The sequence below is a fragment of the Nocardia sp. GCM10030253 genome, assembly GCF_042675075.1.
Lineage (GTDB): Bacteria > Actinomycetota > Actinomycetes > Mycobacteriales > Mycobacteriaceae > Nocardia.
This window is the reverse complement of the sequence record NZ_JBHTDL010000011.1, coordinates 112501-343186: the sequence shown is the minus strand read 5'-3', so window position 1 is coordinate 343186 and position 230686 is coordinate 112501. Positions and strand designations below refer to the sequence as shown.

At 65.7% G+C, this 230686-nt stretch carries 213 protein-coding genes, 1 tRNA gene and 7 pseudogenes (2 of these 221 running past the window's edge); 136 read left to right on the top strand and 85 right to left on the bottom strand.

All coding sequences use genetic code 11. From position 1 onward, the window contains the following. The 4 genes in view from ACFQZZ_RS26065 to ACFQZZ_RS26050 are tightly spaced (at most 31 nt apart) and all read left to right on the top strand, a layout consistent with a single transcriptional unit that may run on beyond the window. Positions 1-10909: the 3' portion of an SDR family NAD(P)-dependent oxidoreductase gene (locus tag ACFQZZ_RS26065; protein ID WP_378686005.1), read on the top strand. Its footprint begins 1040 nt before the window's first position; the window shows 10909 of its 11949 coding nt (coding positions 1041-11949); the start codon falls outside the window, past its left edge; the stop codon is at positions 10907-10909. Between the two features lie 31 nt (positions 10910-10940). Then, positions 10941-12758 (top strand): thioesterase domain-containing protein, encoded by a 1818-nt coding sequence (locus ACFQZZ_RS26060; RefSeq protein WP_378686002.1) that lies wholly within the window; start codon positions 10941-10943, stop codon positions 12756-12758. Between the two features lie 15 nt (positions 12759-12773). Further along, the gene (locus ACFQZZ_RS26055) at positions 12774-13187 is read left to right on the top strand and encodes a cupin domain-containing protein (RefSeq protein WP_378685999.1); all 414 of its coding nucleotides are present in this window, start codon (positions 12774-12776) and stop codon (positions 13185-13187) included. After that, on the top strand, positions 13187-13912 hold the full coding sequence (locus ACFQZZ_RS26050; protein ID WP_378685997.1) for an NAD-dependent epimerase/dehydratase family protein: 726 nt from the start codon (positions 13187-13189) through the stop codon (positions 13910-13912). Before ACFQZZ_RS26055 ends, ACFQZZ_RS26050 begins: the two co-directional genes overlap by 1 nt. Here ACFQZZ_RS26050 and ACFQZZ_RS26045 read toward each other — a convergent pair. Beyond that, entirely contained in the window at positions 13890-14648 is a 759-nt protein-coding gene (locus ACFQZZ_RS26045) for a polyprenol monophosphomannose synthase (protein WP_378685994.1), read from the bottom strand. The genes ACFQZZ_RS26050 and ACFQZZ_RS26045 overlap by 23 nt on opposite strands. 86 nt (positions 14649-14734) lie before the next feature. Here ACFQZZ_RS26045 and gmd point away from each other — a divergent pair, with 86 nt between their 5' ends. From gmd to ACFQZZ_RS26005, 8 genes are read left to right on the top strand one after another with little or no spacing between them, the layout of a single operon-like run. Next, positions 14735-15757, top strand: coding sequence for a GDP-mannose 4,6-dehydratase (gmd, locus tag ACFQZZ_RS26040; RefSeq protein ID WP_378685991.1), 1023 nt, complete (start codon positions 14735-14737; stop codon positions 15755-15757). Positions 15758-15811: 54 nt separating this feature from the next. Then, positions 15812-17080: a class I SAM-dependent methyltransferase gene (locus ACFQZZ_RS26035; RefSeq protein WP_378685989.1), complete on the top strand. Its 1269-nt coding sequence runs from the start codon at positions 15812-15814 to the stop codon at positions 17078-17080. Between the two features lies 1 nt (position 17081). Further along, positions 17082-18029 carry a GDP-mannose 4,6-dehydratase gene (locus ACFQZZ_RS26030; protein WP_378685987.1) on the top strand — a complete coding sequence of 316 codons (948 nt, stop codon included), beginning with the start codon at positions 17082-17084 and terminating at the stop codon, positions 18027-18029. Beyond that, a complete protein-coding gene (locus ACFQZZ_RS26025; RefSeq protein ID WP_378685985.1) occupies positions 18022-19215 on the top strand; it encodes a class I SAM-dependent methyltransferase in 1194 nt (397 codons plus the stop codon). Before ACFQZZ_RS26030 ends, ACFQZZ_RS26025 begins: the two co-directional genes overlap by 8 nt. Before the next feature lie 5 nt (positions 19216-19220). After that, a complete protein-coding gene (locus tag ACFQZZ_RS26020; RefSeq protein ID WP_378685983.1) occupies positions 19221-20399 on the top strand; it encodes a nucleotide disphospho-sugar-binding domain-containing protein in 1179 nt (392 codons plus the stop codon). Between the two features lie 58 nt (positions 20400-20457). Next, positions 20458-22023: a glycosyltransferase family 87 protein gene (locus ACFQZZ_RS26015; RefSeq protein ID WP_378685980.1), complete on the top strand. Its 1566-nt coding sequence runs from the start codon at positions 20458-20460 to the stop codon at positions 22021-22023. Continuing rightward, positions 22020-23309, top strand: a complete 1290-nt coding sequence (locus ACFQZZ_RS26010) for a flavin-containing monooxygenase (RefSeq protein WP_378685978.1) — start codon at positions 22020-22022, stop codon at positions 23307-23309. The genes ACFQZZ_RS26015 and ACFQZZ_RS26010 overlap by 4 nt, the downstream gene beginning before the upstream one ends. A gap of 11 nt (positions 23310-23320) precedes the next feature. Then, positions 23321-24670 carry a cytochrome P450 gene (locus ACFQZZ_RS26005; RefSeq protein WP_378685976.1) on the top strand — a complete coding sequence of 450 codons (1350 nt, stop codon included), beginning with the start codon at positions 23321-23323 and terminating at the stop codon, positions 24668-24670. Between the two features lie 12 nt (positions 24671-24682). On the opposite strand, the gene ACFQZZ_RS26000 is transcribed toward ACFQZZ_RS26005, so the two are convergent. After that, on the bottom strand, positions 24683-27070 hold the full coding sequence (locus ACFQZZ_RS26000) for a beta-ketoacyl synthase N-terminal-like domain-containing protein (protein ID WP_378685973.1): 2388 nt from the start codon (positions 27068-27070) through the stop codon (positions 24683-24685). Between the two features lie 97 nt (positions 27071-27167). Between ACFQZZ_RS26000 and ACFQZZ_RS25995 the strand changes: the two genes are divergently transcribed. Continuing rightward, positions 27168-27686, top strand: coding sequence for a GtrA family protein (locus ACFQZZ_RS25995; RefSeq protein WP_378685971.1), 519 nt, complete (start codon positions 27168-27170; stop codon positions 27684-27686). Here the strand turns inward: ACFQZZ_RS25995 and ACFQZZ_RS25990 are convergent, their stop codons facing one another. Next, the gene (locus ACFQZZ_RS25990; protein WP_378685968.1) at positions 27687-28544 is read right to left on the bottom strand and encodes an SDR family oxidoreductase; all 858 of its coding nucleotides are present in this window, start codon (positions 28542-28544) and stop codon (positions 27687-27689) included. Positions 28545-28689: 145 nt separating this feature from the next. Beyond that, positions 28690-30522: an AMP-dependent synthetase/ligase gene (locus ACFQZZ_RS25985; protein WP_378686184.1), complete on the bottom strand. Its 1833-nt coding sequence runs from the start codon at positions 30520-30522 to the stop codon at positions 28690-28692. A gap of 428 nt (positions 30523-30950) precedes the next feature. On the opposite strand from ACFQZZ_RS25985, the gene ACFQZZ_RS25980 reads away from it, so the two are divergent. Beyond that, positions 30951-32216, top strand: a complete 1266-nt coding sequence (locus ACFQZZ_RS25980) for a hypothetical protein (protein WP_378685965.1) — start codon at positions 30951-30953, stop codon at positions 32214-32216. A 168-nt stretch (positions 32217-32384) separates the two neighbouring features. Further along, positions 32385-33032 (top strand): pentapeptide repeat-containing protein, encoded by a 648-nt coding sequence (locus tag ACFQZZ_RS25975; protein ID WP_378685962.1) that lies wholly within the window; start codon positions 32385-32387, stop codon positions 33030-33032. Positions 33033-33072: 40 nt separating this feature from the next. On the opposite strand, the gene ACFQZZ_RS25970 is transcribed toward ACFQZZ_RS25975, so the two are convergent. Next, positions 33073-34458 carry a bifunctional lysylphosphatidylglycerol flippase/synthetase MprF gene (locus tag ACFQZZ_RS25970; RefSeq protein WP_378685959.1) on the bottom strand — a complete coding sequence of 462 codons (1386 nt, stop codon included), beginning with the start codon at positions 34456-34458 and terminating at the stop codon, positions 33073-33075. 143 nt (positions 34459-34601) lie between these two features. Then, the gene (locus ACFQZZ_RS25965) at positions 34602-35501 is read right to left on the bottom strand and encodes a G1 family glutamic endopeptidase (protein ID WP_378685956.1); all 900 of its coding nucleotides are present in this window, start codon (positions 35499-35501) and stop codon (positions 34602-34604) included. 175 nt (positions 35502-35676) lie between these two features. On the opposite strand from ACFQZZ_RS25965, the gene ACFQZZ_RS25960 reads away from it, so the two are divergent. From ACFQZZ_RS25960 to ACFQZZ_RS25945, 4 genes are all read left to right on the top strand, one after another. After that, positions 35677-36537: an SDR family oxidoreductase gene (locus ACFQZZ_RS25960; protein ID WP_378685954.1), complete on the top strand. Its 861-nt coding sequence runs from the start codon at positions 35677-35679 to the stop codon at positions 36535-36537. A gap of 49 nt (positions 36538-36586) precedes the next feature. After that, on the top strand, positions 36587-36727 hold the full coding sequence (locus tag ACFQZZ_RS25955; RefSeq protein WP_378685951.1) for a hypothetical protein: 141 nt from the start codon (positions 36587-36589) through the stop codon (positions 36725-36727). Positions 36728-36910: 183 nt separating this feature from the next. Beyond that, a complete protein-coding gene (locus ACFQZZ_RS25950; protein WP_378685948.1) occupies positions 36911-38110 on the top strand; it encodes an RNA-guided endonuclease InsQ/TnpB family protein in 1200 nt (399 codons plus the stop codon). A 399-nt stretch (positions 38111-38509) separates the two neighbouring features. Then, a complete protein-coding gene (locus ACFQZZ_RS25945; protein ID WP_378685945.1) occupies positions 38510-39883 on the top strand; it encodes an FAD-dependent oxidoreductase in 1374 nt (457 codons plus the stop codon). A 4-nt stretch (positions 39884-39887) separates the two neighbouring features. On the opposite strand, the gene ACFQZZ_RS25940 is transcribed toward ACFQZZ_RS25945, so the two are convergent. Beyond that, the gene (locus ACFQZZ_RS25940) at positions 39888-40298 is read right to left on the bottom strand and encodes a nitroreductase family deazaflavin-dependent oxidoreductase (RefSeq protein WP_378685942.1); all 411 of its coding nucleotides are present in this window, start codon (positions 40296-40298) and stop codon (positions 39888-39890) included. A 148-nt stretch (positions 40299-40446) separates the two neighbouring features. Here ACFQZZ_RS25940 and ACFQZZ_RS25935 point away from each other — a divergent pair, with 148 nt between their 5' ends. Genes ACFQZZ_RS25935 through ACFQZZ_RS25905 form a run of 7 tightly spaced genes read left to right on the top strand, consistent with a single transcriptional unit; the run spans position 40447 to position 49290 of the window. Further along, entirely contained in the window at positions 40447-41718 is a 1272-nt protein-coding gene (locus tag ACFQZZ_RS25935; protein WP_378685939.1) for a hypothetical protein, read from the top strand. After that, positions 41715-42683, top strand: coding sequence for a glutamate ABC transporter substrate-binding protein (locus tag ACFQZZ_RS25930; RefSeq protein ID WP_378685936.1), 969 nt, complete (start codon positions 41715-41717; stop codon positions 42681-42683). The genes ACFQZZ_RS25935 and ACFQZZ_RS25930 overlap by 4 nt, the downstream gene beginning before the upstream one ends. Next, positions 42680-43867 (top strand): hypothetical protein, encoded by a 1188-nt coding sequence (locus ACFQZZ_RS25925; protein ID WP_378685933.1) that lies wholly within the window; start codon positions 42680-42682, stop codon positions 43865-43867. Before ACFQZZ_RS25930 ends, ACFQZZ_RS25925 begins: the two co-directional genes overlap by 4 nt. Beyond that, positions 43864-46209, top strand: a complete 2346-nt coding sequence (locus ACFQZZ_RS25920) for a tetratricopeptide repeat protein (protein WP_378685930.1) — start codon at positions 43864-43866, stop codon at positions 46207-46209. Before ACFQZZ_RS25925 ends, ACFQZZ_RS25920 begins: the two co-directional genes overlap by 4 nt. Next, positions 46206-47339, top strand: a complete 1134-nt coding sequence (locus ACFQZZ_RS25915; protein WP_378685927.1) for a PP2C family protein-serine/threonine phosphatase — start codon at positions 46206-46208, stop codon at positions 47337-47339. Before ACFQZZ_RS25920 ends, ACFQZZ_RS25915 begins: the two co-directional genes overlap by 4 nt. Then, the gene (locus ACFQZZ_RS25910) at positions 47336-48622 is read left to right on the top strand and encodes a VWA domain-containing protein (RefSeq protein ID WP_378685924.1); all 1287 of its coding nucleotides are present in this window, start codon (positions 47336-47338) and stop codon (positions 48620-48622) included. Before ACFQZZ_RS25915 ends, ACFQZZ_RS25910 begins: the two co-directional genes overlap by 4 nt. Continuing rightward, complete coding sequence (locus ACFQZZ_RS25905) at positions 48622-49290, top strand: FHA domain-containing protein (protein ID WP_378685921.1); 669 nt, start codon at positions 48622-48624, stop codon at positions 49288-49290. Before ACFQZZ_RS25910 ends, ACFQZZ_RS25905 begins: the two co-directional genes overlap by 1 nt. A 62-nt stretch (positions 49291-49352) precedes the next feature. Here the strand turns inward: ACFQZZ_RS25905 and ACFQZZ_RS25900 are convergent, their stop codons facing one another. The 3 genes from ACFQZZ_RS25900 to ACFQZZ_RS25890 form a co-directional block, all read right to left on the bottom strand. Then, complete coding sequence (locus ACFQZZ_RS25900; RefSeq protein ID WP_378685918.1) at positions 49353-50612, bottom strand: cytochrome P450; 1260 nt, start codon at positions 50610-50612, stop codon at positions 49353-49355. Positions 50613-50776: 164 nt separating this feature from the next. Then, complete coding sequence (locus ACFQZZ_RS25895) at positions 50777-51949, bottom strand: aminoglycoside phosphotransferase family protein (protein WP_378685915.1); 1173 nt, start codon at positions 51947-51949, stop codon at positions 50777-50779. A gap of 163 nt (positions 51950-52112) precedes the next feature. Next, positions 52113-52379: a DUF305 domain-containing protein gene (locus tag ACFQZZ_RS25890; RefSeq protein ID WP_378685912.1), complete on the bottom strand. Its 267-nt coding sequence runs from the start codon at positions 52377-52379 to the stop codon at positions 52113-52115. On the opposite strand from ACFQZZ_RS25890, the gene ACFQZZ_RS25885 reads away from it, so the two are divergent. From ACFQZZ_RS25885 to ACFQZZ_RS25870, 4 genes are all read left to right on the top strand, one after another. Next, entirely contained in the window at positions 52366-52923 is a 558-nt protein-coding gene (locus tag ACFQZZ_RS25885) for a helix-turn-helix domain-containing protein (protein ID WP_378685909.1), read from the top strand. The two genes, ACFQZZ_RS25890 and ACFQZZ_RS25885, sit on opposite strands and share 14 nt — an antisense overlap. Beyond that, a complete protein-coding gene (locus ACFQZZ_RS25880) occupies positions 52920-53756 on the top strand; it encodes an SRPBCC domain-containing protein (protein ID WP_378685908.1) in 837 nt (278 codons plus the stop codon). Before ACFQZZ_RS25885 ends, ACFQZZ_RS25880 begins: the two co-directional genes overlap by 4 nt. Positions 53757-53787: 31 nt before the next feature. Continuing rightward, the gene (locus tag ACFQZZ_RS25875) at positions 53788-54141 is read left to right on the top strand and encodes a DUF1801 domain-containing protein (protein ID WP_378685905.1); all 354 of its coding nucleotides are present in this window, start codon (positions 53788-53790) and stop codon (positions 54139-54141) included. A 226-nt stretch (positions 54142-54367) separates the two neighbouring features. Continuing rightward, positions 54368-54754, top strand: coding sequence for a VOC family protein (locus tag ACFQZZ_RS25870; RefSeq protein WP_378685902.1), 387 nt, complete (start codon positions 54368-54370; stop codon positions 54752-54754). A gap of 2 nt (positions 54755-54756) precedes the next feature. Here ACFQZZ_RS25870 and ACFQZZ_RS25865 read toward each other — a convergent pair. Continuing rightward, a pseudogene (locus ACFQZZ_RS25865) lies at positions 54757-54874 on the bottom strand (IS30 family transposase); the annotation flags it as partial. 108 nt (positions 54875-54982) lie between these two features. On the opposite strand from ACFQZZ_RS25865, the gene ACFQZZ_RS25860 reads away from it, so the two are divergent. Both ACFQZZ_RS25860 and ACFQZZ_RS25855 read left to right on the top strand, forming a co-directional pair. After that, a complete protein-coding gene (locus ACFQZZ_RS25860; RefSeq protein ID WP_378685899.1) occupies positions 54983-55510 on the top strand; it encodes an AAA family ATPase in 528 nt (175 codons plus the stop codon). 476 nt (positions 55511-55986) lie between these two features. Further along, entirely contained in the window at positions 55987-56187 is a 201-nt protein-coding gene (locus ACFQZZ_RS25855) for a hypothetical protein (RefSeq protein ID WP_378685897.1), read from the top strand. A 218-nt stretch (positions 56188-56405) separates the two neighbouring features. On the opposite strand, the gene ACFQZZ_RS25850 is transcribed toward ACFQZZ_RS25855, so the two are convergent. Beyond that, positions 56406-56747 (bottom strand): hypothetical protein, encoded by a 342-nt coding sequence (locus ACFQZZ_RS25850; RefSeq protein WP_378685894.1) that lies wholly within the window; start codon positions 56745-56747, stop codon positions 56406-56408. Next, positions 56744-57025, bottom strand: a complete 282-nt coding sequence (locus ACFQZZ_RS25845) for a hypothetical protein (RefSeq protein ID WP_378685891.1) — start codon at positions 57023-57025, stop codon at positions 56744-56746. Before ACFQZZ_RS25845 ends, ACFQZZ_RS25850 begins: the two co-directional genes overlap by 4 nt. 484 nt (positions 57026-57509) lie before the next feature. Between ACFQZZ_RS25845 and ACFQZZ_RS25840 the strand changes: the two are divergent. The 3 genes and pseudogenes from ACFQZZ_RS25840 to ACFQZZ_RS25830 all read left to right on the top strand — a co-directional run. Then, positions 57510-57866: pseudogene (locus ACFQZZ_RS25840) on the top strand (DUF6879 family protein); the annotation flags it as partial. Beyond that, positions 57863-58708 carry a helix-turn-helix domain-containing protein gene (locus tag ACFQZZ_RS25835; protein WP_378685888.1) on the top strand — a complete coding sequence of 282 codons (846 nt, stop codon included), beginning with the start codon at positions 57863-57865 and terminating at the stop codon, positions 58706-58708. The pseudogene ACFQZZ_RS25840 and the gene ACFQZZ_RS25835, both read left to right, overlap by 4 nt. A gap of 63 nt (positions 58709-58771) precedes the next feature. Next, entirely contained in the window at positions 58772-59143 is a 372-nt protein-coding gene (locus ACFQZZ_RS25830; protein ID WP_378685885.1) for a DUF6879 family protein, read from the top strand. A 131-nt stretch (positions 59144-59274) separates the two neighbouring features. Here ACFQZZ_RS25830 and ACFQZZ_RS25825 read toward each other — a convergent pair whose 3' ends face one another. The 5 genes from ACFQZZ_RS25825 to ACFQZZ_RS25805 all read right to left on the bottom strand — a co-directional run bounded on the left by ACFQZZ_RS25825 (position 59275) and on the right by ACFQZZ_RS25805 (position 64619). Then, a complete protein-coding gene (locus tag ACFQZZ_RS25825; protein WP_378685883.1) occupies positions 59275-60054 on the bottom strand; it encodes an ATP-binding cassette domain-containing protein in 780 nt (259 codons plus the stop codon). Next, positions 60051-61073, bottom strand: coding sequence for an ABC transporter permease (locus ACFQZZ_RS25820; RefSeq protein WP_378686181.1), 1023 nt, complete (start codon positions 61071-61073; stop codon positions 60051-60053). The genes ACFQZZ_RS25825 and ACFQZZ_RS25820 overlap by 4 nt, the downstream gene beginning before the upstream one ends. A gap of 49 nt (positions 61074-61122) precedes the next feature. After that, complete coding sequence (locus tag ACFQZZ_RS25815; protein ID WP_378685880.1) at positions 61123-62118, bottom strand: substrate-binding domain-containing protein; 996 nt, start codon at positions 62116-62118, stop codon at positions 61123-61125. Further along, positions 62115-62696, bottom strand: a complete 582-nt coding sequence (locus ACFQZZ_RS25810; RefSeq protein ID WP_378685878.1) for an IS5 family transposase — start codon at positions 62694-62696, stop codon at positions 62115-62117. Before ACFQZZ_RS25810 ends, ACFQZZ_RS25815 begins: the two co-directional genes overlap by 4 nt. A gap of 402 nt (positions 62697-63098) precedes the next feature. Then, complete coding sequence (locus ACFQZZ_RS25805; protein WP_378685877.1) at positions 63099-64619, bottom strand: FAD-dependent oxidoreductase; 1521 nt, start codon at positions 64617-64619, stop codon at positions 63099-63101. A gap of 114 nt (positions 64620-64733) precedes the next feature. On the opposite strand from ACFQZZ_RS25805, the gene ACFQZZ_RS25800 reads away from it, so the two are divergent. After that, complete coding sequence (locus ACFQZZ_RS25800; protein ID WP_378685874.1) at positions 64734-64973, top strand: CsbD family protein; 240 nt, start codon at positions 64734-64736, stop codon at positions 64971-64973. 59 nt (positions 64974-65032) lie between these two features. On the opposite strand, the gene ACFQZZ_RS25795 is transcribed toward ACFQZZ_RS25800, so the two are convergent. Together ACFQZZ_RS25795 and ACFQZZ_RS25790 are read right to left on the bottom strand one after the other, a co-directional pair. After that, positions 65033-65224: a hypothetical protein gene (locus ACFQZZ_RS25795; protein ID WP_378685872.1), complete on the bottom strand. Its 192-nt coding sequence runs from the start codon at positions 65222-65224 to the stop codon at positions 65033-65035. Positions 65225-65315: 91 nt separating this feature from the next. Beyond that, positions 65316-66530 carry a glycosyltransferase gene (locus tag ACFQZZ_RS25790; protein WP_378686178.1) on the bottom strand — a complete coding sequence of 405 codons (1215 nt, stop codon included), beginning with the start codon at positions 66528-66530 and terminating at the stop codon, positions 65316-65318. 289 nt (positions 66531-66819) lie between these two features. Here ACFQZZ_RS25790 and ACFQZZ_RS25785 point away from each other — a divergent pair, with 289 nt between their 5' ends. From ACFQZZ_RS25785 to thpD, 14 genes are all read left to right on the top strand, one after another. Next, positions 66820-67233, top strand: a complete 414-nt coding sequence (locus tag ACFQZZ_RS25785) for an STAS domain-containing protein (RefSeq protein WP_378685870.1) — start codon at positions 66820-66822, stop codon at positions 67231-67233. Positions 67234-67303: 70 nt separating this feature from the next. Further along, complete coding sequence (locus ACFQZZ_RS25780; protein WP_378685867.1) at positions 67304-68002, top strand: PAS and ANTAR domain-containing protein; 699 nt, start codon at positions 67304-67306, stop codon at positions 68000-68002. Positions 68003-68195: 193 nt separating this feature from the next. Next, positions 68196-68624, top strand: a complete 429-nt coding sequence (locus ACFQZZ_RS25775; protein ID WP_378685864.1) for an ATP-binding protein — start codon at positions 68196-68198, stop codon at positions 68622-68624. 405 nt (positions 68625-69029) lie between these two features. Then, positions 69030-69275: a CsbD family protein gene (locus ACFQZZ_RS25770; RefSeq protein ID WP_378685861.1), complete on the top strand. Its 246-nt coding sequence runs from the start codon at positions 69030-69032 to the stop codon at positions 69273-69275. 230 nt (positions 69276-69505) lie between these two features. Next, positions 69506-70015 carry a DUF6328 family protein gene (locus ACFQZZ_RS25765; RefSeq protein WP_378685858.1) on the top strand — a complete coding sequence of 170 codons (510 nt, stop codon included), beginning with the start codon at positions 69506-69508 and terminating at the stop codon, positions 70013-70015. Between the two features lie 45 nt (positions 70016-70060). Beyond that, a complete protein-coding gene (locus tag ACFQZZ_RS25760) occupies positions 70061-70465 on the top strand; it encodes an ATP-binding protein (protein WP_378685856.1) in 405 nt (134 codons plus the stop codon). After that, complete coding sequence (locus ACFQZZ_RS25755; protein WP_378685853.1) at positions 70455-71240, top strand: RNA polymerase sigma factor SigF; 786 nt, start codon at positions 70455-70457, stop codon at positions 71238-71240. The genes ACFQZZ_RS25760 and ACFQZZ_RS25755 overlap by 11 nt, the downstream gene beginning before the upstream one ends. Positions 71241-71376: 136 nt before the next feature. Next, positions 71377-71775 (top strand): hypothetical protein, encoded by a 399-nt coding sequence (locus ACFQZZ_RS25750; RefSeq protein ID WP_378685851.1) that lies wholly within the window; start codon positions 71377-71379, stop codon positions 71773-71775. Between the two features lie 244 nt (positions 71776-72019). Beyond that, entirely contained in the window at positions 72020-72730 is a 711-nt protein-coding gene (locus ACFQZZ_RS25745) for a response regulator transcription factor (RefSeq protein WP_378685849.1), read from the top strand. Continuing rightward, positions 72717-73844, top strand: a complete 1128-nt coding sequence (locus tag ACFQZZ_RS25740; protein ID WP_378685846.1) for an ATP-binding protein — start codon at positions 72717-72719, stop codon at positions 73842-73844. The genes ACFQZZ_RS25745 and ACFQZZ_RS25740 overlap by 14 nt, the downstream gene beginning before the upstream one ends. A gap of 95 nt (positions 73845-73939) precedes the next feature. After that, complete coding sequence (gene ectA / locus ACFQZZ_RS25735; protein WP_378685843.1) at positions 73940-74527, top strand: diaminobutyrate acetyltransferase; 588 nt, start codon at positions 73940-73942, stop codon at positions 74525-74527. Further along, on the top strand, positions 74524-75786 hold the full coding sequence (ectB, locus tag ACFQZZ_RS25730; RefSeq protein WP_378685840.1) for a diaminobutyrate--2-oxoglutarate transaminase: 1263 nt from the start codon (positions 74524-74526) through the stop codon (positions 75784-75786). Before ectA ends, ectB begins: the two co-directional genes overlap by 4 nt. Before the next feature lies 1 nt (position 75787). Continuing rightward, the gene (locus ACFQZZ_RS25725; protein WP_378685837.1) at positions 75788-76183 is read left to right on the top strand and encodes an ectoine synthase; all 396 of its coding nucleotides are present in this window, start codon (positions 75788-75790) and stop codon (positions 76181-76183) included. Positions 76184-76200: 17 nt separating this feature from the next. Next, entirely contained in the window at positions 76201-77082 is an 882-nt protein-coding gene (thpD, locus tag ACFQZZ_RS25720; protein WP_378685834.1) for an ectoine hydroxylase, read from the top strand. 9 nt (positions 77083-77091) lie between these two features. Here the strand turns inward: thpD and ACFQZZ_RS25715 are convergent, their stop codons facing one another. The 4 genes from ACFQZZ_RS25715 to erm all read right to left on the bottom strand — a co-directional run bounded on the left by ACFQZZ_RS25715 (position 77092) and on the right by erm (position 81826). Beyond that, positions 77092-78309 (bottom strand): hypothetical protein, encoded by a 1218-nt coding sequence (locus ACFQZZ_RS25715; RefSeq protein WP_378685831.1) that lies wholly within the window; start codon positions 78307-78309, stop codon positions 77092-77094. Beyond that, positions 78309-78530 carry a hypothetical protein gene (locus ACFQZZ_RS25710; RefSeq protein ID WP_378685829.1) on the bottom strand — a complete coding sequence of 74 codons (222 nt, stop codon included), beginning with the start codon at positions 78528-78530 and terminating at the stop codon, positions 78309-78311. Before ACFQZZ_RS25710 ends, ACFQZZ_RS25715 begins: the two co-directional genes overlap by 1 nt. A 184-nt stretch (positions 78531-78714) precedes the next feature. Then, positions 78715-80961, bottom strand: a complete 2247-nt coding sequence (locus ACFQZZ_RS25705; protein ID WP_378685826.1) for a serine/threonine-protein kinase — start codon at positions 80959-80961, stop codon at positions 78715-78717. 55 nt (positions 80962-81016) lie between these two features. Beyond that, the gene (gene erm, locus ACFQZZ_RS25700) at positions 81017-81826 is read right to left on the bottom strand and encodes a 23S ribosomal RNA methyltransferase Erm (RefSeq protein ID WP_378685823.1); all 810 of its coding nucleotides are present in this window, start codon (positions 81824-81826) and stop codon (positions 81017-81019) included. A 425-nt stretch (positions 81827-82251) separates the two neighbouring features. On the opposite strand from erm, the gene ACFQZZ_RS25695 reads away from it, so the two are divergent. Then, on the top strand, positions 82252-82824 hold the full coding sequence (locus ACFQZZ_RS25695) for an NADAR family protein (RefSeq protein ID WP_378685817.1): 573 nt from the start codon (positions 82252-82254) through the stop codon (positions 82822-82824). Here ACFQZZ_RS25695 and ACFQZZ_RS25690 read toward each other — a convergent pair. Continuing rightward, positions 82803-83087 carry a hypothetical protein gene (locus ACFQZZ_RS25690; protein WP_378685814.1) on the bottom strand — a complete coding sequence of 95 codons (285 nt, stop codon included), beginning with the start codon at positions 83085-83087 and terminating at the stop codon, positions 82803-82805. The genes ACFQZZ_RS25695 and ACFQZZ_RS25690 overlap by 22 nt on opposite strands. A 44-nt stretch (positions 83088-83131) precedes the next feature. On the opposite strand from ACFQZZ_RS25690, the gene ACFQZZ_RS25685 reads away from it, so the two are divergent. After that, positions 83132-83365, top strand: coding sequence for a pentapeptide repeat-containing protein (locus ACFQZZ_RS25685; RefSeq protein ID WP_378685811.1), 234 nt, complete (start codon positions 83132-83134; stop codon positions 83363-83365). Positions 83366-84022: 657 nt separating this feature from the next. Here the strand turns inward: ACFQZZ_RS25685 and ACFQZZ_RS25680 are convergent. Continuing rightward, complete coding sequence (locus ACFQZZ_RS25680; protein WP_378685808.1) at positions 84023-84307, bottom strand: hemerythrin domain-containing protein; 285 nt, start codon at positions 84305-84307, stop codon at positions 84023-84025. Between the two features lie 159 nt (positions 84308-84466). On the opposite strand from ACFQZZ_RS25680, the gene ACFQZZ_RS25675 reads away from it, so the two are divergent. From ACFQZZ_RS25675 to ACFQZZ_RS25655, 5 genes are all read left to right on the top strand, one after another. After that, positions 84467-84655, top strand: a complete 189-nt coding sequence (locus ACFQZZ_RS25675; protein ID WP_378685805.1) for a hypothetical protein — start codon at positions 84467-84469, stop codon at positions 84653-84655. An 86-nt stretch (positions 84656-84741) separates the two neighbouring features. Beyond that, on the top strand, positions 84742-85821 hold the full coding sequence (locus ACFQZZ_RS25670; RefSeq protein WP_378685802.1) for a dihydrodipicolinate reductase: 1080 nt from the start codon (positions 84742-84744) through the stop codon (positions 85819-85821). Continuing rightward, positions 85818-86297, top strand: a complete 480-nt coding sequence (locus ACFQZZ_RS25665) for a carboxymuconolactone decarboxylase family protein (RefSeq protein ID WP_378685799.1) — start codon at positions 85818-85820, stop codon at positions 86295-86297. Before ACFQZZ_RS25670 ends, ACFQZZ_RS25665 begins: the two co-directional genes overlap by 4 nt. After that, positions 86228-86581, top strand: a complete 354-nt coding sequence (locus ACFQZZ_RS25660; protein WP_378685796.1) for a tyrosine-protein phosphatase — start codon at positions 86228-86230, stop codon at positions 86579-86581. Before ACFQZZ_RS25665 ends, ACFQZZ_RS25660 begins: the two co-directional genes overlap by 70 nt. Positions 86582-86642: 61 nt before the next feature. Next, positions 86643-87407, top strand: a complete 765-nt coding sequence (locus ACFQZZ_RS25655; protein WP_378685793.1) for a PP2C family protein-serine/threonine phosphatase — start codon at positions 86643-86645, stop codon at positions 87405-87407. On the opposite strand, the gene ACFQZZ_RS25650 is transcribed toward ACFQZZ_RS25655, so the two are convergent. The 4 genes from ACFQZZ_RS25650 to ACFQZZ_RS25635 all read right to left on the bottom strand — a co-directional run bounded on the left by ACFQZZ_RS25650 (position 87394) and on the right by ACFQZZ_RS25635 (position 91257). Continuing rightward, entirely contained in the window at positions 87394-88197 is an 804-nt protein-coding gene (locus ACFQZZ_RS25650) for an aminotransferase class IV family protein (RefSeq protein WP_378685790.1), read from the bottom strand. The genes ACFQZZ_RS25655 and ACFQZZ_RS25650 overlap by 14 nt on opposite strands. Positions 88198-88269: 72 nt before the next feature. Then, entirely contained in the window at positions 88270-89040 is a 771-nt protein-coding gene (locus ACFQZZ_RS25645; RefSeq protein ID WP_378685787.1) for a glucose 1-dehydrogenase, read from the bottom strand. Positions 89041-89117: 77 nt separating this feature from the next. After that, positions 89118-89972 (bottom strand): helix-turn-helix transcriptional regulator, encoded by an 855-nt coding sequence (locus ACFQZZ_RS25640; protein WP_378685784.1) that lies wholly within the window; start codon positions 89970-89972, stop codon positions 89118-89120. Between the two features lie 346 nt (positions 89973-90318). Next, positions 90319-91257 carry an LLM class flavin-dependent oxidoreductase gene (locus ACFQZZ_RS25635; protein ID WP_378685781.1) on the bottom strand — a complete coding sequence of 313 codons (939 nt, stop codon included), beginning with the start codon at positions 91255-91257 and terminating at the stop codon, positions 90319-90321. Positions 91258-91499: 242 nt separating this feature from the next. On the opposite strand from ACFQZZ_RS25635, the gene ACFQZZ_RS25630 reads away from it, so the two are divergent. The 21 genes from ACFQZZ_RS25630 (at position 91500) to ACFQZZ_RS25530 (ending at position 110596) form a co-directional block, all read left to right on the top strand. Then, positions 91500-92594: an LLM class flavin-dependent oxidoreductase gene (locus ACFQZZ_RS25630; RefSeq protein ID WP_378685778.1), complete on the top strand. Its 1095-nt coding sequence runs from the start codon at positions 91500-91502 to the stop codon at positions 92592-92594. Next, positions 92594-93955 (top strand): NtaA/DmoA family FMN-dependent monooxygenase, encoded by a 1362-nt coding sequence (locus ACFQZZ_RS25625; RefSeq protein ID WP_378685775.1) that lies wholly within the window; start codon positions 92594-92596, stop codon positions 93953-93955. Before ACFQZZ_RS25630 ends, ACFQZZ_RS25625 begins: the two co-directional genes overlap by 1 nt. Positions 93956-94057: 102 nt before the next feature. Continuing rightward, positions 94058-94648: an NADPH-dependent FMN reductase gene (locus ACFQZZ_RS25620; protein WP_378685772.1), complete on the top strand. Its 591-nt coding sequence runs from the start codon at positions 94058-94060 to the stop codon at positions 94646-94648. Positions 94649-94887: 239 nt separating this feature from the next. Beyond that, the gene (locus tag ACFQZZ_RS25615; protein WP_378685769.1) at positions 94888-95262 is read left to right on the top strand and encodes a hydrogenase maturation nickel metallochaperone HypA; all 375 of its coding nucleotides are present in this window, start codon (positions 94888-94890) and stop codon (positions 95260-95262) included. Next, complete coding sequence (gene hypB, locus ACFQZZ_RS25610) at positions 95220-96056, top strand: hydrogenase nickel incorporation protein HypB (RefSeq protein ID WP_378685766.1); 837 nt, start codon at positions 95220-95222, stop codon at positions 96054-96056. Before ACFQZZ_RS25615 ends, hypB begins: the two co-directional genes overlap by 43 nt. A gap of 88 nt (positions 96057-96144) precedes the next feature. After that, positions 96145-97200 carry a hydrogenase expression protein HypE gene (locus ACFQZZ_RS25605; RefSeq protein WP_378685763.1) on the top strand — a complete coding sequence of 352 codons (1056 nt, stop codon included), beginning with the start codon at positions 96145-96147 and terminating at the stop codon, positions 97198-97200. Positions 97201-97211: 11 nt separating this feature from the next. Beyond that, positions 97212-99008, top strand: coding sequence for a nickel-dependent hydrogenase large subunit (locus tag ACFQZZ_RS25600; protein ID WP_378685760.1), 1797 nt, complete (start codon positions 97212-97214; stop codon positions 99006-99008). Positions 99009-99043: 35 nt separating this feature from the next. Further along, positions 99044-99961: a NifU family protein gene (locus ACFQZZ_RS25595; protein ID WP_378686175.1), complete on the top strand. Its 918-nt coding sequence runs from the start codon at positions 99044-99046 to the stop codon at positions 99959-99961. Continuing rightward, entirely contained in the window at positions 99958-100593 is a 636-nt protein-coding gene (locus tag ACFQZZ_RS25590) for a DUF5947 family protein (RefSeq protein WP_378685757.1), read from the top strand. Before ACFQZZ_RS25595 ends, ACFQZZ_RS25590 begins: the two co-directional genes overlap by 4 nt. Then, positions 100590-101240, top strand: coding sequence for a DUF6084 family protein (locus tag ACFQZZ_RS25585; RefSeq protein WP_378685754.1), 651 nt, complete (start codon positions 100590-100592; stop codon positions 101238-101240). Before ACFQZZ_RS25590 ends, ACFQZZ_RS25585 begins: the two co-directional genes overlap by 4 nt. Beyond that, entirely contained in the window at positions 101237-102604 is a 1368-nt protein-coding gene (locus ACFQZZ_RS25580; protein WP_378685751.1) for a hypothetical protein, read from the top strand. Before ACFQZZ_RS25585 ends, ACFQZZ_RS25580 begins: the two co-directional genes overlap by 4 nt. Next, on the top strand, positions 102586-102705 hold the full coding sequence (locus ACFQZZ_RS25575) for a DUF6893 family small protein (RefSeq protein ID WP_378685748.1): 120 nt from the start codon (positions 102586-102588) through the stop codon (positions 102703-102705). Before ACFQZZ_RS25580 ends, ACFQZZ_RS25575 begins: the two co-directional genes overlap by 19 nt. A 20-nt stretch (positions 102706-102725) precedes the next feature. Further along, positions 102726-103043, top strand: a complete 318-nt coding sequence (locus ACFQZZ_RS25570; protein WP_378685745.1) for a hypothetical protein — start codon at positions 102726-102728, stop codon at positions 103041-103043. A 1-nt stretch (position 103044) separates the two neighbouring features. Further along, positions 103045-103521, top strand: a complete 477-nt coding sequence (locus ACFQZZ_RS25565) for a hydrogenase maturation protease (RefSeq protein WP_378686172.1) — start codon at positions 103045-103047, stop codon at positions 103519-103521. Positions 103522-103524: 3 nt separating this feature from the next. Then, positions 103525-103767 carry a HypC/HybG/HupF family hydrogenase formation chaperone gene (locus tag ACFQZZ_RS25560; protein ID WP_378685742.1) on the top strand — a complete coding sequence of 81 codons (243 nt, stop codon included), beginning with the start codon at positions 103525-103527 and terminating at the stop codon, positions 103765-103767. Beyond that, positions 103764-106148, top strand: coding sequence for a carbamoyltransferase HypF (gene hypF, locus ACFQZZ_RS25555; RefSeq protein WP_378685739.1), 2385 nt, complete (start codon positions 103764-103766; stop codon positions 106146-106148). Before ACFQZZ_RS25560 ends, hypF begins: the two co-directional genes overlap by 4 nt. Positions 106149-106166: 18 nt before the next feature. Next, positions 106167-106508: a HypC/HybG/HupF family hydrogenase formation chaperone gene (locus tag ACFQZZ_RS25550; RefSeq protein WP_378685736.1), complete on the top strand. Its 342-nt coding sequence runs from the start codon at positions 106167-106169 to the stop codon at positions 106506-106508. After that, the gene (gene hypD, locus ACFQZZ_RS25545) at positions 106505-107617 is read left to right on the top strand and encodes a hydrogenase formation protein HypD (protein WP_378685733.1); all 1113 of its coding nucleotides are present in this window, start codon (positions 106505-106507) and stop codon (positions 107615-107617) included. The genes ACFQZZ_RS25550 and hypD overlap by 4 nt, the downstream gene beginning before the upstream one ends. Then, entirely contained in the window at positions 107610-108695 is a 1086-nt protein-coding gene (hypE, locus tag ACFQZZ_RS25540) for a hydrogenase expression/formation protein HypE (protein ID WP_378685731.1), read from the top strand. Before hypD ends, hypE begins: the two co-directional genes overlap by 8 nt. A gap of 129 nt (positions 108696-108824) precedes the next feature. After that, on the top strand, positions 108825-109859 hold the full coding sequence (locus ACFQZZ_RS25535) for a HoxN/HupN/NixA family nickel/cobalt transporter (protein ID WP_378686169.1): 1035 nt from the start codon (positions 108825-108827) through the stop codon (positions 109857-109859). Continuing rightward, complete coding sequence (locus tag ACFQZZ_RS25530; RefSeq protein WP_378686166.1) at positions 109859-110596, top strand: DUF6390 family protein; 738 nt, start codon at positions 109859-109861, stop codon at positions 110594-110596. Before ACFQZZ_RS25535 ends, ACFQZZ_RS25530 begins: the two co-directional genes overlap by 1 nt. A 38-nt stretch (positions 110597-110634) precedes the next feature. Here the strand turns inward: ACFQZZ_RS25530 and ACFQZZ_RS25525 are convergent, their stop codons facing one another. After that, the gene (locus ACFQZZ_RS25525; RefSeq protein WP_378685728.1) at positions 110635-111588 is read right to left on the bottom strand and encodes a GlxA family transcriptional regulator; all 954 of its coding nucleotides are present in this window, start codon (positions 111586-111588) and stop codon (positions 110635-110637) included. 219 nt (positions 111589-111807) lie between these two features. Here ACFQZZ_RS25525 and ACFQZZ_RS25520 point away from each other — a divergent pair, with 219 nt between their 5' ends. Next, positions 111808-112281 (top strand): hypothetical protein, encoded by a 474-nt coding sequence (locus ACFQZZ_RS25520; RefSeq protein ID WP_378685725.1) that lies wholly within the window; start codon positions 111808-111810, stop codon positions 112279-112281. Between the two features lie 389 nt (positions 112282-112670). On the opposite strand, the gene ACFQZZ_RS25515 is transcribed toward ACFQZZ_RS25520, so the two are convergent. Then, positions 112671-113753 carry a CHAP domain-containing protein gene (locus ACFQZZ_RS25515; RefSeq protein WP_378685722.1) on the bottom strand — a complete coding sequence of 361 codons (1083 nt, stop codon included), beginning with the start codon at positions 113751-113753 and terminating at the stop codon, positions 112671-112673. Between the two features lie 208 nt (positions 113754-113961). After that, on the bottom strand, positions 113962-114237 hold the full coding sequence (locus tag ACFQZZ_RS25510; protein WP_378685719.1) for a YggT family protein: 276 nt from the start codon (positions 114235-114237) through the stop codon (positions 113962-113964). Positions 114238-114470: 233 nt separating this feature from the next. Between ACFQZZ_RS25510 and ACFQZZ_RS25505 the strand changes: the two genes are divergently transcribed. Both ACFQZZ_RS25505 and ACFQZZ_RS25500 read left to right on the top strand, forming a co-directional pair. Further along, a tRNA-Asp gene (locus ACFQZZ_RS25505) sits at positions 114471-114546 on the top strand. 91 nt (positions 114547-114637) lie between these two features. After that, on the top strand, positions 114638-115891 hold the full coding sequence (locus ACFQZZ_RS25500) for a serine hydrolase (RefSeq protein WP_378685716.1): 1254 nt from the start codon (positions 114638-114640) through the stop codon (positions 115889-115891). A gap of 290 nt (positions 115892-116181) precedes the next feature. Here the strand turns inward: ACFQZZ_RS25500 and ACFQZZ_RS25495 are convergent, their stop codons facing one another. The 3 genes from ACFQZZ_RS25495 to ACFQZZ_RS25485 all read right to left on the bottom strand — a co-directional run bounded on the left by ACFQZZ_RS25495 (position 116182) and on the right by ACFQZZ_RS25485 (position 120456). Continuing rightward, the gene (locus ACFQZZ_RS25495; protein WP_378685714.1) at positions 116182-117669 is read right to left on the bottom strand and encodes a carboxylesterase/lipase family protein; all 1488 of its coding nucleotides are present in this window, start codon (positions 117667-117669) and stop codon (positions 116182-116184) included. 68 nt (positions 117670-117737) lie between these two features. Further along, complete coding sequence (locus ACFQZZ_RS25490) at positions 117738-119132, bottom strand: pyridoxal phosphate-dependent decarboxylase family protein (protein WP_378685711.1); 1395 nt, start codon at positions 119130-119132, stop codon at positions 117738-117740. Between the two features lie 73 nt (positions 119133-119205). Then, on the bottom strand, positions 119206-120456 hold the full coding sequence (locus ACFQZZ_RS25485) for a PucR family transcriptional regulator (protein WP_378685708.1): 1251 nt from the start codon (positions 120454-120456) through the stop codon (positions 119206-119208). Positions 120457-120749: 293 nt separating this feature from the next. On the opposite strand from ACFQZZ_RS25485, the gene ACFQZZ_RS25480 reads away from it, so the two are divergent. Next, a complete protein-coding gene (locus tag ACFQZZ_RS25480) occupies positions 120750-121088 on the top strand; it encodes a hypothetical protein (RefSeq protein ID WP_378685705.1) in 339 nt (112 codons plus the stop codon). 175 nt (positions 121089-121263) lie between these two features. Here the strand turns inward: ACFQZZ_RS25480 and ACFQZZ_RS25475 are convergent, their stop codons facing one another. Both ACFQZZ_RS25475 and ACFQZZ_RS25470 read right to left on the bottom strand, forming a co-directional pair. Continuing rightward, positions 121264-121710: a nuclear transport factor 2 family protein gene (locus tag ACFQZZ_RS25475; protein ID WP_378685702.1), complete on the bottom strand. Its 447-nt coding sequence runs from the start codon at positions 121708-121710 to the stop codon at positions 121264-121266. A 196-nt stretch (positions 121711-121906) separates the two neighbouring features. Continuing rightward, positions 121907-122239: pseudogene (locus ACFQZZ_RS25470) on the bottom strand (transglycosylase family protein); the annotation flags it as partial. A gap of 311 nt (positions 122240-122550) precedes the next feature. On the opposite strand from ACFQZZ_RS25470, the gene ACFQZZ_RS25465 reads away from it, so the two are divergent. Further along, positions 122551-122712, top strand: a complete 162-nt coding sequence (locus ACFQZZ_RS25465; protein ID WP_378685699.1) for a hypothetical protein — start codon at positions 122551-122553, stop codon at positions 122710-122712. 146 nt (positions 122713-122858) lie between these two features. On the opposite strand, the gene ACFQZZ_RS25460 is transcribed toward ACFQZZ_RS25465, so the two are convergent. Next, complete coding sequence (locus ACFQZZ_RS25460) at positions 122859-123347, bottom strand: GNAT family N-acetyltransferase (protein WP_378685697.1); 489 nt, start codon at positions 123345-123347, stop codon at positions 122859-122861. Between the two features lie 89 nt (positions 123348-123436). Between ACFQZZ_RS25460 and ACFQZZ_RS25455 the strand changes: the two genes are divergently transcribed. Then, a complete protein-coding gene (locus ACFQZZ_RS25455) occupies positions 123437-123787 on the top strand; it encodes a DoxX family protein (protein WP_378685694.1) in 351 nt (116 codons plus the stop codon). Between the two features lie 7 nt (positions 123788-123794). Here ACFQZZ_RS25455 and ACFQZZ_RS25450 read toward each other — a convergent pair whose 3' ends face one another. Beyond that, positions 123795-124673 (bottom strand): sigma-70 family RNA polymerase sigma factor, encoded by an 879-nt coding sequence (locus ACFQZZ_RS25450; RefSeq protein ID WP_378685691.1) that lies wholly within the window; start codon positions 124671-124673, stop codon positions 123795-123797. Positions 124674-124807: 134 nt separating this feature from the next. Here ACFQZZ_RS25450 and ACFQZZ_RS25445 point away from each other — a divergent pair, with 134 nt between their 5' ends. From ACFQZZ_RS25445 to ACFQZZ_RS25435, 3 genes are all read left to right on the top strand, one after another. After that, positions 124808-125155, top strand: a complete 348-nt coding sequence (locus ACFQZZ_RS25445) for a DoxX family protein (protein ID WP_378685688.1) — start codon at positions 124808-124810, stop codon at positions 125153-125155. Positions 125156-125343: 188 nt separating this feature from the next. Further along, entirely contained in the window at positions 125344-125988 is a 645-nt protein-coding gene (locus ACFQZZ_RS25440) for an AAA family ATPase (protein WP_378685685.1), read from the top strand. Positions 125989-126218: 230 nt separating this feature from the next. Continuing rightward, complete coding sequence (locus ACFQZZ_RS25435; protein WP_378685683.1) at positions 126219-127949, top strand: BCCT family transporter; 1731 nt, start codon at positions 126219-126221, stop codon at positions 127947-127949. An 84-nt stretch (positions 127950-128033) separates the two neighbouring features. Here ACFQZZ_RS25435 and ACFQZZ_RS25430 read toward each other — a convergent pair whose 3' ends face one another. The 3 genes from ACFQZZ_RS25430 to ACFQZZ_RS25420 all read right to left on the bottom strand — a co-directional run bounded on the left by ACFQZZ_RS25430 (position 128034) and on the right by ACFQZZ_RS25420 (position 133085). Beyond that, entirely contained in the window at positions 128034-129764 is a 1731-nt protein-coding gene (locus ACFQZZ_RS25430) for a CDGSH iron-sulfur domain-containing protein (protein ID WP_378685681.1), read from the bottom strand. Between the two features lie 115 nt (positions 129765-129879). Then, the gene (locus ACFQZZ_RS25425) at positions 129880-131490 is read right to left on the bottom strand and encodes a GMC family oxidoreductase (protein ID WP_378685678.1); all 1611 of its coding nucleotides are present in this window, start codon (positions 131488-131490) and stop codon (positions 129880-129882) included. 146 nt (positions 131491-131636) lie between these two features. Further along, positions 131637-133085 (bottom strand): MFS transporter, encoded by a 1449-nt coding sequence (locus ACFQZZ_RS25420; protein WP_378685675.1) that lies wholly within the window; start codon positions 133083-133085, stop codon positions 131637-131639. Between the two features lie 522 nt (positions 133086-133607). Here ACFQZZ_RS25420 and ACFQZZ_RS25415 point away from each other — a divergent pair. Beyond that, positions 133608-134096 (top strand): hypothetical protein, encoded by a 489-nt coding sequence (locus ACFQZZ_RS25415; protein ID WP_378685673.1) that lies wholly within the window; start codon positions 133608-133610, stop codon positions 134094-134096. Positions 134097-134241: 145 nt separating this feature from the next. Continuing rightward, positions 134242-135138, top strand: coding sequence for a helix-turn-helix transcriptional regulator (locus tag ACFQZZ_RS25410; protein WP_378685670.1), 897 nt, complete (start codon positions 134242-134244; stop codon positions 135136-135138). Positions 135139-135776: 638 nt separating this feature from the next. Here the strand turns inward: ACFQZZ_RS25410 and ACFQZZ_RS25405 are convergent. The 4 genes from ACFQZZ_RS25405 to ACFQZZ_RS25390 form a co-directional block, all read right to left on the bottom strand. After that, on the bottom strand, positions 135777-136475 hold the full coding sequence (locus ACFQZZ_RS25405) for a hypothetical protein (protein WP_378685668.1): 699 nt from the start codon (positions 136473-136475) through the stop codon (positions 135777-135779). 131 nt (positions 136476-136606) lie between these two features. Further along, a complete protein-coding gene (locus ACFQZZ_RS25400; protein WP_378685665.1) occupies positions 136607-137236 on the bottom strand; it encodes a hypothetical protein in 630 nt (209 codons plus the stop codon). 3 nt (positions 137237-137239) lie between these two features. Continuing rightward, complete coding sequence (locus ACFQZZ_RS25395; protein ID WP_378685662.1) at positions 137240-137419, bottom strand: hypothetical protein; 180 nt, start codon at positions 137417-137419, stop codon at positions 137240-137242. Between the two features lie 294 nt (positions 137420-137713). Further along, a complete protein-coding gene (locus ACFQZZ_RS25390; RefSeq protein WP_378685660.1) occupies positions 137714-137947 on the bottom strand; it encodes a hypothetical protein in 234 nt (77 codons plus the stop codon). A 35-nt stretch (positions 137948-137982) separates the two neighbouring features. Here ACFQZZ_RS25390 and ACFQZZ_RS25385 point away from each other — a divergent pair, with 35 nt between their 5' ends. Both ACFQZZ_RS25385 and ACFQZZ_RS25380 read left to right on the top strand, forming a co-directional pair. Further along, positions 137983-138255 carry a hypothetical protein gene (locus tag ACFQZZ_RS25385; protein WP_378685657.1) on the top strand — a complete coding sequence of 91 codons (273 nt, stop codon included), beginning with the start codon at positions 137983-137985 and terminating at the stop codon, positions 138253-138255. 111 nt (positions 138256-138366) lie between these two features. After that, on the top strand, positions 138367-138657 hold the full coding sequence (locus tag ACFQZZ_RS25380) for a hypothetical protein (RefSeq protein WP_378686164.1): 291 nt from the start codon (positions 138367-138369) through the stop codon (positions 138655-138657). Positions 138658-139098: 441 nt separating this feature from the next. Here ACFQZZ_RS25380 and ACFQZZ_RS25375 read toward each other — a convergent pair whose 3' ends face one another. Next, complete coding sequence (locus ACFQZZ_RS25375) at positions 139099-139899, bottom strand: DUF4185 domain-containing protein (RefSeq protein WP_378685654.1); 801 nt, start codon at positions 139897-139899, stop codon at positions 139099-139101. Between the two features lie 55 nt (positions 139900-139954). Then, positions 139955-141150, bottom strand: a pseudogene (locus ACFQZZ_RS25370) (IS701 family transposase). Between the two features lie 927 nt (positions 141151-142077). Between ACFQZZ_RS25370 and ACFQZZ_RS25365 the strand changes: the two are divergent. Next, positions 142078-142908 (top strand): hypothetical protein, encoded by an 831-nt coding sequence (locus ACFQZZ_RS25365; protein WP_378685651.1) that lies wholly within the window; start codon positions 142078-142080, stop codon positions 142906-142908. Between the two features lie 214 nt (positions 142909-143122). Here ACFQZZ_RS25365 and ACFQZZ_RS25360 read toward each other — a convergent pair whose 3' ends face one another. Beyond that, a complete protein-coding gene (locus tag ACFQZZ_RS25360; protein ID WP_378685648.1) occupies positions 143123-143374 on the bottom strand; it encodes a hypothetical protein in 252 nt (83 codons plus the stop codon). 505 nt (positions 143375-143879) lie between these two features. Here ACFQZZ_RS25360 and ACFQZZ_RS25355 point away from each other — a divergent pair. From ACFQZZ_RS25355 to ACFQZZ_RS25345, 3 genes are all read left to right on the top strand, one after another. Next, positions 143880-144539 carry a hypothetical protein gene (locus ACFQZZ_RS25355; protein ID WP_378685646.1) on the top strand — a complete coding sequence of 220 codons (660 nt, stop codon included), beginning with the start codon at positions 143880-143882 and terminating at the stop codon, positions 144537-144539. 685 nt (positions 144540-145224) lie between these two features. Further along, positions 145225-145401 (top strand): hypothetical protein, encoded by a 177-nt coding sequence (locus tag ACFQZZ_RS25350; RefSeq protein WP_378685644.1) that lies wholly within the window; start codon positions 145225-145227, stop codon positions 145399-145401. Between the two features lie 153 nt (positions 145402-145554). Further along, positions 145555-147168, top strand: a complete 1614-nt coding sequence (locus ACFQZZ_RS25345) for an FAD-dependent monooxygenase (RefSeq protein ID WP_378685641.1) — start codon at positions 145555-145557, stop codon at positions 147166-147168. A gap of 660 nt (positions 147169-147828) precedes the next feature. Here ACFQZZ_RS25345 and ACFQZZ_RS25340 read toward each other — a convergent pair. Further along, positions 147829-148293: a MarR family transcriptional regulator gene (locus ACFQZZ_RS25340; RefSeq protein WP_378685639.1), complete on the bottom strand. Its 465-nt coding sequence runs from the start codon at positions 148291-148293 to the stop codon at positions 147829-147831. Between the two features lie 54 nt (positions 148294-148347). Here ACFQZZ_RS25340 and ACFQZZ_RS25335 point away from each other — a divergent pair, with 54 nt between their 5' ends. From ACFQZZ_RS25335 to ACFQZZ_RS25300, 8 genes are all read left to right on the top strand, one after another. Beyond that, positions 148348-149196 (top strand): SDR family oxidoreductase, encoded by an 849-nt coding sequence (locus tag ACFQZZ_RS25335; RefSeq protein ID WP_378685636.1) that lies wholly within the window; start codon positions 148348-148350, stop codon positions 149194-149196. Next, positions 149193-149654: an anthrone oxygenase family protein gene (locus tag ACFQZZ_RS25330; protein ID WP_378685634.1), complete on the top strand. Its 462-nt coding sequence runs from the start codon at positions 149193-149195 to the stop codon at positions 149652-149654. Before ACFQZZ_RS25335 ends, ACFQZZ_RS25330 begins: the two co-directional genes overlap by 4 nt. Before the next feature lie 951 nt (positions 149655-150605). Next, positions 150606-150731 (top strand): hypothetical protein, encoded by a 126-nt coding sequence (locus tag ACFQZZ_RS25325; protein WP_378685631.1) that lies wholly within the window; start codon positions 150606-150608, stop codon positions 150729-150731. A 171-nt stretch (positions 150732-150902) separates the two neighbouring features. Continuing rightward, entirely contained in the window at positions 150903-151202 is a 300-nt protein-coding gene (locus ACFQZZ_RS25320) for an acyl carrier protein (protein WP_378685629.1), read from the top strand. Positions 151203-151338: 136 nt separating this feature from the next. Then, on the top strand, positions 151339-157719 hold the full coding sequence (locus tag ACFQZZ_RS25315; RefSeq protein WP_378685627.1) for an SDR family NAD(P)-dependent oxidoreductase: 6381 nt from the start codon (positions 151339-151341) through the stop codon (positions 157717-157719). 4 nt (positions 157720-157723) lie between these two features. Then, positions 157724-162931 (top strand): hypothetical protein, encoded by a 5208-nt coding sequence (locus tag ACFQZZ_RS25310; protein WP_378685624.1) that lies wholly within the window; start codon positions 157724-157726, stop codon positions 162929-162931. Between the two features lie 11 nt (positions 162932-162942). Further along, entirely contained in the window at positions 162943-164520 is a 1578-nt protein-coding gene (locus ACFQZZ_RS25305) for a PfaD family polyunsaturated fatty acid/polyketide biosynthesis protein (protein WP_378685621.1), read from the top strand. 310 nt (positions 164521-164830) lie between these two features. Then, the gene (locus tag ACFQZZ_RS25300; protein WP_378685619.1) at positions 164831-165712 is read left to right on the top strand and encodes a serine/threonine-protein kinase; all 882 of its coding nucleotides are present in this window, start codon (positions 164831-164833) and stop codon (positions 165710-165712) included. Positions 165713-165970: 258 nt separating this feature from the next. Here the strand turns inward: ACFQZZ_RS25300 and ACFQZZ_RS25295 are convergent, their stop codons facing one another. Further along, complete coding sequence (locus ACFQZZ_RS25295) at positions 165971-166228, bottom strand: DUF6086 family protein (RefSeq protein ID WP_378685616.1); 258 nt, start codon at positions 166226-166228, stop codon at positions 165971-165973. A 14-nt stretch (positions 166229-166242) separates the two neighbouring features. Between ACFQZZ_RS25295 and ACFQZZ_RS25290 the strand changes: the two are divergent. Continuing rightward, positions 166243-166533 (top strand): annotated as a pseudogene (locus ACFQZZ_RS25290) (transposase); the annotation flags it as partial. A 2-nt stretch (positions 166534-166535) separates the two neighbouring features. Here ACFQZZ_RS25290 and ACFQZZ_RS25285 read toward each other — a convergent pair. After that, positions 166536-167171: pseudogene (locus tag ACFQZZ_RS25285) on the bottom strand (IS701 family transposase); the annotation flags it as partial. A gap of 131 nt (positions 167172-167302) precedes the next feature. Next, positions 167303-168121, bottom strand: coding sequence for an MBL fold metallo-hydrolase (locus ACFQZZ_RS25280; protein ID WP_378685614.1), 819 nt, complete (start codon positions 168119-168121; stop codon positions 167303-167305). Between the two features lie 108 nt (positions 168122-168229). Here ACFQZZ_RS25280 and ACFQZZ_RS25275 point away from each other — a divergent pair, with 108 nt between their 5' ends. The 4 genes and pseudogenes from ACFQZZ_RS25275 (at position 168230) to ACFQZZ_RS25260 (ending at position 172879) form a co-directional block, all read left to right on the top strand. Continuing rightward, complete coding sequence (locus ACFQZZ_RS25275) at positions 168230-168841, top strand: helix-turn-helix domain-containing protein (protein ID WP_378685611.1); 612 nt, start codon at positions 168230-168232, stop codon at positions 168839-168841. Positions 168842-169085: 244 nt separating this feature from the next. Beyond that, positions 169086-170407, top strand: a pseudogene (locus ACFQZZ_RS25270) (IS701 family transposase). 134 nt (positions 170408-170541) lie between these two features. Continuing rightward, positions 170542-171642, top strand: a complete 1101-nt coding sequence (locus ACFQZZ_RS25265; protein WP_378685608.1) for a cytochrome P450 — start codon at positions 170542-170544, stop codon at positions 171640-171642. Positions 171643-171652: 10 nt separating this feature from the next. Next, a complete protein-coding gene (locus ACFQZZ_RS25260) occupies positions 171653-172879 on the top strand; it encodes a cytochrome P450 (protein WP_378685605.1) in 1227 nt (408 codons plus the stop codon). A gap of 215 nt (positions 172880-173094) precedes the next feature. On the opposite strand, the gene ACFQZZ_RS25255 is transcribed toward ACFQZZ_RS25260, so the two are convergent. Then, positions 173095-173739: a dihydrofolate reductase family protein gene (locus ACFQZZ_RS25255; RefSeq protein ID WP_378685602.1), complete on the bottom strand. Its 645-nt coding sequence runs from the start codon at positions 173737-173739 to the stop codon at positions 173095-173097. Positions 173740-173795: 56 nt separating this feature from the next. Between ACFQZZ_RS25255 and ACFQZZ_RS25250 the strand changes: the two genes are divergently transcribed. Next, a complete protein-coding gene (locus ACFQZZ_RS25250; protein WP_378685600.1) occupies positions 173796-174119 on the top strand; it encodes a winged helix-turn-helix transcriptional regulator in 324 nt (107 codons plus the stop codon). 151 nt (positions 174120-174270) lie between these two features. Here ACFQZZ_RS25250 and ACFQZZ_RS25245 read toward each other — a convergent pair whose 3' ends face one another. The 3 genes from ACFQZZ_RS25245 to ACFQZZ_RS25235 form a co-directional block, all read right to left on the bottom strand. Continuing rightward, positions 174271-175353: a tyrosine-type recombinase/integrase gene (locus ACFQZZ_RS25245; protein ID WP_378685597.1), complete on the bottom strand. Its 1083-nt coding sequence runs from the start codon at positions 175351-175353 to the stop codon at positions 174271-174273. Continuing rightward, positions 175350-175817: a hypothetical protein gene (locus ACFQZZ_RS25240; protein WP_378685595.1), complete on the bottom strand. Its 468-nt coding sequence runs from the start codon at positions 175815-175817 to the stop codon at positions 175350-175352. Before ACFQZZ_RS25240 ends, ACFQZZ_RS25245 begins: the two co-directional genes overlap by 4 nt. A 1278-nt stretch (positions 175818-177095) precedes the next feature. Next, positions 177096-177704 (bottom strand): TetR/AcrR family transcriptional regulator, encoded by a 609-nt coding sequence (locus ACFQZZ_RS25235; protein WP_378685592.1) that lies wholly within the window; start codon positions 177702-177704, stop codon positions 177096-177098. Positions 177705-177810: 106 nt separating this feature from the next. On the opposite strand from ACFQZZ_RS25235, the gene ACFQZZ_RS25230 reads away from it, so the two are divergent. Beyond that, complete coding sequence (locus ACFQZZ_RS25230; protein ID WP_378685589.1) at positions 177811-179394, top strand: MFS transporter; 1584 nt, start codon at positions 177811-177813, stop codon at positions 179392-179394. Between the two features lie 36 nt (positions 179395-179430). On the opposite strand, the gene ACFQZZ_RS25225 is transcribed toward ACFQZZ_RS25230, so the two are convergent. The 5 genes from ACFQZZ_RS25225 to ACFQZZ_RS25205 form a co-directional block, all read right to left on the bottom strand. Then, a complete protein-coding gene (locus ACFQZZ_RS25225; RefSeq protein WP_378685586.1) occupies positions 179431-180048 on the bottom strand; it encodes a DUF305 domain-containing protein in 618 nt (205 codons plus the stop codon). Then, a complete protein-coding gene (locus ACFQZZ_RS25220; protein ID WP_378685583.1) occupies positions 180045-181604 on the bottom strand; it encodes an LVIVD repeat-containing protein in 1560 nt (519 codons plus the stop codon). The genes ACFQZZ_RS25225 and ACFQZZ_RS25220 overlap by 4 nt, the downstream gene beginning before the upstream one ends. A gap of 43 nt (positions 181605-181647) precedes the next feature. Next, positions 181648-183240 carry a GMC oxidoreductase gene (locus tag ACFQZZ_RS25215; protein ID WP_378685580.1) on the bottom strand — a complete coding sequence of 531 codons (1593 nt, stop codon included), beginning with the start codon at positions 183238-183240 and terminating at the stop codon, positions 181648-181650. A gap of 145 nt (positions 183241-183385) precedes the next feature. After that, complete coding sequence (locus ACFQZZ_RS25210; RefSeq protein WP_378685577.1) at positions 183386-184729, bottom strand: lipase family protein; 1344 nt, start codon at positions 184727-184729, stop codon at positions 183386-183388. 154 nt (positions 184730-184883) lie between these two features. Continuing rightward, the gene (locus ACFQZZ_RS25205; RefSeq protein WP_378685574.1) at positions 184884-185591 is read right to left on the bottom strand and encodes a TetR family transcriptional regulator; all 708 of its coding nucleotides are present in this window, start codon (positions 185589-185591) and stop codon (positions 184884-184886) included. 274 nt (positions 185592-185865) lie between these two features. On the opposite strand from ACFQZZ_RS25205, the gene ACFQZZ_RS25200 reads away from it, so the two are divergent. After that, positions 185866-186378 carry a hypothetical protein gene (locus ACFQZZ_RS25200; protein ID WP_378685571.1) on the top strand — a complete coding sequence of 171 codons (513 nt, stop codon included), beginning with the start codon at positions 185866-185868 and terminating at the stop codon, positions 186376-186378. Here ACFQZZ_RS25200 and ACFQZZ_RS25195 read toward each other — a convergent pair. Genes ACFQZZ_RS25195 through ACFQZZ_RS25185 form a run of 3 tightly spaced genes read right to left on the bottom strand, consistent with a single transcriptional unit; the run spans position 186344 to position 190051 of the window. Further along, the gene (locus ACFQZZ_RS25195; protein WP_378685568.1) at positions 186344-188038 is read right to left on the bottom strand and encodes a nitric oxide reductase activation protein NorD; all 1695 of its coding nucleotides are present in this window, start codon (positions 188036-188038) and stop codon (positions 186344-186346) included. The genes ACFQZZ_RS25200 and ACFQZZ_RS25195 overlap by 35 nt on opposite strands. Then, on the bottom strand, positions 188035-188877 hold the full coding sequence (locus ACFQZZ_RS25190) for an AAA family ATPase (RefSeq protein WP_378685565.1): 843 nt from the start codon (positions 188875-188877) through the stop codon (positions 188035-188037). Before ACFQZZ_RS25190 ends, ACFQZZ_RS25195 begins: the two co-directional genes overlap by 4 nt. A gap of 1 nt (position 188878) precedes the next feature. Further along, positions 188879-190051, bottom strand: coding sequence for a spirocyclase AveC family protein (locus ACFQZZ_RS25185; protein WP_378685563.1), 1173 nt, complete (start codon positions 190049-190051; stop codon positions 188879-188881). A gap of 149 nt (positions 190052-190200) precedes the next feature. Between ACFQZZ_RS25185 and ACFQZZ_RS25180 the strand changes: the two genes are divergently transcribed. Then, a complete protein-coding gene (locus ACFQZZ_RS25180) occupies positions 190201-190821 on the top strand; it encodes a TetR/AcrR family transcriptional regulator (protein ID WP_378685561.1) in 621 nt (206 codons plus the stop codon). Between the two features lie 5 nt (positions 190822-190826). Here ACFQZZ_RS25180 and ACFQZZ_RS25175 read toward each other — a convergent pair whose 3' ends face one another. Further along, positions 190827-191357, bottom strand: a complete 531-nt coding sequence (locus tag ACFQZZ_RS25175; protein ID WP_378685558.1) for a twin-arginine translocation pathway signal — start codon at positions 191355-191357, stop codon at positions 190827-190829. Beyond that, entirely contained in the window at positions 191354-192232 is an 879-nt protein-coding gene (locus ACFQZZ_RS25170) for a hypothetical protein (RefSeq protein ID WP_378685555.1), read from the bottom strand. The genes ACFQZZ_RS25175 and ACFQZZ_RS25170 overlap by 4 nt, the downstream gene beginning before the upstream one ends. Positions 192233-192543: 311 nt before the next feature. On the opposite strand from ACFQZZ_RS25170, the gene ACFQZZ_RS25165 reads away from it, so the two are divergent. From ACFQZZ_RS25165 to ACFQZZ_RS25130, 8 genes are read left to right on the top strand one after another with little or no spacing between them, the layout of a single operon-like run. After that, positions 192544-193341: an MlaE family ABC transporter permease gene (locus ACFQZZ_RS25165; RefSeq protein WP_378685553.1), complete on the top strand. Its 798-nt coding sequence runs from the start codon at positions 192544-192546 to the stop codon at positions 193339-193341. 11 nt (positions 193342-193352) lie between these two features. Then, positions 193353-194198: an ABC transporter permease gene (locus tag ACFQZZ_RS25160; protein WP_378685549.1), complete on the top strand. Its 846-nt coding sequence runs from the start codon at positions 193353-193355 to the stop codon at positions 194196-194198. Between the two features lie 8 nt (positions 194199-194206). Further along, positions 194207-195367, top strand: coding sequence for an MCE family protein (locus ACFQZZ_RS25155; protein WP_378685546.1), 1161 nt, complete (start codon positions 194207-194209; stop codon positions 195365-195367). Next, the gene (locus ACFQZZ_RS25150) at positions 195364-196389 is read left to right on the top strand and encodes an MCE family protein (protein ID WP_378685543.1); all 1026 of its coding nucleotides are present in this window, start codon (positions 195364-195366) and stop codon (positions 196387-196389) included. The genes ACFQZZ_RS25155 and ACFQZZ_RS25150 overlap by 4 nt, the downstream gene beginning before the upstream one ends. 2 nt (positions 196390-196391) lie before the next feature. Further along, a complete protein-coding gene (locus tag ACFQZZ_RS25145; RefSeq protein ID WP_378685540.1) occupies positions 196392-197411 on the top strand; it encodes an MCE family protein in 1020 nt (339 codons plus the stop codon). Next, entirely contained in the window at positions 197408-198643 is a 1236-nt protein-coding gene (locus tag ACFQZZ_RS25140) for an MCE family protein (RefSeq protein ID WP_378685537.1), read from the top strand. The genes ACFQZZ_RS25145 and ACFQZZ_RS25140 overlap by 4 nt, the downstream gene beginning before the upstream one ends. Positions 198644-198645: 2 nt before the next feature. After that, positions 198646-199788: an MCE family protein gene (locus ACFQZZ_RS25135; RefSeq protein ID WP_378685534.1), complete on the top strand. Its 1143-nt coding sequence runs from the start codon at positions 198646-198648 to the stop codon at positions 199786-199788. Positions 199789-199790: 2 nt separating this feature from the next. Continuing rightward, positions 199791-201218 carry an MCE family protein gene (locus tag ACFQZZ_RS25130; protein ID WP_378686162.1) on the top strand — a complete coding sequence of 476 codons (1428 nt, stop codon included), beginning with the start codon at positions 199791-199793 and terminating at the stop codon, positions 201216-201218. Here the strand turns inward: ACFQZZ_RS25130 and ACFQZZ_RS25125 are convergent. After that, entirely contained in the window at positions 201207-201800 is a 594-nt protein-coding gene (locus ACFQZZ_RS25125; protein WP_378685531.1) for a TetR/AcrR family transcriptional regulator, read from the bottom strand. The two genes, ACFQZZ_RS25130 and ACFQZZ_RS25125, sit on opposite strands and share 12 nt — an antisense overlap. A 165-nt stretch (positions 201801-201965) precedes the next feature. Between ACFQZZ_RS25125 and ACFQZZ_RS25120 the strand changes: the two genes are divergently transcribed. The 8 genes from ACFQZZ_RS25120 to ACFQZZ_RS25085 are packed head-to-tail and all read left to right on the top strand — an operon-like array spanning position 201966 to position 209623. After that, a complete protein-coding gene (locus tag ACFQZZ_RS25120; protein ID WP_378685528.1) occupies positions 201966-202754 on the top strand; it encodes an SDR family NAD(P)-dependent oxidoreductase in 789 nt (262 codons plus the stop codon). Positions 202755-202786: 32 nt separating this feature from the next. Beyond that, positions 202787-204055, top strand: a complete 1269-nt coding sequence (locus ACFQZZ_RS25115; protein ID WP_378685525.1) for an aromatic ring-hydroxylating dioxygenase subunit alpha — start codon at positions 202787-202789, stop codon at positions 204053-204055. Position 204056: 1 nt separating this feature from the next. Continuing rightward, entirely contained in the window at positions 204057-204392 is a 336-nt protein-coding gene (locus ACFQZZ_RS25110; RefSeq protein WP_378685522.1) for a hypothetical protein, read from the top strand. Then, the gene (locus ACFQZZ_RS25105) at positions 204389-205228 is read left to right on the top strand and encodes a TauD/TfdA dioxygenase family protein (RefSeq protein WP_378685519.1); all 840 of its coding nucleotides are present in this window, start codon (positions 204389-204391) and stop codon (positions 205226-205228) included. Before ACFQZZ_RS25110 ends, ACFQZZ_RS25105 begins: the two co-directional genes overlap by 4 nt. A gap of 39 nt (positions 205229-205267) precedes the next feature. Beyond that, positions 205268-206539, top strand: a complete 1272-nt coding sequence (locus tag ACFQZZ_RS25100; protein WP_378685516.1) for an aromatic ring-hydroxylating dioxygenase subunit alpha — start codon at positions 205268-205270, stop codon at positions 206537-206539. Positions 206540-206550: 11 nt separating this feature from the next. Continuing rightward, positions 206551-206889: a hypothetical protein gene (locus ACFQZZ_RS25095; RefSeq protein ID WP_378685513.1), complete on the top strand. Its 339-nt coding sequence runs from the start codon at positions 206551-206553 to the stop codon at positions 206887-206889. Then, positions 206886-208139 carry an amidohydrolase family protein gene (locus ACFQZZ_RS25090; RefSeq protein WP_378685510.1) on the top strand — a complete coding sequence of 418 codons (1254 nt, stop codon included), beginning with the start codon at positions 206886-206888 and terminating at the stop codon, positions 208137-208139. The genes ACFQZZ_RS25095 and ACFQZZ_RS25090 overlap by 4 nt, the downstream gene beginning before the upstream one ends. Before the next feature lie 8 nt (positions 208140-208147). Next, on the top strand, positions 208148-209623 hold the full coding sequence (locus tag ACFQZZ_RS25085; RefSeq protein WP_378685507.1) for an aldehyde dehydrogenase: 1476 nt from the start codon (positions 208148-208150) through the stop codon (positions 209621-209623). Here the strand turns inward: ACFQZZ_RS25085 and ACFQZZ_RS25080 are convergent. From ACFQZZ_RS25080 to ACFQZZ_RS25065, 4 genes are read right to left on the bottom strand one after another with little or no spacing between them, the layout of a single operon-like run. Beyond that, a complete protein-coding gene (locus tag ACFQZZ_RS25080; RefSeq protein WP_378685504.1) occupies positions 209620-210276 on the bottom strand; it encodes an SRPBCC family protein in 657 nt (218 codons plus the stop codon). The two genes, ACFQZZ_RS25085 and ACFQZZ_RS25080, sit on opposite strands and share 4 nt — an antisense overlap. Next, positions 210273-210764, bottom strand: a complete 492-nt coding sequence (locus tag ACFQZZ_RS25075) for a (2Fe-2S)-binding protein (protein ID WP_378685501.1) — start codon at positions 210762-210764, stop codon at positions 210273-210275. Before ACFQZZ_RS25075 ends, ACFQZZ_RS25080 begins: the two co-directional genes overlap by 4 nt. Next, the gene (locus ACFQZZ_RS25070; protein ID WP_378685499.1) at positions 210757-211632 is read right to left on the bottom strand and encodes an FAD binding domain-containing protein; all 876 of its coding nucleotides are present in this window, start codon (positions 211630-211632) and stop codon (positions 210757-210759) included. The genes ACFQZZ_RS25075 and ACFQZZ_RS25070 overlap by 8 nt, the downstream gene beginning before the upstream one ends. Next, entirely contained in the window at positions 211629-213971 is a 2343-nt protein-coding gene (locus ACFQZZ_RS25065; protein ID WP_378685496.1) for a xanthine dehydrogenase family protein molybdopterin-binding subunit, read from the bottom strand. Before ACFQZZ_RS25065 ends, ACFQZZ_RS25070 begins: the two co-directional genes overlap by 4 nt. A 210-nt stretch (positions 213972-214181) precedes the next feature. Between ACFQZZ_RS25065 and ACFQZZ_RS25060 the strand changes: the two genes are divergently transcribed. The 5 genes from ACFQZZ_RS25060 (at position 214182) to ACFQZZ_RS25040 (ending at position 218649) form a co-directional block, all read left to right on the top strand. After that, positions 214182-215261, top strand: a complete 1080-nt coding sequence (locus ACFQZZ_RS25060; RefSeq protein ID WP_378685493.1) for an XdhC family protein — start codon at positions 214182-214184, stop codon at positions 215259-215261. Positions 215262-215419: 158 nt separating this feature from the next. Next, positions 215420-216004 (top strand): hypothetical protein, encoded by a 585-nt coding sequence (locus tag ACFQZZ_RS25055; RefSeq protein WP_378685490.1) that lies wholly within the window; start codon positions 215420-215422, stop codon positions 216002-216004. 130 nt (positions 216005-216134) lie between these two features. After that, the gene (locus tag ACFQZZ_RS25050; RefSeq protein WP_378685487.1) at positions 216135-216323 is read left to right on the top strand and encodes a ferredoxin; all 189 of its coding nucleotides are present in this window, start codon (positions 216135-216137) and stop codon (positions 216321-216323) included. 161 nt (positions 216324-216484) lie between these two features. After that, positions 216485-217762 carry a cytochrome P450 gene (locus ACFQZZ_RS25045; protein ID WP_378685484.1) on the top strand — a complete coding sequence of 426 codons (1278 nt, stop codon included), beginning with the start codon at positions 216485-216487 and terminating at the stop codon, positions 217760-217762. Positions 217763-217812: 50 nt separating this feature from the next. Continuing rightward, positions 217813-218649: a mycofactocin-coupled SDR family oxidoreductase gene (locus ACFQZZ_RS25040; RefSeq protein ID WP_378685481.1), complete on the top strand. Its 837-nt coding sequence runs from the start codon at positions 217813-217815 to the stop codon at positions 218647-218649. 86 nt (positions 218650-218735) lie between these two features. Here ACFQZZ_RS25040 and ACFQZZ_RS25035 read toward each other — a convergent pair whose 3' ends face one another. The 12 genes from ACFQZZ_RS25035 to ACFQZZ_RS24980 form a co-directional block, all read right to left on the bottom strand. Next, complete coding sequence (locus tag ACFQZZ_RS25035) at positions 218736-219878, bottom strand: thiolase family protein (RefSeq protein WP_378685478.1); 1143 nt, start codon at positions 219876-219878, stop codon at positions 218736-218738. A gap of 33 nt (positions 219879-219911) precedes the next feature. Further along, on the bottom strand, positions 219912-220328 hold the full coding sequence (locus tag ACFQZZ_RS25030) for a Zn-ribbon domain-containing OB-fold protein (protein WP_378685475.1): 417 nt from the start codon (positions 220326-220328) through the stop codon (positions 219912-219914). Between the two features lie 66 nt (positions 220329-220394). Continuing rightward, positions 220395-221471 (bottom strand): 2Fe-2S iron-sulfur cluster-binding protein, encoded by a 1077-nt coding sequence (locus ACFQZZ_RS25025; RefSeq protein ID WP_378685472.1) that lies wholly within the window; start codon positions 221469-221471, stop codon positions 220395-220397. Between the two features lie 32 nt (positions 221472-221503). After that, entirely contained in the window at positions 221504-222358 is an 855-nt protein-coding gene (locus ACFQZZ_RS25020; RefSeq protein ID WP_378685469.1) for an acyl-CoA dehydrogenase family protein, read from the bottom strand. A gap of 3 nt (positions 222359-222361) precedes the next feature. Beyond that, positions 222362-223450, bottom strand: coding sequence for an acyl-CoA dehydrogenase family protein (locus ACFQZZ_RS25015; protein WP_378685466.1), 1089 nt, complete (start codon positions 223448-223450; stop codon positions 222362-222364). A gap of 14 nt (positions 223451-223464) precedes the next feature. Then, a complete protein-coding gene (locus tag ACFQZZ_RS25010; protein ID WP_378685463.1) occupies positions 223465-223881 on the bottom strand; it encodes a nuclear transport factor 2 family protein in 417 nt (138 codons plus the stop codon). Continuing rightward, entirely contained in the window at positions 223868-225079 is a 1212-nt protein-coding gene (locus ACFQZZ_RS25005) for an amidohydrolase family protein (protein WP_378685460.1), read from the bottom strand. Before ACFQZZ_RS25005 ends, ACFQZZ_RS25010 begins: the two co-directional genes overlap by 14 nt. Further along, positions 225076-225396, bottom strand: a complete 321-nt coding sequence (locus ACFQZZ_RS25000; RefSeq protein WP_378685457.1) for a DUF1330 domain-containing protein — start codon at positions 225394-225396, stop codon at positions 225076-225078. The genes ACFQZZ_RS25005 and ACFQZZ_RS25000 overlap by 4 nt, the downstream gene beginning before the upstream one ends. 33 nt (positions 225397-225429) lie before the next feature. Then, complete coding sequence (locus tag ACFQZZ_RS24995) at positions 225430-225759, bottom strand: hypothetical protein (RefSeq protein ID WP_378685454.1); 330 nt, start codon at positions 225757-225759, stop codon at positions 225430-225432. After that, positions 225740-227011, bottom strand: coding sequence for an aromatic ring-hydroxylating dioxygenase subunit alpha (locus ACFQZZ_RS24990; protein WP_378685451.1), 1272 nt, complete (start codon positions 227009-227011; stop codon positions 225740-225742). The genes ACFQZZ_RS24995 and ACFQZZ_RS24990 overlap by 20 nt, the downstream gene beginning before the upstream one ends. Positions 227012-227015: 4 nt before the next feature. Further along, positions 227016-227546 (bottom strand): carboxymuconolactone decarboxylase family protein, encoded by a 531-nt coding sequence (locus ACFQZZ_RS24985; protein WP_378685448.1) that lies wholly within the window; start codon positions 227544-227546, stop codon positions 227016-227018. Between the two features lie 84 nt (positions 227547-227630). Further along, on the bottom strand, positions 227631-228461 hold the full coding sequence (locus ACFQZZ_RS24980; protein WP_378685445.1) for an SDR family oxidoreductase: 831 nt from the start codon (positions 228459-228461) through the stop codon (positions 227631-227633). Between the two features lie 74 nt (positions 228462-228535). Between ACFQZZ_RS24980 and ACFQZZ_RS24975 the strand changes: the two genes are divergently transcribed. The 3 genes in view from ACFQZZ_RS24975 to ACFQZZ_RS24965 are tightly spaced (each overlapping or abutting the next) and all read left to right on the top strand, a layout consistent with a single transcriptional unit that may run on beyond the window. Continuing rightward, the gene (locus tag ACFQZZ_RS24975; protein ID WP_378685442.1) at positions 228536-230113 is read left to right on the top strand and encodes a methylmalonyl-CoA mutase family protein; all 1578 of its coding nucleotides are present in this window, start codon (positions 228536-228538) and stop codon (positions 230111-230113) included. Continuing rightward, the gene (locus ACFQZZ_RS24970; protein WP_378685439.1) at positions 230113-230550 is read left to right on the top strand and encodes a cobalamin B12-binding domain-containing protein; all 438 of its coding nucleotides are present in this window, start codon (positions 230113-230115) and stop codon (positions 230548-230550) included. Before ACFQZZ_RS24975 ends, ACFQZZ_RS24970 begins: the two co-directional genes overlap by 1 nt. After that, positions 230535-230686, top strand: the 5' portion of a protein-coding gene (locus tag ACFQZZ_RS24965) for a TIGR03564 family F420-dependent LLM class oxidoreductase (RefSeq protein ID WP_378685436.1). Its footprint extends 805 nt past the window's final position; only the first 152 of its 957 coding nucleotides appear in the window; the start codon lies at positions 230535-230537; the stop codon falls past the right edge of the window. Before ACFQZZ_RS24970 ends, ACFQZZ_RS24965 begins: the two co-directional genes overlap by 16 nt.

Sequence of the window (230686 nt, the reverse complement as noted above, 5' to 3'; positions counted from 1 at the left end):
TTTCTATGAACTCGGCCTCGATTCGAGCCGACTACTGCGATTGACCGCAGAGTTGGAGGCACGGGTCGGTGAACCGCTCTATCCGACACTGCTGTTCGAATACCAGACCATCGACGCGCTCGCCGGACATCTGGCCGACACGGTCGGCTCGCGGTACCGTGCGGCCACGACGGAACCGGCGGCAGTGGAGCCGGTCGCGCCGCGTCGCGCCAGTATGGTCAGTTTCGGATTCGATTGGCAGCCAGCGGATTCGCCGCCTCGGCGGCGGGAGCCCGAAAGCCTGCTCGTCTTCGACACCGCGGACCAGCCGTATCGGCACCAGGGACGGGCCACGGTCGTCCGCGTCCGGCCCGGTGGTGAGTTCGTCTCCGGTACATCCGAATTCGTGGTCGATCCAGCCGACCCGCAGCACCTGCGATTCCTGCTCACCGAGCTGTCCACCCGACGCCGAACCTTCGACGCGGCGGTGTACCTGTGGAGTGAGCGCCTCACGGGAGCCGAGATCGACCCGCACCGGATCGCGGAGCAGGTGTACCTCCCGTTGCGCGAGTTGGTGCGGGCCGTGGCCGATGCTCCGGACGCACCCGTGCGCCGGGTACTTGTCCTTTCGACAGCGTCCACACCGGGAACGCTCAGCAGCGCACTGATCGGTGGCTTCGCGCGCACCGTCCGGCTCGAGCTGCCACGGCCGATCGTCCGGGCCGTGCTGTGTGACACGACAGCCGATCTCGACGCTGTGATCGCTGCCGAACTCGCCATTGATGACCACGACGCGGCGACCGAGATCCGCTATCGCGCGGGCCGCCGCGAGGTCCGGACACCACAGGAAATCTCCGTAGCCGCAACGGGAACGACCGCTCCGCTGCTCGAACAGCACATGGTGGCGATGGTGACCGGCGGCTTCGGTGGCATCGGCAAGCAACTCGCCCGCAGGCTCGCCCGCGAGTACCGGGCCCGGCTGCTGCTGGTGTCACGCAGTCCGCTCGACGAGTCGGGGGCAAGGCTGCTCGCCGAGATCACCGGTCTCGGCGGCGAAGCCGTTCACGTACGGGCCGACATCTCGGTCGCCGCCGACGTGGAACGAGTCGCGACTATCGGACGCGCCACCTTCGGGCGTATCGACGTGGTGTACCACGGCGCCGGAGAGCTGCGCGACGGTCTGCTCGCCAGCACTGGCGGCGACGCGGCGAGATCGGTTCTCGCGCCGAAACTCCGCGGCGCGGAGTGGCTGATCAGGGCTGTCCCGGAGGCCCGCTTGATGGTGCTGTTCTCGTCGATCTCCGCGGTATTGGGCAATCCGGGGCAAGCGGATTACGCGGCGGCGAACCGGTATCTCGATGCCTTCGCCGAACTGCACGACCACACCGCGGGGTCACCCCGGGTGATCAGCATCAATTGGCCGCTGTGGGCCGAGGGCGGGATGCGTCCGCCCGCCGAGCAGATCGAGGCGTTGGGACGCGCGGGAATCGGGCTGCTGCCCACCGACATCGGGCTGGATCTGCTGATGTCGGCCGCGTCGGCCGATCGCGCCCAAGTGGCCTGTGTCTGGGGCGACGCGGAAACTGTGCGTGCACGACTACGTCCGAGTCCGACCACCCCCGCGGCGACGCCAACCGAGATACCCTCGGGTAACCCCGGCGTACCCGCAGGGCCCGAGCCCGCACCTCTACCGCAGAGTAGCCGCCCCGAGGACGAAACCGCCCTCGCCATCGTCGGTTTCAGCGGCCGCTACCCCGATGCCGATACCCCCGACGAGTTCTGGCGCAACCTGCGCGACGGACACGACGCGGTCGGACCCGTTCCGGCACAACGGTGGTGGCTCACCGCCCACGGCTCGGCGGGTGACCCACCGATGACGGGTGGCTTCCTGCGGGACGTGTCCGGTTTCGATCCGCAGTTCTTCCGTATCCCGCCAGCCCACGCCCCCCTCATGGATCCACAGGAGCGGCTGTTTCTCCAGCAGGCGTATGCGGCGCTCGAACACGCCGGCTACCACCACGAGGATCCGGCCGTCCGGGATCGGCGGGTCGGGGTGTTCGTCGGCGCGACCTGGAGCGACTACCGGCTGCTCGGCGTGGAGGCCACGCGTAGCGGCGATCCCGTTGCGGTGGCGTCGATTCCGTCGTCCATCGCAAACCGGACGTCGTACTCTCTCGGCCTGCGCGGGCCGAGCCTCACCGTCGACACGGCGTGTTCGGCGTCGCTCACCGCGCTGCATCTCGCCCGGCGCAGTCTGCTGGACGGCGAGTGCGACGCGGCGATCGTCGGCGGGGTGAATCTGCTGCTGCACCAGGACAAGTTTCTGCTGCTGAGCAGTTTGGGCATGATGTCGGACACCGGCAGGTGCAGGCCGTTCGGCGCGGGGGCCGACGGTTACGTGCCCGGCGAAGGAGTTGGCGCGGTCTATCTCAAACCGCTGCGTACCGCCCTCGCCGACGGCGACACCATCCACGGCCTGGTGCTGGGCAGCGCGGTGAATCATGGAGGGCAGACCGCCGGATACAGCGTGCCCCATCCCGGGGCGCAGGCCGAGGTGATCACCGAGGCGCTACGCGCGGCCGGAGTCGAACCTGGGACGATCGACTACCTCGAGGCGCACGGCACGGGCACCGCACTCGGTGATCCGATCGAAATCGCGGGCCTGGCAGCGGCATTCGGTCGTCACATCGGCGAGGGGCGACGGCGTGCGCTCGGCTCGACGAAGTCGAATATCGGGCATCTGGAGGCGGCCGCCGGCATCGCGGGCCTCACCCGAGTGCTGCTGCAGTTCCGGCACGGCCGCATCGCACCGACCTTGCATGCGGCACAGGTGAATCCGGCGATCGCGTTCGACACGGTGCCGTTCCATCTGCCGCAACAGCTCGAAGACTGGCCGCGCGCCACCGTTGACGGCGTTGCGGTGGCGCGCCGTGCGGGGATCAGCGCGTTCGGCGCGGGCGGTGCGAATGCCCATGTGGTGCTTGCGGAGTTCATCGACCAACGGGCGTGGCCCGCGGCGACGGGCGAACCGGAGGTCTTCGTCCTTTCGGCGCGGTCGGCCGGCCAGCTCCGGCGCTACGCCGAGACGATGGCGCAGCATTTCCGCGCGCTGGACCCCGCCGATTTCGCCGATGCGGTGCATACGCTGCAGGTCGGCAGACCCGCGCTCGGGCATCGGCTCGCGGTCGTCGCGACCAGCCCCTATACGGTGGCAACCGCGCTCGAGCAGTACCTCAGCGACCAGCCGAGCCCTGTGATGACCGGAACTCTCGGCGCCCGCACGCGGCGAGCGGAACTCGAGCCGGCGACGTCCCCCGAACAGATGGCACGGCAGTGGGTCACCGGAGCCGCGGTCGACTGGACCGAACCAGCCCGACGGATACCGCTGCCGGGATACCCATTCGATCAACGGGATTACTGGATCATCTCGCCACCGAAGTCGGGATTCGACGCGGCCGTGGCACGATTCGAGTCCACCCCGCGCCAGGGCGGGATCGTCGAGCCCGGACAAACGGAGCTGGGGCGCTACGCGGCGATGCGACTGTTCGGCGTGCTGACCGACCTCGGACTCACGGCAGGGGAGTGGTCGGTCGAATCGGTGCGTGGGCGTCTCGGTGTGCTGCCACGCTTCCGACGTCTGCTCACCAGCTGCCTCGACATCCTGCTCCGGCACGGATTGGTGCGGGGCGAGGGCGACGAGATCGTGGTCACGGGCCCACCGCCGGGCACGACGTGGATGCGCGCGGACCTGCTCGCCCGATTCCCCGAGACCGAACCGTATGTGGCGCTGCTCGACGCCTGCCTGGCCGCCTACCCACAGGTGCTGCGCGGCGAGCTGGCCGCGACCGAGGTGTTGTTCCCCCGCGGCGAACTCGATCTGGTCGGTGCGATCTACCGAGGGAACGCGGCCTATGATTTCGCCAACGGACTGCTCGCCGATCTGGTGGCGGCGGTCGCGCGGGAACAGGCAGGCAACCAGGAGCGGACAGGCACTGCGGTGCCGCTGCGGGTGGTGGAAGTCGGCGCGGGCACCGGCGGCTCGACGCACGCCGTGGTAGCCGCGCTGATCGCTACCGGAGTGCCGTTCGAATACCACTACACCGACGTATCGCAGAGCTTCGTCGCGCACGGCCGGCGCACTTTTGCCGACCGGGCCGGAATGCGTTTCGGGGTGCTCGATATCGAGGCAGATCCGGTGACGCAGGGTTTCCCCGTCGCGGGTGCCGATCTCGTGGTGTGCGCCAACGTCTTACACGCGGTACGGGCGATCGAACCCGCGCTGCATCATGTCCGTCGTCTGCTCGCGCCGGCGGGGGTGCTGGCGTTCACCGAGGCGACCACCGATCTCGAGGTGCTCGCGTTGACCTTCGGACTGCTCGACGGCTGGCACGGGTATCGGGATCCCGAACTGCGGATCGCGCACTCGCCGTTGCTTTCCGAGGATCAGTGGCGCGACGCGCTGACGAACGCCGGTGTCACCGGGGTGCAGGCTTGGGGTCCCGGGCTATCGGCCGACACGGAGCCGAGTTTCCGCCTGCTGGCGGGCGTAAGCGACTCCGTGCCCGTGCCCGTGCCCGTGCCTGCGGCCGCCCTCTCGCAGGAGGATGCGGTTGGCATCGCGACCCGGCCCGCGTCACCTGATCATGTGGACTCGGTGAATATTTCGAGCCTCGAAGCCGAGGTCACCGGCATGGTCGCGGAGGGTCTCGGGGTGTCGCGCGCCGAGGTGCACCCGGAGCTGCCGCTGTCCGAGTACGGCGTCGATTCGATTCTCGCGGTCAAGATCATCGACCGGGTCAATGCCCGCTATGGGTTGTCACTACGGCCGACGGTGGTCTTCGATCACCCGTCGGTGCGGCAATTGAGCCGCCGGATCGCCGACGACGGCGCGATCGTCGCCGCGGCACCCACCGAAGCGTCATCCGCCGCCGCGGCGCCCGCCGCCGCGGCGCCAGACATCGCCGCACCGGTCGCCACAACACCCGTCACGGCCGCGTCCGCGCGCCCCACGATCGCACCGTCGATCCCTTCAGGAAGGACGGTGCCGGAGTCGATGGATATCGCTGTCATCGGAATGTCGGGGCGGTTTCCAGGCGCCGCTGACCTCGAAGAATTTTGGCGAAACCTCGCCGAGGGCCGGGATGCTGTGACCGAGGTCCCGCCGTCGCGCTGGCCGATCGCCGACCATTTCCGGCCGGGACCGGTGACGCCGGGTAAAACCTACTCGAAATGGGGCGGATTCCTCGACGACGTCGACCGCTTCGATCCGACGTTCTTCGATATGGTGCCCGCCGAGGCCGACTACATGGACCCGCAGCAGCGGTTGTTCCTCGAACACAGTTGGCTGGCGCTGGAAGATGCCGCGATTGATCCGAAGTCGCTGCGGCGCAGCCGATGTGGCGTATTCGCCGGGTCGCCCGGATCCGATTACGCGGCACTGCTGCGCAACCGTGCCGGGTTCGGCTCGCACCATATGTTCACCGGCAACAGCCCGGCCATCCTGCCTGCCAGAGTGGCCTACCACCTCGATCTCACCGGACCGTGTCTCGGGCTGGACACCGCCTGCTCGTCGGCGTTGGTCGCGGTGCACCAGGCCTGCCGCAGCCTCGCCACCGGTGAATCCGATCTCGCGCTGGCGGGCGGGGTGGCGGTCTTCGTGACACCTGAGTACCACCTGCTGGCCTCATCGATGGGGATGCTGTCGCCACGCGGCCGCTGCGCGAGCTTCGACGCGGCCGCCGACGGGTTCGTTATCGCCGAAGGCGTCGGCGTGGTGGTTTTGAAGACGCTGGCGGCGGCCGAACGCGACGGCGACCCGATCCATGGGGTGATCCGCGGTATCGGGGTGAACCACGACGGTCGCACCAACGGCATCACCGCACCGAGCACACGCTCCCAGACCGCGCTGGAACTGGACGTCTATCAGGCCAATGGAATCAACCCGTCGAGCATCTGCTACATCGAAACACACGGGACCGGAACCCGATTGGGCGACCCGATCGAGATCGACGCACTCACCTCGGCATTCCGCCACTACACCGACACGGTAGGTACCATTCCGGTCGGCTCGGTGAAGTCGAACATCGGGCACGCCTCGCACGCGGCCGGAATGGCGAGCCTGTTCAAGGTGCTGCTGGCCATGCGCGCCGGGCAGATTCCACCCTCGTTGCACGTCGAGTCGGTGAACCCGCTACTGGATCTGGCGAATTCGCCGTTCTTCGTCAATACCGACCTGCGCGCGTGGCCGGAGCCGCGCCGCGCCGCCGTCAGCTCCTTCGGATTCAGCGGCACCAATGCCCACCTCGTCGTCGACGACTACCCGTCGGTTCGGGCACTCCACCGGCACACCGGAAGCGATGGACCGCAAGTGGTGGTGCTCTCGGCCCGCACGGCGGGCAGCCTCAGCCGCGCGGCGCGGGCGCTGCGCAGACATCTGGCCGCGCACCCGGAGGTCACGCTCCCGGATATTGCGCGTACCTTCGCCTTCGGCCGAGCGGCCTTCGAGCACCGCCTCGCGATCGTCGCCGATTCCGTCGACGGCCTCGCGGCTCGGCTGGCCGACTTCATCGAAGGCGACACTCCGGCACGGATTTTCACCGGCCTGACCTCCGACACCACCATTGCGGAACACGCCGCGACGGTGCTCGCTGATCCGACCGAGACCGCGCGGCGATGGGTCGCCGGCGAACGAGTCGAATTCACTGGCTGGTCAGCGGAATTCGCGCAGCGAGTACACCTACCTGGCTACCAGTACGAGCGAGAACGGTGCTGGGTGCCCGACGACACCGCACCCGAGATCACAACGGCGGCGACAACAGTTGCCGAACCGGTACTTCGACCCACACGTGCGCCGCAGTCGGCACCTGTCGCCGAAGGGGGCAGTTCACCCTCCGCTGCCGCGATGGCGGTACCCGTTGCGGAATCAGAGATTCGACCCACGGGAGTCGGCACGCCGACACCTATCGCGGAACAGGCGCCTCAACCCGGCGAGTCCGCCGACGAGGCTTCCCTCCGGCGGATCGCGGAGGAGTACCTGAAGGGTCTACTCGCCGGATACTGCCGGCTTGATCCCGACCGGATTCGCACACGTATTCCGTTGCAGGACTATGGAATCGATTCGGTACTGATCAGCAAAATGAACGATCGACTCGAGACGGACTTCGGCGCACTGCCGAGCACCCTGTTTTTCGAATACCAAACTGTCCGGGATCTCGCGGGCTACCTCACCGAGGAGCACCCGGAACGGTTGGTGACGCTGCGCACCGAGGCCACTCAGCCGTTCGTGCCCGACGCCCCGGCCTTCGCCCCCACAGTCACCGCATCCGCGGACCCCACCCCCACGGCCGCCGTCAACGTCCCGGGCACCCGCCCCGCACGTGACGTGGACGACGACATTGCCGTCATCGGTATGGCGGGCCGGTTCCCGATGGCGCGGGATATCGAAGAGTTCTGGGCCAACCTGGTTTCCGGCCGCGACTGCATCATCGAGGTGCCGCCGGACCGCTGGGACCACCGCGCCTTCCACTCCGACGACCCCGACGAGCCGGGCGCCACCTATGCGCGCTGGGGCGGTTTCATCGATGACGTCGACAAGTTCGACGCACGGTTCTTCGGTATCACCCCCAAAGATGCCGAGGAGATGGACCCGCAGCAGCGGCTGTTCCTCGAAACATCCTGGGCTGCGTTGGAAGACGCCGGTTACTCGCCGGACCGATTGCGGGCCGGCGCGCGGGCCCGTGGGCTGGTCGACGCCGGTGTCTTCGCCGGTGTCGGGTATGCCGAATACCAAGCCTTCATTGGTGTGCCGATCTCCGGCTATTTCGCCATCCCCAACCGGGTTTCGTATCACTTCGGTTTCAGCGGCCCGAGCCTGGCCGTGGACACGGCGTGCTCGGCCTCGCTGACCGCCCTGCATCTCGCGTGCGAGAGTCTGCGCCGCGGTGAATCCGCATATGCCCTCGCAGGCGGCGTGAATGTGTCGATCCATCCTGGGAAGTACCTGTTGCTCGGCTACGGACGGTGGGCCTCCACGGATGGCCGCTGCCGCTCGTTCGGCGCAGGCGGCGACGGCTATGTGCCGGGGGAGGGCGTTGTCACTTTGGTGCTCAAGCCTTTACGGCATGCGCGCGCCGATGGTGACCGGGTCTACGGCGTGATCCGGGGCAGCGCCGTCAACCACGGCGGCCACACCAACGGGTTCACGGTGCCGAATCCGACGGCACAGGCCGATCTCATCGGCCGTGCACTGACCACGGCCGGGGTGGATGCCCGCGACATCGGCTACGTCGAGGCACACGGCACCGGTACCGCACTCGGTGATCCGATCGAAATCGCGGGGCTGACGAGGGCCTACCGCCGGTTGACGACGGAGCGGGGCTACTGCGGTATCGGGTCGGCGAAATCGAGTGTCGGGCATCTCGAGGCAGCCGCGGGCGCGGCGGGCGTCGTGAAGGCGCTGCTGCAACTGCGCCACGACACGATGGCGCCGAATCTGCACAGCGACCCGTCGAACCCGGCGATCGACTTCGCCGCGACCCCGTTCCGGATTATCGACACACCCACCGCGTGGCCGCGGCCGGATGACGGAACACCGCGAATCACCACTGTCAGCTCGTTCGGTGCGGGCGGGGCCAATGCCCATGTGATTCTCACCGACGCCGACCAACTCCCACTGTCCGAGTCGGATGACCAGCCGCGGCTTGTGGTGCTGTCGGCGCGCGACGCCGATCGACTGACCGAGGCAGTCGGCCGATTGGCTCGCCAGCTGCGGAAGAACCCGCTGCCACTCGCGGATGTGGCCTGGACACTGGCCGTCGGCCGCGCGTCGTTCGAGCACCGGCTGGCCGTGGTGGCCACCTCGACGGCGGAACTGGTCGAGCTGCTGGAGAGTGCGGCCGATCCCGCCGCGCGGGTGCCCGCGGCGGGTCTGCTGGTGTTCCGAGGCGTGGCCCGCACCCATCGCGAGCTCGACGAGTTGCCCGGTGAAACCGAGGCGGACCGCACCGAGCTGCGCGGCCTGCTGCGCTCCGGCAACTTGCCGCGGGTGGCCGAATTGTGGGCCGCCGGGTGGACTGTGGAGTGGGAACAGGTCTACGAGCGCCCCTTCGGCGGCATCGTCAGCCTGCCCACCTACCCTTTCGCGCGGCGCAGGCATTGGATCGTGCCCGAGGACTACCGCCGCCACACCGAACCAACCGGGACGTCGCAACTGGTGGTGAAGACGGTTGTCGCGCAGAGCCAGGAGCCGACCGGGTCCGGCGAGCGTAATGGCCACCGGCCCAATGGTGCGCCCGCGCAGAATATCCCGGAGGTGGGCGAGGCGAACACCGATACCGAGGACAGCAACGGCGTGGTGCTCCTCCCGATCGTGGCCGAGCCGGAACCCGCATCGCCTGCGAAATCCGACGAAGAGCTGCGCGCCGTACTGCAGGAGCAGATCCGCGATATCTTCGCCGATCTCACCAAAACGGATCCGGCGGAACTCGAGCTGGACGCGGACTTCGTCGACTTCGGCTTCGACTCCGTGGCCACGGTGCGGATGCTCAACCGGCTCATGAAGCTGCACGAGGTCAAAATTCCGGCGGAGTCGATCGAGCTTTACCCGACGATCAGCTCGCTCGCCGACTACCTCATTGCCGAAGGGATCATCGCGGCCGCGACCCCGCCGATCGGCGCTCCGCAAGGCTCGGCCGACGCACGAGCCGTCGATGCGCAGGACGACATCCCCGTCGTCGCCATGGACGCACCGATCGCGGTGGAATCGGTTTTCATCACCGGCGTCACCGGTGTGCTCGGCGGCAAGGTGCTGCACGATCTGCTGGCGCACACCGACGTTCGGGTGACCTGCCTGGTGCGCGGCACCTCGTTGGCCGCGGCCGAGAAACGGATCAAGCACTTCCTCGCCACCTACGACCCGGACGGTGCTCTCGACGCCGCCTTCGCGGCCAGGGTCACGCCAGTGCTCGGTGACGTATCGAACGACCGGTTCGGCCTGGACGAGGTGACCTGGCGCAGAATTGCGCAAGAGGTCGACCTGACCATCCACGCCGCGGGCCGTACCACGCTCGTCACCTTCTACGATGCGCTCGCCCCGATCAACGTCGAAGGCACGAGGCGCGCAGTCGATTTCGCGCTCCAGTCGCGTGGCAAATACCTCATGTACATCTCCAGCTTCAGTGCGCTGGGTGACCGGCTCAACTTCAACAACCCGCCGTTCACCGAGCGCGACCTCGAATTGGGCCAGGGTTACGACCATCTGCCGTACCAGCAGACGAAATACGAGTCCGAGAAACTCATCAGGGCGGCGAGCGAGCGTGGCCTGCTGTGGGACATCGTGCGTCCGGGAAACATCATGGGCGACAGCGTCACCGGGCGATACCCGTTCTCCGAGGTGAGCGTCAAGGGCGCCTACTACGACATCCTCAAGACGATGATCGAGACCGGCGAGACGATGCTGACGCCGGTGCACTGGGACATCACCCCGGTCGACTATGTCAGCGCGGCCATCGTGCACATCGGGTTGCGCAGACCGACCTATCGGGAGACCTACCACCTGACCAACCCGGACATCCGGCGCTACTACGACGTCGTGCGCTACGTCCAACGGGCCGGGTACGACGTAGGTCTCGTGCCGCTAGAGGAATTCCACCGCCGGGCCACCGAACGGGAGATCTATCGCCGCGGCACCGACGAGGTCTACGACAGCCAGACCCTGGAGATGTTCAAGTACGGCATCGAGCTCTTCGGCTTCATCCACTACGAGGAGAGCTCCTACGCCGATTGCGCGTATACCCGCCGGGTACTCGGCGCGGCGGGCATCGACTGTCCGCCGACCGAGCAACTGGTCCAGGCCTATCTGGCCCACTGCGCGGAGGTCGGCTACATCCCGGCACCGAAGGCGGCCGAATCGTCCGTCGAGGCGGCGCGATGAGTGGGCACTGCCGGTCCGCGGAGGTAGTGCGATGAATGCCGAATGTAGCCTCGTATTTCCTGGTCAGGGCGCACAGCGGGTCGGAATGGGCGCGGACTTTTGCACCGAATTCCCGCTCGCGCGTGCGACTTTCGACGAGGCGGCCGAGGCCGTGGGGGAGGACCTGCTGCGGATCTGCGTCGAACGGGATCAGCGGCTGCATCGCACGGAGTACACCCAGCCGTGCGTGCTCACCATGGAGATCGCGGCGCACCGGGTGCTGACGGCCGAATGCGGTGTGCAGCCGGTCGCATTCGGTGGACACAGCCTCGGCGAATACAGCGCGTTGGTCGCGGCCGGTGTCCTCGAGCTAGCCGACGGGGTCCGGCTGGTGCGGGCCCGCGGTGCGCTCATGCAGCGGGCGGTGGCGGAGGGTCGTGGCGCGATGGCCGCACTCATCCTGCCCGACATCGCCTCGCACGCAGTGGCCGAACTCGTCGCCGGCGTCGGCGCCGAGGTTGCCAACGACAACTCACCGGAGCAGCTCGTCATCAGCGGCGCCACCGAGACCGTCGCGGCCGCCAGAGTGCTACTCGCCGAGCGTCTTCCGGAGCTGCGGTTCGTTCCGCTGCGGGTGAGCGCACCCTTCCACTCCCGGCTGATGCGGTCGATCGAATCGGAATTCGCCGGGTACGTCGCCGACTGCGCTCCGCGGCTGCGTGCGGACCGTGCGACCGCGGTGACCTCGAACTTCACCGGCGAGTTCCACCGGCCCGAGACACTTACCGACCATCTCGTCCGCCAGATCAGCGCGCCGGTCCGCTGGCAGGACAATATGCGAGCACTCGGTCGCACCGGAACGGCGATCGTCGAGGTCGGCCCCTCGGCGCCCCTGTCGAAATTCTTCGCGGCAGTCGGGGTCGAGGTGTCACGACTGGTGACCGTTGGTGATCTCGCCGTGTTCAGGTCCGAGCCATCGCAGGTGGCCGCCCGCACGGAGCCGACCCCGGCGCGAATGCCCAGCGCGCGGCCCGCGCCGCCGCTGCCGACCACGCCGAGTGTGCGGCCCGAACCACCCGAACGGCCGGTCGTACCAAACACATTCAGCGGGGGCGACACCGCGGATCGGCTGGTGCTGCACCGGCGGCAGGCCACCCCTGCACTGTTGCGCCTGTTCTGCTGGCCGTTCGCGGGTGGGAAGGCCGCGGCCTACACGCAGTGGCGGACACGGTTGCCCGATTGGGTGGAGTTGTGCGCCGTCGAATTGCCCGCCAGGCACCGGCATCTCGGACAGACACCGATGCGCGGGTTCAGGGAATTGGTGGATGCGGCAGTGGCACAGGTGGTTCCGCTCACCGAGTTGCCCTTCGCATTTTTCGGCCACAGCCTAGGCGCGTTGACCGCCTTCGAGGTTGCGCGTCGACTCCCTTCCGGGATCGCCCCGGAGATGTTGTTCCTCGCAGGGTCGGTGGCACCGCACCTGCCGCGACCGGGACGTCTGTCGAGCCTGTCGGATGATCAATTCCTCTCCGCGGTAGGGCATTACGGCGGCATCCCGCCTGAGGTCCTGGACACCCCGGAGGTGATGGCGCTGTTCCTGCCTGCATTGCGGAGCGACTTCGAGATCTTCGACGACTATCGGTTCGTCCCGCACCCGCCGCCGACCTGCCCGGTCCACCTCTACGGGGGACGGGACGATCGCCAGGTGGCGGCCACGCAGCTCGAGGCGTGGCGCGATGTGCTGCCGGGGGCCGGCTCCACCGAGCTGCTGCCCGGCGGCCACTTCTTCCTCCTGGACCAGCGCGACGCGCTGGTCGACTCCATCGCGGACAAGCTGCTCGCCGTCCGTCCGAACGCGGTACCCGCCTGATGAAGGGATCACTCCATGAAGGTCGAAGTCCTTACTCCGTCCTGCAATCTCGACACCGTCCGCGACGGCCGCGGCGGCATCTTCACCTGGGTGCCACCGGAACCGCTGCTGGAGTTCAATCTGATCTACATGCATCCGGGCAAGGTGCGCGGCCTGCACTATCACCCGCACTTCGTCGAGTATCTGCTGTTCGTCGAGGGCAATGGCGTGCTGGTCACCAAGGACGACCACGAGGATCCGAACTGCCAGGAGGAGTTCATCCACGTGTCCAAGGGGATCTGCACCCGCACGCCGATCGGCGTGATGCACACGGTGTACTCGATCACGCCGCTGACGTTCATCGCGATGCTGACCAAGCCGTGGGACGAGTGCGATCCGCCGATCGTCCAGGTGGCGCCGCTGCCACATACCTTGGAAGGCAACGGGTGATGTCCCGGCTACGAGTGGCTGTTGTCGGCGCCGCGGGTTACGTGGGTGCGACGCTGGTCGAGGCATTCGGCAGGCGCCGCGACTACGAGGTGGTGCCCGTGGTCCGCACGAACCACGAGCGGCTGCGTACTGCGGGCGGATACGACGTGCTGGTCAATGCCGCGTGCCCGTCGAAACGCTTTTGGGCCGAACATAATCCGGCCGCCGACCAGAACGAGACGGTGACCGGGACCGAGCGGCTGCGGGATGAGTGGACGTGGGACAGGTTCGTCCAGATCAGCAGCATCTCCGCCCGGACGCAACTCGACACCGTGTACGGCCGCAATCGCGCCGCGGCCGAGCAGTTGTGCACCGGCGCGGACACTTTCATCGTGCGGCTCGGCCCGATGTATGGCGGCGACTACCGCAAGGGCGTGCTGGCGGATCTGGCTGCCGACCGTCCGGTGTTCGCCAGTGGGCGATCCCGCCAGAGCTTCGCCCCCGTGGAGTGGTGCGCCGAATGGATCGCCGGTCACGCGGGCGGCACCGGGCTGCGTGAGGTGGGTGCGCGTACCGCGGTGACGCTGGCCGAGGTGCGGGATGCGGTGGGGTCGCGGTCGGAGTTCGCCAAGGACTACGTCGACGACCAATTCCCTACCACCGCCACCGAGTCCGATTGGCCGGACGCGGCGACGGTGATCGACTGGCTTTCGAGGAGGCGGATCAATGGCGGGCTGCCGAACTGATGCGGTGCTTGCTCGGCCGGAGGTACTTCTCCGCACACAGCACGAGCAGAAATCGAACACTGGTCGCCACGTCCCGGGTGCGCATCTTCGACGCACCAGCCGTGCGGTTGAGCACGTGAATCGGAATCTGCTGGATACGGAAACCGTTGGCGTTCATGATGTAGAGGCTTTCGAAGAAGAACGAGTATCCGGTGGACCGCACCCGGTCGAAAGCGCCGACCGGAACGGTGCCGAGCCGGTAGTATCGGAAAGCGCCGGTGGCGTCGTAGGGCATCCGCAACAGTGTCACGGTGAGGAAATGCCCGACGCGGGTGAGGATCTTACGGAAGGGAGTCCAGTCGGCCAGGCTGTCCTCTTTGAGGTACCGCGATCCGACCACGATATCGAAACCGGCTGCGGCAGCACGCAGGGCGGGCAGATACGACGGCGGATGTGCGAAATCCGAATCCATCGTGATGATGTTGTCGTATCCCTCGGAATAGGCCCATCGGATACCGGCCTGGTGCGCGGAGCCGACGCCCTGGCGACCCGGCCTGTGCAGCACCTGAATGCGCGGAGCGTACTCCTCGGCCAGGTCATCCAGCAGTTCACCGGTGCCGTCAGGGGAGTTGTCGTCGACGAAGAGCACATCGAAATCGGTGCCCTGGTCGAGTATTTGAGCGAGCAACGGCCCCACGTTGCGGCGCTCGTTGTAGGTCGGAATCATTATCAGAGTTCTCTCGGAGGCCGTGCTCATGCGACCAAATATTAGTACGTGCGGCGACTGAAATGTAGGGTATTGCCGATGATTTCGACAACCGTTAGTCTCTGGTTGGAGGTTTGATGAGGAAGGCTTTGATAACCGGCATCACCGGCCAGGACGGGTCATATCTGACCGAATTTCTGCTACAACAAGGATATGAGGTCCACGGAATAGTCAGGCGTGCCTCGAATTTCAATACCGATCGCATCGACCACCTTTATTCCGATACGCATTCGCAACGCCGGTTGTTTCTCCATTACGGCGATCTCATGGATTCCAGCAGCCTCAATCGGATTCTGGAAGAGGTGTTACCCAGCGAGATCTACAACCTCGGCGCACAGTCGCATGTGCACATCTCGTTCCAGATACCGGAATTCACCGCGGAGACCAATGCGATCGGCACCCTTCGGATCCTGGACGCGATCCGCAAGACGGGCATCGCGACCAGGTTCTACCAGGCGTCGTCATCGGAGTTGTACGGCGGCTTGCACGATGTCGCACTCAGCGAGGACACACCGTTCCATCCGCGCTCGCCGTATGCGGTGGCGAAACTCTACGCGTACTGGATCACCGTGAACCATCGCGAGGCCTACGGGATGTACACGGTCAACGGGACCTTGTTCAATCACGAATCACCCAGGCGCGGAGAGGTTTTCGTTACCAGGAAGGTTACTCGCGGTGCGGTGCGGATCGCTCGAGGGAAACAGGACCGGCTCTTCATCGGCAACCTGGACGCACGACGGGACTGGGGTTATGCCAAGGAGTACGTCGAGGCGATGTGGTTGATGCTGCAGCAGCCGGAGCCCGACGACTACGTCATCGCGACCGGGGAGACGCACAGCGTTCGGGAGCTGTGCGAGGTGGCGTTTTCGGCAACCGGTGTCGAATTGGTCTGGGAGGGAACCGGACTCGAGGAGAAGGGGATCGACCGGCGCACCTCGCGGGTGCTCGTCGAGGTGGATCCCACCTACTTCCGACCCGCCGAGGTACACCACTTGACCGGCGATCCGCGTAAGGCCAAGGAGAAGCTCGGGTGGGAGCCGAAGACGAGTTTCACGGAGTTGGTGCAGTTGATGGTCGCCCATGATATGGAGAACGTGTGACGGAGGCGTTGACGGTGGACCACGGCATGAGAGGTCAGGCCCGGAGGAGGCAGCGTGCGTAACCATGTAGGGCCCCGATCATGCCAGATCGAACGCTGCCGGGTGTGCGAGAACACCCGCCTGGAAACGGTCGTCGATCTCGGCACGATGGCGTTGACCGGGGTGTTTCCGGCGACCGACCCGCTCGGGGTGCCGCGTTATCCGCTCGAGCTGGTGCGCTGTGTGCGCACCGGAGCCGAGGAGTGCGGGCTGGTGCAGTTGCGGCACACCGCGAATTTCGACGAAATGTATTCCGCCGGTTATGGATACCGCTCCGGCCTGAATCGCTCGATGATCGATCATCTCGGTCATCGGGTGTCGCGGATCCGGGCGCGGGTAGACCTCGGACCCGATGATGTGGTGATCGACATCGGCAGCAACGATGCGACGTTGCTGAAGTGGTACCCGGCCGACGCCGCGACCGTGCTGGGGATCGATCCGCTGGGGGAGAAATTCCGGGAGTTCTACCCCCCGCATGTGCGGTTGGCGACCGGTTATTTCTCGCGCGACCTGGTTGCCTCGCTGCTGAACGGCAGGCGGGCCAAGGTGATCACCTCGATCGCCATGTTCTACGACGTGCCGAGCCCGCTGGAGTTCATGCGCGACGTATACGCCGCCCTGACCGATGACGGCATCTGGGTGCTCGAGCAGAGCTATCTGCCCGCCATGCTGGCCACCACGTCCTACGACACCATCTGCCATGAGCACCTCGAGTACTACACCCTCGACCAGATCGAGTGGATGGCGCGGCGGTGCGGCTTCGTGGTGCTGGAGGTGGAACGCAACACCATCAACGGTGGCAGTTTCGCGCTGACGCTGGGCAAGCGGGGCGCCCCGACCGCCGCCGACGCGAGCGAGTTGGCACGGATGCGCACCGAGGAGGCCGGTCTCGGCCTGCACACACCGGAGATCTACACCGATTTCGCGAAGCGGGTCGACCAGCATCGGGAGCAGGTCAGGGAGTTCTTCGACCGGTCGAAGCAGGCCGGGCTCCGCACGTTCGGCTACGGCGCATCCACCAAGGGCAATGTGTTGTTGCAACACTGCGGGATCGGGCCGTCGGACCTGCCGTGCATCGCGGAGGTCAACGACGACAAGTTCGGAAAGTTCACCCCGGGCACCGGAATCCCGATCGTGTCCGAGGCGCGGGCGCGCGAGCAGGCCCCGGACCAGTACTTCGTGCTGCCCTGGCATTTCCGCTCGATGATGGTCGAACGCGAACGCGAGTTCCGCTCCGCCGGTGGGCATCTCGTATTCCCACTGCCGGAGCTGGAGGTGGTGTGAGATGACCGTCGTCGTCACGGGCGCGTCGGGACAGGACGGCACGCTGCTGACCAACCTGCTCAGCGCGCGTGGCCACGAGGTGCTCCCGCTCAGCCGCGCTGGGCCGGTCGACATCACCGACGCGGAATCGGTCGCGCGGCTGATCGTGGCCGAGCGGCCGCGGCAGGTGTACCTGCTCGCGGCCGTCCAGCATTCCTCGGAGGATCCGCCGGTGGATCCGCGCGAGCTGGCCCGCGACTCGCACCGGGTGAACACGCTTTCGGTGCAGCACTTCGCGGAGGCGATCGACCGCTACGAGACCGGCACCCGGCTGTTCTACGCGGCCTCGTCACATGTGTTCGGACCCGGCGACGGCACCATACGGGACGAGGACAGCGGGTTGCGGCCACACTCGATCTACGGGGTGAGCAAGGCCGCGGGGCTATTGGCCTGCCGGGCCTATCGGGCGCGCGGCGTGTTCGTGTCGACCGGTATCATGTTCAACCACGAATCACCTTTGCGCGCAGAGAAATTCGTCACCCGCAAGATCGTGCGGGCGATCGCCCGGATTCAACGTGGCGCGGCGGACGAGCTGGTACTCGGCCGGCTCGACGCGGGCGCGGACTGGGGATACGCGCCGGACTATGTCGAGGCGATGACCCGGATCCTCGCGCTCGACGAACCCGACGACTTCGTGGTCGCGACCGGTGAGTATCACACGGTCGCGGAATTCTGCGCGGCCGCGTTCGGCATGGCCGGGCTGGACTGGCGAGAACACGTCCGCGAACGCCCTTCCGTGCTGACCCGCCACCAGCAGCCGCTGGTCGGCGACGCGGGGAGGTTGCGCGAGCGGACAGGATGGCGGCACTCGGTGGATTTCCGCGGCATGGTTCGAGCCATGCTCGTGGCCGAAGGGGTGCGCCTGGTCGATGAAGCGAGGCCGGTGGCCACCGGCGGAACGGATGGATGATGTGAACCTGAACGACGAGAATCTCCTTGCCGCGCAACTGATCTCCATCGCGGACGGGGTCTACGAGGAGACGGCGGCACGACTCGGCGAGATCGGCACCGAAACGGTGATCGATGCGGTGCTGAAGGAAATCGCGTGGCGGGCCCGCGACGGCTCGGCGCCGAGTCAGCCGGTCATGGCGGTGTTCGAGTTGACCCATGAGGGTAAGCAACTGGATTATCTGGTCACCTTCGGCGCGGAGGACCCCGCCGTCGACCCTGGCACCCTGGAGGATCCGTGGCTGGTGGTGCGGCAGGATCTGGTGGAGTTGCTGCGCGCGGTGTACGGGCCGCCCGACGTCGAGATCGGCACCCGCTCGATCGCGCTGAAGGACGAGCCGGGGCCGGGCAGTTTCGCGCCGGACGACCCGTGGCGGATGGCCCGCGATGCCGCGGCGCGCGCCGCCGACGGCATCGTGACCGCCTGCACCACATACCATTACGACCTCAGCGCGCTGTCGCTGCGGTTCGGCTCGGACAAGTGGGGCGGCCACTGGTACACCCAGCACTACGAGCGGCATTTCGCGCCGCTGCGCAACAGTCGCGCGCGGGTGCTGGAGCTCGGTATCGGCGGCTATCAGGCGCCGAACGTCGGCGGCGCCTCGTTGCGCATGTGGAAGCAGTATTTCCGCCGCGGCATGGTGTACGGGCTGGACTACTTCGACAAGTCCGGCATCGCCGAACCGCGGTTACAGCCACTGCAAGGCGACCAGGGCGATCCGGTGTTCCTCGCGGATCTCGGTGGCTCGCTCGGCCCGTTCGACATCATCATCGATGACGGCAGCCACATCAGCGGCGATGTGATCGCCTCGTTCGAGGCACTGTTCGCCCACGTACGCCCGGGCGGATTGTACGTGGTGGAGGACACCCAGACCTCGTACTGGACCGGCTGGGGCGGCAGCAGCACCGAACTCGACAGTCCGGCGACCACGGTCGGCTACCTCAAGACACTTGTCGACGCACTGCACCACCAGGAATTCGAGAAGGACGCGAGGCGGCGCAACCGCCCGCACGACGAGTGGATCGGCGCCGTGCACTTCTACCACAACATCGTCGTCATCGAAAAGCGCCGCAACAGTGAGCAATCCGCTCCATCATGGGTGCCCCGGCATACCAATCCGATGGAGTGGATGAAGCCGAAGGAGTGAAGGGCATGAAATTCCTCGTCGTCCCGGTACCGTCGTCCGGGCACCTGCTGGCGATGGTGCCGTTCTGCTGGGCGTTGCGGCTGGCCGGTCACGACGTGCTGGTCGCCTCGCGCAGTGACGTCACGGCCACCGCGCGGCGTTCCGGGTTGAACGCCGTCGAATTGCCGGCGCTGAACGTGCCGATGGACGAGCTGCGTACCAGGGTCGACCCGAGCATGTTCCCGCTACCGCTGTTCGCGGACCGGGACCAGGCCTCGGGACAGGGTCTGTGGCATATCGCCGCGCAGAACTGGCACAACCACGCGACCCAGTACGTCGACGTGTTCGCCGACGTGGCCAGGGACTGGGGCGCCGACGTCGTCCTCACCGACCCGCTGGCGACCGTAGGGCGGGCACTCGGCGCCGTACTGGATCTGCCTGTGCTGGTGCACCGTTGGGGTATCGATCCGACCGGCGGGCCGTTCACCGAACGCACCGCGGCGTTGGTCGCGGAGTCGGGTGGTGCGCTGGCCGACCCCGTTGCCGTGCTCGACATCTGCCCGGCGAGCGTGCAGGCGCCCGACGCGCCGCCCGGCACCCCGATCAGGTTCATCCCGTTCAACGGGACCGGCGTGCTGCCCGACTGGCATCGAAACGATGAGGGGCGCAAGCGGATCGCGGTCTGTCTCGGTGGTAGCACACTGAGCCTGACCGGGCCTCGCCCGCTGCTGGCGATCGTCGAGTCGCTGTCGGAGGTCGCGGACGCCGAGATCGTAGTCGCGCTCTCCGCCTCCGATCGTGCACTGGTCGGTGAGCTGCCCGAGCGCGTCCGCGTCGTCGAAGAGGTGCCGTTGCAACTGTTCCTGCCCGGGTGCGATCTCCTTGTGCACCACGGCGGTTCGACTACCGGCCTCACGGCCGGTTGGTATGGGCTGCCGCAACTGGTGCTGCCGCAGATGTTCGACCAGTTCGACTATGCGCGCGGCATCGTGCGCGCGGGCGTTGGTCGGGCGGCCGAAGACCCGGCCGCGCAAGCCGATACGGACGGCCTGGCCGAGTCCATCGGGACGCTGCTGCGTGAACCCGGGTTCCGCGCCGCGGCCGAACAGGTCGGGGCCGATATCCGTGACGCGCCGACGCCGAACGAGGTGGTGGCGCAGGTCGTTCCGCAGCTCGCCGATCGCGTCGGCGCGCGGACCAGATAAGACCACCGCGACGTCCTCGGGCAGGACCTCGCTGACGTTGGAAAGCCGCAGGTTGTAGATGATATCCAGGACATGGACCAGGTTCCGTGCCGCGTTCGACTATTACGCCGCGATGTACGCGGTGTTCGTCGTCGGCATTCTCGTCCCCGTCGTGATGATCACGCTGTCGCTCACCGGACTACCGGGGGCGGCCACCGCCCTACTCGGAATCCTCTGCGCGGCAGTGCTGTTCGTGCTGTTCGTGCCGTCGGTGCCCGTCGAATGGCGGGACGTGGTGCGCAGTAAGCCGATCGTGGTACGGGTGCTGTGGAGCGTGGTCATCCTCGCCGTGGTGCTCATGCTCGCCCGGCTGACGCAGTTCATTCTCGACGCGAACAACGTGGACAGTTCGCTGTCGGCCGATGACGACTTCCTGGTGAAGAAGTCCCATCTGACCGGCTATGTCAGCGGCGCCATGGTCGCCGAAGACGACCCGGCCAACCTGTACAACCGGCACCGGTACGAGTCGCCGCAGGCGGATTCGGTGCTGCCGAGCGTGCTACCGCAGGACCGGGACGCCTATCTGTACCCGCCGCCGTTCTTGCTGCTGCCACGGCTGCTGTTGGTGTTCAGCCACGATTTCGGCACGTTGCGGGCTCTGTGGTACTCGCTGTACGTCGCCATCGTGTTGATCGGCATGCTGGGAATCGCCCGCTGGGTGGGCGGTAAGCAGGGCGGCGTGCTCGCCGCACTGACGCCGGTCGTGTGGCTCAGCCTGCCCACCTTGGCGACCTTGCAGATCGGCAATATCCATGTGCTGATCCTGTACGTCGGCGGTGCGGGCGCCATGGTGTTGTTCCACCTGCGGCGCAACATATTCGGCGGCGCGGCGCTGGCGTTCGCGATCATCGCCAAGGTCTCACCGGCGATCCTGCTGGTGTATCTGCTCGTACAACGACGCTGGCGACCGGCGGCATGGACCGCGGCGTTCTGCGGAATCTATTCGCTCGCAACGCTGCTCATCTTCGGGCGTGAGCCGTGGCGGCTGTTCCTGTCCGACGGCACCTGGCAGAAGCTGGCCAGTGGCGAGTTCCACCAGTTCGTTCTCGTGGAACGGGCCAATCAGCTGGTCAACTACTCGCCCTATGGGCTGCCGTACAAGGCGAACATCATGGGCTGGGACATCGGCGATCCCACCGGACCCGCCCGGCTCATCACCAACATCTATACGCTGCTGCTGGTAATCCTGGTCGCGGTCACCGCGGTGCGGATCCACCGGCGGCTGCGCGCCGGAGCCGACGGTGCCAGGTTCCGGGCCGAGAACCTCGCCATCTGGCTGGCGGTGCTCACGCTGGCCTCGTTCCGGGCGCCGTTCGGGCCGTGGGTGTACATCGCGGTCGGCGCGGTGTGGATGTTCGCGGTCTACGCCGGGTTGATGCGGGGGAGTAAACGCAACATCGCGCTGCTCACCGTGGCCTGGCTCATTGTCGCGGTCTACAACGAGAACGTGTACTTCACCGTGATCGCGCAGACGATCATCTACGTCACCTGCTTCGCGGTGGCCTGGCGGGCGAGCAGCGGTACCGAGGTCGAGGAAACCCGCGGCGCCGGCGCGTCGAAAGCAGAACCGGTCGGTGCGGCATGAATACCTACTGTGTGATCGGCGCCGGTGCGGCCGGATTGGCGACCGCTCAGGTGTTCGCCGGGCGCGGGATCGCGTTCGAGGTGCTGGAGGCGACGGACGGGATCGGCGGGATCTGGGACGCACGCCGCCCGGATTCGCCGGTCAGTCGCAATACCCATGTGATCGCTTCCAAAGGGGTACAGGCGTTTCCTGGCCTTCCGATGCCGGCGGACTATCCCGACTATCCCGGTCATGAGCTGGTCCTGCGCTATCTGCGCAACTACGCCGACGCCAACGAACTCGCACCGCGTATCCGGTTGAACACCGAGGTGCGGCGGGTCGAGCCCGCCGCGGACGGAACGGACGCCGGATGGGAGGTGACCCTCGGTGACGGCACCCGGAAGTCGTACGCGGGCGTGGTCATCGCCACCGGGCACGATCGGACCCCGCGCCGGATCGACATCCCGGGCAACAGCACAGTGCCCGTGCTGCATTCGAGCGAGTACCGGCATCCGGAGCAGATCATCGGCAAGCGCGTCCTGGTGGTGGGCGCCGGGCAGTCGGCGGCCGACATCCTGTCCGACTGCGCGGTGAACGCGGCGCTCACCCTGCACAGCAGTCGGCGTGGCTTCTACTGCATGCCGAAGTATCTACTCGGGCGGCCCACCGACAGCATGCTGCAGGGACGCATGTGGCGGCCCATGCGCAAGCGGGCCTTCCAGACGCTGTTCTCCTACCTGCGCCGCCGATCCCGGTCATTCGGGCTGCCGGTGCCCGACTTCGACAACGGCATCGTCATTCCGATGCTGGGCGATCAGCTGCACCACTACTACACGCACGGCGACATCATGCCGAAACCCGGTATCGCCTCCATCGAGGACGACCGAGTGACCTTCGCCGACGGTAGCGAGGAGAAGGTCGACATGGTCATCCTGGCAACGGGTTTCGTGCCGAACTATCCGGTGGTCGACCGCGCGCAGCTCAACTGGGCCGAGGGGGCGCTGCGGCCGGGACTGTACCTCAACATCTTTCCGCCCGGCGCGCCCGGCCTGTTCGTCGTCGGGATGGTGCGGCCGATCGGCTCCCACTGGGATGTCTACGCGCACCAGGCCGAACTCGTCGCCGACTATGTGCAGGCGAAAGCGGCTGGGCCGCGACGGATCGAGCGCTTCGTACGCGCTACCCGCGGTGAGCAGCCCGATCTGTATGCCGGACTGCGTCTATACCACGCCGAGCAATACCCGCTCGTGGTGGAGAAACAGGATTACGTGAACCAGCTGCGCAAGCACGCGAAGCTGTTGAAGTGAAAGGTCTTTCCATGAAAGCACCCGGTCCAGGACTGGTCGAAACCGGCCGCATGCTGCCGAAGCTGGCGAAGAACCCACTGGCAACGGTGGGCAGCCTGCTCGACGGCTACGGCGACGTGGTCCGGGTGAAAGCCGGGCCGATGCTGGTCTACCTTGTCGCGGATCCGGCGATGACCGAATACGTGCTCAAGGACAACTACACCAACTATCGCAAGAGCCCGATCTACGACGAGTTCAGTATCCTGCTCGGCGAGGGCCAGCTGACCACCAACAACCTGGACTACTGGCGCAAGCAGCGCAAGCTCATCAGTCCGGCGTTCTCCCACACGCACGTCAAGGGATTCGCCGACGACATCACCGATAGCGCGGCGGCCATGCTGGATCGGTGGGATGCCGCGGCGGGCGAGTATCGCGACATCTACGACGACTACGTCAAGCTGCTGCTCGCGGTCACCGGACGCATCCTGTTCAGCATCGACTTGTCCACGGACACAAGGCAAGTCACCGATGCCATGGCGGCCGCCTTCGCGTTCATCATGAAGCGGGTCAACGCCCCGGTGAAGCTGCCGCAATCGTTCCCGACGCCGGAAGCGCGGCGGGTCGCCCATAAGGTAGGCGAACTCGACGACGTCGTACGGCAGCTCATCGAGGAACGCAGGAGCGGCGGCGACACTTCGGACGTGCTGACCGCGCTGGTCCGCGCCCGTGACGAGGGCGGGCTGGGCATGCGGGAGGAAGACCTGCTCAACGAGATCAAGACGCTGCTCGTGGCGGGACACGAATCACCGGCCAACGCGCTGTCGTGGGCGTGCTATCTACTGGCCACGCACCCGGAGATCCAGGAACGCCTCGCGGGCGAGGTCCGCGACGTGCTCGGCGACCGTACCCCGACCTTCGCCGACCTCGGACAGCTCAGCTACTGCCGGATGGTCATCGAGGAGACGATGCGGCTGTACCCGCCCGCATGGATCGTCGAGCGCACGCCGATCGCCGACGACGAGATCGGCGGGTATCACGTCCCGGCGGGCGCCCGGGTCACGTTGTGCATGTACTACATTCAGCGCGACAAGCGGCTGTGGGACGACCCGGCGGAGTTCCGGCCCGAGCGCTTCGCCGACAAGGAAGTGGCCGAACGCCACAAGTTCGCGTTCTTTCCCTTCTCCGGCGGCCCGCGGATCTGCCTGGGCAAGGACATGTCGATGACCGAGATGGTGCTGATCCTGGCCATGACCGTGCAACGCTTCCGGCTCGAACTGGACAGCGCGCACCCGGTGGTGCCGCTGGCGTCGGTGAACCTGCGCCCGGAGTTCGGCATTCGGATCCGACCCGTGCGCAGGGCCACACAGCCGGCACTGACCTGACGGCGGTCGCGGTCAGCCGAGCAGTTCGCGGCCCAGCGCCAGTAGCTCGGCCGTGGAGAGAACCTCTTCGTCCGCCGATGTCCGCGGCGGGCGGGCGAGGAGCGCGGGAGCGTGCTCGGTGCTGTCCGGGAGCTCATGCGCCCCGGTTGCCGGTGGCGCCGCGGAGTGATTCCTCGCTTCGAGGCGGGCGGACAGTTCGGCGGTGAGGAGTTCGACGGTGGGGTGGCCCCAGATGATCGCCGCGGGGACGTTGATGCCAAGGCGGGCGGCGAGGCGGGAGCTGAGTTCGACGGCGTGCACCGAACCGACACCTAGCTGATCGAAGTTCCGGGTGCGACCGATGCGGTCAGGTGTGACACCGACGACCTCGGCCAGTTCCTTCGCCACCGTGTCGCTCAGCGCGGCGACGCCGACATGGTGACTCGGTACGTGACTCTGCGTCGAATTGCCCACTACCGCAGTGCTTTCGGAGTGTGCGTCCCGCACCGACTCGGTTTCCGCGGGGATGGCCCAATGGCGTTGCCGCTGAAACGGATACGTTGGCAACGACACCACACGGCCGGGTGGGTCGACCGCGGACCAATCCGGGTCGACACCGCGCTCGAACAGCGCGCCGACCGCTTGCAGCAGTCTGCGGCGCGGCACTGTCCCCGGTCGCAGGGCCGCGGCAACCACCAAGGCCGAGGCTTGGGATGCGTCCACCGTCTCTGTCGACGCAACGATCGGCGCGGTGTCGCGAAGCGTCTCGTTCAGGAAGCTGTTCACTTCTGCCATGGTGGTCGCCACCAGCGAAAGGCGATGCGCGAAAGCTCTTCTCGTGCGGCAGAGCGTGTGCGCGAGATCGTCGAGCGTGATGCCGGGGTGGCTGGCGAGGTGGTCGCGGAGGCGGCGAACCTGCTCGCGCAGTGCGGGTTCGGTACGTGCGGACAACACGATCAAACGCTCTGCCGAGAGTAGCTCCGTATCGCTCGAGGTCGCGCGCGCATTCGGCTGCGGACCATCCGCGATCTCGGCTGGGACTCCTTCTACGATCACGTGAGCGTTGGAGCCGCCGAAGCCGAACGCGCTCACCCCGGCGCGGGCCGGTCCCTCCCTTTCGGGCCACGGCAGCAGGGTGTTCGCGACCCGTACGCCCGCCGCCGCGAGATCGAGATCCGCTGCGGCATGGTCGAAATGCAGGCTGCGCGGGATCTGGCGATGCCGCAGCGCGAGCGCGGCCTTGAGCAGTCCGGCCATACCGGCGGCCGCCTCCGTGTGCCCGATGTTCGTCTTGACGGAACCGACGGTCAGTGCGGTGTCACCGCGCCTTTCCGCGCCGTAGACGGTGCCTAGAGCGGTCAGCTCGGCACGGTCGCCGACGGCGGTACCGGTGCCGTGGGCTTCGACATAGTCGACGGTCGACGGGTCCACGCCCGCGCTGGCACAGGCGCGGCGCAGGAGTTGTTCCTGCCCGGCAGCGCTGCTGGCGGGCATGCTGGGTATACCGACCCCGTCGGCTCCGCCGACTGCCGTCCACTTGTGGTGGTGGCCGTTGTTGTTGGTGGCGCTGCCGAGCACGATGCAGTAGATGCGGTCACCGTCGCGCAATGCCGCCGACAGCGGCTTGAGCACGACCACCGCGCCGCCTTCGCCGCGCGCATAACCGTCGGCGGTGGCGTCGAAGGCGCGGGAGCGGCCGCCCGGGGAGAGCACACCGAGCTTGGACAGGCCGATCGCGGTGTCCGGGATGAGGTTGAGCTGGACACCGCCTGCTATTGCGACCGCGCTTTCGCCAGCGCGCAGCGCCTGGCAGGCCAGGTGAACCGCTACCAGCGAACCCGCGCAGGAGGCGTTGACCGTCATGCTCGGCCCGTCGAAGCCGAGGAAATACGACACCCGGTTCGCGATGACGCCCTCCACGTCGCCGGTGCTGGTGAAGGGTGTTGTCGCGGCGGGGCCGCGACTCAACTTCACCGCCCGGTAGTCGTTGAACTTGTTGGCGAAGTACACGCCGGTGTCGGGGATGGCGTCGGGTCGAATTCCGGCGTCCTCGAACGCCTCCCAGGACAATTCCAACGCGAGCCGCTGCTGCGGGTCCATGTCGGCGGCCTCGCGCGGGGTGATCCCGAAGAACTCGGCATCGAACAACTCGACATCGGGCAGGTAGGCGCCCGCGATCGAGACGGTTTTGCCGGGGGCGCCGCGCTCGGTGTCGTGGTAATTCCCCGCCGGCCACCGGCCGGCCGGTGGCGCGTCCGCGACCGCGTCGACCTCGCCGATCAGCAAGCGCCACAGGGCTTCCGGTGAATCCGCGCCGCCGGCGAATCGGCAGCTCATGCCGACCACGGCGATCGGCTGCACGCTCGCTGCGCCGGTCGACTGCTCGAGGTGGGTGCGCCGCTGCGGCTTCTTCCGTTTCACGCTGTCTACTCACCTGCCCGGATTCCGCCCGACCAGGCGTCCGGCGGACATGTGCCTCTCGGTGAAATCCGCCGATCTTGTTGTGGGGTAAAGGGATATGGACGAAACTCTACCTGTGCTGTTTTCCGAACGCCCCGTTTTCGCCCGGGTGACTTCCGCGCTGGGGGGCGAGGCACGACGTCGTGAACTGATTCGCTTCGCTTCCGTGGGGGCGGCCGCGTTCACGCTGGACACCGCCGTTTTTCTGACCCTCAAGAGCACTGTGCTCGAGACACAGCCGATCATCGCGAAGGTGCTCGCGGTGCTCGCGGCGATAACGTTGTCCTACATCCTGAACAAGCAATGGTCGTTCGCCGCACGCGGCGGGCGGCGTAGCCACCACGAGGCAGCGCTGTTCTATCTGGTCAGCTTCCTCGCCATCGCGATCAACACCGCACCACTGTGGGTGTCGCGCTACGTGCTGCACCTCGAGGTGCCCGAGGTCTCCCGGTTCACTCAGAACGTTGCCGATTTCGTGGCCGCGCAGCTGATCGGTACCGCGCTGGGCATGGTGTTCCGGTTCTGGGCTTTCGTGCGGGTGGTGTTCCCGAATCCGGTGGAACGCGCACCCGAATAGTCAGGCGTCCACGAAGATATCGAGTTCGAGCGGGCCGCCGCGCGGGACGACGCGGTACCGGTCCAGTTCGGTGACGCCGTGCGCGACGAGCACCTCGTCATCGAGGAACAAGTTGCCGGTCATCTCGGCGGCGGGGGAGCAGAGCACGAGATGCGCTGCGTCGGCGCAGATTTCGGGCGTGCGTGACTTCGCGATCGCCGCCTCGCCGCCGAGCAGATTACGCACGGCCGCGGTCGCGACGGTGGTCCGCGGCCACAGCGAGTTGGCGGCGATGCCGTCCTCACGCAATTCCTCGGCGAGCCCGAGTGTCGTCAGGCTCATCCCGTATTTGGAGACCAGGTAGGCCAACGCCGAGCCCGTCCATGCCGGGTTGAGGTTGAGCGGCGGAGAGAGCGTGAGGATGTGCGGGTTGCGCCCGGCGGCCGCCGACGCCCGCAGGTGTGGAATGGCGAGTTTGGACAGCAGGTACGCGCCGCGGGCGTTCACGCCTTGCATCTGGTCGTACTTCTTCATCGTCATGGAGTCGGTGGGCGTCAGGTCGATCGCCGAGGCGTTGTTCACCACGATGTCGATGCCGCCGAAACGGTCGACCGTCTGCTGCACGACCGCAGCCACGGTGTCATCGTCGCGGACATCGCCGACGAACGGGAGCACCCGGGCGCCCGCGGCTTCGACTTCGGCGGCCGCGGTGTGGATGGTGCCGGGCAGCCTCGGGTGTGGCTGATCGGTTCTGGCGAGCAGGGTGATGTTCGCGCCGTCGGCGGCGGCGCGCAGTGCGATGGCCAGGCCGATGCCGCGGCTGCCGCCCGTCACGATCATGGTCTTGCCCGCCAACGACTCGGATCCCGGTTTAGTCATGGTCGTCGTGCTCCCGCTCCTGTGCCAGTCCTGCGTGCCCACTCTAGGCAGTGCCCGCCAGTGGGGCGGGCATTTTCACCCGGGCGTCCAACGACCGAAGGCGACCTCCATGCCGCATGGAGGTCGCCTTCGGTCGATGCGCGGGTTACTTGACGCTGATGACCGTGTCCGAGGGCTCCTTCGCGTACAGGGACGCGATTCCGTCCGCGTACTTGCTGGCGATCGGGGCGCGCTTGAGCGACATCTTCGGTGTCAGTTCGTCGCCGCCTGGCTCCCATACCGTGCCGAGGATGGTGAAGCGCTTGATCTGCTCCACTCGCGACAGCTTGCTATTGCCCGCTTCCACCGCGGCGCGCACTTCGTCCACGATCTCCTGGCGGGTGGCGAGTGTGGCCAGGTCGGCGTCGGTGGCGCCGAGTTCCTTGGCGCGCAGAGCGGCGACATCGGGGTCGAGCACGATCAGCGCGGTGATGTAGGGCTTGGCGTCGCCGATCGCGATGGCCTGACCGATCAGCGAGGAGGCGGCCTTCATCGCGTTCTCGATATTGCTCGGGGCGATGTTCTTGCCCGCCTCGCTGATGATCAGTTCCTTCTTGCGGTCGACGATGCGCAGGTAGCCGTCGGCGTCGAGGGTGCCGACGTCACCGGTGTGCAGCCAGCCGTCCGCATCGATCGCTTCGGCCGTTTTCTCTGGCATGTTGCGGTAGCCGCGGGTGACGATGGGGCCGCGCACCAGGACTTCACCGTCGGTGTCCAGGCGCAGTTCCATGCCGTCGACGGTGCGGCCGACCGAGCCGGGGCGCGGCTTGTCCAGATCGGTGAAGGTGCCGACGCCGGTTGTCTCGGACATGCCCCACACCTCGGTCACGGCGAAGCCGAGGCCGAGGAAGTACTCGAGGGTCTCCGGCGGCACGGGTGCGGCGCCGGAGGCCGCTACGTTCAACTCGTCCAGGCCGAGGGCGTGGCGCAGCTTCGACAACACCAGTGTCTCGGCCACCTTGTGCTGAACGGCCAGCATCGGGCCGCGGCCCTGCCCCGCGAGATCGGCTCGGGCAGCGGCGATCCCGGTGCCGATGGCCCAGTTGGCGAGTGCCTTTTTGGCCGCGCTCGGCTCGGTGGCGAGCTTGTTCTCGATGCCCGTCTTGATCTTCTGCCACACCCGTGGCACACCGAAGAACGTGGTCGGGCGGGCGTCGGGCAGCGCGGCGGCCACCTCGCGCGGGTCGGCGACGGTGGTGATCTGGATGCCGGTGGTCAGGTTGATGGCATGTGCGGAGATGCGGTCGGCAACGTGCGCGGCGGGCAGATAGGACACCGTACGGTCGTCCAGCCCGACCTGCAGCGGGCCGTTGACCAGCGCGATGATCTGGGCGAGCACGTTGAGGTGGGTGATCTCCACGCCCTTGGACGGGCCGGTGGTGCCCGAGGTGTAGATCAGGGTGGCCAGGTCGTCGGCGGTGACCGCGCGCCAGGCCGCCTCGAAATCGAAGTCGTCGAGGGGATTCGCCTCGACCTCCTCGAGTGTGATGGCGCCGGTGGCCGGGCCGTCGACCACAATGGTGTGCGCGAGGTCGACGCCGGCGCCGGTCACCGCATCGAGGAAAACCTGTTCTGTCACAACGACTTTGTTGGCCGCGTTGGTGAACACGTGCGCGATCTGGTCGGACGAACTGGTGTTGTAGACCGAGAACGGGGTCGCGCCGAGATGCAGCGCGGCGGTGTCGACCAGGTTGAACTCGGGCCGGTTGGTGAGCATGATGCCGACGGTGTCGCCGTGCCCGACGCCGAGCCGGGCCAGGCCCGCGGCGATCGACTTCACGCGTTCGCCGTACTCACGCCAGGTGATCTCCTGGGTGCCGCCGACCGTCCGCAACGCGACCTGCTCGGGCCGCAACGTCAGGGTCTCCTGAAACGCCTCGGGCACGGTGTAGACCGTTTTGCCCGATTTGTGCGCATATCCGATTTCTGTTGTCGTCATATCCCTGTTCCCGATTTTCTCTGCCATGAACCGAACCTCGCGGCGTCCACACGGGTCTGGTCCGAGACCCGATGCCGACAGAACGCAGCGGTGCTTCTGTCAGCTTCTCACGAGTCGGCGCGCCAAGAGTGGCGCGGCTCACTCATGGTAGCCAGATCCGCGGGTAGTGAGGTGGCTTACGTGTGAACCTCTTTCGCCTCGACCAGGTGGCTCCGGCTTGCGCCGATCGGTAGCGCCGAGTGTCTTACCCAGCACTGACAGGTTGCGTAACGCGGATGTGCGAATTGCTGCAACGGTGAGCCCGGAGACCTGAAAGACTCGGCAGCACCCGGGGATTCAGGGTTGCGACGTCGGCGGGCGACCGCAGGCTCGACATGTGGATGGTGGCTCGGATCTCGGGGCGATACGCAATATCTGAAGGGAACTGCATGTCCACAGCAAGCGTCATCCGCCCGCTGGCGCCGAGCGAACAGATGTTCGCCTTCGGTGAGGTCTTCGTCGGTTACTCGGTTCGAGTGTCCGGCCGATTGGACCTGGGGGCATTGTCGACGGCGTTCGACGCCGTTGTTCGCGCCTACCCCATACTGGGAGCCCGTCTCGAAGCCGCCGGGACCGGCGGGCATGTCCTGGTGGCTTCGTCGGGGGCGGCACCGGAAATCTCGGTGGTCGACGGTGATCCGGAGCAGCTTCTCACCGGAGCGAAGTTCGACCAGAGCGTAGCGGTCGGTGCGCTGTGCGTAGTGCGTGACGGCGACTCCGCGAGCGTCACGCTGGTGATCCATCACAGTGTGGCAGACGCGTACCACTCTCTTGCCATCCTCGGCGATCTGTGGTCGTTCTATCGTGCTGCTACCGAAGGCATCCCGCTCAGGGTGGAAGTCCATCCCTATCCGGAGCCCGTGGAGGCGCTGCTGGCCGCCCGCGGCGTCGAGAAGTTCCCGAATCCGGCGGCGGCCGCACCAGCGCCGCAGCTCGGGGTTGCCTCAACGCCTTCCGTCGCACCCGCACCGGACAACATCGACCCGGGATATCCGATGCCCCAGACGACGCGATGCCGTCTGGGCAAGGACGCGACTGCGCAACTGGTCGATCTCGGGCACCGCGAACAGGTGACGATGCACGGGTTGGTGTCCGCGGCGATCCTGCTGATGGAGGCCGAGATTCGGGCACTGCCGCTGACCGAGCTCATGTACTTGTACTCGGTCGACCTACGTACCAGGGTCAGCCCGCCGATCGGCCTGACCGACGGCACCGACGTCCTGGGATTCACGACCTATATGCCGAGTGCGGAAGCGGGGACAACGCTGATCCGCCTTGCCCGCGGCGTCTGCGATACCTTGCAGGCCGCCGTGGCCTCGGGGTTCGTGCAGCAGACGCCCCTGCAGATCCCTGATATGGCGGCGGCGGGACCACCCAAGATTCCGGGGATGGTGATGGCGACGAACTGGGGCAGAGTGCCGCGACTGCCCTCGCAGCAGGACTTGCGTATCGACGACTTTCGCTCGATTTTCATCGCGAAGCCGGACCGGACCGGGCGCCGGCCTGCGGCCAACACCTGCATCATCAGCACCTTCGACGACCGGTTGAGCATCGAAATCCATCATTCGCCACAGACCGCCGCACAGGAGCAGCGTCGCATCGACCTGCTCGCAACGACACTGCACACCGCGGTCGAAATCCGCTCCCCGCAATGACGCGAGTGCCGCCGCGAGAGTAGCGAAGATCGGCCCGGGTTCGACGTCGAATGACGCGAACCCGGGTGTCAGTTCTCCGGCGTCAGGAGCACGAGCGGAATCTCCCATGTCGGCACCGCCTGGTAGACAGGGACCGCCGTCGACGACTGAACCCGGGAGGTGGGTGAGATGCCCCGCGAGTTGGCAGACCTGTCCTATGCGAGCTATCTGAAGCCGTTGGAAGGCAGGCTCGAGCAGGAGGGCGACTACGACTGCGTGCAGCTCGGAGACGAGAACATCGACGATGTCGAAGCGGGCCACGCACGGTTCTCCGAGACGGTATTCACCTCGATGTCGATCAATCGCGGCAGCATGCGGTATTCGCGATTCTCGGATGTGTGGCTGCGCAACGTGCGGTGGGTCGGCACGGAATTGGCCGACACCTCGTGGCAGGACGCGGAGCTGATCGAGGGTGCCATGTCGGGAGTGGACGCGGGTGGGGCGAACTTGCGGCGAGTTCGGTTCGAGGGCTGCAAGTTCGACTCGGTCAACTTCCGCCGCGCAAAATTCCGTGACGTGGCGTTCGTCGATTGCGTCTTGCTGCACACCGATTTCGGCGACGCGGAGCTGACCAACGTGACATTCTCCGGCACGGTGGTGCAGGGATTGCTGTTGAACAGGGCGCGACTGAAGAAGTTCGACCTGCGCGATGCGGTGAGCATCGGCATCGCCGACGGGATCGACGCATTGCGCGGCGCGACGATCAGCAGCCGTCAGCTGGTCGACCTGGCCCCCGACTTCGCCCGCGCGATCGGCATCGACGTCGTCGACAGCTGACTGTTTGCGCGGCCGCACTCCGGTAGCGGCGCAATACGATTCAGTACTCCTTACGGTGCGGGACGAACTCGAGCGTGAGCAGTGCGGCCGCGGCCAACAGGACCTCGCGCCAGCGGACGAGGGCGAAGCGCTGATCGGACATCGCGCGGAACTTGCGCAGGAACCGATACAGCGACTCCAGCCGGATCAGCGGATCACCCAGGTGCACAAGCACATAGATCAGCTTGGCCGTGCGGGAGCGCTCCTTGTCGGCGAAAAGCTCCGGGAAAGGAGCGAAGGCCAAGGAGATACGCTGAATTCCCCGCGTGCGGGCGTAGTCGACCAGGTCGAGAATCATCCGTTCATCCAGGCCGTTCGGAGCGTCCTTGCGTCGCCACGGGACATCGAGGCTCAGTTCGCGGCCGCGGCCGGACGCGCCATAGCGCTGGAAGCCCGCGACCCGGCCTTCCCCGTCGCGGGCGATCACGACGAGCATGCCGGGGTTTCGTCCGTCGAGCAGATGGTCGAGGATCATCGAGAAGCCGCGGCTTTGTCTGCCGTGATGCCATTCGTCGACGATGTCGAGCAGGTCGGCGCGCAGCGGTTCGCTGAGCGTGGCTTCGCTGACCACCTCCGTGGTCACGCCGAAGTTGTGGGTGCGGCTGACGGCTTGGCGCAGATTTCGGAACTTGCGCCCGACCAGCTCGAAGCTGCCCACGTCGAGCACGACGTCGCGCCCGACCGGGACGGCACGCAGCCCGCGATGCTCGGTCGCCCGGTGCCGCCACATCCCGGCCAGTTCGGGACTGGCTCCGAGCACCGCGATCCGCCACCCGTTGTTGGCCGCGAATTCGGAGAACTCCGAGAGCAATTCGGCGAACGCGGCGCGTTCACCGATCGGATCGCCCGCCACCACCGCGATGCCGAATCGGGTGCGGTAGGCGATCGCCGCGGACGAGTTCGCGTTGAAGAAATAGCTCTTCGACGAATGCAGCGCGAATGCGGCGAGCGGATTACGCTCGGTGCGCCCGACCAGCTCGGCCACCCGATACAGCTGGTTCGGCTGCGGCCTGCTCGATTGTGGCAGCATCAGGATGAAACCGGTCGAGGCGAGAAAGACGAACCCGAACCCGGGGTGGGAGGCACGATAGGCGGCATTGGCGGCCGCGAGCATGAACACCGCAATCGTGAGGTGGGGCAACGTGATCGGCCTGCGCAGGTGCAGACCTCGAACCACGAACAGCCCGGCGATCGATGCGGCGACGAACCAGCCGCGATCGACGCCCTCGTTCGCGGCCAACCCTGCCTCGTATACGAGCACCGCGCTGAGCAGCAGCAAAGCGACGGTCAGGATGGGCCGTACCGCGGGCGTCGCAGCGAAGGTTGCCTGCCGGTATCCGGCAAGCGTGGTCAGGCTTCGTGTCGCTGTCTGCCGCTCCTCAGCCACGTCGGTACCCCGTCAGGTCGGGCCGCATGCGCGTCCGCGGCACATTCACGAACAGGTTCCCCATACGGTACTCCCGATCCTGTACCAGTTCACAATATGCGGACCTGTGACAGGAGCCCGATGGACGAAGGCTCGGCCACCGCCTATCGGGCGAGGGTGAAGGCGGTGCCGTCGGGCGAGATCGGGCCGGGGGTGAGGACGCCGTTGGAGGCGGCGATCGAGTAGCTCATCGGGGCGTATGCGGTCAGTGGCTGCCCGTCGACCTCGATGTTGGTGAAGGTGATTGGTGTGAACGACGGGAGAGCATTGTTGAATTGGCCTTCGATCACGATTTCCGCGGTCAGCGCGGGAGCGTCGGAGGTCTCGACCGTCGTGCGGGTCCAGTGCTTGGTCAGGTTGGATAGCGTCATCGTGTACGCGTTGCCATCGCGGGTGACAGTGGCCGACATGCTGTCGCCGGGGGCGGACGTCACGTCGTCGTACCTGACCGGTGCGGCCGGATAGGCTTCCCGCCACAGCGTTCGCTCGACCCCCTGGGCGCACGCACTGCGCGGTCCTGCCGAGCCGGTTCCCGCAGCCGCGCAGCCACTGCTGACGGCCTGGCCGAATGCGGTGTGCAAACCCTCGGAGACCTGCATCAGCTGGCGGAATACCGTGGGTTGCGCGGTGGACTGGGCTGCCATGTTCTCGACCGTCGAACCGGGCATCGAGGCCAGCATCCCGGCGTCGCTGACGCACATCGCCTCGGACCCGGTCTGCATGAGCGGCAAGGCCGTCGCGTCGTTGACGGTGGACCCGTTGAGCCCGACCCAGGGCGCTACCCGCTGGATCACCCCGGTGTCGGTGCACACCACCTCGGGCTCGATCCATTGCGCGGACACGCTGTGGAAGTCTCCGGTGATCACATACCCGGCCCAGTTCGAGATGCGGATCTCCGAGGGCTCGGCCTGGGCGGGCCCGGTTGCCACCGCGGCCGCAGTCGCGACCGCTACCGCGGCGGCAATGCGGTGACGAGCTCGACCCTTACTCCGGCGAGTCAACATAACCGCAGACCATAGCCCACTGCTATCGAACATTCGGTGCGGCTCGGCCGTGTCTCGGTGCGGGGTGTCACCTGCCTTGCTGCGGCGAACCTGCGAGTCGCAGCGATCTTGTGTCCGAGACAGTGCGGGCCGATCTATAGACAACACTGTTCATTTACGCCTATCGTCTTGATCCATGACGAAGTTCGGCGGCAAGCGCTGCCTGATCACCGGGGCCGCAAGCGGCTTGGGCCGCAGTATCGCACTGGCGGTCACGGCCAAAGGCGCCTCGGTCATTCTGACCGATATCGACGACGATGGTGTGCAGCGGACCGCGGCCGACGTGCAGGCCGCGGGCGGCCTCGTGCATCTCGTGGCCCCCGCCGATGTGAGCGATTACGACGCGGTGGTCGCGCTGGCGACCAAGGCCCACGCCGAGGTCGACAGCGTGGACATCGTGATGAACGTGGCGGGCATCGCCACCTGGGGCGCGGTAGACCGGCTCACGCACACCCAGTGGCGTCGGACGATCGATATCGACCTGATGGGCCCGATCCACGTGATCGAGGAGTTCGTGCCGCGGATGATCAAGGCGGGCAACGGCGGTCACCTGCTGAACGTGTCCTCGGCCGCGGGACTGTTCGGCCTGCCGTGGCATGCGCCCTACAGCGCAGGCAAATTCGGGCTGCGCGGCGTCTCTGAGGTACTGCGTTTCGATCTGCGCCGCCACGGCATCGGCGTCAGCCTTGCCGTGCCCGGCGCGATGGCGACGCCCATGGTCGACAGCGTGGATATCGCGGGTGTCGACCGCACCGACGCCACCGTACAGCGCGCCATCGGCCTGTTCATGCGGCATGCTGTCACGCCCGAAGCCGCCGCACGGTCCATCGTGCGCGGTGTGGAGCGCAATCGGTATCTGGTCTACACCTCGCCCGACATCCGGGTCGGGCACTGGGCGCAGCGGTACTTCCCGCCGTCCTACAACCTCGCCATGCGCGGCATGAACTGGGCGATGACCCGCTACCTCGACCAGGAAGCCAAGGTCGGCGCACGCTGAACAAACCTCCTGCTCGTCCGAGCGAGATCGCGTCGACAAAGGATCGCCCATGGCTGAGCCGTTGCCCATCGTCGCGGGCCCGATGGCCCCCGACATCCGGTTCGATATCGGTCCGGTGCGCTATCCGAAACTGCACTGGGACACCACGGTTCCGATCCCGATGTCCGACGGAGGCGATCCTGACCGCTGATGTCCTTCGTCCCGGTGACCTATCCGGTCTGACCACCGAACCGCTGCCGTCATCATCAACTTCACCGGAGTAATCAGCGGAAGCCTGGCCCTTCAGGGCTAGGAGGTGCGCCGAACTTGTCACACACCTCTGTCATGATATGCCCGCAGCGGGTGAGTATCGGGTCGGTGAAGGGGGCGGGTTGTGAAGCGGGTCGTTGTCATCAAACTCACTCCCACCCCGGGACAGTTTGTTGCGTTGAAAGCGACACTGGCATTGTGCAATACGGGGGCGAACATGGTTTCGCGGCTCGCGCACACCGCCACCGATCGTCGCCCGTTCGCGTTGCAGAAACATGTGTACGCCCACCTCAAAGCGCTCGGGTTGTCCGCGCAACCAGCCATCCGGGTCATCAAGAAGGTCGCCGACGCGTATGCCACCCGACAAGCGAACCTAAACAGTGGGAACTACGGTCGGCCGGGATCGAAACGGTATACGAACGTCTCCGGAAAACCGATCGCGTTCCGCGAGGCCGCGGGCCAACCGTTCGACGACCGGTGCCTGTCGTGGCAGATCGATCAATCGACGGTGTCGATCTGGAGCAGCGCAGGGCGGCTGCGAGGTGTCGGATTCGTGTGCGCGCCATGGCAGTTGAAACTGCTCACCGCCCGTAAGGGTGAGTCGGATTTGGTGTTCCGTGACGGCCACTTCTACCTGCACGCAACCGTTGACACCGGGACTCCGCCCCCGCTGGTCCCGGCGGATGACCCCACCGGGTGGTTGGGTGTGGATCTGGGGATCGTGAACCTGGCAGTGACCACTGCCGATGACCCCACCGACCTTGATGTTCGGTGGTCCCATGGCGCGGTCACCGGACACAGGAAGAGGAACCAAACCTTGCGGACCGCCCTGCAGAAGGTGGGGACCAAGTCCGCGAAACGGAAACTGAAGAAGCGGCGCAGGAAGGAAACTCGGTACGCCACCGACATCAACCATCAACTCTCCAAAACCATTGTCGCCCAAGCCCAACGCACCGGTCAGGGAATCGCGGTAGAAGACCTATCGAGAATTCGGGACCGGGTACGGCTCGGCAGGGCGCAGCGGCAGCAATTACACTCCTGGGCGTTCGCGCAGCTACGTGACCAGATCACCTACAAGGCGCACGCCGCGGGACTACCCGTGCAGGTAATCAACCCGCGCAACACCAGCAAAACCTGTCACCACTGCGGGCACTACGACCCCGCGAACAGACCCAGCCAAGCACTGTTCCGGTGCCATGACTGTGGATGGACCGGCCACGCCGACCATAACGCCGCCCTCAACATCGCCGCACTCGGACACCAAAGCTATCGGGCCGCCCAATCAACCGTGCCTAAAGCAGCCACCCCTCTAACAGCCAGTTAGAACGTGAGCAGCAAACCCGCGTCCTTACAGACCAGGTAGTTGATCGCCTACAACAAGATGACCAACCGGCGCGGCATGCGTTCAACAAGATGCTGCGCGCGCTCAGCGGCAGGGCCGACCTGTCGGACCGAACTCGGATGACGGGCAGGGACGTCCTGCACACACACCCGCGGGCGGCGTGCTAGGACCGTTCACCATCAACAGGACAGAGGTGTCGCGCGGCTATGTCGGCTTGATGGTCGACGTGCGCGCTACTTCTTCATCCCGCCGTGGAAGAAACGGCAGATCACCGGACAGACGATCGTCCTCGACCCCGAACACCCGAGCTACCTGAGCTATCAGGTCGTCGAGCACTGACCAGTTGATCTTGCCTGCCGGGTCCGACGTAGCGTGACCGGTATGAGTGAGCGACTGGTCGTCATCGGCGGCGACGCGACGGGGATGTCCGCGGCGTCGCAGGCACGCAGGCTCAGAGGCCCCGCCGAGCTGGAGATAGTCGTCTTCGAACGCGGCAACTTCACTTCCTTCTCCGCCTGCGGGATCCCGTACTGGGTGGCGGGCGATGTGTCCGAACGCGACGATCTGATCGCCCGCACCCCCGAGGAGCACCGGTCCCGCGCTATCGATCTGCGGATGCGGACCGAGGTCATGGAGATCGATGTCGTGGAGGGACGGGTGCGCGCCCGTGATCTCGAGTCCGGCGCCGAATCATGGACGGACTACGACAAACTCGTGATCGCTACCGGCGCTCGGCCGATTCGACCGCCGCTGCCGGGTATCGACGCGCCCGGCGTGCACGGTGTGCAGACTCTCGACGACGGCCAGGCGCTGATCGACACCCTGGAGCGGACCGACGGCAAGCGGGCCGTGGTGATCGGTGCGGGCTACATCGGCGTGGAGATGGCAGAAGCACTGATCAAGCGTGACTTTGCCGTCACGATGGTCAATCGCGGCGACGAGCCGATGTCCACCCTCGACCCGGATATGGGCGCGCTGGTGCGAACCGCGATGTGCGACATGGGTGTCGAGATCATCAGCGGGGCCGAGGTGACCGAGATCCGCACCGGCGCCGACGGCCGGGTGAGTGTGGTGGTCACCGCGGACGGCGAGTACCCGGCCGACGTGGTGGTGCTCGGCATCGGAGTGCGTCCCGACACCGCACTGGCCGAGACCGCGGGCCTGCCGCTCGGCGAGCACGGCGGCCTCCTCACCGATCTGGCGATGCGGGTGCGCGGCCAGGAGAACATCTGGGCGGGCGGTGATTGCGTGGAGGTGCTCGACCTGGTCTCCGGTCGGGAACGGCACATCGCGCTCGGCACCCACGCCAACAAGCACGGCCAGATCATCGGCTTGGGCATCGGCGGCGGATATGCCACCTTCCCCGGCGTCGTGGGCACCGCGGTCAGCAAAGTGTGTGACCTGGAGGTCGCACGAACCGGATTGCGCGAGAAGGAAGCTCGCGCGGCGGGTTTGCAGTACGTGACGGTGACGATCGAGTCGACCAGCCGCTCTGGCTACTATCCGGGCGCGGCGATGATGACGGTGAAGATGCTGGCCGAGCGTCGCACCGGGCGCCTGCTCGGCGTGCAGATCGTCGGTGGCGAGGGGGCGGGCAAGCGGGTGGACATCGCGGCGGTCGCGCTCACCGCGCGGATGACGGTCGAGCAGATGACAGCACTGGATCTCGGTTACGCGCCGCCGTTCTCACCCGTCTGGGACCCCGTGCTGGTGGCCGCGCGCAAGGCGGTCACGGCCGTCCAGCAACAGGGGTAGCGCGTCAGGCCGCTTGGCGATACACCGCGACCACCGGGATCACGCGGTCGGTCTTGGCTTGGTACTCGGCGAAACCTGGCAGGATTTCGACCATCCGCGCGTACAGTTCGTCGCGTTCGGTGCCGGTCACGACCTCCGCCTTGGCCGGGTACTGCTCGGTGCCGATCTCCACGCTGAGCGCTGGGTTCGCGCGCAGATTGTGGTACCAGGCGGGGTGCTTGTCGGCGCCGCCGTTCGACGCGATGATCACGATTCGCTCGCCGTCGGGCAAGTAGACGAGCGGGTTGAGGATCTGCCGTCCCGATTTGGCGCCGGTGGTCGTGATGAGCACCATGTGCGCCCCATCGAACATGCCTCCGACCTTGCCTTCGTTCGCTCGGAATTCATCGATGACCTGCGCATTGAAGTCGTTCATGTGGTCCTGTCCGTTCGGCTGCTTTTCCTGCGCCAACAACGTAATGGGTTCGAGAATTCCAGCCCCCGACGCGACGGGCAGCAAAGTGGAACGGCCTCCCGTAATATCGCGATCGAAGACACCCGCCAGGTGGATGAAGGGGGGCGGTGTGGGAGTTCGCCTACCGGCGACCATGAGCAACGGGGCACTGTGGTTGCGGCGATTCGCCACGACAACTCCCGGTGTGATCAGCGCGGTATTGGTCGTCACCGCTGTGCTGTGTGTGTTTTCGGGTTTCGTGTCCGCGAATCAGTTGGGCGACAAGATCGCTCGGCGCGATATCGTCCTGGAGCGTACCGAGCCGCTGGCCTATGCGGCGCAGAGTCTATACGTCGCATTGTCGGCCGCGGATGCTTCCGCGGCGGCGGCCTTCCTCTCTGGTGGCATCGAATCCCCCGAAGTGCGTGGGCGGTATCAACAGGCGCTTGCCGATGCGGCGGGCGCACTGGCGGAGGCGACCACCGGCGCCTCAGACGCGCAGACCCGATCGATCGTCGCGCGCATATCGGCCGACCTGCCCGCCTACACGGGGCTGGTCGAGGCGGCGCGAGCGAACAACCGGCAAGGATTTCCGGTCGGCTCCGCCTACCTGCGCGAGGCATCGACCTTGATGCAGAGTTCCCTGCTGCCCAATGCCGAACAGCTCAGCAATAACCGCTTCGCCGCGGTACGTCACGATCAGGACGACATCGGTGCCGTGCCGCTGACGAGCGTCGCGCTGCTGCTGTTGGTGATGATCGCCTGTGGCGTCGGCTCTTTCGTACTGCTGTGGCGGACCAATCGGCGGATGAACCTCGGCCTGGCCGCCGCTGCCGCGGCCACGGCGATCGTGCTGCTGTGGTCGGTTGCCGCGACCCTGATCGCGGCAACCGGTGTGGACACCGGCAAATCCGGTGCGAGCACCCGGTTCGAGACGCTGGCGCAGGCCAGGATCCTCGCTCAGCAGGCCCGCACCGACGAGACCCTCCAGTTGATCACCCGTGGTGACATCACCGCGGGTGAAGCGGATTTCATCAAGCACACTCACGCACTCGCCGACCGGCTGGCGAGCACGACCGGGCCGGAGTCGGCCGCGGCACAGGCGTTCGCGAGTTGGACGGCCGGGCACGGCCGCCAGAAAGACGCTTATGAAGCGGCCAACTATCCCGCGGCATTGGCACAGGCCATCGGTACCGCGCCCGAGAGCTCGGCCACCCGATTCGCCGCCCTCGACGACGCACTGCGCAACGAACTCGCCCAGGTCCGCGCGGAGCTGCGTGACGGAGTCGATTCCGCAGGTGGGTCATTGGCGTTCAGCCCGTCGGGCACCCTGATCCTGATGGTGTTCGCGGCGGCCGCCGTCACCGTCGGATTGTGGTCGCGGCTGAAGGAGTTCCTGTGAACAAGAGGCTGCTGGCCGCGACGTTGGTCGGCATATGCGCATTGGTGACCGCCTGCGGTTCGGGCACGACGGTTCCGGACCCGACCCGGGTAGCGGCGGTGAATCCGCGGCCGGATCTGACGGAGATCACCACCGCGCCGGGTTCCGAGGCCGACGACAGTTGCAATCCCGAGGTGAGCCAGCGACCCGGACAACTGCCGAGACCCGGTGCCATGCCGCCGGGTTCGCCGATGGCGGCGATCGTTGCGAACGGTCGCCTGCGGGTCGGCGTGGATCAGAACACCTACCTCTTCGGCTTCCGCAACCCGACCACCGGCCAGCTCGAGGGTTTCGACATCGATATCGCCCGGGAAATCGCCCGCGACCTTTTCGGCGACCCGGACAAGATCGAGCTGCGTTCGGTCGCCGCCGCGGACCGCATCCCGGCGTTGCGCAACAAGCAGGTAGACCTCATCGTGCGGACCTTCTCGGCCACCTGCGAGCGCCGGAGGGACATCGACTTCTCCGGGGTCTATTACCGTGCGGCGCAACGCATTCTCGCGCCCAAGAACTCAGGTATCAAGACCGCCGCCGACCTCGCGGACAAGGTCGTGTGCGTCACCAGGGGCACCACCGCGCCGGGACCGCTGTTCGGACTGCCCGAGAAACCGACCATCATGGGCGCGGGCAACTGGACCGATTGCCTTGCCGCGCTGCAGCAGGGTCATGTGGACGCCCTCAGCGGTGACGATCCGATCCTGTTCGGGCTTGTCGCGCAGGATCGCAATCTGGAGGTCGTCGGGGAGGCAATCGGCACCGGTGCCTATGCGGTCGGCATCGCGCAGGGCAACCCCGAGCTGGTCCGCTTCGTCAATGGCGTGCTCGAGCGTATCCGTACCGACGGCACCTGGCAGCGCATCTACAACGCACGGCTCAGCCCGCTCGGCCCGTCGCCAGGACCACCCACACCCCGGTACGCGGAGTGAGTGCGGCGACCATGCAGCCGTTCACCGTCTCTGAGATCGACCGCGAATTGGCCGCCCGCGCAGTCGAACTCGACGCCATCACCGCCACCCTGCTGGAGCTCGACAAACATCCCGGACACACGCTGCTGCGCCGCTTCCCGCCGACCGGGCTCACCGAGCAGCGTTGGCAGCCGGTTCGCGACGCGCTCGCGTTGATGTGGGAGGACTTCGGCAGGCTCCGCTCGATGCTGGATGCCGCGCGGACGGCGCGCGGCAGCCGAGCCCGGCTCGACGACAGCGAACGGGCCGAGGTGACCAGGTTGCTACGCGGGCGACCCTACGAGGTGTCGCGCACGCCGATACCGATGGCGCAACGTTCGCTCACCGGTCCCAGCGAACAGGTGCTGTTCGTCGGGCTCGCCGATACCGTTGACCGCATGCGGGCCACTTTCCCGGAGATCGCCGAATTCCTCGACGCGATCGACGCGGTGAACACCCGGATCATGTCGGGCCTCACGCCGCTGCAGGAGGAGCTGGACAAGGCAGGGGGAGCGGCGACCGCGGAGTTGGGAGCGATCGAAGACGGCATCGCCGAACTGCTGCGTCGCTCGGCCACCGACCCGCTCGCGCTGACCGCGCCCGAGATCGATGCGCGCATAGCCGAATTGACCGACAAGCTACGCCACCAATCCGTCGTGCTCGCCGAACTTGCTGCGATGGCGGCGAAGTGGCCGGCGGCGATTGCCGAGACACGCAGTCAGTGGGACAGACTGCGCGAGACGCGGGAGCGCGCCGCGCTGGCCAGGGCGGAAGTCGAGCGCACGATCCTGGCCGGCCCGCTGCCGGTGCCCGCCGACAACACCGCAACGCTCGGTGCGCAACTGGATGCGCTGTCGGCGGATCCAGGTGCGGCCGCCGCACTGCTGGCGCTACGCCGTCGGATTGCCGAGGCCATCGCGGATGCGAGCACCGCCGAACAGCTGGCGCAGGGCCTGCTCGATCGACGTGCCGAATTGCGCGGACGGTTGGCCGCCTATCAAGCCAAGGCGGCCCGCCTCGGGGTCAGTGAGGATCGAGACCTGTTGGCCGCCTCGCAGATCGCGGCGGGGCTGCTCTCCCGCAAGCCGTGCGACCTGGCCGCCGTCACCCGGTCGGTCGCCGACTACCAGCAGCTCATCGGTGAGAAATCGGGGAGACGACCATGACCTGTAATGAACCGGGGTGCGGCGGAGCCGTCGAAGCCGGGTACTGCGTGGTGTGCGGTACGGCGCCCGCCGTGGCGACCACGGTGTCGGAAAGCTCGGCGTCGGCGCCGGTGTCGATGTCGATGTCCACCGAGGGCGGCGCTTGCGCCGAACCCGGCTGCGCCGGCACGATCGTCGACGGCTACTGCGATGAATGCGGCACCGCGCCCTCCGCGATGTCGTCGAGGTCCACCGCGACCGGCACCACCCGGTCGTCCGGACGTTCGGTGCGTACCGGCCGGTCCACGTCCTCGAAGGCCAGTGCGCGCGGCCGACTCGGCGCGGGCATGGTCGACGTGCCACGCGTGCCACGCATCGATCCGGCCACCGCGATCATGGTCGACCCGGAGGTCGCCGAGTCGAAGCGCTTCTGCGGCAAATGCGAACGCTCGGTCGGCCGCGGCCACGACGGTGTGCCGGGCCGTACGGAGGGCTTCTGCCCGAACTGCGGCACGCGGTTCTCCTTCGCTCCCAAACTGTCCAGGGGCGATCTGGTCGGCGGGCAGTACGAGGTGGCGGGTTGTCTCGCGCACGGCGGGCTCGGCTGGATCTATCTGGCGACCGACCGCAATGTCAGCGACCGCTGGGTGGTCCTCAAAGGCCTGCTGAACTCCGGTGACATCGACGCGATGGCGGCGGCCATGGCCGAGAAGCGGTTCCTGGCCGAGGTCGAGCACCCGAGCATCGTCAAGATTCACAACTTCGTCGACCACACCGGACCCGATGGCATCGCGGTCGGCTACATCGTCATGGAGTACGTTGGCGGCACCTCGCTCAAGCAGATCCTGCGCGGCCGTCGCGATGCCGACGGCAGCTATCTGCCGCCCGCCCAGGCCATCGCCTACATTCTGGAGATACTGCCCGCGCTGGGCTATCTGCACTCGCTCGGCCTGGCCTACTGCGACTTCAAGCCCGACAACGTGATGCAGACCGACGAGCAGCTCAAGCTCATCGACCTCGGCGCCGTGATCGCCATGGACGATCAGGTCAGCAATATCTACGGCACCATCGGATATCAGGCCCCCGAGATCGCCGAGTCCGGACCGACCGTTGCCACCGAGGTCTACACGGTGGGGCGCACCCTCGCCGTGCTGGTGCTGAATCTTCCGCAGCAGGGCGGGCACTTCGGCGCGCTGCCGGGGCCCGCCACCGAGCCGGTGCTGGCGAAATACGATTCGCTGCACCGCTTCCTGTTGCGCGCCACCGATGCCGACCCGGAAGCCAGGTTCTCCTCGATGGAGGAGATGGCCGATCAGCTGACCGGTGTGCTGCGCGAGGTGCTCTGCACCGACGACGGTGTGCCGCGGCCGGGCATGTCGGCGTACTTCGGGCCGCCGCGCGCGGTGTTCGGTGTCGGCGCGGACGCCGTGGTGTCACCGAGCGCTGTTGTCGTTGCGCTGCCGGTTCCGCTTGTCGACCCTGGTGACAGCGGGGCCGCGCTGCTGGCCACAACCACCGGGAGCACGCCGGCTGAGTTGGAGACCGCTTTCGAAGCGGGGTTGCGATCGGTTGTCACCAAACGCGGTGAGTCGGCGGAGATCCCGCTGCGACTGGTGCGCGCCGCACTCGAGGTGGGCGATCCGGTCGAGGCCGAGCGGCGACTGGATGGTCTCGCCGAAACCCTGCCCGGCGATTGGCGATTGGCCTGGTATCGAGGACAGGCCCGGTTGCTTGCCGTCGATTTCGGTGCGGCCCATGCGGAATTCGACGCGGTATATGCTGCGCTGCCCGGCGAGTCCGCACCGAAACTGGCATTGGCTGCGGTCGCCGAACTGGCGGGGGCCGAGGCGGCCACCCAGGAGGCGTCGCGATATTACGACATGGTGTGGCGCACCGATCGCACGTTTGCCAGTGCCGCGTTCGGTCTGGCCCGCCTGCGTCAAGTCGGTGGCGACCGTGCGGGCGCGGTGGTGGTGCTCGACCAGGTCGATGCGGCATCGGTGCTGTACACCGAGGCACGGATCGCGGCCGTGGAAACCATGCTGGCGGGCCGCGCTCCGGCGGAGCTGTCCGAACCGTTGCTGCGGGACGCCGGCGGTCGAGTGGAGCGGCTGCGATTGGACTCCAAACGCCGTGGGGCGCAGGTGCGGATGCGCGTGCTCGATGCCGCACTGGATTGGCTGGGCGCGGGCAAGGCGCCGTCGGCGCACGATCCGCTGCTCGGCGCGAGGCTGGACCAGGACGGTGTGCGCACCGGATTGGAACAGTGCTACCGCGACCTGGCTCGCGAAACCGATGACATGTGGACGCGTATCGAACTCGTGGATCGGGCCAATGCGATCCGGCCGAGGACAACGTTGTGAGCGAGCGTAAGGAGCGAACCATAGATACAGTGCCCGCGGGTGGAGTCGTCAATGCAGGCCAGCGCACCGCCGCCACGGGCAGGTGTCCGGGCTGTGCGACGAAAGTCGGTGCCGCCGACCGCTATTGCGAAGCCTGCGGTCGCGAACTCGGTGCTCCGAACGCCGAGCGGGCGCGCCGGGTCGCGCTGCCGCAGCCCGACCCGGACGCGGCGGTGACGTGCGAGGGCTGCGGCGGGCCGCACTATGACGCCGACGGCTACTGCCGCGATTGCGGGCAGTTGCGTCCCGAACCGGACCGGTGTGAGGCGGATCTCGGCGCGGTGTGTGTGGCCACCGACCGCGGTATCGCGCACGCGCGCAACGAGGATGCGGTCGCCGCAGCGGTCGTGGCGGGCCGAACTCCGTGGCAGCGCGCCTCGACGGTGATCGTCGTCTGCGACGGGGTGTCGACGTCGGAGGATCCGCAGGCTGCCTCAGGCGCCGCGACACGTGCGGGAGTCGATGCCGCCGTCACCGCGCTGGCCGAGTCACGCTCCGCCGAGGATGCGGTGATGGCGGGACTCGCGGCGGCCGCAACGGCGGTGCGGGATATCGGCGAGTACGACGGACATGCACCGTCGTGCACCTACGTCTCCGCCATCGTGCGCCGATCGAGTGATGGCACGGCGGAGATCACCGTCGCGAATGTCGGTGACAGCCGCGCATATTGGTTGCGTACGGACAGCCCGCAGGCCCGCGACGCCGCGCCGTCCCAACGACTGTCGTCCGACGATTCCTGGGCGCAGGCGCTCGTCGACGCGGGTGCGATGGACGAAGCGGCCGCCATGCGGGACCCACGAGCCCACACCCTGCTGCGCTGGCTCGGCGCGGACAGTGATCCGAAACCGTGGTCGGACTCCTGTGTGCGGACCTTGCGCACCACCGGGCCCGGCGTGCTGCTGCTGTGCAGCGACGGGCTGTGGAACTACCAGTCCGATCCTGAGGTGCTGGCGAGCATGGCCACCGCCACCGCTCCGATGCTCGCCGCGCGCGAGCTCGTCGAATTCGCGTTGCGCTCCGGCGGCAGCGACAACATCACCGTTGCGCTGGTTCCCGTCGGGCAGCCCGACAAGCCAGGAGAAATGCAGTGAGTTCTGTTGACGGCAACGGTATTTCGGTAGCGATCGACCAGAACGAATATCTGGCCGAGGGGGCGGGCACGGTGGATGCCGTGGTCACCGTCGAGACCGGGGCGGATTTCGTGGCCGCCGGGCCGCCGCCGGATCGGGTGGAAATCCTCATCATCGACAGTTCCGGGTCGATGGGCACGGCACGGAAGTTCGACGAAGCGCGCAAAGCGACGCTGGCGGCGTTGGATGTGTTGCCCGACGGGACAAAGTTCGCGATCGTGCAGGGCACCTCGATGGCGCGACTGGTGTTTCCCACCGATACGCCGTCGGTCCCCGCGAGCCGGGAGAGCCGGGCCGCCGCACGCCGCCATCTCGACAAGTTGCGGCCCACCGGCGGCACCGCGATGGGCACCTGGCTCGGACTGGCCAGGCAGCTGGCCACGATGCACCCCGGCGCGCTGGTGCATGCCATTCTGCTGACCGACGGCAAGAACGAACACGAGGAACCCGAGGCGCTGGCCGCCGAGATCCGGCAGTCCGAGGGTGTATTCACCTGTGACTGCCGCGGTGTCGGAACCGATTGGCGGGTAGACGAATTACGTGCCATCGCCTCGGCACTGCACGGAACCGTCGACATCGTCGCCGACCCGGCGCACCTGGCCGCCGATTTCGCCGCCATGACGCAGACCGCGATGGCCAAGGCGATCCCGGAGCTGACGATGCGGGTCTGGACACCGGCGGGCGCGGTGGTGCAGTTCGTCAAACAGGTCGCACCCACCATCGAGGATCTGACCACGCGCCGCACCGAATCCGGTGCGCAGCTGGGAGAGTACCCGCTCGGCGCCTGGGGCGCGGAGGACCGTGACTACCACGTGCAGGTGCGAGTGGAGCCCGCCGCCCCTGGCCGGGAGAAGCTGGCAGCCAGGATCAGCGTTGTCGCCGGCGAGGACGTGGTCGGTCAGGGACTTGTGCGCGCGGTGTGGACCACGGAGACGGAGCTATCGGCCCGAATCAGCAGGCGTGTAGCGCATTACACCGGTCAGGCCGAGCTCGCGCAGGTCGTGCAGGAGGGGCTGACCGCTCGCAAGAACGGTGATGTGGACACCGCGACGGCGAAACTGCGCAGGGCAGTGCAGTTGGCGGCGGAGTCCGGCAACGAGGGCACCGCGAAGCTGCTGCGCGGGGTGGTGGAGGTGGACGAGCACAACGGAACAGTGCGGTTGCGCGCCAAGGTCGAGGCCGCCGATGAAATGGCCCTGGACGCGCGCTCGACCAAGACGGCCAGGGTACGGAAGGAGGCGTGATGGTCTGTCCGGAAGGCCATCAGTCCGTCGCCACCGACTACTGCGATGTTTGCGGGTCGCCGATGACGGCGCCGACCGAGGTCGGGCCGGTGCCGACCACGGAATGTCCGCAGTGTGGTGCGCCTATCAGCGGCCGATTCTGCGAGGTGTGCGGACATGATTCGGCGTTGCCCGCCCCGGTGACCGCTGCTGCGGCGCGTCCGGAACCGACAGTCGAATCGGTACCCACCGCAGCCCCGCCCGCACGAATCTCCGGTGTGGTGGCGTGGGTCGCCACAATCACCGCCGATCGTGACTTCTACGACCGGGTGGTCGCTCGCAAGGGCCCCGACGCCGCTCGAGTCGGGTTCCCCACGTTCTACCCGGAGCGCCGAATAGTCCTGCGCGAGGGCGATATTCTGATCGGCAAGCGCAGCGTCTCACAGGGCCTGGAGCCCGACATCGATCTCGGTATCGCCCCCGCTGACATCGGCATCTCGCGGGCGCACGCGATGATCCATGTCGCCGCCGACGGCCTCAGCATCACCGACCTCGGCTCCACCAACGGCACCAGCCTCAACGGCAGCGACGAGTTGATCGCGCCCAAGGCGGCAGTGTCCTTGCGCAGCGGCGACCGCATTCACCTCGGCGGTTGGACCACGATCACGGTGTCCGCCGAACTCGCCTGACCGACAGGCGACGACGACCTCGTCGCTGCTTCAGCGCGTTGCTTGGAGCGAAATGTGCGCATTCAGCTGTGCACGTTCAACAGAGGAGAGGCGGGGAAGGCGACCGGCAGGGCCGTCAAGGCTCGGTGGAAAGGACCCGGCCGCCAGGTCGGTGCGCCGGTCGGCAGGTCCAGCCGCATCTCGGGCAACGCATCGAGAAGCTGATCGATGGCGTCCTGAGCGATCAGGTAGGCCGAGGATTGCGCTGGGCAGGCGTGCGGGCCGATGCCCCATGCCAGATGGGCGCGATTACCGGACAGATCCTCGGTTCGGATCGCAGGGTCGTTGTTGCACGCGGCCATGCTGATGACGACCGGCTGATGTGCAGGCAGCCAGACATCGTCGACGAGGATCGGCTGACGAGGGTAGCTGATCAGGAGGTTCGCCAATGGCGGGTCGTTGAACAAGACCTCGTCCAGGGCTTCGCGGGAGGATAGGTTCCCGCCCATGACACTGCCACCGAACCGATCGTCGGTGAGGATCACCAGCAGGGTGTTCACGATCAAGTTCAGCAGGAACTCGATCCCCGTGCCATACACCTGTGCTACGTGGTTGACCACCTCCATTTCATCCAGTTCTGCCGGATGCTGCAGCAGCACTGTGGTGATGTCGTTTGCTGGTTCGGCCCGTTTGAGTGCCACCAGTTCCAGCAGCGCCTCGAACAGCATCTTGTTGCCGTTTTCAGCATCGACACCCTCGACGATCGCGGCCGTACCGGCGGCGACCCGCTGCCCTATCTCCGGGGGGCAGCCGAGCAACGTATTGACGACCTCGAAGACGAGCGGGAAAACGTACTGGCCGATCAGATCGGCCTTGCCGTCCTGGCAGAAGGTGTTGACGAGCGGGATGGCGATCTTCTCCACGATGTCGTGGAGCGCATACAGATCTATCGCGTCGAGGCTCGCGGTACTGGCCTGGCGGTAGCGCGCGAAGTCGAGCCCGGTGTTTCTACTCGCGAGCGGCCGCCACTCCAACAGCGGCAGGACGGGGCAGTCAGCGGGGATGTTCTTCTGCCAGGTGCGCGGATCGGCGGGGAAGTGCTCAGGATCGTTGAGGATCCGCACCGCGGTGCTGTAGCCGATCACCAAGGTGGCGGGCACGCCAGGTGCCAGCGTCACCGGAGCCAAAGAGCCGTATTGTCTACGCATTTCCTGGTAGGCGCGGTGCGGATCGGCGGCGAATTCCGGCGCGTGCAGCGGCACTCGCGGGTCGTCGGAATCGATCGGTGAGCCGTGGTAGACCGGGCAGGATTGGGCGGTTATTTGGGACGGCGGCGTACTCAAGAATGGAACTCCATACGATTCGTGTGCACTGCGGGTGGGATAGAACGGATTCCGTGCCGAGGCGCAGCTCCAGGGAGCGCGTTACCTGATTCCGGCCGGAACCGGTTGAGGGGCATAGCGTCGGGGTACTGGTCGTGGCAGGGACCGAACCACGTGGAGGTTCGTCAGATGCCCAGGGCGCCCAGCGAATCGTGATCGTCGAGGGCGGTGGTGATTCGCTTCAGCAGGGTCAAACAGGTTTCATCTGTCTGCATCTTGGGTTGATATGCCGCTCGGCCGATCGTGAATGCCCATGCCGCGTAGGCGAACATGGACTGCTGCCGATAGGCCAGCCAGGCGTCGTCGAAGGACGGCACCTCGCCGCCGGCGCTCCCTAGCTCGTCCAGGTAGGCCTCCAGCAGTTCGCGGTCCCAAGCGCGCCGGTCGTCGGGCTCGCATCCCGAGTTGACGGTATACGCGAAGTCATGCGCCCAGCCGCCCTGCATCACTACCTGCCAGTCGGCATATCCCATACGTCCGTCGCTGGTCACGTAGGTTTGCCCGATGTGCGGGTCGCCGTGCAGCAAGGTCGGTGGCATGTCCTTGGTCGCGATATCGAGCGCCCGCTCGACGCCTGCCCACAACCGGTCGCTCTGACCGTAAAGGGTCTCGGGGATAACCTCTTTGGCCCGCTCCATGCCGACCTCGCAGCGCTTCTTCATATCGATCGCGGAGCGGACGGCGTCGAGCATGTCGTTCGGGGTCTTGAGGACCGCGATCGACGGATGCTTCCAGAAGGTACCGTGGAGGCGCGCGAGATTGCGCACCAGATCTTCGATCTGGTCGCGGGCGATCGGGGCATTCGGCTCGATGAACACCGCGCCACGGGTCGCGGCGATGTCCTCCATCAGCGCAATGGACCGCCACGATGACGGATCGAAGGCGCCCCAATAGCCGATCGGAGCCTCCATCTCGACATCGGGACGCAAGTCCATGAAGAAGTGGGTTTCGCCGTCGATCATTTTCGCCCCGCCGAGCAATATGCGCTGGCTGAGGGAGGTGGTGGTTTTCGCGAAGAGCTCGGTCGGCAATCCGGCCTGCTGGCCCGCCTCGTTGTAGTCGACGCGAATCGCCACCCGCGTGGACGTGCCGTGGCTGCCATTGGATGTGCTGAACGAGAGCACCTCGGCATCGGGGACGTTGCGACACAGGACAGCCGTCAGCCAGTCCACGGTGATCGCGTCGCCGGAGATGGGGACGTCGTCGGCGCTCCGCGCTTTCGGCCGGGTGATCTTCTCTAGCAGCACATGACCACCGACTGTGGCGACCCGCCCGAGCAACCAGAGCTTGTGGTTCAATCGTTTGCCTCGATTCCAGAGTGTAACGAAATATCCTGAGCAACTGTCCCGTTCAAAAACGCGTGCCGTAGGACAGTACCCGATACGTCCGGATCGTGTTGTACGGCAACGTTTTCGCTGGTTGCGACGCTATCGTGCCGCCTGGTGGGACCAACGGCAGACTTCAGGGGAACGGCAGCGGTTGCGCGCGCATCGCGGTAAGCATGGCCGTCATCGGGCCGATTTCGTTGCCCTGTTCGTTCACTATCTCGAGTGCCTGACGGGTTGCCGCGGCGGCGGATCCGGTGTTGAACGCGGCCTGGGCCATGCCCACGCCGCCACGGTGGTGTCGAATCCTCAACTGTAGGAAGAAAAGACCGCGCACCTGTGGGCTCAGGTCTTCACAAAGATTCATTTTTATGGAAAAATCAATTTTTGTGAGGGAAGTCATCTATCTCGACTCGGTCGAGCAAGCGGAGGTCCTGCTCAAACCGCAGCGGATCGAGATCATTCGCGCACTGGCCGAGCCGGCGACGTGCGCGGACGTGGCAAGACTTCTCGAGCAATCCCCGCAGCGCGTCAATTACCACGTCAAACGGCTCGTGGACAACGGCCTGGTCCGCCAGATCGCCGAGCGCACCGTCCGCAATCTTCGCGAGGGCATCTATCAGGCCGCGGGCCGTTCGTACTGGCTGTCGCCCCGGCTCGTCGGCCACCTCGGCACGCAACGCTCGAGTGATGCGACCAGCCTCGGGCATCTGCTCGATCTGACTGAAGAAGTCCAACGAGACGTCGCGGGTATCGACCTGTCCTATCCGGATCTGCCGTCGCTGGGCATCTCCGGGCAGATCCGGATCCACCCGGACCGCCGCACGGAGTTTCTGACCGAACTCCAGACCGCGCTGCAAACACTGTTCACGAAATATGGCGGCCGCGAGGGAGATCCGTTCAAGCTCGCCGTCGCCTGCTACCCCTTCGAAGAGGACAAACCATGACCGAACCACTCATCATCAGCGTCCGCACCAGTGCCTCCCCCAGTGCGGCGTTCGCCGCGCTCACCGACCCGCAGGCAGTGACAACCTGGCTGGCCGAGAAAGCCGACATCGACCTCCCGCGAAGCTACGCATTCTGGGGACCGTCCATTCCTGAAGGTGACGGGCCGCACCAAGACCTGATCTCAGCCACCGACTCGACGCTCCATTTCAGGTGGCTGCTCGACGGTGAGCAGACCTCGACCGAGATCGCCGTCGGCGTCGAAGACGCAGAAACACGGGTGACGGTGACCCAGAGCCATTTCGACTTCAACGACATGATCACCGGCGCCAGCATTCGCGGTGTCCTGCAATCGTTCTGGGCCCTGTCCCTCGCCAACCTTGTCGACTACCTCGATGGCCGCCCGCTCACCACCCGAGGCGACTTCACCACCAGCGATCTCACCGCCGAGGTGGACATCGATGCTCCCACCGCCCAGGTCTACGACTCGTTGATCTCCTCGCGGAAAGTCTCCGAATGGTTCGGCTATCCAGTCGAGATCGAACCCCACATCGAAGGCCGCTTCGCAATGGGCGGGATCGACAACAACCCCCACCCCGCGATCATCGTCGATCTCGTTCCCGAACGGCGCGTCAGCGTCAACTGGGGACCGGGCGGCATCAGCACCTGGGAACTCGCCGACTCTGACGGCAAAACACGCCTCACCCTCGTCTCGAGCGGATTCGGCCAGGACAATCCGCCCTACGCCGCCTGGTTGGGACTGCTCGCCGGGCTCGCCGAGCTGCGCCGCTATCACGAAATCCCCGATTGGGAACCGATTACCGTCGCCGCGTAACCGGCTCAGCGATCAGCAAAGGAATAACACCATGGACGACAAGGTCACCGACTACATCGCCGGACAACCTTCGTGGCAAGCCGCGTTGTGCGAAAATCTGCGCCGGATGATCCACGACACGCTTCCCGGCGTCGAGGAACGCCTGGAGTACGGCAAACCCCACTATCTGCTCGACGGCCACCACGCCGCGGTCATCGCTGTCACGAAGGGCAAGGTGTCGTTCATGGTGTTCAACGCCACGGACATTCCCGAGGTCAAGGGGTTCCTACGGTCCCTCGGCAACGGTGAACGCAAAGCCGCCACCTTCACCGAAGGCCAAGACGTCGACTACACGGAGTTGTCGGAACTCTTGACCAGAACCACGACGACGCTCCGATTGACGTAGCAACGACAACGCAGCGCAACCATCGCCTCCGCCGAAATATTCTGCCTACTCCGCCGCGGCAGCAATGAACTGGCGAAAGGTGGCGTCGGTCCTGATCGCCTGCCATGACGGAATCCGTCATGGCAAGGTGCGGCCGTGTCGGATTCGGGCGAGTTCTGTGCGGATGTGAGGGCTTCGGGTGGCGTGGTGCGAGGCTGTGGGCAGTCGATTCGAGGAGTTTTACACCATGCTGACCATTTTGCCGATCAGATATGTGTCGGATGTCGATGCGTCCAGGCGGTTCTACGCCGGGCTCGGATTGAGCTTCCAACCCGAGCTCAGCGTCAATGTGTGGGCGCAGCTATCCGCTGACGCGGGTGCGCTCGGCATCCACGACGCGGCCGTTTCGAAGGGGCGTCCGGCGGGCACGGTCGAACTGAACCTGGCCACAGACGAGAGGCTCGAAGACCTCGCGGAACGCCTGGCGCGGACCGGCTATGACTACGAACTCTGCGAGGAAGACTTCGGCCGGAGCATCCGTGTCACCGATCCCGACGGCGTCACCATCCAGATCCAGGAGATCAACATCGACACGGTCCGCACCTCGGCGGCCTCCCTCGATGCGAAGGGCTGAGGATCTCCCTCCCAGTGCCCGGGCACCGCACGGTCGTCGACCTCGGCCGGTCGTTCACCTGATGGCGACTATGCCCGCGAGCCGGTTCCGCCGATCGCCAAGCTTTCGCCGAGGCTTGCGCACCAGGTCCAGCTGCGGGCGTGTGGCTTTCGCGCCGGAGGCGGTGGCTATACAGCACCCGCGCCACCGCCACGGCCAGCTGGACAACCGGACTGGAATCATGACGGGATGGCATCCGCGGTCTATCTGATCACCGGCATTCAGGCCGCCGGGAAATCCACCGTCGCGCAGGCACTGGCTGAACGGTTCGCACAGTCGGTACACGTGCGCGGTGATACCTTCCGGCGGTTCGTCGTCGGTGGCAGGGCAGAGATGAGTCCGCAACCGTCGCCGGAAGCGCTGGCGCAGCTGCGGCTGCGGTACCGCTTGGCCGCGAGCACGGCCGACGCGTACGCGGCAGCGGGTTTCACCGCGATCGTTCAAGACGTCGTGCTTGGTGATGAGCTGCCATGGTTTGTCGAGCAGATCCGGACCCGGTCGCTGCACGTGGTGGTGCTCGCCCCTCGACCGGACATCATCGCGGCGCGCGAGGCGGGCCGCGACAAGGTCGCCTACGGCGCCTTCACCGTCGAGGATCTGGACACGGGGCTGCGTGAGACGACACCCCGGATCGGACTATGGCTGGACACTTCCGATCTCACGGTCGAGCAGACCGTCGACCAGATCCTCGCTCGCGCTGTGCCGGTGCTCGGGTAGCGGACCGCAGGCGGAAACCGCAAGTGCGCCAGTGCCTTCCGATGATCGGTTCAATCGCGTGTCAGCGGATGGTTCGTCAGCGCGTCAGCGGTGGCCGATGCGCTGGTCGAATATGCGGCGTTGCCAGTACGCCTAGCATGGAAAGGTCCAACTGTGATGGTTCCGGGTGAGCGGAACATGACGAAGTGGGGTCTGTGGTAGTGGGCTCGCTCATGCAGGCCATCCGTGGAGCGGTGCTTCGGTCGTCAACTTGTTCGTGATCGGCCGCGTTGAAGCATCGATGGCCGAGTCCGAGTTCGAAGTGTCCGGGATGCGTCCGGATCGCGTGGAGGTCTTCCCTCTCCGGGACGATTCCGTATGGGACCGAACGGCTGCCGTTCGGGAGTACAACCTCGCCTTCGACGACACGTCCTCGGACCTCGGCGCATACGTAGAGGCATGCCTCCGCCGTGCGGGGAGCGGACAACGTCGCGTGGGTGGCTTTCGAAGGGGCCTTCCATTTCGATCACCTCCTCACCGACGAGGTCGCGGACCAGATCTACGGGTTGTGCGTGAACGGCCGGGACCCCGTAGTGACCTGGGACGGCGACATGCTGAAGAGCGAGGGCTGGAGGCGCCAGGTCAGAGAGGCCCGCGCCTGCCTGGAGAGGGCCTTCCCGGCCGCGGTCGAGGCATGACGGTCGGGTGTACGTGAACTACGACGCCGCCCGCACCTTCGCCGCGGGAACACATCCCGTATTTCAGTGCCGGTGTGTGCCGGTCCGATTGTCTTGGCCGTTGTCATCGGCGTTCAGGGCTTCGTTCCAGTTGTCGTCGGCGTTGCCATCCGGCCCTGGTCCTTCTATCGGTCCCATCATCGTGTTCACCTTCTTCCAGACTCGTTGCTTGCTAGGGCTTATCCGCCATCTACCCGCAATCCGCGCAACGGCACTGGCCATCTCGCATAGGTGTTCTCGGGTGATACCGTCACCACGTCGCACTCCTGCACCAGCGCATCGGGGATCGCGCCGCCGAGATGCACGGCGTTCGGCACGATCACCGCGTCGACATCCATGGCCCGAATCACGTTCAGCAGTCGCCCCTCCGGGTCGTCGGTCTCGCGACCGAACACCACGGTCTTGGCGAGGTCATATCCGAGTCTCTGTGCGACACTGCGGATCTGAATCTCATTCCAGTCCTGAGAGATACCCGAGACATCCCGGCGCAGGTACCCGACGGCGGTTGGTCGTGGTCTCATCGTTTCGCCCCGTTCGCGGTGTCGGCCTGTTGCGGCAGAAACTCGCGGTAAGGCGGCGCGCTGAGCAGCGACCGTCCACGACCGGTGACTCGCCACTGGACCGGACTCCTGCGGGAGCTGGAAGCAAGCCCGTCATACGACTGTGAGCCGAGTGCGGCCCGAACCGTGGATGCGGCGAAACCTGTTCTGCTGCATAGCTGTTTTACTGTCAGCGCCTCGAAGGGCGTGAGCCCGGCCAGTGCGGCCAGCACTCTGGCCTGCGATTCGGTCAACGCCATCCTTTGCCCCTCGCGTGGTCGTTGGCTGGCAGCTCGGGGCCGAGTCGGCTCACCGGTCCCGAGCGCCCAACAGAACGCTACGAACCGACTGGAACCGGCGTCTGCAAACTTGACAAAACTTGGCGCAGTTCGCTTTACCTGCTGCGTAGCCGAGAGATATGAGGCAGCATCGACGGTAGATCTGCCAAACATTGACATACCAATCGGCGGGAGCGCAGACGATGAAACTCAGGTTCCTTGGCAAAGGTGGCTCGGGAGTTGGCGAATGCCCCACGCTGTACGCCACTGACCAGGACTCGTACCTGGTCCAGGGTTGGCGAACCAGTCGACCCGAGACGGTTGAGATCCCACACCTACTGCTCGGCTTCGCTGAGCGGGATACTTTCGTCGGGGCACCGATGACCGACACCGGCCGGGGTACCTTCATCGTTACCGGCCGACCGGTCACCGAACCGGAGAGTGGTTCCGGCCTTGGCGAACTCTCGTCGAGGAGACCGCGAGCCGTGGTGTGGCCGTGCGGCGGGTCCGTGTGGTCACAGAGCCACACACCGACTACCACCGTTGGTTGCTCACGTTGACGGCGCATAACGTCGCCGCTGGCGAAGAGATCCGGTACGTGCCCCGGCATCTCGCCGGAGAGGTGCCACCGGATGAATGGTGGCTATTGGATGATGAGACGGTTGCGTTCCACGTCGTGGATGCGGAAGGTCGCGGGCAGGGCGTAGCGGTAACCGCAGACCCGCGCCTTGTCGCGTACTGCCGGAGCGTGAAACAACGCCTGTGGGAGTTGGCGACTCCATACGCTGAATACTTCGACGGCGCGGCATCACACCAGCAGTGACCAACTCGGTTCACGAAGCGCGGGAAGCGTTCGGTAAGCGCCTCCGCGAGATCAGGAAGGACGCGCGGCTAACCGGTCGCCAGCTCGCCTCCTTGGCGGGCTGGCACGAATCCAAGGTGTCCAAGATCGAAACGGGGGACCGGAGCCCGACGGAGGCCGATCTACGGGCGTACTGTGCCCACGCAAACGCCGGAGATCAACTCGCCGACCTGGTTGCTGCGCTCCGCAACATTGAGGCTTCCTATCTCGAATGGCGGCGGGTGTTGAACACCGGCACCAAGCGCCGACAACAAGCGTCGGTGTCGTTGGCTGAACAGACTCAGCTCATGCGGATCTACGAGCCGGTTCTAGTGCCCGGCATTCTCCAGACCGCCGAGTACGCCGAGTCGGTGCTACGACGGGGCACCGAGTTCTACCGGATTCCTGACGATGTCGAGCACGGCGTATCGAAACGACTTGAACGGCAACAGGTTCTCTACCGGGGAAATCATCGTTTCCACATCCTGATGGCCGAGCAGTCGCTGTCGACGACAGTTGGGGACGAGTCGGTCATGATCGGGCAGTTGGATCGGCTCCTGGCGGTCATAGGTCTACCGAGGGTGCTACTCGGCATCGTTCCCTCGGAGTCAAAATGGCTCACCCCCACAACAAATTTCGTCATGTTCGACAACCGAGTGGTTCTCGTTGAAGCGATCACCGCCGAGCTGACCATCACCCAGCCCCGAGAGATCGCGCTCTACGGCCGTGCGTTTGAAATCCTGGCAGGACAGGCCGTTGTCGGCGAACCTGCCCGAGCCCTGATCAGAAAAGCGCTGGACCGGCGACGCGGCTCCAACCAGTAGCGAACGAAGACTTACCCCGACTATGGATCGATGACGAGTGTGACGCTGAGGAGATGGTGACAGATGCTGTATTTGCCTGTCGGCACTGCGGGCAAGCTGCTCGGTATGGCTCAGCGGCGCGCGTTCCATCTCGAGGTCGAAGACGACCACGCGCTGTCCAACGAGGACGAGCCGATGCGCAGGTGGCGGGCAGGGCTGCCACCGCTGGATCCGCAGAACTATCCACCCGACTGGAAACGGTGGGAAGACCTCACCGACGCTGCCACAGCGAGAGGCGTTGCACTGCAACGGGTCCGGGCTACATTTTGCCGGGTTCGCGGTCACTCGCGATCCCGTCGAGACCGCTCGCGCTGTCACGGTCCGGGACGCGTTGTGGTCCAAAGCTATCCGGCACACCGACTACGAGCCCGCGAGCGGGCCTTAGAACGTGTCTGAAAACTCATAGGTCCTTGTCTCGGAACCTCGAGGAGGTCGAGTCTCAGATAGTTCACGTTGGCCAGCATCTGGTCTGGAATATCAGGCGGTGCTTGCGTCGACGCGTCCGATGGTCATGACTTTCAGGTCGGTCACGTCACCACTCGCTGCAATTCGTGCTGTAGTGCGTTCAGTTCTGCGCCACCGGCCATCTGCTGGGTGAGCTCCGACAGTCCGATGTCGGACTTGTTGTAGGAGCCGATTACGGTGCCTCGCTCGAGTAGCAGAAACCGGTCACCGACCAGGTAGGCGTGGTGCGGGTTGTGGGTGATGAGGATGACACCGAGCCCACGGTCGCGAGCCTGCACGACATATCGCAGGACCGCGCCCGCCTGCTTCACGCCCAACGCGGCGGTCGGTTCGTCGAGGATCAGTACCTTGGCGCCATAGTGCACCGCCCGTGCGATGGCCAGACACTGCCGCTGTCCACCGGACAAGGTGCCGACGGGCTGTTCCGCATCGTCGATGTCGATTCCCATGTCGGACAAAGCTTCCCGGGCGATCTGCTGTGCTTTGCGCCGGTCCAGCAGCCGCAGCGGCCCGAATCCGGTGGTGGGTTCGCGGCCGAGGACGAAATTGCGCCACACGCTCATCAGCGGTACCAGTCCGAAATCCTGGTACACAGTGGCGATGCCGCGGTCCAGGGCTATTCGCGGTGAGGAGAGCGGGGTCGGCTCTCCTTCGATCCGCAGCTCGCCGCTGTCGTGCTGGTGTACGCCGGAGAGGATCTTGATGAGGGTGGATTTGCCGGCGCCGTTGTCACCCAGCACGCAGGTGACCTCGCCCGCGTTGACAACCATCGACACGTCCCGCAGCGCCACCACACTGCCGTAACTCTTTCCGACAGCGAGTGTTTCGATCAGCGCAGTCATCGGCGTGCCCTTTCCGCGCGTTTGGAGAACTGGGTGTTCACCAGCACCGCCGATAGCAGCAGGATGCCGAGGAACAGCATGAACCAGTCGCTGTTCCAGCGCGCGAACACGATTCCCTGCTGGGCCATGCCGAAGGTCAGCGCGCCGATCGCAGCGCCGACCACCGACCCGAACCCACCGCTCAGCAGACATCCGCCCACGACCGCGGCGATAAGGTACTGAAACTCCGATCCGACACCCTGGCTCGCCTGGACGCTGTCGAATCGCAGAATGTCGCACGAGCCGACCACCCAGCCGGCGGCTGAGGTGGTCATGAACAGTATGATCTTGGTGCGCACGACGGGCACGCCGACTGCTCGTGCGCCTACCGGCGAGCCGCCGAGAGCGAAGACCCAGTTGCCGAATCGGGTGCGCACCAGCACGACTGCGGCGATTATCGTGAGCACGATCCACCACAGGGTCGACGCCTGTATGCGAGCGTCACCGATGCCCGTCGTGGAGGCGAACACCGCACTCGCCGAGGAGTAGCCGGCCGCGTTGTGGATGCCCGAAACTTGCACGGTACCGGTGACCAGGCGCGTCACACCGAGGTTGAGGCCTTGCAGTGCAAGGAATGTGCCGAGTGTGACGATGAAACTCGGTAACCCGGTCCGTACCACGAGCCAGCCGTTGAGCGCGCCAACGGCCAGCGCGAATATCAGTGAGACCAGCACCGCCGACCACACGTTCCACCCGGCCTGCACTGCGAGCAGCGCGGTGACCAGCGCGGTGGACCCGGTCATCACACCGGCCGACAGATCGAACTCGCCGCCGATCATCAGCAAAGCCACAGCGATAGCCACGATGCCGATCGGCGACGCGGCGTCCAGCCACGTCGAGATGCCCAACGGGCTCAGGAACCTGTCGGTGACGACCGAGAAGAACACGAACACGACTGCCGCACCCAGCGCCGCACCGCTCTCCGGTTGCACGATCAACCGCTGCAGCAATGGTGCGCGCCCCTTCGGCGGACGCGGCATCGAGGCGGAAGCTTCAGCCGCATCAGTCACTTCACGCTCCTAGTCGGTCTCAGCGTGTTCCCTGCGCCACGAGCTGGGCGATCGCATCGACATTGGACTTGTCGACGAAGCTGGGGCCCGTCTGGATCGGCAGGCCGCCGCCGACGGTGTCCAGGTTCGACCGGTAGAGCTGCAGCAGCACGATGGGCAGATACCCTTGTTGGTACTGCTGCGGGTCAGCGGCGAACAACAGTTTGCCCGCTCGGATAGCGTCGAGCACCTCGGTGTTGAGGGTGAAGGTGGCGATCGCTGCGGTGGAGTGGGCTTCTTGTGCCGCTGCTACCGAGCGGGCGCCGATCTGCGCGTTGTAGGACAGCACTGCGTCGATCGACCGGTCGGCCTGGAGCGCGGCCTTGATCCGAGACTGAACATCGGTCGGGTTGTTGATGTCGACCACCACCGTCGTGATGGCATTGCCGAAGCCCTCCGCGGCACCGCTGGCAAGATTGTCGGCGCTGACCTGGCCGGCCATATGGTTCACCAACAGTAGCTTGGTCTTTCCGGCGTCGCGCAGGCGTTTACCCACGGCCACCGCGGCAGGCCGCTCGCTCTGGCCGACGTGGCCGATGGCACCGAGGGCGACGCTTTCGGCTTCGCCGGAGTTGGTCGTCACCACCGGGATGCCGGCCGCGACGGCGCGTCGGATCGACGGGCGCAGTGGTTGCGGGAAGCCCATAGACACGACGAGGCCGTCGACACGCTGCGCGACGGCGTTGTCGATGAGTTTGGCCTGCTCGTTGGCATCCTCGGCAGAGTAGTAGTCGACGCGTATGTCGAGCTGTTTGCCCGCCGCCAAGGCACCGTTCTTCACCACACTCCAGAAAGCGTCACTCGGACTGCTCTGGGTGACCACTGCAACCGAGCGCAACGTGCCCGCAGCGGCCGGGGTGCGGGTCTGTGCGGAGCTGCTGGTGCCCGGTGCGCTGCACGCGGCCAGCACAGGGCCCACGGCAAGCCAAGGCAGGACATGCCGTCGATGTATCCGTCGCGATATCGTTGTCGTCACTTCCGAAACTCCCTTCGATACATCAAAGTCGCTGCGATACTTCCACTTCCACTGCGGGAACCTTCTCGACAGGACCAACCACCACCGGGAAGCCACACGATGCTCGGCAGCGGGTATGCGCCGTCGCGGTCCTGGACGGCGGCAGAGGTGACGGCGACGCCCAGCAGCAGTCCGAGGGTGTCGGTAGCGATGTGCCGCTTGCGATCTTTGGTTTTCTTGCCCGCATCGTATCCGGCGCTCGAGTTGGGGACGGTGTCCGCGCCGCGCACGGTTTGGGAGTCGATGATCGCGGCGGCCGGTAGCGGTTTTCGGCCAGCTCGAACGCGCACACGGTCGCGAAGTGCGTCGTGAATATGTTGCCACACAGCGGCTTTCGCCCATCGATGGAAGATGGCATATATCGTCTTTTCGGGCGGGAAATCGTTGGGCATCTGTCGCAAGGCGATCCCGCCGCGCACGACGTAGAAGACGGCGTCGAGCACCAGGAGGCGCGGATATTTCTCTGGTCGCCCGCCCTTGCCCTTCGAACTGCCCGGCGGCGGCAGCCGTTCCAGAATCGTCCACTCGGCGTCGGTCAACGACGAGGACGGGTAAAGCGGGCACTCCGGCAACGACACGAGCGACTCGCCGTGGGCCAGGCATGACGAACACACGCAGGTAAGCGACACTGACACGAGGGCTCTCGGCTTAAGACTGGTTTGGCTTGGTAACCACCACTCCTACCGGGAGCCCCCTCAGTCTCTCGGCCTCACACGCCGACCGCAGCTGAGTTTTCAGACGTGCTCTTAGATGACTGGCGTCGAGTTGGCCCGGGTAATGCTGCGGAATCGGCCGCGCCGCCATGGGGTTTCCACAAGCCGAAGGCGTCGACGCGACTCTAACCAGTATTGCCGGATTCACCGACAGTACGAGGGCAAACGTCGATATACATCAGGGGCCGAACCTCCCGCTCGTCCGTGCGGTGGGATCGGTGCTGCACATCAGGGCGTGTTGACGACAGGCATGGCGACGGGACCCGAAATCGGGGACAGTGATGTGGTGGCGGGGCCGTCGAGGAGGGTGCCGTCGGCGGCGAAACGGGAGCCGTGCAGTGGGCAGTCCCAGGACTTTTCGGCGTCGTTCCAGCGGACTATGCCGTAGAGGTGCGGGCAGACTGCGGAGACTTCGGTGGTCAGGCCGTCGACGGTGCTGACGGCGGTCGGCTGCAGGCCGTGGCGTTCGACACGGCCGCAGCCTTCGGCGGGGACAGCGCCGTAACCGGATCGGGCCATGTTCAGCCAGCCGGTCGAAAGACGCAGTGCGACAGTGCTGTTGGCCTGGGCGGCGGCCGGGAGCGCTTTGAGCTCGGCGGGACGCCAACTGGCGAGGGCGCCGGACCACGACGGTGGTTTGCCGTTGATTCGGCCCGCGAGGGCGAGCGCGGCGGCGACACCGTTGGTCAGTCCCCATTTCGCGTAGCCGGTCGCTACCAGGATGTGTTCTCGGCCCGGCAGCAGCGGGCCGACGTAGGGCAGTTCGTCGATCGGGTGGTAGTCCTGTGCGGACCACGACTGCAAGGGTTCGGCGCTGGGGAACCAGGTTGTGGTCCAGTCGGTCAGATCTTCGACGAGTCGGCTCGGGGAGCCGGTGCGGCCGACCACATGGCCGTTGCCGCCGACGAGCAGTAGATCGCCGTCGGTGCCGGGCACGTAGCGTAGTGAGCGGGTGGGTTCGCCGGCGCTGATGAAGATTTCACGCCGGATCGGTTCGGTGACACGGAATGCGGTGAGATAAGAGCGCTGGGCGGTGAGTCGGGCGAAGAAGCCGCCACGATCGAGCATCGGTGTGCCCGTGGCGAGAATAACGGTGCGCGCGGCGAGTTCGCCGTGTTCGGTGTCGATGACGAGGTCGTCGTCAGCACCATGATGGACGCCGCGGACAATGGTGGATTCGAAGATCGGCGCGGTGTGCGCTTCGACATCGGCGGCCAATGTCGCGAGCAGCGCCATCGGGTCGAGCTGCGCCTGATCGGCGAGCCCGACAGCTCCGTGGAACGGAAAGGGCACGTCGAGGTCATCGACGAGATAGGTGTCGAGTCCAGCGGCTCGCGTTGCGCGCAGTTCGGCACGCACCGCGGACATTTCGGCCGCGGTTTGGGCGTAGGTGAGTGCGGGGACCCGCTGGACCGGTAGCGCGTGTTCCTCGCAATAGCGCAGCAGCCACTGCTGGCCGGCACGATTGGCCTCGACATACTCGGCCACCGTTCGATCCGAGTGCCGCTCGGCGATGTGCTGTGCACGAGTTCCCTGGAGCAGGCTGATCTTTCCGGTGGTGGCGCCGGTAGTGCCCGCCCCGAGCCGTCTGCCCTCGACCACCGCCACTTCGACGCCGCTCTCGGCCAACAGCAGCGCGGTCACCAGACCGGTCAGGCCGCCGCCGATCACAACGGTGTCGAAGCGGAGTCCCGGCGTCAGCCGCAGCCGCGCCGGAACCTGGGCGTCGTTCAACCAGAGTGGCGTCATATCCCCGACATAACCGTTCCCGCCGTCGCGAAACGTTTGGATGCATCCGATTAGACCCACCGACGCCGGGTATGCGGTGAATGTTGATCATCCAATAACCGGAGGTGAAATATCGTGCCCGAGCACAAGAGCGGACCACGCGAAGGTTTCGAAGGCACCGTCGAGGGCGTGAAGGGCACGGCCAAGGAAGTGGCCGGAACCGTTCTCGGTAAGGACAATCTGCGAGACGAAGGCAGGGCCCAGCAGGACAAGGCGGAATCGCTGCGCGAGGCGGCGAAGAAGGAGGCCGAGGCCGAAAAGGAAAGGGCCGAGGCCGATCTGGCGGAGCTGCGCGAACGGACACGCCAGCAGTAGCGCTCATCAACTCTGGATTGCCCGGTCTCACGACCGGGCAATCTTTGTCCTGAATTAGATCAGCGTGTGACGGTGTGCTGCACCAGTTCTTCCTCGGTGGCCTCGTGCACCGCGAGCAGCCGCACGAGCTCCTGAAAGGCTGCCGTATTTTCGGTGATGGCCGACGAAAGGATTTCCTCGACCAGCTCGTTCATTCGCTTGTGCTGTGCGAGTATAAGATTCGCGACATTCTGCTGATGTCGGGTGGTCATGTCTTCACCTCCCTACCTCGCAGCAGGACCTGTCGCTCAGTTCCCGACGAAGAACCGCTCAATCCGGGTGACCGACAGTCCGCTGTCGGGGTTATCTGGCCCGCAAAGCGACGTTTCCGGTGCGAGCGGGCGCGCCTCGGTGGTAGGCGATGAGAGTGTCCTCGGCGACGCGGTCCCAGGAGAAATTGTCGTGGGCGCGTCGATATCCGGCCGCACCCCAGGTGTCGCGCAGCGTCGTGTCCTCCAGCAGTGGCCGCACCGCACGAGCGATGGCGCTCGGATCGGGGCGGGGGACCAATCTGCCGGTCACGCCGTCGACGACGGTGTCGAGCATGCTGCCGACGGCCGTCGACACGACCGGCTTGCCGCAGGCCATCGCCTCCAGTGCGACCATCCCGAACGGTTCGTACCAAGGCGTGCACACGACCGCGTCGGCCGACCGGAGCAGCCACGGCAGGGACCCGCGCGACAACCGGCCGAGCAGCCGAACCCGTTCGTGCACACCATGTTCCATGGCGATGCGGCGTAATCTGCGCAACTCGCTCTGGTCGTCGACATCATCACCGACCGAACCGCCGACGATCACCAGCTCGGTATCGGGCAGCTCTGGCAGCGCCCTGATGACGGCGTCGAAACCCTTGCGCCGCACCAACTGTCCGACCGAGACGATGCGGTGCGGCAGCGTCCGATGATCGAAGGGCCCATTGGGGGTGAACCGCGACAGGTCGACACCGGAGGGCACCACGGAGATCCGGTAACGCGGCACACCCATCCTGGTCAATTCGACGAGCTCATCCGAACAGGTCGCCACCACATGCGCCGCCCTGGCCGCGATGAGTCGTTCGAAGCGGATCCGCGAGCGCGGGCTGGTATCGGCCAAGCCCTCATGACGGTGCTGCACAATGCCGAGCGCGTGGAAGGTCTGCACCACCGGGATGCCATGTGTGCGTGCCGCGAGCTCGGACGCGAGGCCGGACATCCAGAAATGCGCGTGCACGAGATGCGGTGCGTCGTCGGCCCATTCGCGTTGCAGATAGCCGCCGAACTGGCCGAGGAACGGCAGAATACGGTCCTTGGGCAGCGGGTGCGGCGGTCCTGCCTGCACGTGCACCACGCGATAGCCCGCGCCGGTGAACACCTCCGGCTGTGCTCGCGGATCATCACGGCGGGTATATACCGTGACGTCGTGGCCGCGTCGGGCGAGCGCCGCCGAAAGCTCTGCGACATGGACGTTTTGGCCGCCCGCCTCGGCGCCGCCGAGGTCCGCGAGCGGGCTGGCGTGCTCCGAAACCATGGCAATTTTCACCGCGTGCTCCGTTCTGGCGAGGATCTCGATATTTGCGGATATGCCCCCGCTCATCGGCCCCAAACCGCGCGGGCGCTGATTACCGGCCACCCAGAGCGGCGCTGCTGTCGGTGTACAGGGCAGCGTCCCCATGTCACAATGGGCACAGGTTGAGAACTACAGCCAACCCCGGTTCAGCACGTCCGATCCGCAGGTGCCGGTTGCGAGACAGAGTGACCCCGGCATCGCTGTCCTCGCCGCGATCTGCCGCGCGGGAACTGGACTTCCCCCTTCCCCGGGAGGTTTGTCAATGGCTTCCATTCCCGTACTCCAGCGTCGGGCCGGCCAGATCGACGCCAACGGCTCCGGACCTCGTCCGCGCGAGCGTCGCCTGTGGACACAGCAGAGCGACCAGCGGAGACATTGCGTGATCGTGCGGGTAGAGGGTGAGCTCGATGCCGCCGTGAACCAGCAATTCCACCGCCTGCTCGACGATGCGGTCGGCACCCGCTGCGATGCGGTGGTCGTCGATCTGCGGGCAACGCAGTTCCTCGGCATTCGCGTGGCCGCGGCGCTGGCCTCCGCGAAGGCCATGGCCTGGCGCAACGGGCTCGATCTGCGTGTGGTCACCGGTTGCAAAGACGTCGAACGCGCACTCGAGATCGCCGGGGTACGGCCCCTTTTCTGCCGCTATCCGACGATGCGCGCGGCGTTGGACGCGTGACGCGCCGGACAGTGCTCGGGTAAGGCCCATTCAGCCGCGATCAGGCATGCGCGCGGCACATAATTGCGAGGTGACCGAGAGCAGTTTGTCCCCCGAAGATGCGCATGCGCTCGATCGCGTGATCGGTGCGGGCACACCGCAGAATGTCGGCTATTTTCAGTTCTGGTTCACCGGGCAGAAGTGGGAATGGTCCGATGAGGTCGCACGGATGCACGGATATGTCTCCGGCGACATGGAACCAACCACCGAGCTGTTGCTTGCCCACAAGCATCCCGACGACCGAGAGCAGGTAGCCAGCGCGCTCGCAAATTCCATCGAGACCGCCGAGCCGTTCTGCAGCAGCCACCGCATCGTCGACACCGAAGGCGCCGTGCACCACGTGATCGTCGTCGCCGACCGCATGGTCGACGGCGAGAACGAGGTGATCGGCACCTCGGGCTACTACATCGACGTCACACACACTATCGAGGAACACCGCCGTGAGACCCTCGACGACACACTGCCAGAGTTGTATGCCGCGCGCGCGGTGATCGAACAGGCGAAGGGTGCGTTGATGCTGGTCTACAGCATCAGCGCTGAACAGGCATTCCGCGTGCTGAGCTGGCGCTCGCAGGAGACCAATACCAAGCTGCGCGCCCTTGCCACGCAGCTGGTCGCCGATCTGCGGTCGATGGTGCACTGCACCACGGGGATGCGCACGGAATTCGATCATGTGCTGTTGACCGCGCACACCAGGATTCCGGCGAGCGAACCCGCTGCGGAGCATTGAGCCAGGGCAATCGGCTTTCCGGCAACACCGAGGGGTTTCGAGCGCGTTTTAGCGGGTAGCCGGTCCATGCGCGTGCCGCTGACCGTCCGTCTGATCGCCCGATCGCGGAGGATCGGCTCGACAAGGGGCGGGTCGGCGCCCGGTGCCGGGTGGCGCAACCCGCTCGGTCGGCGGCAGGAAGGTGGTGGTTGGTATGGGGGACCGGATCTCCGAAGCAGCGGTAGGAACCGCGACCATCGGTGTTCGGGTGCCCGCCGAGCCCGAGCACTTGATCATGCTGCGCGCACTCGCCGAAACCGTCACGCTGATCGCGGATTTCGCGATCGATGAGGTCACTGATATCCGCCTCGCGCTCGACGAGGTGGCTACCGCGCTGATTATGGACGCCGTTCCCGACAGCTCGCTCGACTGCGAATTTCGCTACGCCGACAACCAGATGTTCGTCCATGTCGCCGCCGTGGCGGCCGTGCCCTCGAGTGTCGGGGAAGGCAGTTTCGGCTGGCACATTGTGCGCACATTGACCGACTCGGTCACCGTGACACAGGAACCCTATGACGGCGCGGTGTCCGGTTATCCGACCGTGGTCGATTTCCTCTGGGTGCGGGCCTCCGACGACGGGTGACACCGGGGATACCGATCACTGGATGGGCGGCGGCGGTTCGGTTGGCCGCGGACCTGGCACCGGCGGACTCGGATCGGGCAGTGGCGGCTCCGGAACGGGTGGCGGGACGGGGTCCGGTGCTGGTGGAACCGGATGTCCTGGTTGTGGTATCGGTGCGGGTGACCCTGGGTCCGGGATCGGATCGGGGTCCGGAATGGGAGGTATCGGAGTAGTTTCCATCTTGTCCTCCTCGGTTCTACGTCATTACCGTCCTACGAAGGCGATACCCGTTGTGATTATTCGCAAACAGTCGAGATTCGTTGTGACTATGGAAAATTAAGAAAATCGAGAGTTCCGATTGAGTGCGGCGGAGGCGGGTATGCGGCAAGTGTCCACCTGATAACCGATACTTCGGAGGTAGATATCGTGTCCGAACACAAGAGCGGTCCCCGCGAAGGTGCCGAGGGCGTTGTCGAAGGCGTCAAAGGAAAGGTCAAGGAGGCCGCCGGAGCCGTCTTCGGAAACGACGACCTGCGGGACGAAGGAAAAGCTCAGCAGGACAAGGCGGAATCTCAGCGCGAAGCCGCGCAGAAGGAGGCCGCCGCCGAAAAGGAACGCGCCGAAGCTGAGTTGGATGAACAGCGTCAGCGCGCTTACCAACGCGGCCAGTAGCCGAGTCGGTCCCCAACCGACTGATTCATAATTGAATACAGAAAGGGTTGCCGGGCTTCCGCCCGGCAACCCTTTCGTTTCGGCTGCGTCAACCTACGAAAATGGATATCAGTAACCGCGCGCGGAGGGCGATACCGACGTCGAACAGGGGATTCGTCCGAATACCCGGGAACTGGGCGTGTATGCGCTGTGAACCCGGGTATTCGAACAGTGAAGGAAGGACGCTGTTCGTGACAGCACAAGATGACGCTTCGGATCGGAACAACCCGCGCGCGGAAACCGAGATCGAGCAGCTGGACCGCAATTGGGACACCCTGGTCCAGGAACTGCGGGTGGTCCAAACCGGCGTGCAGTTCCTCATCGGAGCGCTGTTGCTCTTGCCGTTCCAAGCGGAATTCACCACGCTGTCGCACCCGCTCCGACTGCTGTACCTTGCCACCGTCGCCGCGGCGATAGGGGCGACGATCTTCCTGGTCGCGCCGGTGTCGTGGCATCGGATCCTCTATCGGCGGCACCGTTTGGGCAACGTGGTGGCGGCGGCGCATCGATGTGCGATGGTCGGTATAGCCCTGCTCGGTGTGTCGTTGACCGGTGCGGTTGTCCTGGTGGTTGATGTCGTCGAGGGGACTGTCGAAGGCGCGATCGCGGGTGGGCTCGTCGCGCTGTTGTTCGCGGCCGCGTGGGTTGTCGCGCCGTGGCGGTGGCGGAAAGCGAGTAGCGAATATGGGTTTCGACCCTGACCCCTCGGGTACCTGTTCGAACGATTCCGGAAGGAGCTCGATTCGGTGGAGACGACAACGATCGGGATCCAGGTGCCCGCGCAGCTGGAACAGCTGACGATGTTGCGTGCGCTCACCGAAACCGTGGCGATGATCGCGGATTTCGCGCTCGACGAAGTGACCGACATCCGGCTGGCGCTCGACGAGGTGGCCACCTCGCTGATCCTGGACGCAGTGCCGGGCTCGGCCATCGACTGTGAATTCAGCTATGACGAGACGCAGATGTTCGTACACGTCGCCTCGGTCGCTGCGGCGGAAACGGTGGTGGCGCACGCCGGATTCGGATGGCATATCGTGCGCACACTGACCGACTCCATTGCCGCCGTGCAGTCCCCGTTCGACAGCGTGGTGTCGGGATATCCGACCGCGGTCGACTTCAGCTGGGTGCGAGGTGCCTGGGATGCCAGGTAAGTCGAGATCGCCGGGCGACAGCTATGACAATATCGAGCCGCTGTTCGAGAAGATCGCGACGCTGGACGCCGATGACCCCCGTCGGGATACATTGCGAGACGAGCTGATCGAGCGTTGCCTGCCGTTGGCCGAGCACATCGCGCGCAGATTCGCCGGGCGCGGCGAGGTTTTCGATGACCTGCTGCAGGTGGCGCGGCTCGGGCTGGTGCAGGCGGCGGATAGGTTCGAGGTCACCCGCGGGTCGTCGTTCCTGTCCTTCGCCGTGCCGACGATCATGGGCGAGGTGCGCAGGCACTTCCGCGACAACACCTGGGCGGTACGAGTGCCACGGCGGGTCAAGGAGATTCAACTGACCATCGGTCCCACGGTCGAGGCTCTGGCGCAGCGGCTCGGTCGGCTGCCGAGGGCGAGGGAGATCGCCGCCGAACTCGAGGTGGACCTGGTGGAAGTGACCCAGGCGCTGATCGCGGGCAATGCCTACCAGTCGTCCTCGATAGATGCCCTGGCTGCCGACGACAACGAGAACGCGCCGTTGCCGCTGTTGGAAAGCCTCGGCGCCGAGGAGTCGTCCTACCACCTGGTCGAGGACTTCATGGCGGTGAAGCCGCTGATCGAGGAGCTGCCGGAGCGGGAACGTCAGGTGCTGATCATGCGGTTCTTCGAGTCGAAAACCCAGACCCAGATCGCCGAGTACCTCGGAGTCTCCCAAATGCACGTCTCGCGCATTCTGTCGCGCACGCTGCGGACGCTGCGTGATCAGGCGTTGCGCGACTGAGCGCGATGTCCGCGATCTTCCCGAGTTGCCTTGCTCACGAACGCATTTCATTCTCGAGCGGCATCGGTTTGCTGCACTCGCCCTGCGGGTATGCCGAATGTAGCTGGATTTGATGCCTACGGCGCAGGAGGTCGTCATGAACTATCAGCGACGACCAGGCACCCGGAACGTGCACACCGCTCCGGGTAGTTCGCGGTCGCTGAAACAAGCACAAGAAATTTCGTCTCCCGCCGACAGGCCGGCGCGACCGGGTCGCACGCTCGTCACCACCAATCACGACGTCATCCGGCGGTGGGCCGAGCAGCGCGGCGCTCGCCCCGCGACGATGCCGGGCAGCGCCTACAACGGACGACTCGGTGTACTGCGCCTGGAACTGCCCGGTTACGGCGGTGCCGTCTTGCAGCCGGTGGCGTGGGACGAATGGTTCGCCAACTTCGACCTACAAGGTCTGAGCTTCCGCTATCAGGAGCAATGGGCAGACGGATCACCCAGCAATTTCAACCGGCTCGAGGGCGTGAATCGCACACACGGGTGACCGGCCGAGGGCTCGGGCCCGATCGTGTCGGACATCACTCCCAGGTTGCGTCGGTGCCACATTTGTGAGCAGGCTGGACGCTTGCCGTACACACGGTTGATCGAGAACCGAACGTTTGCCGAACGGTCGGTTCGGGTAACCGGGTGTTCGGCAAGTTGCTCGAAGTGCGGAACTGTCGCGTCGGTATGGGAATGCGATTCTCCGCGTCGCGGCACGCTCCGTGCGTGTCTGCAAAGGATAGGTCTTGAGCGCGAACCTGATGATCGTGGAAGATGACAACCGCGTGCGAGGTGCACTGCGGCTGGCCATGGAAGACGAGGGCTACGACGTCGCGGAGGCGGAGGAAGCCGAGGACGCGCTCACCCATCTGCGCAGCAATGGCGTCCCCGATGTGATGATTGTCGATCTGATGCTGGGCGATATGGATGGCTTCGACTGCATCCGGGAGATCCGGCGCGAGCACGACGTGCCGATCATCGTGGTCAGCGCACGTGACGATACTCACGATGTCGTAGCGGCGCTGGAGGCCGGTGCCGACGATTTCGTCGCCAAACCGTTCGAGATCAAGGAGATCACCGCCCGGATGCGGGCGCTGCGTCGGCGCGCACGGCTGTCCGCGGAGCGGGATACCCCGCAGGAAGTGGTGCTCGACGCGCACCCGGAGGCGCCTCTGGTGCTGGCCCCCGATGGCGGTGCGGTGCGTCGCGGCGACGAAGAGATCGGGTTGACGCTGACCGAGTTCCGGCTGCTGTGTGAGCTGGCCGATACGCCCGGTCGGGTGCTCAGCCGCACCCTGCTTCTCGAAAGGGTTTGGGACCGGGGCTTTTTCGGTGACGAGCGGATCGTCGACGTGCATATGCGCAGGCTGCGCACCAAGATCGAGCTGGATCCGTCCGACCCGCGCATCGTGGTGACGGTGCGCGGGCTCGGTTACCGCCTCGATGTCCAGCGCTGATCGAGAGCAGCATCCTGGCGAACACCGGCGCGCGTTCGGGTTCGATCCGGAACGCTGGAGCCTGCGTAGCCGGGTGATGGCGGCGTTTGCCGCCATCACCGCGCTCATGTCGCTGGTGCTGGTGGTTTCGGTCTTCGCCATCAGCCGCAGCTATCTGGAGGCGCAACGGGCCGGGACCGAGGGGTTTGCGGCCGGTGATCTGCAGTCCGATCTCGAGTTGCTGCGCAATGTCCTGATCGGTTGCGCACTGGTCGCCACCCTGATCGGTGCCGCCGTCGGCTGGTGGGCCAGCAAGCGGGTGCTCACGCCCCTGCAGCAGGTGTCGAGGACCGCTGCGCGGATCGCCGCGGGGGACCTCACCACCCGCTTGCCCGAGACCCGCGATCAGGATCTGGCCACCACCGTCGAGTCGTTCAACACCATGGTCGACTCGCTGCAGCGGCGGATCGAGCGTGAACACCGGCTCGTCGGCGATGTCAGCCACGAATTGCGCACCCCGCTGACGACCCTGATGGCAGGCGTGGACGTGCTCAATCGGCACAGCGGCGAATTCCCGGAGCGTCCGCGCCGGGCCTTGGGACTGGTCACCGACGAGGTCGATCACCTGCGCAGGCTCCTCGATGATCTGCTGGCCTTGGCGCGTGCCGAGGCGGGCATGCACCGCGGCGACGCCGATCCGCTGTCGGTGCGCGAACTGCTGACACACACGCTGGCCGACAGCAGGCATCCACCGGAGCTGCTGACCGTGGTCGAGGACGTGACCGTGCGCGGCCGCAAACTCGAGCTGGAACGAGCGGTGGTGAATCTCCTGGCGAACGCCGACCGGCACGGCGGCGGCATCGTCGCGGTGACCGCACGCCGGGATGGTGGCGACGCGGTGATCAGCGTTGACGATGCGGGACCCGGGGTACCCGCCGCGGACCGCATACGCATTTTCGAGCGCTTCGTGACCATGCGGTCGCGACGGAGCTCGGCGACCGGCACGGGCATCGGTCTGGCGTTGGTCGCCGAGACGGTGACCGCGCATCGGGGTCGGGTCGAGTGCCTGGACCGCCCCGGCGGTGGCGCCCGGTTCACCATCCGGTTGCCCGGCCTCGATAACGAGTCTCTGTGACCTTTTCGTAATACAACCGTAAACAACTCGACCGGACCACCTCAACGTTGGTTCGTAAGCCTGGATAAGTACTGCAGACCCAACCTGGGAGATGTATGTCACTGCCAACCTTGTCCACCGCAACGATCGATCGACCGCTTGCCGAATCACCTTCGGCCGCAGCCGGATCGGCGCCAGCAGCGCGAGTCGTGCTGCGTGCCCCACGCGTCGGCGACGCCGCCCATATCTGGCGGATCGCGAAGGATTCGCACGTGCTGGACACCAATTCCAGCTACGCCTACCTGCTGTGGTGTCGAGACTTTCCCGGCACCTCGGTGGTCGCCGAAGTGGGCGGCCGAGTCGTGGGATTCGTGATCGGATACTTGCGTCCGCAGGCGCCGCACACGGTGTTCGTCTGGCAGGTAGCGGTCGAGCGAGCCCAGCAGGGTCGCGGCATCGGTGCCGCGCTGCTCGACAAGTTGCTCGACACCGTTGCCGGAGCCGGAGTCTCGGTGCTGGAAACGACCATCGCACCGGACAACCCCGGATCCATCGCCATGTTCACGGCGGTGGCGCGCCGCCGCGACGCGCGAATCACCAAGCGTCCCCTCTTCGATCCGGGAGTTTTCCCGGACAGCCATGCCGCTGAAGACCTCTACCGAATCGCCCCGACCGCCCGTACCAAGCAGGAGGATCGCCGATGATTACCGCTGAAACGACCATTTTCGAAGAACTCGAATCGAATGTTCGCGGATATTGCCGAGCGTGGCCGACGGTATTCACCACCGCCAAGGGAACCTGGTTGCGCGACGAGCAGGGTAAGGACTACCTCGATTTCTTCGCGGGCGCGGGGGCATTGAACTACGGCCACAACCACCCGATTCTCAAGCAGCCGCTGCTGGATTACATCGCGGGTGACGGCATCACGCACGGCCTCGACATGTCGACCGTGGCCAAGCGAAAGTTGCTGGAGACGTTGCGCGACACCATCTTTGCGCCGCGCGGTCTGGACTACAAGGTCCAGTTCCCCGGCCCGACGGGGGCCAATGCGGTGGAGGCCGCGTTGAAGCTGGCGCGCAAGATCACCGGTCGCAAGACCATCTTGAGTTTCACCAACGCCTTCCACGGAATGACGCTCGGTGCGTTGTCGGTGACCGGCAATGCCGCCAAGCGCGCGGGTGCGGGTGTCCCGTTGGTGCACGCGACACCGATGCCCTATGACGGCTACTTCGACGGCACCACTGCCGATTTCCAGTGGATGGAGCGGGTGCTGGACGATACGTCGTCCGGCTTCGACCGCCCCGCCGCGGTGATCGTGGAGACGGTGCAGGGTGAGGGTGGCGTGAACGTGGCGCGCCCGGAGTGGTTGCGGCACTTGGCCGGACTGTGCGCCGCGCGCGAGATCCTGCTGATCGTCGACGATGTGCAGATGGGCTGCGGCCGGACCGGGCCGTTCTTCTCCTTCGAGGTCGCAGGTATCACCCCGGACATCGTGACGCTGTCGAAGTCGATCGGTGGGTACGGGTTGCCGATGGCATTGGTGCTGTTCAAGCCGGAGCTCGACCAGTGGGCGCCGGGTGAGCACAACGGCACCTTCCGCGGCAACAACCCGGCCTTCGTCACGGCGCAGGTTGCGCTGGAACACTTCTGGTCCGACGGCACATTACAGGCCTCGACCGAGGCGAAAGGTCAGCGGATCGAGCAGGTGCTCGGCAGGCTGGCCGCGGAGATACCGGGTGTCTCGCTGCGCGGACGCGGACTGGTGCAGGGCGTGGTGTTCGATGATCCGTCCCAGGCGAGCAAGGTCTGCCAGGTCGCTTTCGAGCGCGGGCTGCTGGTGGAGACCTCCGGCTCCATGGACGAGGTGGTGAAGTTGCTGCCGCCGTTGACGATCAGCGACGAGGAACTCGACCTCGGCCTCGACCTGCTCAGCACCGCCATCGATACCGTCGGAGGTCGCTGAGATGATCGTGCGCACGACCGAGGCCATCACCGGCACCGAACGCGATGTGGCGGGCACGGGTTGGCGCAGCAAGCGCATCATCCTGGGCGGTGACGGCGTTGGCTTTTCCTTCCACGAGACCACCATCGACGCGGGCACCGAGCACGAGTTCCACTACCGGTATCACGTGGAAGCGGTGTGGCTGATCGAGGGGGAGGGGACGCTCACCGATCTGGACAACGACGTCACCTACGAACTCGAACCCGGCTCGATGTACCTGCTCGACGAGCACGAGCGCCACCGGCTGCACGCGCGCACCGAGATGCGGATGATGTGTGTCTTCAACCCGCCGGTCACCGGGCAGGAAGTCCACGACAGCAACGGCGTCTACCCGCTGGTCGCTGCCGACGCCATCTGAAAGGACGCGCAATAGTGGTGGCGCACATTAATACTCGCATCATCGATCGCTATCCGACTCGGCTCGGCGGCCCCGCGCCGCACCTGGATCGCTCTGATCCGACGGTGTGGGGCCGGATCGAGCGCGAGGAGCTGGCGAGCTTCGACGCCGACGGCTTCGCGATCTTCGATGCGCTGCTGACCCCCGGTGAGGTAGCCGATTTCAGCGCCGAAATCGACCGCCTCGCCGGGGATCCGGCACTGCACGACGACGACCGCTTCATCGTGGAGAAGTCGTCGAACCGGGTGCGCTCGATCTTCGAGGTACACCGGCTCAGTGTGGCGGTGGCCGAACTGGTGCGCGAGTCGCGGATCGCCGGATTGGCCAGGCAGGTGCTGGGTTCCGAGGTCTATCTGCATCAGACTCGGGTCAACTACATGCCGGGGTTCCGCGGCGCGGGCTTCTACTGGCATTCGGATTTCGAGACCTGGCATGCCGAGGACGGGATGCCGGCGCCGCGTGCCGTGAGTCTGTCGATCGCACTCACCAACAACTATTCGATCAACGGCAGCCTCATGGTGATGCCGGGTTCGCACGGCACCTTCGTGCCATGCGCGGGCAGCACGCCTGCCGAACACTATCGAGAGTCGTTGCAGGAGCAGGAAATCGGCGTTCCCAGTCACGCGGATGTGGCGACGCTGGCCAACCGGCACGGGATCGCCCAGTTCACCGGCGCCGCCGGGTCGGCGCTGCTGTTCGACGCCAATGTCATGCACGGGTCGTCGAACAACATCACCCCATTCCCGCGCTCGAACATCTTCTTGGTGTTCAACAGCGTGGAGAACACACTGGTGGAACCGTTTGCCGCGCCCGCGCCGCGTCCCGGCTACATCGGTAGCCGGGACTTCACGCCCGTGTAGTCGTCGGCGCTAGGTGTTCAGCGTGACGGTGAGGGTGGCCAGTTCGGTGTCCAGTGACAGATCACGGACCCGGCGTTCGAGGTTCTCGCGGTCGGCCGCGGGCAGCTTCGACCACACCTCACCGATCCGCGTCTGAGTGTCGGCATCCGCCGCGGCGAGCACCCGCAGCAGCGTCGGCCACAGGTGTGCGGTCGTCGCGATTGCGGGCAGCGCCGCGAGGGTGGGTTCGGCGAGTTCGGTGAGATGACCGGCCACGCGGTGCTGCACGTCGATCGCGGTGCGCTCCACCAGATTCAGCAGACCGCGCCACAGTGCGGCCTCGGCGTGGTCGTCGAGCCCGGCGACGAGCGCGGACATCGCCGCCGGGTCGGCCGTGAGTGGGTTGGCGGCAAGGCTGTCCAGGGCCGCCGGGCTGAAATGGCCCACGAACGTCAGAATGTCGGGTACCGCACCCGCCTCGATGGCCGAGGTAGTGAAGTCGGTGATCGTCTCGGTCGAACCGACATCGAACAGGATGTCCCCGACCGCGGCGATCACATCCTCGTCGCACCGGGCGAACGTCGAGAGCGCAGCCAGTCGTAGATCGGTCTCGCCCGCGAGGACGGTGGCGATCATGCGTGGAATCCGTTGGGCGGGCCCGGTGAGCAACTCCCGCAGGATGGCGCTGACGTTCGCGCCGGAGAACGCGTACGCGGCCGACCGGATGAGCGCCTCGTCATCGTGGACGCCCTGTTCGACGGCTCGGATCAATTCCGGTGTCGCGTAGGCAAGCAACGGCCCCGCGGTGATGTAATCGCCGCGGCGCAACAGCTCGTTGGTGATCCGGATGACCGGGTCGGGGGGAGCGACATCGGCGAGTTGGCCGACGCTGCGCGGATCCATATATGGCGCACAGTCCGCGGCATAGGAGACATCCAGCATGCCGACCGCCTCGGCGGCCTTCTTCGGATGGTCGACCCCGACCGCGCCCGCCGCCCGGCCCGCCATCGTCGGCGGTACGACCCGTGACACCAGCGGTAGCGAGATGCTCAAGGGGATGATCGGCACCAGCGCGCTGACCCGCTTGAAGATCGCGTTGTTTCGATCGAAAATGATGCCCGCCATGCGTTCTTGCAGCTCGTGCAGCTGCTCGGCGCCGAGCTTCTCGAGGTGCGCCAAGCGCTCCGCGGGCACGTGCAACGTCCTGGCCAGCAGAATGATCTGGGCCTTTGTTACCAAATCAGTCATCAGCCCAGCGCATTCCCGAACATGATCTTCTTGGCCGCCGTGCGCAACGGCCACGGCAGTGCGCCGACCACCTTGTTCACCGAATCCATCAGCCCCTCGGTCTCGATCCGCTGCGCGTTGAGGAACATCGTCAGCAGCTCGGTGCTCTCCTGGTCGGAGATCAGATCGAGGGCCGGTAGTGGCCCGCCCAGCTGGCGTTCGAGGTCGGTTCTCGAGGTCATGTCGGTGTCTCCCCTTCTTCGGCCGCGCGAATACGACTGTCCGCGAAGCGTTCTCGATCACATTGTGCAGGCTTCTGCCGGATGTCGGGCAGCTTCGTCTGAGACAGAGCCACTGGCAATGCTCGAGCAACACGCCGGTGCCGCGGCGCGGGTCGCATCCACGCCGCACCGAGCTGACCGACGATCAACCGTGCGAGACGATGCGCTGCAGGGCCGCGAGGTCCTTTTCCAGCATGCGGAACAGCCAGTAGACCCCGATGAAGGCCACGGCGCTGCCGACACACAGCACGCGCAGCGCGACGATCACCGCCGGGATGTCCTCAGGCGGAATGAACGTGGCGCCCGCGACACCGAGCAGCGGGACAGCGGCGGCGATGACCAGGAAATAGGTGCTGCGGCGGTCCAGTTGCTCCAGCTGGCGTGCGTCGTCGGCGCCGAGCCCGCCGTGCGGCAGGAACATCGGGTACAGGCTGCGCACGGCATAGAAGGTCACCAGGAAGTACGGGTAGGCCATCGCGATGGCACCGCAGACGATCTGGGTGATGAAGAAGTGCACGTAGGCCTCGGCGCTGAGGTGATTGCCCGAGAGCTGCACCGAGACCGGGACCACAACCCCGGCCATGGCCCATAAAGCGAAGCAGGTCAGCACATTACGTCGACCGAGCTGCAGGGTATCGGTACGGGCGCGGGCAAGAGTCGCCGCATCGAAGGACCTGCCCTTGCGCAGGCCGCGCGAGACCGACCACAGATGGGCGAGCAGCACATTCGTGGCAACGAATCCGATGAAGAAACAGATCCCGTAGGCGGCGAGGGCGATCTGGTCGAAGCGGTGCTGTGCCTGCTCGTCCAGTTTGGCGATGATCAGCGTCCGATTGTGGCTGTAGCTGTAGAGGATCGCCAGCGCGTTGGGCACCGCGATCGCCAGCGCCATGATCAGGTGCATCAGCGGTCTGGCCCGCAGCCGCCCGCTGCGCGGCGGCGGATCGACGAGATCGCGGGCGCGGGCGTCGAGGCAGACGTCGAGTTGCTGGGCCATATCCGCGCCGCGCGGCCAGCGCTTGTCCGGGTCCGGGTCGAGCGCACGGACAAGAGCGCGACGCAGTGCGGCGGGGCAGTCGGCCGGAAGATCCTGGTACGGCAGCGATTGCGGGCTAACGGAGCGGCGCTGCAACATGTCGTCGAGTGCGGTGCGATCGCCACCGGTCACCGCGTCGTCCGCGAAAGGCTTTCGGCCGGTGAGCAATTCCCACAGCATGACGGCCAGCGCGTAGAGGTCGCTGCGGATATCGAGATCCGCGGCCGAGGTCGACTTGTCCGGGTGCACGGCCGCCAGCTGCTCCGGGGACATGTAGGCCAGCGATCCGCCGAAGTAGGCGACCGGGCTGTCGCCGGACACATTGCCGCTGAAACTGATGTTGAAGTCGGCGAGCTTCGGGATGCCCTTGGCGGTCAGCAGCACGTTCGCCGGTTTGATATCGCGATGCAGGACGCCGCAGCGGCCCGCGTAGTCCAGCGCCTCCGCGAGTCTGCGACCCAGCCAGGCGATTGTCTCCGGCCACGACAGCGCCGCCAGTTCGGCTCGCGTCGCCGATTCGCTCGGCCGGATCTCGCCCTTGTCCGTGAGCACCGAGTCGATGACATCCACCAGTAATGCGCCGCCGCGTTCCTCGGCCGGTGTCGCGCGAACCCGCTCGAGCACCGTGAACAGCGTCCCGCCGGGTACGTACTGCATATAGAGCAGCCGCAGCCCGCGTCCCTCCAGCACACGCTGGTCGAAGACTCGAACGATGTAATCGTGATCCAGCTGTGCCAAGGTCTGTGGCTCGGCGCTCTTGTCCCGCGAAATCTTCACCGCGACCAGCCGCTGCATCGACCGCTGCCTGGCCAGGAACACCCGCGCGAACGCGCCGCGACCCAGACCCGTCATCAGGTCGAAGTCATCTATCTTTTGACCGACCTCAATATCGTCGAGGTTCGCGGCCTCGGCATCGCCCGCCATCAGCGTGCTGCGATACTCATCGGTCGCGAGCATCTCGGAAAGCTGTTCGGCCTGTTCGGGATACGCGGCGGTGTATTCAGCGACATCCACGGAGCTGCCTGCTCGCCGCCGGACGTGGAACTCCTCGTAGATCAGATCCGGCGGCAACGGCCAGGTACTCAACTCCGGCAGATCCTCGACGTACTCCGCCAGCCGCTTCGGCTCGGCGCCTCGCATCCACCGATTGGCGAGATCGACCTTGATCAACTCGATCAGCGACACCCGGCGGATGGCGGGAGAGTCCGGCAGGTACGCGGGCAGGTCCGGCGGTGCGTTCGCGACTCGCCACGCCTCGGCGAACCGCTCGACGACCTCGGTGACTCCACGCGGACCATCGGGCGATCGGTCCGGGGTGGCCGTCGCCCCCGATACCGGCGGAGCGGGGTGCGCCATCTGCGCATCGTATCCCCGCTCTGCCGCATCGGCGGACTGTTGAGCAGGGAAATTGCTACGTCAGCGCCCGGTACATGGCGAGCCAGCGGTCCGGTGGTACGAAACCCACCGGCAGATCGGCGGCTATCCCGGCGCTTGCGCACGCCGTTCGCACGGTTCTGGCCGGGAAGGCGCGCCGCAAGGACGACGCAAGGGAACCGCCGAGACCGGAGAAGCCGAGTTCGACCACGCGACGGTAGTCGGCCACGGCTTCCGGCGTGAGCAGTGGTTGCTGCCGCCTGACGAGCCGCAGCACCGCCGCGTCGACGGCTGGGACGGGATAGAAGCGGTGGCGACCGACCCTGGTGCCTAATTCGATTGTCGCACTGGGCCAATGGGTGACGGTGAGCTTGGTCCACCGTCCGTGGTCACCGGAATGCTTGCGGGCGAATTCCCACTGGGTCAGCAAGGTCGCCGAGGTCATCCCGCGCGTCGACAGGCACCAGCGAACAATATCGGTGCTACTGCCGAACGGGATATTCGCCACTACCGCGAACGGCTCGCGCGGCGGGCTCACCTCGCGGAAGTCGGTGTGCACGCACCGGATGCGGTCGTTGCCGACATAGCGGGTGCGCAGGCGGTCCGCGTAGTGGCCGTCCTTCTCGTACGCGAGCACCCGGCCGGCGGTTCCGAGCAGTTGCCGGGTCAGCATCCCGTCGCCGGGACCAATTTCGACGACCAGATCGGTGGGCCCGACGCCGGCGGCATCCACCAGCATGCGCGCGGTGCCGACATCGGTGAGGAAGTTCTGCGACAGCCGCTTGCGAGTGCTGCCGGAACGGGTACGCGTGTCACGGGCACGCGAAAGAGAACGGTTGCGGGACATGGGTGTCCTCCGAACGGAGTGGTCGAATCAGGCAGGTGTGATTCGCCCGGACCCATGCCAGGTCACAGTGCAATGCGGTGCCGGTCGTTATCGACCGTGGGGGCCCGATCAGAAGTCTCGGGGAACCGGAGCAGTGCGGCGTGCTGGCAGAGCCCAGGCCTCCGCGCGCAGCCGCATGTAGTACGCGCCGACCGCGCACGCTCCGCTGACGCCAGGACTGCCCATGCTCGGCAACTTACGACACTGTGTTGCGCAGCGCGACTGATTTATTCGGCCCAGTCGCGCAGTGCGTCGTTCGTAGCCAACCACCACTTCCGGCGTCCAGTCCATTGCCGGCGCTGTGTCGACGACTGCTGCGGCGCTCCCCGTGCGGTGGGCGGTAAACCGACCTGCGGCGACAGCGCGGTTCGGGCACACTGTCGGTCATGCAGGTGCGGTCGGTAACGGAGTTGATCAGCTATGCCGAGAGCGCGGGGCGGGTGAAGTATGTGCGGTTCTGGGGGCATCAACCGCAGCACGACGGGAGTATCGGGCCCGGCTGTTTCAGTCAGTGGTGGCCCGCGCCGTTCGTGGTCGACGGGCTGAACTTCGCCACCGCCGAGCACTACATGATGTGGGGCAAGGCGATGGCGTTCGGTGATACCCAGACCGCTGAGCGGGTCTTGGCGGCCGGTCACCCGAAGCAGGCGAAGGACTTGGGCAGGCAGGTGCGTGGATACAACGACATCATCTGGGAAGCAAAGCGTTTCGCCATTGTAGTGGCCGGCAATATCGCGAAGTTCGGGCAGCATGAGCAGCTGAAGCAGTATCTGCTCGGGACGGGGGATCGGGTGCTGGTGGAAGCCAGTCCGGTGGACCGGATCTGGGGTATCGGGTTGGCCGCCGACGATCCACGGGCCGACAATCCGGCGCATTGGCGCGGACTGAATCTGCTGGGGTTCGCCTTGATGGCGGCGCGAGACGAATTGCGGACGCCTCAGCCGGAACTCAGCGAATGATCGGCCGTTTGCTCCTCGTCGGCGTAGGTGCGCCAGACTAGGGCCTCCGACGAATTGCCCTGGCGTTCGAGGAGTTCGGCGAGGCCGATCATCGCACGGGATTCGCGGCGATCGGCGGCCGCACGCCACCACCGTTCGGCCTCGGCGAGGTCGCCGTCGCGAAGGCGGATAACGCCGAGGTCGTAGGCCGCGCCCGCATGGCCCGCCTCGGCCGCCTGCGTCCATAGGCTGCACGCCCCGTCTTCCTCACCACGGCTGAACATGGCAACGCCGAGATCGTAGAGGGCGCTGCGATATCCGTGGTCTGGTGCTCTGTCGAGCTCGGGGGCGGCCACGACCACGGCGGGTGGACTTTGCACAGGCGGACTTTGCACAGGTGGACTTTGTGCGGGTGGACTTTGCGGAGGCAGGCTGTGCGCGGGTGGACTTTGTGCGGGTGGACTTTGCGGAGGCAGGCTGTGCGCGGGTGGACTTTGTGCGGGTGGACTTTGCGGAGGCAGGCTGTGCGCGGACGGACTTTGCGCGGGAGCACTCTCGGTGACCATGGTCTCGGCGAGCGTGGTCTCGATCTCGACCACGAGGTTGGCGAAATTCGGTGGGCCTTCGCCGACGCTGCACCAGAGCACGAGCCGACCGCTCGGTGGTTGTTCGATCAGCATCCCGTAGTTGCCCGAATAGGATTGCTCGATCCCGTACGGGTCGACCCAGACCGGCGTCAGGCTGAACAGGGCGCCGGGGTTGTTGGGGAACAGTTCGAAGGTGATGCCCGCGGCGAGTGCGTCACTCCACACATCGACGCCGCCGAGTTGCCTGCCCGCGAGACCGATGTGCCCATCGATCATCGATAGACCGATTCCGTGCCCACGCAGTCCGGCGGGCGGCGCGGCCGACAGCAACGTCATGCTCACCCAGATCGGTGCGGGTCCGACCTGCTCGGTGTACATGGGATAGACCATGCTGCCGTTCCAGCGGATCGGATCGGCGGACTGGTACCGGGCGGCCAACGGTAGGTTGTCGGCCGAATTCCGCGCATGCCACTGTGAATACGACTCATTCATTCGCGCCCCGCCTCTCCACCGATGGTTGTCGCCCCCGTCCTGTGCGGTGTGGCGGGGTATACCGTACTCGGCGCGCGAGAGGTCGGCGGCTCAATCCTCCGCTGGTGGGTATACCGTTACGCCGAAGAGTTCTTTGCTTGTCAAAGTACCGATTTCGAGCGCGTCGAACGCCTCGACGAGTCGGCGTTCTTCCCACACTGGAAGTGGGATTCGACGATCGCGGCGAGGCCGTCGAGTTCACGCCTCGCGGTGTCCGCATTGTCCGGTCCGACCGACACGAGGAGCTGCCGCAGCCTGCGCACTATATCCGCGACCAGGCGATGGTCGGCGCTCAGTTCCGTGAGTACCGGTGCCAGTTCGGGGAATTGGTGGCCGAGGACCGGGAAGGCTGTGGCGTCCCCGCTGTACATGTATCTGTAACTCACGGTTACAGATACATTGCTTCTTGCGCAAGAAGATGGAAGAACCCCCGGTGGCCAGCCTACTGTACAAATGCGGCAGCCGATGCAAAACAGCCTACCTTGTCGGCTTCGAAGAAATGAGGCAGCACCGGGCAACGCGGCAAATCAGGCGCCGACCGCGTCTTGGCCCGTCAGGTCGATCCCGGTAATCGGCGCAACTACATCCTGCGTCCTACTTCGCAGGGTCGGCGGATCGCGGGCGAGGCCGAGCGGCGGGGTGGAGACGCGTTCACCGAGCGCTTCCTCGACGGGGACGTCGCCGATCTGCGGCGCCTTGCCGAATACTCGGCCAGGTACAACGCCGCGGACTGAGCGTTCGGCCGCCGCGAATTGTTCGGTCGCGCTTCGAGATTGCGCATATCCCGGACACCGAACCAAGCGCTTGCTAGTCTCGGCCGATGATCCCCACGATCGTCTGGGGCACGGGCAATGTGGGCCGGTCGGCCATCCGTGCCGTCGAGGCCCATCCCGAGCTGGAACTGACGGGTGTGCTCGTGCACAACCCGGAGAAAGTCGGTCGCGATGCGGGCACGCTGGCCGGACTCGACTACGAACTGGGTGTCGCGGCGTCCGCTGACATCGACGCAATGCTGGCCGCCGGTCCGCGTGCGGTCGTCTACGCGGCATCGGGTGATATCCGGCCCGACGACGCACTCGCCGACATCATCAGGGCGATCCGCGCCGGAGCCGTCGTCGTCACGCCCGCGCTCTACGCGCTCTACGATCCACGCAACGCTCCGCCGGAACTGCGCGATCCGGTACTGGCCGCGATCGCCGACGGCGGCGGGTCGCTGTTCGTCTCCGGTGTCGACCCCGGCTGGGGCAACGATGTACTGCCGCTGCTGCTCAGCGGCCTGGGCCACACCGTCGAGGTGATTCGCTGCCAGGAGATCTTCGACTACTCGACCTACGACCAGCCCGATTCGGTCCGCTATTTGGTCGGCATGGGTCAGCCGATGGACTACCAGCCGCCGATGACCGCGCCGGGTATACCGACCATGGTGTGGGGCGGGCAGATTCGATTGATGGCTCGCGCACTCGGTGTCGAGCTCGACGAGATCCGCGAGACGTTGGACCGACGTGCCCTCGAATCCGCCGTCACCACAAAGACCATGGGCGAATTCGAGGCAGGCACCCAAGGTGCGGTGCGATTCGAGGTGCAGGGCATTGTCGAGGGGGAGCCGCGCATCGTCATCGAACACGTCACCCGCATCCATCCGTCCTGCGCGCCGGACTGGCCGACACCGCCCGACGGCGAGGGCGCGCACCGCGTGATCATCGAAGGCCACCCGCGCATCGAGGTCACCATCGAAGCCGGTGCCGAGGACGGTAATCGGTCCGCGGGCGGAAATGCCACTGCCGTAGGCAGATTGGTGAACGCCATCGACTGGCTGATGGACGCTGGACCAGGTCTTTACGACGCACTCGATGTCCCACTGCGTCCCGCGGTCGGCAAGCTCGGAAGGAAGAACTCATGAACATCGACATCCCCGAAGGCAAAGATCCCATCGGTTACGTCTGGGGCGAAATGGTCCCCGGCATCGGCCTCGCCGCATCGAGCTTCTCCTTAGCGGTCTACTCCCACACCACGCTCGGCCTGCGCGAATTCGAAGCCGCCCGGCTGCGCATCGCCCAAATCAACGGGTGCATCTTCTGCCTCGACTGGCGCACCGAACGCGACGGCCAAAAGGTCGACGAAGGATTCGCCGACGCGGTAACCAACTGGCGCACAACGGATGCTTTCGACGACCGCACCCGCCTGTCCGCCGAGTACGCCGAGCGCTACGCCTTGGACCACCACAACTTGGACGAAGAGTTCTGGGGCCGCATGACCGAGCACTACACCCAGGCCGAAATCGTCGAACTGAGCATGAGCATCGGTTCGTGGCTGGCCTTCGGCCGACTGAACCATGTACTCGGCCTCGACGCCGTCTGCGTGCTGCCGGGGCACTGAGAGGTCGCGTTCGCTCTTCGCGCGGCATCGGCGATCGGCGCGATTCTTGCCGGGCGGACAGTCCCGTGCGCGTTGTCCGATGCGCGCACACCGCCGAAGTCATGCGGCTTGTTCTGGACGATCTCACCACGACCTACGGATCGGTGCGCCGATACCTCACCGAGCAGGTCGGGACCGAGGAGAAGGCGATCGAGCAGCTGCGGGCTCAGCTGCGCAGCGACGGCCACCACCTGCACGAGTTCACAGGAAGTCCACGGGTGATTCTGTTCGTGTCCACAAGATAGCCCGGTTGACTGGACTGGTGCTGATCGGCAGTACGGGCAGGGTCAATTCCGAGGAGGTCAGGTGCACGCAGCAGTGACGACCGCCATCATTCCTCGTGAGCCGCTATGGCTCACCGGCATCGCGGGAGAGTCGGTGAGTAAGCGCGGCTCGCGGTCGATCAACGCCGATGCCGCGGCCACCTTTACCGATTCGACGGCGGGACGCACCGCGTTCGTCGTCGCCGACGGTGTCGGTGACCATCTGCTTGCGGCGCGAGCGGCGCGCACTGTCGCGACGGTCGCGGCGCGGGCGGGTGCACGCAGCGGCGCGGTGGCGGGAATCCTTGCGGCCCAGCAGCAATTGCTGCGTGAGTTCCCGCAGCAGAATGCCGACAGTGTGCTTGTCGTCGCTGTGCTCGCGGCCGACCGGTGCGACGACGGACCCTGTGACATCGCGTGGGTCGGTGACTGTCGCGCCTACCGGTGGAACGGACGGATGCTGCACCAGATCACGACGGATCACACTGTCGCCGAACACTTTCGAGCCAAAGGGCTGCACCCGGCACCGCGGCTGAATCACCTCGTCACCACATCGGCCCGCACCGCGCGCCCGGCCGACATCGGACACACCGCCACCGGGTCGAGCATGGGCAGGCTTTTGTTGAGTACCGACGGTGTGCACAAGCGTCTAGGAATCACCGACATCAAGGCGATACTCGCCGATGTCCCGACAGCGGGGAGCGCCGCGGAAGCCTTGGTGGAGAGTGCTTTGCGATCCGGCGGATCCGACAATGCCACCGCACTCGTGGTGGACACCCGGTCAGCGCGACCACTTACGGTGAAGTGAGCGGTTCGGCCTGGTAGGCCTGGTGCAGCAACTCCAGGAACAACGGCGCCTCGGGCAGGGGCACAGAACCGATCCGGCGCACCGCGACGCCCGGCGTCCATGAGTTCATCACCACGCCACCGGCCAGCGCGGGCAGGTCGGCGAGCGTGATCTCCTCGACGCGCTGGGGGACACCGAGGCGATCCAGCTGCCTGCGCACGATGCCCATGGTGGTGCCGCCGAGCATCTCGGCGCTGGGCCACACCACCGCGCTGCCGTCCCAAAAGGCCAGGTTCCAGATCGAACCCTCGCTGAGCCGACCCCCGCGGTCGACGAAGGCGGCGTCGTCGAAGCCCTGCTCGACGGCCTGACGGAGGAAATACGTCTTGGCTATCTCGCCGACGTGTTTTATGGCGGGCAGGACCCGTTCGTATTCGACCGTCGCCAGCGTCAGCGGGCCCTGCGGGCCGGAAGCGGCCGCTCCGGTACGGACCAGCACTTCGGGCTCCCCCTCGGATCCGGCCGCCGTGAATTCACCGGCGGGTGAATACACCGTCGCTGTCAGCGAGAGGTCGGCCGGACCCGCCGCCAGGGCGGTCCGCAGGTAGGACCGCACCCGATCGTCGGGCACTGCTCGACCGAACAACTTCACCGAAGCGCCCCGCAGTCGCTCCAGATGCAGGTCCAGGCCGCGGACCTGGCCGCCACGCACCTGCATTGCCGTGAAGTGGGCGTAGCCCGCGAAGGCGAGTGGCGCCAACTCCTCGGCGGTCGCCGTCCGGCCATTGCGTTGAACAACAAAAGTGGTCATGAATTCTCCCTGGGTAGTCGGGTCTGCACAGCTGACCGCGCGTGAATCACCGCACCTGGCATGGCAATTGGGCTAGCCGGTGGGTCCAGCGATGGCGGCGACCAGGCCGCCGTCGATGATCAGGTCCTGTCCGTTGATGTAGGACGCTTCACCGGAAGCGAGGAAGGCGACCACGTCGGCGACATCGTCGGCGGTACCGATCCGACCGGCGGCCACGTCGGCGACGACGGCAGCCGCGGCCTCGGTGGTGACGTTGTCGTGGAACATCGGGGTGTCGATGTAGCCGGGACTGACCGAGTTGACCCGAATCCCCTTGGGCCCCAGCTCGGCAGCGAGGGTATGCGCCAGGTTGTGCACCGCCGCTTTGGTCGCCGAGTAGAGCGAGGCGTTGGGCAGGCCGCGGTGCAGCGTCCACGACGCGTTGATCACGATTGCCGCGTGCTCGGGCAGCAGCGGAATCGTTTTCTGGATGGTGAAGAACACGCCTTTGAAGTTGACGTCGACGGCACGATCGAACTCGGCCTCGGTGATGTCACCGTTCGGCTGGAACGTGCCGATGCCCGCGTTGGCGAAGACCACATCCAGTCGCCCGAACCGCTCGCGAATCGCGGTTGTCATGGCGTCGAGATCGGCGAGATTCGCGACGTCGCCGCGGATCGCGAGGACGCGGTCCGCGCCACCCAGGTCTGCGACCGCGGCGTCGAGCCTGGCCGTGTCGCGCCCGGTGATGACCACCTGTGCGCCCTCGGCGAGCAACCTCCGCGCGGTGGCAAGTCCCATGCCGCTCGTGCCGCCGGTGATGAGTGCGATCTTGTCATCGAATCGAGAGCTGATGTGCGTCATATGACTGAGCCTGCCGATCGGCGCGCACGACAAACAGTGCGCAGTTATCCGGGGTGTGGCACCACCAGGTTCGGAGCTCAGGCAGGGGCGGCGAGCCGGATGTGTACCAATCGTTCGAGCCGATCCTCGGTTCCGGTGCCCGGCCGCGAGTTGTACAGCTCCACATGCCAGTCCGGGCGGTCGGCCATCGCAAGCGACGTCATGTCGAAGATCAAGTCACCGGCCTCTGGATGGTGCACCGCCTTCACCGCCTGGGCAGGCGCGGCCACGTCGTGGCGGGCCCACAGATCGGCGAACTCGGGGCTTACTGCGCTGAGATCGTCGACCACGCGGTCGAACCCCGGGTCGCCGGGAGAATGCGCGGCATCGGCGCGGTAGGCGGCGACAACCGTCGGCGCGACCGACTCCCAGTGCAGGTGCATAGCGCGGTGTCGGGCATTGGTGAAGAACGTGAACAGGCAGTTGTGATCGGTGCCGTCGTAGCCGAACACCGTGCGCGCCGCCTCGTTGATCGCGAGCAGGTTCCAATACCGATCCCGCAGCACCGCGGGGCGCGGCGCCCATGCGTCGAGCAAGTGTCGCAGCTCCGGGGTCACCGCGGCATCGCGCGCCCCTCGGCTGAGCGGCGGGTTGAGCCCGGCCAGCAAGTAGAGGTGCGAACGCTCGACCGCGGTCAGCCGCAGCGCGCCGCCGATCGCGTCGAGCACCTCGGCCGAGACCTTGATATCGCGTCCCTGTTCGAGCCACGTGTACCAGGACACACCGACCCCGGCCAGCATCGCGACCTCCTCCCGTCGCAGGCCCGGTGTCCGTCTCCTGCCGACCGCCGCCAACCCGACATCACCGGGCGCGAGCCGTGCACGGCGGGTGCGCAGGAAGTCGCGGAGTTGCTCGCGGCGCCGTTGTGTCACGGCCGGGGATTCGCTGGTCACATGTCGAGGCAACAACGAACAGCCACCTGATCTTCCGAGCGGCGGAGCTTCCACATGACCACCGGCTCGGCGATGAGGCGACCGGAGCCCTCGGCAAGAACGCGACACTCGATACGACGCAATGAAAATCGGCTCGCGGATCGACCTTACTCGGTTGCGGCAGCGTCACTGAGCTGCGGCGCTATCGACGCTCCGGGAGGGATCCCGGGCTGGCGCTCGCTCACCTGATCTCTTTTGCGGATCATCCCGAGGCCGTCGGATTGCTCGATGATCGCCTCGGGGTCACCGATGACGAACAGCTTGGCGCCGAACCTGCGGTCGGAGACCAATCGCCCTGCCGTTCGGCCTACGGTGTCGGCACCGTGTGCAGTGCAGGCAGGAGGGTGTCGGCTATCGCATCCAGCTGGTTGCGCGCGTTGAGCGAGCCGATCCGCAGTACCACGTGCGTCGCACCGGCGGCGAAGTAGTGCCCGAGCCAGTCGGCGCACTGGTCTGCGGAACCGCCGAAATACGCTTGGATCGTCGACATTTCGTCCAGCGAGCGACGGTAGTACTGGTGAACGTAGCCGTCGAGTTCGTCGCGGGCTTGTGCGGCGTTGTCGTTGATATTGATCGTGGCATAGAAACCGGCCGTGATCGTGCGGGTGGTCAGTTCTCGAATCGTGTCCCAGGCACGGGCGTAAGCGGCCGGGTCGGGCAGGAAGGGCAACCAGCCGTCGTAGAGTCGGGCGACTCGTTCGAGAACCCGCGAGGTGTCGCCGCCCGCAAGCCAGAGTGGCGGCCCGGTCGTGTCGTTGGCGGGCAGCGTGCGTGACAGATCGTCGAAACTCCAGTAACGGCCGTCGAAGCGGCTTGCCCCGGACCAACTCTGGCGCCAAATGGCCACCGTTTCGTCCAGCCGAGCCACCCGCTGCTTGAAAGGCGCACCGACAGTGTCGAACTCGTTCTCGCTCTCCGGTATCGGAAATCCCGCGCCGAGACCGAGGACCAGCCTTCCACCACTGAGCTGATCAACGGTGGCCGCGCTGTGCGCACCGAGCAGCGGGTGCCGCAGCGTCGCGGTGTATGCGGCCGTGCCCAACCACACTCGCGACGTCCGCGCCGCGACGGCGCCCAGCACCGTGAGGGGTTCGACCCGTGTCCGCGCCAACGGCGAATCGCCCACCCACACCGAGTCGAACCCGGCATCCTCGGCAGCCCTGGCAAACTCCACCAACCCGGCGGCATCGTGCCTGCCGGTCATCGCGGTCTCCCGACTCGGCAGCAACACACCGATTTTCGTCATACCGACAAGCCTGGCCCCAGAGCGGATCCGGAGCAATTACGCCGAAGGTAATGAGCTCGGTGACAATCCGCACACCGCGTCATGCCGCGGCTTTCCGGTGGCGGTCACCACACCTGGCAGGGGATGGTGGCCGCGTCGCATTCGTCGCCGCGGCGGGGCACAGTTCGCGCGGTCGCCGAGGGTTGCGATCAGCGCGACGCAAAACATGGCGGTGGCGAACAAGTTTGACGATCGTCATACCTATGGCGGTGAACAACGGTAGAAAAGTGTTCGCGTTGGGTGTCGAACTGGACGGCGAGGGCTACCACCCGGCCGCATGGCGCCGTGCTGCGCACGAACCCGATCAGCTCCTGACCGGCCACACGGTGCACTCGCGGGTGACCGCGGCCGAGAACGCGGGCTTCACGCTCGCGACCTTCGACGATTCGATCCTGGCGGCAAGCGATCATCCCGCGGGTCGGATCGACGCCGTGACCCGCGCATCGTTCGTCGCGGCGACGACGAGCACCCTCGGCCTGGTGCCCGCGGTGGCGACGACCTACGCAGAGCCGTTCCACACGTCCTCGCAGCTGGCCACCCTCGACTACACATCGCGCGGGCGCGGTGGCTGGATCGCGACAACGACCGCTGAGCCCGCCGCGGCGACCACCTGGGGCCGACCGGCACGCGCCGCCGCCGCGGAACTCGCTCAGGAACAACGCGATTCGATCGAAGTCGTGCGTCGCCTGTGGGATTCATGGGAAGACGACGCAGTCGTCCGCGACTACGCGACGGGCCGGTTCCTCGATCGCGACAAGCTGCATTACATCGACTTCGTCGGCGAGACCTTCTCGGTGAAGGGACCCGCGATTGTGCCTCGCCCGCCGCAGGGGCAGGTCGTCGTCTTCGCCGGCGGCACAACCGCACCCGGCGAAGCGGATGTGGTGCTGGTATCAGGCGTCGATCTCGCCGAGACCCTGGCGGCAGCCGATCGCGCCCGCGCTGCCGGTGCCCTGGTTTTCGTCGAGCTCGACGCTGCCGTCGACACCGCAGCGGCGACCGCAGCGGACCGACTCGCCGATCTGGAGCGCTACGCCACCGCGAATCCTGCTACCCGCCTGAGCTTCTCGGGCAAACCCAAAGATCTCGCCGCGCTGCTCACCGAACTCGCGCACCATGTCGACGGCGTGCGCCTGCACCTCGCGGTTATCGACGAAGACCTGCCGGTACTCGCGCGCCTGGTCCTGCCCGCCCTGTTCAGATCCGGTGTGGCCCATCGCCCCGTTCCCGGTTCGACGCTGCGCGCCAACCTCGGCCTGGCCCGGCCGATCAATCGATACGCGAAGGATCAGCACTGATGACCGACGTTCCGTTCCCCGACGCACAGGTGCACTTCGGCGTCTTCTTCCAGGGTGTCAATCACTCCACCATCTGGTCGGACCCGACCAGCGGCTCCCAGATCGACTTCGAGACATTCCGGCGCACTATCGGCACCGCCGAACGAGGGCTGTTCGACGCGTTCTTCCTCGGCGAGGGCCTGCGCCTGCGTGAGCAGAACGGCAAGATCCTCGATCTGGACATCGCGGGCCGTCCCGACGCGATAGCCCAGCTGGCTGCGCTGGCCGGGATCACCCGCCACATCGGGCTGGTCGCCACACAGAACACCACCTACAACGAACCCGCAGACCTCGCGCGCCGCCTCTCCGGACTGGATCTGGTCTCCGGCGGACGCGCCGGGTGGAACGCCGTCACCACCGACAACGCGTGGACAGGCGAGAACTTCCGACGCGGCGGATTCCTCGACCACGCGCAGCGCTACGAGCGCGCGGGCGAGTTCATCCGGATCGCCCGCGAACTCTGGGACGCGTGGGGGGACAACGCTATTGCCGCCACACGCAACAGTGCGAGCTGGCTCGAACCGGGCGCGGTGCGCACCGTGGCACGCGACAACGAACACTTCCAGGTCTCGATCACGCCGACGCTGCCGCGCTCCGCGCAGGGACACCCGGTCATTTTCCAGGCCGGAGATTCACCCGCCGGACGCGATTTCGCCGCCGCGAACGCCGACGTCATCTTCTCCAGGCACGGAACTCATTTCGATGCCGCCCTCGCGTTCGCCGACGACATCCGGGCCCGACTGCGGGCCGCCGGCCGCCCCGACGACGACATCAAGATCCTGCCGGGTACCCAGATCGTGTTGGCGGAGAAGGATTCCGAGGTCGAGGAGAAGGCGCGGTGGGTGCTGGAGAGCCAGTTCACCGGCCAGACCGCACTGTCGCTCGTCGGGCAGGTGTGGGGCCGGGACCTCTCCGATCTGGACCCGGACGGCCCGCTGCCCGCGGATGACCCGGCGCCGACCGTGATTTCGGGAGCCCGTGGCGCACAGCGCGATGGCCAGGACCCGGTGGCGATCGCGCGCCAGTGGCGGGCTTTGGCCGAAGCGAAGAACCTTTCGCTGCGGCAGGTCGCCATCGAAACCTCGCAGCGGTCCGGATTCGCCGGCACGCCGAGCCAGGTCGCCGACGAGCTCACCCGCTGGGTCCGGCACGGCGCCACCCACGGCTTCAACATTTCGCCGTACCTGGTGCCGACCGGCCTCGACGAGATCGTCGACTGGCTTGTTCCCGAACTTCAGGAACGGGGCTCGTACCGCACCGAATACACCGGTACAACGCTCCGCCATCATCTCGGCCTACGGCCACCGCTGACCAGGCGCTGACGACGCAGGTTCCAGCGCGCGACGCGGGCATTGATGTCGGGACTCCAGCACTCGACCACATTCGCTTGACATCAACCTTTGTTTAAGTTCGATGCTTCGTGCATGACCTCGACACCTGACCCGCTTCAGCTCGCCGTAATCATCGGCAGTACCCGCTCCGGGCGATTCGGCCCGACCGTCGCCAACTGGTTCATCGAACACGCCGCACAGCGCCCGGACGTCACCATCGACCTCATCGATCTCGTGGACACGCAGCTACCGCCGCACCTGTCGAACGATCCGGGGGAGCATGGCGCGCGGGCATTGGCGGAGACAGGCGCCCGCCTCGCGGGTGCGGACGCGTTCGTCGTGGTGACTCCGGAGTACAACCACAGCTATCCGGCGCCGCTGAAGAACGCGATTGATTGGCACTTCACCCAGTGGCAGGCGAAACCGGTCGGATTTGTGTCCTATGGCGGGCTGTCGGGTGGTCTACGTGCTGTCGAGCACCTGAAGCAGGTCTTCACAGAGCTGCACGCGGTCACCGTGCGCGACACCGTCAGCTTCCACGGCGCCGCACAGCAATTCGACGCACTCGGCCAGCCGACGAACCCGGCGCCGAGCAAGGCCGCCGCTACCAAGCTGCTCGATCAACTCGTCTGGTTCGGTGAAGCCCTCCGATCCGCCCGGTCCGAGCGTCCCTACGTGGCCTGACCCCCGCCGATATCCAAGGAAGCAAAAACACGACGCACAGACGACTCCGACTCCGCGGTCCTGCTGTGAGCGGCGGGGGAGTCGGAGCCGGCGTAGGGCGCACTGCCGGGTCCAGCATGTCAGGCGGGCTGTCGTTCGGTTTCGGCTTGCGTGCCGGGCTACTGACCGTAAACACCTGCAGGCGGCATTTGCTCGAGAGTAACGTTAGCGCTCCGCCCTCTCATCGAGCCGAGGTTATCGTGCACGAAATGGCGATCACGCAGAGTGTCATCGACGCCGTGTGTGGGCACGCGGCGGGTCGGAAGGTGCACAGCGTCACCGTTGCGGTGGGCGCGCTCTGTGCGGTGGTTCCGGATGCGATGCAATTCTGCTTCGAGCTTGCCGCCGAAGGCACGGTGGCGGAGGGGGCGTATCTCGAGATCGAGCAGGTGCCCGGCAGGGCCGTCTGCCGGGCTTGTGGCGCGGACTTCACGCTGACCGAACTGATCTTGCTGTGCCACTGCGGAAGTGCCGACGTCGATGTGACAGCGGGGCGGGAACTGCGAATCCGGTCGATGGAAGTGAGCGAAATATGTGCGCAACCTGCGGATGTGGCAACGACACAGCGGCCATGATCACCGTCCCGCACGATCACGATCACGATCACGATCACGATCACGATCACGGGCACCGCCACGATCATCATCATGATCATGGCGCCGATCATGTGCACCTGCCGGTGACCGAGACGGTCGTACTCGAGCAGAAGATCCTCGCGAAGAACGATCTCCTCGCTCGTCATAATCGCGAATGGCTCGAGCAACGGAATATCGTGGCGTTCAACATGACCAGCTCGCCCGGCGCGGGCAAGACAACGTTGCTGGAGCGCACCATCGGGGAGCTGCGCGACGTGCCGATCGCCGTTATCGAGGGTGACCAGGAGACCCTGCTGGACGCCGAGCGGATCAAGGCGACCGGCTGCGCTGTGGTGCAGGTCAATACGGGCGCGGGTTGCCACCTGGACGCCGACATGATGCGCCGCGCCCTTGATGTCCTGGCACCCCCGCCTGGCACGTTGTTGTTCATCGAAAATGTCGGCAATCTGGTCTGCCCGGCGCTGTTCGATCTGGGTGAGCGCAGCAAGGTCGTGGTCATCTCGGTGACCGAAGGGACGGATAAGCCGCTCAAGTACCCGCATATGTTCGCCGCCGCGGAACTCGTCATTATCAACAAGACCGACCTGCTGCCATATGTGGACTTCGATCTGGACAAATGCCGCGAATACGCTCATGCGGTCAACCCGGGCATCGAGATTATGCCGATATCGGTGACAACCGGCGACGGCATGGTGCGCTGGTATGAGTGGCTTGCGAAGGAGCGTGCGTCCGCCGAGTCAGGCAGTCTTGATCATGCTGTTGGGCGGGCCTAGACTCTTGTGATCAGGGTCACATAAGGGTGGCGGTCTTCAAACTGGGCGAGACCGTCACCGGGTGTCCGGGCTCCGGAAGGTGGCTTTTGTGCCAACTCAGGAAGCAGTCCGAGCCGAAGAAACGTTGATCCACGTCTTATGGATCAACGCCGGCCTCAGTTGTGACGGTGACTCGGTGGCCCTGACTGCGGCCACTCAACCGAGTATCGAAGAGATTGCGCTCGGGGCACTCCCGGGCTTGCCGAAGATCGCTGTTCATTGGCCACTCATCGATTTCGAATGTGGCCCGAACGGCGGTGCCGATGACTTCCTCGAATGGTTCTTCAAAGCGGATCGCGGCGAATTGGAGCCGTTCGTACTCGTCGTGGAAGGCTCGATACCGAACGAGCAATTGCACAAAGAAGGCTACTGGTGCGGATTCGGAAATAACCCCGCTACCGGACAGCCGATGACAACAAGCGAATGGCTCGATCGTCTCGCGCCGAAAGCGACCGCCGTAGTCGCGGTCGGCACCTGCGCGACCTATGGCGGCATCCATGCGATGGCCGGTAACCCGACGGGTGCGATGGGTGTGCCGGACTACCTCGGCTGGGAGTGGAAGAGCAAAGCGGACATCCCGATCGTCTGCGTGCCGGGTTGCCCGATCCAACCGGACAACCTGGCGGAGACCTTGACCTACCTGCTCTACATGGCGACCGGTCAAGCGCCGATGATTCCGCTCGACGAGGCGCTGCGGCCGAAATGGCTGTTCGGCGCGACCGTGCACGAAGGTTGTGACCGTGCGGGCTATTACGAGCAGGGCGATTTCGCCACCGAGTACGGATCGCCGAAATGCATTGTGAAACTGGGATGTTGGGGTCCCGTCGTGAAATGCAATGTGCCCAAGCGTGGTTGGATCAACGGCGTCGGCGGCTGCCCGAACGTAGGCGGCATTTGTATCGGCTGCACCATGCCGGGATTCCCCGACAAATTCATGCCTTTCATGGACGAACCACCCGGCGGCAAGATTTCCGCTACTGCCTCGGGCCTGTACGGGTCGGTGATCCGCAGCTTGCGGCACATCACCGGCAATACCCTCGACAAAGAGCCGCGCTGGCGGCACAAGGGCCAAAAGCTGGAATCCGGCGCGTCGCGCACCTGGTAGGAGAATCTTCGATGACACAGATTATCCCGGAGCCGTCGCAGCGAAAGATCGACCCGGAAAGTCTCGTCGAGATGGCCTGGGATCCGATCACTCGAATCGTCGGCAGCCTAGGCATCTACACGAAAATCGATTTCGAGAATCGCGAGGTGGTCGAGTGTCACAGCACCTCGTCCATTTTCCGCGGCTACTCGATCTTCATGCGCGGCAAGGACCCACGCGACGCGCATTTCATCACCAGCCGCATCTGCGGGATCTGCGGTGACAATCACGCGACGTGCTCCTGCTACTGCCAGAACATGGCATATGGGGTGAAGCCGCCGCATCTGGGTGAGTGGATCGTGAATCTCGGCGAGGCCGCCGAGTACATGTTCGATCACAACATCTTCCAGGAGAACCTCGTCGGGGTCGACTTCTGCGAAAAGATGGTCGCCGAAACCAATCCCGGCGTGCTTGCGATGGCGGAGAAGACACTGTCACCGCATTCCGATGCGCACGGTTACCGCACCATCGCCGACATCATGCGGGCACTCAACCCGTTCACCGGCGAGTTCTATCGCGAGGCCCTGCAGGTCAGCCGGTTCACCCGCGAGATGTTCTGCCTGATGGAAGGCAGGCACGTGCATCCATCGACACTCTATCCAGGTGGTGTCGGCACAGTCGCGACGATTCAGCTGATGACCGACTACATGTCCCGGCTGATGCGCTATGTCGAGTTCATGAAAAAGGTCGTGCCGATGCACGACGACCTGTTCGACTTCTTCTACGAGGCGCTACCCGGCTACGACAAGGTCGGTCTGCGCCGCACCCTGCTCGGCTGCTGGGGTTCGTTCCAGGATCCCGAGGTGTGCAACTTCGCCTACAAGGACATGGAGGCCTGGGGTCGCAAGATGTTCGTCACCCCGGGCGTCGTGGTCGACGGCCAACTGGTCACCACCTCCCTGGTCGACATCAACCTCGGCATTCGAATCCTGTTGGGCAGCTCGTATTACGAAGACTGGACCGATCAGGAAATGTTCGTGAAGACGGACCCGCTCGGCAACCCGGTGGATCGACACCATCCGTGGAACCAGCACACGAATCCCAAGCCGCAGAAGCGCGACTTGGACGACAAGTACAGCTGGGTCATGTCACCACGCTGGTTCGACGGCAAGGATCACCTGGCGCTGGACACCGGTGGCGGACCATTGGCCCGATTGTGGGTCACCGCGCTGGCCGGTCTCGTCGACATCGGGTACGTGAAGTCGACGGGGCGCAGCGTGCAGATCAACCTGCCGAAGACCGCGCTGAAGGGCCCGGTCAGCTTGGAATGGAAGATCCCGGAGCACGGCAGCAACACCATTGAACGCAATCGTGCCCGCACCTACTTCCAGGCCTACGCGGCAGCGAGTGCGCTGCATTTCGCCGAGAAGGCCCTGGAGGAGATTCGCGCGGGCCGCACGAAGACCTGGGAGAAATTCGACGTGCCCGACGAGAGCATCGGGTGCGGCTTCACCGAGGCCGTGCGCGGCGTGCTGTCACATCACATGGTGATCAGGGACGGGAAGATCGCGAACTACCACCCCTACCCGCCGACGCCGTGGAACGCCAGCCCGCGAGACAGTTTCGGCACACCGGGACCGTACGAGGACGCGGTTCAGGGGCAACTGATCTTCGAAGAGAACGATCGGGAGCACTTCAAGGGGATCGACATCATGCGCACGGTGCGCAGCTTCGATCCCTGCCTGCCGTGCGGCGTGCACATGTATCTCGGCGATGGCAAGACAGTCGAGAAGCTGCATTCACCGACGCAGACGCTGACCGCGGAGTGATACCCGAGCCGGGCGACGCGACAGGAGATGTGACAGTGGAGGATCGCCCGGAGGATCAGGACGACGCCGTCCTCGACGAGACCCGCTGGCGCACTGCGGGCGAACGGATCGAGACGCTGCTCGACGCCAGCTCGTCGGGCGGCGCGGTCGCCCGCGAGCGGGCCGAGCAATTGGTGCGCGAGGTCTCGGAGCTGTATGGGGCCGCGCTGAAACGGGTGCTGCGGCTGGTCGACAGCGAGACCGTCGACCGGCTGGCCCGCGATGATCTGGTGGCGAGCCTGCTGCTGGTGCACGGCATGCATCCGCACGATGTCCACACGCGGGTCGAGGCGGCGCTGGAGAGTGTGCGGCCCTACCTCGGATCGCACGGCGGCGACGTGAAGCTGATCGCTGTCGCCGACGGGGTGGTCCAGCTCGAACTGGCGGGCAGCTGCCGCACCTGTCCATCGTCATCGGTCACGCTGGAATTGGCGGTCGAGGATGCGGTGCGCGCCGCCGCTCCGGAGATCCAGTCCATCGAAGTGGTCGCCGCGCAGCAGGAATCGACGAGCGGGCTGATCTCCGCCGACTCGCTGCTCTCGCGGGTGCACTCGACCAGTCACCAGTCCGGTAGCTGGATCGCCGTGCCAGAACTGGCCGAACTGCGGCCGGGTGAGGTCGGCGGGTTCGCCATCGCCGGGCTGACCATCCTGGCTTGCCGGATCGGCGACGACCTGTTCGCCTATCGGGATCACTGCCCGGTCTGCGATAAGTCGCTCGCGGGTGCGGTGCTACATCGCAGGATGGGCCACCCGGTCGGTGACGCGGTACTGCGATGCCCATCGTGCAAGGCACATTTCGATGCCGTGCACGCCGGTGCGCGGGTCGACGGCGACGGCCACCTCGAGCCACTGCCGGTGCTGGTGCGTTCCGGCGAGCTGTCGGTGGCGGTACCGGTGGGGGTGAGCGGGTGACCTCCCCGTTCCGAGTGCTGCAGCGCATCACCGCCAACCGCAAGCCCGCGGAGCCGGCGGGCGAGCGATGTGAGATGTGTGCCGAAGCCATCGCCGATGAACATCAGCATGTCGTGAATATCGAAGGCAGACAGCTGATGTGCGTGTGTCGCGGGTGCTACCTGCTGTTCATCGACCAGAAGGCCGCACTACGGTATCGCGCGGTGCCCGACCGCTATCTGTCTTTCCCGAATTTCACCATCGGTCAGGGGGAGTGGGACGCACTGGAGATTCCGGTGGGGCTCGCCTTCTTCTTCCGCAATTCCGCACTCGGGCGCACCGTCGCGTTCTACCCGGGACCGGCGGGCGCCACGGAATCCGAACTGCCCCTAGCGGAATGGCGCGCGATATTGGAGCGGCACCCGGAGATCGATGTGCTCGCCGACGATGTCGAGGCGCTGCTGATCCGCGTGCCGGAACGCGGCACCTCGAACGCCGCCTGCCTGTTGCTGCCGATCGATGCCTGCTACGAGTTCGTCGGCCGGATGCGGATGCTGTGGCGTGGCTTCGACGGCGGCCAGGATGTGCGCCGGTATCTCGACGAGTTCTTCATCGCGATGTCGGAACGCGCGCGGCCCGGCGGCGCGCGATGAGCCCCGTCTACTCGATGACTTTCGCGGTCCTCGACATGAAGCCGGAACCGTATGCGGTGGCGCCGATCTTGTCCGCGCGTATCGGGGTCGCCGCGCTCGGTGCGGAACCGGTGCACGCGGTCGCGCTGCGGTCGCAGGTGCGGATCGAACCGCATCGACGCTCCTACACCGACGAGGAGAGCGCAGGCCTCGTCGACTTGTTCGGGCCGCGCGACCGCTGGCGTGACACCCAGCGGTCATTTCTCTGGATGCATTGCGCCACCATGATTCCCGGGTTCAATGGTGGCACCGAGGTCGACTTGCCGATGCCGGTCACCTACGACTTCGAGGTGACAGGTTCGAAGTATCTGCACGCACTGCGTGAGGGCACCGTGCCATTGATCTTCCTGTTCAGCGGGACCGTATTCATCAAAGGTAGTAGCGGATTCGCGGTCCAGCAGATCCCGTGGGACCGCGAGGACAAGTTCGATATGCCGATCTCGGTCTGGCACGACCTGGTCGCGGCGCACTTCCCCAACTCCGGATGGGTCCGACTGACCAAGGAAACCCTCGATGCGCTCGCCGCGTACAAGTCCAGCCACGGGATGCTCGGATTCGACGATGCGGTCACGCGGCTGCTGGAGCACTCCGCCGAGGAGATCCCATGAGCGGGAGCACATCTCCATGGACCGCGCAGGTGCGCGCCGTCGCCGATGCGGTGCTCTACGAGGGCTACCTGCTCTATCCCTATCGTGCGAACTCCCGAAAGAACCAGTCCCGGTGGCAGTTCGGGGTGCTCGGCCCCGAGGGCGCTGCCGCCGCCGGTCACGGTGAGGACACGAGCCTGTCGGCGCAATGTCTGGTCGAGGCGGGCGAGAAGTCGTCGATCACGCTGACGATCCGGTTTCTACAGTTGCAGCGTCGCGTCGTGGAGGACCCCAACGGGGTGGAGTTGGGCGAGCTCACGGTGGGCTCACGATCCTGGATCACCTGGGACGAGGCGACCGAGCGTGAGATGACCGTCGGCCCGCTGTCGCTGGTCGGCATCACACAGCCGCTGCGGGTTCCCGGGGGTACCGATATCGAAGAGATCTCCGATCCCGCGGGGGACCCGGCGGGACGCTTGGTGCGCACTCGCCTTCCCTTGCAGGGCGAATTGGCGCTGACGGTCGAGCCCGACGGTCGCTACGACCGGATAACGGTGCGGGTCCGCAATGCGGGGGCCTCGGCTACCGATAAACACGACGCCATTGCCCGATCTCTGATCGGCGCGCACGTCATCGCGGAACTCCAAGGCGCAGAATTCATTTCGCTGCTCGACCCGCCAGCGGACGCGGCCGATGCGGTGGCACGCTGCCACCACCACCGCTGCTTCCCGGTGCTGGCCGGCCCTCCCGGCGACCACAGCATGCTGCTGATCTCGCCGATCATCCTCTACGACCATCCTGAGGTCGCCGAGCAGAGTGAAGGACCACTGTTCGACTCCACCGAGATCGACGAGATTCTCACCCTGCGGGTGATGACGATGACCGACGAGGAGAAGGCACAAGCCCGTGCCACCGATCCCCAAGCCGCGCAGATCATCGACCGCTGTGCTGCGATGACGCCGGAGGCCATGCGGCAACTACACGGTGTGCTGCGGGATCCGCATGCGGGCCAGCCGCGACTGGTCCCCGAGATTCCGATCGGCATCGACTGGTGGGACCCCCTGGCCGACACTGCCGTCGCACCGGAGTCCGACGCGGTGTCGATCTGCGGAGTGCGGGTCAGCAAGGGCAGCCGAGTCCGGTTGCATCCGTCCCGTCGCGCCGACGCACAGGATCTGTTCTTCGACGGCAAGCTGGCCCGCGTCACCTCGGTGCACGAGGACGTCGACGGTCACGCCCACGTCGGCGTCGTCATCGAGGACGACCCCGCCGCCGACCTTCACGAATGGTACGGGCGCTACCTGTACTTCGCCCCGGACGAAATCGAACCTCTCAACAGCCCGGAGAACGGAAAGGAAGGTCCGCCATGGAAACGGTGGGAGTGATCGCGATGGGAGTCGTCGCACTGATTGTGGTGGGCGGGGCCTACCTCGGCATCCGGTCGATACCGGACATCAGGCGCTATCTGAAGATCCGGCACATGTAAGCGAGCGGAAGGGATACATCGTGAGCGACCAACGAGAAGAACCACAATCGGAGCGCGGCGCACCCGGTTCGCGAGATACCGGTTCCGACAAGGTATCCGGCGGTCCCGCACAACGCCCGGCAGGCGATCTGGGGCACGAGGAGACAACGTCCGCCGAAGGCGTGGACGACGACCGCAAGGTCGAATTCACCACGACACCCGGCACCGATGCCGAGGCCCCGGTCCCGCCGTACGAGGGGCGGAAGGAAGCTGCGAACGAACCGGGCGAGACCGCGACCGGCCAGGTTGGCGGTGCCGACGTCGGCGGCGCGACATCGCCGACCGAGGGACAGGGGTGATCTGACGGCCAGGGTGCTGATCGCCGGGATCGGCAATATCTTCCTCGGCGACGACGGATTCGGACCGGAGGTGGTGCGGCGGATACCGCGCCACCCCGACGACGCGGTGCGCGTGGTCGACTACGGGATTCGCGGGATGCATCTCGCTTATGACCTCCTTGACCCGTGGGACGCGCTGGTCCTGATCGATGCCATACCGAATCGCGGCACGCCCGGCGAGCTGGCGGTCTTTCGCGCGGAACCGTGCGCAGCGGGGACCGCGCAACTCGATGCCCATGCGATGAATCCGGACGCCGTTTTCGCGGGTGTCCGTGCCCTCGGTGGGACGCTGCCGCTGACCGTTGTCGTCGGCTGCCAGGTCGAGTCCGTGGACGAGGGCATCGGTCTGTCCGGGTCGGTCGCGGCCGCGGTCGACGCGGCGGCGGATGCCGTCAACCGGGTAGTCGCGGACCTGTTGAGCACCCGACAGGAGGTGTGAACGATGTGCCTCGGAATTCCCGGCCGGGTCGTCGAGATTCTCGACGGCTACCACAACCAGATCGCGCTGGTGGATGTCTCCGGCGAGAAGCGAAAGGTGAATATCGGCCTGCTGGAGGATGATCCGGCGCAACCCGGTGACTGGGTGATCATTCACATGGGCTTCGTGATCGAGAAGACCGACGAAGCGGGCGCCGCGCGGGCGTTGGCCGGATTGCGCCTGCTCGGCAGCGGTGACGAGACATGACCGGCGCGCGGGCGCGCCGGCGTCTGATCGTCCGGGGCGTGGTGCAGGGCGTCGGGTTTCGGCCGTTCGTCTACACCACCGCGGCCGAATTGGCGCTGTCCGGAAGTGTGTCCAATGACTGTTCGGGCGTGATCGTCGAAGTCGAGGGTGCGCCAACGGATCTGGATGAGTTCGCACGACGGGTTCGGCAGCGGCCGCCACCGCTTGCCGTGATCGAATCAGTGCACGAGGTCGCCGTTGCGGTGCGGGGTGGCACCGGTTTCCGCATCGCCGACACCACCCGCGACGGCGGCGGGCGCACCCTGGCCTCACCAGATGTCGCGATGTGCGCGGACTGCGCTCGCGAACTGTGTGATCCGCACAACCGCCGCTACCGTCATCCCTTCATCAACTGCACCAACTGCGGTCCACGATTCACCATCATCGCGGGACTGCCCTATGACCGCGAACGAACCTCGATGGCCGACTTCGCGATGTGCACACGCTGCGCCCGCGAATACGCCGACCCGACCGACCGGCGTTTCCACGCGCAGCCCGTCGCGTGCCCCGACTGTGGTCCGACCCTCGCCTATACCGGCCGTGCCGCGGACGGGCCGCTGTCACAACAGCACTCGGCCGATGCCGACGGCGGTCCGGGTATCGAAGACCCGTTGGCCGCCGCGAGGGAACTGCTTCGCGCGGGTGGAATTCTCGCGGTGAAGGGCGTCGGGGGCTATCACCTCGCCTGCGACGCCACCAACGAGAACGCTGTCGCCGAGCTGCGGAGGAGAAAGCGCCGCGGCGACAAGCCTTTTGCCGTGATGGTCGCGGACCTGGCCGCCGCGCGCTCGATCGTCCAGGTCGACGAGACCGGCGCCGCACTGCTGACCGGTCCGCAGCGACCCATCGTGCTGCTCGCCCGCGGCGACCGCCCGCTCGCCGAATCCGTCGCGCCGCGCAATCCGGACCTCGGCGTCATGATCGCCTACACCCCGCTGCACGTGCTGCTCTTCGGCCTGCCCGGCGACCCGCCCGGCCCTCAGGTGCTGGTGATGACCTCCGGCAACCTCGGCGGCGAACCGATCTGTTACGACGACGCCGATGCGCGGCAGCGGCTCGCCGATCTCGCCGACGGCTGGCTGTCGCATAACCGCCGCATCCTCGTACCGTGCGACGACTCGGTGGTGCGCCTGGTCGACGAGATCGAACTACCGGTGCGGCGCTCGCGTGGCTACGCGCCGCTGCCGTTGGCGCTGCCCTTCCCCGTGCCACCCACCTTGGCGGTCGGCGGCGACCTCAAGAACACCTGCGCGGTGGCCGACGACCGCTATGCCTGGCTCAGCCAGCACATCGGGGATATGGACGACCTGGCGACCCTACGCGCCTTCGATGACGCCGAACAGCACCTGGAAGAGCTCACCGGCGTACGTCCGACGCAGTTGGCGGTGGACGCGCACCCGCTCTACCGATCCACCGCGTGGGCACGGCAGCACGCGGACGATCGGCCCATCCGCACCGTCCAGCACCACCACGCCCACATCGCGGCGGTGATGGGCGAGCACGGGCTCGGCGAATCGGCCACCGTTGTCGGCCTCGCCTTCGACGGAACCGGGTTCGGTCCCGACGGTGCGATCTGGGGCGGTGAGGTACTGCTCGCGAGCTATAAGGGCTACCGGCGACTGGCCCACCTGAAATACGTGCCGTTGGCCGGTGGCGACGCGAGTGTGCAGCGGCCGTATCGGATGGCGCTGGCCCATCTGTGGGCGGCGGGTATCGAGTGGTCGCCACCCATCGCCTCGGTCACCGCCTGCCCGTCGAACGAAAGACAGGTGCTGACACATCAATTCCACACCGGCCTCGGCTGCGTCCCGACGTCCAGCATGGGCCGCTTGTTCGATGCCGTGTCATCGCTGGCCGGAGTGCGGCACGTCGCGGATTATGAAGCGCAGGCGGCAATCGAACTCGAAGGCCTATCCCGCGGTATTGATCCCGACATCGTCTGTCCGGTGGATGCGGATCCCGCACTCGGTACTGCGGCGGACACGCGCGCACGGACGCACTATCGGTTCGAACTCGATGACGACGTCGATCCGGTCGTGATCGACCCGACGCCGGTCATCGCCGCGGTGGTGTCCGACGCGACCGCAGGCATCGCACCCGCGGTGATAGGTGCGCGGTTTCATCGGGCGGTCGCGCACCTGGTCCTCGAACTGGCGCTCGCCTGCGCGAGCGAATCAATGACCGTCGCCCTTTCGGGTGGGGTCTTCCAGAACGCCTTGTTGTTGTCGCAGTCGCGAATGTTGCTGCGGAAAAACGGATTCCATGTCCTCTGTCATCGGCGGTTGCCGCCGAACGATGGTGGTCTCGCGTTCGGGCAGTTACTCGCCGTGGGCGCGGGCTGAGCGAAAGGAGAGCCAACGATGTGCCTGGCAGTCCCAGGGAAGGTGCTCAGCCTCCAAGAGCGCGACGGCACGCTGATGTCCGTCGTCGACTTCGGCGGCGTGCACAAAGATGTATGCCTGCAATACATTCCCGACGCAGCCATCGGCGACTACGTGGTTGTTCACGTCGGCTTCGCCATCCAGCGTCTCGACGAGGAGTCCGCGCTGCGGACATTGGCCGAATTCGAGCACCTCGGTGTGCTGAAAGAGGAATTCGGTGACGGTTTCGCACTGGCCGCCAAACAGGCAGGCCTTGCCGATCCCACGGCCGAAGGAGCCGAACCGACACAGCCGGAACACGACACAGAGGTGGCGCCATGAAGTATCTCGACGAGTTCAGCAACCCGGAGCTGGCCAAAAACCTGCTCGACAAGATCCGCGAGGCCACCACCCAGCGCTGGGCCATCATGGAAGTCTGTGGCGGTCAGACCCATTCGATCATTCGGCACGGTATCGACCAGCTGCTGCCCAACGAGATCGAGATGATCCATGGACCGGGCTGTCCGGTCTGCGTGACTCCGCTGGAAGTAATCGACAAGGCGCTGGAGATTGCCGCGCGACCCGGGGTGATCTTCTGTTCGTTCGGTGACATGCTGCGGGTGCCTGGCAGCAAGAAGGACCTCTTCCACGTCAAGAGCGAGGGCGGCGACGTCCGAGTGGTCTATTCACCGCTGGACGCGCTCAATATCGCCAGGGAGAACCCGGATCGCCAAGTGGTGTTTTTCGGCATCGGATTCGAGACCACGGCGCCGGCCAATGCCATGACCGTCTATCAGGCCAAACGCCTGGGTATCGAGAACTTCTCACTGCTGGTCTCGCATGTGCTGGTGCCGCCCGCCATCGCCGCGATCATGGAGTCACCGACCTGCCGGGTACAGGGATTCCTTGCCGCCGGGCACGTGTGCAGCGTGATGGGTACTGCGGAATATCCGCCGCTGGCCGAGAAGTATCGGGTGCCGATGGTTGTCACCGGCTTCGAACCATTGGACATCCTGGAAGGCATCCGGCGCACCGTGATCCAGCTGGAGTCGGGCAAGCACGAGTTGGAGAACGCGTATCCGCGCGCGGTGATGGCCGAGGGCAATCCTGCCGCGAAGTCGATGCTGCACGACGTCTTCGAGGTGACCGACCGCGCCTGGCGCGGGATCGGGATGATCCCGCAGAGCGGGTGGCGGCTGTCGGAACGCTACCGCGACTACGACGCGGAGCAGCGGTTCTCGGTGGGCGATCTGCACACGGCGGAATCTTCGATCTGCCGCTCCGGCGAGGTACTGCAGGGCCTGATCAAACCGCATGAATGCGCCGCGTTCGGCAAGGAGTGCACGCCACGAAATCCGTTGGGCGCCACCATGGTGTCCTCGGAGGGCGCGTGCGCAGCCTATTACCTGTACCGGCGACTCGACCAGCCGGCGGAGGTGGCTCATGCCTAACGATATCGGAATGCCGGCGGCGGCTCCGACGATCGATATCGAGAACTGGGTATGCCCGATGCCGCTGCGTGACTCGCCGAACATCGTGATGGGGCATGGTGGCGGGGGCGCGATGTCCGGTGAGTTGATCGAGCATCTCTTCCTCCCTGCCTTCGGGTCCGCCGCGGAAGCGGCCATGGGCGACTCCGCGGTGATCACGCTCGGCGGCGCCCGGCTGGCGTTCTCGACGGACTCGTTCGTGGTGAAGCCGTTGGTGTTTCCCGGCGGTTCCATCGGCGACCTCGCGGTCAACGGCACCGTCAACGACCTGGCCATGTCCGGCGCACGGCCGATGGTGCTCTCGACCGCGTTCATCCTCGAGGAGGGCACCGCACTCGCGGATATCGCGCACATCGCCAAGGCGTTGGGCACGGCGGCACTCGCGGCCGGGGTCAAGCTCGTCACCGGTGACACCAAGGTGGTCGATTCCGGACACGGCGACGGAATCTTCATCAATACCGCGGGGATCGGTGTCATCGACGAGGGCGTGGATATTCGGCCACAGCGGGCTGTGGCAGGCGATATCGTGATCGTCAGCGGTGATATCGGGGTGCACGGGGTCGCGGTCATGAGCTGTCGCGAAGGGCTCGAATTCGGGACCACAGTGGTCAGTGACACCGCGCCGCTCAACGGTTTGGTCGCGGCGATGCTCGCGACGGGCGTGGATGTGCACGTGCTGCGTGACCCGACTCGTGGCGGTGTGGCGGCGACGCTCAACGAGATCGCGGGTGTGGCGAAAGTCGGCGTCTCGCTGGATGAGCGGAAACTTCCGGTCCCCGCTGAGGTGCGCGATGCTTGCGGGCTGCTGGGGCTCGACCCGATGTACGTCGCCAACGAGGGCAAGCTGATCGCCTTCGTCGCACCGCAAGACGCGGATCGAGTATTGGCCGCGATGCGCGACCATCCGCTCGGGGCGCGGGCCGAGGCGATCGGCGTCTGCGTCGCGGAACATCCTGGCATGGTGGTCGCGCGCACCGCATTGGGTGGTACCCGGGTCGTCGCACTGCCTGCCGGGGAGCAGCTGCCGCGGATTTGTTGAGGCGGGCTGGGAGCGGTCACTGTCGGGAGAGTTAGCGAGGTCGACATCGTTTCGATCACCAGCTATCCGAAGGCGCTGCGGAACGTGTGGGCCGGTCTTGACCGGCGTCAGCGGGCCGGCATCGTCGGAATGGTCGCCACCGTCGGCACCCTGCACGTCGTCGGCTGGGCGACATTGTTCTTCCTTGTCGTCCCCAACAACTATGTGGTGCAAGGCACGGTATTCGGCGTCGGGCTCGGCGTCACCGCCTACACCCTCGGCATGCGGCATGCCTTCGACGCCGATCACATCGCCGCGATCGACAACACCACTCGAAAGCTGGTGGCGGAGAAGCAGAAACCGCTGTCGGTCGGATTCTGGTTCTCGCTCGGGCATTCCACGATCGTGTTCGTCCTCGTCGCATTGCTCGCGCTGGGTGTGAAGGCGCTCGCGGCCAATATCCAGAACGAGGATTCCGACCTGCAACAGTGGACCGGTGTCTTCGGCACCGGTGTCTCGGGTACCTTCCTGATCCTGATCGGGCTGCTGAACCTGGTGTCGCTCATCGGGATCTGGCGGGTTTTCCGCAGCATGCGCCAGGGCAGCTATGACGAGGCGCAGCTCGAGGAGCAACTCGAATCCCGGGGCACATTGAATCGGGTCTTCGCGCCGATGATGCGCGCCGTGCGCAAGCCGTGGCATATGTATCCGGTCGGATTGCTTTTCGGCCTCGGCTTCGACACCGTCACCGAGGTCAGTCTGCTGGTGATCGCCGGTGGCGCCGCGGCGACCGATCTGCCGTGGTATTCGATTCTGGTACTGCCCGTGCTCTTTTCCGCGGGTATGTCCCTATTCGACGCATTGGACGGGACGTTCATGAACTATGCGTATGACTGGGCGTTCGCCCGGCCGGTCCGCAAGATTTACTACAGCATCGTCGTCACCGGACTGTCGGTGGCGGTCGCCCTGTTGATCGGGGCACAAGAAGTGATTTCGATTCTCACCGAGAAACTGGATGTCACGACGGGGCCGTTGGCCTGGGTCGGGAACATCGATCTCGGTGCCATGGGCTTCATCATCGTCGGACTGTTCGCGCTCACCTGGATCGCGGCCATCGCCGTGTGGCGCATCGGTGATGTCGAGCATCGCTGGCAGTCCGACCTCGCGCGGGAAACGCAGGGGTGATGGACGTCCGGGGCACCGACATGTTCGCTCGGTACACCTACGCGCCCAACCGGCTCGGCTACTGCGGCCCGGCGGAGGCAGCGGCGCTGCGCAGCGGCACCAGCGCTGAGATACGGGCGGTCGCCACCCGGTTCTCGGGCGTGTGGCCCTACCTTCGAGTGATGTCCCGGCTGACCGGGATCGAGGATCCGCTGGACCATCGCCTCGTCGAATCGTATTGGCTCGGAGGGGGAGTCGGAGCCCATCTCGACCCCGACGACTTCATGGCCGAGTTGCTCGCGGTGATCGGCCCGGTGGCCGGTGCCTACTGGACGCACCTCACCCCGGACCTGTCCGCCGAGGCCGCCGCGAACCATTGCTTCCATGTATTCGGCGTGTACCCGTGGTCCAGACTATTGGGCCGCGGGATGGAACAGCACCCTGTGAGTGTTCTCGACAACTGCCGGATCAATTGGGGGACAGTGGTTTCCCGCGACGATGCCGGCGTCGCCCTACGTTGCCGCAGTCTGGTGTGGAACGGGCGGACACTCGAACTTTCCGCGCCGTCGATACAGCGAGCGGATGTCTGGTCCGACGGGTACAGCTCCTTACCGGATGTCGCAGTCGGAGATGAGGTCGGTGTGCACTGGGGTCGCCTGTGCGGTCGCCTCGCGCCCGGACAGGTCCAGGACCTGGCGGCCAGTACCGCCCGTCAGTTGGAGGCCACCAACCTTCGGCTCGCCGCAGCCGAATCCTGAGCACTTGCTCGAGAAAACCTGGCCGCGCCGCGGTGGCGTCACGCTGTTTCGGCTTTGTGGAAAGCCGCCCGGTACGCGTGCGGGCTGGTACCGACTATGCGTTTGAAGCGGTCACGGAAGGCGGTCGGCGAGCCGAACCCGACTTGGCCCGCGATCCGGTCGACCGGATGAGTGGTTGCCTCCAGCAGGTATTGGGCGTGGCGGACGCGGGTGCGATGCAGCCACTGCAGCGGTGTGGTGCCGGTCTGTTCGCGGAAGTGGCGGTTGAGGGTGCGGGTGCTCATGCCCGCGTGCAGGGCGATGTCGTCGAGGGTGAGTTCCTTGGCGGCGTTGTCCTCCATCCAATGCAGCACCGGCTCCAGGACCGAGCCGCGGGGTGCGGGCAGGTTGTCCCGGACGATGTACTGGGCCTGTCCGCCTTCACGTTCCAGCGGCATGACCGACAGGCGGGCGGCGTCCGCGGCCACCGCCGAGCCGTGATCGCGGCGAATCAAGTGCAGGCACAGGTCGACCCCGGCCGTGGCGCCCGCCGAGGTCAGGAATTGACCATTGTCGACGTAGAGCACATTCGGATCGACGGCTATCCGCGGATAGCGCTCGGCGAGCAGTTCGGCCGCGAGCCAGTGCGTGGTGGCGCGGTGTCCGTCGAGCAGCCCGGTGGCGGCGAGGGTGAATGCGCCCGAGCAGATCGAGGCGATGCGGGTTCCGTTGTGCGCGGCCAGTTTCAGTGCGTCGATGACCTCTGCCGGGATCGGTGCTGTGGGGTCGGAGCAGCCCGGCAGGATGATGGTGTCCGCTGCGGTCAGCGCCTCCAGGCCCCAATGCGGTTGGAGCGTGAACGCGCCCGCGTCGACCGACGGTGTGACGCCGCAGACGCGGATCCGATAAGGCGTGCGACCGTCGGACAGCCGGATGCGAGTGAACACCTCGATCGGGGTGGACAGGTCGAAGGGGATGACCTTGTCCAGCGCAAGGACGGCGACGGTGTGCATGGCTAGAACTTAAGCCTGATCACAGTTCCTGCCAACCGCTCTCACCTGGGGACTTCTGAATAGGAGGAGATAGGTGGCTTGGCGGGAATCCGTTGGAATATGGCAATCCAGCCGATTCCCGCGATCGCGCGTACTGACTACCGTCGGCGTGAACCGCCAACGAGAGGAACGAATGCCCATGCTCGAGCCCGACCGATACGCGTCATCAGGCACCGCGTCGTGACCAAGTTCCTACTGTCGGTCCATGTCCTGGCCGCGATCATCGCGATCGGACCGGTAACCGTCGCGGCCAGCATGTTTCCTGCCTTCACCCGCCGCGTCGCGGCAGCATCCGCCGACGGACATCCCCTCGCGGTGCTGCGGACGCTGCACCGCATTTGCCGTGTCTATGCCGCCGTCGGAATCGTCGTCCCGGTATTCGGGTTCGCCACCGCGATAAGCCTTGGCGTCCTTGGGGATACATGGCTGATCATCTCGATCGGACTGACCGCCGCCGCGGCAGGCGTCCTGGCGCTGATGGTGCTCCCCGACCAAGGAAAGATTCTCGCGGGCCTCACCGCGACGTCCCCACCGGCCGCGCCCGCTCGCCCCGTCATCACTCAATTGGCCATGTACACCGGAACATTCAACATGCTGTGGGCAACCGTCACGGTACTGATGATCATTCGCCCCGGCTCCACGACGGGAGCATGACACATGATTATCGGTTGCGCCTGAATCCATGAACGCCTTGCCGTCCGGCGAACCGGACGCTCGCTCGAGCGCCCGGTCTTCGGCGTCAGCGTGCTTTTGCCATGTGGGCAACGCCCGCTCGAGGCCAGAGTCTCACCTCAGTACGCTGCTACCAAGGCTGAGTACGCTGCTGCCTGCGCTCAGGATCATGCCCAGGATTCCTTGAATATCCATTGCTCACTCTTCTTTTCGAGGGACCCGCGCTGAGATCGCGGGTCCCGGTATGTGAAGCGACATCAATGGGCGGGTTCGCCACATGTTGACGAGCTCGATCCATGGGACTCAGCGTCGCGGCCGCCTCGGTGAAGACGACGTGACGAGGACCGTAGCCGGGGCAATCAGGCGTTGGCTTATGCCCGACTTCCCACAGCTGGTGACTGCGAGCCGGGTGGGTGGATGACACCCATGAAACCCCCTTTGGAGAGGTCGTAGTTGTTCTCCTGCACCCTGTCACTGGAGTTGCCCTCGATGGTGGTGATGTTGTTGCCGTTGACGGCGACCACCAGGCCGATGTGGCCTTGGTCGCCCCAGACGATGAGGTCGCCAGGGCGGGCGGTGGATATGGGGTCGGTCCAGCCCCTGCCGGAGGCATAGTCCCAGATGGAGGGCACATAGTTCTTGTTGGGCCATGGCACTTCGATGTTCCCCTGCCGCCATGCCCAGTCGGCGAACGACGCGCACCAGGCGTCATTGATGTTGTACGGCGCGTCGACAACATTGTTGCCATTGGTTTCGCTGACGCCGCGCTTGAGTTCGCCCCATGCGGCTTTGATTGCCTTGCCTGCGCCGTCCACCGGAGCGTCCGGCACGTAGTCGCCATTGCTGTGGTTCCACGGCGTTCTGGAGATACGAGTGGGGCCCCCGCTGCTGCTGGACGCGTAGGGGGAAAAGTTGGGGCCGGCGGGCGTCGAACGGCGAATCCTGTCCGCGAACTCCTGAATCTGCTTGTCGGCCTCCGCGACCTTTTCTTCTACCTTGCCGAGGGTGTCGAATGCCGCGGTCACCAGACTCATTTCCGTGGCGAAAGTGATCTTGTGATCTTCGCCAGGCAAAGCGGCATCGATAATCTCGTTGAGCGCGCCGACTTCCTTCTCGATGGCGTCGAAAGTATGGTTCGACGTCTCGAAGGTGGCGTACGAGGAACTGTCGACCTTCTCGTTCTGATCTCGCAGCTGGGACTTGATGGTCTGAACTTTGTCGACCTTCGTGTGGTAATCGTCGACCATCACAGAGTCGTTCTGAGTGTCGTCGAGTAGATCCGCTTTGCGAAGCCGGTCTATTAGATCTGGCCGTTCGGATCGCTTGCCCGTCGCCAGCGTGAGGACAATGCCGTGGATCTTCTCTTCGATCATATCGAGAAACGGGATGATGAAAGGAGTCGGACCTTTGGGGATGTGCACATCCAGCCGGATGTCGGCCTCAACGGTCGTCATGGACGGACCCGACTGCTGCCAACCTGCGCGGCGACTCCCCGCGAGCCTATGAACAGCGACATCCGTTACCTCACTCGCCCATGACCCATCCCGGCCGCATGCGGCCAGGGCTTCCGACGCCTTCGATTATCGGGCATTCCCGACATTGGTAAGTCCGAGTAACCGATGTGGCTATCGGTCGACGCGCCTGCGTCGCCGACTCGTCAAGCTACACGCTGAAGGCGATCGTGCGCAGGATCAGCGCAACGACGAAGACCGCGGTGAAAGCCAGGTCGATCGACAGCCCGCCCGCTCGCATCGGTCGCAGCACCTTGCGCGCCGGTGTGATCACCGGTTCGGTCCAGGTGTGAGTAAAAGTGCGGGCGCGGTTCGTCCACGCGGGGGTATCGGCCAGCATTCCTACCCAATCCAGCACCAGCCTGGCGAGCAGCAGGAGCACGAACACCGTCAAGGCGTACCCGACCAGGGTTCCGATGAGGGTCATGACGAACTCCTTCGTAAGGGCCGGTTGGCCGTCTAACCGGTATCAACGCAGCTGGTCGGGTCAAAGTGTCGCGTTTGCCGTGTTCTCAGCGGACTATCAGTTCAGGTCGGCTGCCGTCTGCCTCACCGACCTGCTCGGCCGTGTCGGCCGAAAACCGATGGTTGATATCCAGGCCGCGATGTTAGCGTCATGCATCGACGTCGAAAGTCAGCGGGCGCTACAAGATCCGCGCTGCCGGTGTAGAGGAGCCAGGCCGTCCTCGCTTCCCTGTCACGGAAGAAGCCGCGGGTTCGAATCCCGTCACTGGCGCCGACGACAGCACCTGCCTCATGGGCGCCGGTGCGACCGGATCCCGTCGACCCGCGGCGGCCGATGACACGAACGCACCTATGGTGGGTGAATGAGTACATCGTCTGGCTCGTTGGTGATGGTCGCCGAGGATATGGAATCGGTGACGACGGTCGGGAACGAGGACGATCCGGCGGCCGCCGGGCTGACTCGTGGTGACGTCGAGTCGCTGTGGGAGTCGGTGCGGGCGTGGTATCGGTTGGGGACGACGCCCGCGATCCAAGTGTGTCTGCGGCGCAGCGGGAAGATCGTGTTGAACCGGGCCATCGGGCACGGTTGGGGGAACGCTCCCGGAGATGGGCCGGATATGGCGAAGGTGCTCGTGACGCCGGAGACGCCGTTCTGTGGGTTCTCCACGGCAAAGGGGGTGTCGGCCGCGCTGATGTTCATGCTCGTCGAACAGGGCGCGTTCGCGCTGAACGACCGAGTGTGTCGGTATATTCCGGAGTTCGCGGCCAACGGCAAGGAAGCGATCACGATCGGTGACGTCATGTCGCATTCGGCGGGCATACCGTTCATCACGCCGCCGTACAAGGGTGCGGAGTTGGTGGTCGACGAGGAGTTGGCCGTGCGGGGTTTGGCCGATCTGGTCCCGAGCTGGCCGCCGGGTCGGTTCCGGGTCTATCACGCGTTGACCGGTGGGCTCATCCAACGACTGTTGGTGCAGCGGGCGACGGGAAAGCGGATGCGTGAGCATCTCGCCGAGCAGGTGCTCGACCCGTTGGGATTCCGATGGACGAACTTCGGGGTCCGACCGGAGGACGTCGACAAGGTCGTGCCCAGTGTGAAGACCGGGCCGAGGCCCTCTCGAATGTCGACCTTCCTCGCACGCAAAGCGCTCGGCGGCCGGATGGACGGGCGGGTGTCGGATGCCGCGACGCGGGCCTTGCTCACCGCCGAACTCCCCTCGGGCAATCTCGTCACCACGGCGTACGAGCTGTCGAGGTTCTACGAAATCCTCACGCGTGGTGGAGAATTGGACGGGATTCGGATCATCGAGCCGGACACGCTGCGACGAGCGGTGCAACCGGCGAACCGGATGCCGGGTCTGGCCGGGTCGGTGAGCCGGGCGGGTTTCGAACTGGGCGGGCGTCGGTCGAAGTTCGGCCGCGACACCGAGTCTCATTTCGGGCGTAGCGGATTGACCACCCAGTACGGCTGGGCCGATCCGGCTCGCGGACTGGCCGGGGCGATTCTGACCAGCGGCAAAGCGACCACCGACACCAAGCGGCCGTGGCAGTTCTGTGCGCAGATCTCCGGCGCCGTCGGTCGCCTCGACGTCGCCGACCGGGTCTTCAGCCTCTGATCCCGGCTCATTCCGTTCGGCAACAATTCGGACGCAACGCCCTTCCGGTGATGCTATTTCGTTACCGACAGACGTGTTTCATCTGCATTCTGCCTGATCGGCGCGCACACTTGCGAACGCACAGCAGCATGCGCGCATGCACGAACGCTTCGGCCCGCCCCGAGTCGACGTGGCAGGCCTCATGTGGCAACCTGCTTTTCGAGATCGGGGTGTGAGAATTGGCTCGGGCACCGATTGGTTCGGCTGCGGCAGCCCCACCGTGAGGTGGGGCCGCCAGCAGAACCGGCTTCCTACCGCAATGACCGGCGCAGCGCCGCCAGGTCATCTCCTCGGGGATTGCTCACCACCGTCGACTCCGGTGCGTCGAAGATCTGGACCAGTTGGGTGTCGGGCTGGAAACGGGCCCAGCCCGGGTTGCCATTCTTTGCGAAAGATGCCCACGCCGAATGGATTTGGTCGGCGAGAGGTTGTGGTGGGTTCGGGCCGGTGAGGGGGTGGGCGGAGGCCAGGGCGTCGAAGACGAAGGGGATTTCCAGAACATGGCAGGCGCCGAGGCCCTCGATGCCCGATGGCCAGGCGAATTCGTAGGCGTAGGTGGGGTTTGCGGTGGCGTTGACCTGGGCGAGTCGCAGGGTGTCCGAGCGGAATGCGTGGTCGGTGACCATCGCGGCGAAGAGGTCGGCGGCGGTCGCTCCGGGACGGTGTGCGCTGTAGGTGGCGGCCAAGGCGGGGGAGAGGCCGTATCGGCTGAGCATGTACGGGAGGGTGTCGGTGGTTATCGCGGCGGCAACACCCGTCGGGACGGTGAAGAAGCGGAACTCGTCGGTTGTGCAGCCCGCGATGAGGGGGACGGACCGATCGGGGTGCGCGGCAAGAACATCGGCGGCCGGTCCCTCGACGATGTCGCCGTCGACGACCGGGAAGAGACTCATGATGCCGAGCCCGTTGGTGATGATGGATGACCCCCATCGGGCCGGATCCGGGTCGGTCATCAGGTCGAGGGCGATCATGTCCTGCGCGGACCGCAGCCGTTCAGGGCCGAGCCGGCCGAAATCGGCCGCGGTCGGCTTGATTGCGAGCTTCTCGGCCAACTGGTCGGCGAGCTTGCCCGCGTCATCGATTGTCGCTACCGCGGATCCGTTGCCGCTCTGCATGATGGCGCGGTGGAGGAGTCCTCGGGAACGGGATGAGGCCAGCAGCATCGCTACGCTCATACCACCGGCGGACTCGCCGAAGACGGTGACATTGTTCGGATCGCCACCGAAGGATTCGATGTTCTCCTGTACCCACTGCAGTGCGAAGAGCTGGTCGTGCAGGCCGCGGTTGAGCGGTGCGTTCGCGACGGCGGCGAATCCCGAGATGCCGAGCCGGTAGTTGATGGAGACCATGACGATGCCGTCGCGAGCGAATGCGGCGCCGTCATAGATCGCCCGCGCATTCGAGCCACGCACGAACGCACCACCGTGGATCCACACCATGACGGGCAGGCCGGACCCGCCCGGGTCCGGCGTCCAGACATTGACGTTCAGGTACTCGTCCCCCGGAATGCCGTCGCTGCCGATGAGCGCGTGGATCGGCGGCGGGTACGGCGATTGGGCGCAGGTCGGACCGTAGCTGAGCGCGTCACGAACACCTGGCCAGTCCGGCACCCGCGTCGGCAACTCGAACCGGGCGGGCCCGACCGGCGCTGCGGCGTACGGCACGCCCAGAAAAGTGCTCACCCCGGCGCTGGTCCGCCCTAGAATCTTGCCGCCGGTGACGGAAACAATCGGTTCCATATGACTCCTTCACTTGGAGTCGATTGTCTCCGGTGTGCCACCGCTGAGCAGGCGAATCGAGCGAGCGCCTACCGAAGCGCGCGGACCGCGGTGGTGATGGCGCGGCAGGCCCGGTCTATGTCGGCATCGGTGGTGCGCCAGTTGCTCACGGCGGCGCGCAGTCCAGGGTGTCCGTCGTAGAAGGTCGGAGTGATGAAGGTTTCGCCACTCTTGGCGATTGCCTCGGCCAGTGCGTCCACTCGGTCGGAGGTGGGGCGGTCGGCGAGGGTGAAGCAGACGACGTTGAGTCGGACCGGGGCGAGCAGTCGGATAAGACCGGTCGCGGCGAGCTGATCGCCGAGGCGGCCCGCGCCGGAAATATTGCGCTGCACGATCTCTCGGTGTCCCTCGCGGCCGTAGGCCGACAGCGTGAACCAGGCGGGGAGCGCCCGCAGTCGGCGCGAGTTCTCCGGCACCAGATCCCCGAAGGTCGGCTCGACGGTCGGTGCGCCCAGGTAGGCGGCGCCGGAGTTCTGGAAGACCCGGGCCTGCAGGTCGCGGCGCCGGGTGAACTGGACCGCGGCGTCGTAGGGGACGTTGAGCCATTTGTGCAGATCGACGCAGACCGAATCGGCCTCGGCGAGCCCGTCGACCAGATGCGCGTGCTGCGGGGAGAGCGCGGCGAACGCGCCGAAAGCGCCATCGACGTGCAGCCAGAACGGGAACCGCTCGCGCAGTGCCGCGATGGCACGCAGATCGTCGAAGTCGACGGTGTTGACGGTTCCGGCATTGGCGACCACGATCGCGGGGCGGCCGTCCAACGCCGCGAGCGCAGCGGCGAGCTGGTCCACATCGACGGCTTCCCGATCCGGCAGCGTCGGTATCCGCTGGAGCCGGTCACGGCCGATTCCCAGCATCGACAGCGACTTGGCAATGCTCGAGTGCGGCGATCCGGATAACACGTGAACGGGCCCGAGCGCACCGACACCCGCCGCGGCCACAGAAACTCCGAGCTGTTCACCGAGCCATTCCCGCGCGATCGCCAGCCCGACAAGGCTCGACGTGGTCGCTCCGCTCACGAACGCGCCGGTGTGCTGCGCCAAGCCGAACAGCTGCCCGATCCATCCGACGGTTTCCTGTTCCAAGTCGGTTGCCGTCGAATCACCGCCGGACATGGCGTTCTGGTCGAGCGCGCTGGTCAACCAGTCGCCTGCGATCGACGCGGGGGTCGCGCCGCCGGTGACGAAGCCGAGGTAGCGCGGCCCCGCGCTACCCGAGAAGTTCGGTTCCCATCGGCGCTGGAACTCCGAAAGCGCCTGGCGCAGCCCGATTCCCTGATCCGGCAGCGGCGCATGCCGCACCGGATCCTGCGGCAGCGCCACCGGACGTTTGGCGATCCCGGTCAGCACCTGTTCGGCCGCATGACGGACAACATCGAGCAGCGCGGGCAGTTCGGCGAGATCGTCGGCAAGTTTCTGATCCACGACTCCAGACGTTACGAGTGCTCCACCCACGTTGTCGTGGTCCAGTCCGGAGGAACTGGACCCCTACCGTGGCTCAGCTCGCTTCGCGTTGCGGGCCCTGGGGTCGCGGCTGTTTGTAGCTGCGGGCGATCAGCGCGGATCTGAGGTACCAGACGCCGGAGGCTTGGGATGGGTCGAAGCCGGTGAGTTGGCCGATGCGTTTGAGTCGGTAGTCGACCGTGTTGGTGTGCACATGCAGTGCGCGCCCGGTCCGCTGGCGGTTGAGGTTGTTGCTGATGTGGCGTCGCAGTGTTTCCAGGAGTTCGGGGTGTTCATCGAGCGGCTCGAGCAGGGTGTGGAGGTGGTCGAGGCCGGGGCCCGGCCTCGTGAGCTGATATTCCAGGGCCAGGTCGTCGAAGCGGTACAGGCCGTGCACGCACTGCAGACGCTGCACCATGTCGAGTAGTTCGTGCGCCTGATCGGCGGCGGCGGGCACCTCCGCGGGAGTTGCCGGGACCACGGCGGCGGTGAGCGGGACCTGCGCCGCGTGGGACAGTTGGTCGACGAGCGCGTCGATAGCCTCGTCTTCGAGCAGCTCGGAGGGCAGCAGGATGGTGCCGCCGTCGATGCTCAGCAGCGACAGCACGCCCTCGCCACACCGTGTCGCGAGTTCGGCTTGCACGCGGCGCAATTTGCGCCTGGCCACCACTTTGTTGTCCAGCCTCGGGTTGCGCTCGTCGGGGTGCGGCGGAATCGACACGGCCAGCACGGAATAGGACTCGGCGACCTCGATGCCGCACTCGCGCGCCATAGTCGAGGTGGGGTGCCCGCCGAGCAGCGCGGACGTGAGAGTGTGTGCGGCGGTGTGGTGTTCGCTGACCACCGTGCGCAGCTCCCTGACATAGGCGTGCGAGACAGTCGAGGTGATCGTGTCGAGTATGTCGAGCAATCGACGGCTGATGTTCTTGATGTTGTCGAAGTCCGCGGCGGTCGCATTGTCCAGAATCAGGTCGAAACCGAGTTTGAATCCTTCGTGTACGGCGTGATGGATGGTGTCGATCGGGATGCCCTCCCGGGCCCACCCGGCGGCGACGTGCTCCAGTTGCTGCGTCTTTCCCGGAATGTCGGTCCCGTCGAACATGCTCACCGCCAGCTCGAGGCAGACCCTGGTGATAGTGGTGATATCACCGTTGAGCGCCTCGCCTGGCAACGTCCGGCACGGGACCACGTTTTCGACGAAGTGCCCGACCATCTTCTGTGACAGCGCCCGAACATCCTTCAGCGAGGAAGAAACCGGCTGACCCGATACGGTCAGATCCGGCCGCTCCGAACTGGTGACGGTCATCGTGACTCCTTTCCGCCCCCGCGATATGGCGAAGCACATCACGGTAACGCGGCCTTCTCGAATATCGAGGGGCCCGTTGTGGGTTCGGGGAATGTGCCGAAGTCGGTACCAGCATCGCTGTGAGGGTTCACAGCGTGCCCGACGCCCGATGGCGAACGCACGGCATAGGGATCATTCACAAAGAACACCGGTCTCGGTTCGTCCATTCGCCGAAACGAGCTCGTCAGCTCGAAGCGGGGTAGTGCAGCCCGTAACGTCGGGATCTGAAAGGGGCGTGACCCGGAAGGAGTCCCATGACCATGCGTCCGCGCGACGAGGCCAGGGCTGCCGGCCCCGATGCACTGCTCAAGGCAGGATTCGAACTCGCCCTTGTCCTTGTGGATGCGGCCGAATCGTCAGGCACGATGACTTTGTCCTGGTTCGAGCGCGCCGTTAGTCGGTGTGTACAGGCGGGAATCCCGGTCGAAGCAGTCCACGCAGCGGTGAACGAAAGCGTGAAAAATGCTCTGGCACAGGCAGACCCGGCGGGGGAGACAGCCGGTTGCAACTCGGAGACCGGCCGCGATCCCGGCATGCTCGATGGGTTTGTCGAATTGCTGACCTCCGCGGTGTCGCGCGCCTATTCGCAATAGTGCGGCGGCCGTTCTCAGCAGACTCTCAACAAACCCGTGCTCTCATCTCAGGCCGGACCCGTTGAATAACCTGAGCTGCCCCGCCTCGTCCGCTTCTGACCAGGCGGGGCAGCGCCATCTCATCCGCGCCGATGGCGCTGGGCCTGCGCACCTGACCCGAGGCTGGGATCGGATATCAGCCCATGCCTGGAGTGGACGGCGCGAGGTACATGTAGCTCTTCTCCTCGACGCGCGCCTTGATACGCCACCGGCCATCGATGCGGGCGAAGGTATCGAGGTACCACAGACCGCAGAACATGATGCTCTGCTGTCCGTCGCCATTCGCGACCAGCATCGGGTTGTGGCACATCGTGCGGCCGGTCGCGGTATCGCCGTCGATGGTGATCGACGAATTGCTGATCAAGTGCTGGAAGGCCGGGAAGTTCGGCAGTACCTGGGCGAGAAAGGCTTTCGTCGACGCAAGGTCGCCGACCGCACCACCCATGGCCGAGTAGTCGATGTGCGCGTCGGTGGTGAAGACGTCGTCGAGCAGGTCCCACTGCTTCGTGTCGACCGCGTGTGAGTACCGGACCATCAGATCCTGGATCTCGAGGCGATCCGAAATCTCCTGCAATGACAACAAGGGTGCCTCCTCGAACTGACACGGGTTGCAGTAATGCCATCAGGGTCGGAGGCCGGAATCAAGGGTGCGTTCCGATCGGGCCGGTCGGTAGCGGTCCTGATGGGTGCGAGGGCTCGGCCTGAGATGCGGAACGGCCCTGTCGGCGGAATCCGCGACAGGGCCGTTCTGTACAACTGTTTCCGAGGTCGCGGCCTTACAGGTAGCTGCCGCAGACCGGCCAGGCGCCGGGGCCCTGGGTGGCGAGCACATTCTCCGCGACGCGAATCTGCTCATCCTTGCTCGCGTTGTGCGCCGAGCCCGCGCCGCCGTTGGCCGCCCAGGTGCTCTGGGAGAACTGCAGGCCGCCGTAGTAGCCGTTGCCGGTGTTGATCCCCCAGTTGCCACCGCTCTCGCACTGCGCGACGCCGTCCCAGTTGTGGCCATCGGCCGATGCGGTAGCGGAGGAGATGCTGAACGGAACGGCGACGAGCGCGCCGATGACAGCGGCAAAGCCGAGGACACGGGTGCTGAACTTGCGGTTCTGAGTCATATGGGATTCCTGCCTGCGCCCTGCCAACGCGGCGATGAGCAGCCGCGTCCCTGTCCCCAGGAAGGTCGGGGATTCTCGAATCGTGGGACAGGGTTGCCGGTGTTCGGCGATTCGAGTTCGAGCCCGTCACGTTGATCAGGGCCGCCGCCGACGGTAATGGAGAAGTCGCGACAGATCACGTCGCAATAACGTCCGAATTGCCTGAACTCTATCCATAGACTGTCTTGGATTTTCCCAGATCGAGTACAGGAAATTCAAATTTGCTATTGCCGGTTATTGTTACGTTATGTGTTGGGGATCACTATGAAATAGTGACTTGGGTCGCGTCGATCCTTACCCTCTACAAGGAATTCGGCTCGACGGACGCGTCCAGCCAGGCGCCGATCATGTTCGCGGTTTCGGCGATCAGCGTCCCCGGCGTCGACGACGTGGTCGACCGGGCCCAGCGTCGTCGGCGGCTGGTATCGCAATGAAGTCGGTGACCGCAATGCCGAGTTTCGTCCGGTCGAAGAGTTCCGGCACCGGACCGGAACCGCCGTGTCGGCGTACCTGGCTGCCAATGCCTTTCGGCTTCGATGGTCAGGTGACGTAACAACGATCCTCGCCGGGAGCGCTCGGGTCACGGGCTGACGTAGTAGCGCAGCAGTGCCTCGCGCCCATCGAAGGTGATCCAGTCACCCGGTCCGCTGTGGACGCATTTCCAGCCGCCGCGTTCGTACAACGCGATCGCAGCCGCAGCGCCGGCCTCGACGTCGAGCACGGCCCGCAGACCGCGCGTTTCGGCCATTGTCACGGCAGCGTCGAGGAGGCGGCGACCGACGCCATGGCCGCGGCCGACCGGGGACACAAATAGGCGGATCACCGAGGCGAAGTCATTGCCGGGCAACGCGTTCCGCACGGCCGTCGGCACCGCGCCCGCGCCGATGCCGACGTGGCCGGTTACGGTGCCGTCGATGTCCGCGACGTGAGCTTCGATCAGCTTCGACGGTGTCAGCCAATGCGCGGGGTCGTGCGGCCACACCGCCGGATACCCGTCGGCCTCGTGTACGGCGCGGAGAGCCGCGACGCAGGCGGGTAGATCGGCGGTGGTGCGTGCCCTGATGATCACGTCCACATTTTCCGCGAACTACTCCGTCGGGTGTCGTGACGATCTAGATTGGAAACAGTCACCGGGTGTGACATTCGAGGAGACGCATCATGTTCGTCGCAACTGTCATCATTTCTGTACTACTCGCCGCCATGTTGTCGATGTCGGCCTATTTCAAGATCACTCGCCGCCCGCAGTTCGTCGAGGGTTATGCTGCCATCGGAGTGCCGGACAGCTGGCTGAATCCGTTGGCTGGGCTGCTACTCGCCGGTGCGGCCGGTCTGCTTGTCGGCCTGTGGTGGGCTCCGATCGGAATTGCCGCTGCGGCCGGGCTGATTCTCTACTTTCTCGGTGGTATCGGCTTTCACGTGAAGGCAAAGGACTGGAAAAGCCTGCCCGTGCCCACGGTCATGCTGATCCTGTCGATCGTCGTGCTCGTGCTGCGCTGCGCTATGGCGTGATCGGTCATCAGGCGGGAAGCACCGCCAGATCGAGTTTCCGCAGCCGGGCGGGATCGGCGAAAACCTCGTAGCCTGCGATCCGATCGCCGTCTACCGCGACGGTGAGCGCCAGCAACAGTCGACCGCGCGGCGCGACGATGATGCCGACAGCACCGTTGACCAAGGCAAGAGTGGCGACCTGCGAACGACGGCGCAGCACCACGGTCTCTTTCGCCACGGTATGCGCACCGCGGGCGACCGATGCCATACCGGCGGGCAGTGCGGCCGGATCGGCGGTGCGCACGACGTCCGGTGCCAACACCGCCAGCAGTGCGTCGAGGTCGCCGCTGCGTGCGGCGGCCAGGAACGCCTCCACGACATGCCGCTGTTGCGCGAGTTCGGTGCTGGAAGCCGTCGCGTCACTGCGCGCGCGTGATCGGGCCCGGCTGGCGAGTTTCTTCGTGGTAGCAGTAGTGCGACCGACGATCGGCGCGATCTGATCGAACGGCACTGCGAACATGTCGTGCAGCACGAACGCCACTCGCTCATCCGGCCCCAACGTGTCCAGCACCACCAGCAGCGCGCGCCCCACCGAATCGATCAGCACGGCTTCGTGTTCGGGGTCGCTGTCGTAGGCCCTGTCTCCGAGATCGGCGATGCCCTCCATCGGATCCTCGCGCCGCGCGGCCCGCGATCGCAGCATGTCCAGGCAGATCCGTGAAACGACCGTCGTCAGCCAGCCTGCCAGATTTTCCACGTCGCTCGTGTCCGACAGCGCCAGCCGCAGCCACGCCTCCTGAACGGCATCCTCGGCCTCGCCGGACGAACCGAGCATCCGATAGGCAACCGACCGCAAGTGGCCGCGATGCGTCTCGAATCGTCGCGCCAACAAGTCCTGTGCGTGCATCGGTCACCTTTCCTCGCCGCCGTCCGTCATCCGGATGACGAACACAACACCGCCTGCGTGACCGCAGTGCGGCGCATCGTGCGCCACATCACGATCGCAGACGCGTGGCGCCACCGAAAAGGAGGGTATTTCCCGTGCACATCGCCTATATCGTCGTCACTGTCCTCGCCGCCGCGGCCGCCGCGGGCGCCGCGGCCGTTGATGTGGTCCAGCCGCAATGGTTGCTCGACAACATGAAGAACTATGGCGTCCCCGCTCGGGTGCTCGGCGCACTGGCCGTCCTCAAAGCCATCGGCGCGCTGGGCCTCCTGGTAGGCCTCGCCATCCCACCCGTTGGCCTTGCCGCCGCAGTCGGCCTGGTCCTGTACTTCCTCGGTGCCGTCGTCACTATCCTGCGAGCCCGCTGGTACTCCGACATCGCCTACCCACTGCCATATCTCGCCCTCGCGGCAGGGTCCCTCGGCCTCTTCCCGGCCGCATAGTCGGACTGCGCTCTGCGCCAAGGGATTTCGGATGACGGCGTACGGCAGCCGGTGCCGAGCGGCACGCCATGCGCAAGCGCACAGCGAGCAATGTTGCACGACATGCCAATTCGGCGTGTTATGTGACGACGGCGAGGGATGTTCAGTGCTGCCGAGATCGGCGGCCGTTCCCCGGACCGGTCGAGGTGATGGCCGAGGACCTCGACCATCACCTCATGGGTGTGGTGACCGGCCGGTCGATACTGGACGATGACGAAAGGGCAGCGATGACGGTTGTGTGTGTCGGCAAGCTTGTCGTGCTGGTCAACGGCCTGCCGGGTGCAGGTAAGTCGACGCTGGCGCCGGACATCGCTCGCGAACTGGGCGCACACGTCCTGTCGAAGGACGTCGTGAAGGAAGCGTTGGCGGGATGTATGGGCGACCCGCGAGATGTGGCGACGCTCGGTGGGATCGCGATGGATGCGGTCTGGGCGATGGCGGCCGCGATCCCGCGATCCGTAGTGATCGACTCGTGGTGGTTTCGACCTCGCGATGCCGGGTTTGCCAGAACGGGTATCCAGCAGTCCGGCGCCGAACGCGCGGTGGAGATCTGGTGTGATCCCCCCATCGAGGTGGCGCGAGCCCGCTACGCGCAGCGGCGGCGAGCCGCCGTGCACGACGACGAGAATCGCCTCACCCGCGACTGGGAGACCTGGGCCGAACACGGTCGGCCACTGGACCTGGCACCGGTGATCCGCGTCGATACCAGCAGGTCTGTCGACAGCGCGGGACTTGCCGAACAGATCGAAACAATGGCTGGCCCACTCCACCCGATACACGCGCCAGACCGGTAACCCACGCTGTTCTCGCGGCAGTGATGCCCGACTACGCCGAGCGGTGGAAAAGGGCTCCTATCTACCAGCAGGGATGGTGGTCGATGCTGTCGCGGCCCGCACTCATTCGGTTGCTTCGGTCTCGTCTCGCACCTCGCCGATGCGTGTATTGCGCTGTGTTGCTTGCCAAGACGCTGTACGGTGGCCGGATGTACAGGGGGCTTGTCGTTCCGCGATCCTGAAAGGACTCGATGTCGACAGACACCGACCGACACTCCGATGAACCGGCCGAGGGCACCGAGGATGTTGCCGGAAGGCCACCGACGGAGCGTGGGCTCGATCGGCTGGTTTTCGGCATCACAGCGATCGGCTCCTTGGCTTTCGTGGCGTGGGGCATCGTCGACCACGCGGGTCTCGGATCCGCGTCTGCCGATGCTCAGTCCTGGGTGATCACCAACACCGGTTGGCTGTTCGTGCTGATCGCTTCGGCCTTTGTCGTGTACGTCATCTGGTTGGCGGCAAGCCGGTACGGCAAGATCCCGCTCGGCGCCGACGACGAGAAGCCGGAGTTCCGTACTACGTCGTGGATCGCGATGATGTTCAGTGCGGGCATGGGCATCGGCCTGATGTTCTGGGGCGTTGCCGAACCGCTGTCGCACTATGTGAGCCCACCGCCGGGGACCGCCGAGCCGAGAAGTTCCGAGGCTGCCGAAGTCGCCATGGCAACGACGTTGTTCCACTGGACTCTGCACCCGTGGGCGATCTACGCCGTGGTCGGCCTGGCGATCGCGTACGGCACTTTCCGCAGGGGACGGTCACAGCTGATCTCGTCGATGTTCCGGCCGATTCTCGGGCGGCACTCCGACGGCATCGGTGGACGCGCGATCGACATGATGGCGATTTTCGCAACGCTCTTCGGGTCGGCGGCGTCGCTGGGCTTGGGCGCACTGCAGATCGGCGCGGGCATGGAGTTCAACGGGTGGGTCGGCTCGATCGGCAAGGTCGGTCTTGTCTCCATCATCACCGTCCTGACCATCGCGTTCATCGTGTCGGCCGTCTCCGGTATCGACCGTGGTATCCAGTGGCTGTCGAATACCAACATGGTGCTTGCCCTGCTCATAGCGGTCTTTGTCTTCGTCGCCGGTCCAACCCTGTTCATGCTCAACCTCCTGCCTACCGCGTTGGGTGACTACGTCGCCATGCTGCCCAAAATGGCTTCGCGGACGGATGTGAGCGGTGGCGCGGAAATGAAGGCGTGGCTGTCGAGCTGGACTGTCTTCTACTGGGCCTGGTGGGTTTCGTGGACGCCGTTCGTCGGCATGTTCATCGCCCGGATCAGCCGCGGGCGCACGATCCGTCAATTCGTCACCGGTGTCCTACTTGTGCCGAGCATCGTGAGCCTCGTGTGGTTCGTGATCTTCGGTGGCACCGCCATCTTCCAGCAGGGTCAGACCGGTGACCTGACCGAGGCGAACGGATCCGTCAACGAGAACTTCGCGCTGTTTCACCTGCTCGACCACTATCCGATCGCCTCGGCGACCGCCGTTCTGGTGATGATCCTCGTCGCCATCTTCTTCGTTTCCGGTGCCGACGCAGCATCGATCGTGATGGGTACGTTGTCCGAGAAGGGCAGCATCGAACCGTCCAAGGCAACGGTCATCTTCTGGGGAGCGGCGACCGGCGCCGTCGCCGCCATCATGCTCGTCATCGCCGACCCTGGCGACCTCGGTGGCGCGCTGACCGGATTGCAGGCGCTGACGACGGTGGTGTCGCTGCCGTTCGTGCTTGTGATGGGATTCCTGTGCGTGTCGCTGTACAAGGACTTGAGTTCGGATCCGATGATCCTGCGTGAGAAACGCGGCGCCGAGCTCGTCGAAGGCGCGGTTGTGAAGGGCGAGGAGCGCCACGACTGCGATTTCGAGCTCGTCACGGAGCCGGTAGGTGACTTCCGAGCGACAACGCCGGACCAGCCGAACGACTGATCCGACGCCGAGCGACCTGCCGACGCCGGCGCAGCCTGCGCCCGCCCTACCCCCGGGCAGGGCAGAGCGGAGCAGTAGCGGGTGCTATTCGGGCGTCCCGTCGGTGATCCAGCGGGCGAAGGTATCGATGTGCTCTTGGGGCCAGCGGCCGTCGCACGGCATGGACCCCTGCTGGAGTCGGTCGAGGATGCCCGGTGCGTGCTGCACGACGTCGGTGTGTGACCACAGATCGAAGACGAAGCTCATCGACTTGCGGTCCATGGCACGGAACAGCGGTTTGATATGCCGGTCGAAGCTGACGGGCTCCCCGGCGCTCGGCAGTTCGATGACTTGGTCGTCGTCGGCGGGCTTGGCGAGGGCGGAGACACGGGACCCGGGTGTGGCGTTGCATACCCACCACCACCGTGGCACCGGCATGTGCGGCGGAGGCGTGGCGCCGGGCTGCGAATTCTCCAGTGCGATACGCGATCCCCACTCGATGTAAGCGGCGAACGCGGCCCGGAACTCCGCGTCGGTGGGCAGCCCGGCGTCATCGGCGGCACGAGAGATGAGCTGAGCCCACCGCGCCCGCCACTCCTCGGTGAGCGCCTTGCCGGCATGCTCGGCGACCATGTGCTTGTAGCCGCCGTACATTTCGGTGTAAAGCTTCGGTCCGCCGAAGGTCTCGCCGAGCCACGCGGCCACCCGCTCGGGATGATCGGGCGACATGCTCGCGAAAAGCGGTGCCAGCAGCGGGTCTTCGGGAACGTACTTGCCATAGAAGATGTGCGTCATCCGGGTCAGCGCCGGTAAGCCGCCCGCCCACTCGAACAGTGTCGGCTCCTCGGAGGGCGCCGGATCGGTGAATCCGACGTAGTAGTGCATCCCACTGCAGAACGGCTTGTTCTGGGAGTGGCCGCACCGGCAGAGGCTGTAGTGCTCGGTCGACGCGCCCGCGTTGCGTTGGCCGCAGTCGACCAGCGGGATGCCACCGGTAATCCGGTACGGTCCGTCCTTCGATACCTCGATCGCCGGTTCCCTGGCCGGGGCGTCGCCCTCCTTGCCGTCCATCGCATAGCCGAGCGCACCGGAAGGACAGGCTCGTGCCGCCCGTTTGATCTCGTCCATGCGGCCGCCGCTCGGTGCGACGAAAGGTTCTGCGGCGGCGCGGAATACGTTCGGCAACCGGTCGGTGCAGAACCCGGAATGGGCGCACAGACCACGATTGTCGAGAACCGTGACCGCAACGCCTTCGTAGGTGTCGCGGCTGTCGGCCACTCGCTGCGGATCCTTGGCACCGCTGAATCCGATGCGGGCGTGGCTACCGTCGCAGAGCGGTTTCGTCTCCGAGGCGCCGCAGCGGCACAGGGCCAGTTGGGGGAGCGCTTGGATGGCCACGCCGAGCCAGTCGGTGATCTGGGTGGCGTTGGTGACCAGGTACGGCCCGTCGGGGGCGACCTTGATCTGGGATTCCAGGCCTGCCTGCAGCTTGGTCAGCTCTGCCAGTCGAGCTTCCGGATCGTCGGCGGACAGGATGGCCAGATGCTGAAGCGCGGCGGTGGCTTCCTGAATGCCGCACGGCAGGTCGGGCTGGCAGCGGAATCGGGTGATGTCATACGCCAGCTGCCACACCTGGTCTGGGGTTTCTCCGCCTTCTTCGGATGCTTGGACGACCGGGGCTCGGCCGGTCAGCTCCGTGAAAGCCTCCGTCAGTGGCCGGATCACCGAATCTTGTAGGGGCGCAGTGCTTCCTGCCGGGTGGCCTTCCATAAGCTTGGCGAAGTGCCGGTCGAGCGTCAGGGCCCGGGTCAGTAAGGACTCCAGTTCGTTGTGCACTGGACCATGATTACTTGATTACGTTATTTCGGTCCAGGACGATGACTCACCCACACCGGGAATGGCTGACGGCTCCACTACGAGCGTGGCGATCGATGCCGGGCGTGATGACCCGCTAGGTACGCCCGGCGGCGAGGATGAATTTGGCGGCCTGCTCGCCGACGAACACGCTCGGCGCATGGGTGTGGCCACGGATGAGCAGCGGCATCACCGACGCGTCTGCGACCCGAAGTCCTTGCACGCCACGGACTTCCAGCCGCGGCGTGACAACACTGGCCGCATCGGTGCCCATCCGGCAGGTGCCCACCGGGTGATAGAGGGTGTGTGAGTAGCCGTTCAGCGCCAGTTCGAGGGTCGCTTCCATCTCGCTCGGCGCTTGCGGCGGATAGATCAGCGGTCCGAGCACCGCTTTCATCGCAGGCGCCGCCGCCAGTTCGGCGCAGATCCGCAGCCCCGACATGATCGCGGCGCGGTCGGCGCCCGCGCTGTCGGAGAGATATCTCGGATCGATCACCGGTTTTGCCGCAGGATCGCCCGTGGCCAGTGTGATGCGGCCGCGGCTGTGCGGGCGCAGCAGGACGGTCACCAGGATGACGCCGTGCTCGGTGGGGTCCTCGAGTCCTTCGTAATAGAAGGGGGCAGGCGCGAAAATCAGTTCCAGGTCGGGCAAGTCCAGATCGGGCCGGCTGCGTACGAACCCGTAGGCCTCGCCGACATTGGAGGTGAGCATGCCGCGATGCCGGATAAAGTAGTCCAGCAGCTGGCGCGGCTTCTCCGCGGCGAACAGCGAATCGCCTTCGACGCCGTAGCCTATGCCGGAGACCAGGTGATCCTGCAGATTCGCGCCGACCTCGGGCGCATGATGCACGACGTCGATGCCTTGCCTGACGAGATCGTCCTGGTCGCCTACGCCGGAGAGCATCAGCAGCTGCGGGCTGTTGATCGCACCGCCGCAGAGGATCACTTCGCGCCGCGCTGTCACCGTGTGCGTGGTGCCGCCCTGCAGGTATTCCACGCCGACCGCGCGGGGCGCGCGTGCGGGATCGCGCTCGAAAATGACCCGAGACGCGAGCGCTTCGGTCTGAATGGTCAGGTTCGGCCGCCGCAGCACCGGCCGCAGATAGGCATCCGCCGTGCTCCATCGGCGACCCCCGCGCTGGGTGACCATAGTTTGACTGAACCCGTCCGGCTGCGGCCGATTCGGCGGTTCTACCGAGAACCCGGCCTCCTGCACCGCGGTCAGATAGGCCGCGGTCGACGCACGCGGGCTGCGTTGACGGGAAATATGCAGCGGCCCAGCTGCCCCTTCATCCGGATACTGGGCCTCTTCGACATTCTCGATGCGCCGGTACTGCTCGACCGCGGCGGCGAACCCCCACTCCTCGCCTGCCAGCAACGCCCACTCGTCGTAGTCCGCGCGGAACCCGCGGACCCACATCATCGCGTTCATCGACGATGAGCCGCCGAACATCTTCCCGCGCGGCCAATAGATCTGCCGGTTCTTCAGCTCCGGCTGCGGCTCGGTGAGATAGTCCCAATCCACTTCTGTGCGAAACAGTTTCGAGAAGGCGGCTGGAATGTGCGCAAACTTGTTCTTGTCGGGCGGGCCGGCCTCCAGCAGCACCACGGTGGTGCTCGGGTCGTCGCTGAGCCGGTTGGCGAGGACCGCACCAGCGGACCCGGAGCCGACAATCACGTAGTCCGCGGTAATCCCAGCTGTTTGCACTGTCCCACTCCCATCCACGCTGCGTACGGCAAACATACGAGGATCTGGCGGTTCCCGGTTCACTTTCTTGGAAATCTGGACAGCAAACCGCCGGCGCCCACCGCTGGTGTAAACGGTGGGCGCCGGCGAACCGGGTGCGGGTACAGCTACCGCGCCGCCCTGGTCGCGAGCGCGGCGGCGGCCAGTACTGTCACACCCTCGGCGATCGCGGTGGTGCCGAGCGCGTGCGCCGCCGACAGTGTGGTGGCGCCGACCAGGCCGAGGAAGACGGTGCCGAAGCAGGCGATGCCGACCACGATGCCGAGCTGCACGCTGGTGACCAGGATTCCGCTCGCGTCCGCGGCAAGCGACATCGGAATCTTGGCCAGGGTTCGGGTCATCAACGGGCTGAACGCGAGTCCGAAGCCGATGCCTTGAATGCCGAAGATCGTCAGTGGCAGTGGTCCGAGTTCGGCACCCTCGCGCAGCATCATGCCGAGCGTCACCATGGTGGTCGCGCCGAGCATCAGACCGAGCGGAATCATGACGGCGTGGAAGCGGAGTGGAATCCGTTCCCAGTTCAGGCTGGCCAGCGCGAACGTGACGCCCATCGGGATGAACAGCAGCCCGGCATGCAGTGCGGTGTAGCCGAGGGTGCTCTGCAGGTGGATGGCCATCACGAACATCCAGCCGCCGAAGGTCGCCATGATGACGAACAGTGTTGCCGCGGTGAGCATCAGCCCGGGAGCCCGCAGTACCCGCTGCGCGAACAGCGGTTCGCCGCCGCGAGCCGCGACTGCTCGTTCGATGGCGACGAAGGCCGCGACACCGATCACGCTGGCGCCCAGGGTGATCCACGTCCACAGCGGCCAATTCTGTTCGTGGCCGAGCACCATCGGCAGCACGAGCAGCAGCACCGAGACGGTCAGCATCGTCAGCCCGGCCAGGTCGAGCTTCCGGTCGAATCGTGCCGTGTCCGAGGGCAGTACCCGCGGCGCGACCAGCAGCAGCGCCACACCGATCGGCACATTCACCAGGAACACACCACGCCAGCCGCTGCCCCAGAGGTCTGCGTTGACGATCAGCCCGCCCGCGACCTGACCGGCGACCATGCCGCCGGAGATGATCGCGGAGTACGTGCTCAGCGCCTTGGCCCTGGCATTGCCCGTGAAGTTCCGCTGGATGAGGGTCATGATCTGCGGAACCATCGCGGCAGCACCGACGCCCTGCAGGAATCGGAACACGATCAATGTGACTTCGTTCCACGCCAATCCGCAGGCCAGCGAGGCGACGGTGAACAGTGCCAATCCGACGATGAAGGCGCGGCGTTGGGTGAACCGGTCGCCCAGTCTGGCGCCGGTCACCAGCAGGACGGCATAGGCGATGACGTAGCCGGCGACGATCAGCTGCAAAGCCGATCCGCTCGTGTGCAGCGAGGTTCGAATCGAGGGAATGGCGACATTCACGATGGAGGCGTCGAGCACCGCCATGAACTGCCCGGTCAAAATAACGGCGAGGATCGCGACCGTGCGCCGTGCGCCGTATGCGGGAGGTGCTGGGGGAGCCGGCGTAGCGGGAGGCGGCTTGGCCGAACCCGGTGACAACGTCTGGGTCATGTACTGAGCTTGCAGCGGATCCGACACCAGTAACAGGAGCCCAGTAAAACTGGTACCGGCAGCACCTGGATAGGGCCCGGTGCCTCGGATCTCTGCCCAACGTGTGCCCTGAGCCGGTGGTATCGGCTCCCACCTATGATGTTTCCGGCAGGTTACGTTGCCGGCCTGCCTGGGTTGGACATTGGTGTTGCTTGCTGCGTCACCCATGCTCACTGTCGGTGAATCTCGTTGTGGGCGTTGAGAGCTGAACCAGACATCTCGTCTGTGGCGCACCGGAAAGTACGTTCAGAGTTATGGAGAGGACGCGTCGAGTTGGGGCTCAGCCAAGCGCTCCGTCAGATTGCCGACCGGATCGGTGATGCGTTTCATTCGGCCACCTCAACGGTGTCGAAATGGCAACACGGTCTCGGTCGAGGGTCGAACACAGGCGTCGACAGACTGCGAACATCGGACAGCGACAACCACATTCGGTATCTGTTGGAGAAGTCGGTCGCGACCGGTCGAGATCAGTGGCGCACGTCGGTGCCCACCCGGGCGGCGGTCCAGAAGTTGGAGTCGCGTTCCGATGAGCTGATCGGGCGGTTGGCGTCACGGTTGCACGAAACGTGGCGCCTGACCAAGATCAGACCCAACGGTACTTATAAGCCTCGGCCCAAACCGACCGAAGATCCGGAGTGGATCGCCAGGCACGGTACGAACCAGGCGGATATCTCCAATACGCCCTTCGAGGAATTGCCCCGAGATCTTCAGTGGGACAACCAGGAATCGGCGAGGGTGGCGGTGGAGCTTGTGCTGTCGGAGCTGCGGGCTGGACGCGACCCGGGTCGTCACGACTTCATCGAAGAAGCAAGCAGCAAGATCCACGACGAGTGGCTGATTCGCAACCGTCGCACCGCAACCGACGAGCAGCAGACCTCCTATGCCGATCTCCCCGAGGAGCAGAAACAGCTGGATCGGGACGTATTTCACGCAGGGTTGAATTTGATCGCGGAGGAACTTCGAGGCAAGTAGTAGCGACAGGAGACACTCGACACCATCGCTCATCTGGGACGATCCGGCGGCGGCCACTTCCGCACTGGCACAGGTACAGGGGCATCGGCAAAACTGGTACTGGCAGCACCTGGTTAAGGTCCCGAGTTTCGGGGACGATCACAAGATGACTGTGGACGTGCGCACCATGCGCAAGGCGCGCCGCGCCGAGCTGGGCTCGTTTCTGAAGTCACGGCGTGCGCGGATCTCGCCGGAGGATGTGGGGCTGCCGCCCGGACCTCGGCGGCGAACACCGGGCCTGCGGCGCGAGGAAGTCGCGCAGCTGTCCGGGATCGGGATTACCTGGTACACGTGGCTCGAGCAAGGCCGCAGTATCAATGTCAGTGTGCAGGTGTTGAATTCGGTTGCGCGGGCGTTGTCGTTGGATGCGGCGGAGAAGGCGCATCTATATCGGTTGGCGGATGTGCCCACGGTGCCGACGGCGCATGCGGGTACTGCGCTGCCGGAGGAGCTTCAGGTGATTTTGGATCATTTGGAGCCGTTGCCCGGGGTGGTGTTGAGCGCTCGCTATGACGTTTTGGCCCATAACTCGTCTTACGAGGCGTTGTGTCCTGGCTTCCTGACCGGCGAACGCAACGTCGCTCGCCGGGTCTTTCTCACCCCGGAATGCTGCAATACCTACCAACACAACTGGGATGACCTGCGCCGCATGGTCGGCTATCTGCGCGGTGCCTACGCCAAGAACCTCGGTGACCCGCATTGGGAGGAGTTCATCGTCGAGTTGTGTTCGGAGAGTTCGAATTTCAAGGCTTTGTGGGCCCTCAACGATGTCGCCGTCCCGGTCAGTCGCACCAAGCAGATCCGTAATCTGGCGGTGGGGGAGCTGGAGATGTTCTTGACGAGTATGTCGTTGCCGTCGGTTCCGCATGCGTGGATGCAGATTTATACCCCGGTTGATGAGGTGGCGTGGGCGAAGTTGCGTGAGTTGTTGGCGATGTCGGAGCAGGAGCGTCAGCGTCCGTGGGTTGAGCATCGCGAACAGGTTCATGTGGCGGCGGGGTAGGGGAGTCAGGGTGTCGAGGTCCGGGGACGAGTGCTCGGTGGGTTGCGCGGGCTGGACGGTAAGCGGAACCGCTGCTGGGGTGGTGCACGAGGAATGTCTCGAACCCGGGTCTCGAAGTCTTGGCTTCGTTGATCCATATGTGTCTGCTCAGTCTTGCTGCGCGCGGTAACCACCGTTCCACCAGCGTCGCAGAAGTGTGAGCTGATGTTCGGTCAGCGGTCCAGTCAACGCTTCCTGTGCTTCTTCTATGTAGGTGAGTTCCTCGGGTGTCCGGTCCGGTGCGCGAGAGCTGTGCTCCGCCATCGTCATCGGCGATTCAGGGCGGCGTGGACGGTAGTTATCGAATGCTGGCAGTGGTGTTCGCGGTCGCAGAGTTGTCTCGCCGTCGGTGCAGGGGTGGGAGCGGCGAAGATCTTCTGATGGCGGCCTGCTTCGTGTTTGCCGGGATCGGTTGCGGTGAAACAGGGCTGAGGCGCGTGTAGGGGAGACATGAGCTGTCGCTTTCGCGCCTGTCGGCTGATTCTCCCAACCTCATTTAACTCCGTTGTCGGGTGGTTCGCCACCGCGAGATGAAGGGCGCCAATGGGGTGAGTGCCCTACTTTGGGTCACTGTCCAAAAAGTCCAGGCACCTCACTGTCTACAAGTTCACCACGAACTTGCCACCTACCCAGGCAAAACCAACAAGCTCCTCACCAGGGTCAAAGCCTGGTCGAAAGGCCAGGACAGGGGAAACGATCCCCGAGCACCAAACGGTGAAATATGTCATGGGAACTTCGCAGGCATGATCTGCCCATCCTTCCCAAGGTGGGCACCAAACCCGGGGCGATTCAGCTGTGCAGCCCATGTGACGGAAACCCTGTTGGTCCCGGCGGGATTCTGTGCCCGGACTGCGCAAAAATGTTGACGGAGCGCAACCAAGACTTTTGGGCGTGGGCGGCCACGCAGGGCGGGAAATAGCCTCGTCGAGGTAGCGGTGGCGGATGCGCTGCAACAGGTCTTCAAGCGGTCCTTCGTTCGCTTCAGCGGGGAGCACCGTACGGGCTTGATCGAACTTCGTTTCGTACAATGCGATGAGTGCTTTCGCGCTGGCGGCGTCGGGTTCGCTCATGATCCGCTGCCCAAATTCGAAGTAGGGTGCGGGGTCCGGCCCAGTGGTGTAGAGCGTGTGGCCCTGCCAGAGCAACCTCATCGTGTGGCGGGCGTGCTTCTCGCGTCGGTTGTCGGGCACGTCGGGAAATCGGCCGCGTTCGAGTAGCCGCCTGAACTGCGAGGTGGCATAGCCGAAGTACGCATCACGGACTCGTTTCGCACTGAGGAAGTTGGACCGCAGGCTCACCAGCTCCAGACCTAGATCTGTTGTAGCGGTGTAGCTTTCGAGCCACGCAAATTCATTGCTCTGATCAGGCCTTTTGCCGTGCTCAGGCGGGTTGCGGTGTTGCGCACGCCGGGGGGAACGGGAGTGCGCTGTCAGGCGGTGCCTACCGAGGGTTCGCCGAGCCAGGTGTCGAGGCGGTGGAGGTCCGGACCGGAGACGGTCAGGGCCCCCGAGGTGTAGGTGGCCCAGCGGAGGTCGTCGCAGGCGAAGAAGTCCTCGCCTCCGGCGTCGACCCACAGGGAGAGTATCCGGGGGCCGGAGTGGGTGACGTCCCACCAGGACCAGGTGCGGAAGGGGCAGTCGAGTTCGAAGCGCCAGAGCCAGTTGTCCAGGGACCAGCCGGCGCCGTGGCCGGCAGCGCCGTACCGCTCGCTGCCGTGGCGGGCGAAGTCGGGGGCGGGGCCCTGTTCCGAGCTGACCGCGACGAACCACTCGGGGAGGGGTCTCGGGATGACATGGGAGTCGACCCGGCCCTCGACGACGGACCGGTCCAGGGCGGCGGCGAGCACGGTGCGCAGGCGATCCGCGTACTCCCCGACCGGCCCCTCGACCTGGATCAGGAAGCGGCTGAGCCCGGGCGGGGCGCCTTCCTCGCCCGGGCGCGTGTCGATCCGGTCACGCTCGTCGAGGAGGGCCTCCTCCTCCTCGCTCAGGAACTCGTCCTGAAAATCCGGGGATTCGCCGTCCGTGTGCATTGATTCTTCCTTCTCCGGTGCCGTCACGCGTCAGCGCCTTCTCCGCCTGCCGCCGCCGTTGTTCTCGTCCCGTTGTTGTTCCTGCCGCTCCTGGTTCCAGGTGCGCTGCTGCTCGTCCCAGGTGACCGGCTTGCCGTCCTTGGTGGCGGAGTTCGGGGTGTTGAGCCCGTATGCGGTCGAGCCAACGATGCCCTCGAGCAGCAGATTCATGATTCTCCTGATAGCGGTCCCATTCGTGCCAGTCGCCGATGTAGGGCCGTACGCGGCTGCGGATCGCGATCCAGTCGTGTTGCCAGTGCCGGAGAGCATCGCGTGGTTGCCGGCGAGGAGTGGGATCTCTTGTTCTATTCCTGGCCAGTCGCGTCGGCTCAGGACCAACAAGGACTGACGCCGCAGTCGAGGCGATTGAAAGATGTCTGCGACGTCGGCGTCTTCTGCCTCGTGACGCAGTTCGACGGTGATGCCGTCCAGCGCTGTGCAACGCCACCACCGCGGTTCACACGACTAAGCGAGATCCATCGTGACGGTGTTGAATGCCTGCCATTGCTCTGGGGTGAAGCTGCGTTCGTACTGCCGTGACGAGAACCTGCGCTCGCGAGGCGGCGAAGTGAATTCTCCGACGAATGTGCTACCGGGACATAGGACCGCGGATGTGTCTTCGACATGCCGGTAGTCGGGGTCGAAATGGCTCTCGCGCCGCATCCGCGCCATGTCGCGGATGATCGCAGGCCATGCCATTCTTCGCCGCACCACGGATGTGGACAGTACGGCTGATGGACGTTGTAGTCGTAGCCGGATCGCTGGTGGAACCCGCTGAGTTGTTCGTCGACGAGTTCGTCGATCCGGTCGAGAATGTCGGTCACGGTGCTGTATCTCAGCGTTCGGGCTCGACGATGATGCCGGCCGCGGCGGCGGCTGTGAACCAGGTGGGCCACTCGGCGACCATCAGGCACTGGAACGCTCTGGGGTGGGGCAATTCCGGTTACGTGAGCGAGGTTGCTAGATCCCGCCAGCAGATGCCTCGTCCACGACTGACTGCTTTGTGAAGCGCACGATCTTCTCGAAGATCGGGCGGTAGCCGTCGGAGGTGTCCACAATCAGGGTTGGCAGATCCAGAGAGATAGGCACGAAGGAATCGATCGCGTGGCTATGAGTTCATTGTCGAGTTGTGTTCGGAGAGCCCGAATTTCAAGGCCCTTTGGGCCCGAAACGATGTCGCCGTCCCGGTCAGCCGCACCAAACAGATCCGTAATCTGGCGGTGGGGGAGCTGGAGATGTTCTTGACGAGTATGTCGTTGCCGTCGGTTCCGCATGCGTGGATGCAGGTCTATACCCCGGTTGATGAGGTGGCGTGGTCGAAGTTGCGTGAGTTGTTGGCGATGAGTGTGGAGGAGCGTCAGCGTCCGTGGGTGGAGCGTCGCGAACAGGTTCACGTGGCGGCGGGCTGAATCTGGTTCCGAACTGGCTAGCAGCAAGCCTGTGAAATCGGCTCGGAAGGGTTATAGATAGCGCGACCGGAGGGCGACAGATGGACGCGCGGCGTCCACGGCAGCCGGATGAGGTCGATCGAAATTGTGTTTGAATATCTAGTCTGCACCGTTGCGGTAGCCGCCGTTCCACCGGTTACTCGGGTGTCCAGTCCGTGCGTGAGAGCTGTGCTCTGCCATCGTCATCGGCGATTCAGCGCTGTGTCAACGTCAAATGCCGAACGCTGGCAACGGTGTTCGCGGTGGGACAGGCACGGCGGGGACACCGGCGCTGGCGCCCAAGCGTGCCCGTCGATTGACCGGCTGCACCCGAGGGGGCGAACCCTTCCGCATGGCGCCGCGGCCGCCGCCCCGCGAGCACGTCAACGCGTCCGCAAGGCGGCGTTCGTCAGCAGTTAGGTTCTATCCGACAGGGACCTTGAAGTGCATTGCGCGGTAGGGCCATCCGTCGGCTGTCTTCCATTGCGACACCAGCAGGTGTAGTCCGGCGTCGAGGGTGGATCCGGGGATGATGCTCGGACCGTACAGTTGCGCGATCTTGTCGCCACCTTCTTCATTCCATGCCGAACCCCGCAGCGGTGTGGTCTTGGGCACCAGGTACAGGTCGTCGGTGGGAGTGTCGAGGATGCGCAGGTCGATGTCGTAGCCTCCTATCGTCGAGGCGTCGAAGTTCACCAGAACCCACTTGTTTTGGATCTTGCGAAGGCACATCTCCCCGAACTTCTCCGCGGAGGGCTGGCGTTCGAGAACCGGTGTCGGCGGATTACCCCAATTCCATTGTCCGTCACGCCAACCCCAACCGACGTAGGCGCCGGGATCGGTGATCCGGTCCTCACGGACGCGGCGCAGGATGATCCCCTTGTCGCGTTGGAATCCAGTCGAGAAAACGTACACCCATCCGTCGTCGTCGCGTGCCCACGTCCATAGTTGCGCGAAGCCGTCGTGGAGGCCGGCGTCGAATTGTGCACCGGTGGGTTGCCAGGACTCGCCGTCGTCGGACGACGTCCAGATCTCGGTTCGCACCACGTTGCCGAGGCCTTGGTTGATCATGACGTGCAGGAAGATGTCCTCTTCGATGGTGATGACGTCGGTGGGCAGCGCGGTGGTCCCGCCCGCGTGGTCGTAGGGCCACAGCTGGTGGGCGTAGTGCGGATCCGCTCCGGCGGCTTCGTGCCCCGCCGACAACCCGTAATCCCGCAACACCCTCCGCGCACCATGATCATCCACGCGGTGGTGCATTGATCACTCGAGCCCAAGATCACGTGTGCCAGTAGACGTCGGATTTCGCCGAGGGTGAGCGAGATGAGGCCGCTGCCAACGCTTTTGGGGTTATGGCGGCGGTGACGGCGAGGTAGGTGTGGGCGAGCATGGCGAGGGTGATGTGGCGGTACCAGGCGTCGTAGCGGCGGACCTGGTAGTGGTCGAGCCCGACCTCGGTCTTGGCGGTCTGGAAACAGTCCTCGATCGACCACCTGGTGCCGGCGACGCGGATGAGTTCGTCGTCGGAGGTGTCGTTGGGTGCGCAGCACAGGTAGTAGGCGACTTCGAGCTCGCCTCTGGTGTTGGGTGTCAGTGCCCGCCGCGCCAGCAGCCAGCGGCTCCAGCCAGCGGGAGTTGTCCACGGGGCGGCCAGCAGCGAGGCCACCGCCCAGTCGAACTTGCGTGGCCCTTTCGCTCCCGCACCGCAGCTGAGCCGTTTCCATGCATCCGAAGGTGCTTGTGCGACGAAGTGATCGGCACGGGTGCAGCCCGCGGTGATCGGGATGGTCTGGTTGCGTGGCACGGCCACCACGTAGCTGATGCGCTGGTCTTCGCACCAGGACCGGAACTTGTAGTCGCCACCATAGGCCTCATCAGCGGTCACCGACCGCGCCGGCGCCCCGGCCTCCAGCGCCCGGGCCAGCATCCTCTTCGCTAGCGTCGCCTTCGTCGCGAAGACAGCATCGTCGGGGATCGCAGCCTCGCGGCAACGTTCCCGGTCCTCGGTCCACGACTTCGGCAGATACAACTCCGCATCGATCAACGTGCGTCCCTTGCCGGAGGCGTAGGCACAGAACATCCCGAGCTGACAGTTCTCGATCCGACCCGCCGTTCCGGAGTATTGCTGTTGCACCCCAGCGGATTTCACTCCCTTCTTCAAAATCCGGTATCGTCGACCACCAGCACCCCGTCCGGATCACCGAGATGCTCGACGGCGTAGGCGCGCACGTCCTCACGCACCCCATCGACATCCCACGTGGCCTTGTTCAGCAGACGTTGCATCCCGTCCGGTGTCAGATCCCCCGCCGCTTCGGCCAAGGTCCAACCGTTTTTCCCGGCAAGGGGCGCTAGCAGGCCCCGCACATACGCCCGCGCCCGCAACCGCGGCTCCGCCCGATAGAACCGGCCCGCAACCCGCCCGAACAGATCATCCAACCCAGCCACCCACGCAGCGGGATCCTCATCGACCGACACGACGAAAGAGACTCCAGCACAACATAACCAAGTGCGGCTGGAGTATTAAGAGATCTCTAACAATTGCTGAAGAGGCGCTGAATATCCGCTCCCTATTGTCGGTCTCGCCGGATCACCCGGCATCGACGCGAAGGAGAGATCCTTATGGCCGCAATCCTCGCCCGCGGCAGAGCCCGCATCGCGCCGTGGTTCTCGCTGTGGTGACTGTGCCTTGTCATTGGTTCGGACTACGGCCGCACTGGCCGCCGCGTCCCACCGCGGAACCTGAACGCGCGCACCTCGCCGACCCCGGTCGAGCGGCGCGAGGGCCGGTACCGCAGCGTTGATCGCCGCCGCGATGCCGGCCCCGTATGGCTGGCAGTGTGTTCTCGGCGCCCTTCGCCGTGACCGCGCTGGCCGACGCCCTCGACGGATACGCGACCGCGTTCCTACTCCTCGGCGTTTTCGCTGCTTTGGCTGCCGCGCTGTCGGCGGCAACTATCCCGAAATACAGAGCAAATTTTGGAGAGGCGGTGCGGACGCATGGCGCCAAATGTTGCGGACGACGATTCTGAACGCGCTTGGGAACTGTTTGAACCCGAACGGGGGTGGACTGCGCGTCGGGGCCCTGACGATCCCGGACTCGGGCAAATGATGCATACCGTTAACGGGCCGATCGCGCCCGGTGGACCAGGCGAACCCGGAGTCGAGCACGTCGCCCGCAGATCTGATCGACGAGACGGACCTGGACCAGGCGAACCCGGGGTCGGGTACACCCTCCGCGCACCAAGGCTGAAAGAGCTGAAAGAGCTGGACCCTCCGCCTGGTGCGTCAGAGGGTTTCAAGGCATATTTCGCGAAGGCTAAGACCGCGATTCAAACCGCCGTCGATCAGCTTGGTCTGGGTACGGCCGTCCCTCCGCCGCGCGCGGCCAAACTTCTGAAATCGGTGGCGCACGAGGATCTCGGCATCGGCGCGGCCGCCGAGGGTTACATGAAGTCCATGGCCAAGGTCGACACAAAAAAGGAGTCGCTGCTGCGGATGGACGACAGAGTGCTCCATACGTCCGTCTTCGTGGCCAACGAGCAGAATCAGACGCTGCGCTCTATCAAGACCATCATCGCCGACCTCGATGACAAGCTCGAAGCCGCGGGTACCGGCAAGCTCAAACCCGCAAAGGAGACAACGCTGCTGCGGCAGGTCGCCGCTGCGGTCGAGGCTGTGTCGGACAAGGTCAACGCGACGTCGCAGACCAACACAGACATAGCTGAGGGGGGCAGCGCCCGGCTTGTCGTAAATGGCAACGTAAGTGGCAAAGCTCCAGTCGGCGGCGCCGATGGCGTAGGCGGTCTGGCCGGGATGATTCAGGCGCTTGCACCGATGGGCATGATGGCGATGCCGCTGGTGCAGGGGCCGCCGGACCTGCTCGGCGGCAAAGACGCTCACCACGAGGATCGGATCGGCAACCCCTCACCCCTGCCGGGTGGCCCCAACGCGGCGCCGCTTCCCGGTGTTGTCCATCCGCCGGGCGTCCCCGCCATGCAGCACATTTCCGGTGCCGCACCTATCTCGGGACAACCCGCGCCGATCTCGTCCGCGATCAACAGTTCCGCGAGTCGTCCCGAATCGGGTTTGCCCACAACACCGTGGTCGAGAATCGCAAGACCTGCCTCCCACATTCGACGACCGGCGGACACCACCAGTTCAACGGAAGGCCCGCTGGTGCCGCCAGACGTTAGCGCGGATGACGAATACGCAGCTGTGGCAGAAGCCATCTGATCGATGACCGCCTGAACCCGCACCGATGAAGCGGGCGTTCGAGCCGCCTTTTTCCTGGCTAACGACTGCTGACGCCGACCACTCACGGTCAACCGACGAGTGAACTCAGCCGTCTGGGCCGACGGCTACAGCGGGTCAATGACGCCCGCTGCTGACCCCAATCGAACATTCTCATTGTTCCCCTGCTCTGTCCGCTGTTATGCCCAAGCCGAATTCACCCGGCTCGACTGGCCGCGGCGCCAGCCCAGTGTGCTCGGAGCTCGAGTTGCTCGGCGCTTTTCGCTGCGATGGGCTTGCCGGGGCTCGCCTGCGCCTTCACGATCCACTGCCGCAGGGTTTCTGGATGCACATCGACCATCGGACCGATCGCTTGCGCCGCGGCATACGCGGACGGGTACTCGTCGAGGTGGTCCAACGCCAACCGCAGCGCTTTTTCACGAACCTCGGGCGGGTATCGCTTCGACATGGTGACCATCTTCCTCAAGAAAGGAAGTGGGCGGTCCCCAACCCGTGACGGTTCAGGTAATCAATCTGCTTGATCGTGGGCTAGCTCGACTTTGGGGCTGGGCCGGTCGTTCACCCCACCGCGCGCAGTGGGCGTCGCGCTCGGGCCTTGGCAGCGGATTGCGATCGGTGCCCTGAATCGCTTCGACCCAAGCCCCGCCGGGCGTCCTAATCACGGCCTGCCACAACACAGCGGCGAGTCACATCCCCTTCGAGTGCTCCATCACCAGCAGTAGCAGGGTCGCACTCCACGCGCCTGTCATCGTCAGCGTCGGCAGTTCAACCGCTGTTGCGGGGTCCCCACCCTTGCGCCGCATCTCACGCAGAAGCGGAGCCTCCCCGGGTTGATGGTCTTGATCTCTTATATGCGCGCTGGCGCCCACCGTGGCATCCAATTGCGCTGGGCGGCAGGCACGGTAGGGTCTGCCGTGTCATTCGGGGGAACCTTAGCCCCAAACGCTGATCGAATGGTTGTGACGATCTTGATGGATGCACGGGGACTTTGCGTAGTCGCGGTGAGCGTGGCGGCTGTGGCGGGTGGGCTGACAGGATGCGGGTCCGAGGCTGAGCCAGTGGAGACACCGCTGTTCAGCGGCATGTCTGATTCCTGCGCAAAACTGGCAGCACCGGCCATGGACGCCATCCGGCAGTCCACTGGCAATCTCTTCAGCGCGGACGTCGCGTTCGAGGATGAGGGCAACCAGCCCGCGTCGGAGCCCGGACAGTCGGTAAAGGTCTGTGGCGCATTATATCTGGCCTCGCCCATACACGTCGGGACCCATTTGATGAATGCGGCGGAACGCCGCTTCATCACCTTGACGTTCTCGCTCCATTCCGACGATGATGCGGTCGCCTCCGCCAAGCACCAATTCGGTTTCGTCCGTGACCAGGTCAAAGGCCGCACCACCTCAGGCCTCGGCGACGAGTCACTCGAAGGTGCAAACGGAAGCGTCAAGGTCACCCGCGCCATCACCGCCTTCCGCAAAAGCAACGCGGTTGTCGACGTGGCCGTTTCCGGATTGGACAGTTCCGGCAAGGACGTGGAAGTTTCCGAACTCGAGCCCGGATCACGCTCGATCGCAAGGGCATTGGCCGACAACATTGGCGCTGCCTTCAACCTCGAGTAGCCCTCCGCCGAGCCACAGCTGAGCCAGGCCAGGGCCACGGTGGTGCGGCCCTAGCTCATGTCCGGCGCGGTGTGCCGTTCCGGTGCGGCGGGTTTCCGAGTGACAGTGTGCGCGCTGGGCACCCTTGCCGAGTTTCGACGCGCCCCTGCCTGTTGAACCGGTGGAGTGCACGTATTTGTTTGTTGCACAATTCCTCCGTCTCTGATGGGCGGGACTCTCGCGGCTACCACCCGCGCCGACCATGGTGATGATCGTCTTGGCCGGCCGCGTTCGGTGGCGGTGCTACGGAGTGCTCAGCATTGCCGCAAGACGAGCTGGCCGCGGCCGTTACCGGTGGAGGCGGTGAACTCTACGAGTCCCAGCCATACCCCGTTCCAAGCCCGTGCCCAGGCGTGCAGCAGTCCGGGCACGTTTCCGGTCAGGCGCAAGCCGCCCGCGCTGACCCATAGAGGTACCGACTTCTTCGCGCCGAAGGTCGCGAGCTGCGTTGGAACCGCTTGTCCAAGGTCGACGACGCCGGGCAGCGGAGGTTCGACGATTGGTTCGCAAGTACCTCGGCCCGGTCCGGCGGGCGGGTCGAGGTCAGCTGCCGTCCGGCACGGCCGCGAACGAGACGGAGATCTACCGGGCCGCAGGGTTTACCGGGCCGCGGCGAATCGAAGTGCCGGGACGGATTGTCACTTGCATGAGTGAAGACATCGTTGTCGCGGTCTTCTCGCTGTCCAGCTCGACACCGCATCTGTTCGGCGATGACCGCGCCGAGTTCGAGGCCGAGCTCCGGCAACTCCTGTGCAACGCCAGTCCGAGCGGAGTTTTCAGTGAGCAGGCTCACGATATCGCTGTGGACATCTGGCGGCCATAGAGCGAAACCCCTTGGGGTTGATGACGATAGAGAAAAGGAGCCACGGCTCCTTCCACTCTCAACTTATAGCGCACCGGGGGGCTTGCGGCAAGACCCAGGGCATGCCGCAGAATCGCTGCTCGAAGCTAGAACTTGTGTGAATGGGAGTGTGTGTTGGTATCGACGACTGGATCGTTCGGGGATGCGGCGAAGAATTACGAGGGGGAGCGCGCAGTGGTGGATGCCGATGTGATCATTGTGGGTGCGGGTCCGGCCGGTCTGATGTTGGCCGGTGAACTGCATCTGGCGGGAGTACGACCGCTGGTGTTGGAGCGGCAGCCACAACCTCGCGATACCCCGAAGGCGCACGGTATCGGCGGACAGATTTTGGAACTGCTGCGCTACCGCGGCCTGCTGGAACGCTTCAGGCAAGCCACGACCGACCCGCTCCCGGCTCCCCGATTCCCGTTCGGTGGTGTGCATCTGGACTTCACGCAACTGGACGTTTCCCCGATGCAGGCATTTCCGATCCCGCAGGCGCGGCTCGAGCGGCTGCTCGCTGAACGTCTCGGCGAGCTCGGCGGCGATATCCGTCGCGGACACGAGGTGGTCGGGCTGAGCCAGGACGGTGACACGGTGACCGCGGACGTGCACGGGCCGGAGGGGCCGTATCAGGTGACAGCCGGATATCTGGTCGGCTGCGACGGCAGCCGCAGCCGGGTTCGCAACCTGGCCGGTATTCCGTTTCCCGGTACCAGTTATCCAGAGGTCAACCGGCTCGCAACGGTCACCATGCCCGATTCGGTGACCACGTTCGACAACGGCGATCTCAACGTCCCTGACGTGGGCAGGGTCCGGCTGGGTTTCAATCACCTCGAGGGCGGCACCTTCGCGCTCGGGCCGCTCGTCGACGGCGTGGTGTCCTTCCAGACCACGGAGGAAGAACCCATCGAGGTCGACGATGACGTGCCCTTGAGCATGTCCGAGCTCCAGGACAGCATCCGCCGGGTGCTCGGCGTGAATCTGCCATTGGGGGAACCGCTTCGGCTGTCGCGCTACCAGTTCCAGGCTCGGCAGGCCGAACGATACCGCGACGGGCGGATCATGCTGGCCGGCGACGCCGCGCACATGCTGCCCGCCACCGGCACCGCGATCAACGTCGGCATGCAGGACGTGGTCAACCTCGCATGGAAGCTGGCCGCCGACGTCAACGGCTGGGCACCGGCCGGTCTGCTGGACACCTATCACGACGAACGTCACTTCGCCGGTGAGCGTGCTCTGCTGCAGACCCAGTCCCAGGTGGCGCTGCGGCGCGGACTCGATTCGGCCGCCGAAGCGCTGCGGGCACTCTTGCGGGAACTGCTGGTCGACGAGCAGCCGTTGCGTCGAATGGGAGCCCTGGTCGGCGCCAACGTCCGCTACCCGCTACCCGGCGCCGACCAGCACGCGTTGACCGGCACCTTCGTGCCCGACCTCACCCTGCTCACCGACCAGGGCACGACCAGCGTCGCGGAGCTCATGCACACCGCACGGCCGGTCTTCCTCGACCTCGCCGACCGCCCGGAGCTTCGCGAGATCGCCCGAGAATGGAACGATCGCGTCGACATCCACACCGCCAAGACCGAAGACCGCCCGGCCGATGTCCTGCTGATTCGCCCGGACGCCCACATCGCCTGGGCCGCAACCGGCGATGGGCCCGCCGATGCCGCCGCGCTGCGCGAAGCGCTGTCGTGCTGGTTCGGTGCGCCGTTGGAAGCCGCAGTGCCGGGCAGCGAGCGTTCGTCCTGACCGACGCCGTATGACGCCGATCTCACCGCCCGCACGGTGGGCTCGGATCCGAATATCGCCAGGAGCGCGGGTCGACGGCGATGTCGACCCGCGCTCCTGCGGCGTCGGCCGCGGAACTGGGCGCCACCCCGGTGCCGCCGGGCACGCTGATCGGCGTAGCCGCACTGGACGTACCTGCCATCTAGTTGAGGTCGAGGCCACCGCGATCATCGAGTGAGCCTGTCGAGGAGCCCCTCCGCGAGAGACAACCCTTGGCCTGTTGCGGGGCACATGCGGGAGAACCAAGTGGACGCTTGAGGGGCGGCAGAAACCCGGCGCAATGAACGCTCCCCACTGTGTGTCCGTGAGGGGCCGCCGGGCCCGCCAACCGGTCACGATCTTCGGGTCGATGTCGGCGAAAACCTCGGCCAGCACTCAGCCAGCACGTGCTCACGAACCCGCTCGCCGCTGCGCTCGACCTGCGTCGCACGATCGACAGCACCACGTGAGCACGTCGGCATCGGCTACGCTGCACTCTCCCGGAACCCGGGAGCCTGACGATCTGAGCGTGGTGATACTCGATCACGGCCCGCTCACCCGGGCGGGCACCAGCGTATTCACTCGCGGGAATCGGGGCGTTGATCGTTCCGGCTGTTGCTCGGGGGTCCGGGCTGCTCTGAGTCAGATCAGGTCCTCCGTCGCCCCGCGCCCCGCGGCAACGGCGCGACGGAGGAAGCCGGTGATCAGCTCGAGCTCGGCTTCCCTGTAGTCGGCGCAGATCTCGTCCAGGGATGAGTTCATCCCAGAGAACAGACCCAGCAGCTCGGCATTGCGTTCCCGCAGCCCGCGGATCAGCGTGGCCCGGCGGTCGGACGGGTCACGTTCGCGGACTACCCAGCCCCCTTTTTCGAGCCGGTCAAGGATGCCGGTGAGGGTCGCCGGATGCAGCCCGGCCTCGCGTGCCAGGGCCTTCGGGCTGAGCGGGCCCAGCCGGTTGATCACGTCGAGGCAGTCGAGGTCGACGTCCTTCATCTCGAGTCGGCTGCCGACCCGCCGGTTGAGCAGGGACAGCTGATTGCTCAGTTCCCGCAAAGACCCCTTGAGCTCGACAGTCGCCTTCCGACGGGCGGGTGATACGGAATTCATATTGTATGACTCCCAAAGTAATATGCTACGGTTCTCGTACTATATGACAACCGAATGGATGACATCATGTACCTCGTGACCGGAGCGACCGGCATCATCGGACGCCCACTCGTCGACGCGCTGCTTTCGGAAGGCGCCGAGATCCGGGCCGTGACCCGCAGCCCAGCGAGCGCCACCTTCCCCGCAGGAGTGAAAGCTGTTGCGCCCGAGGCGATCCGTTCCGCACTACAGGGTGTTCGCGGGCTCTTCGTCCATCCCCGCGCGGCCAAGGACGACACCGATAAGCTCTTGCGACTTGCCGCCGAAGAGGGCGTCCAGAAGCTGGTCGTGATGTCGGCGATCAATGTGGACGACGACCCCGACCACCAGCCCTCGCGCTTCAACGGCGACCGTAACGCCGAGGTGGAGCGTGCCGTTACCGAGAGTGGCCTGCCGTGGGTTGCGGTGCGGCCCAGCTCGTTCGCGATGAACGCGCTCGGGATGTGGCGTGGTCAGCTCGCACTCGGCGATACCGTCCGGAGTCCGTACGGCGGCTTCGCCGAGGCAGTGATCCACGAGCGCGACGTCGCCGAGGTGATCGCCCGTGCGCTCGTAGACGACTCCCTTCTCGGCAGGAGGATCCCCATCACCGGACCCGAGGCGCTCAGGCTCGACGCGATGGTTCCGATCATCGGCGAAGCGATCGGCAGGCCCCTGCGGTTCCAGGAGGTCCCAGCAGAGATGGCGGCCCAAGGAATGATCCGAAACGGCCTCGACGAGAGGTTCGTCCAGGCGCTGATGGCGCGCTACCGGCGCGAGATGGAGCGACCCGCGACGGTGACGGCCGAGATCGAGACGATCCTCGGCCGTCCCGCCCGTACCTTCACCACCTGGGTCGGCGACCATGCGGGAGCGTGGTCATGACGAAGTACGTGCGCTTCGCCAGCCTGGTGTTCGCAGGGCTCTTCGCCGGATTCCTTACCGGCGTCCTGGTCTTGGAGCTGTCCCTGCGAAGCTTCGATGGCGCGGTCTACACCCAGGTCAGGCTGGTCGAGCTCGACTCACTGGACAAGCTCGCCGTCGTCACGCTCCTGCCCGCGCTGCTCACCACGGCGGTGCTGGCCTACCGGGCTTTCCGAACGAACACACGATGGTTGACAGTGGCCGCGCTCGGGCTGCTCGTGTTCGTCTTCGGCCTCACGATCGTGGTCAACCTTCCGATCAACGCCGACCAGCTCGAATGGAACGTCCAGTCCCCACCCATCGACTGGTCGGACGTGCGGAACCGCTGGCAGCTCGCCCATGCCGTCCGAACGGCGGCGGCGGTCCTCGCCTTCGGATTCCTTGCCCTCGCCGCTGTGCTGCCCATCCGGAGCCGGTAGCGGGGCCAGTTCTCGGACAGGCCGGGCGTTGGCTGTGTCAGGTAGCGAGGGCCGCAAACGAGTTCTCCGCCTTGGCAACTCACGACAGTCCAATACGCGATGCCGTCAGTAGCCGACCGGCCGGACCCCTCGACATCACACGCACCAGAAGTCCGCGAACGCGCGCAGAGTAGTACCGCCGATATTCGCGAACGACACCGACTCAACGCGCCGTCAAACCTCGCCGATATCGCGAACACGCGACGACACTGATCGCGAACAAGGTCAATCGACTCCGCATCGCAGCGAGGCTCTGACAGCGGAGGTTCCGCAAACCGGCTTGCGCCAACATTCCGGCAGAGCGCCGACGCAACAGTCGGCCGCATACTTGATGCACCGCTGCCCACACCCACGTCCTACGTCGCAGCGATTGGCAACGGACATCTGAGCCTCGCGCCCTGCTCACCGGACGCGCTCACCCGACGGGCAGTGACGTCGAATTTCTGTTGAAGTTGGCCCAAGTCAGCGTATTTGGGGCAGCCGAGCCCGTCAGCACGTCAGGTTGTCCCGCGTCCACTGGTGAAGCTGGGCGAGCTCAGCGCCTCTCCGCGAGATCTCGAGTCCGGCCCCGCGACGCCACCGAGCGGGCAACTGGCCCTTCGGATCTCGGATCGAGCTTCGTGTAGCTGTTGTCCTGCTGCACAGCGGGTGGTGCCTGCACAGCCCGCGTCGCTGGTTCGGCCGGCGGGCCGGATTTCGGGTCAGCGGGACCGTCCACGCGGGATGCTCACCGGTCAGGGAAGACCGCCGCCGCTGTTTCCGGCCTGGGCCGGGCCTGCGCGCTACGATTCGCCAGTTGGTGAGAGACTGTGTGGTGTCAAGGGGGACATACGTTCGGATCGGGTGGGCCGGATGCCGCAACGCGTCGGCTGATCCAGCGAATGCTCGAGGTTCGCGACGATCGTTGGAATCTTGATCGACAAGTCGTTGCTGCCAGCGCGGGCCGAGGCCGATGACCACAGGGCCGCGACCGGTGCCGAACGGATACAAGCAATCGAGGCGTTATCCGCCCAGCCGCTCGTCGGGCTCGAGCGCTGAGTGCCGCCGACAGCACGGTTGGAGTTTGCACTTCAGGGCGATTGCCGCTTCCGTTAACGGGATCAAGGGGTAGCCATTCATAACCCTTGGGGGCCTACCCGGACCGCGGGCTTTGGGCGAAGGTTTCTGCACGTAGCAATTTCCGAGTAACTTCCGAGTTAGGAATCTGGTATGTCCTTCCCAGTCACCAATCCGGCGGAAACGGGAACTCCGGTCACCTTCGAGGTCATACGTGACCGAATGGTAGACGTCTTTGCCCGTCGGCTGGGTGTTGGACCGGCTCAGATCGACGTGGACCAGTACTTCAACGACTTCGGTCTGGACTCGGTCTGGGCGCTCGCCTTGGCCACTGAACTGGAGAAATGGCTCGGAATCGAAGTCGATGCTGCAGCCCTGTGGTACTACCCCACGATTGCGGAATTCTCCCAGTACCTCGTTGAAGAATACGAGAGTGGTGGCCAGGCGGCTTGAGCCGCAGGCATCGCCCCGGTGTGTTTACGGGCGCCATTCCTGGTCAACTGCACCCAGCGTAAACCTTCTCCCTAACAAACCCAGTGGTGCGCGCCTAGCTCCGTGCGCAGCATCCAAGTGACAAGGCAGTTAACCTTTGGACGACCAACAATATGACGTCGAGCTCGACCGCCGTCTAGCTCGCAACCCGATTGCTATCGTCGGTCTCTCTGCCCTGTTCCCCAAATCGCGCAACTTGCGCGAATTCTGGACAAATATTGTGGAGGCGGCGGACTGTATCGACGATGTTCCCGCCACACATTGGCGGATCGAGGACTACTACGACGCCGATCCCGGGGCAGAGGACAAGACATACTGCCGGCGCGGCGGGTTCCTGCCCGAGATCGGCTTCGACCCCATCGAATTCGGCCTACCCCCGAACATTCTCGAAGTCACCGACGTCGTCCAGCTCCTCAGCCTCGTCGTTGCCCGGGACCTGCTAAAGGATGCCGGCTGCCCCGAGGCCCCGTGGTACGACCCTTCGCGCACTGGCGTGATCCTCGGAATCACCGGCGCGAACTCCCTGAGCCACCCACTTACCGCTAGGTTGCAGACGCCGGTGCTCAAGGAGGTCGTCCGAAGCTGCGGACTGTCGCAGCGCGACGCAGAGGAGATCGCGGAGAAGTTCTCCAAGGCCTTTGCCCCCTGGCAAGAAAACAGCTTCCCGGGCATTCTCGGCAACGTTGTCGCCGGCCGCATCGCGAACCGCTTCGATCTCGGCGGCATGAACTGCACGGTGGACGCTGCCTGCGCGAGCTCGCTCGCCGCAGTGCGGATGGCGGTCTCCGAACTGGTCGAGGGACGGGCCGACCTGATGCTCACCGGCGGCTGCGACACCGAGAACACGATCTTCACCTTCATGTGCTTCAGCAAGACCCCCGCGCTGTCGAAGTCAGGCCGCATTCGCCCGTTCGACGACGCGGCGGACGGCACCTTGATCGGTGAGGGCCTCGGCATGCTCGCGCTGAAGCGGCTGGCTGACGCACAGCGCGACGGCGACCGGGTCTACGCGATTCTGCGCGGGATCGGGACCGGCAGCGACGGCCGCTCGAAGAGCATCTACGCGCCACGGGCAGAAGGTCAGCAGGTAACTCTGCATCGCGCATATGTGGACGCGGACTGCACACCCGACTCGGTGGAGCTGATCGAGGCACACGGTACCGGCACGGTGGCGGGCGACCGCACCGAGCTGTCGGCATTGCACGAGGTCTATGGCGCGGCCACGGAGGAGAAGCAGGTCGTCGCCCTGGGCAGCCTCAAGTCCCAATTCGGCCACTCGAAGGCGGCGGCCGGCGCCGCGGGGCTCATCAAGCTGGCCCTTGCCCTGCACCACAAGGTACTGCCACCCACGATCAACGTCGAGCAGCCGAACCAGGCGTTCGGGTTCGAGGCGACACCTTTCTACCTCAACACCGAGTCACGGCCGTGGGTGCGCCACCCGCTTCGCTCGTGCCGCCGGGCAGCCGTTTCCTCGTTCGGGTTCGGCGGCACCAATTTCCACTGCGTATTGGAGGAGCACGACGACGCCGGGTCCGGGGCGGCGGCACTGCATCCAGCAGCCCGTGCTTATTTATGGCACGCCGAGGACCAAGCGGCTCTGCGTACCCGCATCGCTGACGGGGCTCCGCCAGAAATCGGCTCGGACTCGATCCCCGATTCGTATGCACGGTTGGGCTTCGTCGCGCGCACCGAGTCCGAGTTCGCCCAGCTTCGTGAGCAGGCGCTGGCCATGCTGGATTCGCGCAGCCGAGAAGAGGAGTGGACGCTCCCCAAGGGTGTGTTCTATCGGCGCCGATCCCGTCCCAAGGGCGAGAAGGTGGCCGCACTATTCGCCGGTCAGGGCAGCCAGTACGTCAACATGGGTCGTCATGCCGCGCTCGCGGTGCCTACTGTCCGGGCTGCATTCGATCAGGCGAACCAGCACTTCACGGACGGCGTTCCGCTCGCGAGCGTGGTTTTCCCGATCCCGGTCTTCGATCAGGCGAAGCGGGAAGCTCAGGAGGCCGCGCTGCGGCAGACGGCTTATGCCCAGCCGGCCATCGCCGCCCTGTCCGTCGGGCAGTACGAGTACTTCCGTGCGCTCGGATTCGGCGCCGATGGTTATCTCGGCCACAGTTTTGGTGAGCTCACCGCGCTGTGGGCGGCCGGCTGCTTCACCGATGCCGACTATTTCGCGCTGGCCCGCGCTCGCGGCGCAGCGATGGCTCCGCCTCCGGGTGCTGATGGCCAATTCGATCCCGGGGCGATGGCGGCAGTGCGCGCTCCCGAGGATCGTCTTCGCGACCTGCTTGCCGGTCGGCAGGATGTCGAGATCTGCAATTACAACGCCCCCGACCAGGTCGTTGTCGGTGGTGCCACCGCAGCGGTAGAACGGCTCGTCGCGGATTGCGCGGCCGCTGACGTGCGAGCCCAGCTGCTTCCGGTTACGGCCGCCTTCCACACCGGCCTCGTTGGGCACGCTGTGGACGCGTTCCGGGAAGCTGTGCACGGAGTCGAATTCCGCCCACCGCACACCACCGTCTATGCGAATACCGCCGGGCGCGGGTACTCCGACGACCCAGCCGAAAACCGCGGCATTCTGACCGAGCAGCTCCTGCATCCGGTGCACTTCGCCGACCGGATCGAGACCATGTACTCGGACGGCTACCGCGTCTTCGTGGAGTTCGGACCGAAAGCCGTACTCGGGCAACTGGTGTCACGGATTCTCGACGGACGCGACGCAATCGTCGTCAGCCTCGACGGAGGCCCTTCGCAGGACAGCGATCTGCGGCTCAAACAGGCCGCGGTCCAGCTCGCGGTGTGCGGGCTCCCGCTGAGCGGGCTGAACCGCTTCACCGCCGCACCGGCCGTCGAATCCCCACCTCAGATGAACATTCCTTTCGTCGGGGTCAACCACGTGTCCGAAAGCCGCAGGCTCGCCTATCGCGAGGCGCTCGACCACGGCTATCGGATCGATGTACCCGGACCCGCTACCCCTGCGGTGCCGGTGCAGGCGCAGGAGCTGCCCGCGATTGCACCACCAGCTTCGGCCGACCCCTTCGCCGACTACGCCACCGATCACCTCGGCTTGCACCGCGCGTACCTCGATTCCCAGCTTGAAGTCGCCGAGCGCATGGTCCGGCTGCTCGAGCAGCACCACGGCAACGATGACGGCACCTTGATCGCGGGCCTGCAGACTGTCAAAGATCACGGACTCGCAATCAGCGAGGCACACCTGCACGCGAACCAGATCCTGCGGGACTTCGCGGCGCTGGATCCGGATCGGCAGGGCGGCTATCCCGCGACAACGGACGCTCCCGCCGCCCTCGGCAGCCCGACAACCGAGCCTGCTCCCTCCTCGCCGGTGCCCGCTCCGAATCCGGTCGCACCACCTGCCGTTACACCGAGCGAGATACCGCCGGTCGGGGCGGTGGCGCCCGCCGCAGCCCCAAGTGCCGGAATGGATGCCGCGGCGGTACAGACTGCTCTCCTTGCGATCGTGGCGGAAAAGACGGGTTATCCAGTGGAGATGCTGGAGCCGGACATGGGCATCGAAGCCGATCTCGGGATCGACTCGATCAAGCGCGTCGAGATCCTCGGCAGCCTGCGCGAACGTTTCCCGGCTGCCCCCGAGGTCGGTCCCGAGAAACTGGGTGAGTTGCACACGTTGCGCGATATCGCCGACCTCATCGCAGGCGAGGCAACTACCGAACCACCGGTGAGCGCCGAGCTGGATGGCGCGGCGGTACAGACTGCTCTCCTTGCGATCGTGGCGGAAAAGACTGGCTATCCGGTCGAGATGCTGGAGCCGGACATGGGCATCGAAGCCGATCTCGGGATCGACTCGATCAAGCGCGTCGAGATCCTCGGCAGCCTGCGCGAACGTTTCCCGGCTGCCCCCGAGGTCGGTCCCGAGAAACTGGGTGAGTTGCACACGTTGCGCGATATCACCGACCTCATCGCAGGCGAAGTCGGCACCGAAGTCCCCGCTGGCACCGAAGTCCCCGCTGGCACCGAAGTCCCCGCTGGCACCGAAGTCCCCGCTGGCACCGAAGTCCCCGCCGGTGCCGGGGTGTCCATTGGCGCCGCGGCCGGACCGATCGGCCGGGCTGACGTCGTGCTCCGGCCGCTTCCCGTCCCAGACATACTGGTCGATGCTTATCCCACACCGCGCTCCGCTTTGGTCGTGGACGACGGCGGTACCCGCAGTGCCGCGCTTGTTTCGGCGCTGCGCGAGTCCGGCTGGGATGTGCGCCACCTCGAGCTGCCCAGTGCCGATACGCAACAGGCGGGTGATGAACTGTCCGCGCGGCTTGCCGACGTCGTCGCCGCGCAGCAGCCCATCAATCTCTGCCTGTACCTGGCGACGGCGGATGCGGTGGACAGCGTGCAGGCTCAGCGCCGGTTGATGTTCGGCCTGCTCGTCGCCAAGCACGTCCAGCGGCCGTTGGAGGAATCCGCCCGGGATGGACGCTCCGCATTCATCGCGGTCAGCGGCCTGGACGGGGCGCTCGGCGTCACCGGGTCCGCGACGCAGCCGAACGCGCTGCTCGGAGGCCTGGCCGGCCTGGTCAAGACGCTGGCGATAGAAGCGCCCAGCCTCTTTTGCCGGATGATCGACATCGCTCCGGCCGTCGACGACACCACCGCGGCGTCACTGGTCGTGGCCGAGATGCATGACGTTGCTGCTGATCTGCCCGAGGTCGGCTTGGACGGCCATCATCGGCAGGCTCCCTCGCTGTCCGACAGTCCGGTCGAGACGACGGGATCGAGCATCGAGTCTCAGCTCCACCCTGATGAAGTTTTTGTCGTCACCGGCGGTGGGCGCGGGGTGACGGCGGCATGCGTAGCCGAGCTCGCACGCCGGCAGCCGATCCGCATGGTGCTCCTCGGCCGTACTGCGCTGACACCAGAGCCTGCCTGGGCAACTGGGATCACGGACGACACCGAACTGAAACGGAAGATCCACGCGTACTTGACGCACGCCGGTGCCAAGCCGGCCGTCCGTGACGTCGCGCGGCTGTTCGGCGAGATCACGGCAGCGCGGCAGATCCGGGACACTTTGCAGACTCTGCATGGCGTTGGCGCGAGCGCCGAATACGTATCGGTCGACATCGCCGACCCGAAGGCCACCGAGACGGCCCTCGCCCCGTATGCCGGACAGGTCACCGGAGTCATCCACGGCGCCGGAGTACTCTCCGATCGCCTCATCAAAGACATGACGCAGGCCGACATCGAGCGCGTGTTCGGGCCGAAGCTCGACGGCCTCCGCAATGTGCTGGCCTCAGTGGATGGCCCGCACCTGCGTCACCTCGTGCTCTTCTCGTCGGTCGCCGGCCACTTCGGCAACCGGGGGCAATCCAACTACGCCGCGGCCAACGAAGCGCTGAACCGGATCGCGTGGTCGCTCGAGCATGCCCGGCCCGGCTGCCACGTGGTCGCGCTGAACTGGGGTCCGTGGGCTGGGGGGATGGTTTCCGGCGAGTTGCACGCGATGTTCGAGGCGCGCGGCATCGCGCCCATCCCGGTCGCGAACGGCGCGGCGATGTTCGCCGAGCAGTTCGGCCCGGCGAGCGCGCGTGAGGCCGTGACCGTTATCGGGTCGACGACACCGCTCACGCTCCCCGAGCCGGATCGGTCCGCTCGCCGGACGATTGTCGCGCGGCGCCACCTCGACGGGATGTCGGCCGATCCGGCGATCGACCATCACCGGATCGATGGCCTCCAGGTGCTGCCCCTCACCGTTGCCCTCGGCTGCGCGATCAACATCGCCGAGCAGGTCGACCATGAACCGGTTGTCGAGTGCCGCGACTTCCGTGTGCACAAGGGTGTCGTCTTCGACGGCACCGAACCTGGGCGCTTCGACATCGAGGTGACGCCCGAGGCCGCAGGCAGCCTCCGGATCGCGATCCGCGGGCAACGGGGGTCCGGCCCGGCCCGGCCCCACTACGCCACGACCTGCCTCGCTGGAGGCGCCGGGCTCTCGGCGATTCCCCCGCTCGAGGAAGTGGTGCAACTACTCGACAGCGTGCCCGATAGCAACGAGACCAGCGTCTACGAGGACGGCACGCTGTTTCATGGACCCGCGCTGCAAGGCATCCGTCGGCTTCTCGCGGCCACCCCGGACCGGCTGGTGCTCATGTGCCAACTGCCCGGCAACCGGGTCCAGAACGGTGCGTATGAGGGCCGACGGTACAACCCGCTCCTGGCCGACTTGCTGTTGCAGGCGCCGTTGGTCTGGGTGCGGCGAATCCGGAAACTCCCCGGTCTGCCAGTGGGAATCGACCGCGTCGAGCTGTTCGACCGTCTTCCGTACGACGAGCCGTTCGCAGTCGTGGTCGACCAGATCGTCGACTCCGGCAGCAAGATCACCAGCACCGTGACCGCCTGCGCCGCCGACGGCCGGGTGATGCAGCGCTTTGCTGGGGTTTCCGTCGTCGTCTCTGCGCAACTGGATACCAAGTTCGCCGCAGCCCGCAATGACATCGCGGCCGCGTGATCCCATGGCTAGGTTCGAGATAGACGCCGTCGACGGCGCCAGCCCCCTCTCCATCGTCGGCATCGCCTGCCAGATCGGCGCCTTCCCTGACGTAGCGGCTTTCGAGCAAGCGGTTTATGCCAGCGAGGCGTCGGTGGATTCGGCAGGGGAGTTCGACCGTGACGCCATGCTGCGGGTCGCCGGCTCTGCCATGCGAGACGCCGGATTCGACCGCAATGCTGGCCACCGGATCGCAGTGCTCATCGCCCACGATGGGAATGAAGACCGCCAGGGCAACGACGTCGGCGACCTCGTCGTGGATCACATTTGCTCGCAGTGGAACCTCACGGGACCATCGCGAACATTCGTCGCCGACAGCGTCGGAGCGCTCGCTGCCGCCACCCAGTTGCTGCTCGACAAGACGATCGAGGCGGTCCTCGTCGGCGCCCAAAGCCTCGCCACGGGAGCCGTCGCGGTCGTGGTAGCGCGAGCGGCGGCCGACGTGCCAGCCCGCCGCGAGTATGCGCGAATCGAGGCGGTCAGCATCAGGACTTCTGCCGCATCCAAAGCGCAGGCCTCATTTTCGGCCAGCGCCGATCTCATGCGCGAGGCCGCCGAAGCTGCGCTGACCCGCGCCGGCATCACTCCTGCCGACGTGGGATTCCTCGAAACGAATGCAGGGATCGCCGACCAGGACCACACCGAAATCCTGGCACTGGCGTCGGTGTATGCGGCTGTCCGCGCTTCTGCCGATTCGTGCGCACTCGGCAGCGTCAGGAGTGTCGTCGGTGACACGCGGAACCTGTCGGCGCTCGCGGGGGTGATCAAGGCCGCGCTGTGTTTGTATCACCGCTACATCCCGGGTTCGCCTGGTTCGGAAGCGGGCAGGCCTGAGGATCTCGATTCATCGGCCTTTTACGCGCCTACGCGTTCGCGCCCGTGGCTGCGCGAGTCCACCGCGTGCCCACGGTACGCGGCGGTCAACGTCATAGGTTCCGGCGGCGCACTCGGCCATATCGTCCTTTCTGGGCCGCCGCTTGCCGAGGCGGACCGTCCGATCGCCTGGTACGACGGCGGTGGGCATTTGATCCTCCCCGTCGGAGGCAACGATCTCTCCGGCATGCTTGCGGGCCTGACGCGCTGGCGGTCAGTGCTCGAAACCCAGACAGATATCCGCGCGGTCGTCCAGGCTGCTCTCGACGAACTCGGCGACGGACGGTTGCGGGTGGTGCTCGTAGCCGCCCACCGCGAGGCACTGCTCGGCGAACTGGATCGCGCCGTGCGGGACTTGCCGCAGGCATGGGAGCGAGGGGAGTGGAGCACTCCGGCGGGCAGCTACTTCACCGCTCGCCCCATCGGCGCCACGGGCAAGGTCGCCTTTGTCTATCCCGGTGCGTTCAACTCCTACCTCGGTCTCGGTCAGGACCTGTTCCGGCTCTTTCCCGCTCTGCTGGATATGCTGGAGGGCGAGGTGGCGCGTCCCGCGGAACTGTTCGGCGCCCGCGCGCTGTATCCGTGCGGGCGCGCCACATTCACCCGGCGCGAGTTGATGGTCCGTGAGGCCGCCCTGCTCGAGAACGTCCCCGCAATGCTTGCGACAAGCACCGCCTTCGCTGTGTTGTCCACCGCACTGCTCACGCGACTGCTCGGCCTCCGCGCGGATGGGGCGTTCGGGTACAGCCTGGGTGAGGCCAGCATGATGTTCGCCACCGGCGTGTGGCGCCAGAACGCCTCCGCTGCCGCCAATTCCAGTGATATTCCGCTGTTTCGCGAGCGGCTTTGCGGTCCGAAGCGCACTGTCCGGGAACTGTGGAATGTGCCGGAGTCGGTACCCGACGACGAGGTGTGGGCCACCTACCTGCTGCTTGCTGACGAAGCACTCGTGCGACAGGCCCTGACCAGGTTCGATCGTGTTTACCTCACGCACGTCAACACCCCGAACGAGGTCGTGATCGGCGGCGATCCCGAGCAGTGCCGCCTGCTGATCGATGCGGTCGGCAGCCAGTCCGTGCGCGGTCCTGCCAACCACGTCTTGCATTGCCCGGTCATCGAAAGCGAGCTCGACGAGCTCACCGCACTGCACCGTTACCCGACCGCCGCGCCGCCCGGGATCGAGTTGCTGTCCGCGCGCAAGTACGACCGTATCGAGGCGCTCGATAGCGACATGATCGCTCATGACATCGCCCAGAGCTTGGCAGCAACCGTCGACTTTCCCCGCCTCGTCCGGGCAGCGTACGACCGCGGCTACCGGTATTTCATCGAGGTCGGCCCCGGATCGACCTGCACTCGCTGGATCAAGGAGACGCTCGGGGCCGACGACCACGTCGCGGTCGCAATAGATCGGCGCGGCGCCAGCACCTCCACCGTCCTCAGCCAGGCGCTGGCCCGGCTCATCAGCCACGGACTCGTCGTGGACCTCAACACATTGACCGGACCGCTCGTCTTGCCGGACGCCGGGCCTGCCGCCCCTGTCGCCGATCCTGGAATGCCACCGACTATGCCCACTACTACTGCCGACCTGATCACCTTCGAGGGCGAGCCCTTCGGCTACCCGCCCGCATATCTGCCACCGGCTCCGGAGCCTCCCGCAGCGCGGCCGCAGACCTTGCCCACGGTGGCGACCCGCAGGCCGCCGGCCATTTCACACAACCGCGCCAACGGCTATATCCGCGAATTGCGCGAACAGGTGTTCGCCGCGCACGCGATGGCCATGGACGCACAGCGCGCCATGCAGGACCGCCATTTGGCACGCCTGGAGCTGCAGGTCTCGGGTGGTTCCAGCCAAACGGCCGGCGAAGCGGTGCGAGACGCCTCCCGTCCGAAGGCGCCGGGCACCATCTGGGACGAGGAGGATGTGCTGGAGTTCACGACCGGCAGCGTCGCGGCAGCTCTCGGGCCGGCGTTCGCGTCGGTCGACGGGTACGCCCGCCGGGTGCGGCTGCCCGAACCCCCGTATTTGTTCGTCACTCGTGTGACCGAACTCGACGCTCAGACCGGCCGCTTCGAATCCTCGTCCATTCGGGCGGAGTACGACGTCCCCGTAGACGCCTGGTACACCGTCGACGGCCAGGTGCCGCCCGCGGTGGCGCTCGAGGCCGCGGGCCAGGGCAAACTGCTGCTTCTCGCCTACCTCGGTATCGACTTCCGGAACCAGGGCCGGCGGGTGTACCGGATGCTCGGCGGAACTTTCGCATTCCAGGGCGCCCTGCCGCGCGAGGGGCAGACGCTGCGCTACGACGTCAGCATCGACCGGTTCGTCTGGAACGGCGACACGCCACTCGTGTTCTTCCATTGCGAGGGCCGGGCAGACGGCGAGCTATTTCTCGAAATGAAGAACGCCTGCGCCGGATTCTTTACCGAGGCTGAGCTTCAAGCGCCGATTGGCGTCGTGACCAGTGACGCCCAACGTGGCCGGCGCGCGGAAGTGGTCCCGTCCTCCTTCAAACCACTGGCATACACGGCAAAACAGTTACTTGGACCAGCGGACCTGGAGCTGCTGGCCGCTGGACGGGTGGCCGAGGTATTCGGCGCGCAGTACGAGCAGGACGGCTGCAACCCGTCGCTGCGTCTTTCCGGCGCGAGGTTGCGGATGATCGACGAGGTCACCGCCATCGAGCGGTGCGGTGGGCCGCGGGGCCTCGGCCGGCTGACCGCCGTCAAGCATCTCGACCCGGACGACTGGTACTTCCGCTGTCACTTCCGGGGCGATCCGGTGCTCCCAGGCTCGCTCGTGGGGGAGGGAGGTGTGCAGCTCATGCAGGTTTTCGCCCTCTACCTAGGTCTGCACCTGTGCCTGCCCGACGCAAGCTTCCAGCCCGTCACCGGCCTGGACACACAGGCGAAAGTTCGCGGGCAAATCGCCCCGGGCTGCCGGTCGCTGACGTACGAGGTCGAAGTGACCGACGTGCGGCTGCTCCCGCGGCCGACGGTGATCGCCGACATCGTGGTGTACGCAGGGAACAGGCCGGTTGTCAGCGTGCACAACTGCGGCATCGAGCTACGGGAGAAGCCCGGTACGCCCTACCGGCCCGAGTCGGGCGGCATCCCCGCGGCCTTCCTGGGCCGTAAGAACCGTCTCGGCGAACGGGCACTCGTCAACGAGCTGCACATAGCGCATCTGGCCAAGGGCGACCTCGCCACCGCCATGGGCCCGGAGTTCGAGATCTACCGCACCAGCCGCGCCCCGCACATGCCCCACGGAGATCTGCAGTTCATCGACCGGATCATGACGCTTGACGGTGCGCGGGGGCAGCTGAGCACCGAATCAACCATGAGTTCGGAGTATGACTCCCCGGCCGATGCCTGGTACTACCGCGAGAACTCGTTCCCGTTCATGCCCAACTTCGCCTACATGGAGACAGGGCTGCAGGGCACGCTCTTGCTCGGCTTCTACCTCGGCGCCACACTGATCTATCCCAACGAACAGTTCAGCGTGCGCAATCTCGACGGACGCGCCACTGTGGTCAAGGACGTCGACCTGCGCGGCAAACTCGTCCGGATCGACTCGCGGCTGCTCTCGACCAGGGCCCTACCAGGCGTGGTCCTGCAAACCTTCGCTTTCGAGCTCTCCGCCGACGGTGAGGTGTTCTACGCCGGGGACTCTCTGTTCGGCTTCTTCAACGAGCGGGCGCTGGCCAACCAGGCCGGTCTGGACAACGGCGCTCACTCCATCTCCTGGCTCGACCGGCAGGACAGCGCTCCGGTCGGCGTACAGCGAATCGACCTCCGCACCGACCCGTCGGCATTCGAGGGGGACGGCGCGCACCTGAAACTGGCGCAGGGCCAATTGAGACTGGTCGACCGGGCCGACGTCGTGCCCGGTGGTGGTCAGTTCCAAGCCGGTTACGTGCGCGGGTACCGCCAAGTCCGGCCCGACGACTGGTACTTCGGCTACCACTTCCACCGCGATCCCGTGATGCCCGGCTCACTGGGTGTGGAGGCGGTCATCCAGGCCCTGCAGCTGTACATCCTGCGCACCGGGCTGGCCGAGGGGATCACCCGTCCGAGGTTTGCGCCGCCGCGCGGTGTGCAGATGTCGTGGCGGTACCGCGGCCAGATCCTGCCCACGGACCGGGACATGGAATTCGAGGCGCACATCAAGGAGGTCCGGCGCGACGGCGACCAGCTCGTGGTCATCGCCGACGCAAACGTGTGGAGAGACGGCTTGCGGATCTACGAGCTGCAGGACGTGGCCGTCGAGGTCCGGTCCGCAGTGAACGAGGGTGATTTGTGATGAGCGGGTTGATGACGACACAGCTGCCCGCGTGGGGGCTGTCCCACGATGCCGAAGGCATCTACCAGGTCCTCGCCGACATCGAGCGACCCTGCTTCGTCGGCGCCGGCCCCGAGGGGATCGGTGTGGCGAGCACACCTCCGCCAGCGGGTGACTCCCACCAACTGCTGGCGGCGGCCGGTCCGCTCCCACCAGCCCGGCTCGGCTCGTCGGCATTCCTGAAACACCACGGCGTGCGCTTTCCGTACATGGCCGGTGCCATGGCCGGCGGCATCGCCTCCGAGGAGCTGGTCATCGCATTGGCTACCGAGGGTTACCTGGCGTCCTTCGGTGCGGCTGGTCTGCTGCCCGACCGCATCGAGTCCGCGCTGCAGCGATTTCAGCGCGAGATCCCAGGGCTGCCGTATGCCTGCAACCTGATCCACAGCCCTTCCGAGGAGGTCCTCGAACGGGGCGCCGTCGAGCTGTACCTGCGCTACGGCGTGCGGTGCGTGGAGGCCTCGGCGTACATGGATCTCACGGCGCACCTCGTCCGTTACCGGGTTGCCGGGCTCGCACGTGACCGCCAGGGCGGCGTTGTCGCCCAGCATCGTGTGATCGCCAAGCTCTCTCGCACCGAGGTGGCCGAGCGGTTCATGCGGCCCGCCCCTGCGACCATCGTCAACGACCTCGTACGGCGCGGCCTGGTGACCGCTGAGCAGGCCGAGCTCGCCCGGCAGGTGCCGATGGCCGATGACATCACCGTCGAAGCAGACTCCGGCGGGCATACCGACCGCCGGCCTTTGTCGGTGCTGTTGCCCTCGATCCTGTTGTTGCGCGATCGGATTGTGCGCGAGCAGGGATATGCGACGCCCATACGTATCGGTGCCGCAGGAGGAATCGGGACTCCGCATGCGGCCGCCGCCGCCTTCGCGGCCGGCGCTGCGTACGTCGTCACCGGGTCGGTAAATCAGTCCTGCCTCGAGGCCGGGGCGTCCCCCGCAACCAAGAAAATGCTGGCCACCGCGACCATGGCCGACTGCGCTATGGCGCCGGCCGCCGATATGTTCGAACTCGGCGTCGAGTTGCAGGTGCTGCGCAAGGGCACGCTGTTCCCAATGCGGGCCAAGCAGCTTTACGAGCTGTACCGCGCCTACGACGGCATCGATGCGCTACCTACGGCCGAGCGTCATAAGCTGGAAACCCAAGTCTTCCGCCGGCCGCTAGAGGAGGTGTGGCAGGAGACCGCGGCCTACTTCGAGCAGCGCGACCCGGCCCAACTCGACCGCGCCCGCAACAACGAAAAGCGCCGCATGGCATTGATTTTCCGCTGGTACCTCGGCCTGTCCTCCCGCTGGTCCAATGTCGGACAGGCTGACAGGGTTACCGACTACCAGATCTGGTGTGGCCCAGCGATGGGAGGCTTCAACGACTGGGTGCACGGTAGCTACCTGGAAGCGCCGGAGAATCGCCGGGTGGTAGAGGTGGCACACCACCTCATGTATGGCGCGGCATTCCTGTCCCGGGTGGCACAGCTGCGATACAGCGGGGTCGGGTTGCCGGCCCGCTGCCTGGATTACCGGCCAGAGCCGCTGCGGACCGGGCGGTGACATGAATGATCAGATCGCGAACAATGATTTCGCCCTCCTCGGCCGCACGATGGGCGACTGACGGCAGCTGATGCTAGTCCCGCCAGCAGATGCTCCGCCCCCGCTGGGAGTTTGTGTCGCGTTAAGTGAGCTATACGTCGGACTTCGGGTGCGCAGACGCGAGGTGATGCATCCACTCCCTGAGCCCAAGATCGTCTGCGAGGCGAGTGTCAATGCTCGAAATCATCTGCACAAGTGGGCAAACCCCGGCATGCAGCGGACGCCTGCGAACTATGGTGAGGCAGTGATGCTCGAGCCAGGTGACCAGTTTGTGGGGTTAGTTGTGAAGGCCCGGCTGGGGCATGGCGGCAGCAGCGAGGTGTATCTGGCCGAGGATCCGGAACGGTCGCGGCTTGTGTCACTGAAGATTCTGGGGCCGGACGACAGCCGGTCACCCGAGGCGCGTGCGCGATTTGTGCACGAGTTCGACATCCTGTCCGCGCTGCGGCACCCCAACATCGTGCGGATGTACACGCACGGTGAAACCGACGGCAGGCTGTGGTCGGCACGCGAGTACGTGGCAGGCGCGACAGGGTTGAGGTTGGTGCGGATGCCGCGCCAAAACCCGGATCTGCGGCGTGTGCTTTCTGTGCTGACCCATGTCGCGGCAGGATTGGATTTCGCACACACCAACGGTGTGGTCCATCTCGACGTGAAACCGGCGAACGTGTTGGTCGGCGCGGACGAGCCTGCGACGGTGAAAATCTCGGACTTCGATCAGGCCCGGTGGCTGCACCGGCCCGAACCGCCGCTGGCCACAAACGGTTTCGTTGTCGTGTCGGTACCGTATGCCGCGCCGGAACTGCTGCAGGCGGGTACGGTGTCTCCGGCGACGGACCAGTACGCGCTGGCCTGCTCGGCCATCGAGCTGCTCACCGGCCGCACACCGTTCCCCCGCGCGAACCTCATGGCCACCGCCGAGGCCCAACTGCACGACCCACCCCCCGAGATCTCCGAGCGCCAACACTGGATCCCGTCCGAGGTCGACGCGATCCTGCACCGGTCGCTCGCAAAAGACCCCAGTGCCCGCTACGACTCGTGCACCGAACCCATCCGCCTGCTCGCCGAGGCACTCCACGACATCGTTCCCCGTCCCTTCGCCCCCTTACTGCACCGTCTGAAAGTGGCATTCACCCGACATGTAAGTCCATGACCGTGGAGCTGCGGTCGATGACGAGTTGTTGCAATTCATTGTCGGCCGCTTTGATTTTGCGGTCGATCATCTCGACATTAGCGAGCCACACCGAACACGACGGCGGGCAGGCGATTAGGGGAGCGTCTCACCGGGCACCTGGACTTGGCCGAGCACCGGTCCTACCGCCAATCTTGGTAGCCGATGATCGCGCGTTCGTTCTCGTCAACGTGCCATGGAGCGGGCCAGCTGACGAGCGTGCTCACGGACAGCGAAACTCTAACCAACCTCGCTGCCGAAGCTGGACAGTGGACTCGAGACAACCTGCACGTCATGCACACCATCCACCCCACGGCCGACCTGAGCTTCCCAAGGCACCTCGATGCCAGCCCGCTCGGCTATGACCAACATCGTGGCGATGAAACCATCGGACAACGCCTGGAGGACAGCGTGACTCGTACGTCCGCGCCAGGCCAGCACAGTCGCGATAAACCCCTCCAGCACACCAGGAGTGATCTCGCACGCGTCGGCTTCCATCGGGCCGGCCCGGTCGCGGCTGGTTCCCGAAGCGTCGACCGGCCCGGCTGCGGGCGACCTACCACCGCACTCAGGGCGTGCGGCACATGTTCGGCGCGCTGGAATTGGCCACCGGCCAGCTCTACTACCGCATCCGTGACCGGAAACGATGGACCGAGTTCCTGGCTTTCCTCAGGTCCCTGCGAGCCCGCTGGCCGGAAGGAAAGCTGTACCTGATCCTGGACAACTATTCGGTCAACAAGCGCCACGAAGTGCGGGAATGGTGCGCCAGGAACGGCGTGGAACTGGTGTTCCTGCCGACCTAGGCCTCGAGCCATTCCCGCAGGGCCCGGACCTGCCCGTTGGCTTCGTCGGCGGTGAACCACGCGAACGGCACCCCGGCCGCGATCACCCGTGTCAGCATGGCGATCACCTGCTGCGGTTTCGTCGCGAACCCGACATCGTCGCCGATCCCGGCGGCTCGGCACCGGTCCCGATCGGCGGTCCACGACTCGGGGACATACAGTTCCCGGTCGATCAGGTCATGCCCGTGCACGGAGGCATACGCCAGAAACACCCCGATCTGGCAGTTCTCGATCCTGCCCGCCGTGCCCGAGTATTGGCGTTGCACGCCAGCGGATTTCACACCCTTCTTCAGGAAACCCGTGTCGTCGGCGACGACGACTGCGGCCGGGTCGCCGAGATGCTCGACCCGGAGCCTCGCACGTCCTCACGGACCCCGTCTACGTCCCAGTCGGCCTTGCGCAGCAGCCGCTGCATCCGTCCGGACTCACCTCACCAGCACGCTCGGCCTGCGTCCACCCGTTCTTACGCTCCAGCCCGGACAGCAGGCCCTCCACGTACTCCCGTGCCCGTGCCCGTGCCGCGGTTCGGACCGGGTGAACCGGCCACCGACCCGGGCAATCAACGAATCCAACTCGGCCACAATGCGATCCAACACCACAAGTCAGATCTACGAGCACGGACTCAGCCGAGCGCCGTTGCAGCACTAACCCCCAACCTTGATCAACTTCTACGCGCCCGGGAAGCGCCCTGGCCGGCATCGCGAGCGCGGCCCGGAGCCGACAGGCTCGATCAGCCGATCGGTGGTGCGAGGTATTCCAGCGCATAACCATCGCCGGAGGGGGTTACGCGGGCGATACCGGGTGAGTCGAGGTGGGCGCCGGCTACGAAGCGGTGTGGTTGGGTCAGTTGTTCGAGGAGGGCCGCTCGCGCGGCGCGGGCCTGGGACTGGTTGCCGTCGAGCTCCCAGGACACGTTCGGCCGATCGAATTGGAGCGTGGGAACGTGAACGGTGTCGCCCCAGGCGAGAAGGTGGCCGGTGCCGCTCCTGACGTCGTAGACGGTGTGACCGGGTGTGTGGCCCGGTGTCGGGATCGCGGTGACCCAGTCATTGATCGCGACCTTCTCCGACACGGGTACGACCCGGTCGCGGATCGGCTCGAGCCGCCCCGTGAACACCGAGGTGTCGCCCGCGCCGATCCACACGCGCTCGAGTTTGGTGAACGCTTCTGAACCGTCCGGCGCGATCAGGCCGCTCACGTGGTCTTCATGCCTGTGGGTGATGGCCACATCGGTGACATGCGCGCGGTCGATTCCCGCTTCGTCGAGCGCATCGTAGATCAATCCCATGGTGGGGTCGTGCCAGACGTTGGACGCGCCGGTGTCGATGAGAACCGACCGCGTGCCGTCGGTGACGAAGAAGGCGTTGACCGACAGCCGCAAGTTGTCGCCGGCCAGCGGCACAGCGGCCGGCAGCTCATCGAGCGTGCACCCATCCTCGTCGCGGAGCCGTGTCGGCGGCATGTCGATGTACCCGTCTCGCAACGAGATCACCTGCAGATCGCCGAATTCGAACGTGGCATGGTGCTGGCCACTCGAGATCAAACGCATGGAACCTCCGTCGTGTCGGGCGCATATCGCGTGTCTCTGATAGAAGACTATATCTTCTTTAGGAGAACTCTACACTGTGGGCAGCAAGGTACCCATCGATCGAGGAGCATGGTGGTCGAGCAAGACGGAAACGCGGTCGAACCACAGCACCGTGACGATCTGGCCGGCGCGTTCGGCGCTAACGTGCGGCGACGCCGCGAGGAGGCGGGCCTGACGCTGGAGCAGCTGTCCACGCAGTCGTCGGTCAGCCGGGCGATGCTGTCCAAGGTCGAACGCGGTGAGAAGAGCCCGACGATCGGCGTCGCGTCCAGGATCGCCCACGCGCTCGACGCGTCGCTCTCGGACCTGATTGGTGGGGCAGCTGCTGCCGCGTCTGGTGTGGCCGTTGTCATGCGCAAGAACGATCGCCCCGTTTTCCGCGACCCGGAAACTGGCTTCGAACGGCACATGGTGTCGGCGGCCCCGGGCGCGGGAGGCGGCGAGATGGTCGCCCACTACCTCCCCGCACAGGTCTCTACCGGGCTGCTGCCCGCGTATCCGCCGGGTACGGAGAAACAACTCGTGGTGCTCGAAGGCACCCTCACCGTCGCGATCGGCGGGATCAGCGAGACCCTGAACACAGGCGACTCTCTGTTCTTCCAGGCCGACGCGGACCACGGCTTCGCCAACCGAACGAACGCTCCCTGCGAATACATCATGGTCATCTCGCGCAGAACCTGATCGGCCGCAGCCATCGCCCAAGGAGCACGACGGAGAACGCAAGATCGTCCAAGGAGAAGCGACCCGGTTACGCCTATGGTGCAGCCATGTTGCTCGAAACAAGAACGCGGTCATCTACGGAGTAGCCGGTTCGGCCGAGTCTGCTGTCGCTCGTGCGTTCGCACGCGAAGGCGCCAAGGTCTATCTCACGGCCCGTGATGCCCCGAGATGGACGGGTTGCCGTTTCCTGATTGTTCTTGTGCCGATCGATGAGGATCTCTCGGTGTGGGTTGCCGGGTTGGATGATCTGTTTGCGCGGGTGGCGGGCCGGTTCTGTCGCGCGGAGCCGCGGCGGCGGGCGCGGGCGTATGTGCGGGGGTTGCTGGCGCCGTTGGCCGGGAAGAACGGGTGGACCTTGGCGGAAGCGGCTGGTGATCGCAGCCCGGATGGGATGCAGCGGTTGCTGCATGCGGCAGCCTGGGACGCCGACGGCGTGCGTGATGACGTGCGCGCCTACGCTGTCGAACACCTCGGCGAGCCGGACGGCGTCTTGGTGGTCGATGAAACCGGATTCCTCAAGAAGGGCGTGAAATCCGCTGGGGTGCAACGACAATACTCGGGCACGGCGGGCCGGATCGAGAACTGTCAGCTGGGCGTCTTCTGTGCTTACACCACCGGCAAAGGGCGCACACTGATTGATCGGGAACTGTATCTGCCCAAGTGGTGGACCGACGACCGGGATCGGTGCCGGGCCGCGAGCGTGCCCGATGAGGTCGAGTTCGCGACCAAGACAACGTTGGCGAAGAAGATGCTCGCCCGCGCCCTGGACGCGGGGGTGCCCGCACGGTGGGTCACCGCCGACGAGGCATACGGTGGGGACTCGAAGTTCCGATCATGGCTCGAGGACCGCCGCGTCGGCTACGTGGTGGCGGTGCCGTGCAGCCAGGGCATACCCTTCACCACCGGTAGCTCACGCGCGGATCACCTTGTCGCACGAGCACCTTCACGAGCTTGGAAGCGCCGCAGCTGCGGCGCGGGCGCGAAGGGCCCACGGTTGTTCGACTGGGCGGTGGCCTCCCTGCCGACCTACCCCGACACCACTGCCGCGGGCTGGGACCGATGGTTGCTGGCACGTCGCGCGTTGACTCCGAATCCCAAGGGCGAGCTCGAAATCGCCTACTACCTGTGCTGCGCGCCAATCGGCACCAGCGACGACGAACTCATCCGCGTCGCCGGTGCCCGCTGGGCCGTCGAGGACTGCTTCCAGACTGCTAAGACCGAAATCGGCCTCGACCAATACCAGGTCCGCCACTACGACGCCTGGTACCGCCACATCACCCTCGCGATGCTCGCCCACACCTACCTCGCTGTCACAGCGGCCATATCCCCAAAAGCGTTGGCAGCGGCCTCATTCCACTCACTATCGGCGAAATCAAACGTCTCCTGGCACACCTGATCACCACTGCCCCCGACCCGGAACAGATCTGGCGGTGGTCAATCTGGCGACGGCGTCACCAATACCGCGCCCGACGGGCCCACTACCAGCGCCGACAGAAGCTACATCACGAAGTGCAGCTGGAGTACTAGGCGCGACAAGCCGCGACATCCCTGATATCCGTCAACCTGCGCTTCCTCGTGTCGGCAGGTATCATCGAGCGCCGTGCTCGAAATATGCTCTGGCCCAACCTGTTAGACACACATCGAGCTACAGGGGAGGAAACGTGACAGTCGCGACCGCGATCTGCTCGTCCGATTCCACGATGCGCGGCGCGGTCACCACGCGTTTCCGGTTGCCGACATCAGGCAGCAACAGACTCGCGGTTCGGGCCACTGCCGCCGCCGCAGCACGTGCACCCGTGCCGGGCATCCCAGCCACCCTGGTGATCGGATATCACACCGCCCTGAGGATTCTCAACGATCCGGATCATTTCCCCGCCGATCCGCGCGGCTGGCAGAAGAATGTGCCCGCCGAGTGCCCGATTCTGCCGATGCTGGGATGGCGGCCGAACGCGCTGCGCAACGCTGGCCTCGACCATCAGCGCTACCGGCAGGCGAACACGGCGGGCATCGCCGAGGAAGCCCTCAATACGATCCTCGGCTGCACACCAGGGATCGGGCGCAAGGTCGCCACCGGCATGGCCGCGATCTTCGAGGGCATCAACGCGGCCGAGGGCAATGCGATGCTCACCGAAGGCCTGCTGGAATTGGTCAGGCTCGAGCGAGATGAACCCGGTGCCGACCTCGCCACGCGGCTGATCGAGGATCCAGCCGCGCTCGATGACGAGGAAATGATCCACCAACTGGTCACCCTGTACGGCGCGGGCATCGAGCCACAGCTGAATTTGATCGTCAACACGCTGCTGCTGATGATGACCGACGACCGGTTCGCGGACAGTGTGCACGGTGGCACGCGGTCCACTCGTGACGCCCTCGGCGAGGTCCTGTTCACCGACCCGCCGCTGGCGAACTACTGCGTGTCCTACCCGCGCCAGCCGATTCTGATCGATGGAGTGTGGCTGCCAGCCAACCAGCCCGTCGTTATCAGCATGGCCGGCTGCAACAACGGCCCCGCAATCGGCAGTGGTGAATACACCGATAATCGCTCACATCTGGCGTGGGGTCTCGGGCCGCACGCCTGCCCTGCGAAGTCCGTCGCGTACCTGATCGTGCAGGAAGCCATCGACCAACTGCTCGACGCGCTGCCTGAACTGCAACTGGCTGCCGCCGTCGAAGACCTGGTGTGGCGACCGGGACCCTTCCATCGGGCACTGGCATCGCTGCCCGTCTTCTTCCCCGCATCACCACCGTTGCCAGTGTTCTAAGGAGATAACGATGGACCAACAATTGATCGTCCTCAACCCGACAGGGACTGACATCCAAAGGGAGTCCGCGGACCTTCGAGCGCTTGGACCTGCCGTCTTGGTTGAGCTGCCCGGCGGTGTCAAAGCGTGGTCGGTTACTGATCCCGAGTTACTCATGCGCCTGCTCGTTGACAAGAGAGTGTCCAAGGACGCCAGACAGCATTGGCCTGCGCTCATCAATGGTGAAGTGCCGGAGGATTGGTCGCTTCTTCTGTGGGTGGTGGTGAACAACATGTTCACCGCGTACGGCCCCGACCATAAGCGATTGCGCAAACTGGTCGCACCCGCGTTCACCGATCGCCGCACCAAAGCGATGCGCCCGCTCATCGACCGCATAACCGCGAACCTGCTGGACAAACTCGAACAGACCCCCGCAGGTGAGGCAGTCGATCTGCGTGAGAGTTTCGCCTACCCGTTGCCGATCCAGGTCATCAGCGAGCTGATGGGAGTTCCGGAGTCGCTCAACGACGGTCTGCGCGCGTGTGTCGACGGAATCTTCGACACCTCCCTCGGCCCGGAGGAGTCGCACGCCAATTACATGGAGATGTACCGGATTCTCAGCGAGCTGGTCGAGTTCCGTCGCAGCGAACCCGGCGACGATATGACGAGCCTGTTGATCTCGCACGTGGACGAGGAGGACGGCTCGCGGCTCACCGAGCAGGAACTCATCGACACGCTGCTCCTGGTCATCAGCGCTGGTCACGAGACGACGGTCAATCTGCTCGACCAGGCCATCTTCGCGCTGCTGACCAACCCCGAGCAGCTCGCCGCGGTAGTAGGGGGCCGGGCGGCTTGGTCGGACGTCGTCGAGGAATCATTGCGGTTCCAGGCGCCGGTAGCGCACCTGCCGCTGCGATACGCCGTGGACGACATCGACATCGACGACGTCCATATCTCCAAGGGTGATGCGATCCTTGCCTCCTACGCCGGAGCAAACCGTCACCCGAAGTTGCACGGTGACACCGCGGACACCTTTGACATCACCCGAGCCTCCAAGGAGCACTTGTCTTTCGGCTACGGTGCCCACCACTGCTTGGGTGCCCCTCTTGCCCGGCTGGAAGCCACCGTCGCGCTACCCGCCATCTTCGAGCGTTTCCCGAACATGCGTTTGGCCGCGGATCCGGCGGAATTGGGCACGGTGAACAGCTTCATCTCGAACGGACACGGAACACTGCCAGTGTTCCTGACGGGCGCATAGCCGACATCACGCAGTCATCGAATGAGACCTGCGCAGGGAGTTTTGCGCAGGTGTCTCATCGCGTCGCAGGTATGAGGCGCGAAAGCCCAAGCCTGCAAACGCCTTCCGCATTCCGATTACGACTCCTCGATCACCGTCGAAGCAGTCCACGACCGTTTCTGCCACTAACCTGACGTAGGTTTTCGATCCCCGCACGCGAAGGCGCCCGCCCCCGATCACCGTCGCCAGAAGAAGTGATGCACCACCCCGCTCGGGCTCGGGATCTGCTCCAGATGAAAACGGTCGACGAGTTCCTCGGGACTCGCCCACAACCTTTCGCCGCGACCGAGTTCGACCGGCGCAACGGCAATATGCATCGTGTCGATCAGATCGGCGTCGAGGAACTGCCGAACCGCGGCGACACCGCCGCCGATTCGCACGTCCTTGCCCTCGGCGGCATCGAATGCCTGCGCCAGTGCGTCCTTCGGAGCCGCATCGAGGAAATGGAACGTGGTGTCCGCGAGCGTGAACGAGGGCCGCAGGTGGTGGGTGAGGACGAACACCGGCGTGTGGAACGGGGGTTCGTCCCCCCACCATCCTTGCCAGTCGTGGTTCTCCCATGGCCCGCGCTGTGGACCGAACTTGTTGCGCCCCATGATCTCGGCGCCGATGTTGTTGGCGAAGTCGCGAGTCATGTAGTCGTCGAGGCCATAGGTTCCCCCGGGTTCGGTCCGGTTGGGCCAGTGCGCGGTGGCACCCGCCCAGGACATGAAGTCGCCCGGATCGGCGTGGCCGAAGGGGCGCTCGAGGCTTTGCCCCTCCCCGGCACCGTATCCATCGCGGGAAACGGCGAAGTTGTGAACGCGGACCAACGGTGTCATCGGAACCCTTCTGGTTGCAATGTGCAATCGGTTAATAACCTACCTAGACTGATCCCATGGCGCAACCAGTTGCTCATGACAAGCTACCGGTGCCCCCAGGCAAGTCGGGCTGCCCGATCAACATGACGATCGAGCTACTCGGAGACCGATGGAGCCTGATCGTCCTGCGCGACATCATGTTCGGCGGCAACACCCACTTTCGCGAACTGCTCGCCGCCTCCATCGAGGGCATCGCGTCGAACATCCTGGCCAACCGCCTCGCGAAACTGGTCGCCGCGGGCTTACTCACCCGAGACAACGACCCGAGCCACCGCCAAGGTCGAATACCATCTGACCGAGGCGCTCTGCGTCAGCCATCCGGCAGGAATCGACACACGTGAACTTGCCAGATAGTTGACGCACTCCTGGTCAGGGCTGGCTCTGAACCTCCTACGTCACCTCAAATGACACAAACCGACAGTGACGTCAAATTTCACCCGTTAGGACACTCGGTTCGCAGCGAACTCGCTGCATCTGAGTGTTCATAACGTGTCAGGATACCGGTGGATCCTGCCGGTTGCGCCAGTCGTTGGGCGATAGGGGATGCCGATTACTGTCGGTCAGCAGTGGATGTGGCTCGCCTGTCAGTGCGACCAGTGCTTCCACGATATCGAGTAGACCTGCGCGTACGTAGGTGAAAGTAGTTGGACTGCTGGCACCTTGGGCATCGTTGTGGCCCGCGAACGCGCGGGCAACGGCGATGCCAAAGAGTCTCTCGACAAAGGTCAGGGTTGTGTGCCGGATCCAGTGCGGACTGATTCCGAGAGTCGCGGCCCAGGGGAGATAAGTCTTGAACCTGTCGAATAGGTGGTCGATGCGTCGGCGCCCGATTGGCTTTCCGCTGCGGTATCGCAGAACCTGGCGTGTCGTAGCAGGGCCACCGCGCACCGCGACGTGTTCGATCAGTTTGTGCATCAGGGGAGGTGATATCGGTTGCCACCGGATGGTGCCTCCTTTCTCACGCAGGCGCATGAGGCAGTCCTCGACATCGAGGTCGTCGATCGTTAGGTGAAGGAGAGTTCTTTTGCGACACGCGGTTTCAATCAGTATCCGGACGATCAGTGCGTCGAGTGGTCTGTCGTTGCCGGTGCTCGAGGCGATATAGCCGAGGGCGTGAACTTGCTGGAGAGTGAGTGCGTGCCGAGTGCTCGATAATTGTCGTGGTCGCGGGACCTTCACGGACGGGTTTTCGAGCGGATGGATGAGCCGATCTTGCTCTGCGTGGCGATAGAGCTTGCGGATCGCCGACACCATCTGTGCTGCGGCTGCCCGGCCGCCGCGGGAGTTGGATCGCGGCGCTGCAGCCGCTCGTGCCTGGTACTCGGTGACGAGTTGCTGGATCTCGGTGTAGGTCGGCTCTGTGATGAGCCGCTCGGCCCACACCTCCTCCACTGCCTTCCAGTAGGTTCGGTAGTTGTCCAGGGTCGTCTGTGGCACTGCCGCCGCTACGCGCTTGATGTACGCGCGGAAGGTTGGAACTTCTACAACCTCAGGAGACTTGACCGCCAGATCGTCGATGGTGAGCCCTAGTCGGGAGATGAGGTGCAACGCGGCACTGATGTCGTCGTTGCTCATGTGCTTCGCCATGGCCCAGGCCGAAACTCAGCGAGCGCGATCGCAACCAGAGTGGTCGGGTAGACGACTAGTTGGCGATAACTGAGGGAGGCAACGATGAGCACCCTGCTGCAGGGTTCTATGTTGCAGTCGTGGCGGATCGCAGCCGGCAGGTAAAGGTAGCCATTGGAGCCGATGCGCCATCGACCGTTATCGGCGGTGTGCACCACTGCACTTTGTTCGTGTGGAGTGATCGAGATGGATTGCCCCGGTTGCCATTCCAGTTTTCTAATCGTGGACCGGTCGCTCAAGCGTCCGTGCTGATCGACCGTCGCTGTTGACCAATGGGCAACGCCTATCGCAGTTTCCCTTGCCGCCTCCGGGTAATCGAAACGAATTATCGGCGATGGCTGGCGGTGTGCGTGGCTGACGTAGATGTTCTCGAACCCGATCGCTGTTTCGTTGTCGAGGTCGCTCGTGGCCAACGTGGTAGCGGGTGATTCGGTTCGCGACTGGCGCGCGGCGTCGGGCCGAGGTGGCTGGCGTGGCGCCGAACTACGCTGTCGCCGGCCGACCGTTTCTGTAGGGGGCGTCCCTGTTGTGTCGACAGATGCTGCCTTGCTGCGAAGGTTCGGCTCGCAGCAATGAGGCGCGTCGGTGGCTCTTTTCGTCACTGGTCAGAGCCCTCGCAATAGTGGGGGCGGATCGACGGATGCTCACTCGCGTCCGGCGGGAGGCAATGTCCAGTACGCCAGGGATTCTGGCGGCGGGAGAATGAAAGCACGGGTCACCTCGATTCGTGACCTGCCTGCTGATCTCCCTGCCTTCCGATGGTACAGGCCAGCGACTCAGGCCACATGGGCGACGGCAGTGCTCGGCAGCAGTTGGGCGGAATTACCCCGATTCTCGGAATTTCACACGCTTTCACGTTGCGACAGCCCCGATGGAGATCGCATAGTACGAACAACAACCTCTGTCGGCCAAAGGTTTTCGGCCGCGCAAGCCACGAATGCTCGGCGGCTGAGATGGCCTGTTGTCGCCGATTGTGGTCGAGCTACGCACTGGGCATTCGAATCGCCGATTGACACCTGATGAGTCGGATTCATCGCTCCGGCATCACATGCGTTATTCGATCACTCGGCAACTGAACCCGGAGACATACCTTCACTTTCTCGACAGCACCGGAGACGGCGGGCCTCTACGGGACCGACCTGACGACGGGGCGGCGCTCCGGCTGCACGCCTCGTGGGTGCCGAAGCAACGAGTTCCGGGTCCTGGCTCCCGCTGTCGGTTGTGACGTCGGCCTCGGCAGGGCGACGCGATCGCACCAAGCAGCGCTGTGCTCGGCGTGGGTGGTCAAGTCCGGAGGGGGACACCCGCGCTAACCACACGCATTGACCTGGGGAAACGTTGAACGACAGCGGTCACATGTCCGGAACTGGCATCAGGTGGGGCGTGTTCGATCGGATGGAACTGCGGCGGCATTCCCTTGAGTGCTTCCGCGTGCGGCTTGGTCGCGGCCGGCTTACCGCACGAGTAGAAATCGTGGATCGTCGGTCAGTCGAGGCTGGGAGACTTGAAGTCGGACCAGGGTGGTTTGGCCTAGAACTGCAGATCAAGTAGTTCGCAAGGTAGATACGAGTTAACTGAGGCGTCGTGGTTTAAGCGGCGGTCGCTGAGCCGTCTACACAAGTTGGAGAAATGCCGATTGTGGGCAACGAATTGGCATTCAGCACCAGTATCACCCGGTGAGAGAGTTGATCTCAGGGCACCGAAGGAGCCATGGCGCGTGCCGCGAGGAAGTCGTCGACGATGCGGGCGCAGTCCTGCGGGGTTGATGGGCGCAAGCCGATGAGCTTGCTGAAAACGAGCGGACCGACCAATTGCGACAGCACGAAGAAGGTATCGAATTCGCCCAGCTGCCGGTGGGCCTCCGGGGTGTTGAGCACTTGGTCGAACGGCACCCGATATTGATCGATGATGCGCTGGCTGAGCGAGGTTACGGCCGGGTTGCCGGTGGTGCGGTCGGAGCCGGTTGCCAACCAGGCCAAAGTCGATACCTGCAATGGTGTGTCTCGTATTGCGTCGGCTTGGCGTTGCAGCAAGCTGATCAGACGCTCGCGCAGCGGACCTTCAGGTGGTGTCTCCAATACTGGCGGCAGCATACGTTCGATGGTGGCGGCGCGTAATTGCATGACGTTGTCGAAATGCCGGTACAGAGTGGTCTTCGCGACCTTCGACGATTTGGTCACTCGCTCGATGGTCACCGCTTCCAAGCCGCCATCCTGCAACAGAACAGCGGCCGCATCGAGTAGACGGGCCCGCGAGCGCACCTTGCGTGGGTCGACCTCGGCATCGTCGATTCCGCTCATATCACCAGTATTCCTCCACGAGGTGGGTCAACCCACCGGCCTATCCGGTCCCGTCAAAGTATGCTACAAGTAGTAGCGTAGCAATACTAAGAGTATCGGAGATGTGATGGCTGCCCCTCGACGTGGCCGATTGTCCGCTGCCCAGCGCTGGCTGCTGGTCGTGTCCTGTCTCGGGGTAATTCTCGTTACCGCCTCGATGGCGGCGCTGTACACGGCGCTGCCGGAAATCGCAGCCGCCACCGGCGCGAGTCAAGCCGAAATCACTTGGATCGTCGACGGATACACCCTGGCGCTGGCTTGCCTCGTACTACCTGCGGGCGCGCTGGGCGACAGGTACGGCCGGCGGGTGGTCCTTATTGTGGGACTCGTTGTCTTCTCGCTCGCCTCGGCGGCGCCGCTGATTCTGGACACCCCGAGCTGGCTGATCGCGGCGCGAGTTCTCGCGGGTGTCGGGGCAGCGCTGGTGATGCCGTCGACGCTGTCGCTGCTGACGGCTGGATTTCCGGAAGAGCGTCGCAGTAGCGCGGTCGGATTGTGGGCCGGTGTCGCGGGTGCGGGCGCGATCATCGGTATCCTCGGTTCCGGCCTGCTGATCGAAAGTTGGTCCTGGGTTTCGATTTTCGTCGGTATGGCCGTTATGGGCGCAGTGTTGTCGGTGGCTGCCTGCACCGTGCCCGAATCTGTGGATGCCTCGCGACCTGCGATGGACCCGCTCGGTGCAGTCACCAGCGCCCTGGCGATCGGCGCGATCGTGGTCGCGGCGATCGAAGTGCCCGCTCGTGGCTGGCTCGATCCGCAGGTGATCGCGGTGATCGTGATCGGGCTGACCTTGGCTCTCGCGTTTATCGTCATCGAGAGGCGGGTGACGCATCCGCTGATCGACATTCGGCTCTTCACCGACCGTGGTTTCGGCAGCGGCACTGCGATCGTGACGGTGCAGTTCCTCGTCACTTTCGGTCTGTTCCTGCTGATCGTGCAGTATTTGCAGCTGATCTTGGGGTACCGGCCGCTGATCTCGGCGCTGGCGCTCGCCCCGATGGGGCTTCCGATGATAGCGGTCTCCGCGATCGCACCTCGGTTGGCGGAGCGGGTGGGTCTTCGTGTACCCACCTTCGTCGGATTGCTGGCGATCGGGGGCGGGCTGCTGATGATCGCTCGTACCGACGTCCATACCGGCTACGTGGAATTACTCGTCCCGTTGCTGATGATGAGCACCGGAATCGGATTGTGTACCGCCCCCGCGACAGCCGCGATCATCGCCGGCACACCGGTGGAAAAACACGGCGTCGCCGCGGCGGTCAACGACGCTGCCCGCGAGGTCGGCGCCGCGATCGGTATCGCGATCGCAGGCAGCGTGCTCGCCGCTGGATACAGCGAGCGCATCACCCCGGTGCTGCCTCAACTTCCCGAGGTTGCACGCGAACCGGTCGGCGATTCGCTCGCGGCCGCGCTCCAAGTGGCGGAGCGCGCGGGCCCGCAGGCGCAACCGCTCGCCGAGTTCGCGAAGTCCGCATTCATCAACGGCTTGCAGCAGTCCGCGACTGCGCTGGGGCTCCTGACCATCGGAGCGGCGGTTCTCATTGCCGCGTGGGCGCCGGGCCGACGCCGTGCGACCCCGCCCGACTTCGCAGAACGTGCCGATCCGAAGTTGGCTACGAGCGAGCCGGAGCAAGCAGTCACCCCCGACTGACCGGCTAGGCGTCGGTGCTTGCGGACGGATTGGCGGTCAAGAGGGCGGAGCCTCGAGGAGAATGCTCATCAGTCCGGATTCCTGGCTCTGGGTGGCGATTATTTCGCGTGCCAGGTATTTGACCGGCCCTGGCTCCAATAGCGAGTCTGCGACTCGGGCCATGGCGACCGCACCCTGATGGTGGCGTTGCATCAGACGGAGGAACAACTGCTCTGCTTGCCCGCCGCGGGCGGTGGCTAGAGCATCGAGTTCCGAGCGAGTCACGGTGCCCGGCATGGGATCTGGCGCGGCGGGGGAGGCAGCGTGATGGGAAGGCGCCATCCATCGCATCGGGTGCGGGTTGGTCGCGGTGACGGAGGCAAGTTGCAGCCATCCGAGCATGGTGCCGATTTCGGTGCGCTGGCTGCGGTCGATCTGTACTGCGAGCTGGGTGATGCTGGGCTGAACGCCGGGATCCAGACTCGCGACCATGAGGAGCGCCTGCTGATGATGGGCGACCATATCTTGCACGAACTCGATTTCGGTGCTGGTAAGGACCTCGGTTCTGGTCTGTACATCGGTAACGATCAGCGGACGGACAGCCGCACCGAGCACCAGCAGCAGCATGCCGAGGGCGGCGAGCGAACCGGCCAGGATCAGGTTGCGGCGGTTCACGATCCGATGGTCGTTTCTTGATCCGGCGGGGGAGTGTAGACGCTGGAATCGAGTCGCAGCGTTTGAAAGGTGTTGTCCGAGCAGGCTACCCAGAGTTGGTCGCCATGCCAGCTGGGCGGGGAGAAACACAGATCCGCCGACATGTCACCTGGCACCCGGTCGCTGCGCGGACCGAGCGCCGTCGCCGGGTCGAAGACGCCGGCGTTGAGCGCTTGGATGATGGAGCCGGAACTGAGTACCGGAACACCGGCGACCGAGAACAGGGCTTGCGGTGAATTCGCTCCTGGCGGCCGGCCGGTCCGGGCGGGCGGGTTGTAATAGGCGATTTCGCGCACGGAGTGCGGGTCGCGCACGTCGAAAACTCGGATACCGGAGGCCAGCCAGGCGCAAGCCAGTGCGGTCGGATTCTTCGGACGGTCGGCCGCGCAGTAGTGCGGGTCGTAGGAGAAGATCGATCCGCCCATGCTGGAGGCAAGTGCCGCATCCTGATTGGCGGCCAGGTTGATCTCCAGTTTGATCGATCCGGCCAGGCGCGGGCGGGCCGCATCGGCCACATCGATGATCTTGACGCCGCCCGAACCTGCCTCGTCCACCGCGAAGAGGTAAGGGTTGCCGTCGTAGACAACCGGTACCGCGTGCTGGGTGGCCCAGCCATCGGTCCACTTCGTCTGCGACAGGATCGGCAGGCGTGGGTCAGGGTCACGACGCTGCACGGCGCTGCTGTCGAGCACCGTCAAGCCGCCGGTGTTATCGGCCAGGAACACCTGGTTGCCGTCCGCGCTCACCCCCATGCCGTGGATGGAGATGCCCGGCATGCCCTGCCAGAGGACGCGTGGACTCGCCGGGTCGGCGAGGTCGACCGCACTTACGATGCCGGGCACGGTGCCCGACGACCAGTAGGTCATCCCGTCGGGGGAGAACCCGCCCTCGTGTGCCGTAATGTTAAGCGGCAGTGCAATATTCGAGCCGACACCGGGGTTGAGCAGCCGAGGGTGTGCGCAGTCGGAAATGTCGTAGATCGAGAGCATACCGGCGCCGGCGAGCACCGGGGCACCTGCGCCCACAAGCAGTTTGCGCCGGGTGTTCACCTTCAATGTTTCCCAGGTGCCCGCCAGCATGGCGGGCTCGGTCAGCGTCGTCGACCGCACCGGATTCGCGGGCTCGGAGACGTCGAGCACCTGTACACCCGGACTCGGCCCGTTCAGGCTGCCCGGAAAGAAACTGCCGATGTACGCGCAGTGGTCGAACGCCGCTGAGACGAGTCCACCACCCGCACCCTCGAAACCGCCGATTCGGGTGATATTGCAGCGATAACCCTGGGTGCTGCGGCCGCTGGCGCGGTCGGCGGCGGGCACATCACCCTGCAGGCCGGTTTCCGGTGCCGAACCCGGACCGCACTGCGCCGCTGCCGCCGCGTCGGCGGCTATCGAATCGAACTGCTGGATCGAGGTATTGGGCGGTTGCGCGGCTACTACGCCGCCGGGAAGCAGGATGACCGCCGCCAGCACGGCGCCAGCCCTAGCCCGCGTCCGGTTCCCCGCTGGATTCGACTTCATTGCCGATGAACCTCCGACTTTCTCGATCGTTGCTCTCACCGCATCAGATCAGCGAACCGATATCCCGGGCGACGATCTCGTCGAGTGCGCGTTCGGCGACGGCGGCGATGGTCATCGAGGGGTTGCAGGCGGCGGTATTGCCCGGCATCAACGCACCGTCGAGCACATAGAGCCCGCGCTGACCATGGACGCGCCCTTCAAGATCGCAGACCGCACCCATGCTCGCCCCGCCCAGCGGGTGCCAGGTGGACGGGAACAGGGCGTTGGTGTCGATCAGCATGCCGTCGGGTCCGGCGATCTTTTGCACGGCCGGGCCGATGTGATTGTTCTGGATGCGGCTGTCGCCGTCGGCGGGCCAGCGCAGAATCGCGTCGTCGCGCCCGGAATCGTAGGCGTAGGCGCCGCGGCTCTCACTGACGCCGTAACCGACCATCATCGTGCTGCGCGGGTCGAGGGACAGCGGCGGGATCGAAGCCTGGATCACGGTGTGGGCGGTATTCGGATCGTCCCAGTTCAGACTCCCGAAGACCACTGGGCCGCCCTGGGGCGCCCCGAACTCCGCGGACGGATCGGTCCAGACGTAGATCCGATCGGCGTTGGTGCCCCAGTTCTGGCCGAGGGCATCGGGCAGGTCGGGAATCAGGCCCTTACCGCTCGCCCGCATCAGCAATCGGGTGGTGTTCACACTGCCCGCCGCCATGATCAGCGCGCGGGTCGTGAGGACCTTGTGCTCGACGACGGCGCCGGTGGTGTCCAGTCGTTGCACGTGGACTTTCCAGCGCCCGTCGCCTGCACGCTCGACATCGGTCACCTCATGCAGAATTTCGACCCGCGCCAAACCGGTGGCCTCCGCGGCGGCGATATAGGTGACGTCGACCGAGTGCTTGCCCCCGTTGTTGACACCCATGGCCCCGTCACCATTGGTGTAGGACGGCTTCATCTCCCCGCGCAGCTCGGCCAGCGCGAAATCCCAGTCGATGGGCATCGGAATCTTCGACAGTGGCATACCCGCTTTGCGCACGCGTTCTGCGAACACCCTTGCGGCCCGGTAGTTTTCGGAAGCGATCAGCTCGTCGGGCGCCTCGGCCAGGCCGAGCATCTTCGCGACCCTCGGGTAGTGCGTCCGGTTCATCAGCGCCCAGTCCAGCTCCTGCGGGAAATGGGCGTTGAACACCGCCTCGGTGGGCTGCAGCGACATCCCTTGGTAGACAAGGGAACCACCACCGACCCCGGCGGCGCACAGGACGGTCATGTTCTCGCCGCTCACCGCCTCCACCAGGCCGGTGTAAGGGGCGAGTATCAGCGGTCGCCCGAAGACATTGGGGCTGGAGCGATACCACAGGAACCGCTTGTCCGGCGCCAGAGCGCGGGGGAACGTTTCCGAGTTCGGCCCGGTGGGCCAGCGCAGTCCACGCTCGAGCACGGTCACGGGCACGCCCGCCTGTGCCAGGCGCAGAGCGCTGACGCCGCCGCCGAAGCCGGAGCCGATGATCACTACGCGATGGTCCTCGTAGGTCAGCGGAATGTTGTTGACCTGGGCGGCGGCGTGGGGCACACCGGCCGTGCCGGCAGCCAGGGCGGCGGCCCCAGTGGCGGCGATGCCGGTCAGTAGTGACCGGCGCGAAATCGCTGTCATAACAGAACTTTCGGTCGAAGTCATCGGTCGGAACGCAGGTCTGATCCGCGATCGATCCGGATCAGGGCACGGCAAGGCAAGAGCCGTCACAGCGGCTCGGAAGGAGGTGCTGGTCAGCGCCGATCGGTCACCGGCGCGGAATGCTTCAGTCGAAGGTACAGCCGGAAACCGGCTTGTCGGCGAGGCGATCGAGCAGGTAGGTGATTGCGTTGTCGGGGCCGAATGCGTCGATCATCTCGGGTCCGAAATGGTTGGGGATGGTGGCGCCGGGAAAGATCGGGGGCAGGTTGTTGGTGCGGAAGATAACGGTGGCGCCCTTGGCACACCAGTCCTCGGCGAGCTTGCGGGCCTGGTCATAGGGGACGGTGTCGTCGTTGAGACCGCTGGTGATCAGCACCGGGGAGGTGGGTGCGATGCTGCCCGCGCGCAGTTCGGCCAGAGCGGGAGCGGCCTCGGGGATGTCGCGCAGATGCTCGAGCAGCGGACGGCCGTCGGTAGTCAGGGAGCTGGTTTTCAGGAACGGTTGCTTGACGATGACGTCGCCGATGCACTCGGTGCTGAGAGTGCTCAGCATTTCGCGCCCGGCAGGGCTGATGACCCGGTCGATGGCGGCGTTCAGATTGGGGTACCGGGCGAGCAGGCCGTTGATCGCGAATCCGACCGCGCCGCCGATCAGGGCACCGTCGATGCGGGCGAGGACAGCCGTCAAATCGGCGACGGGCCCACCGGCCCAGGTGCCTTTGAGGTTCAGTTCGGGTGCGTACTGCGGGAGCAGTTCCACGGCGCCCGCGGTGGCGCCGCCGCCCTGGGAGTAACCCCAGAAGACGAGCGGCGTCTCGGGCCCGACTCCGCCGAGATTGTTGGCGGCGCGGGCGCCGTCGAGGATCGCGTGCCCGCCTTCGATGCGATTGGCGAAGGTGTGGATTCCTGGTGTGCCGAGTCCGATGTAGTCGGTGACCAGGACGCGGGCTCCGAGGGCGCTCCATACGGCCGAGGAGGGCATTTCCTGGTTGGCCGAGAGTGAGACCGAAGGATCGGCGGAGAGGGTCAGCCCGGTGGAGAAGGCGACCGACATGGCGCAGTGGTCGGCTTGACCCGCGGTACCGGGACCGATGACGACGGTGGGCCGCGGTCCCGCACCCTGCCATGGACCCGAAGCCTCGATGTAGGTTCCGGTGACGGCGGTCGGCGTGCCGTCCTGGAGCCGGCTGGTGTACATGACGTGCTGCGCCCGGACCGGCCAGCCCGCCGCGGTGGGCGGAGTCGCGAGAATGGTCATCGGCTCGGTCTTGATGATCGCGCCGGGGGTGGCGGGCAACTGCGCGGGCGGCGTGTAGAACGCGCTCACCGGTGTGGCCGCCGCCTCGCGAGTCTCGATGCCGACCCCGGCGACGGCGACGGCGCACGCCGCTGCCACCGCACCCGCTGCCAGCCGCGCTGCCCCAGGCAGTGCCCTGACCCGTGTGCGCAACCCGTGCTGCTCATGCATGTGATGACTCTCCGCTTCCTGCTCGGCATCGTCGCCGCTGTGACCTGACTCGCGATAGCCATAACGCATGATTCAGGTCACAGCGGCGCGATTGCCCGAACAGTAACACGGTTACCGGCCAAGTGGAAACAAGAGCGGCCGGGTGTGCCGGCGGCTACTCGTGTGCGGCCCCGGTGGTACCCGGGTCCGCGGTGGCGGACGGGTCGGGGTTCGACCGGAAGGGTGCCGCGAGGGCTGGATCAACGGTCCAGCCGGGCGCGTCGTGGCCTGGCGCGGGGCCGGTCGCCGCCTCGGCCTCCGCGCTGTTATCACTGGTCAGGCGGAAAACGGTGCGTTCGAGAATGGGTAGGATCTCGGTGATTGCAAGACTGCCGTCGGCGAACCGCCCGATCAGCGCGTAGGCCATATTGGCCAGGACCAAGGCGACGTCTTGGAGATAGGACGGATCGGCGCTCTCGAACAATGGTGAGGCAACCGGCAGTATCGCGTTGACGCCCTGGTTGTCCAGCCGTTGCCCGCCTTCCGCGGCCCGGGCGCGGTGGTAGGCCTCGAGCATCCTCGGATTGCGTTCCCATGGTTCGAAGACATACCTCAGGACTCGCATCAGACCGTCGCGCAGATTCTCGTGCGTGGGCGGCTGTTCCATTCCCGCGTAGCTGTTGGTCGCCATCCAACGCTCGACGGCAGCGATCATCAACTCGTCGCGATCGGAGAAATGCTTGTAGACCGTGGCCAGCGAGACGTGCGCGCGCCGCGCTACCTCCCTGAGCTGGACGGCGTCATAGCCGTCGGACTCCAGCAACTCGAGCACTACGTCGATGATGATCTGCGCGGTGGAGATCGCTTGGGGTCCTGGTGCCACTCGCCTACGGTAGCGCCGGAGGGGAGCTTCGTGCCCCCGGTGGGCCGCGGCGTCGGCGGATCGACCCTTCGCGCCTGGAGAATTTCGAGATGACTGCAGAGTAACTGTGTTACCGTCCGATGGTTCGCACTGTGACGTACCCCATTCCGGAATGTCGATGGCTGCGGATCACTCGAATAACCAAGCCGCAGTGGAGTTCATGGAGAGTCACTTGATGCATCGGCAGCTCGCAGTCCCCGGTCGGACACGCACCTCCAGCGCCACTCGACTTTCGATGACCTATCGCCTCGATGTCGTTGCCACGAGTGTCGCGGACGCGGTGGACCAGGCGGGCGGCTGGTTGTTCGATCACGCCCTCGCGGGTTGGGAGGTCACGGTATTCGTCGCGGCGATGTCGGATGCCCGGCCGCTGCATATCCTCGGCGCCGAGGTCGCCGAACTCGACTCGGTGCGCGCGCGGCACGAGCAGAGTCGCCGGTGGCACGCTCCGGGTGCGGGTGGCATCTGCGATCGTGATGCGCTGGCGTGCTGGGGGCTACTGCCCGCAATGGGCAACGACGCTGTCGAGGTGGTCATGTGGGATGGCGGTCCGCGGTCCCCGATCGGATATCGGGCCGATCTTGTACTGCACCGATTGAGCGCCGCAGCGCGGGTTTTCAAAACACAAGCGCTGGTGGCAGCGGCGCTCCCGATGGCCGAGGCCGGTGCGATCGAGATCTTCCGGAGTGAAGTCTCCATCCTTCGTAGTATGTCTACGCGCCCGCGCGCAGCGGTTTCGGCGCGCTGAGTTCGCGCAGGGCGGACAGGAACAACTCGTCCATCCGGGGACTCAACTCGGCCAGGGTCGCCGCGCCGGCATAGCCGGCGGAGCCGAAGACGCGCTCGAGTTCGCTGCCGGCGGTGGTCGCTCCGATGGAAAGGCACAGGCAGGCAACACCATCCATGCGGAGCTCTTCGAGCGCTTTGTAGGCATCGGCTTCGGCGTATCGCCCCTCGTATCCGTCGTCGTAGGGAATTCCGTCGGAAAGCACTACCAGCAGCCGATTCTGGGTGCCGGCATCGGATTTCAGGATCTCGCCCGCACCGCGGATACCGGCGCCCAGGCGCGTGTAATTCGAGGGTTGCAGCTGGTTGAGCCGGGCTCGCCCGACGGCGCCGAAACGCTGCTCGAACGTTTTGATCGCCGGCAAATGGACTGCGTGCCGGCCCTGGGATCGAAACGCGTAGACCGCGACGCGGTCGCCGAGCTCCTCCAGCGTGGCGGCCAGGGTGGCGGCGGCCCGCCGCTGGTGGTCGTGGACGGTGTGACCGTCCTGGTCGGTATCGGTGGCGGAGCCAGAGGCGTCGAGCAGTATGAGCACACCGAGATTGCGGGCGAGTTTGCGGTGCTCCAGATAGACGTGTTCCGGTGGTGAGAAGCCGGACCGCAGGTCGACGAACAGCTCGATGAGCGCCTCGATATCCAGGTCGTCGCCGTCGGGGCGGCCCCGGAAAACTTTGGGGCCCAGCCCGACTCGGGCTAGACGTCGCCGGAGCACATCGTCGTGCGAGACACTGGCGGCGGTGATGTCCGCGGCCACCGTGAGCGGAAAGTCGACGACCCGGCACCACTCGGGCCGATACCGGTTGTTGTGGACGTCCCACTCCGGATAGAGCGCGCCGCCCACACCCGCGGCGGCGCCGGGCTTGTCGTCATCGGTGAAACGGATCTGGGTGGGGAGCGGCCGGGCCTCGGGCCCCACCATCCGCGCCCGTCGCACCGACCGCATCTGCGCATCGCCGCCGGCCGCCCCGTCTCCGGCGGAACGCGAGCCGCCGAGTCGCTTACGGATCTGATCCAGCAGTGTCTGCGAACTGAACAGCGGGTTCTCGAACAGTTTGAGGATCTTGCTCTCCCCGGACTGCTCGTTGTCGTCGCCGTCCTCGTCCTCGGGCACCTCCAGCAGATCGAACTCCAAGCGCAGCTCGCGAGCGGTGGCCTGGGTGCCAGGGCCAGCGACCGGCGCCAGCAACCGGGAGGGCCGGATGACACCGAACCAGGCCGGCGGGTCGGCGACTTTCGCTCGGCCCCTGGCTGTTTCGAGTGATTCGCCGGTGCTCGTCGGGCCCGGGCCCACCTCGGACACCAGCGCGGCCGCGACCGGCAGCCGCTGTGCGAGATCGGCGAGCACGCGGCGTCCTTCGAGCGCCAGATAGCGCCGCGCGATCGCGGGCCTGGCCCGTAATGCCTTGACCCACTGATGATCCAGACTGCCCGCGCCGAGCAGAGCGGCCTGAACCAGTATTTCGCGGCGCTGCTCCGCGACGGTCAGGCCGGCCGAGACGAAGACGACCTGACCGCTCGTATGCGCGGACTCGCCGGGTGCCGCCTCCGCGATCTCCACCGGCCTGCCCGCGAGGAAGGTGGCGAGCAGTCGAAACCGGTCGGTGCCATGGGGGTCGGTCATGGCTGTGGCAGGACGGCGTCGACGAGTTCGCCGAGGGCGCGGATGACATCGCGATCATCGGAGAGGGCCTGGACCACCGCCGACTGCACCGCACTGCGCAGGCTCAGGCCGCCGGCCACGAGCCCGCCGGCGAGGATCAGCATCCGGGTGGAGGACACTTCGCGCAGCGGCGAACCTTCCAGATTCCGGATCGCGTTGCCGAGTGTGACCAGCGCACCCGCAGTCGCGGCATCGATTCCCGCCTCGTGCGCGACCACCTCGGTTTCGATTGCGGCGGAAGGAAAGTCGAGCTCGATGGCGACGAAACGCTGCCGGGTGGATTCCTTGAGATTCTTCAGAACGCTCTGGTAACCGGGGTTGTAGGAGATCACCAGCTGGAACCCGGACGCCGCGCGCAGGATGACGCCGAGCCGATCGACCGGAAGTTCCCGGCGATGATCGGCGAGCGGATGAATGACCACGGTGGTGTCCTGGCGTGCCTCCACCACCTCGTCCACGTAGCAGATGGCGCCCTCGCGGACGGCCCGGGTCAGCGGGCCGTCGACCCACACCGTTTCTCCGCCCTTGAGCAGGAACCGGCCGACGAGATCCGCCGAGGTCATATCCTCGTGGCCCGCGATGGTGATCAGTTCACGGCCGAGTTCAGCGGCCATGGCCTCCACGAAGCGGGTCTTGCCACATCCGGTGGGGCCCTTCAGAAGCACCGGCAGACCGCGGCGGGCCGCTGCGCGAAAGACCTCCACTTCGTTGCCGACGGCCTTGTAGAACGGTGTCTCCCATTCGGCGGGGACGGTTGTGGTTTCGGCGGGAACGCCGGTGTCGGATTCGCTGATCAGCATCTCAGTTTCCTCGGTCGAAGGGGACGATCTTGGGGAGCTCGGCGCCCTCAGGCAGCACCAGCTGTCCTTCCGGATTGATGTAGCCGGTGTCCTTGCCCGGCATCGGGAGCGTGGGGTCGGGGCAGAGCCGCCCGGTCCCTTCCCCGCAGATGCCCATATCGAAGTACGAGCGCTTCTGGATATCGGCCGGCCACGGATCGGCATTCATGGCGAACCACTGCGCGGGGATGTTGTAGCAGACGAAGAAGAAGATGCTGCACGCTGCGAAAATTGCGAGGAAGCGGGTGAACTGCTGCCGCACGAAGCCGCCCTGGATACGTTCCAGTCCGCGTTCGACGAAGGTCCGGCCGCGATCGTCGGTGAAGTAGCGCAGCGAGCACAGGCCGGCCTGGACGCCGCCCCACATCAGGCCTTCATAGAGCGGCCACTGATAGTAGGTACCGGCGTTGATCGACAGGGATTGAATGGCGCCCGGGTAGGTGAAAAGACCCATCGGCATCAGGAACAAACCCTCGATGACGAAGTCGAAGAAAAACGTCCAGACGAGCAGAACGCCGATCAAGCCCTTATTGCTGATGTTCGGCCATTTCGCCTTGGCCTTGCGCATGATCCAGCAACCCAGGATCGTGCACAGCAGAATGCCGTAGGAATATCCCGGCGCGTTCATCAGAACGGGTTCGGCCATCATGGCGCCCGGTTCGCCGAAGGACCGCCAGCCCGGAACGTCGAGCACCCATGAGCCGCGGTTGAACATCCAGGTGTTGTAAGTACTCCAGGTGTTGAAGTAGTTCAGCAGCGGATCCTGGAAGAACAGCAGGCCACAGGCCACCAGCAGCATGCCGTCGGTGGTGATCCGGCGTTCTCGCCGCCAGGGCCTGATGATGAAGAAGTAGATGCCGACCGGCAGGCCGGCCACGATAACGGCCGTCCAGATGATGAGGATCGTCTTCATCAATGTCGGTGGATCGCTCGGACCGGTGGGCACTCGTTCGAAATTGGGGCCGGTGATCCAGCGGATCCAGACGTAGAGCTGAAAAGCGAGAATTACGCCGCCGATAATCGCCCAGATCAGGACCGGCTTGCTCTTCGACTGCACTTGGGAGCCGAGCGATGCGGTTTCGCCGAGCGGCTCGGTGACATAGGGGGTGTTCTTCTTGCTCGACAGTTCCGGCATGAAACTGCCTCCTTCGGAATCGATGTAGTGCATCGCTCGCTCGACCGCTTGGGGGCGGGATGCGGATCGGCGATGAGTACGAAGCCAATATACCAACGGGTATCTGAGATTCCAATAGGGTTCTCGGATACTCTGTTAGACTCGCCGATATGGTTGAGCGCTGGACTGCAGAGCGGCGATTGGCGCACACGCGCTCGCTCCTGCTCGACGCCGCGGAGGCGGTGTTCGCCGAAAAGGGTTTCACGGCAGCGACTCTCGACGACATCGCGCATAAGGCCGGCTATACGAAGGGCGCCATCTACAAGCACTTCACCACCAAGGAGGATCTCTTCCTCGCGGTGAGTGATCGGTACTGGCGGCGCTACTTCGACACCTTCGCCGAATTGCTGTCGGCGGTGCGGGAGGTAGGTACGCGCGAACTCGACGATATCGCCCAGCGGTGGCGTCTACTCGGCAGCGATCGAGGAGCCGAGCAGGCCGCACTGGGCCACGAGTTCACCCTGTATCTGCTCCGCAATCCCGAAGTGCGCGAACGGGTCGCGCCCAAGCGACTGGAAGTCGTCGAGGCGCTGGCGGAGTTCATCGTCGAGGGTCTCGGCCGGATCGGTGGAACCCTGCTGGTCCCGCCGCTGACGTTCGCGCACGTACTCATCGCCACCTGCGATTCCGTGGTCCTCGGCAGCCAGCTCAACGATATCGACCTGTTCCGGCCGACGCTGGAGATGTACCTCTCGGTCATCAAGCTGCCCGGCGTATCCCCGGCGAGCTGATCCGCCTACACCGGGTCGAAGGACGAAATCAGCCAGGACGCTCCGACTTTGGTGAGCGTGACGCGCACGCTACTGGCCGTCATCGCCGGCTCGGTCTTCTCGGTACTGGTCGTGGTCTGGTTGATGAACACCAGCACCGTCGCGGCCTCGGCATGGAGCTCCGAGACCGCCGCGCGCACCACCGCCGCGCTGGTCTTGACGGACTTCGCCTTGGCGGCCGGGGTGACGACCTGATCGGTGAACTGGCCGTAGTAGGTCAAGAAGTCGCCCGTGAGATGGGATTTCGCCGAAGCGAAGTCACGGTCGAGGGTGTCGGGGGCGTAGGACAGCAGCGCGACGGTCCCCTCCTTCGCGGCGGACAGCGCCGCCTCGGAGTTCGCGTCGCCGGTGCGGCGGTCCGGGAGGTATTGCGACCAGAGCAGGGTCGCGGCGGTGAGTACGGCCGCGAGGGTCAGCACGGTCAGAGCGATCGCACCCGGGGCGGCACGTAGGAAACGGAGGGCGCGGCCGAGCCACGCACGAGCGGTGCTGATCACGGAACGAACTCGACTTTCGATATCTTGAGCTGGCCGCTCACCCGCGACACGGTCACGCTGAGTCGCCATACTCGCGGTTCCTGTTGCGCGCCTGCGGAATTGGTTATTCGGGAGGTGGCGGCGACCAGGACCACCGCGGTGTCGTCGGTCATCGACTCCACCGCGCTGGCATTGACCTTGCCCTCGGTGGTGACCTGTGATTGCTGCACCACCTTGGTGAAATCCTCGGCGCGGCCCCGGAAGTCGTCATGGAACGCACCGGCCGAGTTGTCCAGTACGCGTTGGACGTCCTCCTTCGCGTGGTTGAAATCCAGCGAGGTCAACGCGATGACGCCCTGACGGGCCGCCGCGGTGAATTCCGCGGCCCGCCGGTCCTGCTCGGTGACCCGGTGGTGCTGCCACAGGGAGTAGCCACCCGCGCCCGTCGATACGATGATCAGCACGAGAGCGGCGGCGACCAATGCGGTATGCCGCGGCTTGGCCTGTGCGATCCTGGCGCGCCAGCGGCCGAGCCGCGAGACTCCTCGGTCCTCGGCAGCTGTCTCGGATTCCATTGTGCCGGAGTCGGTTTCGTCCGGCGCGATGGCGGTGACCGAATCCGGCTCATGTGCAGCCGAATCCGCACCCGGGTCGTCGGTGGTCTGCTCGGCTGCGGGCACCTCCGCCGCTGCTTCGGCGCGCCTGCGCAGCCGGCCGGCGTGGGCCCGGGCGCGTGCCGCGGTGGCTATGGCCTTGGCCTCCACTGCGACGGCTTCCGCTTCTTCCGCGGCCGCCTGCGCTTCCTCGGCGGCCAGCCGCAGCGCCCGTACGTCGGTGCTGACACGGACGCGCGGCGCGGATTCGAGGTCGGTGTCCGGATCCGCGAGGTCTTTCATTGCACTCCCCACATCCATCGCGTCATCATTACGAGAACGACGTTATCACTATGTTCCCCATCCGGCCTTAGAACCGGCATAATCAGGACAGGGTTCCGGTAAAAAGCTGCGGAAATAAGATTTGCAATTTTGGAGATCTAGACCGGACACATGTCCGGAGGTGGTTCTGACGCGGCCCTCTTTCGGACTTGCGGGGGTAGCGTCGGTGGGTTGATCGCATAGCTGAACGAGTATTGCATTATCAATTTGCGCATGTAAGCTACGTCACGAATGAGAACGACATTTCCAACCGAGTGGGAGGCCGAGGATAGATGGCGGCCAAAGGTTCGAGCTGGTCGCCGGGCTTGGCCCGGCGCAGCTCCGGAGTCTTCCGCACGGTTGGCGGATTGTTCGCGATGTCGGCGGACGCCGTGCGCTTCGCGTTCCGCCGACCGTTCCAGACCCGCGAGTTCCTGGAACAGTCCTGGTTCATCGTCCGGGTGTCGATGGTGCCGACTCTGCTGGTGGCGATTCCCTTCACCGTGCTGGTCAGCTTCACCCTCAATATCCTGCTGCGCGAGCTCGGCGCCGCCGATCTCAGCGGCGCGGGCGCGGCGTTCGGCGCTGTTACGCAGGTCGGACCCATGGTGACCGTGCTGATCGTCGCCGGCTCGGGCGCCACCGCCATGTGCGCCGATCTGGGCTCGCGCACCATCCGCGAGGAAATCGACGCGATGCAGGTGCTGGGTATCAATCCGGTGCAGCGGCTCGTCACCCCGCGCATGCTCGCCTCCGGGTTGGTGGCGTTCCTGTTGAACAATCTGGTCTGCATCATCGGCATCCTGGGCGGCTACGTCTTCTCGGTGTTCGTCCAGGACGTCAACCCCGGCGCTTTCGCCGCCGGAATCACGCTGCTGACCGGGGTGAACGAAGTGATCATCTCCTCGGTCAAGGCGCTGCTGTTCGGTGTGGTCGCCGGACTTGTCGCCTGCTACCGGGGCCTGATCGTGACCGGCGGTGCCAAGTCGGTCGGGAACGCAGTCAACGAAACCGTCGTCTATGCGTTCATGTCGCTGTTCGTCATCAATGTCGTCGTCACGGCCATCGGCATCCAGATGACGGCACGGTAGGAGGACGGGCAATGACCATCGCAGCCAGATATCCACGCACGATCCGCCGCCTCAAACGTCCGGTCGCGAGCCTGAGCGGCGTCGGGGACCACACGATCTTCTACGTCAAAGCGCTGACTCGAGCTCCGTTCGCGGCGGTGCACTATCGCCGGGAGACGATCCGCCTGGTCGCCGAGATCAGCATGGGCGCAGGCGCTTTGGCGGTTTTCGGCGGTACGGTCGTGATCGTCGGATTCCTGACCCTGGCGACCGGCGGGACGCTGGCGGTGCAGGGCTACAGCTCGCTGGGCAATATCGGCATCGAGGCGCTTACCGGTTTCCTCTCGGCGTTCATCAACGTCCGGATCTCGGCGCCGGTGGTCGCGGGTATCGGCCTGGCGGCCACCTTCGGCGCCGGGACCACCGCGCAGCTCGGCGCCATGCGGATCAACGAGGAGATCGACGCCTTGGAATCGCTGGCCATCGAACCGATCACCTACCTGGTCGGTACCCGGATCGTGGCGGGGATGATCGCGATCACGCCGCTGTACGCGCTAGCGGTCATCGCTTCGTTCATCGCGAGCCGGTTCACCACGGTGTTTCTGCTCGGACAGTCCGCCGGGCTCTACGACCACTACTTCTCGACTTTTCTCAATCCGATCGATCTGGTGTGGTCCTTCGCGCAGGCGATGCTCATGGGCTTGGCGATTCTGCTGATACACACCTATTTCGGCTTCTTCGCCAGTGGCGGGCCGTCCGGGGTCGGCATCGCGGTGGGCAACGCCGTACGTACCTCGCTCATCGCCGTCGTGTCGATCACGCTGCTGGTTTCGCTGGCGGTCTACGGCGCCAACGGCAATTTCAATCTGTCCGGCTAGGGGAGTCCGTGATTTCGAAGCTTTTGCGCCCCTTGGTGGGTGTGCTTTCCATCGGGGTGATCGTGGCCCTCGTCGCGGGCGCGGCGACTCTGTTCCAGGGCGGCCTCGCGGACACCGTTCCCGTCACCGTCCTGTCGGGACGCGCGGGCCTGGTGATGTATCCCGACGCGAAGGTGCAGATGCGGGGCATCACGGTCGGCAAGGTGACCCGCATCGACGAGCGCCCCGACGGGACCGCGGCGATCGCGCTGGCCGTCGATGCCGATCAGCTGCCGATGATTCCCGCCAATGTCTCGGTCGACATCGCCTCCACAACGGTCTTCGGCGCGAAGTTCGTCCAATTGATCCCCCCGGAACGGGCTGCCGCCACCTCGATCACCGCCGGGCAGGTCTTCGACGCCGGGCACGTCACGGTCGAGATCAATACTGTGTTCCAGCAACTCACCCAGGTGCTCGGCCGCATCGAACCGGAGAAGCTGAACCAGACGCTGGGCGCCATCGCCGCGGCCACCAAGGGGCGCGGGGATCGGACCGGCCGGATGCTCACCGATCTGGAAGCCTTTCTGGCCCAGGTGGAACCGGCACTGCCCGCGCTGGAGAACGATCTGGCGCTGGCGCCGGCGGTGGTCGACGCCTACGCCGATTCGGCGCCGGCGCTGCTGGACATCGCGGGCAATGTGGGGCGGATCAGCCAGACCGTGGTCGAGGAGCAACACAACCTCGATGCGCTACTGATCGGACTCATCGGCCTGTCCGACAGCGGAACCCAGGTACTCGGCGGCAATCGGGCGGCGCTCGCGACGACACTGCGTCTGCTGGTGCCCACCACCGAACTCACCGACGCCTACAACGCGGCGCTCAACTGCTCGGTGGAGGGCCTCGCCACGCTCGGCACCTTGCCGCCCGCCCAGCACGAGGGCGTGGCCATCTCGGCAAACTTCCTGTTCGGCACCTATCCCTACCGGTACCCCCAGGACCTGCCCAAGGTGGCCGCGTCCGGCGGACCGCAGTGCTCGGTGCTGCCCGTGCCCTACGAGGGGCGTCCGAAGTTCGTGGTCGCCGACGTGGGAGCCAACCCGTTCGAGCGGGGCGACCAGGACGTGAAACTCAATGTGGATTCGCTGCAACAGATTCTGTTCGGCATTCTTCCTGGCGGTGGTGCCCGATGAACGCACACCGCAACGGCCCGCTGCTGAAGTTCGGCGTCTTCGCGGCGGTGATGCTGGTGCTGTCCGGGGTCCTGATCGTCGTGTTCAGCAACTACCGGTCCGGTTCCGCGGACGTCTACTCCGCGGACTTCACCGATTCCTCGGGCTTGCGCGACGGCGACACCGTCCGGATCGCCGGTGTCCGGGTGGGCACGGTCCGCAGTGTGTCACCGCGGTCCGACCATCAGGTGTCGGTGGAGTTCGAAGCGGACCGGGGCATCGCGCTGACCAATGGCACCCGGGTGGCGATTCGCTATCTGAACCTGGTGGGGGACCGGTACCTGGAGCTCACCGAGGGGCCCGGCTCGACCGAGATCCTGCACCCCGGCACCCGCATTCCGGCCGAAAGGACCATGCCCGCACTGGATCTCGACCTGCTGCTGGGTGGTCTGAAGCCGGTGATCCAGGGCTTGAACGCGCGTGATGTGAACACCTTCACCTGGTCGCTGCTCGAGATCATGCAGGGCAAGGAGGGCACGATGGACTCGCTGCTGTCCAGGACCGCGTCGTTCTCGACCACGCTCGCCGACAACAGCACGGTAATTCAGCAATTGATCGACAACCTGAACACTGTGCTGCGGACGCTGTCCCGCGACGGCGCCCAGTTCTCCGACACCATCGACAAACTGGAGCAGTTGGTCACCCAGTTGTCGCAGGATCGCGACCCGATCGGCGCCGCGATCACGGCACTGGACAACGGCACCGCGTCGGTGGCCGATCTGCTGACCCAGGCACGGCCGCCGCTGGCGGGCACCGTCGACCAACTCGCCCGGCTCGCGCCGGCTCTCGACGCGGACCGGCTCACCTTGGAGCAGGCGCTGCAGCGGGCTCCGGAGAACTTTCGCAAGATGGCGCGCACCGGCACCTACGGAAATTTCATCCAGTACTACCTGTGCTCGCTCAGCGTCCGGGTCAGCGACCCCTCCGGCGAGGTCGTGGTGTTGCCCGCGGTCACGCAGGACTCGGGAAGGTGTGTGCCCTAGCCATGCTCGAATATCGCGGTAATCATCTGGCCCGCCAGGGACTGGTCGGCGTCGTCCTGATCGTCTGTGTGATCCTGATCGGGCTGCAGTCCCAGCGGTTCATGGAGTGGGGCACGACCGTCCGGTACGAGGCGATCTTCACCGAGGCCGGTGGCTTGCGAGTCGGCGACGACGTCGTCGTCTCAGGCGCGAAGGCCGGCCGGGTGGCGAAAGTTGCCCTGCGCGACGGCGATGCGCGGGTGACGTTCACGCTGGACGCGAAAGTCCGCCTCGGAGACCAGAGCTCGGCGCACATCAAGACCGCCTCTCTGCTCGGCCAGCGAGTGCTGACGGTGATTTCGGAAGGCGCCGGCACGCTACGGTCGTCGCAGGTGATCCCGGCGGCGCGCACCTCCGCGCCGTACTCGCTGACCGATGCGGTCGGCGACCTCACGACCAACGTCTCCGAGATCGACACCGCGGCGCTCAACAATTCCCTCGAACTGCTGTCCTCGACACTGGATCGGGTCGCGCCCCAGCTGGGGCCGGCCTTCGACGGGTTGAGCGCGCTGTCGCGGTCGATGAACGAGCGCGATACCTCGCTGCGCGAGCTGCTCGGCGCTACTGCCGAGGTCAGCGGAATTCTGGCGCAGCGCGGCGATCAGCTCAATGCCTTGCTGCTCAACGGGAATTCTCTGCTGGGGGTGCTCACCGAGCGGCGGCAGGCGATCGTCGATCTGCTCGCCAACACCGCCGCGGTCGCCGAGCAGCTCTCGGGGCTCGTCGCCGACAACGAGGCCGAACTTGGGCCGATTCTGGACCACCTGAATTCGGTGGCGGCCATGCTGGAAAAGAATCGCGACAGTATCGCGGCGGCGCTGCCCGGCCTGGTGAAGGTCACCCTGACCCAGGGAGAGATCGTCTCCAGCGGCCCCTTCTACAACGCCTATGTCGCGAATCTCATTCCGGCAGAGGTGATTCAGCCGTTCATCGACCAGGCATTCGGAATTGTTCCGCTGCCGAACCCGGAGGCGCCCAGATGAGAAGTCCGCGTGTCCGGCGCATCGCGGGGGCGCTGCTGATAGTGGCCCTGCTGGCCGGGGGAATCCTGGTCGTGCAGCGAGTCATGTTCGCGCCTACGACGATTCGCGCCGTGTTCAGCTCGGCCACCGCCATTTATCCGGGTGACGAGGTGCGGGTGGCGGGGGTCGAGGTCGGTCGGATCGCGTCCATCGAACCGCACGGCACAACCACCGAAATGGTGCTCGACATCGATCGGGACGTATCGATCCCCACCGACGCCAAGGCCGTGATCGTCGCCCAGAGCCTGGTCGCGGCGCGCTATGTGCAGCTGACGCCGTCCTATCGAGGCAGCGGCGCGGTTTTGAGCGAGGGCGCGGTCATTCCGCTCGAACGCACAGCGACGCCGGTCGAATGGGATGAGATCAAGTCGCAATTGACCAGGCTGGCAACTGATCTGGGCCCGGACACGTTGTCGGGTAGCGCTACCGGCCGGTTCATCGACAGTGCCGCGAACGCCATGGCGGGCAATGGCGAGAAGCTGCGTCACACGCTGACGCAGCTGTCCGGCGTCGGGCGGATTCTCGCGACCGGCAGCGGAAATATCGTCGACATCATCGAGAACCTGCAGCGCTTCGTCACCGTGCTGCGCGGCAGCAATGTCCAGATCGTCGAATTTCAGAATCGGCTCGCCACGCTGTCGAGTCTGCTCGACGACAGCCGGTCGGATCTGGACGCGGCGCTGTCGAAGCTGTCGGTCGCCGTCGGCGACATCCAGCGGTTCGTGCACAACAACCGCGACAAGGCGAGCGAACAGGTGCAGCGGCTGGCGAATGTGACGCAGAACCTGGTCGATCACCGCGGCGACCTCGAAGAGCTCTTGCACCTGTTTCCGACCAGCCTCGCCAACTTCTACAACATCTACAACCCTGATACCGCCACCGAGGCCGGCGTTTTCGCGCTGAACAACTTCACCAACCCGATCCAGTTCATCTGTGGCGGGATCGCCAGCCTGGAGAACCTCACGGCCGCCGAATCCGCGACGCGCTGCCGCGAATATCTCGGACCGTTCCTGCAGCTGCTCGAGTTCAATTACCTTCCGGTGGCGGTCAATCCGGTGCTCAGTCCGACCGCGAATCCGAATAATCTGATCTACACCGAACCCCACCTCGTTCCCCAGGTGGTCGACACCCAGGCGCAGGCGCCGACCCTGCCCAGCCTGGTCGACATTCTCTTTCCCGGCGGAGGGCGCTGACCATGACCGAAATCCACCCGCCCCGGCCGCGATACCGCAAACTCCTGATTCTCGGGACCTCCGCGATCCTCGGCAGCACCGGCTGCGGCTGGCAGGGAGTGAACTCCCTGCCCTTGCCCGGCGCGGTCGGGCACGAGCCGGGCTCCACGATCATTCACGTGGAGATGGCGAATATCGGTACCCTGGTATCGAATTCACCGGTCATGATCGACGACGTGGTGGTCGGCAGCGTCGGCGCCATCACCCTGCGCGGCTGGCACGCCGACGTCGAGGTCGCGATCCGGCCCGTCACCATCGTGCCGGCGAACGCGGTCGCGGCGATCGGGCAGACCAGTCTGCTGGGCTCGAGCCATCTGGCGCTGAACACCCCGCCCGGTGTCGCACCCGCCGGACAGCTGCCACCCGGTGCGGTCATTCCGCTGAGCGCCTCGTCCACCTATCCCTCGACCGAGCAGACTCTGGCTTCGCTGTCGATGGTGGTCAACGGCGGCGGCCTGGGCCAGATCGGCGACATCATCCACGGGCTGAACGAGGCGTTCACCGGCCGCCAGGACAAGATCGCGGCATTGCTGACCCGCCTGGACGCCCTGATGGGCACCCTGGACGGGCAGCGCGACAACGTCGTCGCCGCCATCGGTGGCCTGAACCGGCTGGCGGGAACCTTTGCCGCACAACGCGATGTCGTCACCGAAGTCCTGCGGAAACTGCCGCCCGCCCTGGATGCGCTGATCGCGGTCCGCCCGGATCTGGTGACGGCCCTGGACCGGCTCCGGACCTTCAGCACCGTCGCCTCCGGCGTGGTGTCCGAGGTGCAGAGCGACCTCGTCACCAATCTGGCCCATCTCGAACCGACCCTGGCCGCGCTCGCCGATGTCGGCGACCGCATCGGGACCGCGGTCGCCTTCGCCACCACCTACCCCTATGGCCAGTACGGCATCGACCACGCGCTCAAGGGTGACTACGTCAATCTGATGGCCACCGTCGACCTGACGATTCCGCGCCTGCGGCGTGAGCTCCTGCTCGGCACACCGTGGGGTGATCCGACGGCGGTGATCCAGGCGGCCGTGGGCGATCCGGGCTACGCCGCACAGACCAGAAATCCGCTGAGCGTCGGCATCGAACCCCAGGTCCCGGGAGGCCGCTGATGTTGCTGACGCGTTTCGTCCGGGCCCAGCTGATCATCTTCACGATCCTGTCGGTCATCGGGCTGGCCGTGATGGTCACCGTGTACATGCGGCTGCCGACCCTGGCCGGCGTCGGCAGCTACGACGTGACGGTCGAGCTGCCCGCCGCGGGCGGCCTCTACCGCTTCGGCAACGTCACTTATCGCGGTGTCGAGATCGGCAAGATCAGCCGGGTCGAACTGACCGGCAGCGGAGTGCGCGCCACGCTGGCCATCAGCGCATCCTGGCCGATCCCCGCCGATTTGGACGCCGAAGTGCGCAGTGTCTCGGCGGTGGGCGAGCAGTATGTGGACCTGCGCCCGCGCACCGATTCCCCGCCCTATCTGCACGAGGGCTCGGTGATCGCCCAGCGCGACACCGCGATTCCGCAGCCGGTCGGGCCGACGCTGGACAGTCTCAGCGCGCTCGTCGACACCATTCCCGAGGACAAGCTGCACGATCTGCTCGGTGAACTGTTCCAGGGCGTGAACGGCGCGGGCTACGACCTGGATTCGCTGCTGGCCTCGGCGGGCACGCTGGCCGCCGACCTGAACGGCGTCGGCGCGGTCGCCCGCACCCTGGTGGAAGACACCGGCCCACTGCTGGATTCGCAAGCGCGCACCGCCGACGCGATCCGGATCTGGGCCCGCAGCCTCTCCGGTGTCACCGCGCAGCTGGTGGCGAACGACCCGCATATTCGGACCCTGCTGCATACCGGTCCGGGCGCCGCCCGGGAGGTCACGCAGCTGCTCGATTCGGTGCAGCTGACTTTGCCGGTGCTGCTCGCCAATCTGTCCAGCGTCGGACAGCTCGCGGTGACCTATCACGCCGCGCTGGAACAGGTCCTGGTGCTGCTACCACCGGCGATCTCGATGATCGAGGCCGTGCATCCGACCAACAACGCCTCCGGCTGGGGACTGGGCGATTTCCGGCTCAGCGGCACGTCGGACCCGCCCGCCTGCACCGTCGGCTTTCTCCCGCCGTCGGCGTGGCGCCTGCCCTCCGACATCACCACCATCGATACGCCGGAGGGGATGTACTGCAAACTTCCGCAGGATTCCGAGATCGCGGTGCGCGGCGCGCGGAACTTCCCGTGTCTCGGGAATCCCGGTAAACGCGCCCCGACCGCCGAGCTGTGCAACAGTGACCAGGAATTCGAGCCGGTGGCCGACAGTCAGCCCGTCGTCGGTCCGTACCCGCGCGACCCCGGCCTCGAAAACCAGGGCATCCCACCGGATTCCCGCTACGGGCCCGCACCGCCGGGAGCCGACAATCTGCTGGGGCCCTCGATCGGCATCGCGCGCTACGACCCCCGCACGGGTAAGTACGTCGGGCCGGATGGTGGTCTGTATGAGCAGACCGATCTGACGCGCCCCGGAATCGGCGCGTGGAAAGATCTTTTACCGCATTGATCGAGCGCCTTCGAGGTCGCGCAGATAGGTCTCGATCAGCTCGACCGCCTCCGCATGGCAGGTGTCGATGCCGAAAGCTTCTTCCATGCGCAGAAAGCGCGAGATGCTGGACATGAGCAGGACCAGAGCCCCGGGGGTGTAGGGGAGGGCCCGCTCGCCGTACTTCCCGAGGATGTCGGTGACCGCGGTCAGCTGCAGTGCCCGAAATCGCTTGGAGGACTCGGTGATTTCGATCCGGATGGCCTTGCGATGGTTGGCCAGCGCGACGAATTCCATCGTCAGCGCGGTCCGGGACTGGTCGTGGATGGAGTCCCACAGCGCCCACAGCGGCTGCGCGGACTGCAGTGCGTCGAGCTGGTGCTGATAGCTGAGATCGGCTCCGCGCCGGAACAATTCGACGAACAGGTTGTCCATGTTGCCGAAGTAGTAGTACACCAGCGCGGAGTTGGCGCCGGCCAGCGCGGCGATGCGCCGGGTGCTGACCGCGGCATAGCCCTGTTCGAGCATGATCTGCTCCGCCGCGTCGAGCAGTGCCGCTCGGGTGGTCACGCTGTCGGCGGTGACATCGCGCTGGGACTTCATGGGTTGGCCTCCTGGGTGTCTTGACAGCGGTGAATCCTCTGCCGTATATCTTAATCACTCGCTTAATTAATCACTCGATTAAGGCTCTGGAACAGGGCATCTCCCTGATTCCGCCGCCGCGACGGCCCGGCGCCGTGCGGTCGATCGAAGAATGTGGTGTTGCCTGTGACGACTTCTCCGAAGGCTCCCCCGACTCAGCGCCGCTCCGGCGTCGCGCGGGTCGCCGTGGTAACCGGCGGCGCGTCGGGGATGGGACTGTCCATCTGCCGATCGCTCGCCGGCAACGGTGACCGGGTCGCGGTCCTCGACATCGATGGCTCGGCCGCACAGCGTGCGGCCGAGCAGCTGCGCGCCGAGGGCGGCGCGGCAATGGCGTGCGAGGTCGACGTCACGGACCGGGCCGCGGTGCACGAGGCGCTGCGCAAGGTCCGAGCGGAGTTCGGTGCCATCGAAATCCTGGTCACCAGTGCGGGTTTGGTGGATTTCGCGCCGTTCACCGAGATTTCCCCGGACGCATGGCGACGCGTCGTCGAGGTGAATCTGACCGGTGTCTTCCACTGTGCGCAGGCCGCGATTCCGGACATGCTGGCGGCGGGGTGGGGCCGGGTGGTGACGATCTCGTCGTCGAGCGCGCAGCGCGGCTCGCCCGGAATGGTGCACTACACCGCGGCCAAGGGCGCGGTGGTCGCGATGACGAAGGGGCTGGCGCGTGAGTACGCGTCGAAAGGCATCACCGTCAACACTATTCCGCCCTCCGGCATCGATACGCCGATGTCGCGGCAGTCGCAGGTGGCCGGGAATCTACCCGACAACGCCACCATGGCCCGGGCGATACCGGTCGGGCGTCTGGGCACGGGGGAGGACATCGCGGCGGCGTGTGTGTTCCTCTGCTCGGAGCAGGCCGGATACATCACCGGCCAGGTGCTCGGTGTGAACGGCGGGTCGGTGATATGAGCACACCACGGGAAACGAAGGAGCGATCGACCGTGCGGCAATGGCCAAGGCCCGCGGAGGGCAGTTGGACAGAGCATTATCCCGAGCTGGGTACCTCGATGATGTCGTTCGAGGACTCCGTCTCGCCGGAGTTCTTCGAACTCGAGCGCGAGGCGATTTTCAAACGGGCGTGGCTCAATGTCGGCCGCGTCGAACAGGTTCCGCGCACCGGAAGCTACTTCACCAAGGAACTCGATGTGGCCCGCACCTCGATCATCGTGGTGCGCGATCGCGACGGCGGCGTCAACGCCTTCCACAATGTCTGCCGTCATCGCGGTAACAAGCTGGTGTGGAACGATTTTCCGCGCGCGGAGACCGCCGGGACCTGCCGGCAGTTCACCTGCAAGTACCACGGCTGGCGCTACGGGCTCGACGGCGCGCTGACCTTCGTGCAGCAGGAGGAAGAATTCTTCGACCTCGACAGCAAGGACCTGGGGCTCGCGAAAGTCCACTGCGAGGTGTGGGCGGGATTCATTTTCGTCAACCTCGCAGCCGAGCCGCGACAAACCCTGGGGGAATTCCTCGGCCCGATGATCACCGACCTGGACGACTACCCCTTCGACAAGATGACGGAGTGGTACGAATTCCGGGCCGACAACCAGAGCAATTGGAAACTGTTCGCCGACGCCTTCCAGGAGTATTACCACGTGCCGGGGCTGCATTCGCAGCAGATACCCACCGCGGTTCGGACCCCCGGTAAAGGTTTCGAGTGCGCGCATTTCCAGCTCGACGGTCCGCACCGCATGGTTTCCACCGGCGGCGCGCGCCGCTGGACCTTGCCCGCAGAGTTCATGTATCCGATCGAGCGGATCACCCGCAGCGGCCTGGTGGGTCCGTGGCAATCGCCAGAACTGGGTGAGCCGTCCAAGGGCCTGAATCCCGGACGGGTCGAACCATGGGGTATCGACAACTTCCAGATCTTCCCCAATATCGAGATCCTCATCTACCGCGGCTGGTATCTGCTCTACCGCTACTGGCCGACCTCGTACAACACCCATCGTTTCGAGGGCATGCTGTGCTTCCAACCGGCGCGCTCGGTGCGCGAGCGGGTCGAGCACGAAGTCGCCTCGGTGGTGTTCAAGGAATTCGCGCTGCAGGACGCGGGGATGCTGACCGGAACCCAGACCGCGCTGGAATCCGCCTACCGCACTGCGGGATTGACCGCTTTCCCGGTCAACGACCAGGAAATCCTGGTCAAACATTTCCACAAGGCGGTCGCCGACTGGGTCGACGATTACCTGCGCGCCGCCGGGAAGGCCTGAGATGACCGCACCCATGCTGCCACCGGCTTTCGCCGATTTCGAGGAATTCGCCGAAACCTGGTGCCTGGCCACTGAAACCGAACGCTATGCCCGCCGGATGAGCAGTTCGATGCCGGAGCTGCTGACCTTCTACGACGCGTTCTTCCCGCGCTTGGAAGAGGCGATCGAGTACTGCGACAAATTTCCGCTCGACGATCTGCCCGAGGACGCCCTGGCTCTGCTGCGGCTGATCTATTCCCTGGTCATGGTCGCCATGGCGGTCGAAATATTTCAGCAAACCAAACCCGTCGACAGCGCCGACGCCGAAATCGAACGGATCAAGGAGCCACACCCGTGACGATCACCATCGACAAGCTCGGCCACGAGGTGGGCGCCGAGGTCATCGGCCTCGCACCGGACCGCCTGCTGGCAGACGATTCGATTCCCGCCATCCTGATGACTGCCCTCGAGGAGTACGGCGTGCTCGTGTTCCGCGATCTGCATCTGGATCCGGAGACCCAGGTCGCGTTCTGCCGCAAGCTCGGTCAGGTCGACACCTCGCCGGGACACCATCCGGTCGAGGGCATCTATCGCGTCAGCCTCGACACCAGCAAGAATTCCTCGGCAAGCTATCTGCGCGCGACCTTCGACTGGCATATCGACGGCTGCACCCCCGAGGACGACGCCTACCCGCAGATGGCCACGATGCTCACCGCCAAGGCGGTGGCCGCCAGCGGCGGGGAAACCGAATTCGCCAGCACCTACAAGGCTTACGAGAATCTCACCGCACAGGAGAAGCTCACCTTGGCCCCGCTGCGGGTGGTGCATTCGCTCGAGGCATCCCAGCGCCTGGTCACCGCGGAGCCGACACCCGAGCAATTGTCGGCGTGGCGCGAGCGCCCGACCAAGGAGCACCCGCTGATCTGGACCCACAAGTCCGGGCGGCGCTCCCTGGTGCTGGGCGCCTCGACCGACCACGTCGTCGATATGTCGCCGGATCGGAGCCGGGCGCTGCTGGACGGTCTACTGGCGCGCTGCGCCGCACCGGAGCGCGTCTACACCCACCAGTGGTCGGTCGGCGACACCGTCATCTGGGACAACCGCGGCGTCATCCATCGTGCCGCGCCCTATCCGGCGGATTCGCCGCGAGAGATGTTGCGCACCACCGTGCTCGGCGAGGAACCGATCCGGTAGCCGCGGCCCGCCACCCCATCCATACCCCAGGAGTACGCCATGCCTCGTTGGCCCAAGCCCGCCGAGGGCAGCTGGACGCAGCACTATCCCGAACTGAGCACCGAGCCGATGTCCTACGAGGACTCGATCGCGCCGGAGTTCTTCGAACTGGAGCGAGACGCGATCTTCAAGCGCGCCTGGCTCCATGTCGGCCGGATCGAGCAATTACCGCGCACCGGCAGCTATTTCACCAAGGAGATCCACGCCGCGCATACCTCGGTCATCCTCTCGCGCGACCGGGACGGCACTGTCAACGCCTACCACAACATCTGCCGCCATCGCGGAAACAAGCTGGTGTGGAACGATTTTCCGCGCGAGGAAACCTCCGGAACCTGCCGCCAGTTCACCTGTAAATATCACGGCTGGCGCTACGGGCTGGACGGGTCGCTGGCGTTCGTGCAGCAGGAAGAGGAATTCTTCGACCTCGACAAGAGCAAACTCGGACTCGTCCGGGTGCATTGCGAGGTGTGGGCGGGATTCATCTTCGTGAATCTGGCCGCCGAACCGCGCCAGTCGCTGCGGGAATTCCTCGGCCCCATGGTCACCGCGCTGGAGGGGTATCCCTTCGACCGGCTCACCGAGCGGTACAGCTACAAGTCCGAGGTCGGCGCCAACTGGAAGCTCTACATGGACGCCTTCCAGGAGTTCTATCACGCGCCGATTCTGCACGGGAAGCAAACTCCCGACAATTTCTCCCTCGCCGCACAGCAGGCCGGTTTCGAGGCGCCGCACTATCAGCTCGACGGCCCGCACCGCCTGGTCAGCACCTCCGGTGTGGTCACCTGGGAACTCGATCCCTCGATGCGCAAACCGATGGAGGACATCACCCGCAGCGGGCTGTTCGGGCCCTGGGACGTACCGGATCTCGGGGAGATGCCCGCCGGGCTCAACCCGGCCGGCTGCGACCCGTGGGGCTTGGATTCGTTCCAGCTGTGGCCGAACTTCGTGATCCTCATCTGGTCCGGCGGCTGGTATCTGACCTATCAGTATTGGCCGACCTCACACAACACCCACATCTTCGAGGGAAATCTGTATTTCCCGCCGGCGCGCAGCCCGCGCGACCGGATCGCGCACGAGATGTCCGCGCTGACGTTCAAGGAATACGGGCTGCAGGACGCCTCCACCCTGGAGGCGACGCAGATGATGCTCGAGTCCCGCGTGGTCAGCACCTTCCAGCTCAACGACCAGGAAATTCTGTTGCGGCACCTGCACAAGGTGGCCGCCGATTGGGTCGGTGACTACCAGCGCGAGCGCGCGGCGGCCCGGCAGTGAGTGAAACGACCATGAGTGAAAACCTTTTGCCCAGCGAATTCGCCGATCTGGAGCCGTACGCCGCCGAGTGGTGTCTGGCCGGTGAACCGGCGCGCTACGACAAGCGCCTGGCCAGCTCCATGGCCGACATGCAGCGGTTCTACGACGCGATCACCCCGCGGGCGCAGGACGCGATGGCCTACTGCGACAAGTTCCCCCTCGACGAGCTGCCCGGGGACGCCAAAAACCTGATGTACCTGCTGTATTCGATGATCATGGTGTCCTTCCCGGTGGAGGTGTGGCGGCAGCCGCGAATACCCGATTCGGGATCGTCGGAGCTGACCTGCGTCCTCGAGCCGGAATTGCTGTGAACGAGCGCGTCACAGTGCTGCGGGCTGCGCGCTGGGTCGATATCGAGACCGGGCAGGTGCGGACCCCGGCGGTGATCGTGGTGCGGGGTAACCGGATCACCGGCGTCGATCCCGCCGAGCTGCCCACGGACGCCGATGTCATCGACCTGGGCGAGGTGACGCTGCTGCCCGGATTGATGGACATGGAGATCAATCTGCTCATCGGCGGACCCGACACCCCGACCGGACTGCCGAATCCCATGCACGGCGTACAGGACGACCCGGTCTACCGGACACTGCGCGCCACCATGAACGCGCGCACCACACTGCACGCCGGTTTCACCACGGTGCGCAATCTCGGGCTGATGGTGAAGACCGGCGGCTATCTGCTCGATGTCGATCTAGGGCGGGCGATCGAGCAGGGCTGGGTCGAGGGCCCGCGCATCGTCGGCGCGGGGCACGCCATCACACCGACCGGCGGTCACCTCGACCCGACGATGTTCCAGCGCCTCGCACCGCACATCATGCCGCTGAGTGTGGAAGAGGGGCGGGCCAACGGCGTCCCCCAGGTCCGCGAATCGGTGCGCTACCAGATCAAGTACGGGGCGGAGGTCATCAAGATCTCCGCGTCCGGCGGCGTGATGTCGCACGGCACCGTAGCGGGCGCCCAGCAGTACTCCGACGAGGAACTTGTGGCGATCGTCGACGAAGCCCATCGCGCCGGGGTCCGGGTCGCCGCCCACGCGCACGGCGACGCCGGCATCCGCGCCTGCATCGCCGCGGGCGTGGACTGCATCGAACACGGTTCGCTGGCCAGCGACGACACCATCGAGCTGATGGTCGAGCGTGGCACCTTCCTGGTGCCCACCAGCTATCTATCCGAGGGGCTCGATGTCTCCAAAGCCGCTCCGGCACTACAGCAGAAGGCCGCCGAGGTTTTTCCGCGGGCGCGCGAGACACTGCGTAAGGCGATTCGGGCCGGGGTCAAGATCGCCTGCGGCACCGACGCCCCCGCGGTGCCGCACGGTGACAATGCCAAAGAACTCTGGGCGCTCGTCGACCGCGGGATGACGCCGATTCAAGCCCTGCGCGCGGCCACCGTCACCGCCGCGGATCTGCTCGGCGTCGAGGACCGCGGCCGGCTCGCACCGGGCCTGCTCGCCGACATCATCGCCGTCCCCGGCGATCCCAGCATCGATATCACCACCGTCCAGGACGTCCGCTTCGTCATGAAGGACGGCCGCATCCACAAGAACATCACATCCGTATGAGGTAGCACATGCGCGGCACAGAGCAGCTTTTCATCGGGAACGAGTGGGTCGCTCCCAGCACCACCGCCACGATTCGGGTGATAGCGCCGCATACCGAGCAGCCGGTCGCTCGTGTTCCGGCGCCGGGGGCGGCGGATGTCGATCGCGCGGTCTCGGCTGCCCGCGCGGCCTTCGACACCGGGCCCTGGCCGCGGCTGGACCCGGCCGAGCGCGTGGCGATCGTGCGCAGGCTGGCCGAGCTCTACGCCGCCCGGGTGGACGAGATAGCCGACGTGATCAGCACGGAAATGGGCGCCCCGCTGACGTTCTCGCGATCGGCGCACGCCAGGCTGCCCGGAGCGATGATTCGCGCCTTCGCCGATATCGCCGAGGAATACCCGTGGACCGAGTCCCGGCCGGGTTTCCTCGGCTCGAATGTGCTGGTGTGCAAGCGGCCCGTCGGTGTGGTCGGGGCGATAATTCCCTGGAACATGCCGATGTTCCTAACCGTGGCGAAGTTGATTCCCGCCCTGCTGGCCGGATGCACCGTCGTGCTCAAGCCGTCGCCGGAAACGCCGCTGGACGCGAACCTCATGGCCGAGCTGATCGAGCAGCTCGAGCTACCGCCGGGGGTGGTCAGTGTGCTGCCCGGCGACCGTGCGGTCGGCCGGTATCTGGTGTCGCATCCAGGGATCGACAAGGTGTCGTTCACCGGGTCGACGGCCGCGGGGCGGCAGGTCGCCGAAGCCTGCGGCGCCGCGCTGCGCAAGGTGGGGCTGGAACTGGGCGGCAAGTCCGCCGCGGTGGTGCTCGACGACGCCGACCCGGCGGATTTCGCATCCGGCATGCGGGTGGCCGGCTTGATGAACAGCGGCCAGGCCTGTGTCGCGCAGACTCGGATCCTGTTGCCTCGCAGTCGCTATCGCGAGTACGTCGACGCACTGGTGAGTATGGTCGAAAAACTTTCCGTGGGCGATCCTTTCGACCCGGCGACCCAGGTCGGCCCAATGGTCTCGCAACATCAGCAGGAGCGCGTGCGCGGCTACATCGAACAGGGACAGCGCGAAGGCGCCAAGCTGCTCGTCGGCGGTACGGAGCTGCCCGACGGGTTGCGGCGCGGCTGGTATGTTCGGCCGACGCTGTTCGTCGACGTGGACAACGCCATGCGCATCGCGCAGGAGGAGATCTTCGGGCCGGTGCTGAGTGTGGTGCCCTATGACGACGAGGATCACGCAGTAAAGCTCGCCGACGCCACCGAATACGGGCTGTCCGGCTCGGTCTGGACCCCCGATCTCGACCGCGGCCTGGCGGTGGCCCGCCGGATCCGTACCGGAACCCTGGGCATCAATCAGCCCTACAGCATGGATCCCTTCGCGCCCTTCGGCGGTGTGAAGAACAGCGGCATCGGCCGCGAGTTCGGCAGGGAAGGGCTCGACGGTTTTCTCGACACCACCTCGATCTCGATCCGCCCCGTAAGGCGCGGGACGGATCGAGCGGGGAGCTAGCTGCGCGAGCGGCGGCGGCGTGTCAGAAGCAGAGCCAGCACCAGGACGATTCCGGCGGCCACTGCGATGGCGCGGCCGCTTCTGCCCACACCGGCGGCCGCCAGGAGATCGATCGGCTCGGCGGATGCGCGTGGAACCGCGCGGATCTCGGCTGGCGCGTCCGCCGCGGCGGCGGGCTCCGGACTCGTCGCGGGAGCGGCGGCCTGGGCCGTGCTGGTGATCTCGGTGGCCAGATTGGCGGCGAACTGGCCGATCAGCGTGCCCGCGACATCCGCGAGTGCGCCCCGCCCGAACTGGGCAGGTTTTCCGGTGATCGCGAGCTCGGTGTCGACGAAAACCGCTGTGCTGCCCTCGGATTCGACCAGCCGGCAGATGATTGTCGCCTTCGCCGTGCCGTTGCCGCGGGTTTCGCGGCCACCGCCCTCGAGGACGGCGATCCGGGCCTGCGGGTCCTGGGAGACGACTTTGATGATGCCGTTGTAGGTGAGTCCCACGGGTCCCAGTTTGACCTTTATCTTGCCGTGGAAGTCATCGCCGTCCCGGGAGGTCAGGGTCGCACCGGGCACGCAGGGCGCGATTCTTTCCAGGTCGAGCAGCACCGGCCAGGCGTCGGCCGCCGGAACCGGAATACTGAAGGTGTTCTCGAGTTTCATGGCAGGTCCTTCGATTCGGCGCTCGCGGCTGCCGCGGCGCGGACGGCGCACACGATGCCCTGGTATCCGGTGCAGCGGCACAGATTTCCGGACAGCCCCGCCCGGATCTCGCTGTCGGTGGGGTCGGGGTGCTCGCGCAGGAACGCGGTCGCCGAGACTACGAAACCCGGTGTGCAGAAGCCACATTGGAGACCGTGCTGGTCCCGGAAGGCCTGCTGGACCGGGGACAGCGTCCCGTCCGGCGCGGCGATGCCCTCGATGGTGGTCACCTCCGTGCCGTCGGCCTGTACAGCGAACACCAGGCAGGCGCGCACGGCCTCGCCGTCCAGCAGGATCGTGCACGCCCCGCAGACGCCGTGCTCGCAGCCCAGGTGGGTGCCCGTCAGGCCGCAGCGCTCACGCAGGTAGTCGGCCAGGGTCAGCCGGGCGGGCACCCGATCCCGGCGGACGGCGCCGTTGATCTGCAGCTGAATATCTATCTCAGTCATCACTTGCCTCCCGGGCGGCGCGCCGCCACGCTCGTGCCACCATCACCGCGCCGACTCGTCGCCGGTAGCCGGCGGAGCCATGTAGGTCCGAGGGGATCGATTCCAGCTCCGCCGTCGCCGACCGCCCGGTTTCCGTGGCGGTCACCTCGGTCACCGCGCGGCCGAGCAGTTCGGCTTCGGTCCTCGTGGCGCGTACCGCCGTCGGACCCAGGCCGAAGACCACGATGCCGCACCGGTCGATGCGGGAGTCCGCGTCCAGCCGCACCGCGACCACGGCGCCGGCGAGCGCGAAATCCCCGCTGCGCCGGGCGAATTCCTCGATCGCGAAACCGCTGCGGCCGGGCCATTCCGGAAAGACCACACCGGTGAGCAGTTCATCGTCGGCTAGCGCGGTACTCCACAGCCCGGTGAAGAAATCCGCCGCGGGGATCACCCGCGACCCGCGTGGTGACAGGGCCTCGATGTCGGCATCGAGGGCCAGCGCCACCGCCGGGTACTCGCCGGCCGCGTCGGCATGCGCGATGGCGCCGCCGATGGTGCCGCGATTGCGGATCTGGAAATGCCCGATCAGCGGAGTCGCTCGCGCCAGCAAGGGGATTCGGCGGCGGATCTCCTCGGCCCGGCCCACCTCGGTATGGGTGGTGCCCGCGCCGATCCACACCGAGTCCCCGCGCACCTCGATCCCGCGCAGGCCGGCGACCGCGCGCAGATCGATCAGGTGCTCGAACGCCGCCAGCCGCAGCGCCAGCATCGGCACGAGGCTTTGACCGCCGGCGATGAACTTGGCCTCCTCGCCCAGTTCGGCCAGCAGGGCCACGGCAGCCTCGACGGTGTCCGGGACGTGATAGGCGAAGGGAGCGGGCTTCATTCGGTCACCCCCGCCCGCGCCTGGTCCACCAGGTCGACGATGGTGGCGGGGGAGAGCGGCAGGCGCGAGATCTGCACGCCCAGCGGCGCGAGCGCGTCGGCCACGGCGTTCAGCACCGCCGGAGTCGATCCGATGGCACCGCCCTCGCCGACCCCTTTGTAACCGCCCGGTCCCGGGCTCGGTGTCTCGATATGCCCGACCTCGATGAGCGGCACCTCGGCGGCGGTCGGCATCAGATAGTCCAGGAAGGTCGTCGCCACGGGATTTCCGTCCTCGTCATAGGCCAGATGCTCATAGAGTGCACCGCCGATACCCTGCACGGTGCCGCCGTAGATCTGGCCTTCCACCACAGCGGGATTGATCATCGGCCCGCAATCCTCACTGACGATGTAACGGAGCAGCGTCACCTGACCGGTCTCGATATCGACTTCGCAGGTGCACAGATGGGTGGCGTTGGCCCAGATCATCAACTGGCCCACCCGATGCCGCCCACTGGCTTCGAGGCCGGCGGGGATACCGGGCGGCAGGGCCTCGGGCTGGAAGTAGGCGATTGCGGCCAGCTCGGCCAGCGTGACCGCGGTTTCCGGGGTGCTTCGCACGAAGCCCCGGCTGCCGATGAACTCGACCTCCTCGACAGCGGCCCCCAGTTTGTGCGCGGCGATGGCGAGGAGTCGTTCTCGCAGTCCCGCGGCGGTTTCGGCGATAGCCCCGGCCGTCATGGAACCGGATCGGCTGCCCCCGGTGCCGCCGCCGAAGGGGGTGACCGCGGTATCGCCCTGCACAGTGCGGACATCGGCGATATCGACTCCGAGGGCATCGGCGGTCAACTGCACCACGGTGGTCTCGAGGCTGTTGCCCGCGGAGCCGCCGGACACATAGACGTTCACCTTGCCGGAGGGCTCGATCCGGATGGTCGCGCCTTCCGTGGCGTGGAACGGGGTGTTGCCGGTGGTGGGCTCGACATAGGTGCAGGTGCCGACCCCAAGGTAGCGGCCCTGTGCACGGGCTCGCTGCTGCTCGGCGCGGAAGGCTTCGTAATCGAGCATCCCCAATGCCTGCTCGAAGGTCTCCAGGGGCGTGATGTCGCTGTAGGGCATGCCATTCGGGTTGGCGTAGGGCAGATCCTCTTGCCGCAGCATGTTCCGGCGGCGCAGCTCGACGGGGTCCAGGCCGATCTGGCGGGCCGCGGTGTCGAGCAGTACCTCCCGGGCGACCGACTCGAACTGCCACGGACCTCGGTAGGCCACCCGGCCGACGGTGTTGGTGTAGACGAACTTCGCGCTGAACCCCGCCTGGGGAATTCGGTACGGTCCGGGCAGCAGCAATCCGACCACCATGCCGCCGGTGACTGGTGACGGGATCGGATAGGCGCCCACGTTCTGGACATGGTCGATGGTGGCGGCCAGGATCGTGCCGTCGGCGTCGAAAGCCATTCGGACGTCACCGTATTCGTGCCGGGCCATCCCGGCCGACATGAGGTTCTCCTGGCGGTCCTCGATCCACTTCACGGCGTTGCCGAGCCGGCGCGCGGCCAGCATGACGCAAACGTCCTCGCGCTGCGGCGCCACCTTCTGCCCGAATCCACCGCCGGTGTCGCGGACGATGACCCGCACCTGGTGCTCATCGATTCCGAGCAGCCGCGCGCAGAAGCCGCGCACCTCGTGCGGGGACTGCGAGGACGTCCAGATGGTCATTTCGGCGGTGGCGGCGGACCATTCGGCCACGATGCCGCGCGTCTCCATCGGCACCGGCGAATACGCCTGCTGATGAATGCGCTGCCGGACCACATGGGCCGCCGAGTCGAAGACCGGGTCCAGATCAGCGGGTGGGCGTCCGCCCATCGCGCCTGCCGAGTTCCCGGGAAACCCGGCGTGCACCAGTTCGGTGGATTCGGCGGCGGTGAGAAAGTCGAGCACCGGCGGGAGCGGTTCGTAGTCGACCCGCACCAGTTCCGCGGCGTCCTCGGCGATATAACGGTCGACCGCGACGACCACTGCCACCGGATCGCCGACGAACCGGACCTCGTCGTCGGCGAGCGGCGGGCGCGGGACCGGCGGGAGGCCGACCATGTCCAGTGCGTAGGAGATCTCGCGCACATCGGGATTCAGGTCCGCAGCGGTGTAGACGGCCAGGACGCCGTCCAGGGCCAGTGCCTCGCTGCTGTCCACTCCGGTGATCCGGGCGCGCGGGAGCGGGCTGCGTACGAAACACACGTGACCCATGGCGGGCCGGGTGATGTCGTCGACGAAAACGCCGGCGCCGGTGAGCAGTCGCAGATCCTCGAGCCGCGGAACCCGGGTGCCGACCACGCCGGCGGTTTCGGTGTCCGTGCGGGTCATCTGAGGGGCCGCCGAGGTGGATGGGCGATTCGAGTCATGGGGATGATCCTCCGTTCACATCGGAGATGAGGCGGGCACACCGCTGCTGAGGATCTGTCTAGCAGCGGTATTCGCACAGTGTCAATATCTAGTATGTCAGAAACGCAAATGTAGTATCACCTATTTGGAGAATGGCATTTACGCCGATGGGACCGGCCGAAGGGGAGCGACATGCGTGATCTCGCCGTACACCTGCTGCGCTGGCAGGCAGCCGGTATCGAATACGCCTTGGCCACCCTGACGGGCGTCGACGGCAGCGCGCCGCGCCCGATCGGTGCGACCATGGCGGTCGACTCGGCCGGTTCGGTGCACGGGAGTCTCTCCGGCGGTTGCGTGGAAGCCGCGGTGTATGAGCTCTGCATCGAAGTGCTCGAGACCGGCGTCCCGGTGCGGAAGAGCTTCGGCTACAGCGATTCCGACGCGTTCGCGGTCGGCTTGACCTGTGGCGGCGAGGTGGAGGTTTTTGTGCACCGGGTGACGGCCGCGGAGTTCGCGGTGGTCGAGGCCGCGCTGGAGGTCGGGACGCCGGTGGCCTGGGTGCGTGACCTGGAGTCCGGGGCGGTCCTCGCGGTGCGCGCGGGCGGCGCGATCGGTGCGGGCTTCGACGTCGACGCGGCGGACCTGGCTGTGGTGCGGCAGACGCAGCACATGCTCGACGCCGGTTCCAGCGGAGTGCGGGTGATCGGCTGTGCCGATCGAGAGCGCACGGTCTTCGTGCAGTCCTTCGCCCCGCCGCCTCGAATGATCGTCTTCGGAGCAACGGATTTTGCCATCGCGCTGTGTGCCGTCGGGCGGCTGCTCGGATATCACGTCACGGTCTGCGACGCGCGCCGGACCTTCCTCGATCGCACCCGGTTCCCCGCAGCGCACGAGGTGGTCGTGGACTGGCCGCACCGCTATCTGGGCAAGACCGAGGTCGACGGCCGGACGGTCATCTGCGTGCTCGCCCACGACCCGAAGTTCGATATCCCGGTTCTGGCTCAGGCGTTGCGACTACCCGTGGCTTACGTCGGGGCGATGGGTTCGCGCCGCGCCGACCGGGAACGCCGTGGCGAGCTGCGAGTCGCGGGAATCACCGAACAGCAACTGCGGCAGCTGCGCTCACCGATCGGCCTGGAGCTGGGCGGGCGGACCCCGGAGGAGACCGCGCTCGCCATCGGCGCGGAGATCGTCGCACTCCGGCGGGGCGGGGCCGCGCTGCCGTTGTCGATGACCGAGCGGCCGATCCACGCGCGACAATTTTACCCCTAGTTGTGCTGGTGCGGCCGGGTTTTTCGATGGTTGACCTTCCGCCGAACGCAGTGTTAAGTAAATCACGCTATAACCCAGCGAGCGGTCCGATATCCCTCTGAGGAGATCCTCATTTCCGCAGGTATCGATCCGGCTCATCGGTGAGATGGAGAAATCACATGGCGACCCGGTTGATGAAATCCTTTGCCCCACGGGAGTGCCAGATGGCCTCGGTGGACGCGACCATCGAGCACGTCGAAAATCGAGAACTCCGCTACCGGCTGGCGATCCTCGGCCCGAATCCGCTTGCGGTAGTGCAGAACGCGGGTGGCTGGCTGTTCGATCGGGTGATGGCCGGCTGGGAGGTCTGGGTGGCGGTAGCCGAATGCGACGACCCTCGACCGGTCCGGATTCTCGGCGCCGAGGTGCTGGATCTCGAGACCTGTCTCAGTGCATATGTCAAGGTGCGGCCAGACTTGCTCGCCATGGACGCGTCGCTGTTCGGCGAGGATTCGCGCATCCGGGCGGGTCTGCTCGACAGTCTCGACGCCGCGGAATTCGAAGTCGCATTGTGGGGTGACACGTGGCCCGCCGAACTCGACTGTCGCCTCGGTGGTCCGGTGCGATATCGAATGAGTTCGGCCGCAAGGGCGTTCAAGGAGCGAGCCCAAGTCGCCGCGCATGCTCCGGGGCCGATCGCCGCCATGGAGACCTTCCGCGTCGGCACCCCCGCCCTGGCCGCCGACCTGCTGCCCGTGGGCTGACCGGCAGCGAACTTCGATTGACGCGCAGGCAGCGGTGTGAAACTCTCGTACCCTAGTGCGAGAATGTGATTCTCCAAGACGGGTAGCCGCCGGGCTGGGATGCCTCGAGCGGCGCGAAGGAGGGTGGTCGATGAAGGTCAGCATCGATACGGATCGTTGCCGCGGCTTCGGCGTCTGCGTGTCACTGTGCCCCGAGGTATTCGTCCTTACCGACTACGGCTATTCCGAGGTCGCGGTGGAGGAAGTGCCGCCAGGCCTGGAAGAGGCGGTGGCAGAGGCCGCCGAGGCCTGCCCGGAGCGGGCGATCGAGTGTAACTGAGGCCCTGCGGGCTTGATTCACCTCTGGCATGCGGCCGGGGCGGCACTCCGCCCCGGCCGTTTTCGTGTGCGCGGATCGCTGATGAGAATGAGGTTCTCAAATCAGAAGATGGGCGTTACCATCAACTGAATCTCCCTCACCGATGGCAGGAGCTGGCCAGGATGACTGATTTCGACACAGTCGACTACTTCACGGATCAGGCGTTGGTTCCCGATCCCCATCCGTATTACGACCACCTGCGCGCCAAATGCCCGGTGACCGCCCTACCGCACCGCGGGGTGTTCGCGGTGACGGGATATGAGGAAACGGCCGAGGTGACCAAGGACGCGGACAAGTTCTCCTCGATCATCGCCGTCGGCGGCCCGTTCCCGCCCCTGCCCTTCGAGGTCGAAGGCGATGATCTCGGCGAGCTGATCGACCGGAATCGGGACAAGATGCCCATGTTCGAGCACATGGTGACCATGGACCCGCCGCAGCACACCTACGCGCGTTCCGTGCTGAACCGGCTGCTCACCCCGGCGCGTCTGAAGGAGAACGAGGAGTTCATGTGGCGGCTGGCCGACCAGCAGCTCGACGAATTTCTCGCCGACGGGCGCTGCGATTTCGGTGCCGCGTACGCCAAGCCGTTCTCGCTGCTGGTGGTCGCCGACGTGCTCGGCGTACCGGAGGAGGACCACCAGAAGTTCCGGGTTGTGCTCGGCGCGGACCGGCCGGGCTCCCGGGTCGGCGCGCTGGATGACGATGCCCTGTCGAGCAATCCGCTGGCCTGGTTGGATGAGAAGTTCTCCGCCTATATCGAGGATCGCCGCGCCGAGCCGCGCGAGGATGTGCTCACCCAGCTTGCGCTGGCGAAGTACCCGGACGGTTCGACACCCGAGGTCATCGACGTGGTGCGCTCGGCGACCTTCCTCTTCGCGGCCGGACAGGAGACCACGGCCAAACTGCTGACCTCCGGTATCCGGTTCCTGGCCGACAACCCGCAGATTCAGCAGCAGCTGCGCGACGACCGCGCCAAGATCCCCCTCTTCGTCGAGGAGACACTGCGGATGGAGGCGCCGGTGAAGAGCATGTTCCGGCTGGCCAAGCAGAACACCCAGGTGGGCGGGGTGGACGTGCCGATCGGGACAACGGTCATGCTCTGCCCCGGGGCCGCCAACCGCGATCCCCGGCGCTTCGAGGATCCGCACGAATTCCGGCTCGATCGCCCGAATGCCCGGGAGCACATCGCTTTCGGGCGCGGTGCCCATACCTGCCCCGGCGGTCCGCTGGCTCGCGTCGAGGGCCGGGTCTCCTTCAACCGCATCCTGGACCGCATGCTCGACATCCGGATCGACGAGGAACAGCACGGCCCCGCGGACGCGCGCCGCTACGAGTACGAGCCCACATACATCCTGCGCGGGCTGCAGGCGCTGCACATCGAATACACACCCAAGGCCTGAGTTACACACTCCAGCAAGTCAATTCGTCGAATCAACGAATAGAGGAAACCATGACCGGACGGGTCGAGGGAAAGGTCGCATTCATCACGGGTGCGGCACGCGGTCAAGGCCGCAGTCATGCGGTGCGATTGGCGCAGGAGGGCGCCGACATCATCGCCGTCGATGTTTGCAAGCAGCTCGAGAATGTGCCGTTCGCGATGTCCACGCCCGAGGATCTGGCGACCACCGCGGATCTGGTGAAAGCCGAAGGGCGGCGGGTGGTTACCGCGGAGGTCGACGTGCGCGACTACGCGGCCCTGAAGGCCGCGGTGGACAGCGGTGTCGAACAGCTCGGGCGGCTGGACGTCGTCGTCGCCAATGCCGGGATCGGCAACGAGGGCGGTCAGTTGAGCGAACTCGACGAAACCCTTTGGCAGGACATGATCGACGTCAATCTCGGCGGCGTCTGGAAGAGCGTGAAAGCCGCCATCCCGCATCTGATCGCGGGTGAGCGCGGCGGTTCGATCGTTCTCACCAGTTCGGTCGGCGGGCTCAAGGCCTACCCGAATGTCGGCCACTACATCGCCGCCAAGCATGGTGTGGTGGGCCTGATGCGCACCTTCGCGGTCGAGCTGGGACAGCATTCGATTCGGGTCAATTCGGTGCACCCGACGCATGTGAACACCCCGATGGTGATGAACGAGGGCACCTACAAGCTCTTCCGCCCGGACCTCGAGAACCCGGGCCCCGCCGATCTCGAACCCATCTGCCGGATGTTCCACATCCTGCCCATACCGTGGGTGGAGTCGGTCGATGTCAGCAATGCGGTGCTATTCCTGGCCTCGGACGAGTCGCGTTACATGACCGGTGTCACGCTGCCGATCGATGCGGGCAGCATGCTCAAATAGCCTGCGATATAAGCGCATTCGACAGCAGTGCCGCCGTCCGGATGGGACGGCGGCACTGCTGTGCGATGCTCGAGTTGTGCGGTGCTTCAGAGCGACAGAATAGATGCCGCAGCGGTGCCCGGCGCACCATAGACCTGGGCGTAACCGACCTTGGGCTTGCCCGGTACCTGATGGTCGCCCGCCTGCCCGCGCAATTGCAGCACCAGCTCGTAGACCTGACGGATGCCGGAGGCGCCGATCGGTTCGCCGTTGGCGATGAGGCCGCCGTCGGTATTGACCGGCAGACGGCCGCCGATCTCGGTGGCGCCCTCGGCGATCAGCTTCTCCTGGTCGCCGTCGGCGCAGAAGCCGTTCTCCGCCATATGGATCACCTCGGCGCCGGCGTCGGTGTCCTGCAACTGGATGACATCGACGTCCTCCGGACCGATGCCCGCGGCGGCATAGGCGTCGGTCGAGGCGTAGACGGTGGGGGAGACGTCCTCCTCGACGGCGGCCCAGGTGCTGTGCACCTCGTAGGCCCCGTAGCGGCGCGTCCGGATCGCGGAGGACCGCAGGTACACCGGGGTGGAGGTGTAGCGCTTGGCGATATCGCCACGGCACATGATGACCGCCGCGGCCCCCTCGTCGGGCGTGCAGAACATGTAGTGCGTCAGCGGATAGTTCAACATCGGCGAATTCAGGATTTCGTCCTCGCCGATCGGCTTGCGCCGGAACGCATTCGGGTTGAGCACGCCGTTGCGGTAGTTCTTGGCGGCGACCTTGGCGAGGGTACGCTGGGAGATACCGTGGTCCTGCAGGTACCGGTTCGCCTTGATGCCGAAGAACTTCGTGGTGACGAACTGCCCGTTCTCGGCATACCAGCCGGGGAGGCCGAGTTTGGCCGGATCGTCGGTGAACGCCCCGCGCGGATGCTTGTCCATCCCGACCGCGATGCCGAGGTCGTAGCGGCCCGAGCGGATCGCCTCGGCGGTCTGCTCGATCGAGCTGGCCGCGGTGGCGCAGGCGTTGAACACATTGGTGAACGGGATCCCGGTCAGGCCGACCAGCCGGGTGACGGCGTCGGGATTGCTCACCTCATAACTGCCGCCGAACCCGAATTGGATGTCCTTCCACTGGATTCCGGCATCGGCGAGGGCGGCCTGGATAGCCTCCGCGCCCATCTCCATCGCAGTCTTGGCGAAGCGGCCGAACGGGTGGATCCCGATGCCGATGATGGCAACGTCGTTCATGTCGATACTCCTCTACTCATCCGGATGCCGCGGTCACACCGGCGCGAAGGCCACGGTCACGACCTCCGTCCCGTCCGCTTCGGCGTACAGCGGAACGAATGCCAGCTCGACGGCCATCCCGGCGCGCAACCGGTCGGGATCGGCTTCGGTGAGCCGGGTTTCGACGCGCACCTCGTCGCCGAGCTGCACCAGGCCGATGCCGAAGGGCTCGAACGAATCGGCGGTCTCCTGGCCCGCGTAGGGCAGTTTGGGCACGAATCCCTGGGTGGTCCAGGCGATCAGCGTGCCGTGCCGGGGCAGCAGCCGATCGGTCATGTCCGGTCCGCCGCACCGGGGGCAGCGTTGCTGGCGGGGCCAAGTCACCGCCTGGCAACCGCCGCAGCCACTGCCGATGAGTTGCGGATCGTTGTCGGGCCACGTCGAGACCTCGGGCGCGAGTGCCTTGGCCATGTGCCGTCCTCCATTTCTTGTGGAACTTCGAATGCTGTGTAAGGTCACGGGGTTTCGCGAGGGCGGTTACTCGTACCGGACCGTCGTCGCGGGACCGTCGGGGACGGCCTGGCAGGTGAGCACATAGCCGTCGGCCACCTCGTCCTCGGTCAGCGCGTCGTTGACCGCCATGGTCGCGGTGCCTTCGGTGAGCACAGCCATGCAAGTCGCGCAGTTGCCCTGCTCGCAGGAGAACGGCGGGGTGAGCCCGGCGCGGCGCGCGGCCTGGAGCAGCGTCTCGCCCGCACGTCTGGGCACGGACACCTTCTTGCGATCGAGAATGATCGTCACTGTGCCGGCCTCGGCGGGGCCTGGATCGGGCCGTGACGTCGCGTCGGGTGTGTGGGACGGGTCCGGCTGTGCCACCGCGTCCGCGAGTTCCGCCACGGCGGGAGCCGAGGCGGATACGGCTGGAGTGGGAGCCCCGAAACGCTCGCTGAAGATGAGACCCGGTCCGGGCAAGGCATTTTCGATCATCTCCATGAAGGCTTCCGGGCCGCAGATGTAGGCATCCGCATGTACGTCCGCGCCGACGAAAGCCCGCACCTCATCTGGGGTGAGGAAGCCCCGATCGGCGTCGAGATGGCGGACGATCTCCAGCCGTCCCGGATAGCGCTCGGTCAGTGCGTTCAGCGCCGACTCGAAGATCGCCGATGATCGGTCGCGGTCCGCGCATAGCAGCCGGACACGGCGCTCGGTGGTGGCCAGCGCGCTCTTGGTCAGCGACAGCACGGGCGTGATGCCGCTGCCGCCGCTGAAGCCGAGTAGCGGAACCGTGGCCGGGCGCAGGCAGAATCGGCCCGCCGCCCGGCTCATTTCGAGCTCGTCGCCCTCGGAGATGTTGTCGTGCAACCAGTTCGACACCAGACCGCCCGGCACCCGCTTGACCGTGGTCATGAGTTCGCCGTCGGTTTCCGGTGCGCTCGACATCGAGTAGGACCGGTAGAGGTTCTTGCCGTTCACCGGCACCCGGAACGTGCAGAACTGGCCGGCCCGGTACTCGAGCGCTTCATCGTGTGGATCCAGGACGAAGGTGCGGGAATCCGCGCTCTCCTTGATGATCCGGGTCACGGTCGCCCGCTGGAACGAGGGGGGTCGGGCCATGGGAACCAATTCCTCCGCTATCGATGGTCGGATTACAGCTGCGCCAGCCGCGGGGCCACGCCCTCGGTGCGAATGGATTGCCCGGCTTCGCGGACGAGTTCTCTTGTGCTGCCGAGCAACCCGTCCAGCACAAGGGTGCGGCGTAGATGCCGATGCAGGTCGTGCTCGGCGGTGAAGCCGATCCCGCCCAGCACCTGCTGGCAGTGTCGCGCCGCGATCTGCGCGGCGCGCCCGGCCGCCGCCTTGGCCAGCAACGCGCCGAACTCGCCATCGGCGACACCGAGAGTCGCCTCCGCCCCCTCGATCGCCACCAGCGTCTCGGCGAGCCGATGCCGCACAGCTTGGAACCCCGCCACCGGCCGCCCGAACTGGCTGCGCTCCAACGCATGCCGGCGCGCCGATGTCAGCATCGCGCGACTGCTGCCCACCAGCCACCAGGCAAGAGCCCGACGGCCCGCCGCAAGCGAGTCGGTCGAGGTGGTGCCGGGCTGTCCTGTCGCTGTGGAGCCGTGGTGGTTCGCCTGATTCGACTCCGCAAGGGTCACCGGGTGCAGCGGCAGCTGCTCGTCGATGGTCGTCCCTGGCTGATCGGTGCGTTCCCACACCAGCCAGGTGCCGCCGGTGAAAAGCAGCGGCGTGGTGCCGGTCATGGCGCGGCCCGCCGCATGGTGGATGACATCGTTCAGCACGGGTGCGTGCGCGCCCGTCTCGCCCAGCAGCCGGAAGACCAGCGGTATCGCGACGTCCGGGATGTCGGTGAGCATGTCGAGCCAGCCGAGTTCGGCCAGTGCGTGGTCGAGGTCGGTGCCCGAGGCAGCAAGCATGGTCTTGCGCACTGTCTGCTCGAGCAGCGCGAGCTCGGCCGGAACGGTAGCGAAGTCCGCCATGGCTCAGTCCTTTCCGAGGTCGAGCAGGCGGCGCGCGATGATGTTGCGCTGGATCTCGGCGGTGCCGCCGTAGATGGTCGCGGCGCGCGAATACAGGTATTCGGTCCGCCATTCGGGGTCGGTGAGTTCCAGGACGCCGGGCAGCAGATCACGGGCGGTGTCGAAGAGACGCTGTTCGGCGGTGGCGAGCAGCACCTTGTCGATGGAGGTTTCCGGGCCCAGGCGCGCGCCGTCCGCGAGTCGTTGCTGGGTGGTGCGGGAGCGGCAGCGCACGGTGTGCAGCGCCAGGTATGCCTCGCCGAGTTCCGTGTCGTCGGGTATCTCGGTGTGCGCCAGGATGCGATCGAGGCGGGTGAACAAGTAGGTGATCCGATGCCAGAAGCAGGCGGAACGTTCGTGCGGGAGCAGATCCATGGCCACCCGCCAGCCGTCGCCGGGCTTGCCGAGCATCCGGTCGGCGGGCACGACGACGTCGTCGAAGTAGACCTCGGCGAATTCGTCGACGCCGTGCATGGTGCGCAGCGGCCGCACGGTGATGCCGGGGGTGTCCATATCGACGAAGAAGGCGGTGATGCCGTCATGCCCCGGTGCCGTGCGGGCGAGCAGCACGCAGCGCGCCGAGTACTGCGCGAGGCTGGTCCACACCTTCTGGCCGTTGATTACCCAATCAGACTCGCGCGGAACGGCTTTCGTGGTTATCGAGGCCAGGTCGCTGCCGGAACCGGGCTCGGAGAAACCCTGGCACCACTGTTCCCGGCCGGACAGCAGCCGGGGCACCATGTCCGCGGCCAGCTCGGGGCGGGCGTAGGAGATCATCGTCGGGGCGAGCACCTCGATCATCGAGTAGATGCCGGGTTCGGCGAGGTCGCGGGCGGCGACCTCCTCGCCGAGGATCGCGCGCAGGACGGCGGGCCCGCCGAGGCCACCGACCTCGGCCGGCCAGCCGTAGCGCATCCAGCCCGCGTCGTAGAGCGCGCGACGCACTCGGGCCAATTGGGCGACCTGCCCGTCGAGGGAATGATCGGGCCCGGGGGACAGATCGTCCTCGTCGAGCCAGGCCCGCAGATCGGCTCGAAACTTCGTGGTGTTCATGCGGTTCCGGCCGTTCATGTCCTCGAACGCTCGAAGGCGTGCGGAATGCCGGAATCGTGGTCGCCGCTGCGGCGGATGAAGGTCATCCGGCGGGTCCGGATGCGCCACCCGTCCGCGGTCCGCACCAGCGCGTCGGTATAGTAGCCGATGCGCATGTCATGGGTACTCTGGTCGATGAAGCACAGCGGCTGGGTGCCCTCGGCGCGGTCGCCGTCGATCTCGAGCACGGGCAGGCCGGTGAGGAACAGCCCCTTCGGCGCGGCGGCCACCAGTTCGGGGAACAGGTCCAGGGTGTAGGTGTCGCCGAAGGCGCTGTAGCTGCCGTCGGGAGTGAACACCGCCAACAACCCGTCGATATCGCCCTTTGTGATGGTCACCGCGTAGCGGGCCAGCACCTGCTGGATCTCGAGCAGATCCTCAACTCTGGACATAGACCTTGCCGCCTTTCATGACGAAGCGCACCTGCTGGGTAACGGTGATGTCCTGCAACGGATCGCCGGGCACGCCGACGACATCGGCCAGCAGCCCTTCGGCCAGCCGGCCGCGATCGGTGACGCCGATCAATTCGGCCGCGCGCACGGTCGCCGCGCGCAGCACATCGAGCGCGGTGAGCCCGCGGTCGACCAACGCGACGAGTTCGTCGGCATTGCGGCCGTGCGGAATCGCCGGCGCGTCTGTGCCGACAGCGATCTTCACGCCCGCCCGGTAGGCGGCCAGGACCGAGGTGCGCGCCTTGGGAAACATCTCGGCGGCCTTGGCCTGCAGGGCGGGATCCGCCTTGGACACGTCCATGGCATCGGCGAGCCGGGTGGTGGGAACCAGCCAGGTCCCAGCCGCCACCATCGCCTCGATCGCCTTGTCGTCGATGAGGAAACCGTGTTCGATGCAGTCGATTCCGGCCGCGACGGCATGCTCGACCGCCTCCGCGCCGTGGGTATGCGCGGCCACCTTCAGCCCGCGCCGGTGCGCCTCGTCGACGATGGCGCGCAGTTCCTCGTCCGAATAGTGTTGTGCGCCGGGCGCTCCCGTCAGGGACATGACACCGCCGGAGACGCAGATCTTGATCAGCTGCGCACCGTGCTTGATCTGATACCGCACCGCCTTGCGTACCTCGTCGACGCCGTTGGCGATGCCTTCCTCGATGGTCAGCTGCAAGACATCGGGCGCGAAGGCGGAAAACATGGTCGGATCCAGATGGCCGCCGGTCGGGGTGATGGCGTGCCCGGCGGGCACGATCCGCGGTCCCTCGATCCAGCCGCCGTCGATGGCCCGCGAGAGCGCGACGTCCAGCAGATAGCCGCCGGTTTTCACGAACAGGCCGAGATTGCGGACCGTGGTGAAACCCGCACGCAGCGTCCGGCGGGCATTGCCCACCGCCCGCAGCATGCGCAGCGGCGGATCGTCCTGCACGCTGGAGGCCAGGCCGGTTTCGCCGCGGCCGCCCATCAGTAGGTTGACCTCCATGTCCATCAGTCCGGGCAGCAGGATCAGCTCGCCGAGATCGAGGATTTCGCCCTCGGGCTCGCCGCCCACGCCGGCGATGCGATCGCCGTCGATGCGCAGAATGCCGGGCCGGACGATTTCGCCGGTGTCGACATCGAGCAGTCCCGCTGCCCGCACCGTGATCATGGCTGTGACACTTCGCGTTTCGGCGGCTCGAAACCGGCGACGATGACCACATTGGTGTCCGCCGCCGCCTGACGCAGCTTCGCCGCGTGCTGGTACTCGGGCGACTCATACCATTCGCGCGCCGCCTCGACCGAATCGAATTCGAGGATGACGGTCTGATTGCCGTGCCATTCACCCTCGAGCACGCTGGGTGCGGTATCGACCGCCAGCGGCCGCAGCCCGCCGCCGCGCATCGCCGACTGGGCGGCGCGGGCGTATTCGGCCATACCCGCCGTGTCTTTGATGGCCTCGGTGAAAATCACATAACCCTTGGGCATTTCGTTCTCCTTGTTTTCTGGCCGCCGGCCGGTTCAGACCACCGGCTCGTTGATCAGCACGGCCCAGGCCGCGCCGCTGTCGGGTACGCGTGGCTGCTTCCACACCTCGATCGGGAAGGAGACCATCACCAGCGACTGCATGAGGTGGAAGAGCGCGAGGGCGTCCTCGGGCAGGTCCGGCCACTGCTGCTTGTCGCAGAAATCGAGGGCGGCTTCCAGTCGCGGGAAGGCTGCGTCGTAGAACTCCTGCATTTGCGGCATGGTCGAGGCCAGACGCTGGGCGTAGCGCTGCGCCTCGGTGGCCAGGCACCAATCCGCCGCGAACGGCTCCAGATCGGCGAATTCAGCGGGCAGCAGCGGCATCTCGGTACTCCTTGACTTTGTTCTGGGCGATCACGTGCAGATGGCGCAGCAGGATTTCCTGATCGTTGAGCGGGAATTCCGAGACGGTGCGTGTCGCGAGCATCGTCTGGGTGGCTTCCAGGGTGTTGGCGTCCTGCAGCGCGTATTCCTTGAAGGTCACTGCGGCCAGTTCCTGGGCCATGCGCTCGCGCGCGTTCTTCGGCGGCGCGAAGTAGAGGTTCGCTTCGAAGATGTGCTTGTCCACCGCGGTCGGCCAGTAGTGATAGGTGAGGTACCAGCCCGGCGCCCAGAACAGCAGCGAGAAGTTCGGGAAGATCTCGAATTCGTCCACACCCCAGGCCTTGTGCTGGGCCGGATTGAGGCCGGGCGGCAGCTCGTCCAGCCCCTCGATATCGGGCCGGTCCCACGGGCCGAACAGTCCGCTGCGCAGCACCCGCTCGATCGGCTTGACCATGTTGAGGTCCTTGGGCGGGGCCATGCCGCCCCAGGACGAGATCATCGAATGCGGCGAGGAAAGCTCGTAGTGCAGCGCCTCGTAGCCGTATCCGGCCAGCTTGTCGGCCTCGTCCTTGGTCGCCTGCTTCATGTGCAGGATCGGCGCGTGATAGAACTCGGCGAAGGCGTCGATGAACAGCTTCCAGTTGCTGCCGATCTCGGACTTGTAGGTGTAGACCTCGGTCATCTCGTGGAACGGATAGCCCTCGACGCCTTTGAGCATCGGACCGAGGTATTCGGTCAGCGGCTTGGCCGCCGGGTCGAGGTTCACGAAGATGAAGCCTTCCCAGACCTCGCAGCGCACCCCCTTGAGCCCGTAGTCGTTCTTGTCGAGGTCGAAGAATTCATTTTCCTGCTGCACGAAGGTGAGATCGCCTTCGAGGCTGTAGCGCCAGGCGTGGTACTTGCAGGTGAACTGGCGGCACGTGCCCGCCGTTTCCTCGTTCGGAAAGTCGCTCCACACCAGCTTGTTGCCCCGATGGCGGCAGATGTTGTGGAAGGCGCGGATCTCCTGGTCGGAGCCGCGCGTCAGGATGAGGGAGGTGCCTACGCAGGCCAACTCGCGGGTGAAGTAGCTGCCTACCCGCGGCAGCCGTTCCAACCGGCCGACATTGAGCCAGCTCTTCTTGAAGATGGCATCGCGCTCGTCCTCGTAGAAGGCCGGGTCGATCGAGTCGGTGTAGTCGACGGGGCCGGTGCCGAGTTGTGGATACTGCTCGGTCCAGCTACCCGCTTCGGGTTTGGTGAAATGGGCCACCGGGTTACCTTTCGTGTTCGGGCGTGACGCCGAAGGTGTTGAACGCCATGGCGAGCAGGCTGTACCCGCCGACCGTGAAGACCAGATCCATGCGCTGGGGATCGCTGAGCTGGTTGCTGAGCGCTGTCCAGGTTTGGTCGGATAGCGTGGATTTCTCGAGCAGTTCGTCCACCGCGTTGATCACGACGCGGTCGAATTCCGCTGCGGCGGTGCCGTTCCGGACCCCGGCGATATCGGCTTCGGACAATCCCGCCGTGGCCGCGAACCCGGCGTGGTGCTGCCACTCGTAGGCGCAGTTGGTCCGGTGCGCGACGCGCAGGATCGCCAGTTCGCGGATCCGCGGCGGCAGGCTGGAGCGGAACAGCAGATACACGCTGAAGCCCAGGAACGCCTCGGTCAGATCCGGGTGGTGGGCCAGCACCGACATCGCGGGGCCGGCACCCTCGGGGTTGCGGCGTTCGACGGGCAGCAGTGTGCGAAACGCGGCGCGGGTGCGGTCGTCCCAGCTCTCGGCCGGCAACGGAGGCAGGCGCATTCGTATCCTCCTTGCGAGAATATGATTCTCCTAAACTGGACAACAGATTTCCACGCCGGTGAAAAATAGTCAACGTGCAGCGGTTCAGTCGAGGAACATGTCCGGGATCGGGTGCGTGCCGCCGCCGTACCCGGCCAGGTCCGGCGCGCCGGATTCGAGCAGCAGCGGGGCGTCGACGTAGCAGTTGCCCGTGCTGTCCCGCGCTGGGCGGGAAAGGATTTCGGCTGCCGCGTCGCCCATGATGCGAGGGTCGCGCGAGGAGGCGAGTAGTTCCGCGCCGTCGGGCATGTTGGCCACGGCGGAGGTGGCGATATAGGTCTGCGGCCACAGGCAGTTCACGGCAATGCCGTCGGCGGCGAACTCGGCGGCCCAGCCCAGCGACAGCAGTGTCATGCCGTACTTCGACTGGGTGTAGGCCGGATGTGCGCCCAGCCAGCGCGGACTCGGATTCAGCGGCGGAGAAATGGTGAGCACGTGCGGGTTCGGAGCCCGGCGCAGCTGTGGCAGGCAGGCCCGGGTCAGCAGGAACGTGCCGCGAAGATTGATTTCCTGCATGAGATCGAACCGCTTCGCGGTCAGCTCGGCGGTAGGCGCGGTGGCGATGGCGCTGGCGTTGTTGACGCAGAAGTCGATGCCGCCGAAGTGATCCATGGCGGTCGCGGCCGCACGCGACACGTCCGCTTCGTTGCGGACGTCGCCGACAACCGCGACCGCCTTGCCGCCGAGGGCCTCGAGTTCGGCCACCGCGGTGTGCACCGTGCCGGGCAGGCGCGGATGGGGTTCAGCGGTCTTGGCCAGCACGACCACATTGCCGCCTTGCTGTGCGACCGCCCGCGCGATGGCCAGTCCGATGCCCCGGCTGCCGCCGGAGATGACCATGGTGCGGTCCGTGAAAAGTTGCTGCTGGCTGGTCATTATTCTCCTCGGGCCGGTGCGTTTGCGCTTGATGGTATTGGCATTCTCCATTTCTGCAAGTACCGTATTCAACAATGAACGACCATGTCACCACCGCATCCGGCATCCCGCTGCGGCCGGTCTACGGACCGGACGACCGGCGAGCCGACCCGCCCGCGCCGGGCGCGTTCCCTTTCACTCGCGGCAACTTCGCTACCGGTTACCGCGGCCGGCTGTGGACGTTCCGGCAGTACTCCGGATTCGGGACCGCCGAGGAGTCCAATCGCCGCTACCGGTATCTGCTCGAGCAGGGCGGCACGGGGCTGTCGGTGGCACTGGATCTGCCCACTCAATGCGGTTACGACTCCGACGATCCGGAGGTGGGGGAGGAAGTGGGCCGGGTCGGCGTCGCCGTCGACACGCTGGCCGACGCCGAGGTGCTCTTCGCCGACATTCCGCTGGACAAGATCAGCACCAGTTTCACCATCAACGGCACGGCCGCGATCCTGCTCGCCATGTATGTCGCCGCGGCCGAGAAGCAGGGCGTGCCACGCGAAAAGCTCACGGGCACGATCCAGAACGACATTCTCAAGGAGTACGCCTCGCGCGGTACCTGGATCTGGCCACCGGAGCCCTCGCTACGCCTGATCGCCGACACCATCGAGTTCTGCGCCGCGGAGGTGCCGCGGTTCAACGCGATTTCGGTGGCGGGCGCGCACTTTCGCGACGCGGGCGCGAACGCGGTGCAGGAGATGGCCTTCACCCTCGCCGACGGTGTGACCTACTGCGACACCGTGGTCGAACGCGGGCGCATGAGCATCGACCAGTTCGCGCCGCAGATCTCGTTCTTCTTCTACACCCACGGCGACTTCTTCGAGGAAATCGCCAAATACCGGGCGGGACGGCGGCGTTGGGCCACCATCGTGCGCGAACGCTACGGTGCGAAAGCCGACAAGGCCTCGATGTTCCGCTTCGGCTGCGTGGCCGGCGGGGCGTCGCTGTATGCCCCCCAGGCCCAGAACAATCAGGTGCGGGTGGCTTACGAGGCCATGGCGGCGGTGCTGGGCGGGGTGCAGTCGATGTTCACGGCCGCGTGGGATGAGCCGTTCGCGCTCCCCAGCGAGGAGTCGGCGACCATGGCGCTGCGCACCCAGCAGATCCTGGCCTACGAAACCGGGGTCACCCGGGTCGCGGATCCGCTGGGCGGCTCCTACTTCGTCGAGGCCCTTACCGACGCGACCGAGGAACGCATCATCGAGATCATGTCCGACCTGGAAAACCATGGCGGCATGGTCCGTTCGATCGAGGACGGCTACCTGCAGGGCATGATCGCCGACGAGGCGTACCAGCTGCACGGGGAGATCGAACGCGGCGAGCGCCCGGTAGTCGGGGTGAACCGGTTCGTCTCCGAGGAACCCGCGCCGGACATCGCCACCTATGAATTGGACGCCGAAGGGCGGGACCTGCAGTTGAAGCGGCTGGCCCGGGTGAAAGCCGAACGCGATCCCGCGGCCGTTCGCATCACGCTGGCCGCACTGTCGCGCGCCGCTGAAGGGACCGAGAATCTAATGCATCCGCTCATCGACTGCGTCAACGCTTACTGCACGGTCGGCGAGATGAGCGCCGCGCTCAAGGACGTCTGGGGCGAGTTCCAGCAGCCGGTGGTCTTCTGATGACCGCGCGCGTACTGGTGGCCAAACCCGGCCTGGACGGTCACGATCGCGGCGCCAAGATCGTCGCCCGCACCCTGCGCGACGCCGGCTTCGAGGTGATCTACACCGGCATCCGGCAGCGCATCGAGGACATCGTGTCGATCGCGCTGCAGGAGGATGTCGCGGTAGTCGGCCTCAGCATTCTCTCCGGCGCACACGTGGCGCTGACCACCCGGGTGGTGGACGCGCTGCGCACCGCCGGCGCCGGCGATATCGCCGTGGTCGTCGGCGGCACCATCCCGGGCAGCGATGTCCCCAAATTGCTGGAAGCCGGTGCGGCAGTGGTCTTTCCGACCGGCACCGCACTTGATGTACTCGTCACCGAGATTCGGGCATTGACGGGGGCCGCCGCCCCCGGACACGGGCAGACCGCGGAGGAATCGTGCGTATCGGAGTAATGATCGGCCCGGAGAAGGGTGACACCGCGCGCAAGCTCTCCCGTATGCTGGCCGATATCGAATGGGCCGAATCGGCGGGAATGGACACCGCCTGGATCCCGCAGCTCCCCACCGACTTCGACGCCCTGATCACCGT

Coding starts and splice junctions, on each gene's coding strand:
- ACFQZZ_RS25190 (WP_378685565.1), bottom strand. CDS start 188,877: ATGCTGATCAGCGAATCCGACACCGGCGTTCCCGCCGAAACCACAACC.
- ACFQZZ_RS25215 (WP_378685580.1), bottom strand. CDS start 183,240: ATGACAGCGATTTCGCGCCGGTCACTACTGACCGGCATCGCCGCCACT.
- ACFQZZ_RS25975 (WP_378685962.1), top strand. CDS start 32,385: ATGCCCCGCGAGTTGGCAGACCTGTCCTATGCGAGCTATCTGAAGCCG.
- ACFQZZ_RS25960 (WP_378685954.1), top strand. CDS start 35,677: ATGACGAAGTTCGGCGGCAAGCGCTGCCTGATCACCGGGGCCGCAAGC.
- ACFQZZ_RS25010 (WP_378685463.1), bottom strand. CDS start 223,881: ATGTCCAGAGTTGAGGATCTGCTCGAGATCCAGCAGGTGCTGGCCCGC.
- ACFQZZ_RS24970 (WP_378685439.1), top strand. CDS start 230,113: ATGACCGCGCGCGTACTGGTGGCCAAACCCGGCCTGGACGGTCACGAT.
- ACFQZZ_RS26005 (WP_378685976.1), top strand. CDS start 23,321: ATGAAAGCACCCGGTCCAGGACTGGTCGAAACCGGCCGCATGCTGCCG.
- ACFQZZ_RS25870 (WP_378685902.1), top strand. CDS start 54,368: ATGCTGACCATTTTGCCGATCAGATATGTGTCGGATGTCGATGCGTCC.
- hypF (WP_378685739.1), top strand. CDS start 103,764: ATGACCGGCGCGCGGGCGCGCCGGCGTCTGATCGTCCGGGGCGTGGTG.
- ACFQZZ_RS25230 (WP_378685589.1), top strand. CDS start 177,811: ATGGCTGCCCCTCGACGTGGCCGATTGTCCGCTGCCCAGCGCTGGCTG.
- ACFQZZ_RS26025 (WP_378685985.1), top strand. CDS start 18,022: ATGGATGATGTGAACCTGAACGACGAGAATCTCCTTGCCGCGCAACTG.
- ACFQZZ_RS25045 (WP_378685484.1), top strand. CDS start 216,485: ATGACTGATTTCGACACAGTCGACTACTTCACGGATCAGGCGTTGGTT.
- ACFQZZ_RS25695 (WP_378685817.1), top strand. CDS start 82,252: ATGCAGGTGCGGTCGGTAACGGAGTTGATCAGCTATGCCGAGAGCGCG.
- ACFQZZ_RS25805 (WP_378685877.1), bottom strand. CDS start 64,619: ATGACGCCACTCTGGTTGAACGACGCCCAGGTTCCGGCGCGGCTGCGG.
- ACFQZZ_RS25585 (WP_378685754.1), top strand. CDS start 100,590: ATGAGCCCCGTCTACTCGATGACTTTCGCGGTCCTCGACATGAAGCCG.
- ACFQZZ_RS25525 (WP_378685728.1), bottom strand. CDS start 111,588: ATGCACACCGTCGCCGTCCTTGCGCTGGACAAGGTCATCCCCTTCGAC.
- ACFQZZ_RS24980 (WP_378685445.1), bottom strand. CDS start 228,461: ATGACCAGCCAGCAGCAACTTTTCACGGACCGCACCATGGTCATCTCC.
- ACFQZZ_RS25015 (WP_378685466.1), bottom strand. CDS start 223,450: ATGAACACCACGAAGTTTCGAGCCGATCTGCGGGCCTGGCTCGACGAG.
- hypB (WP_378685766.1), top strand. CDS start 95,220: ATGTGCGCAACCTGCGGATGTGGCAACGACACAGCGGCCATGATCACC.
- ACFQZZ_RS25355 (WP_378685646.1), top strand. CDS start 143,880: ATGGTTGTGACGATCTTGATGGATGCACGGGGACTTTGCGTAGTCGCG.
- gmd (WP_378685991.1), top strand. CDS start 14,735: ATGAGGAAGGCTTTGATAACCGGCATCACCGGCCAGGACGGGTCATAT.
- ACFQZZ_RS24975 (WP_378685442.1), top strand. CDS start 228,536: ATGAACGACCATGTCACCACCGCATCCGGCATCCCGCTGCGGCCGGTC.
- ACFQZZ_RS25320 (WP_378685629.1), top strand. CDS start 150,903: ATGTCCTTCCCAGTCACCAATCCGGCGGAAACGGGAACTCCGGTCACC.
- ACFQZZ_RS25065 (WP_378685496.1), bottom strand. CDS start 213,971: ATGACCCGCACGGACACCGAAACCGCCGGCGTGGTCGGCACCCGGGTT.
- ACFQZZ_RS26045 (WP_378685994.1), bottom strand. CDS start 14,648: ATGAGCACGGCCTCCGAGAGAACTCTGATAATGATTCCGACCTACAAC.
- ACFQZZ_RS25645 (WP_378685787.1), bottom strand. CDS start 89,040: ATGACGCACATCAGCTCTCGATTCGATGACAAGATCGCACTCATCACC.
- ACFQZZ_RS25125 (WP_378685531.1), bottom strand. CDS start 201,800: ATGAAGTCCCAGCGCGATGTCACCGCCGACAGCGTGACCACCCGAGCG.
- ACFQZZ_RS25150 (WP_378685543.1), top strand. CDS start 195,364: ATGAACGCACACCGCAACGGCCCGCTGCTGAAGTTCGGCGTCTTCGCG.
- ACFQZZ_RS25890 (WP_378685912.1), bottom strand. CDS start 52,379: ATGACTTCCCTCACAAAAATTGATTTTTCCATAAAAATGAATCTTTGT.
- ACFQZZ_RS25040 (WP_378685481.1), top strand. CDS start 217,813: ATGACCGGACGGGTCGAGGGAAAGGTCGCATTCATCACGGGTGCGGCA.
- ACFQZZ_RS25385 (WP_378685657.1), top strand. CDS start 137,983: ATGGACGTTGTAGTCGTAGCCGGATCGCTGGTGGAACCCGCTGAGTTG.
- ACFQZZ_RS25160 (WP_378685549.1), top strand. CDS start 193,353: ATGACCATCGCAGCCAGATATCCACGCACGATCCGCCGCCTCAAACGT.
- ACFQZZ_RS25990 (WP_378685968.1), bottom strand. CDS start 28,544: ATGACTAAACCGGGATCCGAGTCGTTGGCGGGCAAGACCATGATCGTG.
- ACFQZZ_RS24985 (WP_378685448.1), bottom strand. CDS start 227,546: ATGCGCCTGCCTCCGTTGCCGGCCGAGAGCTGGGACGACCGCACCCGC.
- ACFQZZ_RS25330 (WP_378685634.1), top strand. CDS start 149,193: ATGACGAAGTACGTGCGCTTCGCCAGCCTGGTGTTCGCAGGGCTCTTC.
- ACFQZZ_RS25260 (WP_378685605.1), top strand. CDS start 171,653: ATGGACCAACAATTGATCGTCCTCAACCCGACAGGGACTGACATCCAA.
- ACFQZZ_RS25360 (WP_378685648.1), bottom strand. CDS start 143,374: ATGTCGAAGCGATACCCGCCCGAGGTTCGTGAAAAAGCGCTGCGGTTG.
- ACFQZZ_RS25420 (WP_378685675.1), bottom strand. CDS start 133,085: ATGACCCAGACGTTGTCACCGGGTTCGGCCAAGCCGCCTCCCGCTACG.
- ACFQZZ_RS25530 (WP_378686166.1), top strand. CDS start 109,859: ATGGACGTCCGGGGCACCGACATGTTCGCTCGGTACACCTACGCGCCC.
- ACFQZZ_RS25715 (WP_378685831.1), bottom strand. CDS start 78,309: ATGACTGATTTGGTAACAAAGGCCCAGATCATTCTGCTGGCCAGGACG.
- ACFQZZ_RS26030 (WP_378685987.1), top strand. CDS start 17,082: ATGACCGTCGTCGTCACGGGCGCGTCGGGACAGGACGGCACGCTGCTG.
- ACFQZZ_RS25395 (WP_378685662.1), bottom strand. CDS start 137,419: ATGAATCTGCTGCTCGAGGGCATCGTTGGCTCGACCGCATACGGGCTC.
- ACFQZZ_RS25180 (WP_378685561.1), top strand. CDS start 190,201: ATGGTTGAGCGCTGGACTGCAGAGCGGCGATTGGCGCACACGCGCTCG.
- hypE (WP_378685731.1), top strand. CDS start 107,610: ATGCCTAACGATATCGGAATGCCGGCGGCGGCTCCGACGATCGATATC.
- ACFQZZ_RS26055 (WP_378685999.1), top strand. CDS start 12,774: ATGAAGGTCGAAGTCCTTACTCCGTCCTGCAATCTCGACACCGTCCGC.
- ACFQZZ_RS25340 (WP_378685639.1), bottom strand. CDS start 148,293: ATGAATTCCGTATCACCCGCCCGTCGGAAGGCGACTGTCGAGCTCAAG.
- ACFQZZ_RS25755 (WP_378685853.1), top strand. CDS start 70,455: ATGCCAGGTAAGTCGAGATCGCCGGGCGACAGCTATGACAATATCGAG.
- ACFQZZ_RS25485 (WP_378685708.1), bottom strand. CDS start 120,456: ATGACCGTCACCAGTTCGGAGCGGCCGGATCTGACCGTATCGGGTCAG.
- ACFQZZ_RS25255 (WP_378685602.1), bottom strand. CDS start 173,739: ATGACACCGTTGGTCCGCGTTCACAACTTCGCCGTTTCCCGCGATGGA.
- ACFQZZ_RS25860 (WP_378685899.1), top strand. CDS start 54,983: ATGGCATCCGCGGTCTATCTGATCACCGGCATTCAGGCCGCCGGGAAA.
- ACFQZZ_RS25390 (WP_378685660.1), bottom strand. CDS start 137,947: ATGGCATGGCCTGCGATCATCCGCGACATGGCGCGGATGCGGCGCGAG.
- ACFQZZ_RS25310 (WP_378685624.1), top strand. CDS start 157,724: ATGGCTAGGTTCGAGATAGACGCCGTCGACGGCGCCAGCCCCCTCTCC.
- ACFQZZ_RS25690 (WP_378685814.1), bottom strand. CDS start 83,087: ATGTTCAGCCGTGGTGAGGAAGACGGGGCGTGCAGCCTATGGACGCAG.
- ACFQZZ_RS26060 (WP_378686002.1), top strand. CDS start 10,941: ATGAATGCCGAATGTAGCCTCGTATTTCCTGGTCAGGGCGCACAGCGG.
- ACFQZZ_RS25515 (WP_378685722.1), bottom strand. CDS start 113,753: ATGACGACCGTTGAGGCCGACATCCGGCTGGATGTGCACATCCCCAAA.
- ACFQZZ_RS25095 (WP_378685513.1), top strand. CDS start 206,551: ATGAGTGAAAACCTTTTGCCCAGCGAATTCGCCGATCTGGAGCCGTAC.
- ACFQZZ_RS25005 (WP_378685460.1), bottom strand. CDS start 225,079: ATGATCACGGTGCGGGCAGCGGGACTGCTCGATGTCGACACCGGCGAA.
- ACFQZZ_RS25075 (WP_378685501.1), bottom strand. CDS start 210,764: ATGACTGAGATAGATATTCAGCTGCAGATCAACGGCGCCGTCCGCCGG.
- ACFQZZ_RS25080 (WP_378685504.1), bottom strand. CDS start 210,276: ATGAAACTCGAGAACACCTTCAGTATTCCGGTTCCGGCGGCCGACGCC.
- ACFQZZ_RS25750 (WP_378685851.1), top strand. CDS start 71,377: ATGAACTATCAGCGACGACCAGGCACCCGGAACGTGCACACCGCTCCG.
- ACFQZZ_RS25905 (WP_378685921.1), top strand. CDS start 48,622: ATGGTCTGTCCGGAAGGCCATCAGTCCGTCGCCACCGACTACTGCGAT.
- ACFQZZ_RS25100 (WP_378685516.1), top strand. CDS start 205,268: ATGCCTCGTTGGCCCAAGCCCGCCGAGGGCAGCTGGACGCAGCACTAT.
- ACFQZZ_RS26010 (WP_378685978.1), top strand. CDS start 22,020: ATGAATACCTACTGTGTGATCGGCGCCGGTGCGGCCGGATTGGCGACC.
- ACFQZZ_RS25480 (WP_378685705.1), top strand. CDS start 120,750: ATGACCATGCGTCCGCGCGACGAGGCCAGGGCTGCCGGCCCCGATGCA.
- ACFQZZ_RS25550 (WP_378685736.1), top strand. CDS start 106,167: ATGTGCCTGGCAGTCCCAGGGAAGGTGCTCAGCCTCCAAGAGCGCGAC.
- ACFQZZ_RS25965 (WP_378685956.1), bottom strand. CDS start 35,501: ATGTTGACTCGCCGGAGTAAGGGTCGAGCTCGTCACCGCATTGCCGCC.
- ACFQZZ_RS25350 (WP_378685644.1), top strand. CDS start 145,225: ATGAGTGAAGACATCGTTGTCGCGGTCTTCTCGCTGTCCAGCTCGACA.
- ACFQZZ_RS25560 (WP_378685742.1), top strand. CDS start 103,525: ATGTGCCTCGGAATTCCCGGCCGGGTCGTCGAGATTCTCGACGGCTAC.
- ACFQZZ_RS25920 (WP_378685930.1), top strand. CDS start 43,864: ATGACCTGTAATGAACCGGGGTGCGGCGGAGCCGTCGAAGCCGGGTAC.
- ACFQZZ_RS25070 (WP_378685499.1), bottom strand. CDS start 211,632: ATGAAGCCCGCTCCCTTCGCCTATCACGTCCCGGACACCGTCGAGGCT.
- ectA (WP_378685843.1), top strand. CDS start 73,940: ATGTCACTGCCAACCTTGTCCACCGCAACGATCGATCGACCGCTTGCC.
- ACFQZZ_RS25195 (WP_378685568.1), bottom strand. CDS start 188,038: ATGACCGACCCCCATGGCACCGACCGGTTTCGACTGCTCGCCACCTTC.
- ACFQZZ_RS25305 (WP_378685621.1), top strand. CDS start 162,943: ATGACGACACAGCTGCCCGCGTGGGGGCTGTCCCACGATGCCGAAGGC.
- ACFQZZ_RS25850 (WP_378685894.1), bottom strand. CDS start 56,747: ATGAGACCACGACCAACCGCCGTCGGGTACCTGCGCCGGGATGTCTCG.
- ACFQZZ_RS25665 (WP_378685799.1), top strand. CDS start 85,818: ATGAACATCGACATCCCCGAAGGCAAAGATCCCATCGGTTACGTCTGG.
- ACFQZZ_RS25035 (WP_378685478.1), bottom strand. CDS start 219,878: ATGAACGACGTTGCCATCATCGGCATCGGGATCCACCCGTTCGGCCGC.
- ACFQZZ_RS25705 (WP_378685826.1), bottom strand. CDS start 80,961: ATGGCGCACCCCGCTCCGCCGGTATCGGGGGCGACGGCCACCCCGGAC.
- ACFQZZ_RS25055 (WP_378685490.1), top strand. CDS start 215,420: ATGGCGACCCGGTTGATGAAATCCTTTGCCCCACGGGAGTGCCAGATG.
- ACFQZZ_RS25135 (WP_378685534.1), top strand. CDS start 198,646: ATGACCGAAATCCACCCGCCCCGGCCGCGATACCGCAAACTCCTGATT.
- ACFQZZ_RS25165 (WP_378685553.1), top strand. CDS start 192,544: ATGGCGGCCAAAGGTTCGAGCTGGTCGCCGGGCTTGGCCCGGCGCAGC.
- ACFQZZ_RS25945 (WP_378685945.1), top strand. CDS start 38,510: ATGAGTGAGCGACTGGTCGTCATCGGCGGCGACGCGACGGGGATGTCC.
- ACFQZZ_RS25170 (WP_378685555.1), bottom strand. CDS start 192,232: ATGAAAGACCTCGCGGATCCGGACACCGACCTCGAATCCGCGCCGCGC.
- ACFQZZ_RS25820 (WP_378686181.1), bottom strand. CDS start 61,073: ATGCCGCGTCCGCCGAAGGGGCGCGCACCATTGCTGCAGCGGTTGATC.
- ACFQZZ_RS26015 (WP_378685980.1), top strand. CDS start 20,458: ATGATATCCAGGACATGGACCAGGTTCCGTGCCGCGTTCGACTATTAC.
- ACFQZZ_RS25845 (WP_378685891.1), bottom strand. CDS start 57,025: ATGGCGTTGACCGAATCGCAGGCCAGAGTGCTGGCCGCACTGGCCGGG.
- ACFQZZ_RS25625 (WP_378685775.1), top strand. CDS start 92,594: ATGACCGACGTTCCGTTCCCCGACGCACAGGTGCACTTCGGCGTCTTC.
- ACFQZZ_RS25580 (WP_378685751.1), top strand. CDS start 101,237: ATGAGCGGGAGCACATCTCCATGGACCGCGCAGGTGCGCGCCGTCGCC.
- ACFQZZ_RS25620 (WP_378685772.1), top strand. CDS start 94,058: ATGACCTCGACACCTGACCCGCTTCAGCTCGCCGTAATCATCGGCAGT.
- ACFQZZ_RS25050 (WP_378685487.1), top strand. CDS start 216,135: ATGAAGGTCAGCATCGATACGGATCGTTGCCGCGGCTTCGGCGTCTGC.
- ACFQZZ_RS25985 (WP_378686184.1), bottom strand. CDS start 30,522: ATGACGACAACAGAAATCGGATATGCGCACAAATCGGGCAAAACGGTC.
- ACFQZZ_RS25185 (WP_378685563.1), bottom strand. CDS start 190,051: ATGCCGGAACTGTCGAGCAAGAAGAACACCCCCTATGTCACCGAGCCG.
- ACFQZZ_RS25220 (WP_378685583.1), bottom strand. CDS start 181,604: ATGAAGTCGAATCCAGCGGGGAACCGGACGCGGGCTAGGGCTGGCGCC.
- ACFQZZ_RS25785 (WP_378685870.1), top strand. CDS start 66,820: ATGGCTTCCATTCCCGTACTCCAGCGTCGGGCCGGCCAGATCGACGCC.
- ACFQZZ_RS24995 (WP_378685454.1), bottom strand. CDS start 225,759: ATGCCGCTGCTGCCCGCTGAATTCGCCGATCTGGAGCCGTTCGCGGCG.
- ACFQZZ_RS25245 (WP_378685597.1), bottom strand. CDS start 175,353: ATGAGCAACGACGACATCAGTGCCGCGTTGCACCTCATCTCCCGACTA.
- ACFQZZ_RS25060 (WP_378685493.1), top strand. CDS start 214,182: ATGCGTGATCTCGCCGTACACCTGCTGCGCTGGCAGGCAGCCGGTATC.
- ACFQZZ_RS25000 (WP_378685457.1), bottom strand. CDS start 225,396: ATGCCCAAGGGTTATGTGATTTTCACCGAGGCCATCAAAGACACGGCG.
- ACFQZZ_RS25210 (WP_378685577.1), bottom strand. CDS start 184,729: ATGCATGAGCAGCACGGGTTGCGCACACGGGTCAGGGCACTGCCTGGG.
- ACFQZZ_RS25020 (WP_378685469.1), bottom strand. CDS start 222,358: ATGGCGGACTTCGCTACCGTTCCGGCCGAGCTCGCGCTGCTCGAGCAG.
- ACFQZZ_RS25535 (WP_378686169.1), top strand. CDS start 108,825: ATGGTCGCCACCGTCGGCACCCTGCACGTCGTCGGCTGGGCGACATTG.
- ACFQZZ_RS25250 (WP_378685600.1), top strand. CDS start 173,796: ATGGCGCAACCAGTTGCTCATGACAAGCTACCGGTGCCCCCAGGCAAG.
- ACFQZZ_RS25500 (WP_378685716.1), top strand. CDS start 114,638: ATGAGTACATCGTCTGGCTCGTTGGTGATGGTCGCCGAGGATATGGAA.
- ACFQZZ_RS25980 (WP_378685965.1), top strand. CDS start 30,951: ATGTCCACAGCAAGCGTCATCCGCCCGCTGGCGCCGAGCGAACAGATG.
- ACFQZZ_RS25830 (WP_378685885.1), top strand. CDS start 58,772: ATGCTGTATTTGCCTGTCGGCACTGCGGGCAAGCTGCTCGGTATGGCT.
- ACFQZZ_RS25085 (WP_378685507.1), top strand. CDS start 208,148: ATGCGCGGCACAGAGCAGCTTTTCATCGGGAACGAGTGGGTCGCTCCC.
- ACFQZZ_RS25940 (WP_378685942.1), bottom strand. CDS start 40,298: ATGAACGACTTCAATGCGCAGGTCATCGATGAATTCCGAGCGAACGAA.
- ACFQZZ_RS25275 (WP_378685611.1), top strand. CDS start 168,230: ATGGTGGTCGAGCAAGACGGAAACGCGGTCGAACCACAGCACCGTGAC.
- ACFQZZ_RS25495 (WP_378685714.1), bottom strand. CDS start 117,669: ATGGAACCGATTGTTTCCGTCACCGGCGGCAAGATTCTAGGGCGGACC.
- ACFQZZ_RS25455 (WP_378685694.1), top strand. CDS start 123,437: ATGTTCGTCGCAACTGTCATCATTTCTGTACTACTCGCCGCCATGTTG.
- ACFQZZ_RS25955 (WP_378685951.1), top strand. CDS start 36,587: ATGGCTGAGCCGTTGCCCATCGTCGCGGGCCCGATGGCCCCCGACATC.
- ACFQZZ_RS25740 (WP_378685846.1), top strand. CDS start 72,717: ATGTCCAGCGCTGATCGAGAGCAGCATCCTGGCGAACACCGGCGCGCG.
- ACFQZZ_RS25710 (WP_378685829.1), bottom strand. CDS start 78,530: ATGACCTCGAGAACCGACCTCGAACGCCAGCTGGGCGGGCCACTACCG.
- ACFQZZ_RS25725 (WP_378685837.1), top strand. CDS start 75,788: ATGATCGTGCGCACGACCGAGGCCATCACCGGCACCGAACGCGATGTG.
- ACFQZZ_RS25145 (WP_378685540.1), top strand. CDS start 196,392: ATGCTCGAATATCGCGGTAATCATCTGGCCCGCCAGGGACTGGTCGGC.
- ACFQZZ_RS25875 (WP_378685905.1), top strand. CDS start 53,788: ATGGACGACAAGGTCACCGACTACATCGCCGGACAACCTTCGTGGCAA.
- ACFQZZ_RS25775 (WP_378685864.1), top strand. CDS start 68,196: ATGGGGGACCGGATCTCCGAAGCAGCGGTAGGAACCGCGACCATCGGT.
- ACFQZZ_RS25440 (WP_378685685.1), top strand. CDS start 125,344: ATGGCCGAGGACCTCGACCATCACCTCATGGGTGTGGTGACCGGCCGG.
- ACFQZZ_RS25235 (WP_378685592.1), bottom strand. CDS start 177,704: ATGAGCGGAATCGACGATGCCGAGGTCGACCCACGCAAGGTGCGCTCG.
- ACFQZZ_RS25795 (WP_378685872.1), bottom strand. CDS start 65,224: ATGACCACCCGACATCAGCAGAATGTCGCGAATCTTATACTCGCACAG.
- ACFQZZ_RS25025 (WP_378685472.1), bottom strand. CDS start 221,471: ATGGCCCGACCCCCCTCGTTCCAGCGGGCGACCGTGACCCGGATCATC.
- ACFQZZ_RS25880 (WP_378685908.1), top strand. CDS start 52,920: ATGACCGAACCACTCATCATCAGCGTCCGCACCAGTGCCTCCCCCAGT.
- ACFQZZ_RS25410 (WP_378685670.1), top strand. CDS start 134,242: ATGACTGTGGACGTGCGCACCATGCGCAAGGCGCGCCGCGCCGAGCTG.
- ACFQZZ_RS25600 (WP_378685760.1), top strand. CDS start 97,212: ATGACACAGATTATCCCGGAGCCGTCGCAGCGAAAGATCGACCCGGAA.
- erm (WP_378685823.1), bottom strand. CDS start 81,826: ATGTCCCGCAACCGTTCTCTTTCGCGTGCCCGTGACACGCGTACCCGT.
- ACFQZZ_RS25670 (WP_378685802.1), top strand. CDS start 84,742: ATGATCCCCACGATCGTCTGGGGCACGGGCAATGTGGGCCGGTCGGCC.
- ACFQZZ_RS25635 (WP_378685781.1), bottom strand. CDS start 91,257: ATGACGAAAATCGGTGTGTTGCTGCCGAGTCGGGAGACCGCGATGACC.
- hypD (WP_378685733.1), top strand. CDS start 106,505: ATGAAGTATCTCGACGAGTTCAGCAACCCGGAGCTGGCCAAAAACCTG.
- ACFQZZ_RS25140 (WP_378685537.1), top strand. CDS start 197,408: ATGAGAAGTCCGCGTGTCCGGCGCATCGCGGGGGCGCTGCTGATAGTG.
- ACFQZZ_RS25335 (WP_378685636.1), top strand. CDS start 148,348: ATGGATGACATCATGTACCTCGTGACCGGAGCGACCGGCATCATCGGA.
- ACFQZZ_RS26050 (WP_378685997.1), top strand. CDS start 13,187: ATGTCCCGGCTACGAGTGGCTGTTGTCGGCGCCGCGGGTTACGTGGGT.
- ACFQZZ_RS25450 (WP_378685691.1), bottom strand. CDS start 124,673: ATGCACGCACAGGACTTGTTGGCGCGACGATTCGAGACGCATCGCGGC.
- ACFQZZ_RS25650 (WP_378685790.1), bottom strand. CDS start 88,197: ATGACCACTTTTGTTGTTCAACGCAATGGCCGGACGGCGACCGCCGAG.
- ACFQZZ_RS26020 (WP_378685983.1), top strand. CDS start 19,221: ATGAAATTCCTCGTCGTCCCGGTACCGTCGTCCGGGCACCTGCTGGCG.
- ACFQZZ_RS25575 (WP_378685748.1), top strand. CDS start 102,586: ATGGAAACGGTGGGAGTGATCGCGATGGGAGTCGTCGCACTGATTGTG.
- ACFQZZ_RS25825 (WP_378685883.1), bottom strand. CDS start 60,054: ATGACTGCGCTGATCGAAACACTCGCTGTCGGAAAGAGTTACGGCAGT.
- ACFQZZ_RS25200 (WP_378685571.1), top strand. CDS start 185,866: ATGACCTATCGCCTCGATGTCGTTGCCACGAGTGTCGCGGACGCGGTG.
- ACFQZZ_RS25435 (WP_378685683.1), top strand. CDS start 126,219: ATGTCGACAGACACCGACCGACACTCCGATGAACCGGCCGAGGGCACC.
- ACFQZZ_RS25510 (WP_378685719.1), bottom strand. CDS start 114,237: ATGACCCTCATCGGAACCCTGGTCGGGTACGCCTTGACGGTGTTCGTG.
- ACFQZZ_RS25630 (WP_378685778.1), top strand. CDS start 91,500: ATGGCGGTGAACAACGGTAGAAAAGTGTTCGCGTTGGGTGTCGAACTG.
- ACFQZZ_RS25280 (WP_378685614.1), bottom strand. CDS start 168,121: ATGCGTTTGATCTCGAGTGGCCAGCACCATGCCACGTTCGAATTCGGC.
- ectB (WP_378685840.1), top strand. CDS start 74,524: ATGATTACCGCTGAAACGACCATTTTCGAAGAACTCGAATCGAATGTT.
- ACFQZZ_RS25995 (WP_378685971.1), top strand. CDS start 27,168: ATGGACGAAACTCTACCTGTGCTGTTTTCCGAACGCCCCGTTTTCGCC.
- ACFQZZ_RS25030 (WP_378685475.1), bottom strand. CDS start 220,328: ATGGCCAAGGCACTCGCGCCCGAGGTCTCGACGTGGCCCGACAACGAT.
- ACFQZZ_RS25110 (WP_378685522.1), top strand. CDS start 204,057: ATGACCGCACCCATGCTGCCACCGGCTTTCGCCGATTTCGAGGAATTC.
- ACFQZZ_RS25295 (WP_378685616.1), bottom strand. CDS start 166,228: ATGGAAGCCGACGCGTGCGAGATCACTCCTGGTGTGCTGGAGGGGTTT.